The organism is Vibrio panuliri (assembly GCF_009938205.1).
Taxonomy (GTDB): Bacteria; Pseudomonadota; Gammaproteobacteria; order Enterobacterales; family Vibrionaceae; genus Vibrio; species Vibrio panuliri.
In genome coordinates, this window is record NZ_AP019654.1 from 1,672,317 (window position 1) to 1,903,002 (window position 230,686).

Sequence of the window (230,686 nt, forward strand, 5' to 3'; positions counted from 1 at the left end):
ATAGACCAAGGTGATATTCGTTGTTGAAATAGTGTTTGTGACCTCTTTCTGTCTATCACTGATTAAGTCTTGAGCGGTCGTTGAAACTGCATTCAGTAACTCAATCGTCTGCTCTGTGATGCTTTGAAACTCAACGACTTGTTGCTGTTGCAACTGAGCTATTTTCAGTTTAGCTAGAATTTTCTTTAACACTCCCTCATCCGTAAAGCCAGCCTGTACCATTTCGTAGGGCGCTGTCAGGCTTGTGTAGTCAACGATTTCAGGATGCCATTGCACAAAATCATCGTAAGCTAGCGTAACTCCGGCCATACGATTACGCATTTCTTTGTACTCTTGCTCCGCTTGGCTTAACTCCGATTGCATCATCATGACGAGAAAACTACTTTCCATTGAACTTGCGCTGGAAATAAATCGATTCGCCGCATCGCTTGATTCCGGATTATCGTATGACAGAAAAGAACTGATTCGATTCATTTCAGGTCCAATTGAACTCAAACCATAGCGAAAACTGGTGACATCTGCGTCGATACTTTGTTGCATCATCAAAAGGCGAGATTGTGAGCTTAGAATCGTATGAGTCATTTGATTGAGATGCGCAATGTTCTCTTCTAACTGCTGTAACTGCTCAGAAGAAACCGCTTGGTCGTAACTGGTAGCGATAGTGGATACCTGTTCGATTTGATGAGTGCTGCGTTCTATCAACTGATTAATTGCCGCCTCATTGCTTTGTAACGCATTGTGACTTCGAACTTGCGTTGCATAGCTGAGTTGCTTAGTCTGTTCTAATAGTGTTTGAGTCAACTGCGCGTTAGTCGCAGAAAGCGGTAAGGCTTTATCTGACAGGGTTTTAAAATGACCGCCTACCCGCTCAAGCCCTTGATTACTGACCAAAGACAAGCCGATCAATATAATTAGAAAGCAGGCAAACAACAGGCTGATTGATTGGATTATTGAGACTGACGACTTAGATAGATTTGAGTGAGTCATAGCATCCTAGCATTGAGTAGTTCGAAAGTTTACTCAACGCAGTGTAAGGATGGATTATTACAGCTAAATGTCACAATAGGCATCGATTAATATGATAAAAACGGACGTCATTATTGGCTTTTTCAAAGCTGCATTACTTGCAGCATTTCTATCTGCTTGTAGTAGCAGTCCATCGCCAAATAGCTATGCGAATAAACCACTCAGTGAATACGAACAAAGCCAAAGGACCGCATATCTCCACTTTTATGGTAAGTGGCAAGGGGTACCCTATCGCTTGGGTGGAACATCTTATCGTGGCATAGATTGCTCTGCGCTGGTTCAAATTGCCTACCAAGATGCGGTCAATTTGCCATTGCCTAGAACTACGGCATTGCAATCAAAGGTTGGTGTTGAAATTGATTATGATGAGGCTCGCGTGGGCGATTTGTTCTTCTTTAAAACATCGCGCACAACTCGACATGTCGGAATCTATCTCGGGAATAAGCAGTTTATGCATGCCTCAACATCCAAGGGAGTGGTGATATCAAGGATAGATAACCCGTACTGGGCAGATGTATTTTGGCAAATCAGGCGAGTCGATCCTCGCCTGTAACACTCAATGGTTTCGCTAGTCGTATTTCGCGACTGCAGTATCAAACAGGTTTTTGACCAATGCAATGTACTCGTCGAGGAAAGCGATTTGCTCGTTAGTGGCTTGGCGAGTCCATGTGCCCGCAAGCACTTCACCCAAGTCAGCAACCACTGAGTCGGCCTCTTTCAATAGTTTAAAACGAACACTAGAATGCAATTCTGGATTTTGCTCGAATATCGCCATGATGTTAGACGCGACCATATCTGTGACGACATCTTCGATACTTTCTTGACCAGTGTCGCCGTCCTCATTTGAAAATACATCGAGATTGGATGATAGATACTCGATTAATGCTAAGTATCCTTCTGTCTCTACGACCATTTTCTCTCCAAATCAAAAGTGTTTTATTTTGCTTATATACTAAGGTATTAGAGTCAAAATTAACAACCGTTAGACTAATTACTCGCAATTATTGTTGTATACCCGACAAAATGACTCTGATTGGCTGGCTATTTTTGATCGCCTAATCAAAGACATTTCGCCGACCCTGTTCACAAATTGCACTATTTCATCCCGTAAACTGAGCAAATGATTGAAATCTTTGCTCTCGAAGTCGGAATTGCGCTTGTCTATCTCCTACAATAGATGGAGAGTTGGACAGAGTAAGGGGTTGGTTATGTGGCAAGCAATTTCAGAACAATTGTCTGAGACACTCATGTTCTCATATGTGATTCGTGAAAAAATAAAGCTAACTGGGGGCGATATTAGCGAAAGCTACATGATTAGCGACGGTGAGCAACGTTACTTCGTCAAAGTAAATCAACGCAACTTCCTGACTAATTTTGAAGTAGAAGCGGAGAACATCCGTATTCTCAGAGAAACCCGAACCGTGTTTGTCCCAGAGTTGGTCGATATTGGTCATACAAAGCACAACTCATTCCTGATCCTCAACTATCTACCGACTAAACCTCTTGAAAGCGGTGATGCCAGTTACCAATTTGGCAAACAGTTAGCCGAACTTCACCTTTGGGGAGAGCAGAAAGAGTTTGGTTTTGATCAAGACAACTATATTGGCAGTACTCTTCAACCCAATCAATGGGAAAGAAAATGGTCTCGTTTTTTCTCTGAACAAAGAATCGGTTGGCAGTTGCAACTGATCAAAGAAAAAGGCGTCACTCTGGTCGATATCAGCGAGTTCACTCAGTTAATAAAAGAATTATTGGCGAACCATCAACCTCGCCCATCACTATTGCATGGTGACTTATGGCACGGTAACGTTGCCAACTCAGCGTTCGGGCCTATTTGTTATGACCCTTCTTGCTACTGGGGTGATCGAGAATGCGATATTGCCATGACTGAGCTTTTCGGTGGGTTCCAAGCAGAATTTTACCAAGGGTATGAAAGTATCTCCCCCTTAGATACGCGCTATAACGAACGCAAGCACATTTACAACCTCTACCATGTATTAAACCACTACAATTTATTTGGCGGACACTATTTGGAAGAGGCGCAATCGCTAATCGATCGAATAAAAGCGTATTAACCCGTAGCTTGCACTTTGTGAGCAACACCAACAATTTAAATGAACACAATTGCATGATTTTGTGTACATGCGCATTGCAATCAATCGACAGTTAGGATCTTCAGCGAAAATTACTGCCGACAATCAAACTTTGCACTTATTTCACAACCATTACTAACTTACAGACCTAATATTTACATGAAAGAGAATCACAAGTGACGCCTCTTCGAGTGGTCACAATTAGGAATATACGAGGTAAGTCTATGCGCAATTACACAGATAAGATGGTTTCTTGCCCGCACTGCGGACATTCAATTGGCATTACCCTCGACGCATCAAACGGCAATCAAAATTTTTATGACGATTGCCCAGCATGTTGCAATGCTATCCACTTCAATATGGTGGTCAACGAGCAGATGGATACAATTGAACTCACTATCGATGCAGATGATGAGCAAATCTTTTAAAACCCAAAGTTAAAGAGCGCAATGCGCTCTTTAACTTTGTTGTCAGCGTATTAAGTTTCTGTCCGCCAAAACGCGCTCAACAGTATCAACGATTGCTTGAGTGCTTGGGTCAAATTCAACATTCACCCACTCCCCTTGCTCTCTCTGACCAAATAAGGTTCTTTCCAGCGTTTCAGGAATCAAGTGCACATTGAACTGATTATCGACGACTTCGCCAATGGTCAACGAACAACCATCGAGACCAATATAGCCCTTAGCTAACACGTACTTCATAGCCGGCTGCGGCAACTCAAACCAAATGGTGCGGTTGTTTTCACTATCGATGACTCGAGTGATTTGTGCCTGCAAGGAAATATGCCCAGACATACTATGCCCGCCAATTTCATCACCGAACTTGGCAGCACGCTCTACGTTTACTGAATCCCCCACATGCAATTCACCGAGATTTGTTAACTTTAACGTCTCTTGCATGAGGTCAAAGCTCACCTTTTCGCCATCAATGCTTGTGACAGTCAAGCAACAGCCATTGTGAGCGACAGACGCACCAATCGCTAGGTTTTGACTCAACTCTCCTTTGAGGACAAGGGTATGGGTTTGAAAATTGGTCTTTTTATCAATGGCAACGACTTCTGCCATTCCAGCAACGATACCTGTAAACATGCTCTCTCCTAACGGTTGGGGGAATGCTAACTGTATTGTCAGTTTTGCATTTTGAACTAACGAAAATCAAGCGACGATTCAAATTGTTTCTGTATAATGCGCTGTCTTTTATCTCGAGTGACAATATCAACTCGCCGTTGAGTCCGTTGCAGCGCAAGCCCCTCGCTCATCTTTGTTGTACCGAGGATCCGTTGAAAACGATCCACATGTGTTGTTTAGCCGTTGTAAAAGCAAACGAGTACTACTTTTACCCTCTTTTGGAGTCCTTTTCGTGCATCGTTACAAACAAGAAGCCGCGACGCTAATTAAATTAGCTACCCCTGTTCTTATCGCTTCTGTCGCTCAAACCGGTATGAGTTTTGTCGATACCGTTATGGCTGGCGGCGTAAGCGCGACAGATATGGCAGCGGTGTCCATTGCTTCAAGCATTTGGCTACCATCGATTCTTTTTGGTGTTGGTTTGCTAATGGCGCTAGTGCCTATCGTGGCGCAGCTCAACGGTTCAGCGAAATACCAAGATATTCCCAACGAAGTACAACAAGGCATCTACATGGCGTTGTTTATTTCGTTGCCAATTATTGCGGTATTTTTTCAAACCCAGGGGATCTTGCGTCTAATGGATGTTGAACCCTCGATGGGAAGCAAAACCATCGGCTATATGAACGCCGTTATGTTCGCTGTTCCTGCTTACTTATTGTTTCAAGCGTTACGCTGCTTCACCGATGGTTTATCGCTGACAAAACCCGCAATGTTTATAGGTTTCGTTGGGTTATTGTGCAACATCCCACTCAACTGGATTTTCGTCTACGGTAAGTTTGGCGCACCGGCACTTGGTGGTGTTGGCTGTGGCGTGGCGACAGCCATTGTCTATTGGTTGATGTTTAGTATGATGTTGCTCTATGTACTAACGGCAAAACGAGTGGCGTACATAAACCTGTTTGGCGCACTGCACAAACCTCGATTGCAAGCTCAAGTGCGCCTGTTCAAATTGGGCTTTCCTGTCGCTGCTGCACTATTTTTCGAAGTAACCTTATTTGCGGTGGTTGCATTACTTATCGCGCCACTTGGGCCGATGATCGTCGCTGCGCATCAAATTGCCATTAACTTCTCGTCGTTAGTTTTTATGTTGCCAATGAGCATTGGTGTCGCAACCAGTATTCGCGTCGGTTATCGCCTCGGTGAGCAACAAGTAGATCAGGCAAGAGTTGCCTCGCGCGTTGGGCTCTTTGTTGCTCTTGGCTTGGCGTCATGTACCGCCCTATTGACGATTGTTCTGCGTCAGCATATCGCGGTACTGTATACCGATAACCCTCAAGTTATTGCTATTGCGCTGCAACTTCTGCTGCTCGCCGCGATCTATCAATGTACGGATGCGTTACAAGTCGTCGCAGCGGCAGCATTGCGTGGTTACAAAGATATGGCGGCTATTTTTAAGCGCACGTTTATCGCCTATTGGATAATCGGTCTGCCAAGTGGCTACATTCTTGCAATGACCGACTGGATCGTTGAGCCTCTTGGGATACATGGCTTTTGGTACGGTTTCTTAATCGGCTTGACCTCAGCAGCAATAATGTTGTGTGTCAGACTGCGTTGGATTCATAAACAGCCAGCAGAGTACCAACTGCGATCATTAACGCGCTAAACTACAGGTTAAAAGGTCAGTGTCACTGACCTTTTTTATTGGAATTTCGTACACTTTAGTAATACGGTCATCGACAACTCGTCTGTTTTTGCAGATCGCGGGACTTTGATTGAAATTGCAATGTTTACTTGAAACCATACCATTATGAAATATTGGGTTATAAGCCTTGCCCTAGTGCCTCTAGGTTGTGACTTTCATCGTGACCCTGTTGATGCACTATTTGAAGATTACATAAACCGAGTTGCTAATGTGCAGGACGAGCGCGCGCTCCCCCTTTTACCCAACCAAAGTGTCTTGTTACCAGATAAAAGGGACTTAGCCCTGAGTATCGAGCCGATTACGATTGGTTTGCTCGACAGCTATGAGCTGAGAAAATGTAGTCTGTTCAATTTGATTGCGGAGCGAAACTCTGTACTAGGCAAAGTGCAAGATCAGTTTAGAGAATTTGACTTTCAAATCGCACTTCGCAAAGGAATCACCAAATGTCTTCAATCTGAGCATATTTCGACTGAACTCAAAACCCAACTGAACGCTATCTACCAACTTAAGCAAGGCCAATTACCCAGATATTCTGCCAACCTCCTATTTACTAGCGATGCAATGCGTCAACAGCTAAACGGCAATGAATGGATTGCACTGAATAACCAAATAACCAGCGGGGAACTGATCCGTGCCTATGGAACGCTGAACGCAATGATAGAAACGCAGGATCGAGACAGTTCTTATAACCTAGCCCTTCACCAGGAAGTGTTTGAGAAAGTGAACTTAATGGGACAGCTATGGTTTTCTCTGCACAACGCCAGCAAGAAACTTGCCCGCGTTACTGAGCAATTGCAGAAATTTGATGACAAAATCATCTGCCAATCGGGACGCGACACCACCAAATTTCGTTACCTTAACAACGTGTTTAACCATATATATATTGAACGTGTACAGCCTTATATGGCCCGCTTAGACGCTCATTACTTTAAATTGTCTCCTTACATAACGATATTGGAGAACACCCATCCAGAATACCGCTATCCGATTCGAGCTGCTCATCAAATGTTTCGCGATGAAAGTCTGGCACATGTTAAGTACTGGCAGGAATTGTTTGAGCGCTGCGGCAAAAACGTTACCCGCTAGCGCTATTCAACTTTAAGCCGAACAAAGCGAGCAAACCGTGGCAGATCTCCGCTCGTTAAACCGTTATATCTAAAAGTTATCAAAGAACCTATTGGCGGAGGTTGCATGCGTTGCTGGTCGGTAAATCCTGTGCCGATATAGAACTCTTTCCCATCTTTCCATCGCACTAACAGTGAACCGAGCATTCCCTTATATTTGCCACCCCCGACTTTATAACCAATCACGGTCGCCTCATCATCGAGATAGCGTTTTAGTTTTAGTAGATCTGAACTGCGTCCAGCCTGATATCGACTCGACGTTTTGCGCAACATAATGCCTTCACCTCGTTTTTCGTCAACGTGGTCGAGGTAATCGATAAGATCATGTTCGGACGGTATTGGTTGATGTTCCACGTACTTAATATGTGGTTGGTTCAATTGCTCAACTAAATAGACAAGATTTGCATAACGTTTTACATAGTCTCCTGCTGAATGCGGCAAATCAAACAACATAAAGTCAATACTACGCCAAGCGCTATCTGTAGGTTGATGATCAAGTACTGTTTGCTGAACTAAAGAAAAATTGCCCCTCCCTGCCCATAACTCACCTTCGACGGGGAATGTTGGCAATGCCGCAACAAACCAATCTGGTGCATATATTGTGCGCCCCTTACGAGTCAAGAGCTGGCGGCCATCCCAAATTGCGCGAATACCGTCAAGCTTTTCACTTTGCCAATAGTCGGTGATATCAACACCTTGTTGGTAGATATCAGCCAATACCACTTGAGGGAGGGCTTGAGTCATGGCGGTAGTATCGGCACTAGACTGCCCAGCGAGCATTAAGCTGACTGCAATGGTTGTGAGTTTAAGTTGCATCGTTGACTCCAAAACCGGTTATTTTCACCCTCTAAAGTAACGAAACCTTAGTGATACAGAGTATGAAACGTGCGTGCAGTGACTCTCAAAACCACCGCTTGATGGGGTTACAAATTGATTCTCAAAATAAGAATATCAATCCGAAATATGCAACCTAACGAGCAGAGTCTATCTATTTCATTGTTTCTATTGGTTTTATATATATGGCACATATTGTGATTGTGTTTGAAAGTCGTTCACAATTTTTGGGGTGTCATCATGTCAACACCATTGAAACAACACAAACCGAAGCAACAAGCCACTTTATGTTTGGTCTCGTACCCCTCACTTCGCAAAACGCGAACGTTAACCACTATACTTAGACAAAAGCGCACGAGACACACCCTGCCAAAGATGCGCGAAGAAGCGTCAATGGCATACAGTTGTTCAGCACTTTCAATTCTTTTGGGAGGTGTTTGAGGTGCGAGATCTTATTATTGTCGGCAACAACCTAGCCAATCTACCCACAGCGTCGGTTGAGGTGGTCAAGTGTTTGAAAAACGTAGCGCGAGTCATTTGGGTTAACATCAACTATTGTAGTCCAACCGCTAGCTTTAACGGCGACAGACCTCTTTTGTCCCTGCCTAGAAAGAGGATGGATGAGGTCCAAAGCCTCACGCTATCAGTTAAGCTTGCCCATGATATCCCAGGCAGTTCTGTGATGGGCACCACTGGCGCGAAACAGCAGATTCTTGCACAACTTCATCCGTTTTTGCGCAAGCACCATGTCTCACGACCTCTAATTTGGACATCAGACTTAAACATCGCGGATATTCATCTCAGCATAGATGGGGCTTCTCTGGTTTTCTATTCAGATAGAGAATTTGATAATAGCGCGACTGAAATGATGCAAGAATTAGCGATGATACAACACGCCGACATCATTTTTGGTGCAACAGAAAAGATTTGTGCCCGTTACCCTTCAAGCAAAACCTTCTTATTACGTCACGGTGTTGATTTGAAGCTATTTTGCTCACCCACTTCAGCCGCAAATGATCTGCCACGTAACAAACCAGTAGCGGGCTATTATGGGAGTTTGGATCACAGTATCGACTATCAAATGCTACTGCTCTGCGCACTCAGCACTCCCGATTGGAATTTCGTTATTTTGGGCAAAAATACGCTGCCTTACTACCCTTTGCCAAAACTAAACAATGTGTTTTACCTAGGTGATAAAGAACATCGACAACTACCGAGTTACAGCCAACATTGGCAAGCATGCCTTTTACCTCTAAACACACCCCGCCCTTGCGCGGACGATATTGAAGCCAAATTGCTTGAATACTTAGCAGTGGGGTCTCCTGTAATTAGCTCTGCCCAGATAACGGATAGTCGTTTTAATAAATATATTAATCACGTGGACAGCGCTTACGAAATGAGCAATGCGCTCAAACTCGCCGCATATGAACCTAAAGGTTCGGCTGATATTGTCTTTAGTGACTGTTGGCAGGTTCGAAGTCGTTATGTCGATAACATCTTAAACCGTTACAGCTTGTCAAACCTCTGATGTGATATTAACCACGTTTCCAGCCTTATATTGAGCGCATTTTAGGCAAACAGAACATAACTAAGGCAAACAGTTCAAAAACCTAGAATTTACGCTTGCACAGCCCCACAAGTGTGGGTAATATCCATCTCGTTCTCAAGGTATGGGTCCGTAGCTCAGTTGGTTAGAGTACTACCTTGACATGGTAGGGGTCGGCGATTCGAGTTCGCCCGGACCCACCATCCCTTCTAGCTTGGCTAGATTTATCGAGAACAAACAATTTGGGTCCGTAGCTCAGTTGGTTAGAGTACTACCTTGACATGGTAGGGGTCACCAGTTCGAATCTGGTCGGACCCACCAAATTGGTTCTTAGGAACAAACAACAAAGCCCGCTTTATGCGGGCTTTGTTGTATTTCACGTTTCCACTCTTATATTATATGCATTCAGGTTAATTTCGAACCGATAGCATCATATACCTCGTAAAAACAACATAATCTGTCCAGTTCCCCAAAATACACCTAAAACTTTTATACCCTTTTCGACATATTATCGATTGTATTTTGAGGAAACTAGTATGTCATTAACCGTCAACTCTCACTCTGTTTACGTTCCGGAGCAGAACATCATTAAGCCAGAACAAGTCGATAGCCTAGTGAAGAAAAGTGTTGATGATGTAATCACTGAACAGTACACCTCTCCCTCAATACTGCCGATGTTTTCAAATGAAAATAGCGTCCCTACTAATCAGATCAAGGTCGCCAATATTGCGGAGTATCTTAATGATCGACTTAGTGAGTTTAGTAGTGACTTATCCGCGGAAGTCGTTCAGCAAGGCGGAAATAAGTTTGTTGAAATAAAAGACACGGAAAATGGTGTCATTATCAAAAGGATTTCAGACGAACGATTACTCGATTATATGTCTCAAAGAGAGCACCAAAGAGGACTCTTACTCAACACCAAAATATAACCCCCTCCCTGTTAAAGCAAATATGACTAGAAATTTATGGCTTACTGTTCCACTCGTTCAATTTTTACTAGGTTGCAGTTCCAACCTTTCCCCAGAAGAGCGACAGACACATCGAGATAATATCGACCAAAAGTCTGTCGAAATCATCGATAAGTTAAGCGTTGATTTTGTTGAAGTTCCTGAGCAATTAGAACAGGCTCAAGGCTATGCGACGATCAGTATGTCAAACGTAAAAGTCCCACTCATTGGTGCAGGGTCAGGGCTAGGCGGAATCTATAGCAAAACGAGTAAAAATGTCACTTATATCGATGTCGAACGATATGATCTTGGGGCCGGTGTTGGTTTAGAAAGCTACGACATTCTGGCGATTCTAACTAGCGAACAAGACGTAGAAAGATTAAAAACAGGATATTGGCGTTTGAGTGCGAATGCTGATTACAGCATTGGTAACAGTAGTGCTTACAGTTCAGCAACAGTTGCTGGCGACGAGTTAGATACACACGTTTACCTACTGAATACAACAGGAGGGTCTGTAATTGGTGCAGCAAGATTGCTTTCAACTTCAGTTAATTATGATCTTACCGAATCAGGCTTAGGCGATACCAACTTACCCACTCACAAAATAGACACGGTTGATTCAGAAACCAAACCAGTGCCTAAGCAATGGGACAGAGCGCTTCCATTTTTCGCGCAAGAGGTTATCGATAAAGGATTTTTGCTACCTAAACCATATGGTGTTAGCGTAATTTACAGCAATACCTCGCAATATATGGATCTGACAAACTTAGATGTTGGTATCAATGGTTCCAAAAAATATCCAATCAACTTTGTTTCTTTTGATGATAATCAGAGCCATGCTACCACTCCACAAATCAAACTAGACGCTTGGTTGTTCCCGTTTATGAATGTCTTCGCCACATTTGGAAAGCTTTCTGGGAGTGCTGATATCGGTATTCAATTCAGTGGTGATGATCTTATTGAACAGTTAGAAAAAGATTGCTCGCGTCCCATAGGGAACCCTGTGTGCAGATTACAGGGGAGAGACGTAGGTGGCTTTGTAGAAGCGAGTTTGGATGGCTACAACTATACGGTGGGCACCATTTTAGCCACAGGTTGGAGTGGCTACTTCTTCACACTTCCAATCTCATTTACATATGCTGATATGACTAAAAACGATGCGGAAGGTTTAATTGTTAATGCATCCCCTCGTATAGGTAAAGTTATTCCACTGCAACAAGGCCGTTCAATCGCACTATATACGGGAGCCGCTTATCTGGATAGTCGTCTAACTTTGGTAGGTACTTACACGTTTGAAGGCATTGATATAGATTATACCGTTGACCAAGAAAATACAGATAAGTGGTCTGGCTTACTTGGGGCAAATTACAACTTCAGCCGAGATTGGTCGCTAATGATTGAATATTCATGGAGCGGTGATCGTAAACAACAGTTCATCTCAGGACTAACCTATCGCTACTAGCACTTTAGTTTTAAAGTAATTGCAACTGATCTTAGTTTATCGCCGTTTTTCACTAGGTTCTCCAAGCAGCATAAGTTGCAGCCAATCATTAGCAGCCTAAGCAACTGATACTTTTAAAGCACTCTTATCTTAAAACCCCAAGCAACAACGTACCAGTTGCCACATAACATTCACAGTAAATGTGCATGTTAAACTCCTCATACTTAGATAACTGATTGCTCACCTACATGTATCGCGTAGGTCATCATTAATGCGTCTGCGTATTGATTTTGTTGAGGGTGAGTTTAAACAATTCTCAAGCGGCGGCTTCATCCATAAAAGAGTAAGAAAGGCCGCTTGATGAGAGTGCAGTAAGTTCGCAAGACTGTTTATGGTAGCTAACCAATAATCACATCACCTGATCCCGTTGCGACGGTGCCACCACAGTCAATCGCATCGCCTACCCGAGCCGCTGGCATACCATTGATAAGCACCGAGCCTGATCCCGCGGCTATTGAGCGTCCATGAGAGCCGTGTGGTGTTTTGGGACAGGGACAACCATGCGGTGCGGCGGCATCCCCTATTGCAGCGGGAATCCCATTAATAAAAACATCACCACTACCAGCGATAATCGGAGTGGATGGAAAACATCCATGTGCTGAGGCGATATCACCTAAACGTGCAGCTTTGGGCATAGTAAAATCCTTCTCTTTATTAGGGGTAAGTGTTTATCTATCTACCCAGTTTGTTCTGTCTGTAAAGCGATCGATATACACCATTGGAGTTATCTGTTCAGTTACCTTCACAACTTCCGCATCAATCTTCTGGCGTTCTTTTTCACTTAATGAGCCTTCTTCATACTTCCTAGAAAACATATCATCACTTCCAGTTATAAATTCGAATATGGACGAATAAAAATAAATCTCTTCTTCCGAAAACTCTTTTTCAAATTGCTTTGCAAAAATATTTAGTAACCAAGTAACTGTATTCTGCGAACCTAACATAATACCTCTGTTGAAAAGAGGGTCATTGGCGTCAATCGTTTCCCATTGATACTCAATTAAGAAATTAATCGCTGGAATATAATTATGATTAGCCGCAATAGTCATCAGTTCGACTCCTAGTTTTTCTAGTTCAGGCGTGTTACCAATTAGTCTATCGTGCCTTCTATCTCTGTGAAAAATAGACTCTACATAGTCCATCATTGGTTTGTAGTAATGACCTTCAGCTAAACGAATAATCTCTTTAATGTAAAAATCCCGAGATTCACGCGTTTCTTCTGGGTTATCTATCCTTTGTCTCTCAAGTAAATAATACTGTGCACTTAAGTCGCCGTTAACTGCTAAGTCGTTTATCCCTTGTAGTGCTTTGTTCCAGTTCTCGTCAGAGCAAGTTTCGATGTCATCAGAGATATCGCCCCCCAGATCAGAGATTAACTGTGAGTTGATTGAATCTTTGTGAAAGTAATTACATTCTTCACCCTTGGATGATAACGCTAATGCTGCAAATGGGTCCCCAAGTTGCATCGCTTTGCCTAATAAGGTTATCGCTTTAACGCGCTCCTCGATAAAATCTGCCCCACCTCTTGCCATCCACACCATAGCTTCAGTGTTGCCTTTTTCAATCAAAGGCTCTAATATTGTTCGATAACCTTGACCTTGTTGTAACTTACTTAAATACTCATAGAGCTCATCTTCTGGTCTCACTGAAGATGAGATATAAGGATCGTTGGAATTTTTATTGATATTTTCTTTTATGTAACTTTCGAATAGTGGTATATCATCTTGCGGATCTGGTGCGCATGCCGAAAGCATAAATACAGCAAAGAACGTCACTAGACTTTTGCATAAATTATTTAAATACATCAACATTATCTACAGTAATTGGTGTGGGTGGAAAACATCCATGTGCTGAGGCAATATCACCTAAACGTGCAGCTTTGGGCATAATAAAATCCTTCTCTTTATGTAGGGGTATGTGTTTATCTATCTACCCAGTTTGTTCTGTCGGTGAAGCGATCGATATACACCATAGGCGTTATCTGTTCAGTTACCTTTGCCACTTCCGCATCAATCTCTTGACGCTCTTTTTCGCTTAAAGAGCCTTCTTTATATTTCATAGACATCAGAGTATTATTTCCGGTTATAAGCTCATGAATTGATGCATAGTAATAAATCTCATTTTGTGAAAACAGTTCTTTATCATGCTTTGCGAATATCAACAATAGCCATTCAATAGAGTTAGGCGAACCTAATGTGATTCCTTTATCAAAAAGATAGTTATTAGCCTCAATCGTTTTTCTTTGATATTCAATAAGAAAGTTAATCGCGGGTATGTAGTTATGATTCGCTGCAATCGTCATCAAATCGACACCTAGATTTTCTAACTCAGGTGTCTTACCCGTCAGTTGGCTATCTCTACCTTTTCTCTTTCTTTCAAAAATCGAGTCAACATAATCCATCATTGGTTTGTAGTAATGGCTTTCAGCTAAACGAATAATCTCATTAATGTAAAAATCCCGAGATTGACGCGTTTCTTCTGGGTTATCTATCCTTACTCTTTTAAGTAAGTAATACTGTGCGCTTAAGTCACCATTGTTTGCTAATTTTTTTATTCCTTGTTGTGCCTTATTCCAACTCTCTTCAGAGCAAGTCTCAATATTGCTTGGAATTTCTTCGCCCAAATCATTAGCAACCAACGAAGTTAATGATCCTTTACCAAACCACCAACACTCTTCTCCACCGCTGGACAAAGCCAACGCTGCAAGAGGGTCGCCAGCATTCATCGCTTTGCCGAGTAGCGCTATAGTTTCGCCGCGAACATTAATATCATTCGAGTTAGTTCGAGCTTTCCAAACCATCGCTTCTGTGTTTCCGTTAAGGATTAACGGCTCCAACGGTTCTAACGCGCCTCTACCTTGTTGCATTAAGCGAAGGAACTCATACATATCATCCTCCGGTTTAACGGAAGCTGATATATAAGGATCATCAGAGGACTTATCGATATTTTCTTTTATATAACTTTTGAATAGTGGTATGTCATCTTGCGGATCTGGTGCGCATGCAGAAAGCATAAGTACCGCAAAAAGCGTCAACGCACTTTTGTACACATTGTCGAAATAGAACATTATCTCAGTGCCCAGACTTTACTTGGTATTGATATCCTCTGTAACTAACCAATAATCACATCACCTGACCCTGTCGCGACAGTGCCACCACAGTCAATCGCGTCGCCTACCCGAGCCGCTGGCATACCATTGATAAACACTGAGCCTGAGCCCGCTGCTATTGAGCGCCCATGAGAGCCGTGTGGTGTTTTGGGACAGGGACAACCATGCGGTGCGGCGGCATCCCCTAGTCTTGCAGCAGGAATCCCATTAATAAAAACATCACCACTACCAGCGATAATCGGCGTGGGTGGAAAACATCCATGTGCTGAGGCAATATCACCTAAACGTGCAGCTTCGGGCATAGTAAAATCCTTCTTTTATTAGGGGTAAATGTTTATCTATCTACCCAGTTTGTTCTGTCTGTAAAGCGATCGATATACACCATAGGCGTTATCTGTTCAGTTACCTTCGCCACTTCCGCATCAATCTCTTGACGCTCTTTTTCACTTAATGAGCCTTCTTCAAACTTCCTAGAAAACATATCATCACTTCCAGTTATAAATTCGAATATGGACGAATAAAAATAAATATCCTCTGCCGAAAACTCTTTTTCAAATTGCTTTGCAAAAATATTTAGTAACCAAGTAACTGTATTCGGAGAACCTAACATAATACCTTTATTGAAAAGAGGGTCATTGGCGTCAATCGTTTCCCATTGATACTCAATTAAGAAATTAATTGCTGGAATATAATTATGATTAGCCGCAATAGTCATCAGTTCGACTCCTAGTTTTTCTAGTTCAGGCGTGTTACCAATTAGTCTATCGTGCCTTCTATCTCTGTGGAAAATAGACTCTACATAGTCCATCATTGGTTTGTAGTAGTGACCTTCTGCTAAACGTATTATCTCTTTAATGTAAAAATCCCGAGATTCACGCGTTTCTTCTGGGTTATCTATCCTTTGTCTCTCAAGTAAATAATACTGTGCACTTAAGTCACCTTTATCTGCTAATTTTTTTATTCCTTGCTGTGCTTTGTTCCAGTTTTCTTCAGAACAAGTCTCAATATTGCTTGGAATCTCTTCGCCCAAATCATTAGCAGCCAACGATGTTAGTGATCCTTTACCAAACCACCAACACTCCTCTCCACCACTGGATAAAGCCAACGCTGCAAGAGGGTCGCCAGCATTCATCGCTTTGCCGAGTAGCGCTATAGTTTCGCCGCGAACATTAATATCATTTGAGTTAGTTCGAGCTTTCCAAACCATCGCTTCTGTGTTTCCGTTAAGGATTAACGGCTCCAACGGTTCTAACGCGCCTCTACCTTGTTGCATTAAGCGAAGGAACTCATACATATCATCCTCCGGTTTAACGGAAGATGATATATAAGGATCATCAGAGGACTTATCGATATTTTCTTTTATGTAACTTTTGAATAGTGGTATGTCATCTTGCGGATCTGGTGCGCATGCAGAAAGCATAAATACCGCAAAAAGCGTCAACGCACTTTTGTACACATTGTCGAAATAGAACATTATCTCAGTGCCCAGACTTTGGTTGGAATTGATATCCTCTGTAACTAACCAATAATCACATCACCTGACCCTGTCGCGACAGTGCCACCACAGTCAATCGCGTCGCCTACCCGAGCCGCTGGCATACCATTGATAAACACCGAGCCTGAGCCCGCGGCTATTGAGCGCCCATGAGAGCCGTGTGGTGTTTTGGGACAAGGACAACCATGCGGTGCGGCGGCATCCCCTAGTCTTGCAGCGGGAGTCCCATTAATAAAAACATCACCACTACCAGCGATAGTCGGCGTGGGTGGAAAACATCCATGTGCTGAGGCGATATCACCTAAACGTGCAGCTTTGGGCATAGTAAAATCCTTCTCTTTATTAGGGGTAAGTGTTTATCTATCTACCCAGTTTGTTCTTTCTGTAAAGCGATCGATATACACCATAGGCGTTATCTGTTCAGTTACCTTCGCCACTTCCGCATCAATCTCTTGACGCTCTTTTTCACTTAATGAGCCTTCTTCAAACTTCCTAGAAAACATATCATCACTTCCAGTTATAAATTCGAATATGGACGAATAAAAATAAATATCCTCTGCCGAAAACTCTTTTTCAAATTGCTTTGCAAAAATATTTAGTAACCAAGTAACTGTATTCGGAGAACCTAACATAATACCTTTATTGAAAAGAGGGTCATTGGCGTCAATCGTTTCCCATTGATACTCAATTAAGAAATTAATTGCTGGAATATAATTATGATTAGCCGCAATAGTCATCAGTTCGACTCCTAGTTTTTCTAGTTCAGGCGTGTTACCAATTAGTCTATCGTGCCTTCTATCTCTGTGGAAAATAGACTCTACATAGTCCATCATTGGTTTGTAGTAGTGACCTTCTGCTAAACGTATTATCTCTTTAATGTAAAAATCCCGAGATTCACGCGTTTCTTCTGGGTTATCTATCCTTTGTCTCTCAAGTAAATAATACTGTGCACTTAAGTCACCTTTATCTGCTAATTTTTTTATTCCTTGCTGTGCTTTGTTCCAGTTTTCTTCAGAACAAGTCTCAATATTGCTTGGAATCTCTTCGCCCAAATCATTAGCAGCCAACGAAGTTAATGATCCTTTACCAAACCACCAACACTCCTCTCCACCACTGGATAAAGCCAACGCTGCAAGAGGGTCGCCAGCCTTCATCGCTTTGCCTAATAAAGCAATTACCTCTCCTCTATCTTCTATTTGATTTACTTTGCCTCGCCCCATCCATACCATAGCTTCGATATTGCCTCTCTCTATCAAAGGCTCCAATATTGTGCGGTATCCTTGTCCTCGTTGCAATTTTCTCAAATATTCAAACATTTCATCTTCTGGTCTAACATAAGATGAAATATAAGGATCATCGGATATTTTATTGATGTTTTCTTTTATATAGCTTTGAAATAGTGGTATATCATCTTGTCGATCCGGTGCGCATGCTGAAAGAAAAAACGCAACGACCAATCCAAATAAAAAGGGAGTTAGTCGACTATAAGTTAACATCATCAAGACTCCAGTTAATTATCTCTTCTTGAGTTTCTATTAGTTCCCAATGGTGATCTGCCAATCCTGTATCTTTTATTACTTTGGCATTTACTCCGACACCTTCATCTGAATTAGTTACATTCGCTTTACAGTAGGCATTGTATTTTTTTATCGTTGCTCCCAAGCCTACCGGAAAAATATAATCATATTGAGTCAGAACCATATTTTTTGATAAAAAAACCGAATATTCTGAGAATCTTATCTTAATGTCTTTATCTCCATATCTAGAAACATAATAAGCTAATCTAAACCAACTATCCTTGTAGCCCTCCCATTCTGCAACATGGTCTTTAGTATGTTTTGGTAGGCCATCCATTGTAATCAATGTCTCTTTCCATTGTCTTTGGTTTACTAACTCTGTTCGGTTTTTGTCCTTTTTAATCCATTCCATTATCCGTACAATTGCTTTTGCCTGATTAAGGTTATCTTGTGCAGCTCTGATTTGCTCACCTTTTGCACCCTCCCTGACTCCCGACTGAGTCACACTTAATGCTTTTAGCAAGTTTGCTAGTGTTTCTGGTGGAAGTGCCGCTATCCACGTTCTCATTTTAATTGTGAGCTTGGGGTCGTCGTTATTAATATTACTTGCCAAGAACGGCGCATACTCTTTGCTAAGTGATTGCTTTTTGTAATCTTGCCAAACATCAAAAGGGAGTAGCATGGCTTTTGCAAAAGTCAGTCCAAATGCGGTGGCAATCGTCAGCACATCATTCAGTAGCTCAAAGTCTTTGTTAATTCCATTTTCATCGGCCTCACCGAACGCCGATATTCTTCGAAACTCACTCTGTTTTAGTACCCCAAGTAAACAGTCAACAAAATCATTAAGGCTATTACCATTTAACTCCAAGTCAACAGAGCCACCGCAACCAACACCAAATACTAACTTAGCTTGAGCCGTAAAAATAAATACTCCACCCTGCATTTTAACGCCAAACTCTGCGCTTGCTCCAGCCCCTGCAGAAACTGCGGCTTTACCGGAGATTGCACCTAATTTCAGTTTGCTCTCCTTGTCATAAGTCACGCTTGCATCGTCTTGTTTCGTTTGACTAGGTGCGCTTTCAGGCTGTTGCGATTTGTTTTGCAACGCTTGAGGTTTTGGAGCTGGTTGTACCGATTGAACTAACTCAGCTTGCTTGGCGATAGGCGGAAACCAAAACGCTTCGGCAGTTAACACCCCCCCAGCTTCCACTCCCGCAAACACATCACCTTTAACCGCCGCCTCTGCGGCTACTTTAGCATTTTCAACCGTCGACAAATTGCTGCCTTTCGTTGCTCTCATATCGACTATATTGGGAGAAAATAGGTCTATAGTATTGCCTCTAATACCAAACCCTTCACCTATTTCAGTAGGCCCAATCGTAACACCTGCACTTAAGCTGCATGTCGCACCAGCTAAACCATAAACCGAGCCTTCAACAACCGCATATAAAAAGCCCGCCGAATATGTATGTGTCTTGCCAAGTTTATCCAGATAGTCAATGGTTAAATGATAAGGTTTTACCTCTTGTGCTGCGCCCTTGCTGTTTTCTTGCATTGGTAGGCAGAACTTAACGCTCAGCTGTCCTTGTAACGCAATTAACGAAGCGCTCATCCCTCCTGAAGCGCCTATTTGTTTGGTTTTTTTGATCAGTGAGCTGTATGAGTCAAGTGGTGTATTGAGTTGCGCTTCAGCTTGTGAAGTAAAGCGCAGGAACTGAACTCCTGCATCAACTGAGTATGCATCGGTCTTACCGTCTGGACCGACACCCTCTTGATAATGGTAACCCTCGCGCCAAAACGTTGAGTCATGCTTTGCTTCAATTTTGATAGGAAGTAAATCCATCTTGAGTTGAGCATTATCATTACTAAACAATTGCTTTAATGCATCACTCACTGTCACTGGGTCAAGTTCTTTTGCCCCTTTGGTCAATGGATTAACCAATTGGCTCTTGGAGGTAATATTGACCAAATGTGTATTTGCTTGATTAATTAGACGCCGATCATCACCAGGTATAAACCAAGCTGGTCCACGCAAATAGAACACTTCGCCATCTGATAAGAATGCACATTCTACGGCCTGTAGATCGTTATATCCGGCTTTATTACGAAAGCCTGGATTATTGACACGCTTGGGTTCAAACTTGTTCTCTAACCAGAGTAGTTTCATTGAGTTAGCCAGCTTCTTATCGTCGCTAGCAAAACTAAACTGTAATCCCCCTAACCCTTTTTCGGCATTGTTCGTCGCAATCCGCTTGAGCCTGTCCAAACGTGCGTTGGCAACTTTCTTAATCCAAAGCAACTGATTGAACAATGAGTCAATGGGCGTTTTCCCTGTCTCAAGCAGCTGAGTTAACGCTTGTTTATGCTTAGATATCGTTTCGTCGACTAAAGAAATTAACGCCAAAGTGGGGAAATATGCCCAGTTATAATCCACCTGATTGACCAAACTCTCTAAATCGCCCTGAGTCTTTGCACTTACTTTGCTACGAGCACTTCTGCTGTTGTCGGTATCCAATTGAGGCCCTGCTAGCTCTCGATAGAGGGCTTCAATTAATTTTTGATTGTTGATATCAAGTGGCTTGGCTTTACCATCTTCCCCTTGTCGCCAGTTGATGCCAGCTAACGCTCTCGGTCCTAGCGTTGCGCCACTTTCACCAAATAATTGCTTAGTGGTTAAACACTGCTCTTTGATAGCGTAACCATTTAAATTCAATACGTGAATGCTTTCAGCATCATAGTAATATTTGTCATTTCTTCTTACTATCGCGAGCTTAGGTTTATCCTTTAACTCTAACCAAGATTCCTGCATGCTCTCTTTCCAGTTTGAAAAATAGCTTTTGCCACTTGCCACGGAAAGAAACATCAACTCCGATTCTTTTTTACGCTTTGACCTTGCATTGCCTTTTAGGCTCTTCAGTGCATCAAGCACATTTCGTTGCTGCTCAGTCGAATAGAACTCTAACTTTTCAAGATAGACAAAGCGCGTCCCGTCACTAGAGACCTTTCCCTTAGCGTCCCGTTTGGCTTGTTCTTCTAACTCATTGATCGCATCATTTGTCGCTCGCAGTAATTCTGCACGAAGACTCAGATTGACGCCTTCTTCGTAGTAAGATTGGGATTTCGAGTTCGGTAAGTTGTAACTATTATATGACCTTCTATATAGCTTCAGCTTATATTGTTCTGCTAAGTCATAATCGAGTACTTCAGCAAAACTGAGTAGCGTTTCATTAGGATTTTTGCCATCACAAACGAAAGCATTGCTTTCTAAGGTGAGCTTAGCCAAAGCTAGGGCTTTATATCGTTCTAGATCCTGTTTCGAGTCAAAGAACTGCTCATGCTGCTTGAGTTCAAATTTAGAGAGTAATCCGGCTAACCTTAAGTTTTTCCGTGTTGTTTCTGCGTCTTCACTTACAATAGCAGCGGCCATTTTTGCCTTTTCTTCAAGTATTTTCTCTTTAGCTTCCGCTGATACAGAGTACCAATTACGCTTACCTGAAATCGGATCAGCAGGGACATACAAAATGTCCACCATGGGCTGCGGTTTAGAGCATGTGTCTGCCTTTTTCGATTGGCATGTGGGTACGTCTGGCAGCGGCCAGCGCTTATCTTCACCCGCGCTTTTTTTGGGGATGTTTAGTGTCTCGCCTTCAATAATTAAATCTGGGTTTTTAATCATTTCACTATTGAGTGAAAGCAACTGCTCTTGAGTCACATTAAATTTTAAAGCCAAAAGGCTTAAACAATCATTTTTTAGAATCGTGTACTGTTCTTGACTCATTACTACACCCATGTGTTAAAGATATCGGACATCAATACGTAAGGCTGCTGAGGTAACGCTGTAATAGCTCCGAGAAAATCCAATTGGTGACGTTCGCTGTTGGCGAACCAAATTACTGCTCTAGCCGGCCCCAACAATGTTGAAATATCATCATCATCTAAATCTTGATAGATTGGTTGCCAGAATGACCCACTATAAAAGCGGAGCACGCTTGGTTTACTGTCAATATGCGCCAAAAATAGTTGCTGAAGGTGGACTAAAAAGCCCTCTTCATCGCATTGCTCATCTAAAGCAAAGACTACTGAACTCGTATCAAAATCCTCAAAAGACAAGCACTCGAGTACGGCTTTGTCTGTCCCTAGATTTAACACAAGTGGACTATGTTCGATGAGATGTTGAAGATTAGCCGTTGCGAACAAGCGAAACACATTTTGAAAAGGAGCAAATTGGCTCAATACTTCCAGAGCATCAGGCACCCGAACCGTGTCGATTATTAGCCAATAATTTAAACTACCTGACGATGTTTGATAGCTATTCACAAGGGCAATCCTCTCTCGGGCAACTTCCATCCTGTTGCCTTTGGCAACGCTTGGCGATAGGAATATCCAATAACGACAAGCTCATCAACTTATCTGGCGTGATTTGCAATGGTAATGGGTTCTCTGGCGGAGGCGGTGATACTACTCCATTGGGTAACAAAGCCATTTTGCCGCCGTAACCACTACCGCTACCGGCACTACCGCCGGAATTGAGATTGATGGAAGCCCCTACAATATGGACACCACTAGCATCGATACGTAGGAAGTTCCCTCCTGTTTTCACCGTTAACTCGCTGCCTGCCTCAATCACAACTTTCGCACCACTTTTCACATGCACTTCATTACCCGATTGCAGTGCGTATAAGTCGCCTATTTTTTGATGCACACTACCGTCTACAATTTGGGTACAGTCTTGCTTAATCTGCGTGCGACTTTCGCCATTTACGACCAAGTGCTGGTTGCGATCAATTTGACTAAACCTATCGTTTTCAACTAAAAGATGTTTGTCGTGTTTGATGTGAGTCGTCTGGTCATTAAGGATATCTGCAGCAAAGTCTTTTTGAGCATGCATATAGACTTGCTCATTATTGACTTGGTCTTCAAAACTCAGTTCGTTAAACCCTTCGCCTTGATGTGTCTCACTGCGAAACACGGTCTTCGTTTTGTGCACAGGTAAGGAGTAAGGGGGCGTATTTGTCGCATGATACGTTCTCCCCGTAATAATTGGTTGGTCAGGATCTCCATGCAAAAAAGAGACGATCACTTCATGACCTATCCTAGGAATTGCCATAAAACCATATTGAGAGCCTGCCCAACCCTGCGATACTCTAACCCAACACGAGCTGTGCTCATTGCCAGATGAGTACCTATCCCAAGGGAAATGAACTTTTACCCGACCGTGCTCATCGCAGTAAATTTCTTCCCCATCAGGTCCAACAACAAAGGCGATCATTGGCCCATCAACTTGAGGCTTAGGTTGCGGTTCTGAGCGCCAATTTAAGTTGGCAGGAATAACTTTAAACTGATTATGATAAGTGGTGGCACCATGCCCGCCATCTTCCTCCAACGCTTGAGGTTGAGTGCCTTTATGCGTCACTTCCACTAACAGCCAATCACGGTTAACAGAAGGCTCCAAATTGTCTGTCAGATCAAACTTCACCCCTGCTTGCAGTGCGGGATGATTACTTTTACCTGATGCCGTATTGGCTTCACGTCGTAAGTACTCTAGACGATATTGGCTGAACGCTTTACCGCAAATATCGTCTTTATAGCGACCGGGATAATCATAATGCTCATATTGGCTAAGCTGATTAGCTAAGTCTGTACCAACTTGTTGCTGAGAAAAACCGTAGGTGGGCTTTTTAAAACTGTAGTCTTTTAACTCAAGGTGACTTGGCGCCGTTCGCTGGCTCACAGCAAAATGAGACACATACCTTTTGCGACTCGCTCCACCAGCCAAGCTGTTGTGAGTGACAGGCTCGTCGAGTTTGCTGACCAAACTGCTGTCATCGAAGAAAACTACCGAATGTTTGACATCCGTCTGTTCGATGTAATAACTCATACCTTCTTCTGCCGCTAAGCGTTGAACAAAGTCTAAGTCACTTTCTCGATACTGAACGCAGAACTCTCGTTGCGAAGGGGCATTTTTTAATGCAAAGCTAAACTCTTCAATACCCATCTCTTGCAGCAGCGTCGTGATAATTTCTGGCACGGTTTTTTGTTGGAATATACGACTATTTTGCCGCAATGATAACCGTGCAAGTTCAGGAACTAATACGAGCGAGTAAAAGGTATGATGATGACCAATATCGCCTCGAGTAAATTGGCTAACAATACCGTGCACATGCTGCACTGGTTCGTCATCCAAATGCATTATCAATGTGACGGGAAGATCCACTACCTGCTCGGCAACGATATCCTGCTGACGACTGCCTAACTGAATATGATAGCGTAAGCCAAAACAGGGTATGTCTCGCTCGAAGGTCGACTGAGAGATCGACTCTTTTCCTTGATAGCCAGTCACAACAAATGTGTCTTGTGGTAACCCTTCAACAGTGAGAGTAAATCTAAGCTTTGCCATCCAATCTGCCTTCTACTAATCCATTAACGAAACCGATGCAAAAAATTGCCTAACGCACAACCAAGACAAACCTCACTAAATGTCGTGAGGCTTAACCGAAGAATGTCAATAAAAACAAGGCTTCACAGCTGTTCAATAACTCAAGATACCGAGAAATCTCAAGCGATTAAACTGAGTCAAACAATCGTTCGACACTTACCATCAAATCCCGTGCCATTTTCCTTCCTATATAAATCAATTAGTTACATTGAGTAATTTCTAGGTTCAGGCAATATATTGCTTAGCTGAGCAGTTTTTTGCTCAACAAGATGTAAACGTGACTTACGCATCAAAAGTAGTACCAATCATCGTCACTATTTTGATTCTCAAAATGAGAATTTTCCTTCAGGTGGCTTTCTCACACCAACAAACACAACATAACCAATTGTAATTATTGTAAATATACACTTGGCACGTTAACTGTATTGCTACTGTCAAACTCAAGGAGAGCAGTATGGAACTACACAAAATCGAAACAAACGGCGAAACACTTACGTTAATTATCAATGGCGATTTAGATGCCGACGGAAGCCGAAGCGCTCAACCTCAAATCGACGATGTTATTACTAACCGGAGCCATAACGACGTCAAAGTTGACTTTCGAAATGTCCAATTTCTTGATCCTTCTGGTGTCGGTGCACTAGTTTATTTATATAAGCGTCTAGTTGAAAAGCAACGAAATATGAGAATCGAACATGTCAGCGGACAACCACTAGAGATTATTAGCCTACTCCGCATTGATAAAGCGATTCCTGTGAACTCTCATGATTAATAACAATATTAGGGAGTCAGTATGGTTGGTGACCCGAACACAAATAGGTATGGATACCAGTTAAATAAACAGTTTAATCACACTCGCGATTGTTCTATGAGTCTTCGCTTGTTGTTGATCCTTCTCTTCGCCTTTCTCACTCTCCAAGGCTGTACTAGCTATCCTCCCGAAGGTCGCGGCGGCTTAGCAGAGCAACATATCGACAACAGTTTTACACCCGTCATGCCAGATGAGCCGTTAGGGCCAGAACACGGACTCCGTTTTGACTGGCAATTAACTAAACTGCATTTAGATTCTTTGATCAAAGAAGGCGCTAGATGGTGCTTCCCTGCTGCTGTCGTGCAGGCTATTGAGAAGCAAAATCGGATTGCTCGCGAGCTTGATGGCGGACTGTTACTCGATGCTGCCAACGATTTAGTCATTCAACGCAAGCGATTAGGAGAGCTCGAACGCCAACTCGATTACGTGACCTCTCAGGCTAATTGTGTACCACCTTTGAACGAAAACTCATTCCGTGAACAACTGGCTGTCATCGATCAGCTTTTTGACCTGCTTAATATCGATAATCAGTTCGCATTTAACTCGACAGAAGTGAACCCTAAGTACATGGGACATTTGGCACGAGCCGCCAATATTCTACGCGATAACCCTACGCTCAATCTTGCGATAACGGGCCACGCTGACGCGACCGGAGACAACCAACACAATCAAAAGTTAGCGATGGGCAGAGCAAAACAAGTCAAACGTTATTTGATTATCTTCGGTTTAGAGCCAACTCGAATGACGACCAAATCTCTCGGAGACACCCTACCACTTTATGATGGAGTGAGTGAAGGTGTACGTCTTACCAATCGACGCGTCAGTATCGAGGTCATCTCAACTCAAGAACTCGCAGGTGGTAAGCTGCAAGGAGGCTACCATGCAACTGATTAAAACCATGCTGTTGGCGTTTCTACTTTGGACACCCTACTCTTTTGCTGAGCAAAGTTCAGAGCGCGTCCAAATTGGCGACCTAATTCAAATAAACCTACCGGGTGAAGATACGCTTAATCGAGGTTTCCAAGTCGATAAGCGGGGTCGTGTAGAGCTACCTGAAATTGGTGCCGTCTATGTGGCTGGTTATACAGAAGATCAGCTCAATGACGCCGTACTTACCGCATTAAAAAGCGTATTTCGTGATGTTTCTTCTGCCAGTGTCTATATCGCTCAGCAGCAACTACTCATTTCTGTACAAGGCTACGTGGTATCGCCTGGGGAATACACCTTAGCACAAAGTGCGGATGTGCAAACCGCACTGCATGCCGCCGGAGGCTTGCGCTCAGGCGCTCAGCTTGACAACATGATGGTGAAACGGGGCGCAGAACGCATTCCTTTCAACTATAAAGCTTTTCTCGATAGCGGTGATGAATCTCTGCTGCCCGAACTAAAATCTCTTGATAGTATCTTCGTCCCGGCTTCCCCTTTGGTGGGGAATATCGAGCAGCAGTTTGATGCCGCTAAGCAAGCAAATGCTGGTGATAGTGGCGACAGTCGTACCGCGATAAAAGTGTTTGGTGAAGTCAATGCTCCCGGATCATTTTCCTACAAGTCAGGGGCGAATCTAGTCGATATCTTAATGCGCGCTGGTGGCGTTACTCGCTACGCATCGGTCGAGCAAATCCGCGTGATCAGCAATAACACGCCAAAGTTATTTAACCTAAAGCGTTATTTGGATTCAGGAGATGAAAATCTATTGCCGCCTCTCTCAGAAGGAACAACCATTTTTGTCCCCAAGCAAGAAGAAGAAATCAAAGCTGGTGCCAATGTTGTCTACATCATGGGAGAAGTCGCTCACCCCGGCGCTTATGAAGGGAAACAAGGTGCGTCATTTATGGATATCCTCGCCAATGCGGGAGGACCCACTCGTTTTGCTGAATCGCGTCAAATTCGTTTAATCAAAGCCAATGGCAATGTCATAAAGTTTGACCTAACCGCCTATACCGAAGGGTTAACCGAAACCCGTCCGCCAGCGATTAACCCCGGCGACGCTATCTTCGTCCCTGAAAAAACCGATATGAACGAGAAATCGTGGCTAAAAATATCCCCTGACCGCGCCGTTAAAGTGATTGGTGAAGTGGTTCGCCCTGGGCGGGTTGAATGGTCTGATGAAATGGATCTGATGGATCTACTTGCCCATGTCGGCGGACCAACGCTACGGGCTGACACCAGTAAAATTGAGGTCGTTAATGGCAGCGGCAAACTGCATACCTTCAACCTAGATGAGTTTATTCTAAACGGCGCGCCGTTAAATGATTTACCAATGATTACTGCCGGTGCCATCGTCCGCGTTCACGATTTGCCCCAAGACCCTTCAGATAATAAATCACAATGGGTAAGACAAAGCTCCGATGCATCTATCTATGTATTCGGGCAGGTTAACGCCCCCGGTCGTTATCGCTTTACAAAAGATATGCATTTTTTAGATATCTTATCTGCGGCAGATGGTCCAACAAAGGATGCGGATATTCACAACATTCGCGTTACCCACCGTGATAAAAGCTATTCGCAAGTGAGCAAGCTTAATCTATCGCTCTATTTTGAAACTGGCGATGAATCGTTACTACCAAATGTCACCATGGGCGATACCATTTACATTCCAGAGAAGAATAAAAACTGGCTTGACCGTTCAAAAGAATCAACAGTGCGCATCTTAGGCGCGGTTAACAAACCTGGTCGCTATGTGTTTAACGACAACATGACCATTCTCGATATCATCGCAGAAGCAGGAGGCCCCAGCGACAATGCTTATGTCGAGAAAATTTCAGTCGTCAATATGTCCTGTTGCCAAGGGCAAGCGCGCACCTTTGATCTCGTTGAGTTCAGCAAAACAGCGAATATCTACCAACTCCCCGTCCTGCGTGCAGGTGACACCATCTATGTACCTGACCGCCGAGACAGCTTTATTGAGAAAGCTCGGGTTGGATTGGAAGACATTTTGCGCCTAACCACAACCATTGTATTGATAGGAGCATTATGATGATCCCTGCGACATTAAATGAGGTTGAGCAGATTTTCCTCGCGACAGAGAGCCATCAAACTCGTTCAATTTGTGTCACCGCCTGCCACTCTGGTGACGGCGTCACAACTATCGCCGCATCATTAGCGGAAAGACTCTTGTTGGCTGGTTACTCGACCCTATTGGTTGACTTAAATCCCTTTAAAACAGGGTTTGATTGCCAACCTTGCCTTGAACATCAATCGGACATTCAATGGTTGCAGCCTATCAACAGTTCCCAGCTGTTCACTGGTATCAAATTAGCCGACAATCCCAACCTTTTGGTCAATTTTCGTAACCCTAAGTTTCTTTCTAAGCAATTGACCTCGTGGCTCGATAGCTTTGACAAAATCGTAATTGATACCTCACCTGTACTGCAAAACAACAAAAACAACATTCCCGCACAAACAGTCGCGAGTTGCTGCGATCACACCTTTTTAGTTGTACGGGGAGGACAAACAACACAAAGTCACCTGCTTGTCGCCAAACAGCTGTTTGACAGAAATAACGCCTTACTGGTGAGCTCAGTACTCAATAACATGCAGCAGTCATCGCTCGGAGAGGAGATCGTCAGAGAGCTTAACCGCGTTAAAGTGATTCCAAAACATTGGCGTGATAAATGGGCACAGAAGTTACTAAATAACGAGTGGTTGTCACATATTGCTTAAATAATCCCATATCTAATCACAACTAATTGAAAGAACTGATCTATTCTTATAACTGTATTCATGGAGGACGCTGTGGAGAAAGAACTCGTTGATGAGGCTATCATTCAACAGATGATAGAAGATACCGATAGCGAAGTGATGCCGATGCTGATCGATCACTACATAGCAGAGACGTTACATCGTACGCAAATTCTTGACCAAGCTTTCGTCGAGCAAGATATTGATGTGATTAAGTTTGAAAGTCACACCTTGGGCAGCACATCGCTCGCTCTTGGTAACCGTATGCTTTCGAACTTGGCGCGTAAGATTGAACATTTGTGTGTAACCGATCAAAAAGAGGCGGCATTAGCCCTTCATCGCGAACTGTTAAGTGTCGTTCAGCACTCAGTGGATGCATTAATACAACGTAAGGAACTCGGTTTTTCATAACCATAAAAATAAAACAAGGATGTATCTAATGAAACCTAAAGTACTCCTGATTGAAGATTCGACATCATTGGCTCTACTGTATAAACAGTATGTAAAGGATGAGCCCTATGATCTGTTTCATGTCGAAACTGGACGAGACGCAAAGGCTTTTATCGAACGAAACATGCCTGAGTTGGTGATATTAGATCTTAAATTACCCGACATGGATGGTGAAGAGATCCTTGACTGGATTGTCGAAAAACAACTGAATACTTCGGTCATCGTCGCCACTGCACACGGCTCTGTGGATGTTGCTGTACAGTTGTTACAAAAAGGGGCAAAAGATTTCCTCGAAAAGCCAATCAAATCAGACCGGTTGAAAACATCGATTAACCTACATCTTCAGCGAACTAAACTTGAAAACTTAGTCGAAGACATAGAGAACAAGTTCGATCGCCATCGTTTTCGTGGCTTTATCGGTAGCAGCATCGTCATGCAAGGTTTGTATAAAATAATTGACTCCGTCGCCCCAACCTCTGCAAGCGTGTTTATTATTGGGGAAAGTGGCACAGGTAAAGAGGTGTGTGCCAACGCTATCCATAAAGAAAGTCGTCGTGCTGACAAGCCTTTCGTTGCGATCAACTGCGGCGCTATTCCCAAAGATCTGATGGAAAGTGAAATATTTGGTCATGTAAAAGGCGCATTTACCGGAGCGACAACTGACCGCAAAGGGGCAGCCAGTCAAGCCGACGGTGGTACGCTGTTTTTAGATGAACTGTGCGAAATGGACTTGGAAATGCAGAAAAAGCTGCTGCGCTTTCTGCAAACTGGCACCTTTACCCCACTTGGCGCATCAAAAGAGCAAAAAGTGGATGTCAGAATCATCTGTGCCACCAACCGAGACCCACTTCAAGAAGTTGAAGAAGGGCGTTTTCGGGAAGATCTTTACTACCGAGTCCATGTCGTTCCGATTGAAATGCCACCACTTCGCGAACGTGGCAACGATATTGTTGTCTTGGCAAAACATTTCTTACAACAGTATGCCATTGAAGATGAAAAGCAATTTCGTACTATAGCGAAAGATGCGGAGGCCCAGCTAAAACGCTATCAATGGCCGGGCAATGTACGTCAGCTACAAAATATTATCCGCAATATTGTTGTACTCAATGATGACAGTAAACTTCAGGTAGCCCACTTACCGGCCCAGTTCTCGCAAAATCGTAGCGAGCCCAAACGCACTTCAGTGGCGCCAGTCAAAAGCCAAACTATCAATGAAACACCGGTTGATGTACCTCCAACCTCATCACTTGAAAACAGCGTAGATGCCCTGACTAATCATGCTCATGAAACGGTTCCTGATGCACAAAATGTGGTCATTCGCCCAATGTGGCAAATTGAGCGAGAAGCCATTCAGCAAGCGATCGAGTTCTGTGATGGTAACGTAATCAATGCCGCGGTACTCCTAGAGTTGAGCCCATCGACAGTTTATCGGAAGAAACAGGCTTGGGAAGCCGAAGATGAGCAATCATACGTGCAATGAAATATGGATTGTGCTCGATAGCCGACAGTTTGGCGGCATAGAAACCTATGTCGCCCAATTGGCGAACGGCTTAGTCGCTCATAACCAGGCATGCAGAGTGCTATTGATTGAAAAATACACCCCGCTTTCACCACTGTGTGAAAAGCTGACCGCTCTTGGGATACCCTATCAATTTCTCGGCATCTCAAGCAAAACCGCATTGAAACATTTATGCCAATTGGTGAACAGAGACAAACCCATCGCACTCCATGCTAACGGCTACAAAGCCAACCTAATTGCTAAAGCGACAAGGTTGATGACAGGAGTCCGGTTGATTTCGACCTATCACGCCGGCGAAACGCCCAAGGGACGAATGTGGCTCTATGATTGGTTAGATAGAACGTCGGCGTTTATCGCCAACCATGCTGTTGTGGTAAGCCAAGCGATTGGACGGAAAATTCCCTCATCAACGCGGTACATTGAAAACTTCGTTGATTCGCATACGATCGAAGCCAAACATGGCGAGCAAATCGCATTTGTCGGTCGATTAAGTGAAGAGAAAGCCCCCGACCGATACTTAAGGCTTGCTCAAAAGTTTCCCCTGCATACTTTTCACTTGTACGGCACAGGAGATCTCGCGGATAAACTTGCCACGCACGCACCTCAAAACTGCCAGTTTCACGGGCATCAAAACGATATGTCGCAGGTATGGCCCAGTATCTCTCTGATTGTGATCTGCTCACATTATGAAGGTCTGCCGATGGTCGCATTAGAAGCGATGGCGAGAGGCATCATCGTTATTGCAACCCGGGTAGGTGAATTGCCGCAACTTATTGTCCCTCATCAAAATGGTTACCTTGCTGATGATGAAGAGCAGTTGGCTGTTTGCGTGCAGGAGTGGTTGTCTCTTTCATTCACACAACAGAAGCTATTGCGCGAGCATGCAATCAATACCATTCGAAGCAACTATTCTCAACAATCTATCATCCCTAAAATGCTCGCGCTCTACTCCAAATAAGCGCTCCATTTTGCTTCTCAAAATGACAATCTGTCTGCTCCTGTGTAGCACTAGCATTAAATCACCTTAAAAACAAAGGCTTAGCATACCCATCCTATTGGCATTTACCTTGCAGTCTTGATGCATATCCACAAAAAAGCACAAGGCTAGGTTATGCATTTTCGACAAAAGATTTTATTTGTTCACTATGGCGATAATTGGATTCGCGGCAGTGAACGGTGCCTACTGGATCTGATAACTCATCTAGACAGCGAACAGTTCGAAGCCGTGGTTTGGACTAACAACTCAATGTTGATCCCCCACCTTAAGCAGCTGCAAGTTGAGTATCAAATTGACAATTTTCCTATTCTTCTCGGCTGGCAAGCACCAAAAGCGGATATCAACAGTTGGGCCAAGCTGGTCAGAAAAGGGAAGAAGCTGATCAAGCAACATCAAATTGACTTAGTGCATGTGAACAGTGCCGCGCCTTGCCAATGGATGTCAATCGCGACTCGTCAGTCTGGTTGCCCTATGCTTACCCACCTTCATAGTGACTATTTAAGCCGTGACCGTACGACTTTAGGTGTCCATCTCTCTCCTTTTGTGATGACCGCCAGTCACGCGATATCACACAATTTGCTTAAAGATGGCTACCCCAAAGAGCGTTTAAACGTCGTCCACAATGGTATCAATATCCAACGACTTGAAGAACAGCCTCAAGTTGATGTCGTTGAACAACTAGAGCTAGATGACGACGCCATCATCTACGCCACCGTTGGTTCGTTGATTCACCGTAAAGGAGTTGATCGCATATTGATCGCCTTACGTCACTTATTGCTTGAATACCCCAATAGTCATCTGGTGGTCATTGGAGACGGGGAAGAGCGGGACAATTTACAGCAAGCATGCCGAACCCTGCATCTCGAAGGACACGTACATTTTGTTGGCGAGCAAAGCAATGTGGTCGGTTGGCTCAAAGGCTGCCATGCTTTCGTCAGTGCTGCGCGAGAAGAAGCATTTGGACTCGTGATAGCGGAAGCGGCCGTTGCCAACTTACCTATTGTCGCCCCTTTTGAGGGGGGGATTCCTGAAGTCGTTCAACATGGCGAGACTGCCCTACTCTTTGCCAACCATGGTTACGGTCCTCTATTGGATATGATGCGTTGCATACAAAGCCACCCTTATGATTGCCAAGCCATTGCCCACAATGCCCATAAACACGTAAAAAAGAACTTCACTGTTGAACGCTACGTTGAGCAAATTGAGCATCTTTACCAACAGATTTTACAAGCCGAACGCCTTGATTTTCCTCCACTGAAAGATGGCTTAAAACCAATTAAGACCGCAATTGCGAAACGTAAAAAAGATGGAGGTGACTATGACTCGTCAACACAACATCATCTTTGATCCTATTGCTTTCAAAGGCGGTTCTAAGATCGCCACCGCTGAAGCATTAAGTTTATGTGAGCCAAGCAAAGTTCACTTCACTGTCATAACTTGCGACCGCGAATTTTGGCAGCAGAGCGCATTAGCCAAAGTACATCGCGTTAAAATCGTTAAACTGCCCGCTATACCCTGGTTGCGAGAACAAGTACATGGTCCACTGTTCTGGTTAAATCAGGTGTACTTCACCATCATGCTTTTGGGTTGCACTTTGTTGTTTGGTCGACCTCATCGCCTCATAGGCGCTTCTGGACCTGGCGTTGATATGCCTGTGTATTTATTAACGTGGGTGCTTAAATGCTCCGTCATCCAACTGATCCACGGCAACGTCGCGTGTTCACGGTCAATCGGTTGGTGCTTAACCCGTGCCGAACGTGTTTTTTACCTTGCGTCGACCAAACAGAGCTTACTCGACTCTCTCGCCCGCTATTATCAACACAAGTCCAACTCAGAAGACAGTGAAGCACAAGCAAAGAGTGAACTGGGAAAACCTCATTTTGAACGTTTTGTTAATGGGATTACCGACGAGAATTGGCCATCACTCAGTCACGCTGAAGAGGCTCGCTGCTTATGGGCAGCCTCTTTGTTACGCTGGAAAGGTCTTGAGCGCTTTATCACTGCCTTGCGTCTTGTTCATCGCCATCAACCCATCTACTCTACGATTTGCTACATAAAACCCAAGCAGATCAAACTTGGCGTCTCGAATGCCCCAGTCGATATTCCCCTAACAGATTGGTATCACGACCCGTACAATTTTGACCAACTAAGGAGCCATTGTTCGATTTTCGTATCGACCAGTGACAACGAACCATTTGGTCTTTCTATCCTTGAAGCGCTTGCAGCAGGAATGTGTGTCGTGATTCCAAATGACAACAGTTACTGGGATCAGCACCTCAGCCACGGCGTAGACTGCATTAAATATCAAACCGGTGATGAAGCCTCGTTAGCCAACGCACTTCTGTTGCTGCAGCAAAACCCTCTGACATTAGCAAGCATTAGGGCTCAATCATTGTTGCGCGCAGAGCACTACCACGCCGCCGATCGCTACCGTGAAATCATCGCAGCGGTTAGCACACCACAATGGATAAAGAGCGCCGACTTATTCAATGTTGATGGTGTTAAGAAGGGTTTATGAGTAGCAGTGCAAACCCCGTCCAAAGCATGTTTCTCTATGGACTGGCTCTGTTGTTTCTCAAAGGGGCATCATTAATCGCTTTACCAGTCATGACCTTTTTCCTTACAGTCGAACAGATTGGTCAGTTAGAACTCATTGCCGTCACACAGACCTTTTTCGCTCTGTTGGTTTCGTTATCAATGCATGAAAACCTGTATCGTTTTGTAGCCACCATTGATAGTCGCCGCCAACGCCATTTAGCCGTGAGTCAGCTATATAACACCACCATGTTGCTGTCGCTCACTTTCATTGCTCTTCTCACCATCGGATACTGGCTATACCATCGCTATTTCGCCATGGATCATGGCTATTTCACCCCCACTCAATTAGCGTTAATGGCTGGAGGGCTAGCGGTACAAGGCAGCATTGAAATCAGTCTGGCATGGTTGCGCTTACAGGACAAAGCATGGACTTTTTTTAAACTGAGTCTCTTTTGTGCCAGTTTACAAGTCGGGTTAATCATAGCGGCGGTTTCACTTTCGCCAACGGTAACCACCGTGCTAGCGGTCGGGGTATTTTGCGTCTTTGTCCAGTTAACTCTTTTACATCTACACAACCAATTTCAACTTAAGCTGCTTAATATTCAACAACTCAAAGCTTATCTCAAATACTGTCTACCAATCATGTTGTCCGCGCTGGTTGCATTTGCGCTTAATGGCGGTGAACGCTGGATGTTGGTTCAAGGCCACCGTTTTGATCTTCTTGCCCAATACGCCATTGCGCTTAAGTTTTCACTTGCCGTTGGCATTCTACTCCAACCGTTTCATATGTGGTGGATGCCAAAACGGTTTGAATATTGGCGCAATAGTGGGGAATCAGTAACATCAAAAATTAGCCAGTTCGGCATCGTCTATGCGTGTTTACTCGCACTTGCTGTCACTTGGGGCGGAAAGATATTTATATCCGTATTTCTGCCAACCCAATACCAATTGGCTAGCTATCTTATCGCCGTCACCGTAATTGCAATGTTATTTAAAGAGCTCACCGAGATCATCAACATTGGGTTACTAAAAGCGAAACGTACCCAAACCCTATTTACCATCAATGCTTGTATTACGCTTTTTTTTGTTGGCTCCATTTTAATCATCTGCAGACTCAGTGATGCCAACCCTTTGTGGATTGTTTCCATTGGTATCTGCTTTGCTCAAGCTTTGCGTTGCTCTGCGATTTTTATTGCAAGTCAGTCGTTGAGTGCGCTCCCGTATCAAACTGGTAGAGCGGTCTTGTTCATCTGCTTAACCGCGAGCTTAATTCTTAGCACATGGCTGGTTAATGCCACCTTAACCAGTGCTGTATTCCTCATGCTTGAACTCATCACTTTGGCGGTGGTGGCACACCATATAAATCTGTTCAAACACCCTTTCCACAAGATGCGTAAGGCGATGCTAAGGATGGAAGCATGAGACAAGCGACGCCCAACTTTCATCTCTTTATCTTGTTTACACTCTGTTGTGGTTTAGCAGCTGTATGGTTATTGGTGCCAGACCCGCGTCTTATCATCGCACTGTGTCTGCTTCCTCTCGGGGCCTTATTTGTTGTTAATCAGACTTTCTGGTTAGTTAGCTTGTTCGTGATTTTTTCTTTCTTTCGTATCCATGAAGCCTTTCCTCAACTCTATCACCTACGTATCCCTTTACTACTTTCGATGGGTTCACTCAGTGCGTTACTTTGGCATGTGTTAATCACCAAACAACTCAAGCCTTATTGGCACCCAGTGCTAACTTGGATGAGCCTTTTCTGGCTGATCGTAATTTTCGGCATTGTGTTTGCCGCCAATCGAGGGATTGCTCTCGAATACTTCAAGAATATCTACTGGAAAATCATGGTAATGTCTCTTGCCATCACTTGGCTGGTTAATACCAGTGCAAGCGTTAAGAAAATTTCGCTGTTGATTATATTCGCTGGGCTTTTGGTGGCAGGTGTTGCAATTAGCAACTCAATTAACGGTATCGGCTTAGTCGAGGGCAGTCGTGTGACCATCGGCCGCGACTTAGGCTCAATGCTCGGCGACCCAAATGACTTGTCATTGGTTTTGATGTTTCCACTCGCCTTCTCTCTCAGTTTGATGATGACCAAGTCGCTTGGTGTCGTTCGGGTTCTTGGCTTGCTCTGTTCTGTGGCAGCATTGTTCGCCGTTATTGCAACACAAAGCCGTGGAGGGTTGCTTGGGTGTGTCGCTGTACTTGGCATGTTAGGTCTAAAACACATTCGTTCAAGAACCCTACTTGTTACCATCGCTATCATTGCGGCAGCCGCCCTGTATGCAGTAGCAGACATTTCAGATCGTCAATCCGGAGGCGCTGCGGAAGAAGGTATTGATGCCTCGGCGATGGGCCGCTTATACGCTTGGGAAGCCGCGTTTAAAATGGCGATTGAGCACCCATTCAGTGGTGTGGGTATCGATAACTTTTATGCCAACTACTATTTCTATAGCTCACATTGGGATGGGCTCAATCACGCCGTCCATAGCACTTGGTTTGGCGTGCTTGCCGAAACGGGCTTTGTTGGTTTAGTCGTATTTATTGGTTTGATTGTTTGTGTACTAAAAACGTGTCGCAAGAGCATCGAAATCATCAATTCAGACCCTGACTCTTACTCCCCTTATATCCACGCCACGACCTATGCGGTGTTGTCCGGTATCGTTGGCACTATTGTTTCGGGAACCTTTCTCACTCAAGGTTTCAACTGGCCTATCTATATCCTCTCAGCCTTGGCGGTTGCGTGTCGACAAGTCATTCAAAATGATTCTCAGAATAAAAATCAAGCTTCACCCTAGCCACACCACAAACTTATCTAATTGTTTTTACTAGTTTATTTAAATGGCACGCAATATGAAACAACCTGATTAAACTCATAGTTTACGAGGTTGATAATGTCAGTTGCTACTCTTAAGACTTGGTTGCAAAACCACCCTAATCCTCGCTTTCGTCAGATGTTTCAAACCTTGAAACAAGCACGCGCGCGCGGCTTACCGACACCAAAACTATACAATCTTATTGTGTTGAATCTCTTTCAGCTAATTAGCATGTTGTGGTCGACATCAATGCGCCTATTGCTTCATACCCCGGTGTTCAAAGGGCGGTTAACAACTTATGGCAAGAACCTCTACTTATACGGCGGCATCCCTTTTGTCTCAGGGCCACTTAGTATTACCGTGGGTGACGATTGCCGCATTTCAGGTCAAACGACATTTTCTGGACGTGCGCAAACTCATTCGCCAAGCTTGGAAATTGGTAATAATGTCGACATAGGTTGGCAAAACACTTTTGCCGTAGGTAAACGCATTGTTTTGGAAGATAACGTGCGACTGGCTGGTGGGATTTTTCTTTTCGGCTATTCAGGTCATGCAATCGATGCCGAAGCAAGAGCATTAGGTGCTGGTGATGATGAGCACGATATTGGAGACATTATCATTAAGCGCGATGTGTGGCTGGGTACCAACGTCACCGTATGCCCTAACGTCACCATTGGACAAGGAACCATAGTGGGAACCGGCAGCGTTGTTACGCATGACTTGCCTGAATTTGTTGTCGCAGTAGGCAACCCTGCTCGCATCGTTCGTCACCTCAAGGAGCAGCCTCATGCGTGATATGATCGTGTTTGGTGAAGACTTTGGCGGTCTTCCCTCTAGTACTCAACATTTAATCAAGCACCTTCCTAATATGGGAAAAATCATTTGGGTGAACTCCATTGGTTTGCGCCAACCTCGTTTTAATAAACACGATTGCGCGCGGGTGTTCAGTAAACTCTTCCCAACCGTTGCAAACTCACAGACTAAGCAAGCCTCACCAAAGCACATTAAAGTGGTAAACCTGCGTACAATACCTGCACCAAGCAGCAAACTAAGCCGTAAGCTTGCGCGCAACATGATGCTGCAGCAACTTGAGCCGATTCTCCGTCAACACAATATTGAACGGCCGATTCTATGGGCGTCACTTCCGACCGTTGCCGACCTATGCGGTCATCTTGGTGAGCAAAGCGTCGTCTACTACTGCGGTGACGATTTTTCAGCGTTGGCTGGCGTGGATCATGATACGGTTAAGCAACATGAGCTTAAGTTAGTTGATAAAGCGAACGTAGTTTTCGCCGCAAGCAGCAAAATTGCCGACATGTTTCCACGGTGCAAAACGCTACTTCTTCCCCATGGCGTGGATGTCGAACTATTCACAACGCCAACTAAGCGCGCAGATGACCTACCCAACCGAGGAAGACCTATCGCAGGATTTTATGGCAGCTTGTCAAACTGGTTAGACTATCAACTCATCGAGACAGTCGCTCGGCAGATGATCCATTGGGATTTTGTCTTTATTGGCCCCAACGAACTCGAATACAACCCATTGCCTCAATTAGACAACGTGTTTTACCTCGGGCCAAAGCCGCATCATATGCTCGCCAGTTATAGCCAACATTGGCAAGCAAGCTTATTGCCGTTTCAATCGAATCGTCAAATCGAGGCATGTAATCCGCTCAAACTAAGAGAATATTTAGCGGCAGGAACACCGGTGATTGCCACGCCATTTCCCGCACTCGCTCCCTATAGTCGATATATTCATATCACTGCAGATGCAGGGCAATTATGCTCAACTCTCAACAATCTGAGCCTGAAACAGCGCTTGCCAACTGGCATCGTCAGTGGGGAAAGTTGGCAGTCACGCAGTGAGTGGGTGCGACACATCATGGAGTTGCTATGAACAATTTACCGTTTCGCCTGATTCAATTGTTCAATGCAGCGTGGCGACAACGCTACGTCATCGTCATCCCCGCGCTTCTGTTTCCGTTTATCGGCGTTCTGGTCGCTAAAATCGCGCCCACCGTGTACGTCTCTCATACCAGTATGCTGGTGCAAGAGACCGCCAAAATGAATCCGTTTCTGGAAGATATTGCCGTCTCAACCATGCTTAAAGAGCGCTTAAACGACCTGACTACGCTATTAAAAAGTCGCCACATCTTGCACTCAGTAGCCCAAGAGCAAAACCTAATCACGAGCGACATGTCGGCGAAAGAACAAGAGCAAGTCATTAATAAGCTTTCTCAAAGTTTGTCCGTAAGTCAGCAAGGGAAGGACTTTCTAAAAATTGAGTTAAAAGCATCGAAAGCGGAAGGCTTAGAGGCTCTTTTAAGTGCCATCAGTCGACACTTTATCGAGCAATTACTCGCGCCCGAACGATCCTCGATACGGGACTCGAGAGAGTTTCTGAATATCCATATCGCCAAACGCGAGAAAGAGCTTGAACAGGCGGAGAATGCACTGGCTGATTTTCGCAATCAGCATCTTTCTGTTACCCCAGAAATGCAGCAACAAAGCTTGACACAATTGGCGCGTTTAAAACAAACCCTTGCAGAAAAAGAGGCCGAGCTTGCTGGCGTCGAGAAAAGCTTAGGCTCGCTTGATCAACAGTTATCCAAAACAAATCCTGTTATTGGCAAAATTGAGGATCAAATCATTGAAATACGCAGTGAGCTTACTCTGTTGCAAGCCAAATACACCGACAATCACAGCTCTGTCCAAGCCAAAAAGCGCGAATTGGGTCGCTTGGAAAGTGAGCGCAATACATTACTCGACACGGAGCAAACTCATATTGGCAGCGACCAACTGTGGGATATTGCCAGTAGTAGCCGCTTCTCCGAACTTAACGAAATCCAACCATTATTGGTGACGCAACTACAAAGTTTACAGATGGTACGAAGTCGATACGAATCGCTGACTGAAGAAACCAAGAGCCTGCGCAATATGATCAACGACATTGAGCAGCAAGCGCAAAACTTCGGTAACACAGCGAAAACCATGCGCCGCCTAGAGCGTGATGCCTTGCTCAAGCGCCAACTCTACGATGAGTTATTGCAGCGCTATGAGATGGCGCAACTGACAGGCTCACTGGGCGTATTTGAGCAAAACAAGCGCGTTAAGATCATTGATTTACCTTATACCCCAACCTCACCATCCAATCTGCCCACCGTGCTATTTGTGATTGCTGGTTTGTTAGGAGGCATCGGGCTAGGTGTAGGGCTCGCAATTATCTTTGAACTGAGTAACTCTTCAGTACGAACCGCCGATCAAATTACGCACATCACAGGTTATCCAGTCATCAGTACCATTCCGAGACTTTCAAACCGATTCTCAAAATAAAAAAACGGCTCCAACCAGACTTACTAAAGACATAAATAACTGAATAGTATAGAAATAATTTTGGGCACGCTTTCTGCAATCTAGCTATTACGGAATACAGGAGAGCGAATATGCAGCCAGTCAACCAATCATCTCAAGGTGGCATAAACAAACCACAATCTGCCCAGCAGGCTCCAAGACGTCTGACTGTGCATGTTGTTCAGCATCTAAAGCCCGGCGGTATCGAAGCGTTGGTGTTAGAAATGTTGCGCCGCTCGACACCACGAGACCGCTCAATTGTGATAAGCCTTGAGGGTGACAGAGCAAGTGCCATTAAGGCGTGGAGCAAACTTGCTCCGTTTTCGAGACAGCTGTTATTTCTTGATAAGCCCTCAGGTGTTTCGCCTAGTACCGTGCCTAAACTTTGTCGCCTGTTCAAAGTACTGCAACCAGACGTAGTCCATACCCACCATATTGGACCATTACTCTACGCAGGGTGTGCAGCAAGACTGTCGGATGTGGCTTGCGTCATTCATACCGAGCATGACGGCTGGCATTTCGACAATCGAAAACGCGCTCGTTTACAGAGTCTTGCGTTAAACGTGGTCAAACCGCGATTGGTCGCTGACGCTCAGTTTGTCGCCAAACAGCTCTCAAAGCGATTTGAGTATACCGACCTTTCGGTCATCAAAAACGGTGTGGATTGCGAACGGTTCAAGCCAGCATCACAAGCTCTCGCTAGACAACGGTTAGGTTTACCTTTGAATCAAATCTTAGTGGGTTGTGCGGGACGATTAGAATTTGTAAAAGGACACGATGTACTTATCCATGCACTTGCTAAGCTTGATCCTCAGATTCACCTTGCGATTGCCGGCATCGGAAGTCAATTGGATAATTTACAAGAACTTGCACAATCCTTAGGTGTCGCAGATCGCATTCACTGGCTGGGATTGGTTGATGATATGCCGCGCTTTTATCAATCACTTGATCTGTTCTGCCTGCCTTCTCGCAATGAGGGCTTGCCACTTTCAACACTTGAAGCTCAGGCATGTGGAATCACAAGTATCGCGACACACGTTGGTGCGGTAAGTGAAACCTTATGCCCTAGCTCCAGCATTTTGGTTGCAAAAGAGAACCCACAAGCCTTGGCTCAAGCGATTGACACCGTACAGAAACGTCAAACTCCCGCGAGTCCGCGAGACTTCGTCAGTCGCAACAACGATCTTAAGCAAATGATGGACACCTATAAGCAACTTGCCATGGAGAGCATTTAATATGATAGAGCTAATTCTTGGATCACTGTTTGTTATCTCCGCATCGCTAGTTGTCTATCACCACATTGGCTATCCGTTATTACTTAAAATAGTCGTTAAAAAGAAGCGCGTACGTGTCTCGTCGGAATCAACGCGACACTATCGCAACAGTCAAGCGGATCGCTATCGACCCTCGATGACCATTCTTGTACCTGCTTACAATGAGCAAGCGTGGATTGCGCAGAAAATACGCAACTTAGCTTGTATTGACTACCCCCGAGATCGATATAAAGTGGTGATTGTTTGTGATGGTTGCACCGACCACACTGTCGATATCGCAGAAGCGACCATACAAGAGGCTTTTTGCAGTGAAACGCATTTTGAGATCATTAGCTTTGCAGAGAACCAAGGAAAGGTCGCTATCATCAACCAGATGATGCAACAGATAGAGAGTGACATTACTGCCTTGAGCGATGTTTCAGCGTTAATCTCAGTCGATGCGCTTTTGTTGGCCGAGCAGCACTTTGCTCGCCAAGAAATTGGAGTCGTAAACAGTCGCTATCAAATACTTCAAAGCGACAACGAAGGTGAAGTGAAATATTGGCACTATCAAGAGATGATGCAACGAGGAGAAGCGAGCCTTGGTGCTAACATTGGCGCTCATGGCGCGCTCTACTTCTTCCGCACTCACTTATTTACCCCTCTTAAACCAGACGTAATCAATGATGATTTTGTCATTCCAATGGCGATCGTTCGGGCAGGCTACCGCGCAATATATGAACCCAATGTTGTCGCCATCGAACTTGAATCAACCAATGTAACCAATGACTTTAAACGTAGAGTTCGCATTTCTGCAGGCAATATGCAGCAAATCATTATGTTATCCGACCTACTCTCTCCTCGTTACAAAGCAGTCGCGTTCGCCTTTGGTTCGGGTAAGACACTGCGCCTTTTGACCCCCTATTTTTTGATTACCTGCTTTATTACTTCCCTGTTGCTCAGTACACACCCGCTGTTTCTTGCCATTTTATTGCTGCAGATAGGCTTTTACACCATAGCTTCATTGGGGTTACTGCTACCTTCTGTGTTTACCAACCGCTATTTAAAATGTGTGAGTTACTTTGTTGCCGGTCACAGTGCAAATCTCTGTGGTGGTATTCGATATATATGCCGTCGTCACGCGTAACGTTAGAAAAGAGTATAAGGAGATCATCATGCCACACATCATTTCTAACTACCCTATCTGGTTCGCCAAAAGAGTTTTTGACCTATTTGGCGCATCACTCGCGATGGTGCTTTTTTTGCCATTGTTTCCAATCATCGCACTAGCCATCAAAACAAGTTCAAAAGGTCCGATTTTCTATCGACAGCAGCGGGTCGGTAAATCTACGCCACAACATATGGAGTTTTTCGACATAATTAAGTTTCGCACCATGTACCAAGATGCAGAAAGTTATTCAGGCGCAGTATGGGCGACCAAAAATGACCCACGCATTACGCCTGTTGGACGTTTTCTGCGCAAGACGCGTTTGGATGAAATACCACAACTATTTAATGTGATCAGAGGTGAAATGTCGCTAATTGGTCCTCGTCCTGAACGCCCGTCATTCTATAACAAGCTGGAACATGAAATCCCTTACTTTGCTGATAGAACCTACGGCGTAATGCCTGGAATTACAGGACTTGCCCAAGTCAATCAAGGTTATGACACCTGCATTGATGATGTCCGTACCAAGGTGGGATATGACCACAGCTACGCATTATCCCTGCGTTCGACCAAATCTTGGCTCATGATGGATATGAACATCATCGCCCAAACTTTGGTCGTTATGTTTAACGGCCGTGGTCAGTGAATTTGTGGTGCACTGGTGGTTTAAATCCAGCGTCTAACTTGGCGCTTATACTCAAGATATTGATCACCAAAGAGGTGCTCTAGGGCCCGTTCCTCAGGCAGGATTTGAAAACGGTTCATATAGAGCACAAACCCGATTGGTAACATCACTGAAATGACGTTTTGTTGCCAGTAACCGATACCAAATAGCAGGATCAGTAACGCCAGATACATCGGATTGCGCGTGTAAGCAAAAACCCCGGTGTTCACAACGGTTGATGCCTTATCAACCGCCACTGGGTTAACCGTCGTTTTGGCCTTACGAAACTCATAAACACCCGCAACGCCTATAAAGCCAGATAAACAAATCGAGAGTGACAACACCCACCAAGGATAAGGTAGGGTTGCCGAAAAACTCATTAAGGATTGATCAATTCTCACCATCACAACGATAAATATAATAAACAGTGCGACAGGCGGAATTTTTCGTTCCAACATAACCATTACACGACCTCTAGCAGCGCTTGCAGCGGGTGCTTAATCTTAAGATGCTCCAAGCGTTTCACTTGGCTGCGGCATGAGTATCCTGTCACTAAGCAACGGTCGGACGGTAACTTTTCCAAGCGTGGTTTCCAACTTAGCGCGTAGATGTCCTTCGACATTTCGAGCTTATCCACTTCGTGACCAAATGTTCCAGCCATACCACAACAACCAACTGGAACCGCATTAAGCTTAGCGCCAAAGTGGCTAAAGATCTCACCCCACTCCTTTTCAGCATTCGGCAGTTTGGTTTTCTCTGTACAGTGCGCCAACAAGTACCAAGCATCTCCCTGCACTTCGGCACGTTCAAATTCACCCAGCCTTGGTAGCAACCATTCATGGACGGTAAGAACATCAAACTCGCCACGTTTATCACCTAGAATTTCGTTGTATTCATCGCGATAACACAGTACTAAGGCAGGATCTACGCCCACCATCGGAATCGATAAGTCTGCCACTTGCTCTAAGAACATCGCGGTATTCTTTGCACTTTTAGCAAATTGCGCCAAAAACCCTTTGATGTGCTGTGCCTTGCCATTTGGCTTAAACGGCAACAGGACTGGTGTTTTGCCTAACTTAGTCACTAACTTGACGAAGTCATCCACCACATCAGCATCGTAATAAGACGTAAATGGGTCTTGAACAATAAGCACATGCTGAGCTTTTTCCTCACTCGACATTGCCGCCAGCGCTTGCATGTCAAATGGCTTGAGTTGTTTAACACGTTTAGCAAGTGTCGGTACAGACAGAAGCGGAGCATCGACATAGCCCACCGTAGCGGCGGTGATGCTTTGAACCCACTTTTGCTTGAGTACTCCATTCACCAAGGTTGGCGCTTTCGCCATTAATGGCAACATGGTTTCGATGTTGGCAACCAGATAGTCTTTCGCCGGACGTTGATATCGGCTGTAGTAGATATTTAAGAAACGCGCTCTAAAGCTTGGTACGTCGACTTTAATTGGGCACTGGCTTGCACACGCTTTACACGCTAGACAACCATTCATCGCTTCATACACTTCATGCGAAAAATCGTACTCGTGGCGTTTGTTAAAGCTATTACGCACGCGATCCAGCATTGCTTTGACTGACGCGGTTTTCATGGATTGCTGTTCAAGATCCAGAATATCGATGCCTTGCTCTGTCAGTTGACGTAGCCACTCTCGCACCAAACCCGCTCGTCCTTTTGGCGAGTGGCGTCTGTCTGCGGTCACTTTCATCGACGGACACATTGGCGACGCCGTATCATAGTTAAAGCATAAACCGTTGCCGTTACACTCCATGGCTTGCTTAAAGCTATCACGAACCTCAACGTTTATTTGTCGGTCGTAAAAACCACGTTTCGTGTCTGTCACTTTAACCAGTTCATCTGCACTATCTAACGGCGTACAAATCTTACCTGGGTTCATCTTGTTGTGCGGGTCAAACGCAGACTTCACACGGCGTAACTCAGTAAATAACTCGTCACCAAAGAACTCCGGACCATATTCAGAACGGAACCCCTTGCCGTGTTCACCCCACATCAAACCGCCATATTTTGCCACCAGCTTAACCACTTCGTCCGAAAGTTCATGCATCAAGCGCTCTTGGTGAGGGTCGCACAGGTCAAGGGCTGGTCGAACGTGCAAAACGCCAGCATCAACGTGACCAAACATGCCATATTGCAACGTTTTTGCATCGAGCAATTGACGAAAATCAGCGATAAAGTCAGCCAAATTTTCAGGTGGCACGCAGGTATCTTCCGCAAACGCGACCGGTTTAGCTCGCCCTTTGGCTGCACCTAAGAGTCCCACCGCCTTCTTACGCATGTTGTAAATTTTGCCGATGCTGGCGACATCGTTACACACCTGATAACCAATAATCCCCGCTTCTTCACTGGCTAGCATTTGCTCTAAACGCTCCGTGAGTGCGGCAACTTGCTGCGCCACTTCATCACTGTTTTGACCAGCGAACTCAACCATATTGATGCCCAGCATTTCTTTGCCTGGAACATCCATTAGCAGATCACTCACTGTGTGCCAAACAATGTCTTCTTTCGCCAAGTTGAGCACTTTTGAGTCGACAGTTTCCACGGACAACGCCTGAGCCTCGACCATAAACGGTGCATTACGCAGCGCCGAGTCAAAACTGTTGTATTTAACATTGACCAATGTGCGAGCCTGAGGGATTTTGGTTAGATTCAGTTTCGCTTCTGTAATAAACGCCAAAGAACCTTCCGCGCCACAGAGCACTCGCGTTAAGTCAAAGCTTTCATCATTCTCATCAATGGCATTTTTTAAGTCATAACCGGTTAAAAAACGGTTCAAAGGCGGAAACTTAGCTAAGATCTGCTCGCGCTTATCACGACACACCTTTTCGGTTGTAGTAAGTGCGTTGTAGGCATACGTCCCCTCTTCTGGGGCACCTTTAGAGAGGTCAGATTCAAGTACTGAACCATCCGCAAACACCGCTTGAAGTGACAGCACATGATCCGATGTTTTGCCATATTTGAGTGACCCTTGTCCTGAGGCGTCGGTATTGATCATCCCCCCAAGCGTCGCACGGTTACTCGTCGATAGATCAGGTGAGAAGAAATAACCATAAGGACGCACCGCATCATTAAGTTGATCTTTAATCACACCAGTCTGTACGCGCACCCATCCTTCATGCTCATTGATTTCAAGCACTTGATTCATGTAACGAGAAAGATCGACCACCACACCTTGAGTCAGTGATTGACCGTTGGTACCCGTACCACCACCACGTGGGGAAAACTTGACTCTTTCATACACAGGCTTAACCGATACTTTACCGATTAGCGCAACGTCTTGTGTGGTGCGGGGGTGAATAACGGCTTGCGGTAGTTGCTGATAGACGCTGTTGTCTGTAGCAACGGCGAGTCTACTTGAGTACTGAGTTTCGATATCGCCGCTAAAGCCCGCTTTTTTAAGCTCGTCTAAAAAGCTCAGCACTACGTGATCAATATCTTGATGAGAATGAAGTCTTGGTAACATTGCGTCCTGCCCCTAAAGCACTGATCCGGTCAGTATTGGGTTTCTTTATTACCATCCATTCGTTATCGCCTCCATGAAGATGATTGCGCTCGCAAAGTCCTTGCGTATGCCTTAATTGCAGGTTTACTTGCCACAGATAATTCGCTTAACTGTAGGTTCATCACCACTGAGCAATGAATGCGATGGTTACTATTCTTTTGATTTTCGTCACTTTACAACATTTAAAAGCGTGATCAAAACAGAATTACAGTGCCAAAATAGATTTTATGGTGAATACTTGTCCTGAACTTTTATCACTCCGTAAATAAAAGATTACTCTACCAACCGCAGTGGCCTTTTTTGTGAAAGCTGCCCCAAAAATTAGGCTTAAGCATTGCGTTTGGACTTATCCACAGCAGCGTTAGAACCGAGCAAATGAAAAAGAACAAGATTGTAACGACAGAAGATATCCTTCTTAAACTTTGTCAGTCGGTGTCTGGTGTATTGAGCTCCGCAACCGATTCAAATGTTTCATATTCAGCGATGGTGCAAAAAATCAATAAGACGAGCCTTAAGCCCGACTTTGGTTGTTTTGTATTGTTTGACGGCGGATTTTCTGGCTTGGTTGTCATTAACTTTACTGCGAAAGCCGCATTAGAGTTATATACGAAATATATGCAAAATATGGGCATTCCTGCCGAAGAACTTGCCATTGCACACACCTCGGATGAAGTGGGCGATGTACTTGGTGAGTTGATGAATCAATTGGTTGGTGATTTTACCAACAAGATTCGCAAAGAGCTGCAAACGCACATCACTCAAAACCAACCTAAGATGTTGTCGCTCAATAAACAGGTGATCTTATCAGTAGATACCAACCTTGATCGCCCGCAAGCTCGCCGCGTGACCTTCTCGACCGAAAACCACAATATCTTCTATTTAGAACTGGCAATGGACAAAACTGAGTTTATCCAACTTGAAGAGTTTGAGATGGATGAAGATGAAAACCCAGATGACATCCTAGAGAAAACGCAGCAGCAAATGCGCGAAAAAGAAAAGCAAAATGAACCGAAAGGTAACAACGACGCTGACGACTTGCTAAGCGAGCTTGGGCTATAAGCGCTGTTTCGGTAAATTGATTAGGCTCCCATTGGGAGCCTTTTTTGTCTCAAGTCGCCTTCCAATGTCACAAGCTGCATTGAAACCTGAGACTAATGTTGCGAGCAATAGTGATAACACGCTAAAATAGCCGACTTTGTTATTTTTACGAGTTTTGTCGCTGTCAATGGATAAACAAAAAGCCCTCAAAAAGATTGCCAAGTGTTTAGAGCTGGGTAACTCTGCCAATGTCAACGAAGCCGCGAACGCCATTAAGATGGCGCATCGCCTGATGCTAAAATATGGCTTGGATAAGGACGATATTGAGTTTATCAAGATGGGCAAAACTCAATCGACCCATCTATTGCCGTCGAATATCAGCTCAACATTGCTCCGTATCATCCGAGGAATCAACACTCGCTTTGGTGTTGAAGCAGTATTGCTTAATCATAAGGGGCTAAAGCGTGTTGAGTTTATTGGAGAAGCGGACCGCGCTATTTTTGCCGCTTTCGCCTTTGACATTGTCTACCGAGAACTCAATGAGCATACTGGCAAGTTTCGCAACAGCTTTGCGGGCACGGGTACGTCTTCGATGGAAGTCAATCGCCGCGTAAACTCGTTTGTTTCTGGGTGGGTTGAAGGTGCGTTAGAAAAACTGCCGATCATTTCACCAGATGAAGAATCTGCCAATAAGATTGAAGACTACATCGATAAAGAGTTCAAAAATATCGACCGCGAAACCTTCAAACAACAGCTTCGTGAAGCGATGAAGAACCTCACTGACGATTATGAAGTCGGACTTAAAAAAGGTCGTACTCTTTCAGTCAGTCGCCCAATCGACGGCGCACAAGCCCCGAAGTTACTGCGATAAATCCAATGCTATTAGCCATCGGAGTGCCTGCTAAGTTGCATACGCTTCGGTGTACAATAGCATCATCTTTGATGAGCAAATGAACAATCCGTTCAACGCTTGTTAATCTTACGTCAAATATAGTCAGCTAGGTTTGACATAAAAGACGTCATAAGTTTTATTGACGACCATTAATTTTCTGAATGAATCCCCCCTTTCACATGGAGAAGTTTCTGTGAAAAAACTTACTTTAGCTCTAGCTCTCACCGTTGCACTTACAGGCTGTCAGGCAACACAACGTCAAAACGCGACCACTGGTGAATCTGAAACGAATTCAGCGACCAAAGGCGCATTGATTGGTGCAATCGCAGGTGTAGCTGTCGGGCTAGCAACCGGAGATAACGCCAAAGAACGTCGTAAAAATGCACTAATTGGTGCCGCTGGTGGCGCAGCAATCGGTGGAGGCGCGGGCTATTATTTTGACCAACAAGAAGCGGCTCTGCGAAAAGAGCTGCTCGACTCTGGTGTGCAAGTAGAACGTGTTGGTGAAAACCAACTGCTACTTCGCCTAGAAAATGGCATCGGTTTTCAATCTAGCTCATACCAGCTAGACCCGACCATTCATCGCACTTTACGTGGTGTGGCACGAATTCTGGTTGAATACCCAGACACAAGCCTTGTAATCGAAGGCCATACCGATAGCACGGGCAACGACACAATGAACCAAACTCTCTCTGAGCGTCGTGCTGAGTCGGTTCGTAGCTACTTAGTACAACAAGGTGTTGCTCCGGGTCGCGCGATTTCTCGTGGCTATGGCGAGCGTTTCCCTCTGTGTTCAAATGACACAACTGCTGGCCGTGCTTGTAACCGTCGCGTAGAAATTCAGATTTTACCGCTGAAATAATTCTCTTCCCTCAATCTCAATACCCAAGTATTCGCATGACTACTTGGGTATTTTATTGCTCGCAAAGCCAATCTGTGGTTTCTTATTACTCCCTACTTTCGCGTGCAAATTTAGGATGATATCGCGGTATGATGAAATTCATCACAACATTAGCCCTTCTCTGGTCATCATTCACTATTGCCAACTCAGGCAATCCAGCTTTCTCTGAACTGCTTGATCAAGCAGATCTCAATAACCCACGCGCTCAGTATCAGCTTTATCAAGCCTACTTGTCTGGTGACGGCGTCACTCAATCACCACAAGAAGCTCTGTATTGGCTCAAGCAAGCGGCGTTAAATCGTTATAAACTCGCGCAGTATGATTTAGTCGAGCAATATCTTACCGGTGGGTTAACCAAACCAGACATCAATAAAGCCGTTTTTTGGCTGACCAAGTTGGCGATTTCAGGCGACGATAAGGCCCAATACGAGCTTGGACAAATTTATGAGAAGCGGGCTCAGTCTGTTGACACTTTGTCACAAGCCAAGCTTTGGTATCAAATGGCTGCCGAGTCCTATCCTGATGCAGAGCTAGCGCTCAATAGATTACTCGAACAGGAGTTCAATCAACAAAGAGCAAAGCAGTTAGCGCAGCTTGACCAACTCAATAGTCAAAACCAGACCTCATCCGGCACCTTGCCTTCGTGGTTTAGCGCAGGACGACTGTCAAACTCACTTCTACTGACGCTGTGTATATCAACCCTCATAGCTTTAGGTTTCGTCACGGTCATTTGGCGACGCAAACAGCGCAGCCCAAGCACACTCAGTGACGCGCAAACTGTTTTCAATAGAGAACCTGATAATGGTGTTGCTCATCCTGATGTTTACAAACTTAAAAATCAGCTCGCTCAGCAAACCAAGCAGATCCATAAGCAAAAACAACAGATCGAAGCGCTTTATGGCCAATTAAAGAGCCAGCAGCTCTCTACCGCTCAAGCATCTCAAACCATTCGCCCCGTGAACAACTCATTCTCACTCGCATGCGCGATGTTTGGTTTCGAGGAAAACCAGCTTCCGGAGGCTGGCAAAATCAAACTACGCTACAAGCAATTATGTAAGATTTATCACCCTGATCTAAAAGGCAGTGACGACGAAATGAAGCGCTTAAATCAAGCGTTGAAGACCATTTTGGATCATCTGAAAAAATCACGTTAATTATTTGTTACATTAAGTTCATATAATTTAGTTTAAAACGATAAAAACCATACATGACGGGCGATACGCAATCGATCACCCTCCCGTTTAACGTAACAAACAGTTAACGCCTAATAACTATATGTGTCATAATGCAGTTCTACGATAACCCTTGGTGATAACGGTAGGAGCGTTAATATGTACACAATCGAAGGCATTTGCGACTGGTGTAAAAAACCAAGCCTGCTTACCAAACATGAATATCTCGACGGCTTATGTCACCACTCTTGTAAAGAGTGCTACGACTTTGCAGCTATGGATGTACGAGAGTTCAATATCGGTGAAATTCAGCAAAGAGAGCGTCAATCACAACTGATGCGTTGAAATGAACCTGAAGGCGAACAGTAAGCCAAATAATTACCAAGGATGATTAGCAAAAGCCACCTCTTCGTTAGGTGGCTTTGTTTTGCGGTGAATCCGGTTGGCGCTCGGGGGCAGCCCGATAAAACTCGGGAATCTCATTAAGCGCTCGATATAATCGGTCAATCGTTGGATATTGGCTAACATCAACATCAAAACGAAGCGCATTATATACTTGAGGCACTAAACAGACGTCCACTAAGGATACTTCTGCACCAACACTGTAGACACCCGCGGTATGTCTAAGCTTGTCATCAAGTGCCGCAAAACCCACCGTAATCCAATGTCTCAGCCATTCGACTTCATCTTCTTTGTCAAAGTCGGCGTGGTTAATTAGGTATTGCTGTACCCGCAGGTTATTTAACGGATGAATATCAATTGCGATATCTTGAGCGAGTTCTTTTATTTTGTAACGTTTTTCACCACTTAATGGGGTCAAAAGTGGCTCGGGATAATGATCATCAAGATAATCAATGATTGTTAGCGATTGGCTTATTCTCGTTGCCCCATCCATTAAGACCGGTACTAACTCATTGGGATTGATACGATGAAACTCGTCTGTATGTTGCTGCCCACCATCTTTAATCAAGTTGACGGCAAAGTAATCATAACGAAGTTTCTTAAGATTCAGCGCTATCCTTACTCGATAGGCTGCTGACGAGCGCCAGTAACCATATAGTCTCATCTTATTGCTACCACCTTTTGATCTATCGCTCCAAACAAACTGTTGCCCTGCTCATCGAGCATTTCAATGCGAACTGTGTCGCCAAAATGCATAAACTCTGTTGATGGTTTTCCATCACGAATCGTTTCTATCATACGAATCTCAGCAATACAGGAGTAACCCACACCACCTTCACTCACCGCACTACCAAAATCAGTACCTTGCTTGTTTGAGACAGTACCTGAACCAATTATAGTCCCTGCACAGAGTTTGCGAGTTTTTGCTGCGTGCTGAATCAGTTGCGCGAAACTAAAGTTCATATCTTGCCCTGCATTGGGACAGCCAAACAGGTGCTGATTATAAGTCGTGCGGAGTGGTAAGTGCACTTTACTGCCGTGCCAAGCATCACCTAACTCATCCGGCGTGATCGCGACTGGTGAAAACGCCGAGGAAGGCTTAGATTGGAAAAAACCAAATCCTTTTGCCAACTCAGAAGGAATGAGATGACGCAGTGAAACGTCATTGACCAGCATCAGTAATCGAATAGCGCCTTGCGCTTGTTGGTGTGTACAGCCCATCGGAACATCATCGGTAATGACCGCCACTTCTGCTTCAAAATCAATCCCCCACTCCTCACTGGCGAACGCTATTACCTCATTGGGACCAATAAAGCTATCAGACCCGCCTTGATACATCAGTGGGTCAGTCCAAAAACTCGCTGGCATTTCTGCTCCGCGCGCCTTGCGGACCAATTCGACGTGATTCACGTAGGCACTACCGTCTGCCCAATGAAAAGCTCTTGGCAGCGGTGAGTGACAATTTGCTGAGTCAAATGCCATGCTTTCTAGCTGACCTTGATTCAAATCACGAGAGATCTCCTCAAGTAGCGGCGAGCAATCAGCCCAGTTGTCTAAAGCCTGCTGCAGAGTATGCGCTATGGCAGGAACGGGGATACAACGCGTCATCTCGCGATTGACGACGACCAGTTCGCCATCTCTGGTTTTGCTCTTTAATGTCGCAAGTTTCATTTCACCTCCTTCTGTTCTTGCCAACTGTAGACATAATCACGGAGCTCCACTTGCTCGGCATCACTGGAGAACCTTAATGCTCGTCGAGTGTCGATCATCACTGCCACTTCATCAGTACGTTTCTTTTGCTGCGCCAATCCAGCAGCGAATGCTTTGGGGTGCGGTCCATGAGTGAACCCAGCAGGATGGAAGGTCACCATTCCCGCTTCAATATTGTCACGACTGAAGAAATCACCTTCGTGATAAAACAGTACTTCATCGTAATCATCATTGTTGTGATAAAACGGGACTTTGAGTGCGCCAGGATCACTCTCTATCGGCCTTGGAACAAAAGTGCACACCACGAAACCGTCAGCAACAAAGGTGGTATGTGCAGACGGTGGCAAATGATAACGATGAGACATCAGTGGACGAATGTCGCGCCAGTTGAGCCGAACAACAGATAGATCACCGTGCCAACCAATCGCATCTAAAGGATTGAAAGGATAAGTGATGGTGCTAACTTCTTGATGTCGTTTTACTTTTACTTGTGTCGTTGATTCACTATATTGAGCCTGAAACGCCGTGTTGATCTCCGGGACGTCAAGCACTGCAGGGTCGAACACTGCATGTTGCCCTACAATTCCTTTTTCCGGCAAACTGTAAGCACCCTCACTATTTTCTATCATTAAAATGAACATGGGTTGATGTGGCTCTAAACGCCAGTTAGTCGAACGTGGAATAACTACGTAGTCACCCGTTGCCACCGTCAAATGTCCATAATCGCAAAAAAACTCCGCACTGCCTTGATGTATAAACAGCAACTCATCACCATCGGCATTGCGAGAAAGAAACTCCATAGGTTGTTTTACCTGCCATACTCGGATCTTACACTCATTGTTGCTGAGCAATATTGGCACATCCCATGGTGATGGCTGAGTGCTGGCTTCGAGCAAATTAAAGTTGAATGCTCTCGGTCTTAACTCCCCTTCCCAGTCGCTCCAGCCCGTTGGCGCATGGCGGTGATGGAAGTGAGATGCGGGCCCAAAAAAGCCACAACGTCCCGCTTCTCTCTCAAAGATACCCTCAGCAGGAAAGTCTGCATGCGCTTGTTTTGAGCAACTACCTTCACGGTGAGGATAAGTAATTCGTCTACGCATCTTTTAGTACCCCGCGCCGAATCTGATCTTCTTCGATTGACTCAAACAACGCCTTAAAGTTGCCTTCGCCAAATCCTTGGTTGCCTTTGCGCTGGATAATTTCAAAGAACACCGGACCTATGACGGTTTGGGTGAAAATTTGCAGCAAAATACCGTCTTTCATTGGCGCACCATCTATCAATATGCGCAGTTGCTTGAGCAGCTCTAAGTCTTCACTGTGCCCTGCTACTCGCTGGTTGACCTTTTCATAATAGGTATCCGGCGTGGGCATAAAAGACATCCCTCGGTCGCGTAAAGTCTTAACCGTGTGATAAATATCATCTGTACTCATCGCAATATGCTGTATTCCTTCCCCGTTATACTCGCGAATAAACTCTTCGATTTGAGATTTATCATCAGAAGATTCGTTAATCGGAATACGGATTTTGCCACAAGGGGCTGTCATCGCTCGGCTCACAAGCCCTGTCAGTTTGCCTTCAATGTCGAAATAGCGAATTTCACGAAAATTGCCTATTCGTTCATAGAAACCAGACCAAACATCCATATGGCCTTGCTTAACGTTGTGAGTTAAGTGGTCAATTTCTAATAGCCCGACAGATTGTGTTTGCCGTTGGCGCTCGGCATCAGGATAAAAACAGAAGTCGACGTCATAAATATTCTGCTCACCGTAACGATCAACAAAGTAAATTAGGCTTTCACCAATCCCATAGATGGCTGGAATCGATAGCTCCATCGGGCCGATATCCGTTACATATTGTTGCGCACCATTTGCTAAGGCGTGTTCCATCGCTTTACCGCAATCTTTGACGCGAAATGCCATCCCACACACTGAAGGGCCATGCTGACGTGCAAATGCTTCAGCTTGGCTATGAGGTTGAGCGTTGACAATGAAACTGACATCGCCTTGTTGAAACAACCATGCTTGTTTTGAACGATGCTTGGCAACTTCGGCAAAACCGAGTGATAGAAATAACGTCTTCAACGCCTCGATACCATGAGCATCGGCTGCGGTATACTCAACAAACTCAAAGCCGTCGGTACCGAGTGGGTTAGCAAGTTGGGTTAATTGCTCATCCATAATCTCCCCCTCTAATATTAATAATATCAAGAGCACTTATGCTGTTATAAACATGAGCAATAACAGCCAATAAGGGTAATTTTTATGGCAAAAAATCAACAACTCAGATCAGTTCAATGCTGTAAAAGAACGCAGTTCCTTAGCTCAACGTTGAAGCTAAGTTATTAATTTAATAAATGAATAGCTCAACAAACCACTTGTAACAATAATTTTACAAGCACAGAAATATCGTTCAAATAACCACCAGAGGCACTTCGATTAGTTGGTTTAGGTAAGAAATTTGATTTACCGCAGGTTTGGCATCCTAACTTAGCGGTATGTTAACCGCCTCTGTTCCTACAGTAAGGTATAACAATGACACAAATTAACCGTGACCGATTGGTAGAGCACTTCTGCCAACTAGTAAAAATCGACAGCGAATCTGGTTTTGAAAAAGAGATTGCTGAAACGTTAGCTGAGCAACTTGGTGAGATGGGCTTTACTGTGCATAAACTGCCAGTACCTGAGCAATACACCAATGGATTCAACGTTTACGCTCGCCTAGACGGTCAAATTGAAGATAGCATTGTACTAAGCTGCCACATGGATACTGTGACTCCAGGAAAAGGCATTGAACCTGTTATTGAAGATGGCATCATCCGCTCTAAGGGCAACACGATTCTTGGTGGTGATGACAAATCCGGTATTGCTGCAATCATGGAAGCGGTGCGTTGCATTCAAGCTGAGAACCTAGCACACAAGACTATTGAACTCGCGTTTACAGTTCATGAAGAAGGTGGTCTACGTGGCTCAGAGCACTTTGATATGGCAATGATTCAATCTAATAAAGCCATCGTACTCGATACTGGCGGCCCGATTGGCACCATCGTTAATGCAGCACCTGGTCAGCAAAAAATCGTGGCGACAATCAAAGGTCGTCCAGCTCACGCAGGTCTAGCCCCAGAAGAAGGCATCAGCGCGATCAGCGTTGCAGCGGATGCGATTACACAAATGAAATTGCTACGTATCGATGAAGAAACAACGGCAAACATCGGTATTGTTGAAGGTGGTAACGCAACTAACATCGTTATGCCTGAACTTAAAATTGTCGCTGAAGCGCGTTCACTCAACGATGACAAACTTACAAAGCAAGTTGAGCATATGATTGACACCTTCCAAGCGGCAGCAGCGAAACATGGTGCGGAAGTTGAAATCGAATCAACACGTGCCTACAACGCATTTGTTCTTAATGATGATCATCCACATATCGAGCAGGTGAAAGCATCATTTGCCGCGATTGGCACCGAACCAAATACTAAAGCGACGGGTGGCGGCAGCGATGCAAACAACTTCAACAAGTTGGGGCTAACTACCGTTAATATTTCAACGGGTATGGCAAAAGTACACACGACTGAAGAGTACATCGCCATTGATGACATGGTTAAAGTGACGGAATTTGTGAAGCACTACCTAACTCACTAAACCTCTTTGTGATGACTTCGTAACTAATACAAACTGTCCCAATCGTTGTTCAGCAATTATTGGGGCAGTTTTCTAACTGTTTCGTTATCATCATTCGATTAAAGGTCGTCGTACACTCTAGTGACAGTGATGCTCCCAGGCACGATACCAACACCAAGATCGACCCCTTTTTGCCGAAACTCTTCAGCAACGGCATTAGTCACCCTTGCCCTCACACCTTTAATGGGCTTTTTCGGTGTCGCAGTTGGGCGCTCAACTCCCACCACTTTAATATCACTCACAACCTTATCTTCAACCTTGAGACTAACGTCCATCGCATGATACCCCCTTGGGCATTGAAACCATGGCAATGGGATACGATCTCTCTTTATACCCTTTTCCGGTGCTGGTATATGAATAATGACGCGTTTTTCATCTTGGGCGAAATCATAGCCACAGTTGGTTTTTGTGTTTGAACGATTTTCAAACTCACCAACGTTGATCTCCTGAGCGACGCTTCCCAACTCAAGAATATGGTACTTTTGGTCTTTGTTAGCGCTCGGTTTGTCACTAAAAAGCACTTCAATCACTTGTTCGTAGTATGAGTCAATAATCACTTCATCCAACTTTGTACTATCGACAAACTGCTTAAGCTTCGTTTCATCTTTTGTTTCAAGCGCTTTCCATACGTTTTCTTGGATAGTGTTTTTTGTTTTCGGATAGTTTTTTAAGTCCGGATCGTCCAACTCAGATATGATGCTATTTTTCAATAGATTAGAATGCTCATCTGAACCAACTAATTGTGACACCATATGACTTTTTGGTAGCAAAGTATTTCGTATTCGTTTAGCAATATCTTCTGTCGAAAAGCCAATAATTAACAAAAAGGAAAAAACCGTAGAAATAGCACCACCCCAAAGCAAAAATTGGCGAGATACGATTTTTTTACGGTCTTCGATTGCTTGGTCTATCCGCTCCTCGATTAACTTTTCCACTTCATCTTTTTGAAGTGCCATTTCGCTAATTAACGTTTTTATTTCTTCCCTTTCCATCTATATTCCAAAGTTCTTCACTTTTGTTATCTCGATACTAATGAGCACCAATTATTTCAGGCTCACTTGATTAAATCACTCACATGTCACTTTTATAAATATACTTGTTAGCTAATATTTCGCTTTGAATAGGAGTAACTGAAACCGTGGAATTTCGCGAGTTTCATTGCTCACCACATTAGTATGCAACTAGGATGAAACACCTTATTAATTTGTGTTAACAACACACAAATCGATGCGCCTTTTTTCTTGACCTTACCCTAGGGGTAAGGATTATGCTCTGCCCGTTATCTTTTGAATTGGTTTCCATATGCACGCTAAACCTCTGCGTACAATTTGGTTGGTCTTACTTACGTCCATGACGCTCCTTGCGTCGAGCGTGGCGTCGAGTCAGATCCTTATGCCTTTTCAAATGCTCCAAATGAGTCAAGGCTCAACCAGTGACTGCGCCTCCGATATGTCAATGTCAGAGATGTCTTTAACATCGCATCATGTCGACAACACCGACCCAATCACTGGCTGTGCAGACAACGATTCAGCACAATATGATTGTTGCGGCACAATTTGCATTCCTCACTTAGCGACACTGACAAGCATCTCTGTCGATAATTCCCCTGTTCTTGTTGCTTCTTCATATCCCGTTGAAGCGACCCGCAAAACCGTTAGATTGGCTCGCTCCCTCTATCGCCCACCCAACGCATAACGTTCTATCCATCCGTTAGACACCTCGCGATACCTATTGTATTGCGATGCAACTATCACCAGTGATGGCGCCTTTAGCCATCAATAAAACCACCGCCAAATAGGCTATGCACAGTGTCATCTCGCATAGTCAGGTCAAAGTACAACAAGGTTTATACTTTGCCGGCGTGGTATGAAATGGATTGAATTGTGAAAACAAAATACCACCAAATTGCGCTAAGCCTTGTTTTGGCTTTAAGCGCGGTGAGCTCTGTGAATGCACGCGGTATCGAACCACCACCAGCGATGACGACACAGTCACCAACATCTCTTGAGCAGATCATTGCCATTGCCCTTAGCAATGATGCCAGTCGTGCACAATTAATCGCTCAATCGAATGCAACCTTAAGCAGCGGACAAGCGAAAGCAACACTGATGGATCCAACCATTAAGTTGGGCGTGGGTGGCATGCCCGTTGATAGTTTCCGCCTTGATCAAGACCCAATGAGTAATATTTCTCTTGGTGTGATGCAAAAGTTTGATCGCGGCGACACCATTGAACTGCAACAGACTCAGGCAGAACAACAGGCCGAAGTCGTCTTGCAACAAGCAGACTCACGCGCTCAAGACATCACCACAACCGTGACAGCTTTGTGGCTTGAGCTAGGTTATAACCAAAAAGTCAACGCTCTACTCAATAAACAAAAGCAATGGTTAGAGCAGCTAATTGCGAGCCTCGATAGCAACTATTCACTAGGTTTGAGTGAGTCGCAAGATGTCATATCAGCACAATTAAAGCTCAGCCAACTCGAGCAAAAACTGGTTAGCAACCAACAGATGCAAGCCAAAATAAGCGCACAGCTTTCTGAATGGCTAGGAAGCAACTGGCTCGAACAAACCAATCAAATTCTCGCTTCAAATCAGCTCCACTGGGATAATTTGGAGAGCCTACTGACGCAAGCTAAAGACGCTCAAGCACGCTACCAACTACTGCTAAAACACCCAACAATCAAGGCGATTGACTCTTCTTTAGCGAGTGCCGAGACCCAAGTCTCTATCGCAGAAGAGGCCTATGCACCGCAGTTTGGTGTCGAAGTTATGTACGCCCATCGGCAAGCAAACAATATGCGTGGTGAGCCCGCGCCGGATATGGTCAGCGCGTATCTCACCATGGATATTCCCCTCTTCACTGGCAGCAAACAGGACAAAGCCTTGGAAGCGGCACAGTACCAAGTGGGGGCGGCTAAATCTCAACGTGATGCGTGGCTTTACCGAATGGAAGCGCAGCTGTCAGCCTTGCTATCAGATCGTCAGCATATTCAACAGCGAATAACTCTCTATACCAATCACTTACTCAAACAAGCTCGCGCTCAACGCGATGCGATAGAAAGAGGCTATCAAACCAATCGAGCAGGTTTTAGTGACATTGTCACGTCATCCATCACTGAGATTTCCCTTGAGTTGGAGCGTGAGCGCCTTATTACGGATCTCAATCTCACCAACAACCAAATCGCCAGCCTTGTTGGCATCTACCAATCTGCTGACTATTCGCTAAGCCGTCGCTAGGAAAACAGAATGAAAACATTTAACGTTGCTACCCTTGCTCTATTAATCGGTAGTGGAATTGGCTTTGCCGCGAACCATTGGATGACTGCAAATAGCCAACATACGCCGCTAAATACTCAAGCCTCCTCCGACGAGCCGCTCTATTGGGTCGCCCCAATGGACCCGAACTACAAACGAGATAAACCGGGTAAATCGCCGATGGGCATGGATCTCATTCCTGTTTATGCTGAGGATGCCAAAGGTGAAACTCAAGTCCAAGGTACGGTAACTATCTCACCCGCGGTAGAAAACAATCTTGGCGTGAAAACCGATATAGTGAAGCTTCAGCCACTACAACCAATCATCGATGCGGTCGGCTATATCGCATTTGATGAAAGTACCTTGTGGCAAACTAACGTCCGCACCAGTGGTTGGGTTGAAAAACTCAATGTCGATGCCGTAGGAGAGAAAGTGTCACGCGGCGACATTCTGTTCACTTTCTACTCACCAGATTTAGTCAAAGCGCAGGAAGAGTTGCTTAATGCCAAACGAACTGGGCGCAAAAATCTAATCTTCGCCGCAAAAGATAGACTAAAGGCGTTAGGCGTTGACTCATCACAAATTGAGCAAATCTATCGCTCAGGAAAAGCCAAACAAAATATCGAGATTAAAGCACTCGCTGACGGAGTCATTGCCAAGCTCAATATCCGCGAAGGCGGATATTTATCTCCGGCACAAACCGTTATTAGTGCCGGACCTCTTAACCATGTCTGGGTCGATGTGGAGCTGTTTGAGCGTCAATCCCACTGGATAAAAGCAGGCAGTCAAGCTGAGATGCGTTTGGATGCCATTCCTGGTCAAACATGGCAAGGCAATGTGGATTACGTTTATCCAATTCTAGACCCTGCCACCCGCACACTTCGTGTACGACTTAAATTTGATAACCCTAATGGCGCACTGAAACCCAATATGTTTGCGCAAATTGCACTAAAACCCGTAAGCGAGCAACCCGTTTTAACTATCCCTAGTTCAGCGGTCATTCGCTCAGGTGGTATGAGCCGCGTGGTGCTTGCCCTAGGGGATGGTCAATATCGTTCAGCGCGTATCACTGTCGCCCGAGAGGCAGGAGACCGAGTTGAGGTAAAACAAGGGTTGCAAGAAGGCGATCGCATTGTCACCTCAGCGCAATTTATGCTCGACTCAGAATCAAGCCAAAGCGCCGATCTATCCAGAATAAACGGTGTAACCGTTCATGCAGAAAGTGCTTGGGCTCTCGGTACGATCAGCGATGTCATGCTTGATCACCGTATGTTGACCATCAATCACCAACCAGTAGCGAAATGGAACTGGCCCGGCATGACGATGAACTTCACCGTTGCAGACAACGTTGACATCCGCCCGCTAAAACAAGGCGCGACCATTGAGTTTGAAATGGTTAAAACGCCTCAAGGTCAATATCAGATTACTGCCGTTAAAGCTGCAAATGGCGCAATTAATCAAATGTGGGTTGAAGGCACTATCACCATGCTGATGGCAGATTTTGACATGATCACCTTGTCTCACCAAGCCGTGCCTGATTGGCAATGGCAAGCGGGAGAGCAAAACTTTTCGCTTAGTGACAACTTTGATCTCTCACCATTTAGTGAGGGCCAAAACGTACGGTTTCTAGTTGAAAACAATGCTGGCGAATGGACGCTCAAACAAATTGAAGCATTAGGAGGTCAACAATGATTGGTGCAATTATTCGTTGGTCCATCAATAACCGATTCCTGGTGTTGGTTGCCTCTGTATTGCTCACCTTGGCAGGTTTATATAGTGTCAAGCAAACACCAGTTGACGCGATCCCTGATCTGTCTGACGTGCAGGTTATCATTAAAACCAATTATCCGGGTCAAGCGCCACAAGTAGTCGAAGACCAAGTGACCTATCCACTGACCACCGCGATGTTAGCTGTGCCTGGCGCAGAGACGGTTCGCGGCTACTCGTTTTTTGGTGACTCTTATGTCTACATCATTTTTGATGATGACACGGATATGTACTGGGCGCGTTCACGTGTACTTGAGTACTTAAGCCAAGTCGCACCAAACCTACCCTCACAAGCAAAACCAACACTGGGTCCTGATGCCACAGGGGTTGGCTGGATCTTTAGCTATGTGTTGCAGGATAAAACAGGCAAACATGACTTAGCAGAACTTAGAAGCCTACAAGATTGGTTTTTAAAGTATGAACTACAAACCGTTGCAGGCGTATCTGAAGTGGCAACAGTGGGGGGTATGGTCAAGCAGTATCAAGTGCAAATTGATCCGGCAAAATTACGTGCCTATAACCTTACCCTGCAACAAGTTAATGCAGCTATCAGTAATGGCAATCAAGAGACGGGCGCTTCGGTTATTGAAGTGGCAGAAGCGGAGCACATGGTGCGAACTTCGGGTTACCTAACCAGCATTGATGATTTACGTGCATTGCCATTGAAAGTAACCCAAAGTGGTACGCCACTGTTACTTGGCGATATTGCAGACATCAATCTAGGGCCACAGATGCGCCGCGGGATCTCTGAGTTTAATGGCGAAGGAGAAGCCGTCGGTGGGGTTATCGTTATGCGCTTTGGCGAAAACGCTAGCCAAGTCATCGACAATGTAAAAGCCAAACTCAGTGAACTCCAACGTGGTTTACCGCAAGGGGTAGAGATTGTCACCACCTACGACCGTTCAACATTGATCAATTCAGCCGTCGATAATCTATGGAAAAAATTAGCGGAAGAATTTATCGTCGTCGCAGTGGTTTGTGTGCTGTTTTTATTCCATATTCGTTCTTCTTTAGTCATCGCGATCAGCCTGCCAATTGGCATCTTATCTGCCTTTATCGTCATGCACTGGCAAGGCATCAACGCTAATATCATGTCATTAGGTGGTATCGCTATAGCCATTGGAGCGATGGTAGATGGCGCGATAGTAATGATAGAAAACGTTCATAAACATATTGAACGTACACCACTCAACGACAAAAACCGTTGGGAGGTAATTGGCAAGGCGGCAGAAGAAGTGGGCGCGCCACTGTTCTTTTCTCTGCTCATTATTACCTTAAGCTTTGTTCCGGTATTCGCCCTGCAAGGACAAGAAGGCAAAATGTTTTCGCCACTTGCGTTTACCAAAACCTATGCCATGGCGGCAGCGGCGGGCTTAGCCATTACTTTAGTTCCGGTGCTGATGGGATATTTTATCCGTGGTCGCGTTTTGCCTGAGCATAAAAACCCAATCAATAGAGGCCTAGTGGCTCTATATCGTCCGCTGCTTAATCTCAGCTTACGCTATCCTAAAAGTATTATCGCGCTGGCACTCGCATTATTGGCCTCGTCCTACTATCCAACTCAGCAGTTAGGTAGTGAGTTCATTCCTCCTTTGGATGAAGGCGATCTGATGTACATGCCAACTACCTACCCTGGTATTTCTATTGGTAAAGCGCGTGAACTGCTACAGCAAACCAATAAGCTGATCAAAACTGTGCCCGAGGTAAAAACGGTATGGGGCAAAATTGGTCGTGCTGAAACCGCCACAGACCCTGCTCCTCTCACCATGATTGAAACGACCATTCAACTTAAACCGAGAGATCAATGGCGCGAAGGTGTCACCACAGAATCGCTGCGCAAAGAGTTTGATCAATTAGTCCAGTTCCCCGGACTCACTAACGCTTGGGTTATGCCAATTAAAACGCGTATCGATATGCTCGCAACCGGTATCAAGACGCCAATTGGCATTAAGATTTCAGGCCCAGATCTTAAGCAAATTGAACGAATTGGCGCTCAGATAGAACCTATTCTTAATCCTATTCGCGGGACAACGTCGGTATATGCTGAACGGGTGGCTGGCGGTCGCTATGTGACGATTGATATCAAACGACGTCAAGCGGCTCGTTATGGCCTGAACATCAAAGATATTCAACAGGTCATTGCCACCGCGGTAGGCGGAATGAAAGTGGGTGAAACCGTAGAAGGATTGGAGCGATACCCGATCAACGTTCGCTACCCACAGGATTATCGTAATTCAGTGGTCAAGCTACAAAACTTGCCTTTAGTTACGCCTAATGGTGCTCGCATCGCATTGGCTGATGTCGCAGACGTACGCTATGAAGACGGTCCACCGATGATAAAAACAGAGAATGCGCGACCAAATGGTTGGGTGTTTGTTGATATCGAAGGTCGAGATCTTGGCTCCTATGTAGTGGAAGCACAACAAGCCGTCGCTGACCAACTTGAGCTGCCGGCTGGCTACTCGCTAACTTGGTCTGGGCAATATGAGTACATGGAACGCGCCAAGCAGCGTTTATCGGTTGTCCTACCGATTACATTGGCCATCATCGTTCTACTGCTCTACCTCAGCTTCCGCCGCATCGGTGAAGTGATGATCATCATGTCCACCCTACCCTTAGCAATGGTCGGAGGCTTGTGGCTCATGTACTTGCTTGGCTTTAATTTTTCGATCGCAGTGGGTGTTGGTTTTATCGCCCTCGCCGGTGTCGCAGTCGAAATTGGCGTGATTATGCTGGTATACCTCAATCAAGCATGGGATCAACATAAGCAAGCCGCGCGCGAGTCTCAGCAACAACTCTCATCCACCGAGTTAGATCATGCGATTAGCCAAGGCGCAGGACTGCGCGTCCGTCCCGTAATGATGACAGTAAGTACGGTAATCATTGGGTTGATTCCAATTATGTACGGCCATGGCACAGGCTCAGAAGTGATGCAGCGCATCGCTGCCCCAATGATTGGCGGCATGGCGTCCGCTCTTGTGCTCACGCTATTGGTATTACCGGCAATTTTCAAACTGTGGAAGCAACTTGAACTTAAACAACCTAAACAGAATCAATAACAAGGAAACTATGATGAATAAAGCACTACTTCTTATGCTCAGCTTAGCCTCAACGGCAACATTCGCGAGCGGCGAAATGAACCATATGGACCATAGTAAAATGGATCACAACATGATGACCATGTCATCTACGTCAGCGGTAGGAATGCCTGCTATGGGTGCAAAAGCCGATAAAGTGGTTCATGTTATCTTGAGCGATAACCAGCCTGTTAAGTTTAAAAAACAGGTAGAGATTGCCCCTAACGATGTGGTGCAGTTTGTAGTGATGAATACCGGCAAACATCCCCATGAATTCGCAATTGGCTCACAGGGAGAAATAATCAAACATCAGCAGATGATGGAACAAATGATAGGAATGGAGCACGATACTGACAGCTCAATCATCGTTGAGGCGAAAAAAGCACGTCAGTTTACTTGGCATTTCCACGGGGAAAATCAAGTCACTATCAACTGCACCATGTCAGGACACTCCCACGCGAACCAACCAATAGAGTTGAGTTTATAGCGGCTTAGCTTGACGTTTATTTGGCCTATCCTATTTGAATGCGGATAGGCCTATTTCATTGATATTGCCTACTTATCAAGTAGCTGAGGCCAGTTTGCATCCGCTTTCATCACATTGCCGGACACATCTTCCATCCATGTTGATTGGACAGATTTACTGTAGTTTAAATAAAGTTTACCCTGATAAATATGCCAAGCATTAGGATCAATTTTTGCGGTATAACCTTTGCTGACAGCCCACGCACAGTAGCCGCCATATTGCGGTGCATATTGACTCGGCTCGGCTTTAAACTTATCGAGATTCGCCTGTGAGGAGAAGTACCAAACGCCCTCATTCCAACGGTAAGTAAAATCGCTGTCCCCTTTTACCGCCTTACTTTGGGTAAAATATGCGACCGGATCATAGCCCCGAATCGCTTTACCAAAGAAATCACTGTATACCGGTTCTAGGGCAAATGCAGAGCTAATAGATGCCAGCCAAATCCCGCTGATCAAGCCTATCTTTATCAGAAATTTCATGCTTATTCTCCTTATCTATTACGATTATAGATAGACAATTCAACACAAAAATTTCAAATCCATATTGATACTGGTACCAAACAGCGATTCGCTGACAGAGCGTAGAGCTAAACATTTTCTCCAATAAACAGGGCGTTAAAGAACGATACAGGCCAATAAACTAAATCCGCCGGAAATAAACAGCAACATACTCAGCCCAACATCGAAGTTGGTTTGAGTTTCGCGCTCATCGGCATCACTTGCCATTGATGCCGCGGCTCTTGTTGCTTTGTAGGGACTATGTTTGAGATAACGCTCTCGACCGGGTTTCGCCACAAGTAAAATGGAGCTAAGAAGCCACTGTATGATCAGAGCGAAGAAAAAATAGTCGTCTAAGTACAGCAGTTCAGGAACACCAAACACGCGCTCACTCAAAAACAAAACTGCTGTGATTAATCCATTAACAACGAGAGAAAAAATGACAATCCTTAACACAAACACACCCTCTGTCTAAGTTGGCTTTACGCCACACCTTTTGGACTAGACGCAGTGTTTAGATTGAGGAAATTTGCGATATTTTTCAACCCTCTAAAACCACAATCAACGGACGAAGTCACGGATTACGCACTTATTCATAAAACGTCAGCCAAATTGCCCCCAGCAAATAGCGCTTAACTTTTAACCAATCAGTTCACATTTGAGACGTTACTCACTCTTATTACTCTCCATTATCGATAAAGTTATCGAATAGTTAACGCACAAAATGCGATTAACTAAGAATTATAAATTTTTACAGTTACAGGCCATTTGAGCCTAACAAATTTAACGCTTTAAGGTGTGTCGGGGAAAATATGAGTTTAAAAGACTTAAGTGTGGTCAAAAAAATATGGCTAAGTTATATCGTGGTGTTTGTGGTCTGTATGGCCGTGTCGGTGATGATGGTATTGAGTTTATCGACACTCAATCAAAGTATCTCAACGCTGACAAATAAAAGCTTACCGTCGGTTGCCATTTTAAAAGGGATTCAAGTTGATATTACCAAAGTGCGCAAAGACGAGTTCTCACTGCTGCCTAATGCTAATCATCCCAAGATTGGGCAATGGCTAACCGACCTCGATCAGTGGCGTCAAGATGTTCAGTCAGGCATTACCGCCTTTGAGGCTTTACCACTTGATAGCAATGAGAAGGATTCGTTTCAGGTCTTTAAAGACACTTGGAATCAATACATCCAAGAAACCCAACAATACAACAGCTTACTGGTTAATGGCGATGCCGAACGCGCCAATGAGATTGTACTGGACAGTTTTGCAACTTACTCCAAAGCACTCACGAGTTTGGATCACACCTTGAGTCTAAATGCTGAGATAGTGAACAACATTGGCGACTTGGTTCAAAGTGAATCGAATACCTCACAATACACGGCAGCGACTGGCGCAATAGTGATTGTACTGGTGATTATCCTATCGTCTGTTTTGCTCTCTCGTATTATCTGTCGACCAGTTAATCGAGCACTTGAATTTGCCGCTAAAATAGCCAAGGGACAACTTAACAATACGATCGATGAAAAAGAACTCTCTCAAGATGAGTTGGGGACACTTTTAAAAGAACTACTCACGATGCAATCTAACTTACATTCGCTCGTTTCTGAGATCAACGACTCAACCATTCAACTTACTGCTGCCGTTGAAGAAGTGAGTGCGATTTCTTCGCAAACAGCAAATGGCATGCAAAATCAACAATCAGAGTTGGCATCTGTTGCGTCCGCGATGACTGAAATGCAAGCCGCGGTGGGAGAAGTGGCACAAAATACTGAAGTGGGTGCAAGCTCGGCTTTCTCGGCAACAGAGGTCGCGAAACAAGGTACACAAACTTTGCAGCAAACTATCGCGGTCATTGAGCAAGTGTCAGTGACTATCCAAGAATCTGAGCAATTGGCACAAGAGCTAGAAGAGAGCTCAAACAACATCAACTTAGTTGTCGATGTAATTCAAGGCATCGCTGAGCAAACCAACCTACTCGCTCTTAATGCCGCGATTGAAGCCGCACGAGCGGGTGAACAAGGCCGTGGCTTTGCGGTGGTTGCTGACGAAGTACGCTCACTGGCACAAAGAACCCAGGATTCGACGTCGCAAATAGTCGATATTGTTGAGCAACTTCAAGCACACACCAAGAAAATGGGACTTTCTAGCAGAGACTGTCAAACCGGCATTGCCCAATGTGTCGATCAGGTAAACAGTGCTGATCAGCAAATCAGTCAGATTGAACAATCGGTCGATAATATCGCACAAATGAGCACTCAAATTGCAACTGCGTGTAGCGAACAAAACTCAGTTTCTGAAGAGTTAAACCGAAGCGTTGAACATATTAACTACGCCTCAACCGAGATGGCGGAAGGCGCTTCCCAAACGGCGGTGGCATGTCAACAAATCAGTAGCCTAGCACACAGCCTTAAAGTGCGAATGGAAACGTTTCGTCTGTAAAACTTAATCCCCCCTTTCCCCTCTACTGCCCTTTTAGGGCAAGAGGGGAAACTCGAGCTCTATCCCAATTTTCTGTATCTGATTTGAATCCAATTAATGTTTGATTAGGCTTTTACCCTTCATTCAATGAAGAGAATGCCGATGCCTGTTGATTATCAAAAACGTCTTACTCCTGTGATTCGTTATCTCGAGCTACACTTTAACCAGCCACTAAACCTGCAAGAAGTCGCAGCGCTCGCTAACCTATCCCCTTATCACTTTCACCGTGTTTTTAAAGCAGTTCAAGGGGAAACATTGGCGGACTTTGTTCGCCGCTTACGTCTTGAGTCCGCAGCAGATGAGCTTTTTAAAAATAAGCAATCGGTATTGAACGTCGCCCTCGAATACGGATTTTCTTCCTCACAGAGCCTTGCGAAAGCCTTTCAAAAACATTTTGGTGTGTCGCCCAAAGCTTTTCGAGACTGTGAAGATTACCGACAATTTAGCGAGCTTGCGCGAAACAGCAAGATCGGACACGCACTGCGCAAGAATGGAAACGAAGGCTCTCCACTCTCCTCCTATACTGAATCAAACTCAACAATATGGAGAGCACTAATGGAAATCCAACACTTTGCCGCGACAAAACTGGCTTATATTCGAGTGAATGGTCCTTATGGGGTTGGCTATGAAGAGCCGGCAGGCAAACTCTACCAATGGGCAGAAATGAATGGCTTGGCAGGCAATACTTGTATCTTTATCTATCACGACAATCCGGAGGTCACACCGAGCGAAAAATGTCGCACTGATATCTGCTTGATGGTAGATAATCAAACCGAAGTACCGGATGGCATAGAACTGCAAGATTTTCCTGGCGGAAAATATGCCGTAGTGCGTCAGAATATAACGGAAACAGTTCAATATGGTGAAGCATGGGACGCACTAATGGCTCAAGTCATTGATGCGGGTGTAGAAAATGATGATAGACCATGTTTTGAACTCTATCACAGCTTTGACCCGCAAACCCAACATGCAGATGTCAGCATCTGTACAGCCATTAAGTAACCACGAGTAAAACGTGATATCGCCCACCTTTAGTGGGCGATACTCATTACATCGTGTAATCGTTTCGGTCGCTGATTTGCGGTGATAAGTACTCGACAAACTCCACTTGAATCCCATGCTCGTCGATAAAATAGGCATTTTTTCGATGGGGATGCTCCGCTCCGTAGTGATCAAGCTCAAAGCCAGCCACCTTCAATCTCTCAATAGTTGCTTCAAGATCATCAACGGCGAAGCCCAAATGGTTCAAGCCAGTAAAACGCTCTGTCCAATATGGCATATGACCAGCCCCTTGCGAATCAATAGCGAGGTAGAAGGTGTCATCGCCAACGTGATACCACTCTATCGTTTCATTTCGCTCATTAACATAGTTGCCCTGCCCGCGGACATGCCAAGAAGGCAATGCCGCCAAAATCAATGCAATGGTATTGTGTGGATTAACCACGGAAATATTGGCATGTTCAAAATAGTTTTTCATAGATTGTCCTTATCTGGGTTTTCCTTGTAATCTTGAACCCAGCTTAAAACCTCAGGTTAAGTTGAGGTAAAGGACTTTTTGCATTATGTGGGACCATCCAGCCCCAACGTTAATTGAGGCGAGGATAATTAGAGGTTTATTCAAGGGTAATCAGATTGGATTCACTCAGTGAAAACTGCTGTTCGATTGACTGGCTAAATGATGCAAACAGGATAGCCATACTGGTCGCTCCCGGGTCGATATGTCCCACCGCTTTACCGCCCATATTTTTAGCTCTACCGCGTTTAGCGACCATCATCTTAGTTGAATTCGCGCCGTTTCGCGCTGCTACGGCTGCGTCTTGAAACAACTGAGGAAAACTCTTGCCCTCCTCACTTGCTACCATCATTGCTTCTGCTGCAGGAACCAATGCGTCAAGCATGGTTTTATCACCCAACTTAGCGCCGCTTAACCGCCTGACTCGCTCAATACCCAACTGAAATGCGTTAGCAGTTTCCAAAGGTGTTAAGTCATCGCGTTGTAGACCTTCACTGATACCTAAGAATAGGTTACCGATCAGCATACTCGCTGACCCACCATCTTGTTCCATGATGCGCCAACCTAGCGTGGAAATTTGATTCTCCCAACCTTGGGCCTCAGCAGCAATCGACTCTTGAATGCAATGACACACACGAGATATCGTTGAGCCATGGTCACCATCACCCGTCTGACTATCTAACTCGTTAAGCATAGGAACTTGATCAACAAGGTTACGTGTTGCGGTTTGGAGCATACAAGAAAAATGATGTTGATTAAGCGTATTCATACCGTTTCTCCCTACTTGGAAGTGAGCGACTCCCCTTCTATCTAGCTGAGGAGTCATGAACGATAAAGCGGCCAAAATGCCCTTAACGTAAACGCAGAAAAATACCCGCTGCGTTACGTTAAGGAACGCGGTTATTGCTGAACCCAATATGGCGCATTGCAAGGACTGTCCCAATAGCGAAGAGCTTCACTATCAAATTTGGCTAAGCACATTTGAAAACCCGCCATCTCTTGTACCGTCAGTATTTCTTCCACTTTGGAACGAGCGACTTTGACTTGCTTGTCTTGCAACGCAAGGTGACAAGCCCTTGCGACGATAAACATTTCCATCAACGTCGTGGCCCCAGAACCATTAATCATAAGCATCACATCATCGCCAGATTGCAGATCAATCGCTTTGCACAACTGCTCAATCATAATATGGGCAGTATCATCCGCTGATTGGATCTTCATTCGTCCACCGCCACCTTCGCCATGTTGTCCCATACCGATTTCCATTTCATCACCGGCTAGATCACCAATTGCCATACCGGACTGAGGATGGGTTGCGTTACTCATCGCGACCGCCAAAGTGGCAATGCTTTGATTAAAGTTTGAACTTATGCGATAGATTTCCTCTAAGCTCGCCCCTTGCTCCGCTGCAGCACCCGCAATTTTGTAGATTGGAACACATCCGGCAAGTCCACGACGATCATGAATATCTGAATTGAGCCCAGCACTGATATCATCGTGGGTAAGCAACATTTTCACTTTTATACCTTCACGCGCCGCCATTTCCATTGCCATCTTCGCTGCCATGACGTCACCTTCATGGTTGAGGACAATCAGCAGCACTCCGGCTGGGCAATTTGCCAGTTTTAGCGCTTCAAATACTTTCGGTGCTCCTGGTGCCGCGAAAATATCCCCCACAACGGAGTAATCCAGCATGCCCTCACCAACATAGCCACTCAACGCAGGTTCGTGACCAGCACCACCTAGCGTAACCAATGCAACCTTGTTGGGATCTTTTGGCGTAACGCGTGCCACAATTTTTTCTGAGATGATCTTAATCTTTTGTGGAAACGTCATTGCGTAACCTTGCAAGAGTTCCGTCGTGATATTTTCAGCATTATTAATAAACTTTTTCATAATCTTACTCTCTGTATCTGGAACAACTTAAAACGCCTACACTCGGACTTGCTGCGATTGCTCACCGCCAAGCCTTGCGAGTCAACAAAGCAATCGGTTTATGCGTACTCCATCAGTTCAACGGGCGCCTCATCTTCCATGATAAAGGCAATTTTTAGCGAGTCATTCGCCTGAAATGGCGCTAACAGAACCTGTTTGCCTTTTATCGCCTCTTCAAGATCATCAACTTCGTAAGCAACATGCGCAGTATTCTTGAGGGCCTCAGGCATTGGACTGTCTTCCAAAAACCGTAACCACTCAATCGCATGCTCACTATGATTAAAGTCTGTCGCATAAAGTCCGATGTCGGGATTAAACACCTCACCTTGATGAGCATTATGGGTTGGGATACCAATATGACTGAACTTTCTCATTGAGCGCTCCTTCATTTAAGCGTGTGTTGTAGTAAAACGAATATAGAAACATCGAGTTATATTTGAAGTGATGGTCATCACAGTGAATGGATGTTATTTATTGCTTTATTTTCAGCGCCTTACAAGGATTAAGATTGAGCGCTTGAGCAAGTGCAACATGTTAAATCAAATGCGCTGTTTACTTGTTAGATTAAAAAGCTGCCGCTGAGCGTTGCCTATCCACGCTTAAAGCAACATCAAAAAATGGAGTAATAAAGGTCAATTCAGGGCAAGTGCAACAAGTGAGGGAGCTCACATAATTGGATAAAAGCGACGAAAGATTCTTGAGCCGCTAGACATGACTCTGCTCTAACCGATTAAAATTGACCAAGTCTATTAGAGCGCTTTACTTAGCACTCGGACAGGAAATCAGCTGCTCCAGTTGCTCAATCGACAACTCTGGATGATGGCTTAGAATAAACCGCTTGCAGTTATCAGCGCTTAGGCCAAGTCGAGTAAGCTCTTGCCATAGCTCTTGGTATTGATTCTCTGTGATTTGTTGGTGGTATTTTTTCCGATATGCCGCCATTTGCTGCGCCAGTTGCGGTTCATACCCATAGAGACCAGAGTTACGGTTAATCTCTCTGCTGACTGTCGAACGATGGATGTTCAACTGCTTGGCGATCTCAGATTGGTTTTTCCCCTCTTTCCTCAATGCCCAGATTTGCAAACGCTTTGCTTTTGTCAGTTGTTGATACATAACGCTCTTCTCGCTCCTTGAACAGATGTATAACCGTTAAGTGCTAGGCTATATATTGTCCTAATCACGGATAAAAAACCGTGAATAATCAAGCAATATACTCAAGTGACTTCTAGATGCAGGATTCAGGGGCAAGGAAGAAGTTACAGCGTATCGCTTTCAAAACGAGCTTTACGCGCGTCAGTGATATCGCACCCCGTCACTTCCATCATTTCAGCAAGCGTTATGTTGGGGTTGTTGTTCAATAACTGGGCGAGTTGCTGCTCTAGTGTCACTGGAGGTTCGATGCTCGCAAGTGCCACCGATAACTTGGTAATTGTAAATTGATGAGCAAGCGAATCTTCTATTCTTAAAGCAACTAATAGATCAGACAAACTTGAATAGTCACCGACCAATAACCAGTTTCGTGAACGACGGACACGCTTAAGTTCACATCCAAACTGTGTTGCCAGTGCACGAGTTACATTTGACTGTTCACGTCCGACGCGGTGAATAAATGAAGGGAGTGAGATTGAATAACGTTCATTAGGCATAGAAAAAAACCGAGCACAAGGCTCGGTTCCATTTTCAGTTCAAAAGATTACTCTTCAGATTCTTCTGCAGAATCATCCGCTTGATCATTTGAGTTTACTTCAGCTTGTGGTGCTTCAGTTGCGACAACTTCGCCTTCTTCACCTTCTGGCAGTTCAACTTCTTCAACTTCGTCAATGCGTTGAAGTCCAACCACAGATTCGTCAGCAGCAGTACGGATTAGTGTCACACCTTGAGTGTTACGACCAACCTGACTCACTTCCGCTACACGTGTACGTACTAGCGTACCTGCGTCTGTGATCATCATCATTTCATCGCCAACTTCAACTTGAACAGCGCCAACTACTGGGCCGTTACGTTCTGAAACCTTGATAGAAACAACACCTTGTGTCGCACGACCTTTGATTGGGTACTCAGCCAGTTCAGTACGCTTACCGTAACCATTTTGCGTTACTGTTAGAATGTCACCGTCATTGGCAGGAACAATCAATGATACTACTTGGTCTTCATCCGCCAGTTTCATACCGCGAACACCCGCCGCAGTACGACCCATAGCACGTACTTTGTCTTCGCTAAAGCGAACCACTTTACCCGCTTTAGAGAACAGCATGATGTCGCTTTGACCATCAGTGATATCCACACCGATTAGCTCATCATCGTCACGCAGGTTAACCGCAATCAGACCGTTAGAACGTACGTTGGCAAACTGATCAAGTGACGTCTTCTTAACTGTACCATCGCCTGTTGCCATAAAGATAAACTTATCAGCACTAAACTCAGAAACAGGAAGAATCGCCGTAATGCGTTCGCCATCTTCTAGAGGAAGAATATTGACGATCGGCTTACCACGTGCGGTACGGCTAGCATGCGGCAATTGGTAAACTTTAAGTCGGTATGTCTTACCACGGGTAGAGAAACATAAGATGTTGTCGTGAGTATTCGCAACAAGCAGACGCTCGATGTAATCCTCTTCTTTCATCTTAGTTGCACTCTTACCTTTACCACCACGACGCTGTGCTTCGTAGTCGCTTAGGATTTGGTACTTCACATAACCTTCATGAGACAGCGTTACCACAACGTCTTCACGTGCGATTAGCTCTTCCATGTCAATGTCGTGGCTCGCTGCAGTAATTTCTGTACGACGAGCATCGCCGAATCCGTCACGAACCGCTTCTAGCTCTTCACGAATCACTTCCATCAGACGCTCAGTGCTCGCAAGAATGTGCATAAGCTCTGCGATTTCTTCTAGTAGTACTTTGTACTCGTCTAGAATCTTCTCATGCTCAAGACCTGTTAGCTTGTGTAGGCGTAGGTCAAGAATCGCTTGCGCTTGCTGCTCTGTCAGGAAGTATTGACCATCACGAATGCCGTATTGAGGCTCTAGCCACTCAGGACGAGCCGCATCAGTGCCAGCACGCTCAAGCATTGCCGCTACGTTGCCTAGATCCCAACCACGCGCGATCAAGCCAGCTTTCGCTTCTGCAGGTGTTGGAGCATTACGGATTAAATCAATGATTTCATCAATGTTTGCCAGTGCCAGTGCCAAACCTTCAAGAAGGTGTGCACGTTCACGAGCTTTACGCAATTCGTAGATAGTACGACGAGTCACCACTTCACGACGGTGGTTAACGAAGCACTTCAACATCTCTTTTAGGTTGAAGAGTTTTGGCTGACCATTATCTAGGGCAACCATGTTGATGCCGAATGTTGTTTGCAGCTGAGTTTGAGCGTAAAGGTTGTTTAGAACCACTTCGCCAACCGCATCACGCCTACATTCGATAACGATACGCATACCGTCTTTATCAGACTCGTCACGTAGCGCGCTAATGCCTTCAACTTTCTTATCTTTAACAAGCTCTGCAATCTTTTCGATTAGACGAGCTTTGTTCACCTGGTAAGGAATCTCAGTAACAATAATGGTTTCTTTGCCATTTTTGTCTGTTTCGACATCCGCTTTAGAACGCATGTAAATTTTGCCGCGACCAGTTTTGTACGCGTCTACAATGCCTTTACGACCACTAATAAGCGCCGCTGTTGGGAAGTCCGGACCAGGAATGTATTCCATTAGCTCATCAATCGTGATCTCTTCATTATTGATGTACGCCAAGCAACCATCGATAACTTCACCAAGGTTGTGCGGTGGAATATTGGTTGCCATACCTACCGCGATACCAGAGGCACCATTTACCAATAGGTTTGGAATTTTAGTTGGAAGAACTGCAGGAATTTGCTCCGTACCATCGTAGTTTGGTACGTAATCCACTGTCTCTTTGTCTAAGTCAGCCAATAGCTCGTGTGCAATTTTTGACATACGAACTTCGGTGTAACGCATTGCTGCTGCTGAGTCGCCATCGATCGAGCCAAAGTTACCTTGACCGTCGACTAGCATGTAACGCAGTGAGAACGGTTGTGCCATACGTACAATAGTGTCGTATACAGCACTATCACCATGCGGGTGATATTTACCGATTACGTCGCCAACAACACGGGCAGATTTTTTATATGGTTTATTCCAATCGTTGCCTAGTACATTCATCGCGAACAAAACGCGGCGGTGTACTGGTTTTAGGCCATCACGCACATCTGGAAGAGCACGACCCACGATAACTGACATCGCGTAGTCTAGGTACGAACCTCTAAGCTCGTCTTCAATGTTTACGGGCGTGATCTCTTTAGCTAAATCGCTCATAGAGCCATTATCCCTCTATTATCAGATCGTAAATACGATTCGTGTAAGGTGCAAAAATATAACACACAAATCGTCACTTCGGCATCACTTTCCCTCTCCTTTTATCAGGTTGTGAGGTCTGTTGTGAATCAATTGCCGACTATTTGCACACAACTTGCATATCATACTGAAAGTTGGTTGTTTTATAACCAAAACTAACGAAAACAACATTCTCTATGGAGCGATGTTGATTTGTCGCTATAATGCCAAACGAAGTTTGCCAAATAGATAAATGGATTATGACTAAACAACTCAACGTAGATCCGAACGAAATCAAGAAGTTTGAAGAGATGGCATCCCGTTGGTGGGATTTAGAAGGCGAGTTTAAGCCTTTGCATCAAATCAACCCGCTACGTCTCAATTATGTATTAGATAATGCCAACGGTCTTTTTGGTAAAACCGTACTGGATGTTGGCTGTGGCGGCGGAATTTTAGCTGAAAGCATGGCAAAGCAAGGGGCAATCGTTACTGGGCTTGATATGGGTAAAGAGCCTTTGGAAGTGGCTCGATTGCACGCTCTCGAAACGGGAACAAAGCTCAGCTACATTCAAAGCACTATCGAAGAGCACGCTGCAGACCATGCTGGTCATTACGATGTCGTCACCTGTATGGAGATGCTAGAGCACGTCCCTGATCCACTGTCTGTTATTCAATCTTGTGCGGCATTGGTTAAGCCTGGCGGCCACGTTTTCTTTTCGACATTAAACCGCAATATTAAGTCATACCTCTTTGCGATTGTCGGCGCAGAAAAACTGCTAAAAATCGTACCTGAGGGGACGCACGACCATGACAAATTCATCCGCCCTTCTGAAATGATCAAAATGATCGATCAAACGGATCTCATTGAATATGGCATGACAGGATTGCATTACAACCCTCTGACTGACACGTACAAATTAGGGCGAAATGTCGATGTGAACTACATTGTCCACACGCGAAAATTCTAGCTTGCTTAAATATCATTCGATCTGAGGCGGTAGCACATTGTGCCCGCCTTTTTTATCGGATCTTGCACGATTTTCGTGCGATCGATTCCAGAATAAACAGGTAAAATTTCAATACCTTTTTTTGTCTAAGATCAAGATATTTTTTTTTCGTTGTGGTTAACAAAGAACCGAATCAAAAACCGTAATTTTATACAGTCACGCCACGCCTAATTTCATCGGTTAGTATCCACTTACTGAATTTTTTAATTAACCAGTTATCCACAGGAACTGCACGATCTTCAACTTGAAAATGCCCCTCAATAGCACTATCTTGTAACCCGCAAGCAAAATGACCCCTATATCTTGTGTTTGCACTATAATTAACAGATAGATTTTGATCACAAAGCCGAATAATAATTTACAACAAGTACAATAAAACACGGCTTTCATCAGTTTTGTTAGGGAAATGAAGCAGAATGAAACAACAACTCACTGTCACAAAGCGTGATGGCCGAAAAGAGACCATTGACCTAGAGAAAATCCACCGTGTTATTACATGGGCGGCGGAAGGTCTCGACAATGTTTCGGTATCACAAGTAGAACTAAGAGCTCACATTCAGTTCTACGACGGCATTACTACATCCGACATTCACGAGACTATCATCAAGTCTGCCGCTGACCTGATATCTGAAGAAACGCCAGATTATCAATACCTAGCAGCACGCTTGGCGGTTTTCCACTTGCGTAAAAAGGCCTACGGTCAGTATGAGCCACCAACGCTCTACAACCACGTATCTCGACTCGTCGAGATGGGTAAATATGACCAACACATTCTTGAGGATTACACTAAAGCTGAACTGGATGAACTAAACTCATACATTCAACATGACCGTGATTTAGATTTCTCCTACGCCGCGGTGAAACAGCTTGAAGGTAAATACTTCGTGCAGAACCGTGTATCCGGTGAGATCTACGAAAGCGCGCAGTTCCTTTATATTCTTGTCTCAGCGTGTTTGTTCGCCAAATACCCGAAAGAGACGCGTCTTGACTACATCAAACGGTTTTACGATGCGACGTCAACATTCAAGATTTCTCTGCCTACGCCAATCATGTCTGGCGTACGTACCCCTACTCGTCAGTTCAGCTCATGTGTACTGATTGAGTGTGGTGATAGCCTAGATTCGATCAACGCAACGGCAAGCTCGATTGTTCGTTACGTTTCTCAACGCGCTGGTATCGGCATCAATGCTGGTCGTATTCGTGCGTTGGGCTCTGAAATTCGTGGTGGTGAAGCATTCCATACTGGCTGTATCCCATTCTACAAATACTTCCAAACGGCAGTTAAATGCTGTTCACAGGGCGGTGTACGTGGTGGCGCTGCGACTGTGTTCTACCCAATGTGGCACGGCGAAGCACGTTCTCTATTGGTGTTAAAGAACAACCGTGGTGTAGAAGAAAACCGAGTTCGTCATATGGACTACGGCGTGCAGTTGAACAAACTGATGTACCAACGCCTAGTTGAAGGTGGCAACATCACCCTATTCTCTCCATCAGATGTTCCTGGGCTTTATGATGCGTTCTTTGAGAACCAAGCCGAGTTTGAACGTTTGTATGTGAAGTACGAAAACGATCCATCAATCAAGAAAGAAACGGTGAAAGCGATTGAAATGTTCTCGCTACTTATGCAAGAACGCGCTTCAACAGGCCGTATCTACATTCAGAACGTCGATCACTGTAATACTCATAGCCCGTTTGATTCGGAAGTTGCACCTGTTCGTCAATCAAACCTATGTTTGGAAATCGCACTACCAACTAAACCGTTGGTTAACGTTGAAGATGATTCTGGTGAGATTGCACTCTGCACGCTATCTGCATTCAACCTTGGCGCAATCAACGAACTGGATGATCTTAAAGAGCTTTCTGAGCTAGTGGTTCGCGCACTTGATGCACTGCTTGATTACCAAGACTACCCGCTTCCAGCGGCGTACAAGTCAACGATGAACCGTCGTACTCTTGGTGTGGGTGTCATTAACTTCGCATACTACCTAGCGAAGCATGGCGTGAAATACTCAGATGGTAGCGCAAACGGTCTAACCCACCGTACCTTTGAAGCGATTCAATACTACCTACTAAAAGCATCTGTAGAACTAGCGAAAGAGCAAGGCAAGTGTCCGTTATTCCACGAAACGAACTACGCCAAAGGTCTGATGCCGATCGACACCTACAAGAAAGATATCGATCTTGTGTGTGATGAGCCATTGCACTATGACTGGGATGAGCTACGTAAAGAGATCATGGAACATGGTCTACGTAACTCAACGCTAACCGCTTTGATGCCATCTGAAACTTCGTCTCAGATTTCAAACGCAACTAACGGTATCGAACCGCCGCGTGGCTACGTGTCAGTTAAAGCGTCTAAGGATGGTATTTTGAAACAGGTTGTGCCTGATTTCCTTAACCTTAAAGAACGCTACGAGTTGCTGTGGAATATTGGTTCTAACGACGGTTACTTACACCTAGTTGGCATCATGCAGAAGTTTGTTGACCAAGCAATTTCAGCCAACACTAACTATGACCCTAGCAGCTTTGAAAGCGGTAAAGTACCAATGAAGAAACTGCTACAAGACCTGCTCACCGCGTACAAGTATGGTGTAAAAACACTTTACTACCATAACACTCGTGACGGTGCGAAAGACGATCAGAAAGATGCAGTACAACCTGCTGATGACGATTGCGCAGGCGGCGGTTGTAAGATCTAAGCTAGGTCTTAAGGCAACACTAGTATTCTTTCATGAACATTCGCCCCTTGAAGTTCGAGGGGCTTAAAAGGAATTGAGGCAGCATGGCTTACAGTACTTTTAATCAAAACAAAAATGACCAACTTAAAGAACCAATGTTCCTTGGTCAGTCAGTTAACGTTGCACGTTACGACCAACAAAAATTCGAGATTTTTGAAAAACTGATCGAAAAGCAATTGTCATTCTTCTGGCGTCCAGAAGAGGTTGATGTATCAAGCGATCGCATCGACTACAACAAGCTTCCAGATCATGAAAAACATATTTTCATCTCAAACCTGAAATACCAAACGCTACTGGATTCTATTCAAGGCCGTAGCCCGAACGTCGCGTTACTTCCTTTGGTTTCACTACCTGAGCTGGAAACATGGATTGAGACATGGTCATTCTCTGAAACGATTCACTCACGTTCATACACCCATATTATTCGTAATATCGTCAATGACCCAGGTATCGTGTTCGACGACATCGTTGAGAACGAGCACATCCTCAAGCGCGCGAAAGATATTGCTCACTACTACGATGACCTTATTCAGATGACCAATGACTACCATCGCCTAGGCGAAGGTACACACGTGATTGGCGGCGAAGAAGTGAAGATCACTCTTTATGATCTGAAGAAGAAACTTTATGTGTGTCTAATGTCAGTCAATGCACTAGAAGCGATTCGTTTCTACGTAAGTTTTGCTTGTTCATTTGCCTTTGCAGAACGTGAGCTGATGGAAGGTAACGCGAAAATCATCAAGTTGATTGCTCGTGATGAAGCACTGCATCTCACTGGCACCCAGCATATGATCAACCTTCTGCGTAACGGTCAAGATGACTTCTCATTTATGCAAGTTGCAGAAGAGTGCAAGCAAGAGTGTTTCGACCTATTCAAAGAAGCGGCTGAGCAAGAAAAAGAGTGGGCTGAATACCTATTCAAAGATGGCTCAATGATCGGTTTGAACAAAGACATCCTATGCCAGTACGTTGAATATATCACCAACGTTCGTATGCAAGCTGTCGGTCTACCAGCAGCCTACCCTGGCGCGACATCAAACCCAATTCCTTGGATCAACGCATGGTTGTCATCAGATAACGTTCAGGTTGCACCACAAGAAGCTGAAATTTCATCTTACCTAGTGGGTCAGATTGAAAGTGATGCGCACGCAGACGACTTCAAGGACTTCGAACTTTAATGGCGCGAGTTAAAATCAACGGCACGACCACCATCGTTTCAAACTCTAGTAATACACTATTAGAGTCACTGGAAAACGCAGGCGTGGAAGTAGAATACAACTGTCGAGACGGACACTGCGGCGCATGCCGATGCAAGCTAAAGTCAGGCGAAGTTGAATACGTTGGTTTTGCAATGGCTTATACCCAAGCAGATGAGATCTTACCTTGTATTACCCGAGCAAAAAGTGACATTGAGCTCGACGAAGTGGTGTACAAGCTAAAAGAAAAACGTGCTTAATTGAAGCCAAAAACGTAAAAGACCAGTCAATGACTGGTCTTTTTTGTATTCGAAGCAAATAACTAATCACGAACAACTTTGCATCAACAAAGCAAAGGGTTGCAAAAAAAGTCATTAACCAAATTAAGCTTGGTTCAGAGCTGGCCCTGCTAACAATTGATCCGCCGTCCCCATGGAAATGGCTTTACCAGCAATTTCTCGTCCGCCATCATCAAATAGCGATAAACGGTAACCCATTCCTTGGTGGGAGTCACACTCTTCTGGAGTTCGACGCCAAAGCGAATGCACATCATATTGGCTTGAATTAAACGCCTCGCCTAATACTACTTTTTGACTCGCTACCTGATACCAAACCAAAATCTTAGACTGCTGGAACATACCACCCTCCTTGTGCATTTCTGCCCAGAACTTCTAGTTTAAGATCAATCTGGCAAAGATCACGTGTCAATTTTAAGAATTCTTCATTTTTCTTTAATTAACATAGGGATAAATCTTAGATGATTTTCGTATAAGCCAGTCCAGATAGCGCGCGAAACACCTGTAAAGCAGAGAAGATCACTTAAGTGCACTGCGTGGAACATGCATCTCTTTTTCACGTTTCAACGAACTATAGTGAGCAAAAATCGGCTTGTTAGATAGGTATCGGCGCAACATATCAGCACACACCGTCGTGATTAAGGTCTGTTGATCTTTAGCACTGAAACGACGATTAAAGGTAAGGATTTGTCCCCACTCTCCTTCCGGCGTTGCCAAAGCCACCGCAAAGCTCATATCAATAAGACGACCAGAAACCATCGCGATATCCGTACCGCATTTATCTTTTGTTGCCCCAGCTAACGCAAAGGCTTCTGCCAACTCATCACCACCATTGGTACCGACAGCCACTTGACCGCCCAACACCCAGCCATGACCACAATAATCTTGCGCGTTTTGATTGGAATGAAGCCAGTTCGCCAAACTCCCGTGGGTTGAGCGCTCAGCTAAAGATATCGACATTTTGCGCTCAGCAATTAACTGCCCGACATATTCATCCATTGGCTGGTCAATACTAACCACATTCGGTTCAATCAATTTAAAAATCAATTGCATCAGTTTTAGGCGCGTATCCAGATCGCCTTTCGGACCAAATAGCTTCACCTCTATATAAGGCAAGTAAGAACGATAACCGAGTTGATACCCTTGTGGTAATTGAAGCTTATCGAGTTTGTCCGAAAGCGCAGATTCGGATGTACCAAAGGTATACACTCGCCCGCAATCTAGCCCTTCGACCTGCTGATAATCATGCTGCAAATCAGGAATAATTTGCTCATCAACCATGCGCTTAAACTCACTCGGTACACCGGGCGTAAAATAGAAAACACAATCATTGATGGTGAATTTAAAACCACAGGCAGTACCAGTCGGATTGTCGATTAGCTGAGCGCCTTTGGGCAACATTGCTTGCTTACGGTTACTCTCTGGCATGGCCATGCCTCGATTAGCAAAAAACTGCTGCAGACGCTCAAGCCAGATGGGAGCAAGTTCCAGTTCAACGTCTGCCGCTGCTGCAGCTGCCTCAGTACTCAGATCATCACTGGTTGGTCCTAAACCACCGTTAACCACAACAATGTTGCTGTTGAAACTCAACATTAGAAGTTCTTCGACTAAACCGTTAAAGCTATCACCAACCGTGGAGCGCTTAGTTAAAGGGAAACCTTGCTGAAAGAACCTCTCCGACAACCATGAGGCGTTCGTATCAACAATATCACCGTGCAATACTTCTTCGCCTGTACTTAACATTGCGATTTTCAACATATCTTTCCCTTCACAGAAAATTTAAGCGGGAGTGACTTAAACAAGCCTTTCAAAACTCTCACCGATGAGTGCCCAATCGAGTAGTGATACTCGCTGCCCAGTCAATCCATACCGCGACATATCGCATTATTCAACGAAGGCTAGCTAGAAACATTGGTCAAAAGAGACAGTGTAATAACTCCGGCGGTAAGCTTCTACTCTTTTCACGCAAAACAGACGCTGCGTGACGATAGATCGTGAGATTGACACAGTTCCCCTAAGGAAACAGAGCTGACGGCTCTATCATCGCACCGCGAACATCTCTGGTTTGCGTCGAGCTTATGACACACACTCAAGCAATGAGCACCTGCACCTTAGTGATAAATAGTGGTCTATTCTTTTAAATATTAATAACATGCTTAAGGTCTACTGCGGTTTTGTGCTCAAAGTTTGATTCTCAGCTTACCAGAAATTAATTAGGTCAAAAAATTGACCTAGATCAAACCATATAAAACTCTGAGTTCTAAACTGAATTTAAAGCAAAACAGTTTCTCCGCGATTTCACATAGAAATCAACGTCTCGTAAATACACTGTTTTGACTGAATTACCCGCCCTTCGCATGCATTCAGGAGGCATCCTATGACGACCACTTTCATCGCAAACTTTGTCGGAAAAGCGTCACCTTCCACAATAAAAAAACTCGCTGCCGTCACCCATGAAAACGGCGGTAAATGGCTAATCAGTAAAGTTAACTTTATCGAAGATCAAGTTGCGGCTGTTATTAAGGTAGAAATGCCAAGTGAAAATGCAGAGTTCGTTAAGCAAGCGTTTAAAGATCAACCCAACCTGCTCGTTGAGGTAATCGATTCAGAAGCCCACAAACACAGTGCGGAAACAATTTTCCAAATCCGTTTGGATGCGAATGACCGTGCTGGTATTGTAAATGAAATTACTCATCTGCTTGACGATCAAGGCATCGACATTTTAGATATGGACTGCCAACGTGTTTTCATCGCCGGTGGTGGTGGCGTAAGCTCAAGCCTCTTTACTGCGCAAATCGCGCTTCGCTTACCACGAGAAGTACAGATTGACGATATTGCCAAAGAGCTTGAATCACTCAGTGAGGATACTCGCGTTATCGTTCAACCCTAGTGACATACAGCTTTAAATCGTTCAAGCCCGCTTAGTTAGCGGGCTTGTTGTTATTGGCTTAGTTAACGCTCCACTGAGAAAGAGAGCGTTTAAAATCGCTGTAATCGAACTCGTTGAGTTTTTCAATCGCCCCGCTAGTGCGCTGACAGTATACCGAAGGCATTCGAAGCCCATTAAACCAGTTAAGCTTCACCATGGTGTAGCCGGCACTATCAAGAATATGTAGGCGTTGACCAATTTTAAGTGGTTGCGCAAAAGTCGTTTCACAAAATTGATCCCCAGCCAGACAAGAGCATGAGCCAATCACATAGTGATGTTCTCCATCTTCACTCGCTTCAAGGATCGCGGCAGGTTCGTTGTAAATCAACGTATCTAATCGATGCGCTTCCGTAGCCGAATCAACTATCGCGGTTTTTTTGTCGTTTTCAACAATATCGACCACGGTGACGACTAGGTCGGTGGTTTTAGTGATGATTGCCTCACCCGGTTCAAGATACATTTGCACGCCATGTTTAACGGAAAATGCTTTCAACGCTGATCCAAGCTTGTCTATATCATAACCCGGCCAAGTAAAGAAAACCCCGCCCCCCATACTGACCCAGTCAAGTTTATCTAAGTACTCACCAAACTGAGCTGAAATGGCATCAAGTAACTCGATAAAGGCATCAACATCTTTGTTCTCACAATTCATGTGGAACATGACACCGTCAATTGACTCGAATACGGTTGCGTCAATATGGTCAGCTTGAACACCTAAACGAGAGAACGGACGAGCTGGGTTTGCCAAATCTTGTCCAGCGTAACTCACTCCCGGATTGAGCCGTAAACCCAATGATGCTTTCCCTTCAACAAGATGACGATAGGCAGACAGTTGCGATTGCGAGTTAAAAATCATCTTGTCACAAATGTCAGCAACTTCTCTTACATCCTCTTCGCTATAGCCAACACTATAAGCGTGAGTTTCACCGCCAAAGGTTTCATGACCTAACTTAACCTCAAATGGACCAGAACTCGTCGTCCCATCTAGGTACGGTTTAATAATGTCAAATACACCCCAAGTGGAAAAACACTTGAGAGCCAACACCAGTTTCACACCGGAGATCTCTTTAAGCTGCTTTGCCTTTTCTAGATTTTCAATCAACTTGTCTTCATTGATCATAAAGTAAGGCGTTTTTAGTTCATTTTGCTGCATACCAACCTTTTCTTATTGTGGAAGTTCATCCAACCCCAATAACTTGCCTTTTAGGATTACCAATCCCTACTCTTGTCATTCCGGATTATGCCATCGGTATAACTCCGAAATCTCTCTATTAAGATTCCGCATCACGCTCGTTCCTCGCGGTACGGAATGACAAGTATTGCTAATCCCTACTCTTGTCATTCCGGATTATGCCATCGGTATAAGTCCGGAATCTCTCTGTTAAAATCCCGCACCGCGCTCCTTGCTTGCAGCGCGGAATGACAAGTGATTATTTCAGCTTATGAATCACTGGTTGGCCTGGCTCTAGCTCTAACACATCCCAATCTAAGCCAATCGATGGCATTGTCTCTAGGAATGGGTCCGGATCCAGTTGTTCCATGTTGAATACACCTTTATCAGCCCATTCTCCACGGAAATACTGCAACGCAGCGGTAATTGCTGGCACACCTGTAGTGTAAGAAATCGCTTGATGCTCTACATCGTGGTACGCCACTTCATGATCGGCGTTGTTGTAAATAAAGACACTACGCTCTTTGCCATCTTTACGCCCTTGCACCCAGGTACCGATACATGTTTTACCCGTGTAGCCCGGCGCCAGCGAGGTCGGATCCGGCAGTAACGCTTTCAAAACGTGTAACGGTTGAACAACGGTTCCATCGTGCAGTGTCAGCGGATCTGGGCTTAAAAGACCAATATCACGCATAACATTAAAGTAGTTTAGATAACGGTCACCAAAGCCCATCCAAAACTCAATACGTTTTGCTGGAATAAACTCTTTCATTGAGCGGACTTCATCGTGCGCCATTGAGTATACTTTGTGCGTACCACAGTTCGGGAAATCAAACTCCAGCATACGTGAATGACAAGGCACTTGCTTCCACTCACCATTCTCCCAGTAGAATGAATCACCTTGAATCTCAAGCATGTTAGTTTCAGGATCAAAGTTTGTCGCAAACTTCTTACCATGATCACCTGCATTGACGTCCATCACATCGATCGTATCGATTTCATCAAACAAGTGCTTAACGGCATAAGCGGCAAATACCGACACAACACCCGGATCAAAACCCGCACCCAAAATTCCGGTAATGCCCGCTTGGGCAAACTTCTCACGGTACTCCCACTGCCAATCATAAGCTTGTGGTACTTGCTGACCTTCGCTGCATAAGTCCACCGCCACCGAGGTATCTAAGTATGAGACTTTTGCTTGGTAACACGCTTCCATAATTGGCATGTTTACCCATGGAGGGCCCGCGTTGATCACTAGATCAGGTTGAACCTCATTAATCAGGGCAACAAGTGCATCTACATCATCTGCATTCACAGAACGCGCTTGAAGTTTCTTTGCGCCATCTTTCAGGTTGTTCTTGTTATGAATTGACTCGATGATTTTCTCACACTTACTGACTGTGCGTGATGCAATAGTAATATCACCTAACACGTCATTGTTTTGCGCCGCTTTATGTGCGACTACCCAACCAACGCCACCAGCACCAATTTGTAAAATTGCCATTGTCTTAATTACCTCTTTTAACTAGCTCAACCACTAAAGATTCGACCTCACAAAACAAAGCCGTAAAATCTGTCATCTCTAAACACGGGTTCAAAATTGTAAGTTTCAGTGCAGCTTTATCTGCCACAACTGTTTCGCCCAATACCGCGACACCTCGGGTTAATGCCTCAAGTCGGAGTGATTGGTTAAATGCGTCTAAGTCCGTGACCTTGTTATTTACCGCGCGGAACAACACTGTCGTCAGTGACGGTTCTGCGAGTAGTTCGAAACCTTCACTGTTGCGAACTAAGTTAGCGACCTGCTGTGTTTGCTCAACCAAATGGTCATACATATCACCCAGCATGCGAGGACCGACACTTTGCATTGTCATAAAGACCTTAAGTGCATCAAAACGCTTGGTGGTGGCGATAGATTTATCGACCAAGTTAGGCAACTCATCATGCTCTCGATTCAAGTAATCGGCGTGATGAAGCAGATACTTAAAGTGGGCGTTATCTTTGACGAGCAACGCACCACAACTCACCGTTTGGAAAAACAGTTTGTGGAAGTCAACACTCAATGAATCAGCTTGTTCGATACCATTAAGTCGCGACTTATGTTGGCTAAGAATCAATGCGCCGCCGTAGGCAGCATCAACGTGAAGCCAGAGTGAATGCTGCTTGGCGATCTCTGCGATGGCAGCAAGGTCATCAATCGCACCGTGGTCAGTGGTCCCTGCGGTTGCGACAATAACAAATGGAATCAACCCCTGCTGTTTGAGTGACACAATTTCAGCTTGCAGTGCTTCGGTTTTGATAGCCCCATTGCTTTCACATTCAACACAACTCACCGACTGTTCGCCTAAGCCCAGCAACGAGGCAGACTTTTGCACCGTAAAGTGTGATTTCTTCGAACAGAGGATGCGCAGTTTATCGGCAAAACTTGGCAAACCCTGCTTTTGAACTGAGTGTCCATTACGCTGATCTGCAACCCAATCTCGCGCAAGCAGCAACCCCATCAAATTACTTTGTGTGCCACCACTCGTGAAAATACCATCGGCTTGATTACCCAGTTGATACTTCTCGCACATCCAATCCACCACGCGCTGTTCAACATAGGTTGCAGCCGAGGCTTGATCCCACGAATCCATGGATTGATTAAGCGTCGCGATCATCGCTTCTGCAACAATAGACGGCATCAAAGGAGGCGTGTGCAAATGGGCAATACAGTTTGGGTGTTGAACGATAATCGAGTTTTTTGCTACCAACTGTGCAGTATCATCAATCACTTTACCTAAGCTCTGAACGGAGTTATCGAGATCAACCGCGTTAATCGCCTGTTCGAGCACTTTAGGCTCCATTCCCGAATACGGCGCATCAACATGCTCCATCACCTGCTGCATAGCCGCGCTCGTTCGACTCATGGCTTTGACGAAATGATCACTGCCGTTTGCCCCCGTATGCACAAAATGCTCACGCCAGTTTTTGCTGGTATTTACCTGACGAGAAACCCCACCAGCTACAGAGATCGCTTGCTCAATCACTCGCAATGCAAAATCAATTTGCTCGAATGAAATAATCAGCGGTGGCAGAAATCGAATCACCGAACCATCACGTCCACCTTTTTCGACTATCAACCCCCGCTCCAGCGCTGCCCGCTGAATACGTAACGTTAACTCCCCGTCTGATGCAGGTTCACCAAACTTGTTGCGCTCACCATTAGGTTGGCATATTTCTATCCCGAGCATTAAGCCGCGCCCGCGAACATCTGCAATACAGTTGACTCGTTTTTGAATCGCTTCAAGACCAAGACGCAAGTACTGACCTGCAATATTTGCGTGCTCAACTAAGTTGTCTCGTTCAATAATTTCCAATGCCTTGGCGCCAGACACCATGGCTAACTGGTTACCACGGAATGTTCCTGTGTGTTCGCCAGGCAACCATGTGTCGTATTGCTTATTAATCACCAAAAGAGACATCGGCAGTCCGCCGCCGATCGCTTTAGACAGACATAAAATATCCGGTTGAATGCCCGATTCTTCGTACGCAAAGTGGTATCCCGACTTGCCAACACCACACTGAATTTCATCAAAGATAAGTAGGATGCCATGCTCATCGCAGATTCTGCGTAGTTCACGCAGCCAAAACGCGGGCGCCGCAATAACGCCTCCCTCGCCTTGAACAGGTTCAACGATCATCGCTGCGGGCTTCATTACCCCCGATTCATCATCTGCAAGCATACGCTCGATATAACGAATGCCAGCTTTCGCTCCGGCATAACCACCCAGCCCAAATGGACAACGTAAATCGTAAGGGAATGGCATAAAATGCACATCAGACATTAAACCGGTGCGACGAGCTTTCGTGTTGAGATTGCCCATCATGCCCATTGTGCCATTTGTCATACCATGGTACGCACCACGGAAAGCGAACATGCTATTGCGACCAGTGGTTTGCTTGGCGAGTTTGATCGCCGCTTCAACGGCATCAGCGCCAGAAGGGCCGCAAAATTGAACCGCAGAGTTTTGCGCGAGTTCATCAGGAAGGAACGCTTTGACACGTTCAATAAAGGTGTTTTTTACGTGGGTTGTAATATCAAGGGTTTGATAAGGTAGGCCTGAATCGAGTTGTTCTTTTAGCGCTTGGTTGATTTCACTGTGGTTATAACCGAGCGCTAATGTCCCCGCTCCTGCTAAGCAATCAAGGTAAACTTGCCCTCGGCTATCTTCTACAAGTGCACCATAGGCCTTTTTGATCGCAATAGGCAAACGGCGTGGATAAGAACGAACTTGAGATTCATGTGACTCTTGCTCAAGCAATAATTGATCTAAGGTCAGATCATAAACTTCCCCATTGAGAGGAACTTGGCTTGAAAAATGGGTTGCGATATTTTCCGTATCGACTTCAAAGGCTGTGCTCATGATAATTCCTTTGAGACGTAACCTCCCGACAACCATAGGCATGCGGGATAAACAGTCTTTCCGCAGGCTTTAGGCGTGCAGAATCCATTCCATCTTTACGATGGATTACATATCAAAAAAAGGGATCAAGGCTCAGTAATGCTGCTGTTTTGAAGCACAGGGCATTTAGGTAGATCAAAGCTGATTTGAATGATTGTGTTATGTGGTTTCAATGTTGGGTTTCCCATTCACATGTCGCCGCCGCGACATTAGTATCCCGTCTATCGATAAAGAGATTATCGATACCTACCCTACGAGTGGTCACTCAGCCCGAATGCACGCTCGCGTATCCCCCAGATTGTTTCCGAGATTGCGCGGGAAATTATCACAATTAGATATTTATTGGCAATGTTTTTTCACACTAGATGCTATTGCATCGTGAATTATTCATTTTTCGCCTTATCGTTAGCATTTTGATAACGATGTCACTCTTAAGCTTATCTATATGGCATTGAGGTAATGGTATCACTGACACCAATAGATTTAGCACTTATGCACTAAGTCAAACTAAGGGCTTTTCTACAAACCCACTGCAATAAGTTGGGTCATTTCACCACAAGCTGCTTATATTTCTCATTTTTAGTACTTTCACATTTCTACTTTTCTCAACACTCAACTAGGCTTTACTTAAGCAATACATTGATTTACCCAAACCATAAAAATTCGTCTCTTGTCAATTTGCATCGAATAGGGAGAGTCTCGTGAGAATTACAATGACAATACTGGTTGGCGGTCTATTAGCCAGTAACTATTTGAATGCTCAAACTTTAGAGCAAGCTGTTGCGCTAACTTTGGAAAATAATCCAGAAGTAAAACAAGCCTACAACGAGTATCAAAGTGCGGTAAAAGAGCATGACGCTGCGGGTGGAGCTTACCTCCCAAGCATCGACCTAGACGCAGGGATTGGTTATGAAGGCATCAACCCTGCTGATTCCACTTCTCGAGAGGAGACCGACCTCACTCGAAAGGAAGCGACCTTAAGCTTAACTCAACTTCTGTGGGATGGTAACGCAACGATTAATGACATTAGCCGAACCGGCGCGGACGCTGAATCGATCCGTTTGCAACTTCTATCTGACGCGTCAGATATGGCACTTAAGGTGACAGAAGTGTATTTGGATGCAGTGAAAGCTACCGAAGTACTCGCACTGTCAGAAAGTAACCTTGCTGTTCACAAAGAGATCTATCGCGACATTAAAAAGCGCGCCGATTCCGGTATTGGTTCAACCGCTGACGTCACTCAAGTCGAAGCGCGTATAGCCAAAGCGCACGGAAACTTGCTTGCAGCACAAAACAACTTGATTGATACCCACACCCAATTTCGCCGCTTAGTCGGACAAGAACCGCTTGGTTTGATATACCCACGAGCCGACGAATCAAAACTGCCATTGTCGCTCCCACTGGCGCTGGATGAAGCTTATGAAAAGCATCCAGTGATCCAAATTGCGAAAGTTGATGTTGATGCTGCTCGTTATCAATACAAACAGTCAAAGGGGAATTTTTACCCCACCATTTCAATTGAAGCGAGTCAGTCGTGGCGAGATGATGCAGGCGGTGACGAAGGACGTAGTGATGAAACACTCGCCATGCTGAGATTGAGATACAACTTGTACAATGGCGGCAGTGACAGTGACTTATCCGAACGTGCGGCGTACCAACTTAACAAAGCGAAAGATTTACGCGATTCAACCTATCGTCAAGTCGAAGAGAGCCTGCGTCTATCTTGGAGCGCACTCGACCTCACCTTGCAACAAAAGAACTTCCTTGCCGATCACGTTGATTCAGCCTCAGAGACCGTCATCGCCTACGAGAAACAGTACCGCATTGGCAAACGAACCCTTCTTGACTTACTCAATACCGAAAATGAACTCTTCCAAGCACGTAAAGATTATTTGGACGCGCACTATGCCGAGCAGTATGCGAAATACCGCGTCATGAACGCAACGGGTAATCTTCTCGATGCCTTACTAGTAGAAATTCCTAATGAATGGACAGAAAAGGTGGATTACTAATGAAGCAAGCCAATACTTTACTGCCACTTTTACTGACTATGTCGGTTACTCAGCTCGCCTTTGCCAACAACAGTGAAAGTGACGAATACGACTATATTGCCACGCCCGATGCTAATCAGATTGCAGATCTTATTGATGATGATAGAGATGGGGTTATAAATGCACGCGACCTCTGCATTAGTACACCGGAGGGGTCACTAATTAACAATGATGGCTGTGGCATCATCGCTGAAACACAAGATGAAATGCAGCTTAGAATCCTGTTTGCTAATGATTCTTCGACGATTTCGCCAATCTTTGAGAACCAAATTCGCAACATGGCTGATTTTCTCGAGCGTTTCCCGGAAACTGCTATCGAAGTGCAAGGCTTTGCCAGCAGCGTTGGCGCTCCAGAGTATAACTTAGCGCTTTCAAAACGACGTGCAATCGCAGTCGAGCAGGAACTGTTGAATAATGGCGTTACACCAGACCGCGTAACTATCGTCGGTTACGGAGAAACCAATCTTGAAGCCAGCGGTGATGACGAGCTCTCCCACGCGAAGAACCGCAAAGTGACGGCAACAGTGGTGGGTTATGATCAGGAACCTGTCAAAGAGTGGACGATATTTAGCGTTATAGAGAAATAGAGTAATAGAAACGAAATGCAAAAACGCCTCGAACTATCGAGGCGTTTTTTTTATTTAAGCTTTGCTCACTGCTTTGCTCGTCTTAGGCAGCGAGATATGCAGTAAGAAGTAACCCAATATTGCCGCGGTTGTCGACCCCATCAAGATACCCAAGCGGGCGTAGGTATCAAACTCGACATTGGTTTGACCAAAGGCCAGTGACGAAATAAAGATCGACATAGTAAAGCCAATACCACACAGCACTGATACCGCAAATATATGACGCATATCGATGCCCTCTGGCAGCTTAGCGATACCCATCTTAACCGCAACCCAACTGAAGCTGAAGATACCCAAAGGCTTACCAACCAGTAGACCAAGTGCAATACCCAGAGGCAGCATCGAGGTTAAACCTTCGATAGAAACACCCTCTAGTGAAATACCTGCATTGGCAAACGCAAATAGAGGCAAAATACCAAACGCTACGTATGGGTGCAGAGCGTGTTCCATATGTTTCAGCGGAGACTTCTCGCCTTTCTTACCTTTCAGCGGGATAGCAAAACCAATAACTACACCAGCAAGTGTTGCGTGAACACCCGACTTAAGAACCGCAATCCATAGAATCGCGCCAACAATCATGTAAGGAAGTAACTTAGTCCATGAACGCGAGTTCAAGACAAACAGGCAAGCTGTCATCGCGAAACCAATCGCCAACGCAGTCGTTGAAAGATCACCTGAATAGAACAATGCGATAATAACAACAACGCCTAAGTCATCAATAATAGCCAACGCCAGCAAGAAAACCTTTAGGCTCACTGGAACACGGCTACCAAGTAGCGCCATGATACCCAAAGCAAAAGCGATATCAGTCGCCGCTGGAATTGCCCAACCTTGAATTGCCATTGGGTCATTGATGTTGAATGCCAAGTAGACCAGTGCAGGTGCAAGCATACCACCAACCGCTGCTATCGCAGGAAAGATTGCTGTCTCTTTCGACTTTAGCGCACCTTCAAGCAACTCGCGTTTCACTTCTAGACCAATCAGAAGGAAAAAGACCGCCATTAGACCATCGTTGATCCAATGCGAAACCGACATACCAAAAACATAAGTGTGTAAAAAGGCTTGGTATGTTTCGTTTAATGGTGAGTTTGCGATAGTCATTGCAATTGCTGCGGCAATAACCAGTAACACGCCCCCTGCAGACTCCATCTTGAAGAAGTCGCGAATAATATCACTCATGTGATCGTCCTTATACTTATTATCTTAACGATGAACAAAGAATAACGAGAGTGTATAGCTATCCTTGTATTGATAAAAATCGCTTGTTCGGAGGTTAAACATCGGAATTTCCGAAACAAACGAGCAAATTGAACGCATATTCCGCAGCATTCAATTTTATAACTTATTCTTTACGTGCTACAAACCCCTGCTTTAAAACAGTATTTCCAGATATTATCTATTCAAAAGATAGGAAACTTAGAAACATTTCACAAATGAGTTACAAACTAAGATTGAATCTTTTTATCGTCGTTAATAACCAGCGAGTTGCATGAAACCTTGGCTATTGTGACTGCCACTGGTTCGTATTGGACCTTCCCAATACGGCATAACAAAGGGTAGCCACAAATTAGAGTTTTGCACCTGAGTGGTTAAACTGATGTCATATTTGGGGATATTGATCATCCACTCCAACGGAATGGGTTTATGTCGTGCTAATAGACTAGTTTGGATCGGGATAATCGTAATTTCGTCTTGAGAAATGGGGATAACCTTGCCTGAACTGGTCGACAAGGTCGCAACCGCGTGGTTAGCGGCGTCTTGATAGCGATAATGATGTACTGACAGTGTGGTTTGATGATCCAAATGAAACACAAACCAATCCCAGCCAATTTGAGCGGTATTAAGCAACCCACTGCCCCACTCTTTACTCATCCACGCTTGACCTTCAATCTCAAACGCAGGCCCACCATCCAACGCAAGTTCTCCAGAGACCTTGATAAATGGTGCAGTTAGGTTGTGCGACGCTAATTGGTCAACCTTACCTTTCATCACATACCCGCGATTGCCAGGCAGCACAAACGGGCCAGATGCCACGCTATCGAGCTTTAAGTTCAAGTTATCGGTTTCAACCGACAACACGCCCGGAAACGGGGTTCGTCCTAATGAGCTCCAAGACCAGTTATCAAGCCAAACTTTAAAAGGTGCAGTATCGACACCAGCTTGACCAATGCCACCACGGGCAATGCGCTGCTCTTTCCACACGTGCTTCTCGTTGGAAACCACGATATGCGATAGATAGAGTTGTGAGTTTTGCCAACCTGACACTACTTGCGGGTTGTTGGAAATACGGAAAAAACTCCATTGCACACCATAACGCTCACCATTAGCATCTTTAACGTTAGCGAAAAAATGCCACCAACCATGTTGATAGCTGGGATCTAAGGCAAAATCTCTTGGCAAAGCAACGGGTTTATCTTCTGTGACAACGGCGAACTCTTTGGTTGTTTGGGTAAACAGTAAGTTCGCTTGCGTGTTAATGCTATTGGTTTGCTCATCTTCATCTCGACCAAAATCCGCGAGCAACACAGCAAAAGCCAAGCCAATAACCACAGCAAGGCTGGTCACTAACTTCTTTGTGTATGATTTCTTTACCGGCTTTTGCTTCATTTACAACGCATCCCTTAGCGATTTCATTGGGGTGTTTCTTACTAATCTGAGTACAGGCATGGCACCGGCAATCACTAAAGAGAGCATCGCGAGCATAATAGTATTGACGTATTCTTGTGGGATAAATTGCAACTCTAACGTCCAACCAAACGACTGCTTAATAACGATATCTACCACCAAATGCGCCAGCATTAAGCCCAGTGGCATTGCCACAATAATTGCAATCGCACCAAATACGAACAGTTGTAGACTGCCCATCATAATCAACTCTTTACCTGACATTCCTAAGCAACGCAGCAAAGACACATGCCGCTGTCTTGCGACCTCACCTGCCACCGTAGAGAAGAAAATACCGAATACGGCAATCACTAGGGTTATGCTACCCAACGTGTCGGCAATTGAGAAAGTACGGTCAAACACATACATGGCTTGCTTATGAATACTGCCATTATCAAAAATTCGTTCTGAGCTTAACCTAAACACCGATTCCATACGGCGCTTGAGTCCCTCACTATCCACACCCTCTTGTAATACCGCACCCAAAGCCACTGAGCCGCTGCCGGCAAAACTGTAAAGCCAGTTTCGATGGGACATCAACACCTGATTATAAGGGTTACCATAATCATAGTAGACACCTACAACTTGCCAGCCTTGCCCTGCCTTGCCATATAAGTCGATATAGTCGCCAGGGCGAATCCCCATCTTAAGCGCCATTGATTCGCTCACCATCACACCTTTAGAGTGATGTAGATGATACCAATAGTTCGGAATGCCAAGTTTGACCGTCAATGCACTCAACTCGCCTTCCGACGCGCCAGTACTGACAATTTGTAGTGAGCCTTTCGGCGTCGAGGTTTCTTTTTCCCATCGCCACCATACTGATTTCACTTCCGGTTGCTTCGATAACCAAGAACTCAATCGCGCAGCAGAGCTACTGTTCGGGTGGATATAGAGGTCAGCCGCCAAACGTTGGCTTAACCATTTATCTGTGGTGTCGCGGAAACTGCCGACCATTGTCTCGATGCCGATATTGGCCGCCATCGCCAACATAAACGCCATCGTAGCAACGCCGCGATAACTCATACTTGCCGCTGCGTCTGAGAAGAACCAACGCACTTTCACCCAACGCATTGAGTAACTAAAACTGGTGAATAGCCGCCAAATCAGAAACGGAGTAAACAATGCCACGCTCAGCAGCATCAATGCGATGATCGCGTAACCCGACTCTTGCGATTGCGGCGCTTGATAGATAGCTATTGCAGCAACTGCCAGTGCACAGGCAATCATCGCTTGAATAGAAAACTCCGCGCCAGTCGAGCGTAATAGCGACAAGCGTGTTGTTAAACGAATCGGTTGAGTACGAAGCAAACGAACTAAGGGCCAAGCACAAGAAGCGAACGCACCAATCAGCCCCATTGCCAAGCTATATAAACTGGCTTTAGGACTCCAATGAATTGAAAGACCCACATTGGCGTTATACAAATCTTCCAAGCTCGCAGAGACACTCGGAATCAATTGATTTGCCAACAACATTCCAAGTACGTTACCACACAGCCAACTGACAAAAACCAGCACCGCCAGCTCAAGCAATAATGCTCGTGTTAATAACCACCCTGACACGCCGGTTTGACGAAGAATACCAACCAGTGGTTGTCGTTGTGTCAATGATAAAGACATTGCTTGATAGAAAATAAACAAACCGACAAGGAATGCCATCATTCCCATCGCACTCAAGTTCATGTGAAACGCTTGAGTCAGGGAGATAAGCTCAGCTTGCGAACTGCGCATCAATGACAAACCATGAGGCAAAGTTTCTGCTAACTTATCTAACTTGTCTGGTGACATTTCCGCACAGGCAATGGAAGAAATTCCTGAGCTTTTCTCCAGCATACGTACTAACGCCATGTCAGCGAAAATACGCGTACCGTTAAGATGGTTCTCATGCTCGATAACGATCGGTCCCAATTCGCTACCATCATCAAGGCGAATCGAATCACCATTCTCCCAACGCATATACGTGGCTAAGTCTTGGCTCACCAATATCGGATATGGTGGCTTCATAAGACCTAATGAATTGATCTCTTTTAATGAGATGTTTTTCTCCAACGCCAACATCGCAACAGGGTCAATCCCTACCAGCGTCAAATCAAGTCGTTTCGCCGTTCTAATGTTGATTGAAGTAAACGGAGCGCACTCAGTAAAGCCATCACGACGTAACTGAATATAATAGCCTTGGGGGATGTGATTAATGGCATGCTTGGGGCGAATGCGGTGCGGCAAAGGATTGGAGAACAGTTTTTCGCCGTGTTGGTAACTCTCTTTCGCGTGTTCATTGATCGACGTAACGCCAACTAACAGAGAAACACCAAGAGTTAGGCCAAGCCATACAAGAAGAATTTGAAAAGGGTAACGTCTGTAATGGCCGAGTAACGCTTTAACTACGGGCCATAACATGCAATTGCCCTCCTTGAAGGCGGATGCGCCCTTCCATATGATGCGCGACTTTTTCACTGTGAGTCACTAACAACAATGTGCATTCAAGTTGACGGGTCAAAGATGTCAGTAGACGCATCACAGCCTCAGCATTACGCTCATCGAGACTTCCCGTCGGCTCATCCGCAAGCAGCAGCTTTGGTTCCATATACAATGCGCGAGCAATCGCAGCGCGCTGTTGCTGCCCGCCGGAAACTTCTTCTGGGTATCTTCCTAACAGTGGCATCAAGTCAAGCGCAGATAGAATCTGGCGCCATAAGCCTTGGTCTTCAGGAAGACCTTTTAACTGGCGGCAAAAACGGATGTTATCGGCAATATTGAGGGTAGGCAAAAGGTTGAACTGCTGGAAAATAAGACCAATGTTGTTACGACGGTAAGCGGTTCGGTTACTTTCAGTCTCTTGGCTCATTAAAAAATGAGGAAACTCCACTTCTCCGGAGTCGACGGTGTCTAGTCCCGCAATCAGGTTAAGCAGTGTACTTTTACCAGAACCACTCTCACCCATTAATGCGATTTGCTGACCTTGCGATAATGTTAACTCAGCACCTTGTAAAACCGGGTGAAATTCACCACCATCTACATAGCCTTTACATAGGTCTGTTAGTCGTAACATCTATCGCTCACAATTAGAAAATCAAGGTTGTGAATTTACACCAAATCGCCTCCGGTAGGAAGCATTTTGGACTCGCGATCACAACCCCAGCAATCGATAGCATATTAAAAGCACTATCTTGCTAATTTTCAATCAAATTTCGTAGCCATTTCTTACTTCTAACACGATAAATTGAACCACCCCATTTCACTACTTCTTCGGTTAGGAACAGAACATAAATCGCCTCAGGCTGCCATCCCCAATAGATAGCCGCTATTGCTGCTAAAGGAATTCCGATAATCCACTGCGCAACGATGTCTTGATAGAGACAGAACTTAACATCCCCACCCGCTCTTAACACACCAACAATTGCCATCATGGGAATACAACGCAGAATTAAACCTAAACTGAGTACCACGATAAATTTATCGGTCAACGCACGTGTTTCTGGTGTTAAGGCACTGAATGAATCCAGTACTAAGTTTCGACATACAAATAGCAAAATCGCAACAACGATAGCCGCAAGTACACTCAAAAACATAATACCAATGGCTTGGTAATACGCCTCGTCATATTTTTTCGCACCAATCTGATTGCCAATCAACACGGCTGAGGCATTCGCCATGCCAATTAAGAGTGCCAGCGAAATCGATTCCACCGGCGTCATAACCGAAAGCGCAGCCAAGCCTTGTACGCCTGATTGCCCCATGATGGCGTGATAAGCAAACAATCCACCAGCCCATGCGAGAAAGTTAAGCGTTGTCGGCATAGAGAGTTTGAGGAAGCGAATCACTTTATCTACTTTGAGTGTGACGGCAATATCTGACAATGAAAACGCCAATAGATGCTTTTTATAGTGCAGGTATCCATATAAGCACCCCACCTCAATAGCACCACTGATCACCGTTGCTATCGCGGCGCCTTTAATACCCAGTGCAGGCATACCAAACTTACCAAAGATGAGCACCCAGTTAAGAAAAATGTTCGAGGCGATACCAATACCGCTAAAGAATGTACTCAATCCAGGTTGATGAACCGCGCGCAGTCCCACCGCCATACTGGCAACACATGCCACCGCGAGCATGGTAACCGACGAGATAACCAAGTACTCGCTGCCTAGCTGCATAACCAGTTCAGAATCTGTGGTAAGCCCCATGATTTCACTCGGAAAAATCAAGAACAGCAACACACTCAGTAACGCAAAGATGGTCGCCATAAACCAAGTTAACGCGGTACTTTCTCTCACCCCTTGCTTATTTGCGGCGCCCCAGTACTGGGCGGTTAGCATTGCCCCACCCGTGGTGACACCAACTAGCATAATCGTAGTCACAAACGTTGCTCTCGCCGCGACGCCTACGGCGGCAATTTCAGCCTCACCAAGCTGTCCCAACATAAGCACATCAACCAAGCTACGGCTAGAAAACATAATGCTTTGCAGTGTGATCGGCAGGGCGATGGAAATTAGGCGACGAACAAAGTCACCCCGGGTATGGGAAATCACTTGGGACAAAAGCATCAAAAACAACCTCGACTAATTTCATTGGTTATATTGCCAACTGAGCTGGTCATTATATACTCAATTAAAAACAAGAACATACATTTAGGTGGATGATGAAAAAAGTTTTGGTACTCGGCGCGTCAGGTTACATCGGTTCACAGTTATTGCCTCAGCTCTGCGCTCAAGGTTACGACGTCACAGCCGCTGCGCGGCAAATTGATTATCTGCAAGCGCGCACTCTGCCCCACTCTCATTTGACGCTCACCTATCTCGATCTTGCCGATCGTCAAGCAACCTTAGCACTTGTACCTCAGTTTGATATTGTCTACTTCCTCGTTCACGGTATGGCGCAAGGGTATGATTTTGTTGACTATGAAATATCCTTAGCCGAGAACTTCAAGGCGGCGCTCCAGCAGAGCCATGTCGAGCATGTTATTTATCTTAGTGCTATTCAACCTCAGACGGGCAATTCAGAGCATTTACAAGCGCGTAAGATGACAGGGGAAATCCTGCGCCAAAGTGGCGTAGCCATTACTGAAGTTCGCGCTGGCGTAATTATTGGCCCTGGCTCTGCGGCTTTTGAAATTATGCGCGACTTTGTTTACAACCTACCCGCGTTGATTACCCCCAAATGGGTCGACTCCAAAGCCAACCCAATCGCGCTAGCAAACCTTAATCATTATCTGCTGGAACTTGCCAAAAACCCATCTGACGGCAACGTACTTTATGAAGCTGGCGGCCCGGATACACTCTCATATCGGGAGCAATTTAAAGTCATCTGCCAAGCAAGTCAGCGACCTTATCGGTTATATGCTACGTCGCTCCTCACACCGAAAATGGCGTCATACTGGCTGGGAATGGTGACCTCTGTACCTTCCAGTATTGGCTCTGCTTTACTTGCTGGGCTAGAACATGATTTTATTGCCAACTCAACAGAGCTTGAGCAACGTTTCCCCCAGAAAATGATTGGCTTTGAAGAGATGGTCAAAACCAGTATTGAACAAGAAGGCAAGTTTGTGCGCAGTAACGTTTGGGGATTTGACCCTGCCGCACTCAAGCGGTGGCAAGCCGGCTATGGCTATTACCCCAAACAGACTGGAGCCAACATTGAAACACAATTGTCCGCCGATGAACTTTGGCAGGTCATCAAAACCTTAGGCAATCGTCAAGACCCCTACTTCTTTGCTAACATCCTGTGGCGCACGCGTGAGTGGCTCGATATTTTCTTTGGCGGAAGTAAACCTCTTCGTCGCATGCCGGAAGGACCTGAACTCAAAGTGGGTGATTTTATTGATTCGTGGAAAGTAATTCGCTGCGAGCGCAATCAATTTCTCTCGCTCTTGTTTGGTATGCAAGGGCCCGGATTGGGGAGACTAGAGTTCACTATCAATGATTTGGGTGACAAGCGCACGCTCAATATCACTGCATGGTGGCATCCACAAGGATTCAAAGGGTTACTCTATTGGTTTGCGATGATGCCGGCGCATCTGTTTATTTTTAAAGGCATGGTAAAGGCGATAGTGCGCAAAGCGCTTAATAAACGCGGGGGAGAGATAAGCGATAATTAACTAACTTCACGACAAGATATGCTTGCCTGCACCAGCAACAAAAATGCCCAAGATTAACTTGGGCATTAGCATTAGAGCGAGTATTCCCCTTCACGCTCAGGTTGATACGTGATCTCTTGAATTGTCACATCAACATTTAAGCCATCAGGTTTAGGCCACTGAATTGTATCGCCAACAGACAACCCAAGTAGTGCGCTGCCAATCGGAGCAAGAATTGAGATCTTACCGCCATTAGTATCCATGTCTTTAGGATACACCAATGTCATTTCAAACTGCTTTTGGGTTGCTTCAATGATAAAGCGTACCCGCGAGTTCATTGTGACCACATTTGGTGGTAATTGCTCTGGGGCAACAATAACCCCTCTCTCTAACTCAGCTTCTAGCTGATCTGTTGAAGCGGCATTGCGCGGCAAAGACTCGATTAAGTCGTAAATCCTATCGACATCAAGTGACGAAAGGGTAATTTCGGGTTTGATATTCATACTGTCCTCATACAACAAAAAAGTACCATTACCGTACTTTTTACAAGACATCCTCTTACTAAACAAAACGCCCCCAGACTTCACGAGAGTAAAGTCTGGAGGCAAGGTAGTTTGAGCTGAATTGTCTAAACGCTAATGTGCCTAGTTGCTTAGCAATAAGCAAATCAGAATAGCTAAAATGAGCGCTAGTGCGCTGTTTGGTCATCTGTTGTGAAGCGCAAATGCTGCCGAACTCTCAATATCACAAATTGAGCAGACTATTATTCCCTTTCTGCACGTAGGCATCGCTTTCCCTTTCATTTAAATCACAAATGACACCCAAAACTTAAATTTAATATCACAAACAAACCTAAGCAGTTATTTTAATTAATCATAATTGATTTTTTGTTTTGATTTGAAATGAATTCATAGATAGCATTGCAACTATAGAATCACATATGACACAAAAGTTGTTGCGGAACACTTTTTTGAAACATTTAAATCAACAATGATATTTCAACAACTCAAGTGGTTAAGAACTTATTTCCTGTTCACAAAGGCTGGGTCACCTAGCCGCCAATTTACTAATAGGTAATTCATAATGAAAAAACTCGCATTAGCACTTGCAGTGGCTGCTATCGCCTCACCAGTAATCGCATCAGACAATGCGCCTGACCCAAGCGATCTAACCCAAGTAAACTCGTTTGCATTTGGTACTGTCGATAACGACGGTTCGCTAAAGGGAATGGTTGGTCTTGCTGGTCAATACTCTGAAGGTAACGTGTTTATGGGGCTGGTTGAGCACAGTTCAGCAACCAAAAGTAATGAGTTTGAAAAAAAGGATCAAAACTCGCGCCTACGCTACTTCCAAGTGCTTGACACTGGTCTTGCAGGCATGCCGCAAGCGGGTTTTTCGGTTGATTACATGAAAGGCTGGGAGAAATCAAACGGCTTAGGTACAGACATTGTTGCTCTTGGCGCAATTGCAAAAGTGAAAACACCTTGGGAGAACCTATCTATTTTCCCAAACGTGGCTTACGTTAAGGGTAAAGCACAAGGCGAGCATGAGGTTGGCAAAAAGAAAATCGACCTATCAGGTTACCAAGTTAACCTATTTGGTTCGCTATCGGTCGGTGATGCAGGTGAATATGTGGTGTTACAACCGCAGTTTATGCACCTAGACGGCACACCTAAAGACAGCGCAGTAAAAGACAACAAATTGTCGGCTAATGTCTTCAAAGTAAAAACTGGCTACGGTCAACCTATCTCAGCAGACGGCAAATGGTGGGTGGAAGCCTCGCACACTTACACACGCACTGATATGGATGTAAAACACTCTGCACTGGATTACAAAGACAACGACCATAAATTTGAGTTTGGCGTGTCGTACTACTTCTAACTAGAAGCGAAATAGTGCTAACGGGGTTCGTATAGAGTAACGCATCACTGTTGGCTATTACCTTTTAGCATACACTCGAGCTCAACTCTGTTTGCAGAGTTTGAGCTCTTCATCTATCTACGCGAAACGAGTTAAGCTCCGCGAGGCGCAAACATAATAATAGCCATACCTAACATCGCCACCGAAACACCTAAGATGTCCCAACCGGTAGGACGAATACCATCAACTGCCCACAACCAAATTATTGCAACAAATATATAAACGCCCCCATAAGCGGCGTAAACTCTACCAGCAGCCGTAGGGTGAAGGGATAGTAACCAAGCAAAAAGTGCCAAGAAAAAAGCAGCCGGCAATAACAGCCATACTGATTTATCTTCTCTCAACCAGAGATAAGGTAAGTAACACCCCAAAATTTCTGCCAGCGCAGTGACCAAAAATAATCCTATTGTCTTTAATTCTAGCAAATTGAATCCCTTGCGTATTATTCAATCTTTTCAATCAGGTAGAATACAATGTTAGCCAAACGATGTAACCTTGCGTTTGTCTAGCCACTGTTTTCGGTGCCCAAAGGAGCGAGACTACCCACTAAAATTATCACGCCCCAAAGCCCCAATTTGGGTACAGAACAAGCGAACAACTACATATATCGTTACATAACTCGAGACATTTGTTCTTTACATCTATACTCAAGTGGCTTCAAGATGCAGGATTCAGAGCATTGCCACTGACTCAAGTACAAACAAGTAAACCAGTAGAATATTATGAGCCACACCGATACGAAAAAATCCAATCCACTTTTCGAGATCCTGTTTAACGTCTTTATCCCCTCATTTATTTTGATGAAGTTTAGTGGTGATGAGCATTTAGGCACTGCATTAGCCCTTGTTGTCGCATTAGCGTTCCCCATTGCTTATGGCGGTATGGATTTAATCCGCAACAAAAAATTCAACTTTATCGCAGCGTTAGGTTTTGTCAGTGTATTGCTAACAGGCGGGATAGGTTTGCTTGAGTTAGACACGCGCTGGCTAGCACTTAAAGAAGCGTTAATTCCGGGATTAATAGGCTTAGCCGTTTTAGCCTCTACGTTTACCCGTTACCCTTTTATGCAGAAAGTGATTCTCAACGACACAGTATTAAACCTCACATTGATCACCGAACGACTCAAGATTCATGGTAAACAAGAGCAGTTTGAACGCTGTTTAATGTCATCCAACTATCTCTTTGCCAGCACCTTTGCCTTCTCTTCTGCGATGAACTACTTCCTCGCAACTTGGATTGTGACTAGCCCAGCAGGTACCACAGCATTCAATGAAGAATTGGGCAAACTGACCTTATACAGTTACCCGATTATCGCAATCCCTAGTATGTTGATGATGCTAGGTATCTTCTATTACTTATGGCGCCAAATTCGTGCAATGACAGCGCTTGAAACGGAGCAGATTTTCCATACGAAATAACTGTTCTCTGTTACGCCTCGCTAACGTTGTCTTGTCATCGATTGACGATATGCGCGAGGCGTAGTCAACTTGTACCGCTTAAACTGGCGGTTAAAGTTGGCTTGATTATCGTAACCCACTCTCTCAATGATCAAACCCACCGGCAAATCTGTATTAGCAAGCAAATCACACGCAACATTAATGCGAATCTTCTGCAAACGCTGGCTAAAACTCTCTTTGAAATGCTGGGCAAATATCCGTCGAACACTACTTTCACTTAAATAAAGGTAGTCGGCGAGTGTCTGAGTTGAAATCGCTTGATCAAACTGGCTGAGTAAATATTGATCTATTTTCTCAAGATGAGCATTTCTGTTACTTTCGCTTATCGGTTGAGCGGAATACGGGTTCATTAAGCGAACCGCATTGCTGTCCTCCAACATGAGTGCAAACACCGCCATTAAACGCGCCAGTTGCAAGGGTGGCGAACAATCACAAACCCCATCAAGCAAGTTAACGACTTTTTCAGCCGTCTGGTGCGAAAACTGCACGCCTCGACTGGCATCTTCAAGCAACACTCGTAACGGCTTAAGTTCCTCACAATGTTCAATCATTGTCTCGATCCATCGCTTGCGGAACCAAATCACATGGGTTTCACATCGTTTCTCTGATATAGACGGGTTGGAATAAATGGCATGAGGCAACCCTGTACCAATCAACACCATATGGTTATGAGTGACGTCCGTCAGGCAATTACCGACAAAACAGCTACCTGAAAAATGGCGATGAATGGCGATCTCATACTCTTCATGTCGATGCCAACCATAACTCTTACTCGACTCAACAATTTTTCTGTAGCGCCATGAAGCCCCGACTCGTTGTGGAACTCTTTCTAACTTTCCCTTCATAACACATCCATTTGGTACTGATATACCCCCAATTTGCTCATTATATGCAAATTCCAATCGAATAGTATTGATTGTTGATAGCCATTAATTACTTAGGGAACCGATGCGTCGTTAGAATAACTCTATCATCACAACACGGGATTAACGTTATGTTCAAACTAGTCAATCAACTTAAAGCCGCGGTTCATCGCACCCGAAGAGAATGGGCCAAAGAAGCCGTTTATGGCTACCGAATCCATGCTAACAAGTTGTGGAAATACTACGGTTACACGTCAAAACAAGAGATGCAGCGAGACTTGCAATGCCATTGAGTTGGGAAGCTGAAGGATGTCTAAATATGACAAAAGCTTCCCTAAGGAAGCTTTTGTTTAGATGGCTATTTTGCGACTTGATAGCTGATCGGGATTTCAGCTAGTTGAGAGCCTTGGTTCTCAGGGTAGATCAAATATTCGCCATGGTATTTCACGTTAGATTTATAGTCAGTCACTTTATGTACCATAAACCCAGCTTTAGTCGCCGCTTCAACAAACATTGCGTGATTGCCACGAACAAACCAACTCATTGGCTTCACTAATTTTTCACCATCAAAGCAATTCTCACACTGTTCAGTGCACAGTGCCAGCGAGTTTGGTCCTTCAGTAAAAATCTGAACCTTACCCACACCCACCAGCTCTTCCGAAGTAGTCACTTCCCAGTCTTGTTGCTCCATCCCATCAAGAAACGCATCAATTTCACTATCTTTAATCACTCTCGCAGCTTGATCAGCTGGAAAGAAATCTCGATAGAACGCCGCAATTCGCTCAAAGGTAAACATCAAGTTCGAGTCATTACCTTTAGTACGCCCTGCTTTTTGCCATCGGGTCAGGTCATCAACGACACAACGATGAAAACGTTGGCCTTTCAGCGCCTTTGTTACCCAGCGAATCATAAAATTGTTGTTCGCTACTGGCGCATTCGCCAATCTCTTCGCTTGATGTTCAGCGTGAATCTCTGCTAACGCAGTATTAACCAGCCTTTGAATTTCAACTGTATATTGAGCCATTAAGCCTTTCTTCCGTATAACCAATAAAACGCGGCAGACAAAACAGAGCATGCCGTCATGACTAAAATCATCGGCCAAGCAACGCCATTTGGCAATGCGGCAACGATGGCGCCGATGATAGAGCCAATACCAAAACGCAGCGTACCCGCCAATGAAGAAGCGGTACCAGCCATCGTTGGGTAACCACTTAGCAGTAGAGCCATTGCGTTACTGCCGATGGTCGACAATGTACCGATGTACAACACCACAAATAAAACGATACCCCACAGCCCAAAATCTAGAGACCATGCGGTAAATAGACCGATACCGGCAGCCAGTTGCACCCATAAGCCAAAACGCAACATGGCATGCGAGCCCACCTTCTTCACCATACGACCGTTAATACTCGTCATGATGATCATCGCGATAATGTTCAAGCCAAACAGATAGCCAAAGTGATCGGGGCGCACACCATAAATATCGATATAAACAAATGAACCCGCGGTCAAGAAAGCAAACATCCCTGCGAATGAGAATGCCCCTGAAAGTACGAGCCCCATCCCTACTGGATTACGACATAACCGCATGTAGTTTCGCAAGGTCGTTGCCAAACGGAGTGGTTGTCGCTTCTCTTCGGTTAAGGTTTCTGGGATTTTCCATAACACGAGTAAAATGACGATCGCCGCAAAGATAGCCAACACCCAAAAAATTGAACGCCAGCCAAACCATATTGCCAAGTAACCGCCAATCATCGGCGCAATCAGTGGTGCAATGGTAATGACCAAAGTAACAAAAGACATCGCACGGGCAAAATCTTCACGGTCAAACATGTCACGAACAACCGCTTGAATAATAACAGCCGCCGCTGCACCAGCAAAACCCTGCGCAGTACGCACCCAAGTCAGTGCATCAATCCCTGTGGTGGTCGCACTGACGACAGCAGCTAAGCCAAAAAACAGCACACCCAGTAACAGCACTGGTCTGCGACCAAAACTGTCTGCTAGCGGGCCATGGATCAACTGACCCAATGCAAAACCGGCGGTGTACGCAGTTAAAGTAAACTGCACGTCACCCGCACCTACCCCTAAATCGCGTGCAATCGTTGGCATCGCGGGTAGATACATATCAATCGCTAATGGCGTTAATGCGCCAATCGCCCCCAAGACAAGGAATAAAAGAAAACTAATTTGTGGGGCACTGGCATGTTGTGTTGCAGTGTTAGACATACGTCTCCTAGTTTGTGCATTTAGGCTGCCACACTCCTTGCGGCATCCGTGCATAATTGAGACAAAACTCTTCCATGATGTAACAACCCAAGCCCTTTATTATTATCAATTTTCATGATGCTTTCGCTGCTCACAAAAGCACCAATTATACTTGTCAATGAATTTGCATGGGTATTCGCCTATCCTCGACGAAAATCACAAAAATTGCTAGCAAATTAAGCACTACAACGCGCTTTTCTCGCGATATTTTTGGGTCATTAAGGGCGCTATCTCCGCAATGACGCTTATGACCACACAGAATCCACTTCTTCTTGTGTGAGATAGCGATATTCGCCAGGCTCTAGTGCATCATCCAATACAATATTGCCAATTCGTTCACGATGAAGCTGGTCCACTTTGTTGCCGAGGGCAGCGAACATACGCTTAACTTGATGGTACTTACCTTCCGTTATCGTCAACAGAAGTTCGTTGTTCGACGCATCGACAATTTCCATGCTCGCCGGCAACGTGGCTTCTTTTTCATTACGCAGTTCAATACCTTGTGCCAGTTTCTCGGCGTAGTCATCGCCGATCGCATCAGCAAGCCAAACGCGGTATGTTTTTGCGCATTTATGTTTTGGTGAGGTAATTCGGTGCGACCATTGACCATCATCCGTGATCAGAACTAAACCTGTGGTATCCACATCTAGACGACCAGCAAAATGCAAATCTTCCATCTTCACTTCATCAAGCAACACAAATGCAGTGTGGTTAAAACCGTCTTCATGTGAGCAAACGAAACCATCTGGCTTGTACAACATGATGTAACGTGGGCCTTGTTTTTGAATTTCACGCCCCTGCCATTCAACGACACATGTCTCTGTCACTTTAATTGCGCCACTTTTAACAACTTCATCGTTGACGGTGACATCACCGCTTTTGATGATTTTCGTCGCTTCTTTGCGCGTTGCTCCGAGCGCGTCACAAAGAAACTTATCTAAACGCACTTTTGCTGACTGTTTGTTTGCTGACGCTTGGTTTGATTGCGCTTTATTTGATTGCATGGATACCTCAACTTAGTTTGCTGCGCTATTATAGAGTGCCTAAAACAAATAGTTGAGCTATTTCACAGAATTTATGTACACCCTGCGTCCTTATCAAGCAGATTCCGTCAAAGCGGTAATCCACTACTTTCGAAAACACACCACACCCGCGGTGATTGTCTTACCCACCGGCGCTGGAAAAAGCTTAGTGATCGCAGAGCTGGCGAGGCTAGCGCGAGGGCGTGTATTGGTGCTTGCCCACGTAAAAGAGCTCGTCGAGCAGAATCATGCAAAATATGAAGGGTATGGATTAACTGGCGCAATTTTCTCTGCGGGGTTGGGACGTAAAGAGACTGACCAACAAGTCGTCTTTGCTTCCGTACAATCGGTGGTAAGAAATCTCGACGCCTTTAAAGATCAATTTTCACTACTGGTCATTGATGAGTGCCACCGAGTACCAGAAGATGAAAACTCCAGTTATCAGAAGGTCATTTCTCATTTGCGTGAGCTTAATCCAGGGATGAAAGTACTTGGACTCACTGCGACCCCTTATCGATTGGGAATTGGTTGGCTATATCAGTATCACACTCGCGGGCAAGTTCGCAGTGAAGAGGCGCGTTTTTTCCGTGACTGCATCTTTGAGTTACCCATTCGCTACTTGCTTGATGAAGGCTTTTTAACCCCTGCGAAAATGATGGATGCGCCCGTTCTCAGCTATGACTTTTCTCAACTCAAACCCGCCAGTACAGGTCGCTATAAAGAGTCTGAATTGGATATGGTGATTGATCAAGCCAAACGCGCGACACCACAAATTGTTCAGCAGATCATCCAAATGGCAAACAACAAAAAGGGCATTATGGTGTTTGCTGCGACCGTGCGCCACGCTCAAGAGATCTATACCTTGTTGCCCGAAGGACAGGCTGCGATTGTGATCGGTGATACCCCAACACCAGAGCGCGACGCTATTATCCAGCAGTTTAAAGACCAGAAAATTAAATACTTGGTCAATGTCTCTGTATTGACTACCGGCTTTGACGCCCCTCATGTCGATCTCATTGCGATTCTGCGCCCAACAGAGTCTATTAGCCTATATCAGCAAATTGTTGGACGCGGTTTACGCTTATCTCCGGGTAAAGAAGAGTGCTTAGTGCTGGACTATGCTGGCAATAGCTACGATCTTTATCAGCCTGAAGTGGGCAATCCCAAACCTGATTCGGACAGCGAAATCATCACTATCCCCTGCCCCGCTTGCGGTTTTAACAACAATTTTTGGGGAAAGCTCGACAGCAATGGCTTTCTGCTTGAGCATTTTGGTCGCCGCTGTCAGGGCTATTTTGAAGACGATGAAACTGGTGAACGTGAACACTGTGGCTATCGTTTTCGTGCCAAATACTGTGGCGAATGTGGTGCAGACAACGATATTGCCGCGCGAATTTGTCATGAGTGCGATGCGACTCTTGTCGACCCAGACAAGAAGCTTAAAGAGGCATTAAATCTAAAAGATGCATTGGTATTTGAATGCGTAGATATGGTGTTATCGACCTTTAAAGATGAAAAAGGCAAAAACCAGCTCAAAGTGACCTATCACGGTGACAACCAAGCTGCGGTTCATGAGTTTTGGCCGTTAACAACCGCTAAGCAAAAAGAACGTTTTTATGCGCAGTTTGTTCGCCCGCATCTCGCCGATAAACATCGTCCTTTTGCTGAGTCATCACCTTCTAAAGTGGTTGCTCATCAACACCGTTTTCGCCCACCTCAGTTTGTGATTGCACGGAAAGTGGGACGTTTTTGGAAAATGCGCGACAAAATCTTTGACGATGAGTTAAGCCAAATGTAATGAGAGCGGCAAAAAGACAACATCGACATCAAAGTTTAGCGAATTCACTTTGTGTTCATGTTGAACGCTTTATAATTTACCTAAAGCTTCAAGCCAATTTGAGTTTTAATCAATATCAGGTAGCGCAGACGTCAAGTTGTGCGGTACTTAGTAACGAATCAGAAAAATCGAGCGAAGGTAACGCTATGTTTAAAAAGCTGTTTATCAGCCTAGTAGCATTTGTTGGTTGTGGCATACTCGCTTTCCCAAGTTATGCTCACCAACATGATAATGGTCATGAACTTGTTCGTGATGTAGAAAAGCCCGGTACCAAAGTAGAATTTGAAGAAGACCAAGACGAAGTCTACGAAGCGGTACAGAAAGGTTACATTCGACCATTCTCAGAAATGTATGCGGCTGTAGAGCGAGATCTTCATGGACGAATCATCAAAGTCGAGCTAGAAGAAGACGACGACCTGTGGGTTTATGAGCTAAAAATTAACTACAACAACAATATCATCAAAGTTGAGTACAACGCGGAGACATTAGAAATGATTGAAATCCGCGGTCGCAACATAAAGAAAGCACTCAAAAATACAGAAGACTAAAACAATGAAAATACTGGTAGTGGAAGATGAGCCTCGTTTAGGCGAGCAAATTATTGAAGCGTTGGAGCAGACTGGTTGGGTTCCAGAACTGTCTCAAGATGGCATCGACGCACTCTATCGCGCCACATCTGAAGAGTGGGACGTGATTGTGCTCGATCTCGGTTTACCTAAACTGGATGGCTTAACGGTGCTCAAGGGTATTCGTGATGAAAACATCAACACACCCGTTGTGATCCTAAGCGCCCGCGACACCTTAACGCAACGCGTTGAAGGGTTAAACGCTGGTGCCGATGATTACCTTACCAAACCTTTCGAAATGGTTGAATTAACAGCACGTATTCGCGCACAGTTACGCAGAGCGTCAGGTAATGCGTCGCCCGTTATGCAAGTCGGAAACTTAAGCTTGGATACCCGCACGTCAAAAGTGATGTGGCAAGGTGAAGCGGTCAGTTTAACCGCACTTGAGTACAAAGTGGTTGCCTATTTCATGCACAACGCTGACAAAGTGATCTCTCGCACCGAACTGGTCGAACATATTTATAAACAAGACTTTGATCGTGACTCAAACACTATCGAAGTTTTCATCGGTCGTATTCGCAAAAAAATTGCGCCAAACATTATCAAAACAGTACGCGGGTTGGGATACCAATTGAATGCTGAGTAAAACGCTCTCTCTACTAAGACAACTCAGCTTGAAAAGCCGCCTAGTTCTGGCGGCTATCGTTTGGTTGACGGCAATGATTATAGCCGCAGGTGTTATGGTTCCCAGTCAGGTGTACCAATACATGGTCGCCGATACCAAGTCGCAACTCTCAATCTACATGGATGAGATCACGGGCAACTTAGAAGTCGATAAAAACGGCCAACTTACCCTCTCAACTCAGCTATCAGATCCGCGCTTTTCACAGCCGTACAGCGGTTTGTATTGGTCCGCATCGACGGCTGACAGTCAAATTCGCTCACGCTCTTTGTGGGATCGAACCATCGACTTTAACAAGAAAAAGAAGGAAGCGATGGGAGCGAAACAAGAACCACTAATTTATATCGAAAGTTCGCTGTACTTCCCTGAATATAACAAGCCAATCTCGATTCTAGTCGGCATTGACGAGCAACCCATTGAAGATACCGTCGCAGCATTGATGGGAGAACTATGGATTATTCTTGCCCTGCTCTATTTTGGCGTGCTTGCGGTTATCTTAATTCAAATTGCCTGGTCTCTGAGTCCATTAACCAAAATGCACCGCGAGCTAAGTCAACTTCGTCAAGGAGAACGCACTGCTCTGGGTGATGATTATCCACGAGACATCGCTCCGGTGGTATTAGACCTAAACGCGTTACTGTTTCACTATCAGGAACTGCTCGAGCGTGCTCGCCACCACGCGGGCAATTTGTCACACGCATTAAAAACGCCACTTTCCGTGTTAAAGAATGAAATTCAACACCTTCCACCAGAAAGCCAACAGCAACTACGTGAGCCCGTTGATCAAATTCAAGGCCAAATCGATTACCACTTAGGCCGCGCTCGTATGGCAGGTTCGATGAATATCCTCTCCGTGAAAGCTTCACCTGCCGAACGTATTGATGCGATTTCAATGGCATTTGATAAAGTTTACGCCGAGCGTGAAGTGACGCTAATCAACGAGATTGATTCCGAACTCGAAGTTTCTGTCGAACAGACCGATCTTGATGAGATGGTAGGTAACCTATTGGAAAATGGTTATAAGTGGGCGAATAGTATCATTCGTGTTTATACCGAAACCATCGACGACAACAACGTGAATATCATTATTGAAGATGATGGCCCCGGCATTCCAGAAGACCAGTTGGAACATGCTATCAAACGCGGCGTCCGATTAGACGAAACAACCCCAGGAACAGGACTGGGCTTAAATATCGTCAATGAAATGGCTCACAGTTACCGCGGGGCTTTAAGTTTACAACGCAGCTCTATGGGTGGGCTAAAAGCGACCCTGACCATGAAAGTTTCCCACTAATTACCCAGCAAAAAGCTCGCCGTCAGGCGAGCTACATACATAAACCTACCCTACTGGTTGAGTCAGTGCGCGCTTGTGAGCATTGTTTTCCTGATAAACAAAGTACTGCAGCACAAGCAAAGAACTGACCGCTAAACCAAGCGAAACGTAGAACGCGGCACGGTAGTTATACATCTCGCCAACCACCCCAATCGATAAACTAGAGATAAGCATCGAGACTTGGAGCAGATTCGAAAAAAGTGTCGATGCCGTTCCTAAACGGTCTTTCATCATATCTTGCATCGCAACCATACCAAGTGTCGCTGTGATACCGATAAATATGCCATTCAATATTTGGATAGAAAGCAATTGCCAAAACTCAGTAACAGTGAGCATTGCGATAAAAAACAAGCAACCACACACCAGCGATAACGCTAAAAGTTTCATAATGCCATAACGTGCCGCAAGTCGACCCGCTTTAAGCATAAAAGGGATTTCACATAGCGCCGCCATACCAAACATATAGCCTACCCAACTCGCATCCACTTTTAGCTCTTGCGACAGATAGATAGGCATAGTGATCACGTATAAGTTGTTGGCACTAAACATAAAAATAAGTGCAACACTAAACAAAACCACGGTTGCACCGACCACGCCTTGTGTCGGCGGTTCTTCTTTGTCTTGCTTTTTTATCACGCTACTTGGCAAGTATAGGACTGCCAACACGAGCGTTATAAACGTGGCTCCCGCAGCAGCCAGAAACGATGCACTAAAACCAAACGAACTTTTAAGGACAAACGCAATTGGCGGGCCCACTACCCATGCTATTGCAATCCCTGCTCGCATCACTGACAAAAAGGTGGTGCTGTCTTCAATATTCTCATCAGCATACTCTCGCCCTAAGGCAAATAACTGACCAAAGGTAGCGCCACTTAAGCTACCAAAGATCATCGAAAAACCCACCGCCAAGTAGTAATTGCGAATAAAACTAAAGCCTATCACCGTCACCAAATAGCAAAACAGTGAGAACAAGAGAATACTTTTACGATTCCAGCCTCGATCTGACTTCACGGCAACAAGTTGGGAAACAGCCACTGAAGAGACAATCGATAAGATCATGTAAGTACTCAACATCATAGGACTTGCGCCCAATGCCTCTATGATAAATAGGCTGGAAAGTGGATAGAAAAATGAGCCACTGATACCGCCAAAGAAAGTCATGACTAAAAAGACCAAAGCTTCTTTTGTCTTGAACATAATTATCTCCTTAACATGCCAGAGCATCGGTAAGTCTTTACCTTGATATATGCTCAGCACATCAACGTGTTCAAATAGAATAAGTTAACCCATTTAGTCTAATAATATTTCCAACTAAACCATTAATGCCTTGCCCTCATATAGTGATACTTTCCCGTCAAGTGGCATTCATTTTTTGACTGAATAAGATAAAAGATTTAACTTAGATTTTTCTGTTTTGCACGGAGGCGGCATGAAACCCACCATAGAGAATGTACTCAGCGAAAACAATTTTCATTGGAAAGTAAAAGAGTACTACTGCGATGCCAAAAAAGAGCAGTTCACCTGCCCTTGGCACTATCACTCAGAGTACGAGTTAGTGCTCTATAGGCATAACGAAGGGGCGTTCAGAGGGTGTTACTTTGCTGGTGACAGCATAGGAGAAATACAACACAACAGTTTGCTGCTTTATGGACCAGGGTTACCTCATATGCTCACGGGTAGGCTTGATAGCGATAAAGAGCACAATGTTTATTCACTGATTTTTTGGTTTCGACATCAATGGCTTGAGTCATTAATTGAACGACTGCCTGAGCTACGGAACCTGCGTCGTTTAGCCAAGCATTCAGCGTATGGCTTGTCATTCAGCGAAGAAACTGCAGAAACGGTCTATCAATTGCTGAACAATATTGAGCAGTACGAACCCCACCACCAGCTGATACGCGTGCTACAAGCATTAAGCGCCTTAGCGGATGATGCTCAATCGCAGAGACTCTCTCTGAGTGCCTATGGCCTATATGATGTCGATTTGAATGATGAATCAACACGTCGAGTTGAACTCGCCCGCCAATTTGTCGAACAGAATTTTGCCAAACCGATAAAAATTGACGATTTATGCCAAGCACTTCACATCAGTGAGAGCTCCGCTTACCGCTTGTTTGAAAGGCACTTTCTTGAAAGTTTCTCCGAGCACCTTAAGCGCTTTCGTATCGGTAAAGCATGCGAGATGCTGGTCAACACGCAAGACGCCGTTGCATTGATTGCTGAGCAATCTGGCTTTAACAATCTTTCCAACTTTAATCGTCAATTTAAAGTGGTCAAGGGGATGACCCCTTCTGATTTTCGCGCGCAGTTCAACTGAGTCACGCCCTTGAAAGGCGCGACACGTCTAGCAATGATTACATCACCACTTGAGGGCGAATAACCAAGATGCGCCCATCCGTGTAATACTCATGGTCTTCATCAAGTACTATCGGCTGAGTCAATGCCGCCAACTCAACTTTATGAGTTTGCAATCTATCGCTTACTTGCTGAGCAAGTTTATCGCGTTCCTGATCCACGTTCGGATCCACACTATGCAGCACAGTGACAATTCCAGAGTAAGGCGTGACTTGTAAGCCGTCATCATAGCTCAGTGCGCCCAACCAAATCGGTTGCTGAGATTCCATCTCAACCCCAGCTTGCCACCATCGAATATGGCTGCGACGCATCAAATCGCCCGGTAACTGAAACGCCATTTCTTGCGGCTGGCTGTTCCAGAACAAATCCGACACTGGTGGTGTATTGTCTTTGAGTAGTTGGAAATAATCCGCAAGCTCAATATCGTTACGAGAAAATGTCTGGTTTTCAATCCAGCCAAGTTGACTCATCAAGTTTCTCGGATTCTCGCCAATTAATATCACGTTCATTGCTTGCGCATCGAACACGTTAGAAACGCCTGGATACACCTTGTAATCCAATAAACTCGGTTCAACGGTTGTCAGCGCTGTTTGCTGGCCGTTAGGAGATTGCAAAAAATCATCAGAGTAAAAGAAAAAGTGACTATAGTTCGCCCAAACCATCAAACCAAACAACAACGCTGTGAATTTGGTGAACAACAGGCGCCAACGCAATTTACGACCGATATAGAGAAATATCAGGCTTACGCTAATCGCTAACAGCGTATATTGGTGCTCCACTAACGCCGATTTGATTTGATTTAGCAACGGAAATTGCTCGATACCATAGGCCAATAAGTAGCCCCACATAACAAACTGCCCGACGCCAAGTATTAATCCAACCGAGGAGAAGAGAGAAAAACGCCCCCATGCCACCTTGTTGCTACCTGCGATAAACGGCACCACCCATGCAACTGGCCCAAGCAAACGCGCAAACGCGAGCACGTAGTTGCCTTTTTTGTACATTAGATGGCGACAACGCGCGATTGGACGACGTGTTTTGGGTTGCCACGCGACTAACTTTTTCTGTGCTGGTGTACCGATATATCGCCCTATCCAATAACTTGCGTGATCCCCTATCAATCCACCAAGTAACACGGCCAAAACACCTGTCCATATACCTTGGTGAAGCTGATAGCCTGCGGCAAGCAAGAACGGCTCCCCCGGCACAAAGAGATTGGGGCCAATAAGGGCATCAAGCAGTGCCCCTATAAACAAACTCATCCCATCTAACATAACTCGACTCTAACTGATTATTGCTCTTTGTAGTGACCGAACTTGTATTCCATTTCGTTGTTACGCATTTCGCCAAAGAAAAAACGACGGACATTCGCTTTTAAATAAGTCATACCCATTTTAAATACGCCATCTTGGTCTAGGCGGCGAGGGTCAAAACCAAACGTCAGGTTCAGAAAGCGGAAACGCCATCTACGGCTCGCTCGTTTAACATAGTCACAATCTTCACAAAGCTTAATATCGAGATCAAAACCACCAATCTCATTGTGAGCGCGTTTGGTCGAGAAAATACAAGCGCCTACCGCTGTTGGGAACGTGTACTGAGTGACAAACAAGCCAAAGTTAAACAACCCATAACCAAACTTGTGTACCAACGGTAAGTTTTTCGCGCCCATATATACACCTGCCACTTCAAGTTGCTTATCTTCAAGTTGGCTGATTGCGTTCGCTAAAAACTGACTCTCTAAGCGAACATCCGCATCAAGAAATAGAATGCGTTCATATTGCGCCATTGCCGCACCAGTGTTACGCCCCAAACTAACGCCGCGAGTTTCCATTTTATGGATGCTCAATTTTGGTAGTGCCCCTTGATAAGCCGCAGCAACTTGACGTGTGTTGTCGTCACTATTGGAGTCAACCACAATCACCTCAAATTCTTGATGCGTCTGCTTGGCTAGGTCGTTAAGTAGTCGGCCGATACGTTTTTCTTCATTCAATGTGATAATTACAATGCTAACTGGTCCCATCTTTATTTTCCTCTTGGTGATGGCGGATTATGGGACTAGCTTATCCTTGCTTAACTTAACCAATCGTGAGTTATTCGTTCAGTTCCGGTTCATATTTACAATCATCTCTATGATGTTGATTATTCTCTACACAGCGAGATTATTGAGCAGTAATAAAGCCGTTTTGATGAGAAATTGTGCGGTTTAAAGTTTCTTCCAGCCGATCGCCTATAAACTCAACAAGCACAAGGGAAAAGTATTGCTCTTCAAGGGATAGAGTGATAGTATCCGCGCTCGCTGTTGAAGTAACTACCAATTACCCATCAGCGTTTTAGCACGATATAAGGTCGCATTATGTCGTGAATTCAATACTTATTTTACGAGAGTAATACTATGAAATTTGAAGCAGTAGTACGTACTGAACTAGGTAAAGGTGCGAGCCGCCGCCTACGTCACGCTGGTAAATTCCCTGCTATCGTTTACGGTGGTTCTGAAGCTCCAGTATCAATCGTTCTTAACCACAACGACATCGTTAACCAAATGGACAAGCCTGAGTTCTACGAAGGTATCATCCTAGTTATCGACGGTGCTGAAGTGAAAGTTAAGCCACAAGACGTTCAACGTCACGCTTTCAAGCCAAAAGTTGAGCACATGGACTTCATCCGTATCTAATTCCTTTACCTAGGAATTAATCGGATATAATCCAAGCCTTTTGCATATAAGATTATCGGCCTTACCATCCGAGATATCTAAAAAATTCGAAACCCCAGAGACTTACCACCTCTGGGGTTTCACCGTTTTTGACGCTAATAAAAAAACACCCTGATGAAATCAAGGTGAATGAAGAGTAGTTACTGGCTCAATGCCACAGCTTGGCTACGTAAGCGAGCAAAGAAATCTGGGTACTTATTGCGTACATGACGTTGTTGCTCAACCATATCCTTAAATGATGGTCCTTGATCGAGTTGCAAAATCACTTCGTTGTCATCAAAGCGCAATACCTTACCTTTCACCGGAATTTGATAATCGATACTCAAGTTGAGCGTGCCCGTTAAAGTCAGTCCGCGGTACAAACTGGCGAAGTTGTTCATCACAATCCGAATTCCCTTTTCAGAAATTTCACTCACGTGGAACAGTTGATCATCAATGCGCACAACCGGCCTACCCCGACGCGGGTATTTTAATCTGTAGTACCGACGTTTCTGCACAAACTCATCCATGGAAATTTCCTAACACTAGCCAATTTATTCTATAGCGAATTTTATTATAACTATCCGCTATTGAAAGCCAAAGTTTATAAACAAATGGCATCTATATGCTGACCGTCACATTCAACAAAAATATATACGCTTCTGAACACGTTAGAAAACAAAAGCCCCAGCACTGGCTAGGGCGGTTGAACAATGAGATGAACACTGCGTTAGTGTTCTCGACCTGAAGGGTTAGAGCCAAACTCTACTTGCTGATAGATGTCAGCTAACTTTTTCGGTTTCTTACTGGCCGCCTTGTGACCCGCTTTCACTGCAGACGTATATGACTGCTGCTGTAGCGCTTTTTGGTGTGCCTGCGCAGACTTAATGTACTCTGGATTCGCCATTGCTTGTTGGCGTGCACGATTTACGCGTTCAAGTGTTTCCCACAACATACTCCACCTCCATACACTGTTTGTATATACAGCATAGTTATTCGCAAAGTAATGTCAAGATAATACTGTTTATAAATACAGTAAAATAAAAATATCTGCATCAAGCGCCATTAAATCAACGACATCATAATGGTGGTTTTATTCGTCACGCAGCAACGAACTAGAACAAAAGCATGAACCCCAACAGATGCTCTTGACGCGTTACTCTTTGCCACCATCTTGACTCCTACCCTTTCGCTGATAAAAGGATCGAACTGCATGTATTCGACAACCTGGTATAAAACCAATAGATCAACACGAGTATTAGTGAGTCATACTACTTCAGGGCATTTTCACTAGTTAAGATTCTGGGAAAATAGTAACAACAAGCGTAAGCATGGATTTTAAAGCAGTGTGTCCCAATTATTTCTAGCGACTGTGAATTTGCTCGAAGAACCTTTTCGCGGAGATAGTTTCTTTATTTCGCCGTGGTAGTGTTTTCTATCAGTTGTTACGCTAATTCGAAAGTCGTAATAGGTGTCGCAAGGAGCATTAGATGCCAGGAAAGCAAAATGATTAACAGAGAATCTACGCTAAATAAGTTAGTAAACTCTGGCGTGTTGATCAAAGTTGCTTACATAGCAGCGGTGATGCTGATCAGTTCCACCCTCATCTTGCAGCATGAGTTGGTGGGAACTTCTTATATTCTTTTTCCAGTGGGTATGCTGATTGCACTATTCACCCAGAACCTGCAACGAAGAAAACTCTTCGCCTTGCTTTCGTTTCTGCACATATTAATTGGTGGCGTTATTGAGCCACTGGAAGTCGAAGCAATAGAGAAATCCTTTTTACTGCTGCCGCTTTGCTATCTTATTCTATTCCCCAGCACCATCTGGCCTATCGTGGTGGCAGTCTTACTTATATCGCACTACTTCTTTTCCGTGCCAAGCGAAGGGCTTATCGAAATGGCTGATGACTCGGTCAAACTGATGTTGATCACCATCTTCGCGACCAGTATGACCTACTATAAGATCAAATCTGACAAGCAACTTGCCAAATACCGTCACGATAGCCTAAGCGATGTTTTAACTCACCTACCCAACCGACGCGCTTTCTACCAATTTATCGAACAAGCCGATTGCAACAAAGGCAATCTTGATCATGTACTGCTCAAAATAGACATTGATAATTTCAAAGACGTTAACGATTCATTTGGTCCTCAACAGGCAGACAAACTGCTTAAGTTTATCGCGACACGGTTAAAACAAGTGGTGACCAACAAAGCGGAACTATTTCGCATGGAGGGCGATGAATTTATTATTGTCGTGCGGGAGAAGGCCAATATAGAGCAGCAAGTGAGTGGTATCGTCCGCGAGATTTCTCGCCCTGAACGCTTCCATTTCGAACTTGACCGAGGCTTTTATCAGGTCACCTTCTCAGTGGGCATTTCCTCACTGAAAAAAGCCACCAACAACAGAGATATTTGGCTGAAAAACGTCGATGTCGCGACGGTAAAAGCGAAATCAACCGGAAAAAACCGTGTGCGTTGGTACGATGAATCACTATTAGATGAAACCATTCGAGCGCATCAAATTGAAGTGGAACTTGAACAAGCGATTCGCCTCAACCAGTTTGTTTTGCATTATCAACCAAAAGTCTCAATGCGAGACCAAAATGTAAAAGGCGCCGAAGCCTTGATCCGCTGGGAACACCCAGAACTGGGGATGATCAGTCCAATTGAATTTATCTCCATCGCGGAAAAAACCAAGCAAATCATCATGATTGGACGCTGGGTGATCAAAGAAGCTTGCGAGCAAGCCAAACGTTGGCATGATGCCGGAATGCATGTTCAAGTCTCCGTTAACGTTTCTACGGTTCAATTTGCCCATGATGACCTGCTGACTTACATTCGCCACATTTTGCGACGGACGAATCTGCCCGCTAACTTGCTGCAGATTGAAATCACCGAAACCACATTAATGAAAGATACCGAACGAGTAACCAAGATTTGCCGTCGTTTACAAGATGAAGGTGTGACCATAGCGGTTGATGACTTTGGCATTGCCTACTCATCTCTCAACTACCTAAAACACTTGCCAATAGATGTACTCAAAATTGACAAGTCATTCGTTGATGATTGTGTTATCGAACACCACGATCATATGTTGGTTCGAACCATCGTTCAACTCGGTCACAATATGGGGAAATGGGTCATCGCTGAAGGCGTTGAATACGAGAGCCAGCGCCAACTGCTTTGCCAAGAAGGTTGTGACGATTACCAAGGCTATCTATTTTCAAAGCCAATTACTGCTCAAGAATTCAGCGAACGTTTCGTCAAACAACCTGAACTGGAGTTACAAGCCTAGCGCTAAAGGCGTTCAAGGTTGGTGAGGTGTTCTTCCGCTTTTAATAGCACTTGCTGTTGCGCGGCTTCATCCATGGCATCCCATGAACGATAGATCATACCAATCCGCGGATTGTTGCCGATTCGTTGACGATGACGATGCATAAAGCGCCAGTAAAGGCTATTGAGTGGACAGGCGTTGGACTCAAGTTTTTGCTTTACATCGTAGTGGCAAGACTTGCAATAATCACTCATGCGATTGACATAAGCTCCGCTCGCCGCATATGGCTTAGTCCCAACGATACCTCCGTCTGCAAACAGTGCCATGCCTCGTGTGTTGGGCATCTCTACCCACTCAATCGCATCGACATAAATTCCCAGATACCAAGCATCCACCTCGCTTGGGTCAATCTCGGTAAGTAGGCAGAAGTTGCCGGTAATCATCAATCGTTGAATATGGTGAGCATAGGCATACATCAACGATTGGTCGACCGCTTGTTTGATGCAGTTCATCCTAGTATCGCCATGCCAAAAATAACTGGGCAGTGCGCGCTCTCCACCCAACGCATTGAGTTCGCTGTATTTGGGCATATTTGTCCAGTAAACCCCTCGAACGTACTCACGCCAGCCTAGAATCTGTCGAACAAAGCCCTCGACCTGCGCAATATCAATTGCTTCATTGCTTTGATAGGCGGCAACTGCAGTTTCAATCACTTCAAGAGGATGAAGTAACTTAGCATTGAGAGAGAAGGATAAACGGCTGTGGTACAAGCTCCAAGCGAAGTCATGTTGATCCGTCATCGCGTCTTGAAACCAACCAAAACGCGGTAGGCACTGCTGGCAAAAATAAGCGAGTAAATTCAGGCTTTGACTGCGAGTCACAGGCCATAAAAGTTGTTCATCAAGCTGCCCCAATGTCTCTACCTCATGACGCTCCAAACGTTGTTTTATCTCGGTGACATCATTAGCAAACACCAAGGGCGCGGGCAATTGCTCGAGGTCTTTCGCTTTAAGCGCTTTGCGATTACGTGCATCAAAATTCCATTTCCCGCCTGCTGGTTTCCCCTCCTCCATCAACACATCGAAACGCTTACGCATGACACGATAAAAACGTTCCATCAGAAGATGTTTCCCCGCAGAAAAATGATCGCCTATCTCTTCAAACGGCAGTAAAAAATGCTCGCTATCCACACATCGGCTCGAACATTGCCATGAGTACTTCATCAATTGCTGCCATAAACGGTACTCATCAGGTCGCTGAAACTCGATGAGATTAGCTTGATAGTGCTCGATAAAATGCGCAAGTAACTGCGGCAAGTCTGCAAACTCAGCACTTTGATCTAACGTCAGGTACTCGACTTGATGCCCGTGTCCCCGAAGATGTTGAGCAAAGTGCGCCATGGCACTAAAGAAGGCGGCGACCTTTTGGCCATGATGCTTTACATATCCCGTCTCTTGCTTGAGCTCGGCGATAACATAAAGCACATGGGGATCGACCACCGAAAACCATGAATGTTGATGATTGAGTTGGTCACCAAGTACCAGTCGGATTGTCTCAATTTTCATTGTTTATGCTCTTATAGGCCAATCGACCATATCCACTGAATCTGTGTTAATTTTACCTCTATTTCCGCCCCATCGCTGGACGAATTCTCCTTGAGGGTCATATATTTGCATTTGTTTTGCTTGATCAAAACGTCGCGGAGTCTTACTCGCACCGACACCCGCAATATATTGCCAATTCCCCCAATTAGAGCCGACATCGTAATCAATAAGCTGGCTTTCAAAATACGCCGCCCCATAACGCCAATCTATCCCGAGTTCATGCACAAGACAGCTGGCGACAAGCTGCCGACCTCGGTTTGACATATAACCAGTCTCACGCAACTGATTCATACACGCATTGACTAAAGGATAGACGGTATTGCCATTTACCCACTGTTTAAAGCGTTGCGGGTAAAAAGTCGTTAACGGCGCTTTACCCAAAATACCCGCGAAGTGAAACAGCTGTTTACCATATTTGGCGGCATACCACTGGAAGTACTCTCTCCACAACAATTCGAAGTAGATCCAGTAGGTGGAATCATTGCTGCCATTGCGTTGTTCGTACTGACGAAGCATGCCGATAATCTGCTTGGGTGAGATGCATCCAACGGCTAACCAAGGGGAAAACTTGGTCGAAAATTCCATACCATCTAGCTCATTACGCGTCTGCTTATAATGACTGGCAAATGAGCTCGCGAAATAACAAGATACATGCGCTAAGGCGAAACGCTCACCACCAACAAACTGATCATGGCTGCTCACAGAAAGGCTCGGTACCTCGACGGTGGACAGTGAGTGAGAACATGGAGGAGGTAACGCCAACTCTGCATCTACCGGTAAATCTATCGCTAATTTTTCAACCTGTTTGCGAAACTTTGAAAATGAAGCGGGTAAATCCTCTAGGTGGAAAGGTAACTGCTGCCGGCATAGCAAAGTGCGCTGCTCTCGCTGTACGATTTCAACCAGAGGAAAATAGCACTGCAAATGCTCAACCACTAACTGCTCATCATAGCTAGCGAAGTCGTCGCAATAAATGTGCGTGACATCGTCACTTTTAATCAGCGTCACTAACGCAGTAAAAGGATGCTCATCGGTGACAACGAGGTGTTGTCCACATTGGTGGAGAATCTCATCTAGCTCGGCGATGGATTGATGCAAAAAACGTTGCCGGCTTTCACCAAATCTTGTTTCTAAAGAGAAATGTTGCAGATATTCAGAGAAGCGAGGCATACAGTACAAACATATCAACTGATCAACTTCTTGAGCTGCTCGTTTAAGCAATTGATTGTCTTCGACACGCAAATCGTTTGTAAACCAAAATACACCCACTTTTTTTCGCAACATATCCATGCCTTTGTATTTGTTCGAATATATACTCAAGTGACTTCACGATGCAGGATTCAGAGCCCTGTCACTGGTTCGAGTTCAAAGAAAACTGCGACGTGAAATAGCCATCTATTTTCAAGTAGTTTGACGTAGAAATCGGTCCAGTGACTGGCTCCCGAAGGGCGAGTTCACTTGGTTCGTATGCATCGTTAACGATTTTTGGTTTAGAACCACTAGACCTTCAACTCGTTGCCTTGCCTACAAACCAAGTCATTCTCGCTGAACCAAGCATCTTGAGGTTACTTGAGTATATTAGTTACGTAGTTTACTGCTATTGGTTCATTTGATTGGGTGTTTTGGCACTTAATAAGGACAAAAAGAGATGAGAGTGACTGACGGGACTAGATAGAAAAAAGGGAGCTTTCGCCCCCTATCGATTACTGTAGATAAGCATTTAGCATCCACATTAACTTTTCTTGTTCGCGGATGTAATCACCCATCAATGCTGCCGTACCTTCGTCTTCCGCATCACCCGCTTGAGCAAGAATCTCGCGCTGTTTCTTGATCAGTAAACTAAAGCCATTGACTAATCCTTGGACACACTCTTGACCTTGCGTCACATTCACATGCTCTTTGATATCACTCATTTCAAGATAGCGACTAAAGCTATGATCCGGTGTATGACCTAGAGTCAGAATACGCTCTGCGATTTCATCCACTTTCGTTTGTAGGTCGGTGTAGATTTCTTCAAATTTAACGTGCAATTCAAAGAACTGTTGACCTTTGATGTTCCAGTGGTAACCACGAGTATTCATGTATTGAAGTTGGTAATGGGCTAACAGTTGGTTTAGTTGCTCTGCCAATTGAGCTGATTTTTCGCTGTTTAGACCAATTAAAGAAATTTGATTAGACATATGGATTCTCCTAACTCGATATCGACAGTCGGTGCTTACCGTACTGTGCCGTTTCTATGGAGTTAGAATATCCCTTAGTTGGCTGTGGGTAAAAACGCTTAAGTCTATACTAACAATCGGTAAAAACGATTATACCCAGACACACAGAAGTGCTGGGCATAATCGTCGGTTCTGGCAGTCAATTAACGAGCAATATCCAATTGATTGTCTTTGACACCATTAATTCGAAACCACCCTGCAATACTAAAACGTTCTGCATTGGTTGGCAGAACTTCATGAGGGAAGCGTTCAGACAAAAACACAAATAAGCGCCCACCTTTTGGCGGTATCGTCGCGATATGGTTGTCATCTAAATCATAAACCACCAGCTCTCCAGCATCTTGAGCTGACCACTCTTCGTTCATATAAAATACGGTTGTTAAGCGGCGGTTTTCATTGCCTTGAAAGCAATCGAGATGTTTTTGGTAAAAGTCGCCACGTTCATACTTAGCAAAGTGTGCTTCGTACTCAAAAAGTCCAAGATAAAAATGGCGATTGGCTTCTAAGCGAATCTGTTCCATTTTTTCGAGAAACAATTCAACTGGCTGACCCATATCAGGCTTTAACCACTGAATTTTGTCACTGCGAATTGACTCTTCGCGCTGAGTCTCATCATTACGGCCAATCCTAGCCTTTTTCCAGTTCTCTGGAATGCAATCCCTTAGCTGTGCCACTTCTTCGGCTGATAAGAAGTCATCCCAAATGTAGTAACCTTGGGTTGAAAGAGCATCTATTAATTGGTTCATGTTCTCGCACTCTGGCGTAAAAAGGGGCGCACTATATAAGCCGAGAACCTAACCATCTCAAACAGAGTTTTTTACCGTTAAGATAAATTACCTGCGGTAAAGCCCGTTATATCCAACTCTATGGGCTCACCCAACCAATAGACATAACGAGTATGGTCAAGATAGTCATCACCAGTGACGGCATGAACTAAAATCGTATGACCGTTACGATTTGCTTCCAACCAAGGGATCAACGATTCAAATTGCTGATTGGTGAAATCAATCTCAAAACTCCATTTTGTGTGGGGGCCAACTCGCTTTTGGTTGAAACGTCCGACGTAAAGATCAAACTGCTGAGAAACACGCTGGTAGAAATCTGCGGCAAACTCACCACTCTGTTTATCAAAGTAAAAATGAGCGTGATAGTTTTGGTGGATATTTACTGGAAAGGTCATTTTATCTCGCTATTAATGAGAAGATTAGCGGTCGAGTTTAGCAGCTTGTCGAAACGAACTCAGTTAGGCTTACATAACTTACATTTGTGTGACCTAACTCTACGAACTGCCTCTATATTCTATAAACCCAAAGATATTTTTGCTGATCTCGCGCCATTTCATGGTATGTATTCCCTGATAAGAAAGTCATTTGAGAGGAATAAATGGCAACAATAAACGATGTGTGTCGAGCAGCTGGGGTATCAAAGGCAACAGTATCGCGAGTGATAAATGGAACGGGCCAGGTAAAACAAAGTACCCGTGAAAAAGTCGAAGCGGTAATGGCACAACTCAACTATCGCCCTAGCTCACTTGCTCAAGCGCTTGCGAGTCAAAGTGCTAACAGTATTGGGCTAGTGATTTCCGACTTTACCGGTGGTTATTTCGGCAGCCTTTTAAAGCAGGCATCCGTTAGCGCAGAACAAATGGGCAAGCAACTCCTGTTTGCTGATGGGCACAATAATGCCGAAGATGAACTGAGCGCAGTCCATTCTTTGGTGGAAAAAAAGTGCGACATCATCATTTTATACAGTCGCAAACTCTCCTGTGAGCAAATTGTCGCGTTAAGTCGCTCTATCACGATTCCCATCGTGACAGTTGGGCGTCTAGTGCCACAAGAAGCGGGATTTTCCATCTCTTTTGACCAAGCTAACGCAGTCAAAAAAGCGGGGGGACATCTTATTGAACTCGGACATAAGCAACTCTCCTACATCGGCCCCAAACCAAGTACTCCTACTGCGACACTTCGCCTGCAAGGCTTTCATCAGTTAGTCGAGCAATACGCTCATCAAGGAGTCACGGGTAAAGTTTGCTTGTCACCGTTCGGTTTTATGGAAAGTTATCAAGCAACCAAAGCCTACCTTGAAAGTGGCGATTGTTTTGGCACTGCGATTGTCGCTGCAGCCGACGACATTGCAATTGGCTGTATTAAGGCATTGCGCGAACAAGGCATCAAAGTTCCGCAAGATATCTCTGTCGTTAGCATCGACAACGACCCTTGCTCTCCTTTTGTCGAGCCACCGCTGACCACTATTGATATCCCAATTAAATCAATTACCGAGCGCGCAATGGAAGTCGCTAAGCAATTGATTGAAAAAGGTATAACACCAAAACCTGAAGTGTACTCCGGTGACCTAATCATCCGAGAATCTGCTATCAAACACCTTCCGTAACCCTACTCGCCATTAAGTCTTTGTGCTTAGTGGCAAACTAACATGGACTGTTTCCCCTCCTTTTTTACCCTGAACAAAATTTGATCAACCTTACACAAATTCGCGGTGTATCTGCTTTTTGTGTGAAGTAAGACGCATGAGTGTAACCGGTTTCTGAAACCGGTTTCTTTACTAACTATATTAATAGTCAATTAATCAACACTCGCTAATCAAGGAGCAGCAAAATGAAGATCTTTCTTTGTTGTGCAGCAGGAATGTCTACCAGCATGCTGGTAACCAAAATGGAGCAAGCCGCTCAAGCACAAAACATTAAATGCGAAATTTCCGCCCACTCGGTCGCGGAATTTGAAGATTGCATTACCGTGTGTGACGTTTGTTTGGTAGCACCACAAGTGAAATTTAAATTCGAGGATTTCAAACGTGAAGCCGCAGCATTAGGAAAAGCCTGTGGACTCATCGACATGATGAACTATGGAATGCTCAAAGGGGATGCGGTACTGGCTCAAGCAATCGAGCTATACAACGCACGATAACTAAGGACTGGGGGTAAACATGTCACTTTTTGATAAAATTATGGGCTTCGTCGAAAACGTCGTCGCGCCCGCAGCAGGCAAAGTCTCTGCTCAGAAACACGTCATTGCGGTCAAAGATGGTTTTGTCGCAACCATGCCATTCTTGATCGTTGGTTCATTGTTGCTTGTGCTGGCGTTCCCACCATCAGATTCAGGATTCTTCTTTGAAGGTTGGCACGGCTTAATCAATGCGATTGGTCAAGATAACATTATGGCTCCGTTCCAAGTCAGCATGGGTATCTTTGCCATTTATGCGTCGTTTGGTATTGGCTTTAGCTTAGCTGAATCTTACAAGCTAAGACCAATGAACACCGGCATGCTTTCTATGTTTGCCTTCATTCTTTCTGCGGCCCCTATGGTGAGTGTTGATATCGGTGGCGTGCTACCAGGCGCATTCCTTGGCGGCGCTGGTGCATTCACTGCAATCTTATGTGGTCTGCTTGTTCCTGAAATGCAACGTTTGCTGATTAAGTACAACATCCGCATTAAGATGCCTGAAGCAGTGCCACCAAAGATCTCAGCCTCTTTCGACCTATTGATCCCTATCGTATTCATCTCAATCATCATCATGACGATCAATACGTTACTTGCTTCCCACGATTTGCAAATTCCATCTGCAATCATGGAGCTATTTAAACCTCTAGTTGTGGCATCCGACTCTTATATTGCTGCCCTACTCGCGGTTATGTTGATTCAATTACTCTGGTTTAGTGGTATTCACGGCGGTTCAGTCGTGGGTGGCATCATCGCTCCTATGTTGCTAGTCAACCTAGATTTAAACCAAGCCGCACTTGAGGCAGGTCAAGCACTACCCGCTATCTTTATCAACCCACTGGTCGACTTCTTTGTCTTCGTTGGTGGTGCAGGTGGTACATTTGGTCTCGTACTTCTAATGATGCGCTCGAAAGCCACTCAGCTTAATACCATTGGTAAAATGTCGTTTGTTCCGGGCATGTTCAACATCAACGAGCCGGTTATTTTCGGTACACCAATCGTGATGAACCCGATCTACTTTATCCCTTGGGTTGTCGCACCTTTCATCAACACCAGCATCGTCTGGATGGCATTCAAAACCGACCTTGTTGCAAGAATCATTGCGTTGCCACCATGGACAATGCCAGCCCCTATCGGTGCGGTCATCGCGACCAATTCAATTACCGCCGCTTTCCTTGTGTTAAGTAGCTTGGCTGTCAGCATGGTCGTGTTCTACCCATTCTTGAAAGTTCATGAGAAGCAACTCCTTGCCGAAGAAGCTGCAATGGAAGCTGCAACCCAATCTCAAGCATCTGCAAACGAGGAGCAATTAAATGCCGTGCGCAACTAGTCAAGAATTGGAAATCACTGAAGAGTTTCTCATGAGCTTACTCTGTTACGTTGGCGCAGCGCGCTCGGCATTTATTGCCGCAATGCGCGCCGCACGAGCGGGCGACTTTGAGCAAGCCCAAGCCAACGTCAAAGAAGGCGACCAAGCTCTGAAAGATGTTCATAAATCGCAAACGGAACTGATTGGCTACGACGAAGGCGCAGGAAAAGTCCAAATGACGCTGATCCTAACGCACATTCAAGACCACATCATGACAACGATGCTGTGCCGTGAAGTGACAGAAGAAATCATTGCTATTCATAAAGAACTAAAGGAAATCAAATCGTGAAAAAGCGTATATTCGATTACTACGCGGAAGAGTTTCGCTTAGCCAATCGCGAGCAGATTGTTGATGCAATTCGCCATTCTGAAGGGCGTACCCTGATGGTAGAAAATGTCGTATCACTGATGCCGCCAATCGATATGGTCACTGGACCTGAAATTGCGGCAGCCTTTGGCGCAGATATGATCACGCTTAACTGTTTGGATGTTTTTGACCCTCGAATTCGAGTGCTGTCTGATGACCCAGAAGAACACCTGACGATAGAAGAAGTGAAAAAGCTCACTGGTCGTTTAATCGGTTGTAACTTGGAGCCGATTCCCGAAGGTGTCGATCATCTCGCCATTGGCAGAACAGTGACGGAAGCGACCGTCAAACGCGCGGTTGAAATTGGTCTCGATTACGTGATGTTAACGGGTAACCCAGGCAATTGTGTTTCGCAAGAAACCATCTTAAATGCCATCACCTTGGTTCGCAGCATCGCACCTGAAATGCTCATTGTCGCAGGTAAAATGCATGCCGGCGGTGTTGGCAACGACTATAACCTTGATATCGTGCCAGCCTTTGCTGAGGCGGGTGCTGACATCATGATGTTCCCAGCAGCGTACACCACGCCAGGTGTTAGCCCTGAGCTATCACAGCAAATGATGGCAGCAGTACACAAAACGAATATGTTGGGCATGCTTGCCATTGGCACCTCACAAGAGGGCGCGACGGAAAGCTACATCGAACAAGTCGCCATTACAGCGAAAGCGGCTGGTGCGGATATCGTGCATATTGGTGATGGTGGTTACAGCGGTATTGCGCCACCAGAAAACATTTTGCGACTAGGGTTGACCCTACGTGGACGACGTCACCAGTTCAAACGTATGGCAAACCGTCGATAGTCGACAACATCGAGGCTGGAAACTCTTCCAGCCTTACTTATTTCGTGCCCATGTTCTACTCGCCGACCCAATTGTTCGAAATCGGCAAACAAGTAACTTGGGCATGGAGCTGTGTCCTCCTTATAGAAGCTGTATTTAGCTTTGCCCCTCGCCTAGCTTGGGGCTTTTTTTACTTCAGGAGTTAAATCATCCCCCGTTCCACGGCATACTTCGCCAACTCGGCAGTGCTACTTAGTTCCAGCTTATGCTTAATATTCTGCCGATGTGTTTCAACCGTGCGGTAGCTAATGTTTAATTGCGAGGCAATTTTCTTACTACTGTAGCCTTGAGCGACCAACTTCAATACGGACTCTTCCCGTCGACTCAAAGGATTAGGCTTGTCTGACGCCAGCATCTCACCTTGCGAAAACAGCGTTTGAGTTACCGACTCACAAAAGTAAGTCGACCCCTGCTCTACTGTTTTGATCGCTTGCACCATTTTTTCTGCCGAGATCTCTTTGAGCATGTAACCCACCGCTCCTGACTGCATCACCTTCATAATATATTCGCGATTATCATGCATCGTCAGCATCAGCACTTTCACATTTGGGCAGGCTTCTTTGATGATCCGCGTTGCATCGATGCCATTCATCAGTGGCATGCTCACATCCATGAGCACCACATCAGGTTGCAATGACTTCACCACTTCAACGGCTTCGACGCCATTACTCGCGGTGCCAATCACTTGAAAGTCTTTCTCTAGACTCAAACGGGCAATAAAACCATCAAGCACCACTTGATGATCATCGACAATAACCACTTTGATCGGTTTATCCATAAACTAATTCATCCAACTCAAGTAACACGGTTATCTCCGTACCAAAACCCGGCTCGCTTTCCAGTTCAAAATCTCCGCCAATAAACTCGACACGCTCACGCATATTGCGAAGTCCAATCCCTGTATTGCGCATAGCCGCCCCTACATCAAATCCGACACCATCATCACGAATAATCAGTTGTAAGCGATTACCGAGTTGCTGCAAAATCACGTTGACCTCATTCGCTTGTGAATGTTTTTCTATGTTGGTCAATGATTCTTGAGCCACACGATAAAGGGTGGTCGCTACCTCTGATTTTAGCTTACCTTTCTTGGTGTCGAATGCCGCTTCGATATTCAAACCTGAATGAGCGCGAAAATCCTGTAACAGCGTATTCAATGCTGCTTCAAGTCCAATATCATCTAACGCGCTCGGACGCAGTTTGTGCGAAATATGGCGCACCTCATTAATCGCCATCATTAACGATTGCTGCGAATGTGCCAAATGTTGACGCTGCGCTTCATCTTCGAGCTTGTTTCCCAGCAACTCGAGATGGCATTTACTTGAAACCAGCAGTTGATTGATACCGTCATGCAGTTCACGGGCAAGATGCTTTTTCTCATCTTCTTGAAACATAACGGTTTTATGCGCTAGCTCTTTTAAACTTCGGTCAGCAATACGGTGCTCATGTAAGTTGACTGCCAACGTCACCACCACAATGACAGCCACCGTCACCACCACGATCACAATCATCGAAAAAAACGTTGTTTCGATGTTTTTATCTACCGCACTTTTGAGGTTAGCCACTTCCTCACCCACATCTTCAATATACAGCCCCGTTCCAACCATCCACTCCCATTTATCGAGCCAAGCGGCATAGCTCAGTTTGGTCACCGTTTCGCCTGTTGACGGTTTCTGCCATAAGTATTGATGAAATCCACCACCTCGCTGTGCTTGTTCAAGTAAAGCAACAATGAGAAAGTCACCATTATTGTCTTGGATATCGATTAAGTTCCGCCCTTGTAACTCAGGCATAATCGGATGGACTAAATTGGTACCTTTATGATCGTAAACGAAAAAGTAACCATCAGTCCCATATCTTAGTTTCTCGATAATCGCTTTAACTTGTGCTTTCGCTATCCCCTCTGCCAACGATGTATCATCGTAGACGTGCTTGATAGCATCTAAGGCAAGGTCGACACTGTCTTTCAGTGCCGTCTCTTTGGACTTGATAAGACTAGAGCGAAAGATCTCCACCTCTTTATCTCGAAGTGTTTGCGCTTGATAAACGGATATCCAACTCAAACTGATAGTAACCAATAATAATGGCAGTAAACTCAGCAGTATGAGCTTCGCTTTTAGAGGCATTCCCTTTCCCCTATGCAACAAAAAAATTTGGCGGCTTAGTAACCTAAGCCGCCTAACTGTATCATTTACATCAGTTTAACAAAAATCACAGGATCACATTACTCAATAATGCCGAGCTTCATTCCTCAATCAGGATAGACACTGTCCCCATCGATTGGTGGAGATTTAATAAACACCGCCTTCCAGTTGCAAGCGCCGCGGTTGACCAAGTAATGATTTTCACCCGGCTCACAAACCAACACATCACCAGCAGCAAGCACGTTTAACTCATCATTCACATACATATGAATTTCGCCTTCCAAGGTATAAAAAGTTTCCGATGCCAAAGCATGGTGATGCTTTTTAAACTCTTGGTCTGGCTTGAGCACAACCACGCCCATATCGTACTCCTGAGTGCGCACTAAGTACTTCGGACCATGGTCTTCAAAACGATAGCTATGATTATTTTCATTTATTTTACGCATACCTTCCCCTTAAAGCCCCGTCGCTTTCCAAAGTGGTGTGGTTAAACCGTCATCAACTAAATGCAATTGCTCTTTGTAAATGCTTATCCATTTGTCTTTCAGTTCTTGATACGTTTGCTTGTGCTCTTCTGTTGGGAAATAACTGGTTTCCCATTCCACCAACTCCTCACCTGCTGATGCGAGATCGCGATAGACTCCGGCTCCCACACCTGCGGCAATCGCACAGCCTAATGCCGTGGCTTCTTTTACTACTGGAACGCGAACTTCCAGCCCTGTTACATCAGAGAGAATTTGGCTCCACAACTTGCCTTTAGAGGCACCACCAGCAAAGACAATGTAGTCAGGATTTGCTTTGGAGAAATCAAAGACTTGTTCAAGGTTGCAAGAAGAGACGATCGACGCATTCTCCTCCAATGAGCGGAACAAGGTTGATTTATTGCATTTTTCAGGGTCAATCGACAGGTTGATAAATGAAGGCGCAGCGTGGTACCACGTTTTAAAATGCATCGCATCAGAGAAGATCGGCATCACGCCATACGAGCCACACGGCACTTGGCTTGCCATCTCTTCCAGTAAGGTATACACATCTTTACCCAAGCGTTCGGCAACCAGCTTTTCTTCTCCACAGAACGCATCTCTAAACCAGCGCATGGTGAGACCAGTAAAGAAACTGATCGACTCTGCCTGAGCCATACCCGGAATCACATGTGGATTGATGCGAATATTGATATCTGGGTCAGTCATTGCTGTCGGTAGATTGACCACTTGCTGCCAGAATGTCCCGCCTAATATCGCAGTTTGATGAGGGCGCACCACACCTAAACCTAAACAGCCGAGTTGAACGTCGCCGCCCCCCATGGCAAACGGCGTGCCGATGCGCAAACCCGTTTCTTTCGCGGCTTGTTCTGTGACCACGCCGAGCACGCTGCCCGTCTCTAATACAGGAGGTAAAATATTGGGGTTTAGACCGGCTTGTTGCAGAATTTCGGGTTGCCATTGACGGGAAGTCAGTGCGAGCATCCCTGTGGTTCCTGCATTGGAAGGATCCACCGCGATTTTTCCACACAGTTTGTAGCCGACCCAATCACTGATCATGCTAACAGAAGCGATATTGAGGTAGATGTCGGGAGAATGCTGCTTCAACCAAAGCAAACGAGCCAGCGCCCCTAGCGCCAATGTTTGACCTGTTTGATGATAAACACGCTCTTCAAACTCGTTGTCCAACAGCGTTTTTAGGTAGGCAACTTGTTCGCCCGCGCGAGCATCAACATTGGCACAAGCCCAAATAGGTTGATCGTTTTTATCGTAAACAACGATACCTTCTCGCATCGAGCAACTGGATACACCAATGATTGAATCAGCACTTATATTGGCCTGTTCTATCGCTTGGCGAATACACTTACAAACCAGTTCCCAGTTATTGCTCAGGTCAAAATCCATCGACCCTTCAGCCCCCGCAACCGAGCGATGAGTCCATTCATGTTGACCAACTGCTATTTGCTCTCCTTCAAGGTTAAAAATCACAGCACGAACCGAACCTGTGCCAGCATCAATCGCCATCAAGTACTGATGGTCACTCCTGTTTTCCTGCATAGCATCCTCATTCTAATTTACCTGTAAGTTCTAGAATTTTTCTTGCTGCTGCCTCATTTGTAACCAACACATTGATATACTGCCCTTTCAGTGCTGCCAAAATGGCCTCAGCTTTCACAGTACCACCAGCGACACCAATCACTAGCGGAATGTCTCTCAATCGTTCAGGACGGATGGCGATAAGCTCTTCATGCAATTTAACACCGTCAAGCACTTCGCCATTTTGGTCAAAAAAGTAACCTAGGATGTCACCTTGCGCCCCTCTGCGTTGCAATACTTTTTGTTCTCCAAGGGAGATATAACCCGTTTGATGCATGGTGGCTTTTTCTACTTGCGCGATAGAACCTAGAGAAATGACGGCAACATCTGCTGAACAAGAGGCCATCAACACATCGTTCACGCTTGCCTCTTGATAGAGCACATCGGCAACCTTTTTCGACGACACTCGCAGTGGTGCAGGCACCAAACTCACATCACAACTGGCATCTAAGTGGGAAATCCCTTTCATGTAGGTGCCGACACCACCCGCCAATGAGACCACTGGCACTTGATTAGTTTGCAAAAACGAACCTAGGTTTTTCAGCGTCGCCATAATGGTTTCACCAAAACCAATCGCCAAATAGTCGTTCGGTTTTACTTTGCTCACGACCATACTCGCGGCGCCCACACTGACACGGTGGTTAATATCCACACCAGTCGGATCGGTATCGGGAATCACTCTTACATCGTTTAAAGAAAATTGCTGTTTGAGCTTTTGTTCCAAATCTAAACAACCTTCATAACGAGAATGAATACGCACATGAATTAAACCTTGCTGGCGACCTTTCTCAAGCAATCGAGAAACCTTCAACCTTGGCATACCCAGCAAGTTACCAATTTCGGCTTGAGTTAAATTGTCGTTGTAATAGAACCAAGCGATTCTCGCCAATAGCTCTTCTTCGCTCATCATCTCTAAGGGCTCCAGCATGACACGTACCTACCTTTGAAAATAAAAATTTATAAAAATCATTTGTTCATTAACTTAGCAGATGGATTATAAATTTTTCTAGTCTCTATGAATATCACTAACTGTTTTTCAAAGTTGGAAATCGTACGCAGAATTAGACCGTACCAAACCTAGCGAAATATATAATTAACCATAAATTAAAGGATATTTGTGATCAAAATAGGGTTTTAAAACTAATCACAAAACTATTAACATTTTGTGATCAATGGTCAAGATTTATACGATTTGCGAGTCTATGATTTAGAACAATTGAATTTTCAAATTACAAATGTTCAATTCCGCGTAGTGTTTGGAGGCAAAATGGATGTTTCTAGCAGTACCACACCAAACTCTGTAGAAGAGTTAGTCCGAGTTCAGGGTGTGTCTAAGCAATTCTCTGGCGTCGAAGTGCTTAAGGATATCGACTTCCTATTAACCGAAGGGCAAATTCACGCTCTGCTCGGTGGCAATGGCGCAGGCAAATCAACACTAATGAAAATTATCGCGGGTTTACTTCAACCTGACGGTGGCGAGATCACGATTCGTGGAGAGAAGATCACGCATTTCTCCCCAACAGGCGCACATAAACTGGGCATCTATTTAGTACCGCAAGAGCCTTTGCTGTTCCCTAATCTCACTGTGCGCGAAAACATTCTATTCCAATTACCCAAATCGCCCGATATAGAAGAGAAACTCACAAACACTCTACAAGCCTTGAACTGCAATTTGGATCTCAATAGCCAAGCGAGCACATTGGAGGTCGCGGATCAGCAAATCGTTGAGATTATGCGAGGCCTCATCAGAGACTCAAAAATTCTTATCCTTGACGAGCCCACTGCGTCACTGACGCCAAAAGAGACACAACATCTCTTTACCCAAATGCGCAACTTAAAAGCGTCTGGTGTTGGGCTGGTATTTATCTCTCATAAAATCCCAGAGATATTTGAAATCTCGGATGATGTCACTGTCATGCGAGACGGTTGCATTGCCTTAAGTCAGCCAATTAGCCAGGTCAACTCTGATCAAGTCATCGCAGCTATCGCGCCGCAATGCAAAATCGATAAACACAAACAAGCAGAAAAGAGCAACTACGACTTCCAGTTATCAACTCAATTTAACAAAGGCGACGTGGTTTTATCGGTTCACAACCTCACGGGTGAAGGATTCAAAAACATCCAGCTGGACGTAAAAGCAGGACAAATTCTTGGACTTGCAGGCGTAGTCGGTGCGGGACGTACCGAGTTGGCTGAAACCATATGCGGCGTTCGCACTCCCTATGGCGGCAATGTCGAATTCTCCGGGCAAGATATCGCTTCCCTATCATTTTCAGAACGTTTGCAACTGGGCATCGTTTACCTTCCGGAAGACCGACAAGCATCTGGTTTGTTCTTAGATGCGCCATTAAGTTGGAATGTCCGTTCGATGATGCACAATCGATTTGGTTTTTGGATGCATAGCCCACAAGAGTTAAGCCGCCTTGATAGCTACATCGACGCAATGTCAATCCGCACAACGGAACGTGACCAACCTGCACGAACCCTTTCAGGCGGAAATCAGCAAAAAGTGCTGATTGCAAAATGCTTAGAAGCCGATCCGAAACTGTTGATCATTGATGAACCCACTCGTGGGGTAGACGTTTCTGCTCGTTATGACATCTATCAAATCATTCGCTACATCGCAGCAAAAAACGTTGCCGTAGTGGTGATTTCGTCGGACTTAGATGAGATTGAGTTGTTGTCTGACCGCGTGTTTGTTCTCCATCACGGTGAGCAAAGCGGGCAATTGATCGGGGAGCAAATTTCGGTCGACAACATTATGAAAATTGCGTTTAGCGCAAATGAGGAGGCTCAACATGCTTAATTTTATTAAGAACAACCGTGAGTCGACTGTCCTTATCGCAATCCTAATTCTGTTTCTGGCGATTAGCTTTGCCGACAGCAGTTATTTTCATATTCAAACCTTAACCATGGTGTTCTCAAGCGCGCAGGTGATGATCCTGTTGGCCATTGGTTCTTCCATGGTGATGCTCACTCGTAACATTGATGTTTCGATTGGCTCGACAATGGGCTTATCCGCTGTCGCGGTCGCCACCGCGCTCAATGCTGGTTTCCCCTTACCCATTGCAGCATTAATGGCACTCTGTGTTGGCGCTGCGTGCGGTTGCCTTAACGGCGTACTGGTTGCAATCGCCAAAATACCTGCGATTGTCGCGACCTTGGGCACCTTAGGTTTGTTCCGTGGCCTAATGCTTTTATGGACTGGCGGTAAATGGATTGAGGGCTTACCCAATTCAATTAAAGCTCTGTCGTCCTCAAGCATCTTGGGCATCTCTTACTTTGGCTGGTTTATCGTCGTTATCACGCTGGCTTTCGCCTATATGCTCACCAAAACCCAATTTGGCCGTAACTTTTATGCGGTTGGTGACAACTTACAGGGTGCACGTCAACTCGGCGTAAGTGTCGATAAAACACGCATCATCGCCTTCACTCTCAATGGCACGATGGCAGCCATGGCAGGGATCGTCTTTACCTCACAAATCGGTTTTGTACCAAACACCACGGGTAATGGTTTAGAAATGAAGGCAATCGCGGCTTGTGTACTGGGCGGCATTAGCTTGCTAGGTGGCGTGGGCACTGTCATCGGCGCGGTACTGGGCGCGTTCTTCTTAACCCAAATAGACAGCGTATTGGTGTTGCTGCGTCTACCTGCGTGGTGGAACGACTTTATTGCCGGATTGGTACTGCTTTCTGTACTGGTGTTTGACGGTCGCTTGCGCGTTTCGATTGAAAAAGCAATTAAAGCTCAACGATATGCACGATTTAGGCAACCCGCGAGTGAAGATAAACCAAGCGAAAAACGTAGCAATATCCCATCTGATGTCGACGGGGAGCATTCACTATGAAACTGAAGCAATTTGCCAACTGGGAAGGCGCTCTGGCGGCGCTGATTGTGGCTGAAATCTTAATATTTGGTGCCATCAACCCAAGCATGTTGAGTTTGAACGTGCTGCTCTACAGTACTAGCGACTTTATTTACATCGGTATTGTTGCACTGCCACTGACGCTGGTTATCGTCAGCGGTGGTATGGATATCTCGCTCGGTTCCACCATTGGTCTAAGCGCCATCGCGATGGGAGTACTGTTCAAGCTCGGCTTACCCATTGAACTTTGTATGGTGTTAACCATATTACTGGGTGCCACGTGCGGTTTGATTAATGCGCTCTTGATTCTCTACACCGGCGTTAACCCGTTGGTCATCACCCTCGGCACCATGTACCTCTATGGCGGCAGCGCATTGCTACTGTCAGGGATGTCAGGGGCAACAGGCTATGAGGGCATTGGCGGCTTCCCGACTTCATTTACCGATATCGCCAATGGCATGGTACTTGGTTTGCCTTTCCCACTGTTCCTCTTTGTGGTTGCCATCGGGCTACTCGCACTGGTGCTGCATAAATCGAAAATTGGTCGCAACCTGTTCCTAATTGGGCAAAACGATCGCGTGGCGAAGTACAGCGGTATTCCCGTGGCATCTACTTTATGTTTTGCCTACAGCATGGTTGGCATATGCGCCGCTATATCAGGAATCTTGCTGGTCTCCTATTTTGGCTCAGCGCGCTCCGATTTAGGTATCTCATTCTTAATGCCTGCCATTACCGCCGTCGTGCTTGGCGGGGCCAACATCTATGGTGGTGCTGGCTCAATTCTCGGCACAGCACTCGCTGCACTATTAGTTGGCTATATGCAGCAAGGTCTGCAAATGGTTGGAGTGCCAAACCAAATATCCAGCGCCTTATCAGGCGGTCTATTGATTATTGTTGTGGTGGTACGTTCGATTGTCAGCCATCGCGACATCCTAGTTGATAAGTGGCAGAAATTAACTGCCGCCTATCCCATTACCAAAGAAGCAAAGTAACAACTAAACCCTACATTGAAACAAAATCCTGCGGAGGATGTATGAAAAGGTCAATGAAAACATTAGCGTTAGCAGTTTCTATGGGCATTGCGATGACCTCTGTCGCTCAGGCTGAAGAGAAAATTGCCTTTATTCCGAAACTGACCGGCGTTGGTTTCTTCACAAGTGGTGGTCAAGGTGCCGTTGAAGCAGGTAAAGAGCTTGGCGTAGACGTAACGTACGACGGTCCAACCGAGCCAAGTGTGCCAAACCAAGTTCAGTTGATTAACAACTTTGTGAACCGTGGCTACGATGCCATTGTTGTTTCAGCCGTCTCTCCTGATGGTCTTTGTCCTTCGTTAAAACGCGCCATGCAGCGCGGAGTGAAAGTACTGACTTGGGACTCAGATACCAAGCCTGAGTGTCGCAGTATCTACATCAGCCAAGGTACACCAGATCAACTAGGCGGTATGTTAATCGATATGGCTGCTGACCAAATTCCAAAAGAGAAAGCGCAAGTCGCCTTCTTCTACTCAAGCCCAACCGTCACCGACCAAAACCAATGGGTTGCCGCTGCAAAAGCGAAGATCGAAAAAGAGTATCCGGGATGGGAAGTGGTGACGACACAGTTTGGTTATAACGACGCGACAAAATCTCTCCAAACCGCTGAAAACATTCTTAAAGCCTACCCTGAGTTAGACGCGATCATTGCTCCAGATGCCAACGCGCTACCTGCAGCAGCTCAAGCGGCAGAGAACCTAAAAGTAACTGATGTGGCGATTGTTGGCTTTAGTACACCAAATGTTATGCGCCCTTACGTCAAGCGCGGCACAGTGAAACAGTTTGGTCTTTGGGACGTGGTCAACCAAGGCAAGATCTCGGTACACGTTGCAAATCATCTATTGAAAAACGGCGATATGAGTGTCGGCGACACCTTGGATATTCCAAATGTTGGTCCGGTTAAAGTATCGAAAAACGCGGTTCAGAAATACGACTACGAAGCCGCTGGTAACGGTATCGTTGTTATGCCAGAGCGTACGGTGTTTACCGCGGAAAATATTGACAACTTTGATTTTTAACTTAGCAATCGAGCCAGCTAATTGGCTGGCTCCCCCTATTTCAAGGAGTAAGGTAAATGGCAGATTTAGACGATATTAAAGACGGTAAAGATTTTGGTTTAGACCGTCCTCAAGCAAACCCTACGTTTGATCTAAAAGGTTGTGGCTCGCTTGACTGGGGTATGCAATCTCGTCTTTCACAGATTTTTAATCCTAAGACCGGCAAAACCGTCATGCTGGCGTTTGACCATGGCTATTTCCAAGGTGCAACCACCGGATTAGAGCGCATTGACTTAAACATCAAGCCTTTGTTCGAACACACTGATGTATTGATGGCAACCCGTGGTGCCGTTCGCTCTATGGTTCCTGCAAATACCAACAAACCGGTCGTTCTGCGCTGCTCGGGGGCAAACTCAATATTAACTGAACTGGAAAATGAAGCGATAGCGGTTGGTATTGAAGATGCAATTCGTTTGAATGTATCAGCCATGGCAGCCCAAGTTTATATTGGATCTAAGTTTGAGCATCAATCGATTAAGAACATCATCAAACTGATTGATGATGGTACCCGCTACGGCATCCCGACTCTTGCGGTAACTGGTGTCGGTAAAGAGATGGCACGTGATCAACGTTACTTCTCACTAGCCACGCGTATCGCTGCGGAAATTGGCTCCCATTTCGTCAAAACCTACTTTGTTGAGTCTGGCTTTGAAAAAGTGGCGGCTGGCTGTCCTGTGCCTATCGTCATCGCTGGTGGTAAAAAACTGCCTGAGCTTGAAGCACTGGATATGTGTTACCGCGCGATCGACCAAGGCGCTGCGGGTGTCGATATGGGACGTAACATCTTCCAGTCAGAAGACCCAGTAGCCATGATTAAAGCGGTACGAGAAGTGGTGCACAACAACATGTCTGCACAACATGCTCACGAGCTATTCCTGTCACTAAAAAACAGCTAGGAGAGTGATATGCACGTTACCTTAGTCGAGATTAACGTCAAACCTGAGATGATTGAGCGCTTTATTGATGTGTTTTTACCCAATCATTTAGGCTCAATTAAGGAAGAAGGCAACATTCGCTTTGATGTCTTACAAGATGCAGAAGTACCAACACGCTTTGTGATTTATGAGGCCTATCAAGATGAAGCCGCTATGCTGGCGCATAAGAAAACACCTCACTACTTAAAGTGTGTTGAAGATCTTGAGGATATTATGACGGGCAACCGCTCTAAAACACTTTATAACGGCGTAATGCTGGACTACTAGAGGTCATTATGAATAGTAGAAATTGGTTACAAGGCAATGGTGTTCGTCGTTTGAGCGTTGGTGTTACCGCCGCAGATTGGCGCAATATTACTGACTCTTTGGCCGCCCTCGACCCAAAGAGCGAATGGTTACATCTGGATGTCATGGATGGCCAATTTTGCCCCAAGTTGACGTGCGGCGCCTGGCTCATTGATGCATTGCCTAAAGGTTTTATTATTGATGCACATGTGATGACCTATTCTGCGCTAGCTCAAGCCATGCAGTTAGCCAAAAATGGCGCTCACATTGTAACACTTCAGTATGAAGCCTTGGAAAATGCCGTCGATGCTTTGCTCGCCCTCGAACCCTATCGAGTTAGCTATCAAGGCAACGATTTTCCACTGATGCGAGGTATCAGTTTATGTCCAGAGACCGATTTGGACGTGATAAACGCGTTGCTACCTCATATCGAAATGGTGCAGTTATTGTCTTTAGATCCTCGTAGTGGGGAAAAAATGGAACAAGAGGCGTTTGCCGCCCGACTAAAAGAACTCATTCAACGAGTTAAGGATAGCGATCATTCCCCGATGATCAGCGTTGATGGTTCAATGTCATTATCGTTGGCAGAAGCCTCTGTCGAGCTTGGCGCGAATATCATTGTTTCCGGCAGTGCGTTGTTTAAAGACGAGCAATTGAGTACCAACTTAGAAACATGGAAAAAGCATTTATATCGCTAAATCTGCGTGATAAATGCCATCGCCTCGCGCACTATCGCTGGTTAGCCAATTTCTCGTGATGGCGTAGCAGGTAGGAAAAAAGCGGTTTACTGAGTAAACCGCTTTTCTTTTATCCCATCCACTTTCGATAACTACATTCCGTAGAACTCTGGGAAAACCAATATCGTCGCCAGCACGGCTATCTGTATGGCGATAAATGGCATCACACCACGATAAATATCTCGCGTGGTTACTCCGGTTGGCGCAACCCCTTTTAAGTAAAACAAACTAAAGCCAAAAGGCGGGGTTAAAAACGATGTTTGCAGGTTCATAGCGACCAGTATCGCGAACCAAGTCATGTTGATTCCAAGCAGTTCTGCCACGGGTGCCAGAATCGGTACGATGATAAAACAGATTTCCACAAAGTCGATGAAAAAGCCCAGCACCAGAATAACCAACATGGTGATGACCAAAAAGCCCCATTTTTCACCAGGGATCTGCAACATCCATTGTTCAACGAGATGATCGCCGCCAGTGTATGTAAATGCCATGGAGAACGCTGTAGCGCCAAGCAAGATGGCAAATACCATCGCGGTAACTTTCACCGTCTCTTTCGCTGCATCATAAACCATGCCCCAGCTAAATTGTCGGTAGAGCAGTGCCAACACAATTGCACCAGCTCCACCAAGAGCGGCAGATTCTGTTGGTGTAGCAACACCGGCAAAAATAGAGCCAAGCACCACCACAATCAGAGCCAAAGGCGGAATCACAGCCTTAAGTGCCGATATCACCTCTTGCTTGCGACTGACACTGTCATCACGTTCTATCGCTTGCGCCGCTTCAGGGTTCATTTTGGCGTAAATTAAGATGTAAACAACATATGCCCCTACCAATACCAAACCCGGCCAAATTGCGGCTTGGAACAAGTCCCCTACCGGTACACCCAACACATCGCCGAGCAAGATAAGAACAATGGATGGTGGGATTATTTGCCCAAGCGTACCAGAGGCACAGATAGTGCCGCAGGCTAAGCCTTTGTCATAATTGTACTTCAGCATCACTGGCAATGAGATAAGCCCCATCGCGACAACAGAAGCACCAACGACACCCGTCGATGCTGCGAGTAACGCTCCCACCAATACAGTGGAAATCGCAATACCTCCGCGCACACCGCCAAACAGTTTGCCCATCGATTCAAGCAGTTGCTCTGCAAGGCGAGTTTTTTGCAAAACCAACCCCATAAAGACAAACAATGGCACCGCCATCAATACGGTGTTTTCCATGATTGATTGGATGCGATACGGCATAAAGGCAAACATGTCGAAACCTTCAGCCCACACACCAAATATTAGTGCGATACCACCAAAGGTAAACGCAACAGGAAACCCTAGAAGCAACGCAAACAGGGCAACAAAAAACATTACAATACCGACCATTTTCTGCCTCCTACTTGCTAGCGCTGGTGTGCATTAGATGCGGATTAAAAATACGATTAAGAGAGTGAAGCACGAGACCAACACCACTGATCGCCATAAACAAGAATGAGAGTGGGATCATGCCTTTGATGATCCAGCGATAAGGTAAGCCACCGGGATCGCCCGACATTTCATTTAACGCGAAGCTCTCTTTGGCAAAATCAATTCCGTACCACGCCACCAGCAGACAGAAAGGAAAGAGGAAAAACAGTGTCCCTAGTAGGTCAATAATGGCTTGCGCTTTGTTTGACAAGCGCTCATAGAAAAGGTCGACTCGAACATGCCCGCCAGCTTTAATCGCATATGGGACACCAAGCAAAAAGACCGCTGAAAACAGATGCCACTCCATCTCTTGGAAGGCAATAGAGACATCGTTAAACACGTAACGCATCACAACGTCGTACACGACGTTACACAGTAACAGAATAAATAATATGCTGGATAACCAACCTAGCATATCCCCGAAGCGATTGAACAATCGCTCGATATAAATAAGACTTCTCATCCCTAACTCCATGGAACTTAAAAAAGTGCTCCACGCAGACGCTGCTGGTGGAGCTATTATCTTGATTTAATAATTAAAAGGGGTTCTTGGGCTTCGTGTGACTGAGTCACATCATTTATAGCTGCGCTTATTGCGCTATTCTTATCTGGCTGATTTACTCAGCTTGGCTGTTCAGGTACGCACGGTGCGAAATATTCGACCATGGACGAACCTGCTCGATGTACGCTGCTTGAGATTCTTGGATCTTCTTCGCTAGCTCATCTTTAGCCGCATGCTCAGCAAGCAAACGTTCGTTGGCTTCTTCCAGTGCTGAGATCACTTCTGCTGGGAAGTCTTTTACTTCTACATTTGGATATTCAGACTGAATCGACGCCCAGTTCTTACCACTCTCATGCTTAGATTGAGTGTACATATCGTAGGCTGCCGTTTTCATTGCTACGGTTAAGATAGCTTGCAGATCGGCAGGTAGACTTTCCCAAGTACGCTTATTCACAAGGAACTGCAACTCAGTGCCCGGCTCATGCCAGCCTGTGTAGTAGTAAGGTGCAATTTTGTGAAAACCCATGCGTAAATCTAACGAAGGACCGACCCACTCAAGCGCATCGATAGTGCGACGTTCTAATGACGTATACAGTTCGCCAGGGGCAATATTGGTTGGTTTCGCACCCAGCTCCGCTAAGATTTCGCCAGCAAAACCGGGAATGCGCATTTTGAGACCTTGTAAGTCATCAACGGAGTTAATCTCTTTTTGGAACCAGCCGCCCATCTGTGTATCAGTGTTACCACCTGGGAATGACAGCAAATTGTGTGGTGCATAAACTTCTTCCATTAGCTCCATACCGCCACCGTGATAAAACCATGCGTATTGCTCGGTTGGCAGCATGCCAAATGGCATTGAAGTGAAATAAAGCGTGTTAGGCACCTTACCTTTCCAGTAGTAAGACGCAGAGTGACCAAGGTCATACTGACCAGACTTCACCATATCAAACACACCTAGTGGCGCTTTATGTTTGTTTGATGAATCGATGGTGATAACCAAGCGACCGTCAGACATCTCTTCAGCCATCTTCGCCATATTTTTAGTTGCGTCACCAAAGATCGGGAAGTTGGGGCCCCATGTCTCTGCCAATTTCAACTTGTAGACTTTCTCTGGTTTAACATCCTGTTGCGCAGTCTCTTGTTTGGATTCTTCACCGCAACCGACCAAAGCGATAGAAGCCGCTAAGGTGGCAACACCTAACTTAAGCTTCCCGTCTATCAATGAATTAAATACTCTCATTATCAGATCCTTTGTTTCATGAGCGCCTTTACGACACTTCCTAGTCATCAACAGCATGAACGATCAAATGGGAATAAAAAATCGGCGTGAACACGGATATTTTTAACAGAACTATGACGAATTAAAAGCAAGTAATACGTATAACTACGTAATCCAAAGACAATTAACTCTCTAACTTAATGAATAAGATAACAATAATTGGCACAACCAAGTAAGCACAAAGTGAAACTATACGTACGTAGTTGCTGCGTACAAACTTTAAGAATATTTTAACTATTGTGATAACAACGTTTTAATTTTGTATCTCACGGTACTTAATTCGCGAGAGTGACAAGGCTCAGTTGACGATATTGATGCAAAAAAAAAGACCCCAACAAAGTGGGGCCTTCTTCAAAACAGCTAATTGGCTAATTAAATCGCTTTATAAATAACTTTGTTGCCAGCTAATTGTTCTTTCACTACTAGATTTTCTTCTAGAAGTTTTTTAAGTGCGCCAGTTGCCCAAGAAGCTGCTTTCGCGTCTTCTTGACCTGCAGCTAGGCCGATACCTTTAGGGTTGATGCCATCAGTATTGCTAACAACAATATCTAGCACTTGTTGCTGCTTAGGAGTCAGAGCTACGTCAGTTTGCTTAACCGCAACGACTTTCTCTGCTGCTGGTGCTACAGCGACTTTCTTCTCAACTACAGGCTTAGCTTTTTTAGTTGCTTGAACGTTAGCAACTGCCGCTTTAATGTGCTTTTGCAGTTTCAGCTGCACTTTGCGCTTATGAGCAAGTCTCATCGAGTGTTTCTCCATTTCACTGCATACCGAGCAGTGGTGAAAATTTGAAGCGCGTTTTATACCAAAAAATTGCGATTAATGACAGGGTATCAATGCCTTTAAACGACAAAAACGTGTCGTGTGTTGGTAGAAGGACAGAAAATAGTCGATATTTAGACTGATCCATTTCCATCGTCATCGGTAGAGATCAAGAGTAATCAATCCGTCAATTAGGGTCTTGGATGAAAACCATACACCTTTACAATCACCGGTTTAGAAACCTATCCGTCAAACAGATTTGGGTCGCGATACCACTGACACTGCTGGTCGCTTCTGCGGTATGGTTCTCCACCAGTTGGCAACAGCTGATCGTCGCTATTCTCTTGCTTATCGCAGCTTACTATGCGCTAAAACTTCTGATTAAACAGTCAACTGTGGGATACACACTCACTGCCACCCATTTTCAACAACACTTTGCCAAAGGCGGTTGGGTCGTTGGTTGGCACAACATTAGTAAGATCGGAGTGTGCCAGTATCATCAAGAAGGATGGTACCAACCTCTGCCATGGATAGGGATTAAGCTCAAGGATTACGATCCATACCTGCAAGCCATTTGCCCAAGAATTGCCACCGAGCTGCTGCTGGGGCAACGTGCCCTACTCTATCTCGGCTTGAAACAGCAAGAAAAGCTAACCCAGTTTGAAGACAAAGTTCTCGACTCACGCCCTTATGTGAGTGAGAAAGGCACTCACTACTCTGGGCTACAAGCAATGCTCGCCAATAGAATGGGTTACCAGCGCGAATTTTATGACTACGATATTTTCATCTCGACCAACGATCTCGACCGTTCAGATCAAGAGTTCATCGGATTAATGCGACGCTACCTCGCCGCCAGTCACAACGGATATAAAAAAGGCCGCGAACGCGACCTTTGGGAAAACTCTCAAGAGTAATTAGTAAAGTGGCATTTCATCAGCCACAAAAGGATTCGAGGCACGCTCGCGACCAAAGGTTGACTCCGGTCCATGACCCGGAACAAAACGCACATCGTTACCGAGCGGCCACAGTTTGGTTTTGATCGAGTTAATTAGCGTATTGAAATCGCCTTTCGGGAAATCGGTACGTCCAACACTGCCGTTGAACAGAACATCGCCAACAAACGCCAGTTGGGCTTCTTGGTTAAATAGAACCACGTGGCCCGGTGTGTGACCCGGCGTGTGAATCACGTCCATCGTTTGATTACCAAAGGTGATTTGGTCGCCTTCTTCAAGCCATTGATCAGGTTCGAACGCTTCGGTAAGAGGGAAACCGAACATCTGGCTTTGCCCTTCAAGGCCTTGTAACCAGAAGTTATCCTCTTTGTGTGGGCCAACAACCGGCTTGCCGTCGAGAAGTCGAGATAGCGCCTGAGTTCCACCAACATGATCGAGGTGTCCGTGCGTTAGCACCAAGCTTTCTACTTCAACACCGAGCTCTTTGATCAACATCGCCAATTGCTTTTCGTCACCACCTGGATCGATCACGATACCTTTCATGGTTTCATCACACCAAACAATTGAACAGTTCTGAGAGAACGAAGTGACAGGTACAACCTGATACTGCAAAGACATAGAAAAACCTTATATATCGAGAATCTGGCTGAACTATGACACGATAGTTAACTAACCTCAAGTGAGTTAACTATCGTTGTCATCAATGCTGTTAACTCAACAACTTACTGATGTAAAGATGGCTTCCTGCTCACTAAGACCAGTAACGTACAGGCCCAGTATCAATGTGAACAAAATTGCTACTTGGATAGTAACCCACCCCACCAGCTTTTATCTCACGGGCAATATCGCGGACTTTGCGTAGGTTGACACCATCTAAGCGAAAGTCGATTGCTTGACCTGTCATATGGTAGCTCTTTTTCGCCACCCCACTTGAACGAGCGCGTAGAGCTTTGTTGGTGGCCGGAGAACGGTAACCAGAAATAATCTGCACTTCCGCTTCTACGCCTAACTCCGATTGAATCAATGAAATCTGATCAAACAGTTTCTTGTCCATGTTGTGGATTTCATTACGTCTAAAGTCACGGCAAATTTTGTCAATACGCGTGAGTTCCTTTCTAACATAATGTTGACCATCGAAATAACGCGTTTCGAGGTTTTCTCCTGTGTGCACATTGTTGAGTGCCAAAGAGCGAGAAAGATCTGGGTATGATGCAAGCGCAACGCTTGGAGCACAACTTGCTACGACAATCCCACTTCCTGCCAACTTAATAAAATTTCTGCGTGTAACTTGCACTGTTATTAACCTTCATAACTGCTTGTGGATTTCGTGCTGAGTCGGACACTACCGAACTCTGTTATGAAGTGCAAATGCATAAAACGTGCTTAAAAGCGGCTTTAAGTTGCATCACAAAGGTTAATTATTGAACTTGTTAATAAAATATTTATAAAAAGGCGAAATGCAATAAATTGTAAATTTTCAGTCAATGTGACCATTGCCGCTTTGTGTTGCCGCAAAGCGGTAAAATGTGACTAGATTTTGACGTCACAATTTTAACGTGGCACCGCTCAATAATCTAAGCGATAGATATCATCCCGATACTGCACCTTGCCCTCTTCAGACCAAGCTGTTTGGTAAATAATATGTACCGGAATACGTTCACGTAATGGAATCGACTTATTATCCTGCGTGGTGATCTGCTGAATTTCTTCTAAGTTGAGGCCTTGATTGGCAAGCAATAACGCCGCCAGTTGATCGGCATCTTTGACGCGAACACAACCAGAGCTAAAGGCTCGGGAAGGCTGCTCAAACAAATGCTTACTCGGCGTGTCATGCAGAAATATCGCCCGATCGTTGGGCGTGTTGAACTTGTAGAGTCCCAACGCATTGTTGGCACCCGACATTTGTCTCATCCGATAAGGAAACGCTTTGGGATGAGTGTGATACCAATCAATCATGTTTGGGTTGATAATTTGACTAGAAGTCCAACTTTTAATGATTTTAATGTTCTGTTTGTCTAAATAGTTCGGGTCTTGTTGAACCGCTGGAATGATATCTTCAACCATGATTTTCCAAGGTACATTCCAAGTTGGATTTAGAATCACCGAGTCAAGATTACTGGTCATTACTGGTGTCGGGCGTTTTTGTCGCCCTACAATCACCTGAGATTTAAACACCTGCTCACCCGCAAACCAATACTCCATCTCGTATCCGGGGACGTTGACTACAATGATGGTGTTGCGTTGTTCAGGCCAAATACGGCTTCGCTCTGCATTGACCGCGATAATCTTCAGTCGGTCTTTGCTGCTTTTGTTTAACCAACGAATGGTATTAGGGCCAATGATTCCATCCGCTTTTAAACCGTGTATGCGTTGAAATTGTTTAACCGCATCTTCTAGCTGATTGTCATAGTAGCCAATCTCTCGCTCAATACCGACCAGATCGACATCGACTTGTTCAAGACGCTGTAACAGCGCTTCGCGACTCTCCAGAATATCACCAACCCGCTTTAGACGGGTCGACTGAGTGTAAAGAGGGACAACATCATAAATTCGGCTAGCGATACGGAGATAGGTACTGATCAAAGCTTGATAACTATCGTCGTCTGGGGTGTACGTATCAATCAACGCATCCAACTGCTGGGATTGCATTGAACCCTTTAAGTCAGCGAGCGCCGCTTCACTTGGTAGCGGCAAAGGTTGAGTAATCTTCTCTTCAAAAAACCAGGTTTTACCGTACTGCTTCGCGAGTTCGGCATAGCTCATATAAGCCAGAAGCGTATCGGTCGCCAACAGATCATATTGATACCAAAGATTGCTATTACGTAGATAACGTAATTGATTGAGTTGCTTAGAGAGTATGGGGCTAATACCCGCTTTATCAATCAGCTCTAACTGAAACTCAAGTTGACTACTTTGGTGTAAATCGAACCAAATAAGTTGATTATCATTGCTGCGATAGAGTTCCTCCAACTGCTGCGGGTATTGATACTCAACAGCGCTGTTAGGCTCTACCCAGCCAATCTGTTCAAAATAGTTTTCCGCCCATACCGTACTTGGCATAAGAGAAAAGGCAAACAACAAGATACCGCTTCGTAACATTATTCCATCGCTTTTTTCTTACCATAAATTTAAGTATGGCAGAGAATTTCCATTTAGCTGGGTTTGTTTATCTTAGTTTTATCAATACGTTAGTGCTAACACCTATGTCTAAGCTATCATACTCCAATGGTTATCCCACTGAATAGATGTAAATACGGAAGATTTGTCTCTTGGTTGCGATTGAGTGATCACAGTGCCAGAACCAGAGCTAATCGCGAACTCACCCTGATTGAACACAACGCCAGATGCGTCAGGTAATGGCGATAACTCGACCAACTCTCCGCTCTGCTTTGACCAAATCCCGTAACAGTTGCCACGTGGTGAAGTCGCCAATATCCATTCGTCTGAGGCCGCAATGCTTGCAATGTAATGACTAAAGCGCGCCCATTGTTCCGGCTCGGCGTACAGAGGCTGCAACTCTTTACCAGAACGATACATCGCCAATAGAGCAGGATATTCATCAGGCTCACCCCGATACTGCTGCCCGCACAACACGGTATTGTCACCATCATGAGCTAAATGACGAATACTCAAGCGATGGTCAGGCAAACTCCGTTGCTCTAACCTTTCCCCACGTGGAGACAAAAAGGTTAAGCTCGGCTGCATAGATTCTAGATTTAACGGCTCACGACCATTAGTGTGAACGCCGCCTACACCGATAACAAGCCTGTCGTCAGGCATCACGATGACCTCATGCGGTCCGATGCCAAAATCAGTCAACTCATCAATCTTTTTATAACCATCGGCAACATCATAGATACCAATAATGCCTCTACTGGTTCCACGCTCTCCCTCTGTGGCAAACAGTAAATGTCCGTCATTAGAGTAGACACCATGACCATAATAATGGCGAGAAGGACTGGCCTTATTCAAGCGAATCATCTCACCAGTTACATAATCAAACACCATAAAGTAGCTGCCGGGGCGACGAGCAAATGCGACCGCATGTCCCCTAGCAGCATTGGATGTCACGCCATGCCCTCGCTCTGGGAGCGGTAACTGTCGAATCGGTTGTCCAAACTGATCAGCTACAACCACGCTGTAGCGGTCACGCCCCGTGATTGCACAACCAATTAAACTTGGCTGAGAACTCTGTGGAGTGTTTGGTGTACTGCTACATCCAAACGGTAAGATAGGTGCCGCCGCACCAAATAACGCTGCCTTAAGCAGCGTTCTACGCGTTGGATCAGTCACCATCGGTTGCATTAAATCCTATCACCACACCAAGCTCGATAGCGACTTCTTCATGGATAAGATAATTCAGTCGCTCTAACTTGTTATATTGTGACATTACGGTTTGATAACCCTGCTTAGTTTGCAGGAGTTCAAACAAGCTTTGATCGGTTGGCCATGTCTCAATTGTCAGCTCAAACTGATCGACGATTCTATCAGCCAAAGCCCCCTTCCCTCGTTGACGCAACTGGGCGTCCAAACCATCACCGTTAGCTTGATAGACGGCCTTCATAGCAATCACGTTATCTTTGAGGTTTACCATCGATGTTTGTGAGCGCCACGACTCGGCGAAATAAGGGCGTGGCTTGCCAACTTTCGCAAGAGGTCGGCTAAGCTTTTTCATACTGTAATCAAGCTGGTTAGACAGCATCGCAATATATTCAGAATTCCAATCATTTGCCTCTAAAGTGACCCAAGGATTGGTTTGCCACGCATCGGCAATTTTCTGTGCGTTGTGCGCTAAGTTCTGACTAATTGCTACACCAAGCTGGCAGGTGTTGTCACTAACTTGGAAGTTGGATAAGGTGTCGTAGAGTAACCACTCGATGGCACCGACACCTTGTACAGTGACACTTTGAGTCGCGATATCCCCTGCTTGCCAATCAGATTTATTTTGACGAACCAGCGCGCCCATTTTCCGCCCGGTGGTGTTTTTCTTATCGGGCCAAAACTGAATGTTCCAGCTTTGCTCTAACGCGGCTTGCGGTCCTCGCTCTTGCCCTTGTAACGCCATCCAACTCACCATGGTTTGATGCCATTGTTCTTGCACGGCGGCAATATCACTACTCGTCGCACAATACTGAGCCACTTGGTGTTGGAGTAAGTCAGCTTGCTGGCGAAAACGATCCGCAGCGGCAAACTCAACCAAATATACACCTTGGCTAGCATGACCCGTTTGCTCCGGCGTTGCGACTTGATTTAACTCCGCTTGGCAACCCACCAATACTATTGGTAACGCGCACATAAACAGTTTGCTATTCATAGTGACCTCTAGAGAGAATTTAAAAATGCTAAAAGAGCATCGCGTTCTGTTTGGTTAAGCTTTAGCACTTTTTGCTGCGCACTTTTCGCTTCGCCACCGTGCCATAGTATCGCTTCCATAATTGAACGAGCGCGACCATCATGTAGGAAGTAAGTATGCCCGTTCACCTCTTGGGTATAACCAAGCCCCCACAGAGGTGGTGTACGCCATTCTTGACCATTGGCAAGATACTCTGGTCGATTATCAGCAAGGCCTTCCCCCATATCATGCAGCAACAGGTCGGTATAAGGGTGAATCAACTGCTCAGAAAGAGCTGGCAAGTCAGCATTGCGCGCCGTTTTTACGTTAGTTTTGTGGCAACTTTGACATCCTATTTGCTCAAACAACGCCTGTCCCTGCAAAACCTGAGGGGCATTCACATTGCGGCGTATAGGCACAGCCAGATGCTGAGTATAAAATTCAACAAAGTCGAGTATATTGTCACTGACTTCAGGCTTACCGCCATTCGGGAGATCATCACAAATAGATTGGTTGCTGGTGCAGTTTTCATTAGGAAATAGATTGCTAGTTAAACCAATATCGCCATTAAATGCGGCAGCATTTTGCTGCATCAAGGTTGGTTGTCCAGCTTTCCAACCAAAGCGACCAATAGCAAAGTCCTGCTTTTGCACATCCCATACGCGGTTAACCTTGCCGGAAACACCATCGTTATTGGCGTCTTGTTCATCTTGCCATTCCAGCAGAGTTTCATCTGGAATCATTTCCAACAAACCTAAACCAATCATGGGTGGAGCGACTCGCGCTGACATCATGGTATCAGGGTGCATGTCACCGTAGCCCAATTCCGTGATGGAAAGCGTAGGTTTACGCAAAGTCACTTTAGTCCCATCCTCAAATGCAACGGTAACATCGCTATACTGGATATTAATTTTGCCTTCAGGCTTTTGATCTTGCAGGGCGAAATCTTGCAGTTGACCGCCATACGTCGGTTCGGGAATGACACCGTCTTTGATGTATGCTTTTTTCTGTTCTGGTGTCATTGCTGGAATACTCAAACGCACCAGCATAGAGACAGCATGAAGATCATCGGCTTCCGGCGGATGACCGCGCCCATCTTTAATGTGGCAGTTTTGACAACCATTGGTGTTGAATAGCGGTCCAAGCCCATCACGTGCATCGGTAGAAGCCGGCGCTTGAACCCAAGGATTGCGGAAAAAACTGTTACCCACGCTAAAATCTAAGCGCTTGCTCATGGGTAGGTTTGCCGCAGGTAATGAAAATGCGTTCGCACCTTCTTTTTTCACTGCCGTATTACCACCTGTTTTGATTTGATTTGCGTGGACTAAAATCGGTGATACGAGCACTACTATTGCTGCTAGAGATGAATTTAAAAACCGCATCATTCCAGTGTTCTCTTCAGTGGCTAAGCCCCCCAGCGATAATAATTTTGCGTTAGATGGCTGGGTGAGACTCAATAATCGGACTAAAAAGGGCTCAAGCGAGCCCTTTACGTTAGTTAAATGAAGTCAGCGAGTGATTAAAACTCGTGATCAGCGGTATCTGGATTCAAGCTATCAATACCAATCACGTTGGCAGCACGCTCAATAGAGGCAGTTTGCGCAACCAAAGACATAATTGTCTTATTGACCAGTGCGTTGCCTTGCGCATTACCTGCAGCAATCAGTTGATCAAAATGCTGATTATCGTTTTCCGCAGCACTAACTAGTTGAGCGACTTGCTCACGAGTTGTCTCAAACTGCTTTTGAATTTCATCCGCTGCTTGTTGATCTTTGTTTGCAACCAACGCGTGAATACCAGGACCTTCGAACTTGCTGCCATCCACTTTTTGATAAGTGCCGGTATAGACGTTGTAGATGCCCTGCTCATTGTAGTAGTGAGAGTTGTGTGTGTTATCAGAGAAGCAATCGTGCTCGTCTTCTGTCGAGTTCGCCTCTAATGCCACCTTCATGCGCTCACCAGCAAGCTCGCCTAGCGATAGTGAGCCCATGCCGAATAACATTTTACGCAAACCATTGTCCGCAGAGTCGTTAAGCAACTCTTCACGGTAGTTACCTTTTTCACTGGCTGACCACTGCTTTTCCATCCATGCTAGATCTTGAACCAGTAAGTCTGACGCTGCGCGCAGATACTCACCACGGCGGTCACAGTTACCATTGGTACATTCTTTACCAACAACAAAGTCAGTATATGCACGCTGACCTGCACCTGCGTTAGTACCGTTTAGGTCTTGCCCCCATAGCAGGAACTCAATCGCATGGTAACCAGATGCAACGTTTGCTTCCGAACCACCCACTTCATTTAGCTCTGCAATCAACTCAGGGGTGATCTTTGCAACATCCAACTTAGTTGCACCAATGGTGAGTTCTTTGTTGGCGATGATGTTAGCGGTTGCGCCCTCATTGCCCAATTCATACTGGTAATCTGCCGCCACGTAGTCGATCAGACCTTCATCCAAAGGCCATGCATTAAGTTGGCCTTCCCAGTCGTCCACAATCACATTACCAAAGCGGAACACTTCTGATTGCTGGTAAGGTACACGAGATTCAAGCCACGCTTGTTTCACTTGCTCAAACTTCTCCGCAGAAGGGGAAGCTAAGAAAGAATCAATGGACTTATCGAGAGATTTAGCGGTAGAAAGGGAGTCTGCAAATACTGCGTGTGCTAAGTCTGCGTAGTGTTCAACAACCTGCTGCTTTGTTACATCCGCAGCGAAAGCTGAACTGCCCGCCACGAGAAAAGCCGCCGCCACTGAGTGCGTTAAAACTGATTTTGCCTTCATTATTATATCCTTGTTGAGCTTGAAGATACTTCATCGCAATGGTGTTGCTAATTGTTATCATTACCAATACGAGTTGCGAATAATACAAATTTACAATTTATTTGCAAGACAAATACAAAAAAACCTCAAATTAATGAGGTTTTTGTCAAATCAGTTGGCGAAATGTTAGAGCTTCAATAAATGTTTGCCGTGGGAGATTTTCGCTTTGAGGTAGTTTTCGTTGCCATCTTTAATGTGCGCTAGCGTGTTCACAACCTCAACGATTTCAATGCCATGTTCTTTAAGTTCACGCACTTTCTTTGGATTGTTGGTCACAAGGCGTATTTTGCTTACCCCCAGCGCCAATAACATCTGCGCAGCTTCAGTGAAGTCACGTAAGTCATCGCCAAAGCCTAAATGGTTGTTTGCTTCATAGGTATTCATACCTTGGCTTTGCAAACGGTAAGCATCGATTTTGTTGTAAAGACCAATCCCACGCCCTTCTTGGCGAAGATATAAAATGATGCCCCCTGCTTCACCCATCTTTTCAATGGTCTCATCGAGTTGCTCACCGCAGTCACAACGCGACGAATGAAAAACATCGCCAGTTAAGCACTCTGAATGCATACGAACAAGCGGCACGTCTTGAGTTGTGTCTGCATGTTTAAAGACAACTGCGACGTGTTCTTTCTCTGTTTTAAGACCATTAAACGATAAGATCTCTGCATCAATCTTACTTTCTACGCCGACTTTAAAATCAACTCTGGCACGTACTTCCGCCATATCAATACTCACTTGAATTACTGTATTTTCTAATTGTGTGATCGCATTCATTACAAACGCCTCTGTGGGTAACTATGAGGACTCTTACCAAAGAATTCAATGTTTAGATCACATTTGTTATAATATAACAAAATTGACACACTAACCGTCAACAGAAAAATACAGCGCCAGTAAAGTAAAAACCCCAGTACCTTGAGGATACTGGGGCCGATGTTCTTTGTAGTAATTAGTGCAACTTAGCAGGAAACTTGATTGCGTTGCCAAACCGACAACTCAACCCAAACATGCTCCAACTCTTTTAACTCTTCCTCAGTCAAAAGATTAAGGGTCGGCTGACTGTGGGGTAATGTATGCGTTTGCAACGAACTAATATTCTTATAAAAGTCCTTTTTTAATTGAATTAGCAATGTCTCCACAGCACTTCCCTATTATGTCTAAAGTGGTTCAATAGTTTAATGACAACCCACGCGGTCACTACCCAGTTATGATATCAAAATCGCCGATCTGCGCACAACTTCATTATATTTATGGGACGAATATCACTTTAAACTCTATTGATTTAATTTAAATATAAGGATCCAAAATATGATCCACAGACAAAAAAAAAGAGTGAATTGATCATATGAACACTCCACTCTAATTCTTAGGTTTATCTATTTGTGGGCTTAGTTGCGTTTGCCTAACTTCACCTGACCATTATCGGCAAACCAAAGCGCCTCATTGCGGCGGCGACCGATGAGGATTGGGCCATCATCATAGAACAGGAAGTTCTTCCAACACTTCTTAAATGTTGACCATTTCGTCTCAATAATGTTGTATTTTTCGTAGCAAAAATAGACAGTTACATCATCTTGCCAATCAATATAATCCAATACTTCTTGCGGCAACTGTTCATCATCAGATTCCCATGCCGACATCCAATCTACACTCTCAGACCAATTATCCACTTTCATTGGCCAATCACTTGAGCTCAAACGCTCAGCGTCTGGGCTCTGTGCACTAATATTATCTTTCCAAAGCTGTGCTGAACGAGCTTGATCCATCGGCTTGATCGCGTCGAGATCTTGTTCAGAAACAGGCATAGACTGGTGGGTAAAAATCCATTTTCTTTGGTACTGGTCCAAAGGTAAATAAGACATGGTGTTCCTCAATTAAGATTTAACCAGCCATGTTCGCTGGCTTATTCAATTATTCTAATTTAACTTTATCTAACTCAATGAATAAGGAGAGTTGCCGCTCCAAACGTCTTGTCGTGGTCTATTTAGGCTGCCAGTTAGGGTTAGTAAGAGAAGTGGTTATATGATCTCGCCAATCTCCATCAATTAGCAAGTAATTCTTTGCATAGCCTTCACGTACAAAACCTAGCCGCTCCAACACCGCGGCACTGCGTTCATTATGTGGCATATAACAAGCCATAATTCGATGCATATTGTGTTGGGTGAACATGTAGTTCACTGCCATCGTCAACGCTCGAGTCATGATCCCTTTGCCTTGCGCGCCCTCACCAAGTGAGTAGCCAACGTTACAAGCATAAAATGGAAAGCGAGTTAGATTACTAAATGAAACTGTGCCTAACATACTGCCACTCGGTTTATCGATGATCAGCAGATAGAACCCCATACCAAGTTTATGCACGTCCTGCAGTTTAAGGAGTTTGCGCGTCCAACCGGACAAACTAAAAAACTCAGCTTCGCGCGTCGGCTCCCAAGGTTTGAGGTACGCTTTGTTGGCGACAAAATACTCACGAATCATGTACGCATCGGTTACGTCAGCGGTTCGGAGTAAGATGTCACCATCAAGTTCATAGACTTGTTGAGGGGTACTGATTTGACTCATCAAATCTTACGAATTCCATATTCGCGCAGCTTATTCGCCACTGAAGTATGAGAGACATCAAGACGCTTAGCCAGTTTACGACTAGAAGGGAATGACTGATAAAGTCTTTCCAATACTTTTGACTCGTACTCTTTCATGATTTCATCAAGCGAGCCGTCTAAGCTCAGGGTTGCACCTGCGGCAACCGCTGCTTCCATCTGTGGCAAGTGGAATAGCTCGACAGTCAATGTATCGCTTTCCAGCTCAGTAAGTGCACGCAGAACCATATTTTCAAGCTGGCGCATATTGCCCGGCCAGTTATAAGAGTTAAGTTGGTCGATAAGATCATCGGCCATATTTGGTCGAGTCATACCTAACTGGCTAACGTATTTGGCGACAAACATCTCCAGTAGCGGTTCAATATCCGTCGTACGCTCACGCAATGGCGGAATATGAACAGTCAGTACGTTAAGACGATAAAACAGGTCTTCGCGGAAAGAGCCTGATTCAGCTAAGTCAGCCAGTTTATGACGTGTTGAAGCAATCACACGAACATCGACTTGAACCTCATGCTCTTCACCTACACGGCGGAAACGACCATCTTGCAACAGACGAAGCAGTTTGATCTGCAAATGAGGGCTCATCTCGCCAATTTCATCAAGGAAAACGGTGCCGCCATTTGCCTGCTCGAAAATACCTTTGTGCGTAGACGTCGCCGAGCCGTGACCAAACAGCTCTGTTTCTGCCACATCATCCGGCATCGAAGCACAGCTAAGAACTAGGAACGGTTGCTCTGCGCGATCTGAGCGATTATGACACGCTCGCGCTAGCATCTCTTTACCCGTGCCTGTCTCACCTTGAATCAACAGCGGTTGATCCATGTTCGCCAGTTTCTTGGCTTGGCTCATCAGCGCTTTATGGCGGTTCGAAATACCAACAAAGTGCTCAAAGCCAAGGTTACTCTGCATTGGTAACATCTGCTTGAGCAGCGACTTATCTTGAGTCGCACGAATGATCATTACCGTACTTGCCAGAATGGATTCTTGTGTTTCTGTCTCGATGTAGACAGGCATAATTTCCATTACATAGTCAAGACCATTGATAACAATGTTTTCGCGCTGACGTGTAATTTTTCCTTCAGCCCATTTGCTAAAATTAAAGCTTGGTAAAACATGGCTGATTTGTTGAGAAATGACTTCCTGCTCTTCCAGATTAAACAGGCTCAATGCCGCTTGGTTAGCCATATCCACATTGCCGCGAAGGTCAATCGAAAGTACTGGCTCTGGTAAGTTATTAAGCAAAGAAATCAACTCAGTGTTATGCCTTTCCATTGGCATAAACTGGATCTTGCGTACATCTTTTACACCAGAGATTCGACGGATCTCTGCCATAAGTTCACTGAATGTATCAAAATCAATATCAGGGCAATTGAGATAAATAATGCCCGAGATATCAATTTCGATACCGCGCAAATCGAGATTTCTCGAAGCTAGAATATTGAGCAACTCACGAGTTAAACCGAGTCTGTCTTCACATAAAACTTCTAGACGCACAGAATAGTCCTAATTAACTGTCAGGAAAAGTTGACAGTAGTTTCCTCCATGCGTTCTACCCCGTCAAGCAAAGCAACATTACCAGCTTCACATTCACGCTATTTTACTGTTAGCTCGGCTACTTTTAATGCGATTTGCTTGCGAATCGCCGACAATTTCACCGCCCTATCTGGGCTCCAAGGCATTGGACGCAGCAAAGACATGGCTTTAATCCCCAAACGAGCGGTTAAAATACCAACGCCAATGCCCTGTCCAGCGCGTGCAGAGAGCTTGCCAGCCAGATCCATCGACATCAAATCCATGCCCGCATCGATAGCCAGTTCACTTGCTCCAGCCGCGGCCATATTCACTAACGTCGACTTAAACAGTTGCAATCGCGACCAGTAACCCAGCTCTATACCGTACACCTGTGCTAGGTTATCAATCATCTTAAAGTTGCGCCAAGCAACTAAGAGCATATCCGCCATCGCCAACGGGCTGATAGCGACCAACGCCGCCGATTCAGTGGCATGTCGCGTGACAATTTGTGTTGCGATTTTGTCTTGCTCAGCCACTACAATCGCATCGTACATATCCAGTATTTCTGCATCACTGTGCGAGGCGTTCAATCCATTTAGCCAACGGTCATAACTCGGAGACTCGGGTTGCACGCCCCCGTCTGCAGCTAGTTTTTGGCAAAAGGCTTTGCCCTGACCCACACTGTCACTTTGCAGCAAGGCTTCACTTTGCTCTTGAACAGAAAAGTGGTTTTTTAATCGACGTAACTTCCAGAGCTCCTTGCCGATTGCCCCAATACCCAGCGCAGCAAGAGTAGAAATAAACCCTGCCCAGCCAAGTGCCAACCAGTCAGCGCTTTGAGCCGCTTGAACAACTGTATCGAATGCTTGCCACGCCACTAAGCCAGAAAAACTTGCCAACAAACCTGTCGCTAACCAACGACGCCCTTTCTTAGGACGAATAACTTGCTCTAAATTTTGCTCAGCTGAGGCCTCATTTGGCTCTTCCACTGCTGTGGGTACAAATTTATCTGCGGGCTCAAACTGCATTTGTGCATTGAGTTCTGGTTGTACTTGAGGTTCTTGATGCAAAGTCTGATCAAAGACTTGTTTTGCTTTGTACTCACTCATTTCAGTTTGTCTCCAAGCAGATATTCGAGCGCTTTATCCATTCGAATATGGGGTAATGGTTCATCTTGATGGCTAGGCATCGGTTTGAATGCGGTAAACTCAAACCCCTTGTGTTTCCAATAGTCGGAGGACGGTAATTTCCTCGGCACTTCCCCTGGATAAACCGTCAACGGAGCATCATTAACATCCGTCCCTTGAATCGCCGGTATCGACTGATCTCCATTGGCGATAAAGCCTGTTTTTGTCGCCTGAATCGACGCCATTGAGATGCAACTCATCTCGATATTTTCAAACGAAGCCGTTTGCCACGCTGGGTGCACCATCTGCTGCAAAAGCGAAACCAAATTGGTGTGCTGTTCTGGCGTAACATGATCCGCTTTAGTGGCGGCAAACAGCACTTTATCAATACGCGGTGCAAACAAGCGTTTAAGCATGCTACTGCGACCGTAACGAAAACTGTGCATCAGTTGCTCTAACGCAGCACGCATATCCATAAAAGACTCATAACCAGCGTTGAGGGGTTGCAAGCAATCAACCAACACGATCTGACGGTCAAATGTCGCAAAGTGGTGCTTATAAAACGCTTTCACGACTTTGTTTTGATACTCCTGATAACGCGCTTTGAGCATCGCGAGGTTGCTTGTACGTGCCGTTTTTTCTTCTGCGTTGAAGCGCACTGGGAAAAACTGCAACACTGGCGCACCTTCCAACTCTCCGGGCAAAACAAAACGACCCGGCTGTACCCAGTGCAACCCTGCCGCTTTACACGCATGCAAATAATCAGTGTAGATCTGTGCCACTGCCTGTAACTCTACTTCGTTCACTTCCGCACTAAGATCAAACGAGTCCAATGCTTCAAGCCACGGTTTTGCTAGCTCAAGTCGCTGACCAGATAAAGCTGAGAATTGGCTGTTACACCACTGTTCAAAATCCATATCCAGTAACGGTAAATCAAGCAACCACTCTCCCGGATAATCGATGATATCGAAATGCAATGTCGCGGTGCTACCGAGCAATTTTTTGGTTTTGCGCGTTGGCTTATACTTAATTGCCAAGCGGATTTCACTCACATCCCTTGTCGGCTCTGGCCAATTAGGTTGCTCTGCATGGAGTTGTCCCATCGCTTCATCATAGGCAAAGCGCGGCACCATCATGTTGGTTTGCGGCTCTCGCTTTGCGCCAATCACGCGCTTATCACGGGTTGCACTCAGCAGCGGCAGTTGGTTGTGAGTCGAAGTATGAAGCAGTTGATTAACCAGCGAAGTGATGAATGCCGTTTTACCCGCCCTTGATAAGCCTGTAACGGCAATTCGGACGTGAGAATCTAGACTACGATGCAGAAAATCGTTCACTTCTTGCTTAATACTTTTCATTGAATCTCTCATGATTGCTATAACTACAACAACTGTACCAAGCGATATATTAATCGCGGATGAACAAAAAACCTCTGACACGAGTCAGAGGTTTGTACGAAAATACATATATACTCAAGTGACTTCAAGATGCAGGATTCAGAGCCTTGTCACTGGCTCAAGTTCAAGGAAAACTGCGACGTGAAATAGCTATCTATTTTCAAGTAGTTTGACGTAGAAATCGGGCCAGTGACTGGCTCCCGAAGGGCGAGTTCCCTTGGTTCGTATGCATCGTTAACGATTTTTGGTTTAGAACCACTAGACCTTCAACTCGTTGCCTTGCTTACAAACCAAGTCATTCTCGCTGAACCAAGCATCTTGAGGTTACTTGAGTATAGTCTAGCGCTAATTAGTCGTCTTCAATCAGTTTGTAGATAACAAACAGTGCGATTTCCAACAAAACAAACAGCACACAAGTGATAGTGACGTATTTTTCATCAAAAATACTGATCCCGTGTAGGATTAAGTCATACCCGACAAAAAAGGCAACAATCGCTGCAATAATGATTTGAAGTATCTGAATAAAGCGTGGCATGCATTCTCCTAATTATTTTTCTGATTTATACCAACACAACTGAGCGTTTGAGATAGAGGGTAAGTAACTCACCTGCCCTCCTCTCCTACTCCCAAACCTTGTTGAGGTAAGAGGAAGTGAGTTATCTCGCTATACCGCTGCAACATCATATTGAAAAGGTATATTAGATTAGTAACTTATGACTATACTACTTTTGTCAGTATAGAGACAAAAAGTGCAGCTTTCGCTGCACTTTGATATTTTTTGCTCAGTTATCGATCAAGCTTCCATCTCTTGGATTTTCACCTTCCACGTATCAGGACCAATTTGGTGGGCATTTGCACCGTTTGAATCCACCGCGACTGTGACTGGCATATCTTCAACTTCAAATTCGTAAATCGCTTCCATACCAAGATCTTCAAACGCGACAACACGGGCTTTTTTGATCGCTTTAGCCACCAAATATGCCGCACCACCAACAGCCATCAGATACACCGATTTATGCTGCTTAATAGACTCAACGGTTGCCGGTCCGCGTTCTGCTTTACCTATCATGCCCATGATGCCCGTTTGCTCAAGCATCATGTCAGTAAACTTATCCATACGGGTTGATGTTGTTGGCCCCGCAGGCCCCACCACTTCATCACCGACTGCGTCGACAGGGCCAACGTAGTAAATAAACTTACCTTTAAGATCGACACCTTCAGGCAGACCTTCGCCATTATCCAGCATGGTTTGCAAGCGTTTATGGGCAGCATCGCGACCAGTTAAAATTTTGCCCGAGAGCAACAGAGTTTCGCCCGTTTTCCACTCCATCGCTTCTTCTTTCGTGATCGTATCAAGATTAACACGGCGCGTGCTTTCACCCGCTTCCCATGTAATATCTGGCCAATCTTCAAGTTTAGGCGGTGTTAACTCTGCTGGCCCACTACCATCAAGGGTGAAATGCACATGACGTGTCGCGGCGCAGTTTGGAATCAAGCAAACTGGCTTAGAGGCAGCATGAGTTGGGGCAGTTTTAATCTTTACATCCACCACGGTAGTTAAGCCGCCAAGACCTTGCGCACCAATACCGAGACGGTTCACGCGGTTAAAGATATCCAATCGCAACTCTTCTTCTGCGTTTTGTGGGCCTCTCTCGATAAGCTCGTGGATATCAATATGTTCCATCAATGACTCTTTGGCGAGCACTGCCGCTTTTTCAGCTGTGCCACCAATACCGATCCCCAACATACCTGGTGGGCACCATCCCGCCCCCATCAGCGGCAATGTTTTCTCTACCCACTCTGCGATATCGTCAGACGGGTTGAGCATCACCATTTTAGTCTTGTTCTCACTGCCACCACCTTTGGCTGCAATTTGAATCTCGACCTTATCACCGGGCACCATATTGATGTGCACGACAGCTGGTGTGTTGTCTTTGGTATTAATACGTTTACCCGCAGGGTCTTTTAACACCGATGCGCGTAACGGGTTATCTGGATTGGTATAGGCTTGGCGAACCCCTTCATCCACCATCTGCTGAACCGTCATATCAGTGTCGTCCCACTGAACGCCCATACCGATATTAACAAAACAGGTTACGATTCCCGTATCCTGACAGATAGGACGATGCCCCTCTGCCGACATACGTGAATTTATTAGGATTTGCGCGATGGCGTCTTTCGCGGCTTGGCTTTGCTCACGATGATAGGCTTGCTCTAGAGCCTGAACAAAATCAAGCGGATGGTAGTAAGAAATGTACTGAAGTGCATCAGCGACACTGCTGATCACATCCTCTCTGCGGATTACTGTCATTACTTGCCTCTTTCATTGCTTCCGTTTCCCGCTTTGTTAAACTTTTCCTTGCGACAAGATAACAAAACTCTGTCATCAATTTTTATTCTAAGTAGCGGGTTCTATTTTGGTTATGATACTCTTGCTTTTCCCAACGCGCCACGTAGCTAACGATCTCTTTGTCACAATTTAAACAAATGAATAACACTCAGCCAAATTGCTTACAAATCAATCAAGTTAAATACTCTCCAGATTTAGCTCATCGCCTATTTGCCCCCATTTCAGACCTGAGTTGGGCAATGCTGTTACGCTCGGCCTCCAATGAGCATATCGACAGTCGATTTGATATTCTGGTGGCTAACCCAATTGCGACGCTGACTACCCACGGTGAAGAGACGCAGGTGTGCGAATTAGACCAAGGTTATCAATCACAAAGTGACCCATTTCATCTAATTGACGAGCTTCAGCAGCGTCATTTGCCAGCAATGGATTACCACGGTGAACTGCCATTTATTGGTGGGGCGTTAGGCTACTTCTCCTACGATCTTGGTCGCCGCGTTGAAAAACTCCCAAGCCTTGCTCAACAAGACTTACATAGCCCAGACATGGTTGTGGGTCTGTATGAGTGGGCGGTGGTGATCGACCACCAGCTGCAGCAAGCATGGGTGGTGGGACAAAATATTGAACAGCATTGGCAATGGTTGCAACAGCAGCAAGCCAAGCACACCGATAAGTTTCAACTGTGTGCAAATTGGCAGTCTAATATGAGTGAAGCACAATACCATGCGAAGTTTGCCCAAGTTCAAGAGTATTTACTCTCTGGCGATTGCTACCAAATCAATTTGGCACAACGTTTTTCTGCGCCATACCAAGGCAGTGAGTGGCAGGCGTATTGCCAACTAGAGGGCGTAAACCAAGCACCATTCTCCGCATTTGTGCGCACCGACTTTGGCGCGATTCTCAGCGTCTCCCCTGAGCGCTTTTTGCAGGTCAATCAAGGCGTGATTGAAACTAAGCCGATTAAAGGTACGCGCCCAAGATACAACGACCCCGAGCAAGACCGCGCATCAGCGCTAGAGCTTGCCAATGCAGAAAAAGATCAAGCTGAGAACTTGATGATCGTTGACCTACTGCGCAATGATGTTGGTCGTGTTGCGCGCCCTGGCAGCGTCCATGTTCCTAAGCTGTTTGATATAGAGAGCTTCCCTGCGGTTCATCACCTTGTGAGCACCATTAAAGCGGAATTAAACGACGGCTATCACGCCCTAGATCTATTGCGTGCTAGCTTTCCTGGCGGTTCGATTACTGGCGCACCGAAAGTGCGAGCAATGGAGATTATCGAAGAGCTTGAACCACATCGCCGTAACGCCTATTGCGGCAGCATTGGCTATATCAGCCGCCACGGCAGAATGGACACCAGTATCACGATTCGTACTCTGGTTGCTGAAAACGGACACTTGCACGTATGGGCCGGTGGCGGATTAGTTGCTGATAGCCAAGCCGCTTCTGAATACCAAGAGACGCTTGATAAACTCAGCCGCATTCTTCCGGTACTCGCTTAAACGTTTTTGAGCAATGTAAGCGGGACAAGAGGGTTTGTTCTGCTTAAAAGCCAGCCGCTAACTCTGCCTTATTAAAAGCAGTATGTGAGTAGCGGTTGACACACGAGTAATGTCGACGAGCCTTTCTCTTATAACAGTACCGTTACTTGCGTTGTTTTTTAAGATCGCAACCTTGCATGCGCGAACACTTCAATGAAGCAATCTGACACACGCTCCACTTCCAAATAGCCACCAGCACTTGATAACTGCCGTGCACTCAGTGCGCTTGCACCAAGTTTGTCGAACCAGTAGGGCGCAAGTGAACATTGCGCTGAACCTGTAGCGAAATCTTCAGGTATCCCGATTTTAGGAGCAAAGTATCTTAAGACATAACCGCACTCTCCATCTGCAGCAGTGACGATTAACGCATGGTAGTGACTTAGAGCTTTTATGCTGTCATAGTTAGGTTGAAATTTTGCCACTGAGTCGACAGAAGGCAAAACCAAAACTAAGTCCCGAGTACAAAACACATCAATGACATCAGTCGCCAAGCCCATTGTTTGCTCGGGCATAGTACAAGCCTTTCTTTCCCAACTAGGCAAGGTTAGTACGTAAAAGTCGTTTTTCTTTGATATTGCAACTTCACCATACTTACTCTGAAAAACCACTTGCTCTCGTTTGTATTTGGAAAGAATTGCAGCGCCCGCTCCCAAGCTTCCATGGCCACAGAGATTTATTTCTCCCTCCAGCGAAAACCATCGAATATGAAATTGCCCATCTATTTGAGTAATGAAAGAAGTCACTGGCTGGGCAGCTTCTCGAGTTAACTGAAGCAATTGAGAATCAAGCATCCAACTATCAAGTTCCATTACGCCACAAGGGTTACCAGAAGCCGATTCACCTACAAACACATCATAAATATCTACTTTAATACTCCACCATCCTAGACTGAATTTTTACGTTGAACATGAACTCCACCTTCCGAGATAAAGTGGGATAGATTTGGCACCGGAAAGGTCAATCTATTACCTGACAGTGCAGTAGTCGATTAACGCGCAGAGGAACCCTATTAAACAACAGGTACTGACGCCAAACTGGCTTGTTAGCTCTCTGATTTTAAACTGTATTGTTGTATTTTTTGAAGACCTTTGCTCATCAAAACTATCACCACAGAGCCAATCAAGACCGGAGTAACCAAGAATGACCATCCGTAGCCAGCCAACATAATTAGAATGGGATTTGCTCCTGCTGGAGGATGTGTTGTTTTAGAGACTAACATACATGTAATCCCTAACCCTGTCGCAATAGCTAAACTCATTGGTGTCACACCAACATACTGAGAAAACACTATTCCAATACTTGCTGTGATCAAGTGACCAAAAATCACATTTTTGGGTTGAGCAAGTGGACTCTGCGGCAAACCAAAAACGAGTACTGCAGTTGCCCCAAATGGCGCCATTACCAAAACTGTACTCTCGATATTAGCTTCTACCATCAGAAGAAGACCAATAGTAATAGATGCCCCAACTCCTGCAACTAATGCGGAAACATAATGATTCATATATACCTCACAATTAAAAGTAGAACAACTTGTCTACTTTTAATTGTAGACAGATCGGTCTACCCTTGTCAATATACGAAAAAATGAGTTTAAGGTGCCTTTATGAGCAAAAAACGAGACTTACTACTAAGCACAGCATTAGAGCTTTTTTACCGACACGGCATTAATTCCATTGGCATTAATGAAGTAATCAAGGTTTCTGGTGTAGCTAAGAAAACACTCTACAGCCACTTCAATAGCAAAGAAGATTTGGTACTTAAGGCGTTGGAGAAAAGACACCTTGCCTTTATGCAATGGTTAGAATCGAAACTGGAAAACACATCTAGTAATAGTGAGGTGATTGACACACTATTTAGTGCTTTGGAAGCTTGGTTCGACGGTAAAGAACCTGAATTAGGCGATTTTAATGGGTGCTTCTTTATTAACACTTCTGCGGAGTTCCATGAGGCTAAAAGTGAAATATCCCGCTATTGTAGTTTCCACAAAGCGCAAGTACGGCAGTTGATACAAAGTAAACTAAGTGGGAATTCTGAAGATTTGCTTAATGCGATTTGTTTACTAAAAGAAGGCGCGATCACAACAGCTTACATGACTGGGGCAAGTTCTGAAGTCATAGAGAACAGTGTAAAAATCTTACGCCGTCTTGAGTGCTAAATAATGATATGGAATGTCCTCTCTCTATCTGTCTAAGATAATATCAAAGCCACCATAGATAATACGCTTACCATCAAATGGCATAGGGTTATTTTCTGGCTTCATTCGAGGATCTTCCTCAATTTTAGGCCAAGCTGAATCTCGTACTTCCTTTGAAGGCCACACAACCCATGAGAACACCACTGTTTCATCTGTCTTAGCTTTTACCGCCAATGGAAATGAGGTAAGTTCGCCATCAGGTACTTCATTTCCCCATGCTTCTACAACTTGTAACGCACCGTAATCTTTAAACATTTCAGCAGCTATAGCGATATGAGCCAAATATTGCTTTTTATTCGCAGTCGGAACTGCGGCTACAAATCCATCAACAAATGACATAAGTAATCTCCTTAATATGGAGTAATGATCTTAGTCCAGTGACGAAAAAGCACATAACCAATCACATAGATTCCCTTCCCGAGGAACTGACACGCTTAGCCGCATATTATTGAGCAAGCTTAATGACCGAAATGACAAAGCGAACTAGATAACTTTGTGGTTCGAAGGGTATTGGCTGCTCGCGCAGCCAACAGGATGTTATTGCCTATCAATAGCAGCATATGTGTTATGCAATTATTCTGCGGTGTCTAAATAAATATCTTCAAGTGACTTCCAACGTAATATATCTGCATTATTAGTAATATATAGCTCATACCTGCCTAACTTAGTTGTTAGACCAAGTTCAGAAAGCAACCCTTCATTCATTTGAACTAATACGTTAGAACTTGCTGGGTCATCTAAAAAACCTTTTACAGAAGCTTCTACTTGGAAGCCTGGAGGCGCTGGATTTTCAATTAGAACCCTATCTCCCTTTTTGTAAAAAGAGCCTTTTACATGTTGTTTGTTGATCATAACTTCAAAAGCGTTCCCACTTTTTTGCTGCGAGTAAACTGCGATAGCTCGAAATTTATCTAAGGTTTGAGAACGTATCAATGCATCTTGTTGTTCAGCCCAAGACCGAACAGACGAAAGCCATATATCATTAGTTTCAATTTTACCTGCGTTCGTCTTATAGTGTTCGCTCAACGCAGCTTCTGTGCTCGTCAATGAGCCTTTAAGATCTTCAACCTTCATTAGTTGATCCAATCTATCAGACCAATCTCTTCCATGATGTATTGATATTGCTTTCTCTTGAACCGCAGATGCTGTTTTCAGTGCAGCAACTTCAGTTTCTAACTGTTGAATCCTGTCATTAGTGGAAAAATAAATACCGCCTGCCGTAAATATAGCTCCAACAAGCGCAACATCGGTAAGCCATTTAGGGACCTCAAAAGACATAAAATCCTTCCTTGATTGTCAGTCGAATCTTTTAAGTATGACACCATATAAGCCAACTTGCATAACAAGCAACATAGACTTCCCCATTTCGGGGAGCTAGCCCACTTAAGAGGCCTATATTTACACCGGAGGCAACATGTCTGATTATTCTTATTTTCGCGGGATTGATTTAGCTAAAAAACACTTCAGCATTCATGCTGTTGACTAACATACAAAGGCTTACTAAATAAATCTTTCGACTAAAATAGCAAATGTGCCACTTATACGAACAGGATGCGAAGCGTGTGGTGATGCACATTATTGGGTGAGCTTAATGACCGAAATGACAAAGCGAAGTAGATAACTTTTTGTTCGAAGGGGATTTACTGCTCACGCAGCCAACTGGATGTGGTTGCCTATTGATAAGCAATAGGAGCATATGTGTTATTCGGCTGGTGATGACGCTAGTTTTAGTAATGGTAGCGACACGAGATTATCGTGATTACTTGATCATCAACGGCATAGACAAGCCTATTGGTGTCATCAATACGACGAGACCAAAAACCAGATAAGTTTTCTTTTAGTGCCTCAGGCTTACCAATGCCCTCAAATAGCGAACGCTTAACATCGTTGATCAGCTTGTTGATGCGTTTCAGTGTTTTCTTGTCTTGGGTTTGCCAGTACAAGTAGTCATCCCAAGCATCGTCAGTCCAAGATAGTAAACGTTGACCACTACTCATCTATCAACTCTCGTGCCGTGGTTTTACCAGCACGATACTGCGCTATAGAACGATTTAAATGTTCAGCATTTTGTGGTGAGCGAAGTAAATGGACGGTCTCCATAAGACTATTGTAATAATCTAGGGACATAACTACTGCATCTTCTGAGTCACGGCGAGTAATTATAGTGGTGTCAGCATCATTAACAACACCGTCTAAAACCGCTTTAAGACTGTTTCTAGCTTCAGTAAAAGATACGATTCTCATAAGAACCTCTACATGTACATTTAATGGAACAAGTATAATCTCACAACTTTAACTTGTACAGTTAACTGAACATAAGATATTGATAAGCTAACTAGCGTATGAGATGAGTCCTCACCCGAACAATTGCCGCATTTAAGTAGTACACATTGGCACTGGAGGAGCTATGGCTGATTATTTTTATTTCTAGAGGACTTAGCTAAAAACCACTTCAGCATCTATACCGTTGACCAACATGACAACACGAAATAGATAACTTTGTTGTTCGACGAGCATTGGCTGCTCTCGCAGCCAACAGGACGTTATTGCCTATTGATCGACAATAAGAGCATATGTGTTATGTAACTGACTCAAAGACAAACTGATAGTCTTTATTTACCCAGTTCTTGCCTAGAATACGCAAATGCTTGGGATAATTTCCTTTTTCATCATACCAACAAGAAATACGCTTCCCATTAGCACTTTCTTTAAGAACAGACTCAAACCTCTTCTTCGCTTGGCTATATTTCTTATGTTCAGTGCCCCACGCAATGAACACCTCATTGGCTAGTTCAAGTTCACGCTGAAACACCTTTATGTTTTCTGAAAGCCCTAAATCGTACTTCCCAACTAAATCCTTGGGCTCTGTCGCTCTGTAGGGAAACAGATTCACGACTGTCACAGCATCAAAATTAGCATCCACGCAATAGTTAACTACATTGGAGAAAGTATTATCCATTCGGACTATATCTGCTTTACTTGGGTTCAATAGTATAAACAAAGCTTTCTTTTCACCGTTTCCCCAAACTTTTTTAAGAGAAAAACGTAAGCTTTGCTCGGTGTCGTTTGAGAATTCAGCAGACACCTCGATTGTTCTATTAACTTGTATTACCAATGTTACAACTCCATTTGTGACATAACGCGCTTACTTAAGTGGCTAGCAACGCACCACCATACGACTTGAATAAATCACCGTAAACACTGTATCAAACTAAAGCTAAAACTACCGAGCATTGGTAGTCTATCTTGAGCAGTTTGTTATTATATTTTTAATCGGTACGCTCAGGGTCTCTGTATTCTCCGTGTGTCTTACTAGCCGCCCCTACCTTGTTTTCGGCTACTAGCTTTTGAATAACTTTTTGGAAATCGACATCAGGGTATTTTTCTGACCATAGACTTTGAACTAGTTTTATATTGAACAAGCCAAAATCAAGGTTATCTAAAATGATATCTTCAAGTTCTTCTGCAAATGCTTCTATATTTTCCATATTTCATCCTTATATACATAACGAATGACATGGGTTTCCTCTCCAGAGGAACTACCACACTTAAGTGATACACATTAGCACCGGAGGAAACATGTCTGATTACTCTTATTTTTACGGGATTGATTTAGCTAAAAACCACTTCAGCATTCATGCTGTTGACCAGCACGGCAAAGTTTTACTTCATAAATCAGTCATTCGCTCTAAACTACTGACTACAATAGCAAATATGTCACCTATGCGAATAGGGGGCGAAGCGCGTGGTGGTGCACATTATTGGGCAAGCTTAATGACCAAAATGACAAAGCGAAGTAGATAACTTTGTTGTTCGAAGAGAATTGGTTGCTAAAGCAGCCAACAGGACCTTATTGTCTATTTACTGGCAGAAGGCTCATATGTGTTAGGCTAATTTTTCACGAGCATCACTAAACTTTTTAAGAACCGTGCCATCCGAGTAACCAGTGTCTAAGAAACCTTGATTGTTTAGCTGAAACCATAAAGATAACGCAGCATCTAGACCGAACTTGTTTTCTTCTGGGTCAACATTTTTCAGATACACTTCTGGAACTTCAGCTAGATCTTCCGCATACCATCGAACACCATTAGGAAAATGGATTCTGTCTTGACCAAAGTCTAGTAGAGACTCCCCACTCGCATAACGGCTGACCGTTGATGCATCTAGATATAGCCCTCGAACATAAACCTGACTTTTCCAGCACATCGCAACACATGCAGCTATATAACCACGTGACTTCCAATAGGAAAATACCCAGCCACTACAAAGGTAGTAACGAAAGTAAGGCTTATTATTAATATGACCTAAAGTCTCTTGCAGAATGAGAACTGACTCTGTTCCTCGGTCGACTTTATCGACAGTGAGTAATACTCCATCAAGATTCTCACTTCCACATCTTGCCACTAGTCCAGAAAGAAAATCACTAAATTTCTGCGGGTACTTATAAAAGTTATAGGTTGAGTAAACCTCTTCTGATGAGCCATCTAACCAGTCTCGGTTTATGCCGAAGAGATTACATGCAGAAGACAGAATTTCGTTATTTAACTTTTCAAGAAGACGTTCGTCACTACTAACATCATGGAGTGTTAAACCATGCCCGATGACATTAGGAATTTGATTTCTATGGACCCCATGAGCTTCAAAAACACTAACTAGACGAGTAGATAAAAGTTCCTGAGGTGTTTTGTCACTCTTTTTGAAACGCTTAATAGCCCTTTCCACTAAGGATACAAATGACTCAATTTCTCCGAATATCAACTGAACTTCTCCTTAATAGCCGAACGAATGACATAGATTCCCCCTCCCGATGCTCTGCCACACTGAAGTGGTACATATTGGCACCGGAGGCTACATGTCTGATTACTCTTATTTTTGCGGGATTGATTTAGCGAAAAACCACTTCAGTATTTATGCTGTTGAACAGCATTCTAAAGTCTTACTTCATAAATCAGTCACTCGCTCTAACCTACTGACTACAATACCAAATATGCCACCTATATGAATAGCTATCAAAGCATGAGGCGATGCAGATTATTAAGCAATGCTTAATGACCGAAATGACAAAGCGAAGTAGATAACTTTGTTGTTCGAAGAGCATTGGCTGCTCGCGCAGCCAACAGGATATTATTGCCTATTGACAGGCAGAAGGCTCATATGTGTTATGCAGATTATCACACTACTTTTTAGCGTCATTAAAAATCTCTTCCCACGGCATTCTCCCTAAACGAATGAAATCGATCGCCGAATATAAATGTACAAGTCCAACAGCCAACGCTAGTGATGGCTTGTTTATTAAAAAATAGTTGTTCTCGGCATTAGGTAAGACAAAATTCGTACAACTAACTCCTGTAGGTATGGAAATCGCCGTTGACAAGTAGTGATTGGAACCAACTACAATTCCCTCTGGATAGTATTCATCCATTGGTTTATCGGAAAAATAGGCTCTCAACTTTTCACTTATTAACTCGTCGGAATTTGTGCGCTCGCGACCAACATAAACACCATTACTTAAAATCATCGTAAACACTGGATTTCTAGCTGGATAAATATGGTCGGGGATTACCTTTGGAGAGGCATAGCTATGATATGTGTCATTTTGAGATAAGCCGTATTTCTCCCTACTCAGAATCAACTTCTTAACTTTACTTAACTGTTCCAACGCCTTTGTTAAACTTGAATTATCATCATTATCGATGTGTAAAGAGTGCTTTGCTTCAAAATAAGCATACACAGCTTCTATAGGAATTTTCTCTTTTTTGGAAAAGTTTCCCTTTAAAGCTCTTAGTGTAGGGAAGTTGTGTTGGTCAAAAACTATTATGTCATCCCCTTCGCGCTGACCGTTCTTATCAACAACAAATCCTCTGCAGATACCATACTTATCAGGTAAGAATTCTCTAAGAAGCTCACAAATAGCAAGCTCAAATTCCGGGCCACAATCAAAGTTATATACCGCCTGAATATCATTCAGTTTCGCTTCAATTTTTTTGGATAAAGTTACGATGAAATCATCATATAAATATGTCATTAGACCTCTCTGCATAACGAATGACATGGATTCCCCGTCCCGAGGAACTGCCACACTTAAGTGGTATACATTTGCACTGGAGGCACCATGTCTGATTATTCTTATTTTTGCGGGATTGATTTAGCTAAAAACCACTTCAGCATTCATGCTGTTGACCAGCACGGCAAAGTTTTACTTCATAAATCAGTCACTCGCTCTAAACTACTGACTACAATAGCAAATATGCCACCTATGCGAATAGGTGTCGATGCGTGTAGTGGTGCACATTATTGAGCAAGAACATTATGCTAGAGCGAAATAGCTCGATAAGACCAGCGATGTAATTTAATCCAAGCCCGCTTGCTTTGATTAGCCGCTTCATTGGTGCGCATCCATAACAACGAACAGCAAAGTTGCTTACACCTCGGCTGAACCCGAAGATAACTGGAAAACAACTGTTTAACCATTTTTTCGAATAGCGCCTACTAAGGTTAACCGATTGATGTCTAGTGACCCTATGACAAATCATAGGCAGCGGCGAGACCGCAATAAGAGATCCTCAATATGTGTTTGTCGTAAGCAATGCTTAATGACCGAAATGACAAAGCAAAGTAGATAACTTTGTTGTTCGAAGAGCATTGGCTGCTCGCGCAGCCAACAGGATGTTATTGCCTATTGACAGGCAGAAGGCTCATATGTGTTATACAAATTTTTACCGCTTTCCTTGCTTCCCTTGTTTTCGTATCCTAGCGGAATGGACAGCTTTTTGGGTACGTAACTCTTTATTTCGCGCATCTAATGCTTCTGGTAAATCTTTAAGGTAATTTTCGTGTCTTTTGACCATCCCATTAAATAAGTTTGCTCTAAATCCTGAGATACCAAGCTGTCCTTTTCTAAGGAAAAATAATTGTTGGTGACAATGCATGAAGAGACAGAATGACAAGCTTAAAAATGTAACCTGATACCAAATAGACTTGATAGTACTGTACTCTCCAGAGGAGGTCTTAATCAACGTATAAACTAAAAAACCTAGAGTAAAGAATACTATGCCTGAATAGAAGAATAATGGTGTTTTTCTTAGTGGTTTACCCGCTATTTTCACTGAAAATAGTTGAAATATTGCATATAAAGAGCTGAGTAAAAACGGTAATGCTACAGCACCAACATCAACACTTGTAAACGAATACGAAGAACTATCAAACCAATATACAAAGGAGAGGAAAACCGCAGATAAAACAGTCACAACCAAATCTTTTTGAAGAGAACCCGCCTGTTCTTTTAGTAACTTATTTTCGAGACCAAGTCGATTTCGAACATAATCTACCACTTCAATATATGCATTAACCCAGAATGCAACAGCAAACCCTAAAATATACGTAACCTTTAAACTCTCAAGAAACTGAAACCGGAAAAAAGGCTCTATTGGATTCATTTTTAGGGCAAAACAGGTAAATACTGCCGTACAAACAATCAATATAATTACCATAGCTTTGTGAAAAATCATAATTGTAGTTTCTCTATTTTGTATAACGTCGGCTTAAGGGGCTAAAAACACAAGCTTCATGTGAGATAGCCACCTTAAGCTCCAAAACCTGAATAGACTAAAAAATGATCCAGTGTTTTTAGTCCCCTTGAAGCCCTTGTTATGCACTACCAACTAAGTGGGAGTAATTGCAAATTGCCCATCAGGAGTCTTGTTGATTTCAATGGCTCTTCCAGACCAAAAATAATCACAGTACTTTTTCCCGAACTGATTGGGAATTAGTTCACCAGTGGTTTTAAACGAATGTTTAATGTAGAAATCATGAAGGCGGCTTACATCATTTTCTTCAACCGCCACCTGAACTACTCCAGAGGAACCAACCATATTCTGAACTTGCTGGATTAGATGATTACCGTAACCTTGCTTTCTGAATTCAGGGTATACGTAAAGCACAGAGAGCACAAAAAGTCTCGTTTGAGCATTAGCATTGAATGCAGCCAAATACTTTGGTGTATTGCGGAAATCTTGGTTTACGATGTAAGAGTTAACCGATGCTCTTGGGTCGATAAGTAAATTAGGCAGTATATCGCTGATAGTTTCTTCGTAGGCTTGGAAAACCTTTTTCAGGGAGCGAGGCTCCTCACTAAACCAATCTCTAACCTCATGATTCTGTATCAACATATCCACGGCTCAACCTCCTTGTGCATAACATTGTATTAGACTGAACTCTTACTAAAGCACTTCAGCCCGCACTATTTTCTTGTTCAATTTTCTCGCACAACCCCAAAATAATCAACAAGTTGCATTTCATCGAGCTTTACTTTGTGACAGTTACCTCTAGACAAAAGCGAGAACCTAGAACTTTTAGCGTTCTCGCTTGCACAGCTGAACTAACACAAATGGCTTATATTTCATAATGTTAGAAACCATAACGCGGACAAGGCAGAGAATTTGATTCTTACTAATGTCCTTCTGGGTTGGGCTTTGCTTATATAGGTTTTCGCGAAACGCGACTTTGCCGCATGCTATTGAGCAAAGCGAGATTCCCGCCTTCGCGGGAATGACAGTGTTGGTGCGGGAATCACAACATTGGGGTGAGATATTGGGCTTATCACTTAGATTGCTTAAAGTTGGCTGGTGATTTTTTCAATTTCGTCCTCCCAGAGTTTCTGTAGGTCTGGCTTTTGATGCTTGGGTTTGCGCTGTAAATCCGCATCTAGCAGAGACTCCAACTCTATCAGTCGCTCCAATAGCTTTTCATCTTCAGCCAGAACTTCACTTGGAGCAAAAGTATTTTGTTTAACTGGCTGTGCGCTGTCCGGTAAAGACGGACGCGATTGCTCGCCAAGTCTCAAATATACCTCGTCCATCGATAGATACTCTGTAAGCGCCCCATTTTGGATGAGCCAGAATCGATTACAACTTTGCTCTATTAAGCTTCGGTCATGGCTAACCAGAACCGCTGCCCCTTCAAACTCATTCAGAGTTTCAATAAGTTCCTCTTTTCCTTCCATATCCAAGTGGTTGGTCGGTTCATCGAGAAAAAGCAGGTGATACCTAGCTAAAGTGAGGCCAACAAACAGTAGTCGCGCCCGCTCTCCGCCACTAAGAGAGGCGACTTTTTGATCATGTCTAGCGTATTGAAAACCCGCACTGATTAAAGCGCGCTTGCTTTGCTCACCGCTTATTGCCACAAACTTGCTTAATGCATCAGACAAGGTGTCTTCACCATCCAGTTGTTGTAACGACTGATCGTAATAACCCAAGCGGCAGCGATCATGAAAGGTAACCGCGCTCGTGCTGCTGTCTAGGTCTGGGGTTATACCAGCGTGACTTTGCGAGTAACGTCGGTACAAAAGATTTAACAGTGATGACTTACCACAACCGTTGCTACCCAGAACCGCAATTCTATCGCCACTCTTAATACGTGCTTCTGGCATATCAAAAAGTAGCATATCGCTTTGCGCAGGTTTAACCGCAAAAGGCGCAGTTTCCATTAAGCGATTGGCAGGTAATACCTCCCCTTGAAGCGCTAAACGCCAAGGAGAAACTTCGCTAAGTTCGGTTTGTTCCTCTTCCAAGCGCTCCTTTCTAGCAAACATGGTTTTGGCCTTACGAGCTAAGTCTTCGTTATCGTAGATCTTTCCCCATAATGCTAAGCGCTTAGCGCTTTTCTCAATACGGTTGATTTCTTTTTGCTCACTATTAAAACGAAGTTGGTCTTGGGCATCCTTTTCTTGTAACGCTTCTCTTGCTTTTGTGCATGGTAAAGCAAAGCTATACAACATTTGATCACGCATCACCCATGTTGTGTTGGTCACTGAGTCAAGCAAGGTTTGATCGTGTGAAACCAATATAAAAGAGCCCTTCCATCGCAGCAAAAAATGCTCTAACCACATAAGTGAGGGCAAGTCTAAGTGGTTGCTTGGTTCATCGAGCAACAACAGATCGGGCTCATTGATGATGGCTCTGGCAAGTAAAAGTCGCATTTGCTGGCCACCACTACAGTTCGCTACGGGAATGTTCCAATCGGATGCAGAAAAACCTAACTCAGATAAGAGCAGTTCCGCACGCCATAGATCGTCTCTTTCTTGTGTTTCCGCTAATGCATCTAAAACAGAAATATGCTGCAGTTCATTAGGAACATGCTGTTCAACATAACTCATCATGCATTGCTTAGCTTTGGAGACATGCCCCTCGTCTGGTTCTTGATGCCCAGCTAGCAGTTTGAGTAGCGAACTCTTACCACTGCCGTTATGACCGATAAGACCGATCTTATCGCCACGATTGACCGTCGCATTGAGTTGTTTGAACAGTGCCGTTGAGGTATAGGAAAGTGTCAGGGATTGTGCAGTTAAAAAAGTACTCATAATTTTCTCAAGAATTTTGGCCGCAGAAGGCCGTTGTCAGGGTTGACAATAATTCTTCGAGCTTGAGAGAAAGTACTCGAGTGACGTTTTCGTCGGAAGGTAATTATTCGCTCAAGTCGAGATTATCGCAACGCGATATCGATAACTCTTGAGCGGGCCTTCATGCCATAAAAGCGTGGGTTGATTAAACACCACAAAGACATAAGTTCCTCCTTAAATTAATTGTGAAAATGGATTCATTTTCGGTTATTCGATGGCGGTTATTTTATCGTCACCTTGAACAAAGTAAAGAAATATGAGCCATTAGGCATAACTCAATGGATAATTGAGCGACGATTTAAGTCATTGGAAAGCTTGCACAAAGCAAGATAATCGTCTTGGCAGAAATGACAGAGTAAACCTACGTGGCGATCAGTAAATAATATGAGGCAAAGCAATAAGTCACTGGGTCATAAAGTTTGGGGATGACTATTTGCTTAGCATACGCACTTTTTTCTGGAGTATCGCGAGTCAAACCCTACTGCTCGTTTTCCCGCGATGCTTTGTTTCTGTTGAGGAACTTAAATACCGCCCAGATAAGATAAACGGCGACACCAACAATCAAAGCAGAACGAATCAGGATAGGCGCATCATGCTCAAGTTGGTGAATATGCGGGCCAATACTGGCAAATAATCGACTGGTAAAAAGCAGCCCCAAAACTAACATAATGATTTTATTCATGTGTTCGACCATTCAAATAGGTGCGTGGCACAGAACAAATAAGGGTGAGTTTGCGCGATAACAAAGCAAACATTGTTCTGCTCGAAACCAAAAGAATGCGCTTCTGAAACATCAGCGTCAATGCCACATCCAGCAAAAGCCAGTAAGCTAACTTTGCATTTCTGAAAGAGCTTATTGCGCCTATCCCTATAAGCTATCTGACCTAACAAGTATCACGATTAACCAAAAAGATGAAACATCAAACCCACTTTTCAATCATCGATTTTAGGTCATTTGCTGTATACGGCTTGGTTAGAATATCGTCCATTCCACTGGCGATGCATTGTTCTCGCTCTTCCAGTGTTGTCCCAGCAGTCAATGCAATAATCGGCTTTTGATAGTCATGCTTTCGTAAATGGCGAGTGGCTTCAAAGCCATCCATTTCAGGCATACGGCAATCCATAAATATCAGGTCATACTCTGTCGTTTGCGCCGCTTCAATGGCTTCCAATCCATTCACTCCGGTGTCAGGGATGATAGAGAGCTTCTTTAACATCTGCTTGATGATAATTTGATTCATGCGGATATCATCCACCACCAAAATCGAGAGGCTCTCTAACGGTTTACTTAACTCAGCATCGGCATGTTCAACGAAGCTAATGGTTTGCACCGCTTCTAATGGTAAGCAGATTGAAAACACGCTCCCCTCACCGACTTCGCTGGTTAAATCGATCGTACCAGACATCAACTCAACCAGGTTTTTACAGATCGCCAGCCCAAGCCCGGTCCCTTCATAGTTTCGCTTAGCGGTGCGGTCTGCCTGAACAAATGGATCAAACAAACGTTGCTGTGCCTGAGGGGCGATGCCGCAACCTGTATCTTTAACCCGAATAGAAAGTTCGTGACCATTCCAACTGGCGAGCACCTCGACTTTACCCGCCGAAGTAAATTTAATCGCATTGCCAATTAGGTTCGCCAAGATTTGGCTAATACGCTCAAAGTCGCCGACAAATCCTTGTGGAAAGGGCATTTCTTCCTCAATTAGAAAAGCAATTTGCTTTTCCTGCGCTTGAGGCATGAAAATTCCGTTGAGCATATTTTTAAGTTCATCCCAGCTAAATTGACTTGGGAACAACTCCATCATCCCTGCACTGATTTTACTAAAATCGAGCAAGTCATTGATGATATGCCGCAGTAAGTCACCAGAATGAGTGAGGTTGGTTAACATTGAACGCTGTTCAGGGTTGAGCTTGGTGTCAGCCAGCAGTTCAGCACTGCCAAGCAAACCATTAAGCGGGGTTCTTAGTTCATGGTTGATCATGGCGACAAACTCTTTGGTCGCTCTTTCTGATTCTTCGGCGCGCTTACGCGCTATGAGTGTTTTGGTCACCATCAACTGTCGGCTAATGGCACTGCAAATCAACTCCACGACCAGTTCCATTTGGCTTTGTATAAAGTTCGCTTCGATATCACTGGTGAAAACTTGAACGCGAAACTCCCCCACGACACCGCTTTCTACTTTTATTGGCAAACAAAGTGTTGAATCCGACCAAATGGTGTTGACCACCCAATCATCGCTGTCGTTATTTAATGGATTGCCAAATTGAACTGAAAGTACGCTAGGAATTAAGTTTGTTTGAAGGCGAAGTGTCGCGCTCGCAACCAAAGAACATGCCCGAATACGTTCAATAAAGCTCGATAGCAGACCATCATCCAGGGTTCGGCTCAAAAACGAGCGCCCGAAATGAATCAAAGATGCACTGATATAGCCTTCAAGTTCGAGCTTTTGCAGCCCTTTCAGGTTCTGACTTTCCAGTTGGTCGAGCACCAACTTGAGTTGTTGGTTGGCCTCGTAGAGTTCAAGGCTCTTTTGCTCCAACAACGTTTCAGCCTGCTTACGAGCGGCTTTTTCACGGGCTATTTTTCTCTCTAAAGCACTACTGGTCATAGAACTTCTCAAATCCTAACGGCTGACTAATCAACCAGCGATAGATGAAACCTTACGTGGCTATTATCACTAGACTGCTGATCCATCTTCACCTCTAACTTCTCGTCAAAATGATCAGCGCACCCTTGCACTAAGCCCAAGCAAACATGCGACATGCAGCGAGCACTTTTATAGTCAAACACCAGCTCTGTTTCACTCTCAGATATAAACTCAAATTTAGGTGGGTTAGCTTCCGGATAGAGCTTCTTCACTTCAATGTGGATGTAATCTTCTACTAAGCGAACAAACTGGAAACAGTTGCGACACTCACCCAAACTGGCTGAATCCGGTAAGGTGGCATAGAGATTGTTGAACACCGATTGTCCAAACACCTGTTGCAGTGTTTCTGGTGGCAGTTGCGTAATCTCGCTTAGCTTAATAATCAATTTGACTAAGTCACGGTGGTCATAACTTCCTACTGCGGTATAGATACCATCATCGTTGGCATGCTCAAGGATCTGATCTAACACCTCCAAACCAAACTTATCCTCAACCAAGTCCATAAACTCAGTAAATATGATTCCTTTCATCTGCCCATCCTTTTGTGATATGTCTATTATTATGTGCTCCAGAAGCTTAATGTGCAGGTGTCAGTAGAAACGGCACACCTTAATCAAAGCATGATCCATAAACTTGGCTTTTTCAAATAGATACAGAGGGAAATGTGCGTATACCCACCAACCGTGACGCGTTAATTCAACGCTTTCAAGTTAAGCAACCTGTCTCTTATCATGCCGAGTCTTTAAAGCGACTAGGTCAAGTAACGCCCCAGTCATTGCGCAAAGCCGCAGTGCTGATAGGCTTTGTTGAGCGAAACAAAAGCCTCAATGTTCTGTTTACTAAACGGGCACGCCATTTAAAGCATCACCCAGGTCAAGTCAGTTTTCCTGGGGGAAAACATGAAGATGATGATACTTCCCTATTGATGACGGCGTTGAGAGAAACTCATGAAGAAGTCGGAATCGCAGGAGAGAAAATTGATGTGTTTGGGGTGATGCCTGAACTGCCGACCATTAGCCGCTTCTCCGTTACCCCCTATTTAGCGTTCATTGAGCCTGACTATCAAACTCTCATCGACCGCAACGAAGTGGATGAGGTTTTTGAGGTGCCCGTTGAGATAATTTTAGATCCCTATCACCTTCAAAGTAGTACATTTTTTGTCAACCAACAGCCACATCGAGTGTTTGGGATCAGTTATGGTCAACACTTCATATGGGGCATGACTGCACAAATCATTCAGGCTTTGCAAGCCCATTTAATGCAAAAATAGTTAAGTTACTCGAAAAAATTATTATTTGATATTTCGTACGGTTAAATAAGATAAATAAAGCAAACGTTTGCTCTGAGCAAAATAACTACAAGTCATCTCTCGGATTAGATTAACTAATCTCAAGCATTAATAAAAATCACGTGTAGCACGTCATTTTCGTGACAAAAAACTCCTTTTTGCAATATCATAAGCGCCGCCCTACCAATTTATGATTTAGATCTAATTTTTATGTAATTTTTTCTTGCAGAATTGCACCCGACTTATTTCCTGTTCCCAAAAAATGAGTAACCCAAAATATGAACTCAACTACTAAATCAGCTGCGGCTGAGCAATCGTCTAGTAAGTTTACTTACAAAGACTTCACTTGGTGTCTATCACTATTCGGTACTGCAGTAGGTGCTGGTGTACTATTCCTTCCAATTAAAGCAGGTGCTGGCGGCTTCTGGCCTCTTGTTGCTCTAGCTCTAATTGCCGCTCCAATGACTTGGTTTGCACACAAATCTTTGGCGCGTTTCGTTCTTTCAGCAAAGAACCCTGAAGCGGATATCACTGACACAGTTGAAGAACACTTCGGTAAAACTGGCGCGAACTTAATCACTTTCGCTTACTTCTTCGCAATTTACCCTATCGTTCTTATCTACGGTGTAGGTATCACTAACACGGTTGACTCTTTCCTTGTTAACCAAATCGGTATGGAATCTATCCCTCGTTGGTTGCTTTCTGGTGCACTTATCGCTGCAATGACTGCTGGCGTAGTGTTTGGTAAAGAACTAATGCTGAAAGCAACTTCAGCAATGGTTTACCCACTAGTATTCATCCTACTAGCGCTGTCTATTTTCCTAATCCCTGACTGGAATACGTCAATGATTGAAGTAACCCCTGATTTCAGCGCAATGCCTGTTATCATCTGGTTAGCAATCCCAATCATCGTATTCTCATTCAACCACAGCCCAATCATTTCTCAGTTCTCTAAAGAACAACGTCGTGTACATGGTGACAACGCAGTACAAAAGACTGACGTTATCACTGGCGGCGCAGCAATGATGCTAATGGGCTTTGTTATGTTCTTCGTATTCTCTGTTGTTCTTTCTCTATCTCCAGAGCAACTAGCAATGGCACAAGAGCAAAACATCTCTGTACTATCTTACCTAGCGAACGTACACGACAACCCAATCATCTCTTACATGGGTCCTGTTGTTGCTTTCGCAGCGATTACATCTAGCTACTTCGGCCACTTCCTTGGTGCTCACGAAGGTCTAGTTGGTCTAATCAAATCTCGCTCTACTACTCCAGTAAGCAAGATTGAGAAAATGTCGCTAATCTTCATCGTTATCACTACTTGGATTGTTGCAATTGTTAACCCAAGTATCCTAGGTATGATCGAAACAATGGGCGCGCCAATGATTGCGGCAATCCTATTCATCCTACCTGTATTCGCTATGCACAAAGTACCAGCTATGGCGAAGTACAAAACTTCAGCACCTGTACAGCTTTTCACAGTTATCTGTGGTCTTGCAGCGATTACTTCTGTAATCTACGGCGCTCTTTAATCTCTGCCCCTAATTACGGCGAGTTAAAGCAAAAAGTATAACGAAAATTAAGCCTCCTTATTATGGGAGGCTTACTTATGAGGTAATCGATATGATTAGTGTTTTTGACATCTATAAAATCGGCGTTGGTCCTTCTAGCTCACACACTGTTGGTCCAATGAAAGCGGGTAAAGAATTTATTGATGATCTTCGTTCAATGGGAAAATTGCGCGACATCACTAAAATCACCGTTGACGTTTATGGATCACTATCACTGACAGGGAAAGGTCACCACACCGATATCGCAATCATCATGGGTCTTGCTGGCAATACTCCTGAGAAAGTGGATATCGATTCTATTCCGGGCTTTATTGCTCGCGTAGAAGAAACAGAACGCCTTCCTGTTGGCATGCACTGTCATACAGTTTCGTTCCCTAAAGATGGCGGTATGAACTTCCATACTTCCAATCTATCGCTACATGAAAACGGCATGCAAATCCACGCGTGGATTGATGACGAAGTAGCGTACTCAAAGACTTATTACTCTATCGGTGGTGGTTTCATCGTCGATGAAGAAAACTTTGGCAAAGAAGAAGAGAATCCGATTCAAGTTCCTTACTCATTCACAAGCGCTGAAGAGCTAGTGAACCAGTGTAAAGAACACGGTCTTTCTATCAGTACTTTGGTGATGAAAAACCAAGCTGCGCTTCACTCAGATGAAGAGTCTCGCACTTACTTTGCTAACATTTGGAAGACCATGCGCGAAGGTATGGAGCGTGGTATGAATACTGAAGGTATTCTGCCTGGTCCATTGCGCGTACCACGTCGCGCTGCTGCCCTACGTCAACAACTGCTAACGTCAGAGAAAACCTCTAACGATCCAATGGCAGTGGTAGACTGGGTGAACATGTTTGCTTTCGCGGTAAACGAAGAAAACGCAGCCGGTGGTCGTGTTGTTACCGCTCCAACTAACGGTGCATGTGGTATCATCCCAGCAGTTCTTGCTTACTACGACAAGTTCATCCAAACAGTAACAGAGAAAGATTACATCCGTTACTTCGCAGCCTCTGGTGCAATCGGTGGTCTTTACAAGCGTAACGCTTCAATCTCTGGTGCTGAAGTAGGCTGTCAGGGTGAAGTTGGCGTAGCATGTTCAATGGCAGCTGCAGGCCTTGCAGAGCTTATGGGTGGTAGCCCAGAGCAAGTATGTATGGCGGCAGAAATTGCTATGGAGCATAACCTAGGTCTTACTTGTGACCCTGTAGCAGGTCAAGTACAAGTTCCATGTATCGAGCGTAACGGCATTGCAGCAGTTAAAGCTATCAACTCGACTCGTATGGCACTACGTCGTTCATCTGCACCAACAGTATCTCTCGATAAAGTTATCGAGACTATGCTAGAAACAGGTAAAGATATGAACGCGAAATACCGCGAAACTTCTCAAGGCGGTCTAGCGATTAAAGTGATCTGCTAATCTAGCTGTGATCTTTAGTCAAAATATCAGTCGAATCATGTTCTATTGATAATTCTAAAAAGTATAATGGCGACACATAAGGTCGCCATTTTTTTATGCAGTACTAATGAGGCAATATGATTGCAATCAAGCCGGCCAAGCTTAAAGATTTCGCCAGTTTAATGCAGCTTGAGGTGTTACCCGAACAAAAGCACGCTCACCTACCCTTTGAGCAGGCATACCATAATCGTTCAAAGTATGAGGTCATTCTGACTTTATCTGTTGATCACCATCCGATTGGCTATCTCGTCGTCGACAAAGCCTTCTCCCACTACGCTACATTCGCGCGCCGTAATGAACTGGGGCTTAAATACATCGTTCTTGATAAAAACTACCAGAGACAAGGCTGGGGTAAAAAGGCGATGCAGAAGCTTTTTGTCTATGCCAATGCGATTAACGCTGACAGTGACTCGTTGTGCGTTACCCTCGCAGCGAATGATGAATCATCGCAAGGCTTTTTCGCTGCCTTAGGCTTTACTGAAGAAGCAAAACTCTTTTTTGGTAAAAACGGCAAAGAGCGCATCATGCGCCACAAGCTATAAAAAAAGCCAATCAATGATTGGCTTTTAATCGTCAACTCAGGTTACTCACCTCGGTAAATACAACCTGCGGTACATGTCTCTTTAATTTCAACTTTGCTAAGTAAAGCAAGTGAGGGTTTCAGTTGCTGCCAAATCCATTTCGCCAACACTTCACTGGTTGGGTTTTCCAACCCTTCAATATCGTTTAAATAGTAGTGATCTAAACGGTCATAAATCGGCTTGAATGCAGCTTTAATTTCAGAAAAATCGATCACCCAACCCGTGTGAGGATCCACTTCTCCTTCCACATAAAGACGAACTAAAAAAGAGTGTCCATGCAAACGCCCACACTTATGTCCCTCTGGAACATGTGGCAGACGGTGTGCCGCTTCAAACATAAACTCTTTGTACAACTCTGATTTCATCTTAACTTACCTAACTTCAACAAACCGAATATAAACCTAAACCAATGCGTTCTCGCTGAAACTCGCATCTCAAGGCGTTTGGGTATACTACCTAACTTAACCACGAAGCTCTAGTGTGAACCCTATTCCATTTCCCTCAGCGTCAATGTTTCTATTCGTCGTTTTTTTGACGCAACAACAACTTTATGACTACATGTTAGTTACATCACAATTACATTAGTAAGTGCTTGTATAAGCTCACAATAAAGAAACCTTACTGTAACAATGCAGAGCAAAAACCCTAAAATTGTTACGTCAATTCTAATAAAACGTAAAATACATGCGCTCAACAATAACTTTTAAGCTTCTAATCGCCCTTGTGTTGGTGTTCGGTTGTGTACTGGCGGTCTCTACTTTCTATCAGTATCAGCAACAAAAAGAACTCATTCACGACGTGCTTAGCGAGCAATTACACGATAAAGCAAGCAACTACTTTGATAGCCTAAACATGATGATGCTTACGGGCACCATGTCGCAGAAAGAAACACTGCGTGAAAAAGCCATGGCACAAGATGGCATTGAAGAGGTACGCGTTCTACGAGCTGAGGCCGTGAATAAAATCTACGGTCCCGGAGGTGAAAACCAAGCTCCTGCTGATGATATCGACCGACGCGCCTTGGCGGGCGAATTAGTGATAGAACCCATACAATCCGATTGGGGAAAAGGTCTTGTCGTCGCTCTACCAATGAAGTCTAGCCTGAACTATCGCGGCACCAACTGCGTCGGTTGTCATGCTGCACCAGAGGGCGAAGTGCTAGGCGCTATCCGCCTTGAGTACAACATGAACCATGTAAATTCAATGGTCAGTAAGCAAGCGATGATGGCCATTGCCATCATGTCATCCATTACCTTTGTTGGCTTTATCCTCACCATGGCGTTGACACGCAAAATCGTTGTCTCCCCTTTGCAGGCAGCCTCTAAGTTTATGTCCCAAGTGTCCGAGTCTAAAGAGCTTTCTGGACGACTTGTCACCAAGCAGCAAGACGAAATTGGCGTACTCACCCATTCTATTAACTCGTTTATGGACACGGTGAGTAACAGCCTTCAGCAAGTGCAGCAAACCACACATACTCTCTCCGGAGCTGCAACCAAACTCACCGATGTTGCGCAATCAACCGACGACGCCGCTAACAATCAGCAAGCTGAAACCACGGATGTTCAAAGTAATATTAACAATATGCTGGAACAACAAAACCATACCGAGCAAGCCACACAAGAAGCCACTGCACTGGTTCATCACACGGTAAAAGTAGTGACTGAAAGTGCCAACAGTGCCCATCATGCAAGTGAAGATATCAAGCAACTGGTTGGTTCTATTGATAATGTCAAAGACAAAATCAACGCACTCAACAATCAAACTTCAGAAGTATCCTCAATTTTAGAAGTGATCAGTGGTATCGCTGAGCAAACTAACCTTCTGGCATTGAATGCCGCCATCGAAGCGGCTCGCGCAGGAGAGCAAGGCAGAGGCTTTGCGGTTGTTGCTGAAGAGGTTCGCAACTTAGCAGGTAGAACCGCAGAAGCGACTGGGAATATTGAAGCAATTATTGAGCAGTTCCAGCGCGGTAGCCAAGAGTCTCTCACCTCGGTAGACAAAGTATGCGCGCAAGCACACCAGAGATCCGAGGATGTGGAGAGTTTATCGCTCGCCATGCATGACGTAGTGGATGGTATGCAGCAAGTGCTTGCCCATACGCGAGAAATCGAGCAAAAAACCCAAGATACGTCCGCAGTCAGCCATCATATTCAAGGTAAAGTCGACACCATTACCTCTCATGCCGATCAAACCTCCGATTTGGCATCACAAACGCGTGACATTAGCCTAGACTTAGAACAGTTGTCCGACCGTCTGGAGCAACTCATCAACCAGTTTTCGCTAAGTGACAGCAATCAGATGAAAAAATAGCGCAATTATCGCGGTGAAATCGATAATAATGGTTGAAGCTATCGATTTGACAGGTAATATGGTCATTCGATGAAAAAGTAATGACAACCCAATGTTTTGGCGAATTTTTGGTCAATAAGGCCACTACCTTTGTCGATAAACATTGGGTTCTATTTTTACCCCAATCCTTAATGGAGATTATTGTTAACATGACTTACGCGCCTGTAAAAGACGTACTGAGCGGTAAGCTAGCAGTAGACAGTGAAGTAACTGTTCGCGGCTGGATCCGTTCGCGTCGTGATTCCAAAGCTGGAATTTCTTTCCTTGCCATCTATGACGGCTCTTGTTTCGACCCGATTCAGGCCGTGGTCCCTAATAATCTTAATAATTACAACGACGAAGTGCTAAAGCTAACCACTGGCTGCTCTGTTGAAGTAACAGGTAAGGTTGTGGACTCACCTGCTGCTGGTCAAGCATTTGAGCTTGCGGCAACTGAAGTGAAAGTTGTGGGTTGGGTTGAAGATGCTGATACATACCCAATGGCGAAGACTCGTCACTCTATCGAGTACTTACGTGAAGTAGCGCATCTACGCCCACGTACTAACGTAATGGGTGCAGTTGCACGTGTTCGTAACTGTCTATCGCAAGCGATTCACCGTTTCTACCACGAGCAAGGCTACTTCTGGGTATCTGCTCCGCTAATCACTGCTTCTGATGCAGAAGGTGCTGGTGAGATGTTCCGCGTTTCAACGCTAGACATGGAAAACCTACCTCGTACTGAAGAAGGTAAAGTGGACTACAACGAAGATTTCTTCGGTAAAGAAACGTTCCTAACAGTATCTGGTCAGCTAAACGCTGAAGCTTACGCTTGTGCACTAAGCAAAGTTTACACATTCGGTCCAACTTTCCGTGCTGAAAACTCAAACACCAGCCGCCACCTAGCGGAATTCTGGATGGTTGAGCCAGAAGTTGCGTTTGCCGAACTAGACGACGTAGCGAAACTTGCAGAAGACATGCTGAAGTTTGTTTTCAACGCTGTACTAGCAGAGTGTCGTGATGATCTTGAGTTCTTTGCTCAACGCATCGACAAAGAAGTAATCACTCGTCTAGAGCAATTTGTTTCTTCTGACTTTGCTCAAGTTGACTACACTGATGCAATCCAAATCCTTCTAGATTCTGGTCGTGAGTTCGAGTTCCCTGTTGAATGGGGTATCGACATGTCTTCTGAGCACGAGCGTTTCCTAGCAGAAGAACACTTCAAAGCGCCAGTAATCGTTAAGAACTACCCGAAAGACATCAAAGCATTCTACATGCGTGCTAACGATGACGGTAAGACTGTAGCGGCAATGGACGTACTAGCACCTGGTATCGGCGAAATCATTGGCGGTTCTCAGCGTGAAGAGCGTCTAGAGATCCTCGACGCACGTATGCGTGAAGTGGGTATCGATCCTGAGCACATGAGCTGGTACCGCGACCTACGTCGTTACGGCACAGTGCCACACGCAGGTTTCGGTCTAGGCTTTGAACGTCTAGTATCTTACGTAACAGGTATGGGCAACGTGCGTGACGTGATCCCATTCCCACGTACACCTCGCTCTGCAAACTTCTAATCATCGATTAGACAAAAGATTCGTAGATTAAGACCTCCTTCGTGGAGGTCTTTTTTTGCCCAACTTTCGCCAAAAACGACCACACTTTTAGCACTTATCTAAACTTAAACATCTCAAACGGCTATTTATCTAGGTTATCTTGCGCGATTTTCTATTTTTTCACTTACTTAATTTTCAAATCGTCTATTTACTCACCAATAATGAAAGATTAAATACCAATCTTGGCGCTCGCTAAGTTGCACACAAAGGCGCAACTTATATACTTGTTGTTAGCATAGCTTTGTCCTATTCAATTTGGAGGTGAAAATGAAACAGTTCACAATGGACGATCTCTCCTACAATGGTGCACATCAAGGCGTGCATAGTTGGAACCACCCTGCTGGCGATAACCCTTATTTTTGGCATCCTGATTGGCTGCATATTGCGGAAGACGCCATGGGATTGCACCCCAAAAAAGCGCTCGACGTCCCTGCGGGTGAACAAGCGACTGAAGAACATGCCAAACAGGCCATCATTGACCACCTTAACCAAAACTAACTCGTTCGGATGTGATGCTAGGCAAAACGGTTGGCATCACATTATTTTTGTCAGTTTCTGCTAAATTCTGCATGTCACTTGTGACATATTTCAAACCCAAAGCGATGAAAATGATGACTAAATACAACGAAAATGACCTGCAATACAAAGGTGAAAGCAACGGAGTACATTCGTGGTCTACACCTAGTGGTCAACCCTACTACTGGCATCCTGATTGGCTACACATTGCCGAAGATGCAACAGGCGCACACCCTAAAGCGGAAATCGATGTCGCCAAAGATGAACCCATTACCAAAAAACACGCGCTGAACACCATTTTGCTCCACCTTAATACTTGGGCAACCAAGACCATGTCGAGCAACCCAGACTTTGAAACTCAAGCGCATGAGTCACAAATGGAACTCAAAAAATAGCGATCTTATGGTCGAACCCTGTGTGGTTTCGGCCATTTTTACCTATCACATGTTGACCTTTAAAGTCGCTGCTGTTGCAGAGCTCTAATCTGATTTTTCTTCACCACAGAGATCACCATGCAGCTTAAGCGCCCATCATATGATCGCTACTACCCTGCTCTTCTATTCGCTCTTTCTGACAAATTCTCTGCTAATCATGCTACTTGGGTATAATAAAACGCCCTCAAATTGCGTTTTGTTATTAGTCGCCCCAAAAATGGCAATTACTGCTCTATCTCGCTGAGTTTTCCACGCTGTAAATTTCATTGTCACGTTAATAGACAAGGGATTAGCGGCTTTGTAGCAGAATGTTTACATCATCAAGAGTTATGTGGATTTGAGTTTTATCTCCGTCAAAACTCGACTTTCTTGATTCAATTGCTTAGAAAAAGCCCGTGATTCGAACACGCTTTGATCCACAGTGAATAAAATTTCTGGTTTATACCCATTTAGTGTTGTCTCTTGTGCAGCATAAAGGTATAAATATTCAAGTTACACTCTATCCCCCTTCGATTAACATGGATGACGATTATGTTTGAAAAAGTAGTTGCAGCGCCAGCAGACCCGATCCTTGGTCTTACTGAAGAGTTTAAAAAGGACCCTCGCGCCGAAAAAATTAACCTCGGTGTTGGTATCTATAAGAATGAGCAAGGCGAAACCCCTGTTCTAGCAACCGTTAAAAAAGCTGAAGCGGCGCTTGTAGAGACCGAGAAAACCAAGTCTTACCTAACAATCGAAGGAACCGCTGAATACGGACTTGCGGTACAGAAACTGCTTTTCGGTGCCGACTCAGAGATTGTCGCTGAAAAACGCGCCAAAACGGCTCAAGCACCAGGCGGTACAGGCGCATTGCGCGTCGCGGGTGAATTTATTAAACGCCAACTGGGTGATGTAAAGATCTGGATCAGCAATCCAACTTGGGCGAACCACAACGGCGTATTTACTGCAGCTGGTATCGAAACCGCGCAGTACAGCTACTACAACGCAGAAACCAAAGACAAAGATTTCGCTGGTATGGTTGCCGATCTTGAGCAAGCACAAGCGGGTGACATCGTTCTGCTGCATGGTTGCTGCCACAACCCAACGGGTATCGACCCTACTCTTGAAGAGTGGGAAACACTGGCGAAGCTGATTGCTGATAAGCAGTTGCTACCTTTGTTCGATTTCGCTTACCAAGGCTTTGCGAAAGGTGTAGAGGAAGATGCAGCGGGTTTACGTATTTTCGCTAAATACAACCAAGAGATTCTTGTTGCTAGCTCATTCTCGAAAAACTTTGGCCTGTACAACGAACGTGTCGGTGCTTTCACTCTTGTTGCACAATCAGAGCAAGTTGCCACAACGGCGTTCTCTCAAATTAAAGCGATTATCCGCTCTATTTACTCAAACCCACCTGCGCACGGCAGTGCGGTTGTGACCTACATTCTAGGCGACGCAGATCTACGTGCTGAGTGGGAAGCGGAAGTAAAAGAAATGCGCGATCGTATTCAAGAAATGCGTGAGCTATTTGTGACAACACTAAAAGAACAAGGTGTCGAAGCAGACTTTAGCTTTATCGAACGTCAAAACGGTATGTTCTCATTCTCTGGTCTTTCAAAAGAGCAAGTTGCCCGTCTAAAAGATGAGTTTGGTATCTATATTGTTGGTTCAGGTCGCATCAGTGTGGCTGGTATGACTAAAGCGAATATGCTGCCACTTTGCCAAGGCATTGCCGCAGTTTTATAACCTTTCCTTGTGAATAGAATAAGAAAAAGCCAGCTTTCTAAGCTGGCTTTTCTATTTGATAAAAGGACAATCTTACTGTAGATATTTCGACTTAGTGGCCGTTCAAAATACGCTACAACTCAACCATCAATTCATCTTGCTCCAAATAGGTGATATGCACTTGCAGTTGCTGCTGGATACGGTCCAACTGCTCTTGCTCGAGTTCGTATGGCATAACCACACGTAGCTCATGAATACCCTCTGATTTTGCGAGCTCTAAGAGTGTGTGAATATTTGACTCATCACTATGGCTGGCTGACAGCGATCTCATCGCTTGGTTCATCAATCTCTCTTCTGGAGTCCAAGACTGTTGAACCGAATCATTCCAAGCAATACTAAAAACTGGTGCGATCGTGCTTAGCGCTTCAAGAAACGTCCATTTCTTGCTGCAAGCGTCACCTAAAAATGAGGTATAGTCAAAAACCACACTTGCCTTGCCTTGATGTTCCATATCAACCCCCGTCAATCAGGCAACAAGTGATTTTACTATCTGTCAAGACGCCTAATAGATCAATAGGATATAGAACAATGGTCTGTTATGCTCAATCGCGCGATAAAAATGGCATATAAAAACCAATAAAATAACAAAGTGAGCACATTTTGGTGATATAGAAAACCAGTTGCGTAATAATTATATCACCAAAATAAACCATCAAAATTGGTTATTATTTCGATAGAAATCACTTAACATCGACAATTCTGCTCGCTTTTTTGTACTGAATTCTCCAACCTTGCCATCGTGGTAATTCCCACCGCTTAGGATCGCCTTTGCGTAACCCATCGCGATAAACCACATAAATCAATTTTCTTTGCGGGTAATACTCAACGTCTAGGTTCAAGTCTCCCAGCAGAAGGGAAAATGGGTACTGTTCGGCAAATGTTTCATATTCCCAATATGGGATGCCGTCAAACGGGAAATCGTCGGCGCTAAAAAGATCGAGCTCATCAACCTCATTGAGCTCCAACATCTCAAGTTGTTCAGTAAACCATTGATCGAACGTTACCCCACCATGCTGTGCTTGTTGCGCCAATCCCAGTTCAACATATATACGCCAATGTTCGATTTCTGCTTTACGTTGCGCGTAGAAACCTTCTAGCTTTCTATTTTCTTTGACTGCCTCAAGCATCGGTTGTAATGCAAGCTCGCCTTGCGCGAGTTGATTGCGGCTAGCAATGACTCTTCCAGCATAAATCAAATGCATGGCGACGTAGGTGCCCTGCTCATCCGTTACGCTATCACCTTGCTGCCACTCTCCGATGGGAAGACTGGCGAGCAATGACATCTCAAGCGGCATCATTTGAGTGGCTAACGTTAGCGTCTGCTTGACCCCGCGCCCCGGGATACTATGAGTATCTAACACCAGTGCCGCTTCAACTGAGCTCGGCAAACGGCTATCTCGCCCGACCATCACTTCCATAATGCCATTACCGAGCGCTTCTTTGCGTTTCGCTCGTCGAACGAAAACCAGTTCAGGATGCAAGGTCGCAATGGCTTCAACCCAAGCCTTGTGATTGTATCGAGATGCCACTTCAAGCAACGGCAATTCAAACAGTTCGCGCATTTGCGCAGCCAACCCTTGAGCTTCAGCGAGCGCCTCTTGGTCAACGCTTACACCCGAGAATGTTTTGCCACGGACCACACCTACCGCCAGTTTCCCATCACAACCGCTACTCTCCTCTTTGGACAACCTCTCCAATTGTTCTTCATCACCAGTTACTTGATACAGTCTCGCTGGCGTCGCAAGCACCGCGGTGTAGTCAATCATCGCTTCTTTCAATGCTCGCGTCGGCATGCGCGTCACTAAGTCTGCCAGTAATGCATCAATGGGAAGTGGGTAAATCATTCGACCATGCTCGGTGGCAAGTCCATTTGAATCAATCGCCTGCATATCGAGCAGGATTTGCTCGGCTTGTAGCAACGACTTCTCAGGTAAAGGGTCAAGAAAATCCAATTCAACCAACGACACGCCGCAACTCGCTGATGCCAGCATCGCTTCTGTAAGCGTTTCTCGATGCATCTCTGGCGGCGTCACCTGAATCAGCGGAGCATGTTCACCATAAAGGCGCACACATTCGCCATCCATAACACGTCCGGCTCGTCCCAACCTTTGCTTGGCACTCGCTTGTGAGATGTGCTTTAAGCTGAGTGTCGTGCGTCCGTTGCGTTGTTCGGTACGCCGCTCGAGACCTGAATCAATCACCACGGCAACATTGGGAATCGTCAAAGAGGTTTCAGCCACGTTAGTCGCTAACACAACTTTCAATTCAGCTTGGGGGTTTAAAGCAATTTCACGTTGTTTATCAGAGACTGAAGCATGCAATGGCGCGATAACCACGCCATCAATGTTTGACAACATTTGCGCGCACTGAGCGATCTCTTTGCGCCCCGGAAGAAAAACCAAAATATCACCACTAGCGGACTCTAAAGCTTGCAGTACTTCCACTTTCACGCGCTGTTCTAACTGACGGATGTCAGGCAGCTGGCGTGAGTCTGTTGCCTTTGAACGTAACTCAACCTGATAACTTCGCCCTTGTGCTTGTAACCGCTTGGCGTCAATGTATTTCGCCAGTCGTTCACCTTCAATCGTGGCAGATGTCAGCACTAAACGGTGTTTTTGATGGCGCTTAAAGAGTGCCACCAGCAAGTCTGTATCCCAGCGGCGCTCATGAAATTCATCGACAATCACCACATCAAAGTCCGCCAACTGGTTTTCAGCATACCAACGTAGCGCCACACCGGGTGTGACGAAAACCACCTGACTTTGGTCGTTAAATCGGCTTTCAAGTTTGATCGCGTAGCCCACCGACTCCCCAACTTGCTCACCACTTTGCTGGGCTAGAAACTGCGCCAAAGAGGTACAAGCAATTCGACGCGGTTCGATGACCAAAACTCGGCCCTGCGCTCTCGCCCAAAGCGGCAGGCGAGTTGATTTTCCCGAGCCCGTTTCCGCTTCAACCACCAGGTGATGAGTAGACAAGCTGGTGAGGAATTCGTGTTTGAGAGAGTCAATTGGTAGAGTGGTCATAATTACATGTTCTTAATGGAGTTAATGGCGATTATAGACAAAATTACTAATGGTTAAAGTATTGGTAAATAGAGGTCTCACTATCTGTTACGTTCCTTGTGACGAGCGCAATCCCGGTTTACAATATGGCGCACATCAGTTAACTGATCACACTCGCTCAACACTCTTGTTTCTCGACTATAGGTTCTCAATGAATAACGATAAACGTCCACTCTACATCCCTTTCGCCGGTCCTGCACTGCTCAGTACACCACTACTCAATAAAGGCAGTGCGTTTTCAGCATCAGAACGCATTTCATTTAACCTTGAAGGTCTGTTGCCAGAAACCACCGAGACCATTCAAGAGCAAGTAGAACGCGCTTACCAGCAATATCGCAGCTTTGAGAGCGATATGGATAAGCATATCTACCTGCGCAATATTCAAGATACTAACGAAACACTGTTTTACCGACTGGTTCAAAACCATATTTCAGAGATGATGCCAATCATCTACACACCAACCGTTGGCGCGGCGTGTGAAAACTTTTCAAACATCTACCGACGTGGACGCGGTTTGTTTGTCTCTTATGCGAATCGAGAACGAATGGATGACATTTTAAACAATGCATCTAACCACAATGTAAAAGTTATCGTCGTCACCGATGGTGAGCGTATTCTTGGTCTGGGTGACCAAGGTATCGGTGGTATGGGGATTCCAATCGGTAAGTTGGCACTTTACACCGCCTGTGGTGGTATTAGCCCAGCTTACACCTTGCCTATCGTCTTGGATGTGGGTACCAATAACCCGCAACGACTCGCCGATCCTATGTATATGGGCTGGCGTCATCCGCGCATTACTGGGCAAGATTACGATGCATTCGTTGAAGAATTTATCCAGTCGGTGCAGCGTCGCTGGCCAGATGCGTTGATTCAGTTTGAAGATTTCGCACAAAAAAATGCGATGCCGCTGCTGGAACGCTATAAAGATCGTATCTGCTGCTTTAACGATGATATCCAAGGCACGGCGGCTGTCACCGTTGGCTCTTTGCTTGCGGCTTGCCAAGCGGCTGGCAGCAAACTGTCTGAGCAACGAGTCACCTTCCTTGGTGCAGGTTCTGCTGGTTGTGGTATCGCAGAAGCGATCATTGCTCAAATGGTATCTGAAGGGATCTCGGACGAGCAAGCTCGTAGTCAGGTTTATATGGTTGATCGCTGGGGTTTGCTGCAAGAAGGCATGCCAAATCTGCTCGATTTCCAACAGAAACTCGTACAAAAAACCGCGAACACGGCTGAGTGGACAAGTGAAGGTAACGGTTTCTCGCTGCTTGATGTGATGACCAATGCCAAACCGACGGTTCTAATCGGTGTATCTGGCGCTCCGGGGCTGTTTAGTAAAGATGTTATTAAGGAGATGCATAAGCACTGTGCGCGTCCTATCGTCTTCCCATTGTCTAACCCGACCAGCCGAGTTGAAGCGACACCGAACGACATTATCCGTTGGACCAACGGTGAAGCGCTAGTCGCGACTGGTAGCCCATTTGATCCTGTCGTGCACGATGGCAAGACTTACCCTATCGCCCAATGTAACAACAGTTACATCTTCCCGGGTATTGGTTTAGGGGTATTGGCCGTTGGTGCGCGTCGCGTCACTGATGAAATGCTGCAAGAGTCAAGCCGTGCTCTGGCAACTTGTTCACCACTTGCGATTAACGGTCAAGGTGCGCTATTGCCACCGCTTGAAGCGATTCATACTGTGTCGAAGAAAATCGCGTTTGCGGTGAGTAAAAAGGCAATTGAACAAGGTGTTGCACAAGAAATTACCGATGAAGCATTAGAAGAAGCGATCGAAGCATATTTCTGGCAACCGGTATACCGTCGTTACAAGCGTACCGCGTTTTAAGACCGAGTATTAAGCTCAACAAAGCCCCTGACTATGGGGCTTTTTCATTGGAGAGAGCATGTTTGAGTATTTAGCGCCAGCGGGACGCTACCTTGCGCCCTACCTAACTGAGATATCTACCGCGTTGATCGCCTGCGCGTTAGTCATGTTTGGTGGTGAGATTAATGCTAGCCTTAGAAGAATACTGAGAGCACAGAACTTTATCCTCAGAACCTTAGTATTTATATTGATAAATGCGTTCGGATACGGCTTAATCATTGTAAAAGCAACACCTTACTTAGCTCGGACACTAGGCCAACTCCCATACGGCATTATGTTTTGCATCGTTGTGAGTAGCTTTGTCGCTATTGGCTTGTGGGCACAGAGGAACAGACAGATTTAGTGCGTAACATTTTTCAACACCATTTAACCAAAACACGACTGAATGCGATGGTCAAAGCCCTCAAATGGGTGTGTATAGGGCTTATCGTACTCGCCGGCGCGCTCTTTGCGATTGATAGATGGGTCAGTTATCAAACACAACAACAGCTCTATTTTTCTGTCGACGATGTTGCGCCACACAATGTCGCGGTCGTTCTCGGCACCAGTAAATACCTTGGGAAAATACTCAACGAGTACTATGTCCACCGCATTGATGCGGCGATAGATCTCTATAACCAGAAAAAAGTCTCAAACTTTTTGCTCAGTGGCGACAATGCTCACCGTTCGTATAATGAACCTTGGACCATGAAGCGAGATTTGTTGCGCGCAGAAGTGCCCGATGAACGTATTTATCTTGATTACGCAGGTTTTCGCACCCTTGACTCGATTGTCCGTGCTAAAGAGATTTTTGATACTGATAATTTCTTGATTATCTCACAGCAATTTCACTGTGAACGTGCGCTTTTTATTGCCAATTTTCACAATATTCAAGCGAAGTGCTTAGCGGTGTCAGGTCCAACTAAACACTCTGGATTTAAAGTGAGATTAAGAGAGGTCTTTGCCCGTGCTAAAGCGGTACTCGATTTGTATATTACCCGTGCACAGCCAAAGTTTCTTGGTCCCAAAGAGCCCATTTCAACGCCGCCCGAAACCAGCGCTGAGATAAGCGAACTCAACCCAAGCTAGCTGTTATCCAACTCACCCGCTTCAACACGATTACGCCCTGCATGTTTCGCTTTATACAGCAGTTCGTCGGCGCGGGTGATCATCTCTTGCGGCGTTTCATCGCCTAACTGTGCCACTCCTAAACTGGTGGTTAGCACCTGTCCATGCATCCATTGATACAGTTCTACTTTTTGTCTCAGTCGTTCAGCCAGCATGTAGGCTTGCTTGAGATTAGTTGAAGGACAGAAGATAAGAAATTCTTCGCCACCCCAACGCACTAGCCGATCGGTGCCACGCAGTTCAACCAAGATCACCATGGTGAACTCTCGTAAGATGTCATCGCCCATTTTATGGCCGAATTCATCGTTAACGCGCTTAAAGAAATCAATATCCAGATAGATGACTGAAAGCTCTTCCGTTGGCTTCACATAGCTATTGAATTGAGTTTCAAGCCATTCGCGCACCGCATGGCGGTTCATCGCACCGGTCAAAGCGTCACGGTGAGCCTGCTCTGAAAACTGAATATTTTGTTGCTTCAGCCGATTATTAAGGTGTTGAAGGTGAAGTTGACGCTTCTCAGATTCCAGTGCTTTATGACGACTTTCACGGATTTCCAGTACCGAGAAAATAATCGCAAAGCTGACCCAAAGCATCAGCAAACAAAACATCAAGGTTTCTTTGTGGATGTAATAACCGATAAATTTGACACTATTGATTCTAAGTTGATACAACCCCTCAGGTGATCCAGAACCGGTGGCAAACTCGATACGATTAATGTTAGTAAACTCCGGACCTGAAAGCTCAATCGGAATGCGGTTGTCCACCAACCACCAAGTCAGTACTTGCAGATTTTTTAGGGGGATATTCAATACCTGACTGTAGTCAGCCTGACGATAGTCTAAGCCGTTGTACTTAAATGTGTATTCATCATCACTTTTTGAGTATGCGGGATTGTAATTTCTCAGATAGAAACGCAGAGCAGGTTTTTGTGTCGAGTCGAGGCGAATAAAATCGACATCAAGTCGAACCGTGTGGTAGTCGGACAAATCAAGCCCTTGAGTCGCATCCTGATCATTAATTTTGATCGATACGCCACAATATGGCCATTGGTAATCTGGGCTTTTCTTGAGTTCGCAGTTAAGAATTGCTGCATCACCCGTATAAGCGATGGAGCTGATCGAGGCGCCTTTCTGAACCTGATCGTTAGTCGCCACAAAGGTAAATTTGTCGGGGCTAATCTGGAAGACTTTCTTTTCACCAAACTGCCAATGCAATGTGATAAGCAGCACTGTAAAGACGAAAAGGAGAAAAATCAGCTTATGAATGGCATTCACTATGCTTCTCGCTCACTATACAACATGACTCCAAGTAACCATAAGCTGAAATGCCCTGTGAGATCAGCTGAGATCGCCATCCCTGTTTCTGCATTAGTTAGTCACCTGAGCGTATTATTATTTTTGAGACAAACTTACGCGTTTTATGTTCATTTGCCTAGAAAAATAAGTTTTAAAGCGAATTTTTTCGGACTGATATCATGTTCAGCTAAGCACAACGACGTGATATTGAGTCAGGGTAAAATGTAAGTGATAGGAATGAAAACAGAAACTCTGATAAGCTAGTCATAATAATTAACTAAAGCACTTACAAGTTATAAAAAAAATCGTTCCTTTTTTTGCATGCTGCAGTGACGATAGAGTCAGGCGCGTCGCTAAGCATACTCATTGGACAATAAGTGCCTTTAGTCACGATAAAATACACTATAAAGAGCAAAGTCATGTCGTTAAACATTACTGGAACATTGCGCAAAATGCGCGCAAACCTGGAAGATCAGGTTCATTATCACCTGCCTGTAGGTGAGGAGTTAATTGACCTCAAACCTTTTATTGGCAAGCACATTACCCTCACTCATACGGGCAACATCTTCTGCCAGTCTTGCGGTAAAAAAACCAAAAAGAGCTATTCACAAGGACATTGCTTCGTCTGCATGAAAAAGCTCGCAAGCTGCGATATGTGCATTATGAAACCGGAAACGTGTCACTACGAACAAGGTACATGCCGTGAACCGCAATGGGGTGAAGAAAACTGCATGGTTGACCATTTCGTTTATCTCTCTAACACCTCCAGTCTTAAAGTGGGCATTACTCGTCATACTCAGCTCCCAACTCGTTGGATTGACCAAGGTGCAACCCAAGGTATGCCTATCTTTAAAGTTAAAACCCGTCATATTTCTGGTCTAATCGAAATCGAACTGGCCAAACACATTGCGGATAAAACCAACTGGCGTACCCTGCTCAAAGAAGATGGTCAACCCTTGGCGCTAGAAGATAAGTTTGCCGAACTTCTGCCGCTGGTGAGTGACAAAATTGCCGAAATCAAGCAGCAGTATGGTGAAGATGCGATTGAGATTTTAAGCGAGTCGATAACGCCAATTCACTACCCTGTGCTTGAACATCCAACCAAAATAACGTCACACAATTTCGATAAGAATCCGGTTGTATCAGGCAACTTACAAGGTATTAAGGGGCAATACCTTATTTTTGATACGGGTGTCATTAACATTCGTAAGTTTACCGCCTATGAAGTCACCGTCAGTGACGAGTAGCCCATAGCAATAGAGCCACCCAAGGGTGGCTCTATTCATTGAAACAACGACCTAAAGGTGAAGCAATCGCTGTAGTGCGATAAACAGTCGGTCGATCTCTTGCTTGGTGTTGTAGTGCATCAACCCCACGCGCAGTACCCCGTCCGCTTCTATCCCTAACTGGCGAACTAAGCCTAGTGCATAAAAGTGACCACTGCCCACACATAAATTAAGTTGCCCTAACGCACTTGCCACCTCTTTTGTGCTAATCCGGTCAAACGTCAGAGCAAATGTAGCCGTACGAACCGCGCAATCGGCATCAAGTCGTCCCAAAAGTCTCACCCCTTTCAGCAACTTAAGTTTCGCCAAAAAGTATTCACTCAACGCGGTTTCGTATTGGTTGTAGTATGCGTAACTCTCTACTAGTCGAGTGCGCAGATCTTCCCCTTGCGTCCCCCACTGTGCAAGATATTCAATTGTCGCCACCAAACCAGCAAGTGCTTCGAAGCTCTGCGTCCCTGTTTCAAAACGCGCTGGACCAAGTTCAGGCGCCGGTTCTACTTTATATGGTCGTAAAGTTTGCACCCATTTTGGCGCTACGTAGCCGATACCGAAATGGGGGCCAAAAAACTTATAGGCAGAGCAAACCAGAAAGTCACACCCCAGTGCTTGCACATCAATCAAATGATGGGGAGCGTAATGTACAGCGTCGATATAAACTTGCGCACCAACGCGCTTGGCCGCCTCAATGACCGGCGCAACCTCAACGATTGACCCTGTGGTGTTTGACGCCAGCGTGAGAGCGACCAATCGTGTGTTGGAATTAATCAGATTTAGCAAAGCTTCGACATCAAGTGAGCCATCGTTGGGAATGATCGGAGCTTGGTGCACCAGCGCGGATTTGTCCTCTGCTGCCTGCTGCCAACTACTGACGTTCGCGTAGTGATCGAGCGCAGTGACGACAATCTCATCCCCCGCTTGCCAATCTCGACTGATTGCTCGGCTTAAGGCAAAAGTGAGCGAAGTCATGTTGGCGCCAAAAATGATGGAATCAGCCGATTGTGCATTGAGTAATGCCTGACAAGCATTGCGGGCATCCGTAACCAGTTGGGTGGTCAACTGGCTGGAAAAGTAACTTGCGCCAAGGTTCGAGTTGTAATGCCCAAGGTAACTCACCATCGCTTCCAGCACTGACTCGGGAACCTGTGAGCCTCCGGGACCATCAAAAAAAGTGACCGGAAGATCATTATGAGTTTGATGCAAAGCGTTAAACTGGGCGCGTACTTTATCAACCGTAAACTCAGGCGTGAAGGTCATTGCTTGCCTCCTTGGCTGTCAGCACAAACAGATCCATATAGCCCTGTTCACCATCTTCAACCACCCGAATAGGCATTGCGTTGTGCCAAAGCTCGCGATCAGCCAGCATCGCCACCTCACCATTTTGCAATACTTTGCGGAAAAATGGCGCTTCATGGCAATCGCTATACAGCATGATTTCACCGCCAACGATATTGTGACGCTCAATACCGATGAGCGCGATATGGTCAAACCCATCTTGGTGCACCCCTTCTGGCGCAACCTGAGTCTCTTGGTAAACCGCTGCAATACGGATTTGGTGGATTTCAATCTCCTGCCCATTCGGTAATCCATTTCGTTCCACAAATAGACGGCATACTTCACGCATCCCTTCACCGTATAAGGTCGCGCTCAGCAAAGGCTCGAATTGACGCACAATATTACCTTGAAAACGGTTGATATCATCTGACTGAACAAACTGGTTTTTATCCGTTGCCACAACGCGGTTATCAACAAACTTTACTACTGAGTAGCGACGCAACCGATACTGTCCATCTGCGTGATCGGTATGAGGCAATAGCTCGAATGAAGGGGATAATTGGTTAATCGCTTCACCACTGAGATTGGTGATCTGCAAAGTATTCTCGTGACTATGTAACATCATCTGCTCCTTAATGAATATACATAACTGTTAAAATTAACATTTAATTTACATATACTTTTACGCAAATATTTCATCAGATCAACGAAAAGCGAGATTTAAGACTACTGATTATCTAAATTTGGTTGTTTATTTCGCATTGAATTTTCTGGCTAGTGAAAACATCCAAATTTAATCTTTGGCAGTTCAAAAAACTAGAACAGAACACTGCCTGCTCATTTTATTTCCTTTCAATACAGAGAGTTAAATAGATAACCCAACAGAAGTTTCCACTACTCGACGCCCCATTTTCGTCTTGGCTCGCATTTTTCCAACCTTTGCTCTGCTCAATTTCCCATCAACTAAGCGAAGCGTTCTAAGTTATTGCGATTTATTTAATTGGCACAACTTGATTGTCCTTTTCCTACCCCCATTATTTCTAATACAATCGAAGATATTATTTATTAGAGTGATTCCCACATCGCCATCGGCGTAGCTCGGGTCAATGCTTAATGGAGCGCTAATGAGCAACGTAAAACACTGCAACCTACTTATTCTTGGCTCTGGACCTGCTGGATACACAGCAGCAGTTTATGCTGCACGTGCCAACCTCAAACCTGTACTGGTAACCGGTATGCAGCAAGGTGGACAACTCACCACCACGACAGAAGTTGAAAACTGGCCGGGCGATCCTGAAGGTTTAACAGGCCCTGCACTGATGGAACGAATGAAAGAGCACGCTGAGCGTTTTGAAACCGAGATGCTGTTCGATCACATCAACCAAGTTGATTTCAGTCAGCGCCCTTTCCGTCTATTTGGTGACAGTGGTGAATACACTTGTGATGCGTTGATTATCTCAACTGGCGCTTCAGCCAAATACCTAGGCCTGGAGTCAGAGGAAGCGTTCAAAGGACGCGGAGTCTCTGCTTGTGCAACCTGTGACGGTTTCTTCTACCGCAACCAAAAAGTGGCGGTTGTCGGTGGTGGTAACACCGCAGTGGAAGAAGCGCTTTATCTGTCTAATATTGCTGCCGAAGTGCACCTCATCCATCGCCGCGATAGCTTCCGTGCTGAGAAGATTCTTGTTAAGCGTCTAATGGATAAGGTGGAAAACGGTAATATAATTTTGCACACCGACCGCACGCTAGAAGAAGTGGTTGGCGATGATATGGGCGTGACAGGCGTACGACTTAAAGACACCCAATCCGATACGATTGAGGAGTTGGCGGTAATGGGCGCATTTATCGCTATCGGCCATCAACCAAATACCGATATTTTTGCTGGTCAACTTGAAATGAAAGATGGCTATATCGTTGTAAAATCAGGATTAGATGGCAACGCAACTCAAACTAGCGTAGAAGGTATTTTTGCCGCTGGTGACGTTATGGATCACAATTACCGTCAAGCAATCACCTCAGCAGGCACTGGCTGCATGGCGGCTTTGGATGCTGAACGCTACTTGGATAGCCTTGCAGACAAGGCATAATCTGACTGCTCTGTCGGAGCTATTCACATTTTTTACGTAAATCCCTAAAGCCCTGCGGTATTACCGCGGGGCTTTCTTTTGTATAATCACCAGTTCAAAAAATAAAAAATCAGCAGTAAGCCTTCATAATGGATAAAAAGAAACAACGCAGCTTGAACAAATGGCTACGTGAGCAAAGTAAACTGGCAAAACGCTGGCTACTTGTCGCGGTTGGTCTTGGCGTACTTTCAAGCATTTTCCTTTTGGGGCAAGCAGCTTTGCTCGCTACCATTCTTCACCAATTAATTATCGAACAGGCAGATAAATCCACATTAGTTGGTCATTTCATTGGCTTGGCAGCCATTGTTGCCATTCGTGCCCTTTGCTCATGGGGACGCGAGATTGCCGGATACCGTTGTGGTGAACAGATCCGCCTCTATATTCGCCAGTTAATCTTAGATAAGCTTCGCGAGTTAGGCCCAGCCTATATCAAAGGTAAACCCGCAGGCAGTTGGGCAACGCTGCTTTTAGAGCAAGTCGAAGAGATGCATGACTTCTTTGCTCGTTATTTGCCGCAAATGTCGCTCGCTGTGTTGGTGCCTTTTATCATTCTGGTGGTAGTGTTCCCGGTCAACTGGGCTGCCGGCTTAATCTTCCTGATTACAGCGCCACTTGTGCCGCTCTTTATGGCACTGGTTGGCATTAAAGCCGCTGACGCTGGGCAGAAAAACTTCAAAGCGCTTCAACGCCTATCGGGTCACTTCTACGATCGTTTGCAATCGATGACCACCATTCGTTTGTTCGACCGTACCAAAGCAGAGACCGAACTGATGCAAGGCGCGTCTGAAGTGTTCCGCTCACGTACGATGGAAGTGCTGCGTATTGCTTTCCTCTCGTCCGCTGTGCTGGAATTTTTCACATCTATTTCCATTGCCCTGACCGCTGTCTACTTTGGTTTCGCCTTTATTGGCGAGCTAAACTTTGGCGACTACGGACTTGGCGTAACCCTGTTTGCCGGAATGTTTGTACTTATTTTGGCTCCGGAGTTTTACCAACCCTTGCGTGACTTAGGTACCTTCTATCATGCTAAACAACAGGCTGTTGCAGCGGCAGAAAGTATCGTTGAATTTCTCGACACTGACGTAACCGCAGTGAAATCCGGCTCAACACCGATTGCTGATCGCAGCGCTATCTCGCTTAAAGCGACAGATCTTGAAGTGTTTAGCTTAGAGGGCAAAAAATTACTCGGTCCGATTTCATTTGAAATCCACGCGCAGCAAACCACCGCTTTGGTAGGCCCAAGTGGTGCGGGCAAAACCAGCTTAGTAAACGCAATCCTAGGATTTTTGCCTTATCAAGGCTCATTGATGATCAATGGTATTGAACGCAGCCAACTCGATTTAATCGACTGGCGCAAGAACATCAGTTGGGTGGGACAAAACCCATTGTTATTGCATGGCACCATCCGTGAGAACATTACCTTAGGCAAACACGATGTGTCTGACCAAGCGATTAACACTGTGCTCAAAGATTCATTTGCGGCGGAGTTTGTTGAACATCATGGTCTCGATTACCCTATTTCTGATCGCTCCGGTGGTTTATCTGTCGGGCAGGCCCAGCGCTTAGCGCTGGCTCGCGCTATGTTGCAAAACGGACAATTCTGGCTACTCGATGAACCGACGGCAAGCTTAGATGCCCGTAGTGAACGCCTTGTTACACAAGGACTGAATCACCAAATTGAAGGTAAGAGTGCATTGATTGTGACTCACCAACTCGCGCCACTGCAAAGTGTCAATCAAATCCTAGTAATGCAAGATGGGCAAATCGTTCAAGCGGGTCCTTTTGAATCACTGGCCAACACTGACGGTCTGTTTAAGCAAATGTTGCGCGCCAACCAAGCTCTACAACAACACAACGAGGGAAATCTAGATGCGTGATTTACTCCCTTACCTAAAACTGTATAAAAAGCACTGGTTCGGACTGTCACTTGGGATGGTACTTGCCTTCCTAACGCTATTTGCTTCAATCGGTCTACTCACCTTATCAGGTTGGTTTCTGTCCGCTGCTGCCGTTGCGGGTTTAACCATCGCGCGTGAAACCTTTAACTATATGCTGCCCGGCGCTTTTGTTCGCGGTTTTGCTATGGGGCGCACTGCTGGTCGTTGGGGCGAACGAGTGGTTAGCCACAACGCCACGTTTAAGCTATTGACTGATTTGAGAATTTTCTTCTTTAAAAAGCTAGCACCACTGGTTCCAGGCAAGGTAGCCAATCTTAGAGATGCGGACCTTCTCAATCGACTGATTGCGGATATTGATGCAATGGACCATGTCTATTTGCGTCTTATTAGCCCAATGATTGTGGGTCTGTTTGGTATCGCTGCACTTACCGCGGTGCTGTGCTGGTTTGATCAAAGCTTAGGCTTAACACTCGGCGCCATTCTGCTGACCTTACTGATTGTTTGGCCAATCCTATTTCATAAGTTGGGCAAACGAAACGGCAGTGAGCTGACGCAAAATAAAGCGGATCTGCGTATCACTACCCTAGATTGGCTGCAAGGTTACAGCGAACTTACCCTATTTGGCGCGGAAGAGCGTTACCGAAACGCCATTTACACCGCACAAGAAAAGCTGCTAAAGAATCAGTATTTTGATGCGCATTTCTCCGGTGTTGCACAAGCTCTATTGATGCTGGCAAACGGCTGGACTTTGGTGCTGATGCTTTGGCTTGCCGCTGATGGCGTTGCTGGCGCACAACCTGATCCGATGATAGCGCTGTTCGCCTTTGCAACCATGGCAAGTGTTGAGTTACTGATGCCAATCGCAGGCGCCTTCCAACATTTAGGTAAAACACTGACTTCAGCCCGTCGTCTCAACGAGGTAATTCTCGCGGAACCAGACGTGCAGTTCCCTGAACAAGATGTTGTCCATCAGGGTGACTATAGTATCGAATACCGTGATGTCAGCTTTACTTACCCAGATGGTAACCAACCGGCAGTTGAACAAATTAACCTTGCGATTGGCGGAAAGCAACGCGTCGCCATCGTGGGTCAAACTGGCTCAGGCAAATCCACGCTATTGCAATTGCTCACTCGTTACTGGGACGTCAATCAAGGACAACTGCTTATCGCAGGCAAACCCATTCAACAATGGAGCGAGTCCCAACTGCGCAGAGCAATCACGGTGGTCAGCCAACGTGTTGATGTCCTAAACGGGACACTGCGTGACAACCTTATCTTAGCCAAGCCGGACGCCGATGACGAAGAGATCACATTGGCTCTGCATAAGGTAGGGCTAAGCAAGCTCGTTCAAGGTGAGAATAACAACGGACTCGATGCGTGGCTGGGTGACGGTGGTCGCCAACTCTCTGGTGGTGAAAAACGCCGTATTGGCATCGCTCGAGCCTTGCTGCACAACGCGCCTATCCTGCTGCTCGACGAACCAACTGAAGGCTTAGATAAGCAAACCGAACAACAGATTATGACGTTGTTTGAGAAACACTTCGAAGGCAAGACAGTGGTATTTATTACCCATCGCTTGGTTAATCTCGACAAAATGGATGCGGTATGTCTGATTGAAAATGGTCAGATGGTCGAGCACGGCTCACACCAAGAACTGATTGCTCAACAAGGTCGTTACTATCAGTTAAATCAAACACTGTAACCCTTGCCAATATTCGTTTTGAAGGTCGTAAGTTTCGCTTACGACCTTTTTGTTTGCGGTTAATTTATCTACCTAGCTTGAGAAATAGCACTTTATGGCACAAGCTGAATTTAATGGCAGATAGACAAATAACACCCCAATAACTTCCAGCCAGTCACCGATATTGCATCGTCAGTTTGCCGCTTTATCTAAATGAGGAGATTGCATATGGCAAACACTGCTTTGCAGTTTGAACTCGACGAATATCAGTTACGTTTACATAAAGTTCGTCAATCAATGCAACAACAAGAAATCGATCTGCTCATTGTTCACGACCCTTCCAATATGTCTTGGCTGACAGGTTACGACGGCTGGTCTTTCTATGTTCCTCAATGTGTGGTGATCGGTTCAAGTGGTGAACCGGTTTGGTTTGGTCGTATTCAAGATGCGAATGGCGCCTACCGCACCACCTATATGCAGGCAGACAACATTACATTTTACCCCGATCACTACGTGATGAACCCGCCCCTTCATCCAATGGAATATCTTGCCGAGCAGGTTCTCAAGCCAAAATTGTGGAACCGCGGACGCATTGGCGTAGAGAAAGATAACTACTATTTTAGCGCCACAGCCTTCGAGGCATTGGTTAACCACCTCCCCTGCGCCTCTTTCGTCGATGTGACAGGGCTTGTCAATTGGTGCCGAGCCGTTAAGTCACGCCAAGAGATAGCCTATATGTGCCGTGCGGCGAGAATTGTCGAGAACATGCATCGCTTAGCTTATGAAATGATTGAGCCGGGGCTACCTAAGCACTACCTTGTGGCAGAGCTAAATCGCCAAGCGATTCTTGGACATGAAGAGCATTTTGGTGACTACGCGGCGATTGTGCCCATGCTGCCTTCCGGTACAGATGCCGCAGCGCCACACTTAACTTGGGACGACAAACCATTTCGTAAAGGTGAAGGCACCTTCTTTGAAATTGCGGGCGCTCATCGCCGTTACCACTGCCCATTATCCCGTACCATTTTTCTTGGTGAACCCAATGACAAATTCAAACGCGCCGATGAAGCGCTCACCAAAGCGCTGGACGCAGGACTCAACGCCGCTCGTCCCGGTAACACATGCGCTGAAGTCGCCAATATCATCAATGGTATTTTAGATAGAGCAGGCTTTTCACGCCAAGGGGCACGCTGCGGGTACCCGATAGGGCTAAGCTACCCTCCCGATTGGGGAGAAAGAACCATGAGCCTGCGCAGCAGTGACCACACCGTATTAGAAGAAGGGATGACGTTTCACTTAATGCCCGGACTATGGTTTGATGATTGGGGACTTGAGACCACCGAAAGCATCATTATCGGTCGCCATGGCGGCAAGACCCTTTGCAACTTCCCACGCCAACTGTTTATCAAACACTAACCGCTTAAGATGCTAGGAGAGCTTGAATGAAACTTGACCGCTACGACATCAAAATCCTCCAGATACTACAACACAGTGGTCGCATCACTAAGTCACAGCTAGCGGAGCAAATCAATTTGTCGGTCAGCCCTTGCTGGGAGCGGGTAAAAAAACTAGAACAAGCGGGGATCATTGAAGGGTACGGGGCGAAAATCAACCTAGCCTCTAGTGACAACCCCACTTTAGTGATGGTTGAGTTGGCGTTAAAGCAGCACAGTGCTGATGCCTTTCGCCGCTTTGAGCAACTCGTCTCAAACACCCCTCTTGTCACTGAGTGTTATGCGACGGGCGGCGGCGTCGACTACCTGATTAAGTTCCAATGTAAAGATATCGATCAGTATCAACGCTGCATTGATCAATGGTTGGATTCTGATGTCGGCATCGAACGTTACTACACCTATATTGTGACAAAAACAGTCAAATGCCAACAAACCGATCCACTTAGCCAGTGGCAGGACAAAACTTTCTGCCTTTAAAGACGATTTCCGAAAAAAAACTCTGTTTGACTCTGCGGTTTAGAAATAAACGCCCCGTGAGGTGACCTATTGTTTAGGTATCACCACATGGAGGGCGAGTCATGGACACCGCACGTCAATTCGCTATCGACGATTCAAAAGCCAACCACGAAATAATGACCAACCTTGATGACGTTAAGCTACTGCGCAACCTTGCGTACATCAATGGTAAATGGGTCAGTGGCGCACACTTCAGACCGGTCTTTAATCCGGCTAACAATGAGATTATTGGCTATTTCACCCAACTAGCGGCATCACAAGTTAGCTCCGCGATCGATTCGGCAGAGCACGCCTTCACCGCTTGGCGACAACTGCAAGCTGATCAAAGAGGTGACTACCTGCGTAAGTGGCAACAACTGATTTTAGCCGCCAAACACGATTTGGCCCGCCTAATGGTGCTCGAGCAAGGCAAAACGCTTGCCGAAGCTGTAGGCGAAATTGAGTATGGCGCTTCTTTTATTGGCTGGTTTGCCGAGGAGGCGCGCCGCAGTTATGGTGAAACCATCCCTAGCCATATCGCGCATGCGCAGCTGTTTGCTGTGCGAGAACCCATTGGTGTTGCTGGGTTAATCACACCATGGAACTTTCCCAGTGCGATGATCACACGTAAAGCGGCAGCAGCCATGGCGATGGGTTGTAGTGTCGTGGTAAAACCTGCCAGTGAAACCCCTTTTTCCGCTTTAGCTTTGGCGGAACTGGCGGATCGCGCAGGCATTCCACCCGGGGTGTTTAATGTGGTGACCGCCGACGCTAAAACTGTCGCGAATGTGTTTTGCCAGTCAGACAAAGTTAAAGCGCTCTCTTTTACTGGCTCAACTCCCATCGGCAAGCAATTACTGCGTGATGCCGCAGATACTGTCAAAAAGTGCAGTATGGAGTTGGGTGGGAATGCACCGTTTATCGTTTTACCCGATATGGATGTTCAGCAGGCAGCCCAAGCAGCAGCTGAAGCCAAGTTTCAAACCTCAGGTCAGGACTGCCTTGCCGCCAATCGTATTTTCGTTCCACAAAACCACTTTCATGAGTTTGTCGAGCACTTTGCCACGCAAGTCAACAATCAAGTTGTTGGTAACGGTCTACAGGCAGACTGCACCATTGGCCCACTGGTCAACCATAGCGCGGTCGAGAAAGCACAAAGCTTACTCAATGACGCGTTAATCAAAGGCGCAACCATTGTTGCTCAAGCCAATCTGCCACCAAATACCCAAACAGATGGTTGTTTCTTTCCGCCCACACTGCTTGTCGGCGTTAAACCTGAAATGGCGGTTTACCGCGAAGAGAACTTTTGCCCTATCGCCATCGTCATGCCCTATGCCGACCTTGAACAAGTGATCACGATGAGCAATGACACCGAGTACGGGCTTGCTGCCTATGTTTACGGCCATGACATTCATCAAATCTGGCAATGCTTGCGTGGATTGGCCTTCGGCATGGTCAGTGTCAACTCGGTCAAAATGACCGGGCACCCGATTCCTTTTGGTGGAATAAAACAATCGGGGCTTGGACGAGAAGGAAGCAAGCATGGTTTGGAAGAGTTTAGTGAAATCAAATATTGCTGCTTAGGCAACCTACCTACTGTCAGTGGCAGTTAAGCAAAGTCATCGCTTGGAGGCGTTATGGATAAATTCACACAACAGTTATTAGAAACCGACCGCCAGCGCGTGTTTCATGCATCGACACATTTGAAGCAGTATGCTCAAGGCGACTTAGCAGGACGTATCATCACTCATGCCCACGGCATCCACATACATGACTCACTTGGCAATCAACTGTTGGATGGGTTTGCGGGCTTGTATTGCGTGAATATCGGTTATGGACGCCAAGAGATGGCTGAGACCATCTACGAACAAGCCAAGAAGCTCGCTTATTACCATACTTATGTGGGTCACAGTAACGAGGCTTTGATCCAGCTCTCTGATCGCATCATCAAAATGGCGCCTCAGGGAATGAGCAAAGTCTATTATGGTATGTCAGGCAGTGACGCTAATGAAACTCAACTCAAGTTGGTGTGGTATTACAATAATCTCCTCAACCGGCCTGAGAAGAAAAAGATCATCTCCCGTGATCGTGGCTACCATGGCTCCAGTATCGCATCTGGCTCAATGACTGGCTTACCCTTGTTTCATGCCCATTTCGACCTGCCATTGGAACGGATTAAGCACACCGTAGCCCCCTACTATTACCTTCGCCACGACAGTGAAATGACCGAGCTTGAGTTCAGTCACTATTGTGCCGAGCAACTAGAGACATTGATCCTTAATGAAGGGCCAGATACCGTGGCTGCCATGATAGCAGAGCCAGTACTTGGGACCGGAGGCATCGTTCCGCCCCCCGCCGGCTATTGGCGCGCGATTCGCCAAGTACTCGACAAATATGATGTGCTGTTGATTGCTGACGAAGTGGTGTGTGGCTTTGGTCGTATCGGTTCACCATTTGGTTCAATTTACTACGATATGCAGCCCGATCTTATCACCGTCGCCAAAGGGCTTACCTCAGCATATCAACCACTATCTGGCGTGATTGTCGGTGAAAAAGTATGGCAGGCACTCGAAAATGGCACCGATGCATGGGGACCTTTTGGTCATGGCTATACTTATTCGGGTCATCCACTTGGTGCGGCCGCGGCGAACTGTAATCTTGATATCATCGAACGTGAAAATTTGATTGAGGTTGCCGCTGACACAGGGCAATACTTGCAAAGCAAGATGCAACAAATGTTTGCTGACCACCCTATCGTAGGAGACTCTCGTGGTGTGGGGATGTTGCATGCACTCGAATTTTCGGCCAATAAACAGCAACGAACACCGTTTGACCCCAATTTGAAAGTAGGGCCACAGATTGCCGCAGCCTGTCTCGACGTTGGGTTAATCGCACGAGCTATGCCCCACGGCGACATTCTCGGCTTTGCTCCACCACTGATCACAACGTGTGAAGAGATTGATGTCATGGTCGACAAAGCACACTATGCCATCAATAAAGTGATGGATAAGTTGGTCACCAACAAGCAGTGGTACCCACGCGATTAGCCTTTGGATGGCTTACGATATTTATGCAGTAAATCAAGTGGAATATGACAATAGTCATTAGGATGCAGTGTTAAGCGGTCTTGATGTTCAAGATCGCTTTTTACATAGTTAGTCAGCGGCAAAACTTCAACGACGATACGCGCTCTATCTTCTCGCTTTTCAATATACTCCCTTGCTGCGACCAAATGATGCGCCTCTAAACTATAAACACCCGTTCGGTATTTTGGCCCAATGTCGTCACCCTGTTTATTTAGGCTATATGGGTCAATGATTTCAAATAAGTAACCGACCAACTCCTCTACCGAAACGATGGATGGTTCAAACTCAATTCGTACACACTCAGCATAGCCATCGTAATCACTTTGAGTCGTATTACTGGCCCCATTCGCACGTCCAGCCTCAGTATTGGTCACTCCCGGTAAATGACGAACAAACTCTTGCACTCCCCACAAACAACCACCAGCAAGATAAATCTCTGCCATCAAACACCTCTAAAATTGATAAACGACACAAAAAACAAAAGCGAAGTATAAACTCCGCTTTTGTAAACGTTTAGTTTTTTGGTCACTAGCTCATTCGCCCTAGCATCCGAGAAATCGTGTTGTCTTTATCCACTACCTGGTGCTTAAGCGCACCGACAACATGCAACACAAAGACTGCAATGATGATGTTGACTGAAAAACCGTGAATCGCACCGCCTAGCTCCTGCAACCACGCGATTTTGTCACCCTGACCGATCAGTTGCCAACCAAAGATGTCCACACCTCGCCCACCGCCAACACTCATCGCGATACCCGACAACGGCATTAATAACGTTGCTAACATCAAAATCCCATGCACGGATTTCGCCAACTTATCTTGCCATGGTGCGACAGGAGACGCTGGAGAAATCGCCCCCTCTTTTAGCCGCCATGCAATTCGAGCAATTGCAACCAACAATATCAATGCACCAAGTGATTTATGTATACCAATCAGTTCAAATTTTTCTGGGCCTCGTGGCAGATCGGCCATATACAAGCCAAGCACAAATACGCCAATAAACATCAAGCCGGTTAGCCAATGCAGGGAAATAGTTTGCCAAGAGAGGGGTTTGTTGTTGAGCATCACAATTACCTTTATATTTGTATGGTTATTGTGCAATTATCCAACAACTTGATTATTTAAACTATCGTGCGGAGTGTAAATTTGAGTAAATTGTAATCTAAAGGTTACAAGTTTATCACCAAACAACAGACCTCAGCCCGTTTAACAATCGGTATCGACGATTCTCACGGTACAGACACACCCTTCAGCCGGACACCTTGAGCCGTTTTTGCGCCCAAAAGAATCATAAATTACGTAGCAACCATCCGGTAATGTATCAAGCTGCGCACTATCTAAATCTTTTGATTCAAATGGATAATCATAGCCAACAACAAGGTGTCTATTTCCATATTCAAACGTCATATCACTCGACAAATTAAGGGTTAAAAAGTCCACCATGTCGAGCTTATCAGCAGCTTCACCTTCACTTTCAGGACACAAAGTTCCCCAGTCTACTTCAACCGAACCAATGCCAAAGTCGATAACGTAGTCAGCTTGCGCATTACCACCTGACGGCACTTTTTCTTCGGGAACCAAACCTTGAATATAGGATTTAGCCTGAACTTGATTTATTACCGATTCCATCGCGCTTGCTACACCGTCAAGAGAGGCCGTTCTAGCCGCGGTCGATAAGTTCATAAAGCGTGGTGCGGCGACAACCGCGACGATTCCAACAATAATCAGCACAACAACCAGCTCTATAAGAGTAAAACCTTTCTGATCAATACTTTTCATCCAACCAACTTCTCATCTGATGAAAATACAACATGGTGCCATCATACATGACACCATTGTTTTACAAATAGTTACATTCACAAAGTTGATAAGATGGTCACTGATAATTTCGTCATAGGTACAAAAAATCCGGCCACGTATGAGGCCGGATTGCGAAAACGAGACTGAACTGACTCGAGTATAATTACTTCACTTGGTCAGCCGCCGCAAAGATAGCTGGTAACACCTTATGGAAGATAGCAATTGCCATACGTGGTGTTTCTGTTTGCGGGTAACCACCATTCATCGCCACAACTGTGCCTGTTTGGTGATCCATCGCCACGACTTGACCATGAATGCCGACCATTGCCATCACTTTACGACCATTGAGGTCTAAAGTACGGAACTGATCTTTATACCAACCGTCAGCAAGTGCAGATTCTTTGCCTTTTAACCAAGCGCTGCGCACTTCAGCATTACCTTCAAGGATGTTGGCAATAAACTCAGCAGGTACAACTTGCTCGCCTTGATAGTTCTTGCCTTGGTTCATTAGCATGCGTCCTACGCGGGCCAAATCTTTCGTTGCCGCATTTAAACCACCCGATGCAACTGGGTTACCAGCATAGTCGGCTTGATAATGAGCATTGTTCGCCATGCCCACTTTACCCCAGATCTGCTTCTCCAATAGATCCGCAAGTTTCTCACCAGTCGCCGCTTCTACTACCTTACCAAGCACTTCTGTATTGATGCACTGATACGCGTATTTACTGCCCATTGGGGTTGCCACATCTTTTACCATTGGCATGTAGTCTTTAATGCCATTTGGATAAGTGTCTGAATGGTCACCGTTCCAACCTTGAGCGTCAGTCATACGTGTATCCCAAGACTTATGTTTTTGCACTTCTTGGATAACATTGGTGCGCATATCAGCGGTTTCTTGAACTGTCGCTCCATCCCATGCTGAACCTTTAAGCTCAGGTAGATAATCGGTTACTGGCTTACTCATATCTAGCTTGCCTTGTGCCGCTGCGATACCTGCCAACATGGCTGTAAATGACTTAGTCACCGACATATCAAGGTGAGTTGATGTCTCATCCATGCCGTTCCAGTAGTGCTCATGGAGCAGGTTGTCGCCTTTTAACACCACCATTGAGTGGTTCTTAACGCGATCACGTAGGAAGTCGTTCAATGACATTTCACCATCAATGGCCGGTACCATAATTTGGGAAAAATCTAACGCCTTGTCCGTTTTAAATTGCTCCGGTGCTACGCCTGATTTTTCGATTTCGTATGATGGCGTAAACTTATAGGCGTTCGGGAAAGAAGACGCGGCATACTCCGCAGAATCCCACAGTTCAACAGGAAGTCCTGATGCTGTAGCCGCTTCTAGAAAAGCCTGATCTGGCTGGTGAAATGTAGCCGCATTTGCAACAAAGCTACCGCTCAGTAAAAAAGCAAGAGAAAGTGATTTTAGTTTCATCGTCGTTTCCTTTTAAGCATTTAAGATGGTCGTTCTCAAACACTGGGTTATGCGTTGAAGTTCATTTTGTCTGAAAGCAATTTAACTCGAATTGAATAACTGCCATAATTGCTGAGCATGCAACCTACGCATGCATTTGGGTTTCCAGGAGCAGAAAATGAGTGTAAATATCGACTATCTAGCCGCATTTGTTGAAGTGTATGAGCAAGGAAGCTTTGCCAAAGCCGCCAGTCTTTCCTCTTGTCATGCGTCAACTTATAGTCGAAAAATTAGCAACTTAGAGGACGACCTTGGCTTTGACCTCTTTGTTCGTCATAGCCGTTCGTTAGAACCTACCCAACAAGCTAACGCGATTTACAACCATGCAAAAGGCTTTCTAATTGAGGCCAATTTATTTGGTGATAAAGTTAAAAGCGTGGTAGATGGTCACTCAGGGGATACGATTATTGCGATCGATGTCGCAGTGAGCGAACTTGGCGTGGTAGCAGCAATAGCCAAGCTCATTAAGGCGATACCTTCACTAAACGTCACCATTATCACTGGCGATACTGAGTCTACTCGCCAAGCCATTATCGACGGCACTGCGGATATGGCGTTTGCGCTGACTACGTACTCCCTACCCGCAGAGGTAAACAGCTTTCGATACCAAAGCTTTCCATTTACCCGAGTTGCCACGCAAGAGTATCTCTGTCAATACGATTATATGGAGGGTAAACCATTCACCCCGAGCACAACTCGAAACATGACACAGATTATTCTCAATCCGTTACGTAATCTCGGTATCGAAAGCCAAGTATATAGCCACCATCTGATTAAAGTGGATAGTCAAAAAGTCGCGTTAGAGTTAGTCAAATGTGGCGTCGGTTGGTGCAACATTCCTGAGATGATGGCAACAGCGGAACTTAAATCAGGCGAACTGACTCAGTTTCACGTTGAAGATGACTTTGCCCTCAACTGGTCAATAGAGCTGATGTGGCCAACAGAAAAAGTCTTTGATCCTGTCCGCGAAAAGTTGATCACCATTATTCAGTAGTCACATGACCAGACGGAAACGACGATTACGCAGTAAGATACTGTCTCGGTGGACTAGGTCACTGAATGGCTTAGCGTCTCACGACACAATCTCTGCCGTTTGATTTTGCCTCATATAAGGCCTGATCCACGCGTCTAATAAGTGTGTTCCAGTCATCGTCTTTTTGCACCTGTGTCACGCCAATGCTCACGGTATAATGGGCTATCGACCCTTTCGCGCCAGACAATTTCTTCGCACTACGCCTTACTCTATTGGCGATACTTTCCGCTACTTTGCCATTAGTATTGGGTAGAACGACGAGAAACTCTTCACCACCATAACGAAAACACTTATCGCTATCTCGACATAAATTGTAAATTACCCGCCCAAAATGTTTGATCACCAGGTCACCTTTATCGTGCCCTAAAGTGTCATTGACTAGTTTAAAGTGGTCTAAATCAGCAAGCATCACTGAGTAATGGTTTCTAGGGTTGCTAAACAGTACATCCGGCAGCACAGCTTTTAGTCCAGTTCGGTTATACAAGCCTGTAAGTTCGTCAGTTATCGCCGACAGGTAAGTTCGTTTGAGCAAGCGACTTGTTAACATCCAAATCACGCAAAATCCCAAACTCACGACGGTTAGAGTCGTCATTACAAAGGATAATTTGTGCAGAAATGAAACCGAGTAGTAGTCCTTTATCGCATCTTGATTGTGAACAACGAGGATTCTTAACGCCATATAAGCCGCATTGATGAGCATAGTGACCATCAGCAGTAGGCGAGCTTTTTCATCGTCACGCTGAGTACCCGTCTTATTGGCATATAGAACTAAACAGCAAATCGTAAAGACCAACACGCTTCGAGCTTCTATTCTTGAACCGACTGACGGCTCGACAAGGGTATAGTAGAAAAAAAACGCGATAACCCCGAGAACGCTCACCCACCCGATAGTGGCCAAATGTTGGCTCGCGCCACGCAGCAATACAATACCCAATAGGAAAAGTCCAAACGCCACGCTGTACGATGCGTTTGAGAAAAAAACTATATATGTATCAGATTGGGTGACCCCAAGACAGAGAGGCATCAAGCTCAAACCCAGTAGTAACGACGCATAACCAATAAAATCGATACCATGAGTCATACCGGCAAACATGTACTTGTAACAGAACAACAGAGCGGCAGCGATAGCAAATGCCAATACCGTGCTATATAGGGCTAATGTATATGTATCCATACCACTACCAAAACAATCTCTTCAATATTTTGATTATTGTTCAATTTCATTCCGAAAAGTGAAAACTTCCCTTTTGATTGAGCTGTCTCAATAATTATTCGATTTTATAAACATTAATTTGCTTTTTTTTGAATTGAAACATTTATAAAACCACCAAGCAAAAGATGACTCATTCAAAATTTCTATTAATCAAAACAAAACATACCAAAGATGCCTGTCCCGATAGCAAAACGCTCAAGGTAGAATCTGACGGCAACTTGAGTATATAATCCCTCGCGTTTTCATCTGGGACACAAAAATGATTTCAAAAAACCAACTTAAACTGCTGCGTGCATTGGGTCAGAAGAAACAGCGCAAAGCACTTGGCCTATTCCTTGTTCAAGGTGAAAAGAATGTTCTTGAGCTGGCGAACAGCGACTTAACGGTCAAGCATGTGTTCGCTACCGCGGATTTTCTCACCCACAACCAATCCGTTCTCAACCGCTTTGAGTGTATTGAAGCGTCACTGGATGAGTTAACTAAAGCCAGTACGTTGGTCAGCAATAACGCGGCAATTGCAGTGGTCGAAATCCCTCAATATTGCCAACCAGCCCCGCAAGGTTTAATGATTGCGTTGGACGGCGTACAAGACCCAGGTAACTTAGGCACAATTATTCGTGTCGCTGACTGGTACGGCATCAAGCACATTGTCGCAAGCAGCGATTGTGCTGACCCTTACAACCCAAAAACCATCAGTGCAACGATGGGCAGCTTTGGTCGAGTACAAGTTCATCAAGTCGATCTCCCAAGCTACTTGAGCCAATCAACACTGCCTGTCTACGGCGCATTTCTAGAAGGCGTCAGCGTGCACAAAACTCACTTTGCAGCACAAGGTATTTTGCTGATGGGCAGTGAGTCTCACGGTATTCGCGCAGAAGCGGCTAAGTTTGTGACCGATAAAATTACCATTCCAGCCTTTGGTGGCGCTGAGTCGCTGAATGTCGCTATGGCGACTGGTATTATTTTGGACAACATCCGTCGTCAGCATAGCTAATGACATCCAAGGTGATACGTTAAGCGATGTCGCTCGACAACCCTGACAGTGCTATCACTAAGTACAAAAAAAGCGTAACGCGATAAACGTTACGCTTTTTTATATTCAAAATAGAGAGTTAACGCTCCAACATCCCCAACTTGTCAGGCACCCCATTCCATTTTTCAGCGTCATCCATTTCGGCTTTGACTTCGGTTTGGTTTGGCCAGATTTCGGCAAGTTCCGCGTTCAACTCTTTATAGATCTCTTGACCTTCCGGCAGTTCATCCTCTTGGAAGATCGCTTGTGCGGCACACTCGTCAACACATAGGCCGCAATCAATACACTCTATCGGGTTGATTACCATAAAGTTTGGCCCCTCGTGGAAGGCATCTGCTGGGCATACCGCGACACAGTCAGTGTATTTACATTGGATACAGTTATCCGTTACGACAAACGCCATGACAATCAACTCTTAATTAAGCAAAAAAAGAAGCGGCGATAATACTGATATCGCTGGGGGACTTCAAGATACATCACCCCGTGGCAAACAAAGTAAATCGCATCACTCAAACTCTAATACCATTTTAGTTAGATATATTTGATATGACAGTCAAAGCAATTTCTCGTAAAATGCGCGCCATTGTGAGCGCAAGGCTCTCGCCTTTGCTGCTAAGACACCATAAATAACGAGACATCAACATGATACGTTTAAATGAAATCAAACTTCCTCTTGATCATGAGGAAGGCGCGTTACTCGACGCTATTTCTAGCAAGCTTGGTATTGCTACCGAGCAAGTCATCTCTTTCAATGTATTTAGACGTGGCTACGATGCTCGTAAGAAAACCAACATTCATCTTATCTATACGCTTGATGTAATTGTTGAGGGTGATGAAAGCGCCCTACTTGAACAGTTTTCTAAAGATCCGCATGTACGCCAAACCCCAGATATGGAGTACAAGTTTGTTGCCAAGGCTCCTGAAAACCTTACCGAACGCCCTGTGGTGATCGGCTTTGGTCCATGTGGTTTGTTTGCTGGTTTAGTGCTAGCGCAAATGGGCTTTAACCCAATCATTGTTGAGCGCGGTAAAGAAGTTCGTGAACGTACCAAAGATACCTTTGGCTTCTGGCGTAAACGCACCCTAAACCCTGAATCAAATGTACAGTTTGGCGAAGGCGGCGCGGGTACATTTTCTGATGGTAAGCTGTACAGCCAAGTCAAAGATCCAAATTTCTACGGTCGCAAAGTGATCACAGAATTTGTGGCAGCAGGTGCGCCTGAAGAGATTCTTTACGTTAGTAAACCTCATATTGGCACATTCAAACTGGTGACAATGATCGAGAAGATGCGCGCTAAGATCATCGAACTCGGCGGTGAAATTCACTTCAGCACTCGTGTAGACGATCTGCACATGCAAGATGGTCAAATCACAGGTGTAACACTGTCTAACGGTGAAGAGATTAAGTCCCGTCACGTGGTACTTGCCGTTGGTCACAGTGCTCGCGATACATTTGAAATGCTGCATGAGCGTGGTGTTTACATGGAAGCGAAACCGTTCTCGGTTGGTTTCCGTATTGAGCACAAACAATCAATGATTGATGAAGCGCGTTTTGGTCCAAATGCAGGGCACCCTATTCTTGGCGCTGCTGACTACAAGCTAGTTCATCACTGTAAAAATGGTCGTACCGTATACAGTTTCTGTATGTGTCCTGGTGGCACAGTAGTAGCCGCGACATCGGAAGAAGGTCGCGTGGTAACCAACGGTATGAGCCAATACTCTCGTGCAGAGCGTAACGCAAACAGCGCTATTGTTGTCGGCATCTCACCAGAAGTCGATTACCCAGGCGATCCGCTAGCCGGCATCCGTTTCCAACGCGAGCTTGAATCTAATGCTTATGTGTTAGGCGGCGAAAACTACGACGCACCTGCACAGAAGATTGGTGACTTCCTTAAAGGTCGCGATCCTAGTGCTCTGGGTGATGTTGAACCGTCGTTTACTCCGGGTATCAAGCTGACTGACCTGTCTAAAACCCTACCGCCATTTGCCATCGAGGCGATTCGTGAAGCGATCCCTGCGTTTGACCGTAAGATCAAAGGCTTTGCTTCTGAAGATGGCCTGCTGACCGGTGTCGAAACACGTACGTCTTCACCAGTTTGCATTAAACGTGACCGAGATTTCCAAAGCGTTAACTTAAAAGGCTTCTTCCCTGCTGGTGAAGGTGCTGGTTATGCTGGCGGTATCTTATCTGCGGGCATTGATGGTATTAAAGTCGCTGAAGCCGTGGCGCGCGATATCATGTCGCAATTCGACAACGCATAGTCGACGCCCTTGCTTATGATTAAAAAGCCAGCTCACTCGAGCTGGCTTTTTAGTTCTCAAAACAAAGACACAATGTGAGCAAGTCAACATTCCACGCTATTCAGATACACTATTTTTTGCGCCAACAAACCCATTCTCAATACTATGTCGAACAACAGCGAGCGATAATCGTTCTAATTACGAAACGTTGTTTTGGTGTGAGAGAATCAAAAAACTCCCACAAAGGTTAAGCACCACCTATTCCCATACCGATCAGCGGTCATCTCACCGCTACTTTCGGCTTTATTTCTAAGTGTATAGTGCATCAGTATAAGGAAGTATTATGTGCGTAACGATTAGACGAGCAACTATTGATGATGCGAAACAGATTAGTGAACTCATCGTCCCCCTAACCAAAAAGTATGTTTGCCCCACCTGGGAGCAAGATGCCCATCATGTAGTCTTAGAGTCGATGTCGGCTGAGAACGTCGCAAGCTATATTGCTAACGACTACTATTATCTTATTGCTGAAGATGAACATCAGAGTGTTATAGGCGTGGCATGTATGCGTGATTTTTCTCACCTTTACCACCTATTTGTTGCAGAAAAACACCAAGGGAAAGGGGTTTCTCGTTTGTTGTGGCAACGTTTGAAATCCGTTTCACTAAAACAAGGAAATCAAGGTAGATTTACCGTTAATGCCGCTTTAAATTCTGAACAGGTTTATGCCAAATTTGGTTTTAAACGCACTCAAGGCGTTAGAAAATGCCGCGGTATGGTCGATGTACCAATGGAGTTAACCGTTGCCGATAAAGTAATCTAACCAAAGGAATCATTATGCTCAACAAGGAAGACACTGGACTTATCGTGGTCGATATTCAAGGAAAACTTGCCACTCTCGTCGACGACAGCGAGACCATTATTGAAAACTGCGGTAAGTTAATTCAAGGAGCTAAAGCACTGGGGCTGCCTATCATTTGGCTTGAACAAAACCCCGAAAAACTCGGTCCAACTGTCGATAGCATCAGTGAGCTAATGGCTGATCAAACGCCTATCCCAAAATTTACCTTTGATGGCTGTAACGAAGTCGCTTTCAAACATGCGCTAAATGAAGCGCAAAAGCACTCTTGGATCGTCTGCGGTATTGAAGCGCATATTTGCGTTTATCAAACCGCTACCCATCTTGCCAATCTTCACTTCGATGTTCATGTGGTCAGTGACTGCACCTCATCTCGAGATAGTCGCAACAAAGAACTCGCACTCAGTAAATTTGCCAGCCGCAACGTTAAAATTACAGGCTTAGAGATGTGTTTGTATGAGTTAGTCAAAGATTGCCGAGCGCCTGAGTTTAAGCAAATACTCAATCTCATCAAATAAGTGAGATAAAAACTGACCAGACACCAGTGGCATCTTATAAAGCTGGTGTCCTACCCTTTTCGATGACAATGTGATAATTTTATTGATCTCAATCACTTATAGTTGAATTACTCGTCAACTCTCGTTTGATTTGCATTGAGTTTTTCTTGATAAGAGCCTCTAATCGTATCCATCATGATATGTAATTGATCAAATACCTCTGACTATTACACTCAACCCTCAATCATCGATAATGGTCAGTAATGAACTCCCGCTTTTTCCACGCTTTTAATCACCAGTTAAAACCCGTTTTCAAGCTGTTCCTAGTAACACTTGTCATCGTGACGTCGTTGTACGCTACGTACAACACTTTAATGATTAAACGCCTCTCAAAAAGCATTGCTGGCGATTTTGAACAGATTTACTCCATTGGCCGACGATTCGCTCAATACTACAATAACACCAACACCACTTACTTAACCAAAGGGACGTACACCCCAAATGGTGTCAGCGTCGTGGTGTCACAAGATACCGACGTTAAAATACTCTCGACGGGTATCAACAAAATGCGTTCTCAGCTAGAAACCATCGCCAAAGGCTATATTTGGACCATTGCGATTTTTGAGCATCCTTCAAACTATGGGCATTTTCTCCCATTGCGTAAAACCTATGAAGAACGTTACAAGGACTATCAAGCTGACGATGTGATGAACCGTATCGTCAAACTGGAAGGGTTAGAAAATACGTTCAACCAATTTTATGGTTGTGACATCAAACTCTCAGAGCCCTACTCAGAGCCCGGCTCATCTCAAATGGTTCGTACCGTCTACTATCCTGTCTATAACCAGAAAGAGATCGATGCACTGCTGGCGATTGACATTAAGGAAGGCTTTATCGACGCTAAAATCGCGTTGTTTAATGATGAGTTTTGGACATCGATGGATTCGTTTGCCCACGGCATGACATTCCGTGTACCGGTCAACATCTCGTGCACAGACGCCTCTCCTGTGTATGTAGGTTTTAAGATCTCTACTATTGCAGTACGGTCGCTGCTCCCTGCACTTCTCATCACTTTGCTCGTTCACCTTTTAATGGTGTTGGCACGACGCAATCAACTGCGCGTATGTCAGGACAAAATGACGGGTTTTTACCGACGCGACTTTTATGAGCCAAGGCTTACAAAACTGCACACGTTCTCAATGCTAATTATCGATATCGACTTTTTTAAATCGATCAATGACACTCTGGGCCATCAGAAAGGGGATGATGTGATCGCCGAAGTGACAAAACGCATCGCGAGCCAAGTAAGAGGTAGCGATATCGCGGTAAGATGGGGCGGTGAAGAATTCTTACTGCTGTTTACCGACATGGAAGCCAACGTTTTATCAGACAAAGCTGAGGCGATTCGTGACCACGTTGCGAAAAAACCAATCGCGGGGCTTAACGTCACCATCTCCATTGGCGGTGTGCACCTTGCAGAAGGCAGCTTTGCTGATGCCTATCGAATGGCCGATGACTCCCTTTATAAGTCAAAGCAAAATGGTCGCAACCAAGTCACTATTTTGACAAATAAAGACAAAGCGATGAGTTAACCACCTACCGAGGTAGGTGGTACTTTAACAAACTAGAATTTAATAAAACCAAGTGATTGAAGGTAAACCAAAACCAGTGCCGCAGGCGTTACATATTTAATGGTTACGATATAAACAGTCTTTATTTTCATACCATTACCAGTATTGATTTCTGCGAGCAGTTCTTTCGGATCGCTAAACCACCCTACCAACAGCACCATCACGAGTCCGCTACCTGGCAACAGTATGTTAGATACAAAATAGTTTGAAAGATCAAAAATACTCATACCAAACAGTTTAATATGGGCTATTGGTCCAAATGAGAGTACTTGGAAAATCCCCAAAATAAAGATCCCTGTTCCTAGGATAGCTAACGCCTTATTCCGCGACCATTTGAGCTCATCGGTAAAGTAAATGATGATCGCTTGCAACAGTGCAATCGTCGTCGTCAAACAAGCAAAAAACAGCGCAAGGAAGAAGATGGTGGCAAACACCATACCAAATTGCATGTTGGCAAAAATAGTAGGAAGTACGATAAACACCAATGGCGGTCCAGCCTCAGGTTCAATACCAAAAGAGAACACGCTAGGGAAAATGATCAACCCCATCAAGAAAGCGATAAATAGGTTACCGATAATAATATAAATAGCATTACTGGTGATCGCTTGTTCTTTTGCCATGTAGCTACCATAGGCCACCATGTTCCCCACGCCGATACCCAACGTGAAGAACGCTAAACCAATGGCGGCAAGAATGGCTTCCGGTGTTAGAGCAGAGAATTTAGGTAACAGATAAAACTCTAATCCTAAGTGTGCATTGGGTAATTGAAGCGCATTAACCACTAGGATAATGATCATGACAAACAGTGCCGGAATAAGTACTTTACACAGTTTTTCAATACCGTTCTGAATGCCTTTCGTCAGTACTCCAACCGTCAATACCATCATGACAAACTCCCAGAAAACTAAGGAGTATGGTTGGTTAAGGAATGTTCCAAAACTTTCTATCACCTGCGGGGATTCCATCCCCGAGTAAGAGCCAGTCACCGATTTGAAGAAATAGGCAATCGTCCAACCAGAAATACCGATGTAGAACGATAAAACAATGATCATGACCAGTAGGCCAGCATACCCAACGTAATGGTAGCGCTTACCGGGAAATAGTTTTTTAAGGGCAGAAACGTAATTGAGCTCAGTTTTGCGTCCGATGGCAAACTCAGTAATTAAAATAGGGGTAGAGATAAACAGAAGTGCTAAAAGATAGATACATAAGAAGGCTGCTCCACCATATTTACCAACAGTAAATGGGAACATCCAAACGGCACCAAGGCCAATTGCACCACCAATGGAAGAAAGCACAAACCCAATGTTTGAATTCCATTTTTCTCGTGTTGGCGGGGCATCGATTTCAGGTGACGTCATCTGTGCATTTTTCGGTGTAGCTTGTGTAGTATTTTCCATGCTAATACCTCACTAATCTAACTGTATGTAGAAAGAGAGAGTGAAACACTCTCTCTTTCATGCGTTCTACAACATCTCAAATCCTGCTGTGAAGTGGCGTAGCGAGGTGATCTTCGCTTCGTAAACTAGCTTCATACCTCGGTATGAATCTCGATTTTCATAGATGTAGCCTAACGCCTCGGCGATGACGTCAAGATGTGCATTGGTGTAGACACGGCGTGATATACCAATTCGCATGATCTCTAACGCAGGCATGACCTCTTCACCCGTTTCCGGATGTTTAGAACCGAAAGCACACGCACCAAGCTCAACACAGCGAACGCCAGCTTCTTCGTACAACGCAACCACCAAACGCTGTGACGGGAACTCATGCTGAGGAATATGAGGGAAGAAACGACGCCCGTCGACATACACACCATGACCACCTGTTGGCTCAACAATTGGAATGCCCTTTTCTTTCAAACGGTCACCGAGGTATTTAACTTGGTTGATTCGATATTCCAGATAATCTTGGTCAATACCTTCGTATAAACCAACAGCTAACGCTTCCAAGTCGCGTCCAGACATGCCACCGTAAGTAATGAAACCTTCACGAGCGATCGTCAACTGTTGCGCTTCAGCAAAGATCTCAGGGTTACGTGTAACAAACAGACCGCCCATGTTCACCAGACCATCTTTTTTCGAACTCATGACTGCCGTTTCGCAGTAAGAGAACATTTCTCTAGCGATCTCAATAATTGGCGTGTTCTCATAGCCAGCTTCACGTTGTTGAATAAAGTAGGCGTTCTCTGCGTAACGAGCACAGTCGATGATAAATGGAATATTAAACTCTTTTGCAATTTCGCTTGTTTCACGAATGTTCTGCATAGAAACTGGCTGACCACCATTGTTATTACAGGTGATGGTCATGATGATGACAGAGACATTCTCAACACCTTTCTCTTCGATTAGGTGCTTAACCTTGGCGATGTCCATATTGCCTTTAAAAGGAATTGGTGCACTTGCGGTATCAAGGCCTTCATCTACAACAAGGTCGGTCGCCAACGCCCCCATGATTTCCGCATTGCCTCGGAATGTATCAAAGTGCATGTTACCAATAGCATACTTCCCTTTTTTGGCATACAAGTTAGCCATAATTAGGTCAGCAGCACGGCCTTGGTGAGTTGGCTGTACAAACGGCATGCCAAAGATATCTTGTACTGATGCTTCTAAGTTATAAAAACTCTTACAGCTCGCGTAGGACTCATCACCTTTCATCATCGCTGCCCATTGTTCAGTACTCATCGCTGATGTACCACTATCGGTAATACAGTCGACATAAACATTTTCAGCTTTGATTTTAAAGGCATTATATCCAGCTTCTTTTAGAAACTGTTGGCGTTGCTCTTTAGTTGTTTTCTTCAGGTTTTCTACCATTTTGATACGAAATGGTTCAGCTTTCATAAATCTCATATATAACTCCTTTGTTACAGAATTCGCAATTTAAATAGAAGGAAAATTGTCGCCAAAATATTCCATTAAAAGTCAGCCGTAATTCATACCCTGTTGTAACCACAAGTGACATAAATAAGAAAAACTTTAAAAACGAATATCTACAGCAAAATTAAATTAGACATGAAATAAATCACATAGTTGAGCTCACTCAATCTAAATTAATAGAAAGCGTTCATTTCATATCATAAACCAAGCACAAGAATTCGAAAGATAAATTAATATCCATTCATTGTGATTAGTTAAAATTAGTTAGGAGATTTTCATGCAATTAAAATAGTAGGTATCTGTCTATCATGCCGCTATGCCAATAGTTGCATTAATAGAAATGATATCATATAGACAAGTACGTGGCCGGTTATCTTCGGTTTGTGACTCGAGAATCTATCACGAATAACAATAAGCTATAACCCATGCTACTTGCTGTAGCGACCATAAAACTATTAACTGCTATGAAAACAATTAAGAAGATTTTTCGGAAGTAAGACGAGAAGTGAAATTGTAGTCAGTTGTGTACCAATCGATTATAAGCCTTGATACAGACTTCAGTTGTAAACACCTATCCATGTTATGATCCTATCTAAAAGATTAATAACGCCAGTGACACCATTATTAATCTTTCTCTAAATAGATGTATAGCAGTATTGTATGTAACTGTGACCGGTGATGTAATTTTTATGGTTTGTGTAAACTATATTAGACATCAATAAGCACAAACCTATTATATTAATCATTTCGATTGGCAATAGTTATCAACACTTAAAAGATTAATAGTATTGCCCATATAAGAATATCTATAACTTATATATTCCTTTAAAGCCAAGAGAGTAAATTGGTTTCATATTGCCAAATTGAAATATAAACTTACTCTCTCTTATTACATCAATTAATAACTGGGTTTAACTAACTCACCACAGAGGACTGGCTCTTCTCCGTTTTAATCACATTTTGATTTGAGGTGACGATGTCGCTATAAGCTACCGCTATTTCTCTAAACTTTTCTGCATTAGCAAGAAACACATCGGTTAACACCGGATCAAAGTGATGCCCTCGCCCTTCGGTAATAATCGCTATCGCCTTTTCATGACTAAATGCGGGTTTGTAGACTCGCTGAGAAATCAGAGCATCGTACACATCGGCAAGCGCCATGATACGGGCTGAAAGCGGGATATCCTCACCACTTAGTCCTCGCGGATAGCCACTGCCATCCCACTTTTCATGGTGACAATAGACAATCTCCTTGGCAAACAGCAAAAAGTTGTCGGCATAACCAAGCGACCCTTCTGCTGCACAAATCGCAGCGTAACCATACTCGGTATGCCGTTTCATCTCCTCAAACTCTTCCGCCGTGAGTGGGCCCGGTTTCAGTAAGATGCTGTCAACAACACCGACTTTGCCAATATCGTGCAGAGGTGCTGACTTTGCCATTGCAGTGATCACTTCAGGTAACAGTATCGACTGGTACTTATCCAACTTTGCCAATTCAGTCGCTAATGTCCTGACGTAGTTTTGTGTTCGTCTAATATGGTTCCCAGTCTCAGGATCGCGCGACTCAGCCAGTGCCCCCATCGCAACCAAGGCGACATCTTGTAAATCACTTAACTGCCGAGTTCGTTCTCTCACTTTGTTTTCCAGCA

The 230,686-nt window shown here is 44.9% G+C and carries 209 protein-coding genes, 2 tRNA genes and 3 pseudogenes (2 of these 214 only partly in view); 102 read left to right on the plus strand and 112 right to left on the minus strand.

All coding sequences use genetic code 11. The features are described from left to right. A protein-coding gene (locus GZK95_RS07610; protein ID WP_075715761.1) for a methyl-accepting chemotaxis protein crosses the window boundary here: on the minus strand, positions 1-987 show its 5' portion. Its footprint begins 1,053 nt before the window's first position; 987 of the gene's 2,040 nt are visible here — the first part of the coding sequence; the start codon lies at positions 985-987; its stop codon lies off the left edge, out of view. Positions 988-1,078: 91 nt separating this feature from the next. On the opposite strand from GZK95_RS07610, the gene GZK95_RS07615 reads away from it, so the two are divergent. Then, complete coding sequence (locus tag GZK95_RS07615; RefSeq protein WP_075715762.1) at positions 1,079-1,579, plus strand: NlpC/P60 family protein; 501 nt, start codon at positions 1,079-1,081, stop codon at positions 1,577-1,579. A 15-nt stretch (positions 1,580-1,594) separates the two neighbouring features. On the opposite strand, the gene GZK95_RS07620 is transcribed toward GZK95_RS07615, so the two are convergent. After that, positions 1,595-1,939: a DUF3802 family protein gene (locus tag GZK95_RS07620; RefSeq protein ID WP_075709532.1), complete on the minus strand. Its 345-nt coding sequence runs from the start codon at positions 1,937-1,939 to the stop codon at positions 1,595-1,597. Positions 1,940-2,234: 295 nt separating this feature from the next. On the opposite strand from GZK95_RS07620, the gene GZK95_RS07625 reads away from it, so the two are divergent. Together GZK95_RS07625 and GZK95_RS07630 are read left to right on the plus strand one after the other, a co-directional pair. Further along, positions 2,235-3,101, plus strand: coding sequence for a fructosamine kinase family protein (locus GZK95_RS07625; RefSeq protein ID WP_075709531.1), 867 nt, complete (start codon positions 2,235-2,237; stop codon positions 3,099-3,101). Between the two features lie 242 nt (positions 3,102-3,343). After that, entirely contained in the window at positions 3,344-3,547 is a 204-nt protein-coding gene (locus GZK95_RS07630; RefSeq protein WP_075709530.1) for a CPXCG motif-containing cysteine-rich protein, read from the plus strand. Between the two features lie 42 nt (positions 3,548-3,589). On the opposite strand, the gene GZK95_RS07635 is transcribed toward GZK95_RS07630, so the two are convergent. After that, positions 3,590-4,207: a riboflavin synthase subunit alpha gene (locus GZK95_RS07635; protein ID WP_075715763.1), complete on the minus strand. Its 618-nt coding sequence runs from the start codon at positions 4,205-4,207 to the stop codon at positions 3,590-3,592. A gap of 271 nt (positions 4,208-4,478) precedes the next feature. On the opposite strand from GZK95_RS07635, the gene GZK95_RS07640 reads away from it, so the two are divergent. Together GZK95_RS07640 and GZK95_RS07645 are read left to right on the plus strand one after the other, a co-directional pair. After that, positions 4,479-5,849, plus strand: coding sequence for an MATE family efflux transporter (locus tag GZK95_RS07640; protein WP_075715764.1), 1,371 nt, complete (start codon positions 4,479-4,481; stop codon positions 5,847-5,849). 144 nt (positions 5,850-5,993) lie between these two features. Next, entirely contained in the window at positions 5,994-6,974 is a 981-nt protein-coding gene (locus tag GZK95_RS07645) for a DUF3080 domain-containing protein (RefSeq protein WP_075715765.1), read from the plus strand. A gap of 2 nt (positions 6,975-6,976) precedes the next feature. On the opposite strand, the gene GZK95_RS07650 is transcribed toward GZK95_RS07645, so the two are convergent. After that, positions 6,977-7,828 carry a DNA ligase gene (locus tag GZK95_RS07650; RefSeq protein WP_075715766.1) on the minus strand — a complete coding sequence of 284 codons (852 nt, stop codon included), beginning with the start codon at positions 7,826-7,828 and terminating at the stop codon, positions 6,977-6,979. 634 nt (positions 7,829-8,462) lie between these two features. Here GZK95_RS07650 and GZK95_RS07655 point away from each other — a divergent pair. The 5 genes from GZK95_RS07655 to GZK95_RS07675 all read left to right on the plus strand — a co-directional run bounded on the left by GZK95_RS07655 (position 8,463) and on the right by GZK95_RS07675 (position 11,801). Next, positions 8,463-9,374 carry a glycosyltransferase family protein gene (locus tag GZK95_RS07655; protein ID WP_083626300.1) on the plus strand — a complete coding sequence of 304 codons (912 nt, stop codon included), beginning with the start codon at positions 8,463-8,465 and terminating at the stop codon, positions 9,372-9,374. A gap of 144 nt (positions 9,375-9,518) precedes the next feature. After that, positions 9,519-9,595, plus strand: a tRNA-Val gene (locus GZK95_RS07660). Between the two features lie 41 nt (positions 9,596-9,636). Beyond that, positions 9,637-9,713: transfer RNA gene (locus GZK95_RS07665), tRNA-Val, on the plus strand. Positions 9,714-9,928: 215 nt separating this feature from the next. Continuing rightward, positions 9,929-10,321, plus strand: a complete 393-nt coding sequence (locus tag GZK95_RS07670; protein WP_075715768.1) for a flagellar protein FlaG — start codon at positions 9,929-9,931, stop codon at positions 10,319-10,321. A 22-nt stretch (positions 10,322-10,343) separates the two neighbouring features. Next, positions 10,344-11,801: a lipid-binding SYLF domain-containing protein gene (locus tag GZK95_RS07675; RefSeq protein WP_075715769.1), complete on the plus strand. Its 1,458-nt coding sequence runs from the start codon at positions 10,344-10,346 to the stop codon at positions 11,799-11,801. Between the two features lie 377 nt (positions 11,802-12,178). On the opposite strand, the gene GZK95_RS07680 is transcribed toward GZK95_RS07675, so the two are convergent. The 10 genes from GZK95_RS07680 to tssI form a co-directional block, all read right to left on the minus strand. Continuing rightward, positions 12,179-12,475, minus strand: a complete 297-nt coding sequence (locus tag GZK95_RS07680; protein ID WP_075715770.1) for a PAAR domain-containing protein — start codon at positions 12,473-12,475, stop codon at positions 12,179-12,181. Positions 12,476-12,508: 33 nt separating this feature from the next. After that, positions 12,509-13,645, minus strand: a complete 1,137-nt coding sequence (locus GZK95_RS07685) for a hypothetical protein (RefSeq protein WP_225623986.1) — start codon at positions 13,643-13,645, stop codon at positions 12,509-12,511. Positions 13,646-13,761: 116 nt separating this feature from the next. After that, positions 13,762-14,907 carry a hypothetical protein gene (locus tag GZK95_RS07690; RefSeq protein WP_161987202.1) on the minus strand — a complete coding sequence of 382 codons (1,146 nt, stop codon included), beginning with the start codon at positions 14,905-14,907 and terminating at the stop codon, positions 13,762-13,764. A 44-nt stretch (positions 14,908-14,951) separates the two neighbouring features. Beyond that, positions 14,952-15,251 carry a type VI secretion system PAAR protein gene (locus GZK95_RS07695; RefSeq protein ID WP_151148851.1) on the minus strand — a complete coding sequence of 100 codons (300 nt, stop codon included), beginning with the start codon at positions 15,249-15,251 and terminating at the stop codon, positions 14,952-14,954. Between the two features lie 32 nt (positions 15,252-15,283). Continuing rightward, entirely contained in the window at positions 15,284-16,423 is a 1,140-nt protein-coding gene (locus GZK95_RS07700; RefSeq protein ID WP_161987203.1) for a hypothetical protein, read from the minus strand. 44 nt (positions 16,424-16,467) lie between these two features. After that, the gene (locus tag GZK95_RS07705; protein WP_075714195.1) at positions 16,468-16,767 is read right to left on the minus strand and encodes a type VI secretion system PAAR protein; all 300 of its coding nucleotides are present in this window, start codon (positions 16,765-16,767) and stop codon (positions 16,468-16,470) included. Between the two features lie 33 nt (positions 16,768-16,800). Next, positions 16,801-17,943, minus strand: coding sequence for a hypothetical protein (locus GZK95_RS07710; RefSeq protein WP_161987204.1), 1,143 nt, complete (start codon positions 17,941-17,943; stop codon positions 16,801-16,803). After that, a complete protein-coding gene (locus GZK95_RS07715; protein ID WP_075715562.1) occupies positions 17,927-21,739 on the minus strand; it encodes a LysM peptidoglycan-binding domain-containing protein in 3,813 nt (1,270 codons plus the stop codon). Before GZK95_RS07715 ends, GZK95_RS07710 begins: the two co-directional genes overlap by 17 nt. A gap of 2 nt (positions 21,740-21,741) precedes the next feature. Further along, the gene (locus GZK95_RS07720; RefSeq protein ID WP_075715561.1) at positions 21,742-22,278 is read right to left on the minus strand and encodes a DUF4123 domain-containing protein; all 537 of its coding nucleotides are present in this window, start codon (positions 22,276-22,278) and stop codon (positions 21,742-21,744) included. Further along, complete coding sequence (tssI, locus tag GZK95_RS07725; protein WP_075715560.1) at positions 22,271-24,358, minus strand: type VI secretion system Vgr family protein; 2,088 nt, start codon at positions 24,356-24,358, stop codon at positions 22,271-22,273. The genes GZK95_RS07720 and tssI overlap by 8 nt, the downstream gene beginning before the upstream one ends. A 493-nt stretch (positions 24,359-24,851) precedes the next feature. Between tssI and GZK95_RS07730 the strand changes: the two genes are divergently transcribed. The 17 genes from GZK95_RS07730 (at position 24,852) to GZK95_RS07810 (ending at position 43,624) form a co-directional block, all read left to right on the plus strand. After that, positions 24,852-25,169 (plus strand): STAS domain-containing protein, encoded by a 318-nt coding sequence (locus tag GZK95_RS07730; RefSeq protein ID WP_075707437.1) that lies wholly within the window; start codon positions 24,852-24,854, stop codon positions 25,167-25,169. 96 nt (positions 25,170-25,265) lie between these two features. Beyond that, positions 25,266-26,102, plus strand: coding sequence for an OmpA family protein (locus tag GZK95_RS07735; RefSeq protein ID WP_075715565.1), 837 nt, complete (start codon positions 25,266-25,268; stop codon positions 26,100-26,102). Positions 26,103-26,106: 4 nt separating this feature from the next. Continuing rightward, positions 26,107-28,185, plus strand: a complete 2,079-nt coding sequence (locus GZK95_RS07740) for an SLBB domain-containing protein (RefSeq protein ID WP_404817700.1) — start codon at positions 26,107-26,109, stop codon at positions 28,183-28,185. Further along, complete coding sequence (locus GZK95_RS07745) at positions 28,182-28,871, plus strand: P-loop NTPase family protein (RefSeq protein WP_075715558.1); 690 nt, start codon at positions 28,182-28,184, stop codon at positions 28,869-28,871. Before GZK95_RS07740 ends, GZK95_RS07745 begins: the two co-directional genes overlap by 4 nt. Before the next feature lie 72 nt (positions 28,872-28,943). Further along, positions 28,944-29,300 carry an Hpt domain-containing protein gene (locus GZK95_RS07750; RefSeq protein WP_075707443.1) on the plus strand — a complete coding sequence of 119 codons (357 nt, stop codon included), beginning with the start codon at positions 28,944-28,946 and terminating at the stop codon, positions 29,298-29,300. A 28-nt stretch (positions 29,301-29,328) separates the two neighbouring features. Next, positions 29,329-30,819 carry a sigma-54-dependent transcriptional regulator gene (locus tag GZK95_RS07755; RefSeq protein WP_075715557.1) on the plus strand — a complete coding sequence of 497 codons (1,491 nt, stop codon included), beginning with the start codon at positions 29,329-29,331 and terminating at the stop codon, positions 30,817-30,819. Then, the gene (locus GZK95_RS07760) at positions 30,797-31,816 is read left to right on the plus strand and encodes a glycosyltransferase family 4 protein (protein WP_075715556.1); all 1,020 of its coding nucleotides are present in this window, start codon (positions 30,797-30,799) and stop codon (positions 31,814-31,816) included. The genes GZK95_RS07755 and GZK95_RS07760 overlap by 23 nt, the downstream gene beginning before the upstream one ends. A 153-nt stretch (positions 31,817-31,969) precedes the next feature. Then, positions 31,970-33,202: a glycosyltransferase gene (locus tag GZK95_RS07765; RefSeq protein ID WP_075715555.1), complete on the plus strand. Its 1,233-nt coding sequence runs from the start codon at positions 31,970-31,972 to the stop codon at positions 33,200-33,202. Beyond that, positions 33,174-34,373, plus strand: a complete 1,200-nt coding sequence (locus tag GZK95_RS07770) for a glycosyltransferase (protein WP_075715554.1) — start codon at positions 33,174-33,176, stop codon at positions 34,371-34,373. Before GZK95_RS07765 ends, GZK95_RS07770 begins: the two co-directional genes overlap by 29 nt. Continuing rightward, complete coding sequence (locus tag GZK95_RS07775) at positions 34,370-35,815, plus strand: lipopolysaccharide biosynthesis protein (protein WP_075715553.1); 1,446 nt, start codon at positions 34,370-34,372, stop codon at positions 35,813-35,815. The genes GZK95_RS07770 and GZK95_RS07775 overlap by 4 nt, the downstream gene beginning before the upstream one ends. Then, positions 35,812-37,188, plus strand: coding sequence for an O-antigen ligase family protein (locus GZK95_RS07780; protein WP_075715552.1), 1,377 nt, complete (start codon positions 35,812-35,814; stop codon positions 37,186-37,188). The genes GZK95_RS07775 and GZK95_RS07780 overlap by 4 nt, the downstream gene beginning before the upstream one ends. A gap of 96 nt (positions 37,189-37,284) precedes the next feature. Next, positions 37,285-38,001, plus strand: a complete 717-nt coding sequence (locus tag GZK95_RS07785) for an acyltransferase (protein ID WP_075715551.1) — start codon at positions 37,285-37,287, stop codon at positions 37,999-38,001. Further along, positions 37,994-39,103, plus strand: coding sequence for a glycosyltransferase family protein (locus GZK95_RS07790; protein WP_075715550.1), 1,110 nt, complete (start codon positions 37,994-37,996; stop codon positions 39,101-39,103). The genes GZK95_RS07785 and GZK95_RS07790 overlap by 8 nt, the downstream gene beginning before the upstream one ends. Next, positions 39,100-40,539: a GumC family protein gene (locus GZK95_RS07795; RefSeq protein ID WP_075715549.1), complete on the plus strand. Its 1,440-nt coding sequence runs from the start codon at positions 39,100-39,102 to the stop codon at positions 40,537-40,539. The genes GZK95_RS07790 and GZK95_RS07795 overlap by 4 nt, the downstream gene beginning before the upstream one ends. Positions 40,540-40,649: 110 nt before the next feature. Next, positions 40,650-41,792 (plus strand): glycosyltransferase, encoded by a 1,143-nt coding sequence (locus tag GZK95_RS07800; protein WP_171972116.1) that lies wholly within the window; start codon positions 40,650-40,652, stop codon positions 41,790-41,792. Between the two features lies 1 nt (position 41,793). Further along, positions 41,794-42,957 carry a glycosyltransferase family 2 protein gene (locus tag GZK95_RS07805; RefSeq protein ID WP_075715548.1) on the plus strand — a complete coding sequence of 388 codons (1,164 nt, stop codon included), beginning with the start codon at positions 41,794-41,796 and terminating at the stop codon, positions 42,955-42,957. A 28-nt stretch (positions 42,958-42,985) separates the two neighbouring features. Next, positions 42,986-43,624, plus strand: a complete 639-nt coding sequence (locus GZK95_RS07810) for a sugar transferase (RefSeq protein WP_075715547.1) — start codon at positions 42,986-42,988, stop codon at positions 43,622-43,624. A gap of 20 nt (positions 43,625-43,644) precedes the next feature. Here GZK95_RS07810 and GZK95_RS07815 read toward each other — a convergent pair whose 3' ends face one another. Continuing rightward, positions 43,645-44,106, minus strand: coding sequence for a methyltransferase family protein (locus GZK95_RS07815; protein WP_075715546.1), 462 nt, complete (start codon positions 44,104-44,106; stop codon positions 43,645-43,647). Continuing rightward, positions 44,106-47,132: a D-2-hydroxyglutarate dehydrogenase YdiJ gene (gene ydiJ / locus GZK95_RS07820; protein ID WP_151148848.1), complete on the minus strand. Its 3,027-nt coding sequence runs from the start codon at positions 47,130-47,132 to the stop codon at positions 44,106-44,108. Before ydiJ ends, GZK95_RS07815 begins: the two co-directional genes overlap by 1 nt. 414 nt (positions 47,133-47,546) lie before the next feature. Between ydiJ and GZK95_RS07825 the strand changes: the two genes are divergently transcribed. From GZK95_RS07825 to GZK95_RS07845, 5 genes are all read left to right on the plus strand, one after another. Continuing rightward, complete coding sequence (locus GZK95_RS07825; RefSeq protein WP_075707471.1) at positions 47,547-48,230, plus strand: DUF3334 family protein; 684 nt, start codon at positions 47,547-47,549, stop codon at positions 48,228-48,230. A gap of 166 nt (positions 48,231-48,396) precedes the next feature. Continuing rightward, positions 48,397-49,080 (plus strand): DUF2786 domain-containing protein, encoded by a 684-nt coding sequence (locus GZK95_RS07830; RefSeq protein WP_075707473.1) that lies wholly within the window; start codon positions 48,397-48,399, stop codon positions 49,078-49,080. Positions 49,081-49,294: 214 nt separating this feature from the next. Then, a complete protein-coding gene (locus GZK95_RS07835) occupies positions 49,295-49,963 on the plus strand; it encodes an OmpA family protein (protein WP_075707475.1) in 669 nt (222 codons plus the stop codon). A gap of 128 nt (positions 49,964-50,091) precedes the next feature. Beyond that, positions 50,092-51,156, plus strand: a complete 1,065-nt coding sequence (locus tag GZK95_RS07840; protein ID WP_083626269.1) for a J domain-containing protein — start codon at positions 50,092-50,094, stop codon at positions 51,154-51,156. Between the two features lie 177 nt (positions 51,157-51,333). Beyond that, positions 51,334-51,519: a hypothetical protein gene (locus tag GZK95_RS07845; protein ID WP_075707477.1), complete on the plus strand. Its 186-nt coding sequence runs from the start codon at positions 51,334-51,336 to the stop codon at positions 51,517-51,519. A gap of 67 nt (positions 51,520-51,586) precedes the next feature. On the opposite strand, the gene maiA is transcribed toward GZK95_RS07845, so the two are convergent. The 4 genes from maiA to hppD are packed head-to-tail and all read right to left on the minus strand — an operon-like array spanning position 51,587 to position 55,464. After that, positions 51,587-52,240, minus strand: a complete 654-nt coding sequence (gene maiA / locus GZK95_RS07850) for a maleylacetoacetate isomerase (RefSeq protein ID WP_075707479.1) — start codon at positions 52,238-52,240, stop codon at positions 51,587-51,589. Continuing rightward, positions 52,237-53,247, minus strand: a complete 1,011-nt coding sequence (locus GZK95_RS07855) for a fumarylacetoacetate hydrolase family protein (protein WP_075715544.1) — start codon at positions 53,245-53,247, stop codon at positions 52,237-52,239. Before GZK95_RS07855 ends, maiA begins: the two co-directional genes overlap by 4 nt. Then, positions 53,244-54,386, minus strand: coding sequence for a homogentisate 1,2-dioxygenase (locus GZK95_RS07860; RefSeq protein ID WP_075715543.1), 1,143 nt, complete (start codon positions 54,384-54,386; stop codon positions 53,244-53,246). The genes GZK95_RS07855 and GZK95_RS07860 overlap by 4 nt, the downstream gene beginning before the upstream one ends. Then, on the minus strand, positions 54,379-55,464 hold the full coding sequence (gene hppD, locus GZK95_RS07865; RefSeq protein WP_075715542.1) for a 4-hydroxyphenylpyruvate dioxygenase: 1,086 nt from the start codon (positions 55,462-55,464) through the stop codon (positions 54,379-54,381). Before hppD ends, GZK95_RS07860 begins: the two co-directional genes overlap by 8 nt. 354 nt (positions 55,465-55,818) lie before the next feature. Here hppD and GZK95_RS07870 point away from each other — a divergent pair, with 354 nt between their 5' ends. After that, positions 55,819-56,925, plus strand: a complete 1,107-nt coding sequence (locus GZK95_RS07870) for a M20/M25/M40 family metallo-hydrolase (RefSeq protein WP_075716231.1) — start codon at positions 55,819-55,821, stop codon at positions 56,923-56,925. Positions 56,926-57,023: 98 nt separating this feature from the next. On the opposite strand, the gene GZK95_RS07875 is transcribed toward GZK95_RS07870, so the two are convergent. Next, on the minus strand, positions 57,024-57,956 hold the full coding sequence (locus GZK95_RS07875; RefSeq protein ID WP_075716232.1) for a hypothetical protein: 933 nt from the start codon (positions 57,954-57,956) through the stop codon (positions 57,024-57,026). Between the two features lie 310 nt (positions 57,957-58,266). On the opposite strand from GZK95_RS07875, the gene GZK95_RS07880 reads away from it, so the two are divergent. From GZK95_RS07880 to copI, 5 genes are all read left to right on the plus strand, one after another. Then, positions 58,267-58,659, plus strand: a complete 393-nt coding sequence (locus tag GZK95_RS07880; RefSeq protein ID WP_075716233.1) for a hypothetical protein — start codon at positions 58,267-58,269, stop codon at positions 58,657-58,659. A 188-nt stretch (positions 58,660-58,847) separates the two neighbouring features. Beyond that, on the plus strand, positions 58,848-60,203 hold the full coding sequence (locus GZK95_RS07885) for a TolC family protein (RefSeq protein WP_075716234.1): 1,356 nt from the start codon (positions 58,848-58,850) through the stop codon (positions 60,201-60,203). Between the two features lie 9 nt (positions 60,204-60,212). Then, positions 60,213-61,913: an efflux RND transporter periplasmic adaptor subunit gene (locus tag GZK95_RS07890; RefSeq protein ID WP_075716235.1), complete on the plus strand. Its 1,701-nt coding sequence runs from the start codon at positions 60,213-60,215 to the stop codon at positions 61,911-61,913. Continuing rightward, a complete protein-coding gene (locus GZK95_RS07895) occupies positions 61,910-65,047 on the plus strand; it encodes an efflux RND transporter permease subunit (protein WP_075716236.1) in 3,138 nt (1,045 codons plus the stop codon). Before GZK95_RS07890 ends, GZK95_RS07895 begins: the two co-directional genes overlap by 4 nt. Positions 65,048-65,057: 10 nt before the next feature. Continuing rightward, the gene (gene copI / locus GZK95_RS07900) at positions 65,058-65,552 is read left to right on the plus strand and encodes a copper-resistant cuproprotein CopI (RefSeq protein WP_408646676.1); all 495 of its coding nucleotides are present in this window, start codon (positions 65,058-65,060) and stop codon (positions 65,550-65,552) included. A 68-nt stretch (positions 65,553-65,620) separates the two neighbouring features. On the opposite strand, the gene GZK95_RS07905 is transcribed toward copI, so the two are convergent. Further along, positions 65,621-66,070 (minus strand): YHS domain-containing (seleno)protein, encoded by a 450-nt coding sequence (locus tag GZK95_RS07905; RefSeq protein WP_075716238.1) that lies wholly within the window; start codon positions 66,068-66,070, stop codon positions 65,621-65,623. A gap of 135 nt (positions 66,071-66,205) precedes the next feature. After that, positions 66,206-66,544: a hypothetical protein gene (locus GZK95_RS07910; protein ID WP_075716245.1), complete on the minus strand. Its 339-nt coding sequence runs from the start codon at positions 66,542-66,544 to the stop codon at positions 66,206-66,208. Between the two features lie 356 nt (positions 66,545-66,900). Here GZK95_RS07910 and GZK95_RS07915 point away from each other — a divergent pair, with 356 nt between their 5' ends. After that, entirely contained in the window at positions 66,901-68,529 is a 1,629-nt protein-coding gene (locus tag GZK95_RS07915) for a HAMP domain-containing methyl-accepting chemotaxis protein (RefSeq protein ID WP_075716239.1), read from the plus strand. A gap of 141 nt (positions 68,530-68,670) precedes the next feature. Further along, on the plus strand, positions 68,671-69,570 hold the full coding sequence (locus tag GZK95_RS07920) for an AraC family transcriptional regulator (protein ID WP_075716246.1): 900 nt from the start codon (positions 68,671-68,673) through the stop codon (positions 69,568-69,570). A 46-nt stretch (positions 69,571-69,616) separates the two neighbouring features. Here GZK95_RS07920 and GZK95_RS07925 read toward each other — a convergent pair whose 3' ends face one another. The 7 genes from GZK95_RS07925 to gyrA form a co-directional block, all read right to left on the minus strand. After that, the gene (locus GZK95_RS07925; protein WP_075716240.1) at positions 69,617-70,045 is read right to left on the minus strand and encodes a VOC family protein; all 429 of its coding nucleotides are present in this window, start codon (positions 70,043-70,045) and stop codon (positions 69,617-69,619) included. A gap of 136 nt (positions 70,046-70,181) precedes the next feature. Further along, positions 70,182-70,850 (minus strand): DAK2 domain-containing protein, encoded by a 669-nt coding sequence (locus GZK95_RS07930; protein ID WP_075716241.1) that lies wholly within the window; start codon positions 70,848-70,850, stop codon positions 70,182-70,184. 131 nt (positions 70,851-70,981) lie between these two features. Next, positions 70,982-71,977, minus strand: coding sequence for a dihydroxyacetone kinase subunit DhaK (locus GZK95_RS07935; RefSeq protein WP_075716242.1), 996 nt, complete (start codon positions 71,975-71,977; stop codon positions 70,982-70,984). A gap of 98 nt (positions 71,978-72,075) precedes the next feature. Then, positions 72,076-72,390, minus strand: a complete 315-nt coding sequence (locus GZK95_RS07940) for a hypothetical protein (protein ID WP_075707511.1) — start codon at positions 72,388-72,390, stop codon at positions 72,076-72,078. A 385-nt stretch (positions 72,391-72,775) separates the two neighbouring features. Further along, positions 72,776-73,129 (minus strand): helix-turn-helix domain-containing protein, encoded by a 354-nt coding sequence (locus GZK95_RS07945; RefSeq protein ID WP_075716243.1) that lies wholly within the window; start codon positions 73,127-73,129, stop codon positions 72,776-72,778. 143 nt (positions 73,130-73,272) lie between these two features. Next, positions 73,273-73,662 (minus strand): ribosome recycling factor family protein, encoded by a 390-nt coding sequence (locus GZK95_RS07950; protein ID WP_075716244.1) that lies wholly within the window; start codon positions 73,660-73,662, stop codon positions 73,273-73,275. A 47-nt stretch (positions 73,663-73,709) separates the two neighbouring features. Next, positions 73,710-76,349, minus strand: coding sequence for a DNA topoisomerase (ATP-hydrolyzing) subunit A (gene gyrA / locus GZK95_RS07955; RefSeq protein ID WP_075707517.1), 2,640 nt, complete (start codon positions 76,347-76,349; stop codon positions 73,710-73,712). Between the two features lie 278 nt (positions 76,350-76,627). Here gyrA and ubiG point away from each other — a divergent pair, with 278 nt between their 5' ends. The 4 genes from ubiG to yfaE all read left to right on the plus strand — a co-directional run bounded on the left by ubiG (position 76,628) and on the right by yfaE (position 81,568). Then, positions 76,628-77,335, plus strand: coding sequence for a bifunctional 2-polyprenyl-6-hydroxyphenol methylase/3-demethylubiquinol 3-O-methyltransferase UbiG (gene ubiG, locus GZK95_RS07960; protein ID WP_075716247.1), 708 nt, complete (start codon positions 76,628-76,630; stop codon positions 77,333-77,335). A gap of 455 nt (positions 77,336-77,790) precedes the next feature. Next, positions 77,791-80,073 (plus strand): class 1a ribonucleoside-diphosphate reductase subunit alpha, encoded by a 2,283-nt coding sequence (gene nrdA, locus GZK95_RS07965; RefSeq protein ID WP_075716041.1) that lies wholly within the window; start codon positions 77,791-77,793, stop codon positions 80,071-80,073. An 83-nt stretch (positions 80,074-80,156) separates the two neighbouring features. Continuing rightward, complete coding sequence (nrdB, locus tag GZK95_RS07970) at positions 80,157-81,290, plus strand: class Ia ribonucleoside-diphosphate reductase subunit beta (RefSeq protein ID WP_075707523.1); 1,134 nt, start codon at positions 80,157-80,159, stop codon at positions 81,288-81,290. Continuing rightward, on the plus strand, positions 81,290-81,568 hold the full coding sequence (yfaE, locus tag GZK95_RS07975; protein ID WP_075707525.1) for a class I ribonucleotide reductase maintenance protein YfaE: 279 nt from the start codon (positions 81,290-81,292) through the stop codon (positions 81,566-81,568). The genes nrdB and yfaE overlap by 1 nt, the downstream gene beginning before the upstream one ends. A 123-nt stretch (positions 81,569-81,691) precedes the next feature. Here the strand turns inward: yfaE and GZK95_RS07980 are convergent, their stop codons facing one another. Beyond that, positions 81,692-81,946, minus strand: a complete 255-nt coding sequence (locus tag GZK95_RS07980; RefSeq protein ID WP_075707529.1) for a 30S ribosomal protein S6 modification protein — start codon at positions 81,944-81,946, stop codon at positions 81,692-81,694. A 177-nt stretch (positions 81,947-82,123) separates the two neighbouring features. Then, positions 82,124-83,362 carry a CinA family nicotinamide mononucleotide deamidase-related protein gene (locus GZK95_RS07985; RefSeq protein ID WP_075716040.1) on the minus strand — a complete coding sequence of 413 codons (1,239 nt, stop codon included), beginning with the start codon at positions 83,360-83,362 and terminating at the stop codon, positions 82,124-82,126. Between the two features lie 619 nt (positions 83,363-83,981). Here GZK95_RS07985 and GZK95_RS07990 point away from each other — a divergent pair. Continuing rightward, positions 83,982-84,494, plus strand: a complete 513-nt coding sequence (locus GZK95_RS07990) for a glycine cleavage system protein R (protein ID WP_075716039.1) — start codon at positions 83,982-83,984, stop codon at positions 84,492-84,494. Positions 84,495-84,552: 58 nt separating this feature from the next. Here the strand turns inward: GZK95_RS07990 and nspC are convergent, their stop codons facing one another. From nspC to GZK95_RS08005, 3 genes are all read right to left on the minus strand, one after another. Then, the gene (gene nspC, locus GZK95_RS07995) at positions 84,553-85,686 is read right to left on the minus strand and encodes a carboxynorspermidine decarboxylase (protein ID WP_075716038.1); all 1,134 of its coding nucleotides are present in this window, start codon (positions 85,684-85,686) and stop codon (positions 84,553-84,555) included. A 277-nt stretch (positions 85,687-85,963) separates the two neighbouring features. Beyond that, positions 85,964-87,208 carry a carboxynorspermidine synthase gene (locus tag GZK95_RS08000; RefSeq protein ID WP_075707537.1) on the minus strand — a complete coding sequence of 415 codons (1,245 nt, stop codon included), beginning with the start codon at positions 87,206-87,208 and terminating at the stop codon, positions 85,964-85,966. Positions 87,209-87,212: 4 nt separating this feature from the next. Continuing rightward, positions 87,213-90,107 (minus strand): pyridoxal phosphate-dependent class III aminotransferase, encoded by a 2,895-nt coding sequence (locus GZK95_RS08005; RefSeq protein ID WP_075716037.1) that lies wholly within the window; start codon positions 90,105-90,107, stop codon positions 87,213-87,215. Positions 90,108-90,859: 752 nt separating this feature from the next. Between GZK95_RS08005 and GZK95_RS08010 the strand changes: the two genes are divergently transcribed. Together GZK95_RS08010 and GZK95_RS08015 are read left to right on the plus strand one after the other, a co-directional pair. Further along, positions 90,860-92,158 carry a TolC family outer membrane protein gene (locus tag GZK95_RS08010; protein WP_075707541.1) on the plus strand — a complete coding sequence of 433 codons (1,299 nt, stop codon included), beginning with the start codon at positions 90,860-90,862 and terminating at the stop codon, positions 92,156-92,158. A 38-nt stretch (positions 92,159-92,196) separates the two neighbouring features. Further along, the gene (locus tag GZK95_RS08015; RefSeq protein ID WP_225624010.1) at positions 92,197-92,784 is read left to right on the plus strand and encodes an OmpA family protein; all 588 of its coding nucleotides are present in this window, start codon (positions 92,197-92,199) and stop codon (positions 92,782-92,784) included. A gap of 54 nt (positions 92,785-92,838) precedes the next feature. Here GZK95_RS08015 and nhaA read toward each other — a convergent pair whose 3' ends face one another. The 5 genes from nhaA to GZK95_RS08040 all read right to left on the minus strand — a co-directional run bounded on the left by nhaA (position 92,839) and on the right by GZK95_RS08040 (position 100,031). Next, positions 92,839-94,002 (minus strand): Na+/H+ antiporter NhaA, encoded by a 1,164-nt coding sequence (gene nhaA, locus GZK95_RS08020; protein WP_075707545.1) that lies wholly within the window; start codon positions 94,000-94,002, stop codon positions 92,839-92,841. A 291-nt stretch (positions 94,003-94,293) separates the two neighbouring features. After that, the gene (locus tag GZK95_RS08025) at positions 94,294-95,430 is read right to left on the minus strand and encodes a lipocalin-like domain-containing protein (RefSeq protein ID WP_075716035.1); all 1,137 of its coding nucleotides are present in this window, start codon (positions 95,428-95,430) and stop codon (positions 94,294-94,296) included. Continuing rightward, positions 95,431-97,884 carry an ABC transporter permease gene (locus GZK95_RS08030; protein WP_075707547.1) on the minus strand — a complete coding sequence of 818 codons (2,454 nt, stop codon included), beginning with the start codon at positions 97,882-97,884 and terminating at the stop codon, positions 95,431-95,433. Continuing rightward, entirely contained in the window at positions 97,865-98,536 is a 672-nt protein-coding gene (locus GZK95_RS08035) for an ABC transporter ATP-binding protein (protein ID WP_075707549.1), read from the minus strand. Before GZK95_RS08035 ends, GZK95_RS08030 begins: the two co-directional genes overlap by 20 nt. A gap of 121 nt (positions 98,537-98,657) precedes the next feature. Beyond that, positions 98,658-100,031, minus strand: a complete 1,374-nt coding sequence (locus GZK95_RS08040; RefSeq protein WP_075716034.1) for an MATE family efflux transporter — start codon at positions 100,029-100,031, stop codon at positions 98,658-98,660. Between the two features lie 95 nt (positions 100,032-100,126). Here GZK95_RS08040 and GZK95_RS08045 point away from each other — a divergent pair, with 95 nt between their 5' ends. Beyond that, positions 100,127-101,581 carry a DUF2867 domain-containing protein gene (locus GZK95_RS08045; RefSeq protein ID WP_075716033.1) on the plus strand — a complete coding sequence of 485 codons (1,455 nt, stop codon included), beginning with the start codon at positions 100,127-100,129 and terminating at the stop codon, positions 101,579-101,581. A gap of 71 nt (positions 101,582-101,652) precedes the next feature. Here the strand turns inward: GZK95_RS08045 and rnk are convergent, their stop codons facing one another. Continuing rightward, positions 101,653-102,063 (minus strand): nucleoside diphosphate kinase regulator, encoded by a 411-nt coding sequence (gene rnk / locus GZK95_RS08050; RefSeq protein ID WP_075716032.1) that lies wholly within the window; start codon positions 102,061-102,063, stop codon positions 101,653-101,655. 580 nt (positions 102,064-102,643) lie between these two features. On the opposite strand from rnk, the gene GZK95_RS08055 reads away from it, so the two are divergent. Further along, positions 102,644-103,441 (plus strand): hypothetical protein, encoded by a 798-nt coding sequence (locus GZK95_RS08055; protein ID WP_075716508.1) that lies wholly within the window; start codon positions 102,644-102,646, stop codon positions 103,439-103,441. 131 nt (positions 103,442-103,572) lie between these two features. Here GZK95_RS08055 and GZK95_RS08060 read toward each other — a convergent pair whose 3' ends face one another. Beyond that, complete coding sequence (locus tag GZK95_RS08060; protein WP_075716507.1) at positions 103,573-103,905, minus strand: YnfA family protein; 333 nt, start codon at positions 103,903-103,905, stop codon at positions 103,573-103,575. Between the two features lie 297 nt (positions 103,906-104,202). Here GZK95_RS08060 and GZK95_RS08065 point away from each other — a divergent pair, with 297 nt between their 5' ends. After that, positions 104,203-104,898 (plus strand): VC0807 family protein, encoded by a 696-nt coding sequence (locus GZK95_RS08065; protein WP_075716506.1) that lies wholly within the window; start codon positions 104,203-104,205, stop codon positions 104,896-104,898. A 20-nt stretch (positions 104,899-104,918) separates the two neighbouring features. Here GZK95_RS08065 and GZK95_RS08070 read toward each other — a convergent pair whose 3' ends face one another. Beyond that, positions 104,919-105,782: a helix-turn-helix domain-containing protein gene (locus GZK95_RS08070; protein ID WP_075716505.1), complete on the minus strand. Its 864-nt coding sequence runs from the start codon at positions 105,780-105,782 to the stop codon at positions 104,919-104,921. Positions 105,783-105,931: 149 nt separating this feature from the next. On the opposite strand from GZK95_RS08070, the gene GZK95_RS08075 reads away from it, so the two are divergent. Next, a complete protein-coding gene (locus GZK95_RS08075) occupies positions 105,932-106,093 on the plus strand; it encodes a hypothetical protein (protein WP_161987205.1) in 162 nt (53 codons plus the stop codon). A gap of 65 nt (positions 106,094-106,158) precedes the next feature. On the opposite strand, the gene GZK95_RS08080 is transcribed toward GZK95_RS08075, so the two are convergent. From GZK95_RS08080 to rsuA, 3 genes are all read right to left on the minus strand, one after another. Continuing rightward, positions 106,159-106,824: a DUF2913 family protein gene (locus GZK95_RS08080; RefSeq protein ID WP_075716504.1), complete on the minus strand. Its 666-nt coding sequence runs from the start codon at positions 106,822-106,824 to the stop codon at positions 106,159-106,161. Beyond that, positions 106,824-108,029 carry a Bcr/CflA family multidrug efflux MFS transporter gene (locus tag GZK95_RS08085; protein WP_075707567.1) on the minus strand — a complete coding sequence of 402 codons (1,206 nt, stop codon included), beginning with the start codon at positions 108,027-108,029 and terminating at the stop codon, positions 106,824-106,826. The genes GZK95_RS08080 and GZK95_RS08085 overlap by 1 nt, the downstream gene beginning before the upstream one ends. A gap of 284 nt (positions 108,030-108,313) precedes the next feature. Continuing rightward, positions 108,314-109,015 (minus strand): 16S rRNA pseudouridine(516) synthase RsuA, encoded by a 702-nt coding sequence (gene rsuA / locus GZK95_RS08090; protein ID WP_075716509.1) that lies wholly within the window; start codon positions 109,013-109,015, stop codon positions 108,314-108,316. Positions 109,016-109,145: 130 nt separating this feature from the next. Here rsuA and GZK95_RS08095 point away from each other — a divergent pair, with 130 nt between their 5' ends. From GZK95_RS08095 to GZK95_RS08110, 4 genes are all read left to right on the plus strand, one after another. After that, complete coding sequence (locus GZK95_RS08095) at positions 109,146-110,888, plus strand: DEAD/DEAH box helicase (RefSeq protein WP_075716503.1); 1,743 nt, start codon at positions 109,146-109,148, stop codon at positions 110,886-110,888. Positions 110,889-111,073: 185 nt separating this feature from the next. Further along, complete coding sequence (locus tag GZK95_RS08100; protein ID WP_075708601.1) at positions 111,074-111,475, plus strand: PepSY domain-containing protein; 402 nt, start codon at positions 111,074-111,076, stop codon at positions 111,473-111,475. Between the two features lie 4 nt (positions 111,476-111,479). Continuing rightward, positions 111,480-112,139: a response regulator transcription factor gene (locus GZK95_RS08105; RefSeq protein WP_075707571.1), complete on the plus strand. Its 660-nt coding sequence runs from the start codon at positions 111,480-111,482 to the stop codon at positions 112,137-112,139. Continuing rightward, positions 112,129-113,469, plus strand: a complete 1,341-nt coding sequence (locus tag GZK95_RS08110) for an ATP-binding protein (protein ID WP_075716502.1) — start codon at positions 112,129-112,131, stop codon at positions 113,467-113,469. Before GZK95_RS08105 ends, GZK95_RS08110 begins: the two co-directional genes overlap by 11 nt. A gap of 45 nt (positions 113,470-113,514) precedes the next feature. Here GZK95_RS08110 and GZK95_RS08115 read toward each other — a convergent pair whose 3' ends face one another. Beyond that, positions 113,515-114,705, minus strand: coding sequence for a sugar efflux transporter (locus GZK95_RS08115; protein WP_075716501.1), 1,191 nt, complete (start codon positions 114,703-114,705; stop codon positions 113,515-113,517). Between the two features lie 232 nt (positions 114,706-114,937). Between GZK95_RS08115 and GZK95_RS08120 the strand changes: the two genes are divergently transcribed. Beyond that, complete coding sequence (locus GZK95_RS08120; RefSeq protein WP_075707576.1) at positions 114,938-115,825, plus strand: AraC family transcriptional regulator; 888 nt, start codon at positions 114,938-114,940, stop codon at positions 115,823-115,825. 37 nt (positions 115,826-115,862) lie between these two features. Here the strand turns inward: GZK95_RS08120 and GZK95_RS08125 are convergent, their stop codons facing one another. Both GZK95_RS08125 and GZK95_RS08130 read right to left on the minus strand, forming a co-directional pair. Further along, positions 115,863-117,137 (minus strand): LssY C-terminal domain-containing protein, encoded by a 1,275-nt coding sequence (locus tag GZK95_RS08125; RefSeq protein WP_075716500.1) that lies wholly within the window; start codon positions 117,135-117,137, stop codon positions 115,863-115,865. Between the two features lie 17 nt (positions 117,138-117,154). Further along, positions 117,155-117,883 (minus strand): glycosyltransferase family 2 protein, encoded by a 729-nt coding sequence (locus GZK95_RS08130; protein WP_075707580.1) that lies wholly within the window; start codon positions 117,881-117,883, stop codon positions 117,155-117,157. 372 nt (positions 117,884-118,255) lie between these two features. On the opposite strand from GZK95_RS08130, the gene rplY reads away from it, so the two are divergent. Then, on the plus strand, positions 118,256-118,534 hold the full coding sequence (rplY, locus tag GZK95_RS08135) for a 50S ribosomal protein L25 (RefSeq protein ID WP_075707582.1): 279 nt from the start codon (positions 118,256-118,258) through the stop codon (positions 118,532-118,534). A gap of 179 nt (positions 118,535-118,713) precedes the next feature. Here rplY and GZK95_RS08140 read toward each other — a convergent pair whose 3' ends face one another. Both GZK95_RS08140 and GZK95_RS08145 read right to left on the minus strand, forming a co-directional pair. After that, positions 118,714-119,082: a PilZ domain-containing protein gene (locus GZK95_RS08140; RefSeq protein WP_075707584.1), complete on the minus strand. Its 369-nt coding sequence runs from the start codon at positions 119,080-119,082 to the stop codon at positions 118,714-118,716. Between the two features lie 200 nt (positions 119,083-119,282). Next, the gene (locus GZK95_RS08145) at positions 119,283-119,507 is read right to left on the minus strand and encodes a hypothetical protein (RefSeq protein WP_075707586.1); all 225 of its coding nucleotides are present in this window, start codon (positions 119,505-119,507) and stop codon (positions 119,283-119,285) included. A gap of 551 nt (positions 119,508-120,058) precedes the next feature. Between GZK95_RS08145 and GZK95_RS08150 the strand changes: the two genes are divergently transcribed. Then, positions 120,059-121,852: a putative bifunctional diguanylate cyclase/phosphodiesterase gene (locus GZK95_RS08150; RefSeq protein WP_075715623.1), complete on the plus strand. Its 1,794-nt coding sequence runs from the start codon at positions 120,059-120,061 to the stop codon at positions 121,850-121,852. 2 nt (positions 121,853-121,854) lie between these two features. Here GZK95_RS08150 and GZK95_RS08155 read toward each other — a convergent pair whose 3' ends face one another. The 5 genes from GZK95_RS08155 to GZK95_RS08175 all read right to left on the minus strand — a co-directional run bounded on the left by GZK95_RS08155 (position 121,855) and on the right by GZK95_RS08175 (position 126,834). Further along, positions 121,855-123,396, minus strand: a complete 1,542-nt coding sequence (locus tag GZK95_RS08155; RefSeq protein WP_075715622.1) for a cryptochrome/photolyase family protein — start codon at positions 123,394-123,396, stop codon at positions 121,855-121,857. Positions 123,397-123,399: 3 nt separating this feature from the next. Next, on the minus strand, positions 123,400-124,719 hold the full coding sequence (locus tag GZK95_RS08160) for a DASH family cryptochrome (protein WP_318630702.1): 1,320 nt from the start codon (positions 124,717-124,719) through the stop codon (positions 123,400-123,402). 419 nt (positions 124,720-125,138) lie between these two features. Beyond that, the gene (locus tag GZK95_RS08165) at positions 125,139-125,615 is read right to left on the minus strand and encodes a Dps family protein (RefSeq protein ID WP_075707592.1); all 477 of its coding nucleotides are present in this window, start codon (positions 125,613-125,615) and stop codon (positions 125,139-125,141) included. 182 nt (positions 125,616-125,797) lie between these two features. Next, positions 125,798-126,400, minus strand: coding sequence for a 2OG-Fe(II) oxygenase (locus GZK95_RS08170; RefSeq protein ID WP_075707594.1), 603 nt, complete (start codon positions 126,398-126,400; stop codon positions 125,798-125,800). A 77-nt stretch (positions 126,401-126,477) separates the two neighbouring features. After that, on the minus strand, positions 126,478-126,834 hold the full coding sequence (locus tag GZK95_RS08175; protein ID WP_075715620.1) for a DOPA 4,5-dioxygenase family protein: 357 nt from the start codon (positions 126,832-126,834) through the stop codon (positions 126,478-126,480). A 203-nt stretch (positions 126,835-127,037) separates the two neighbouring features. Between GZK95_RS08175 and GZK95_RS08180 the strand changes: the two genes are divergently transcribed. From GZK95_RS08180 to GZK95_RS08200, 5 genes are all read left to right on the plus strand, one after another. Next, positions 127,038-128,045, plus strand: coding sequence for a LacI family DNA-binding transcriptional regulator (locus GZK95_RS08180; protein WP_075715619.1), 1,008 nt, complete (start codon positions 127,038-127,040; stop codon positions 128,043-128,045). A gap of 224 nt (positions 128,046-128,269) precedes the next feature. After that, positions 128,270-128,578, plus strand: coding sequence for a PTS sugar transporter subunit IIB (locus GZK95_RS08185; protein ID WP_075707600.1), 309 nt, complete (start codon positions 128,270-128,272; stop codon positions 128,576-128,578). A 19-nt stretch (positions 128,579-128,597) separates the two neighbouring features. Continuing rightward, positions 128,598-129,941: a PTS sugar transporter subunit IIC gene (locus GZK95_RS08190; protein ID WP_075715618.1), complete on the plus strand. Its 1,344-nt coding sequence runs from the start codon at positions 128,598-128,600 to the stop codon at positions 129,939-129,941. Beyond that, the gene (locus GZK95_RS08195; protein WP_075707604.1) at positions 129,925-130,269 is read left to right on the plus strand and encodes a PTS lactose/cellobiose transporter subunit IIA; all 345 of its coding nucleotides are present in this window, start codon (positions 129,925-129,927) and stop codon (positions 130,267-130,269) included. Before GZK95_RS08190 ends, GZK95_RS08195 begins: the two co-directional genes overlap by 17 nt. Next, positions 130,266-131,147 carry a DUF7916 family protein gene (locus GZK95_RS08200; RefSeq protein WP_075707605.1) on the plus strand — a complete coding sequence of 294 codons (882 nt, stop codon included), beginning with the start codon at positions 130,266-130,268 and terminating at the stop codon, positions 131,145-131,147. Before GZK95_RS08195 ends, GZK95_RS08200 begins: the two co-directional genes overlap by 4 nt. A 181-nt stretch (positions 131,148-131,328) precedes the next feature. Here GZK95_RS08200 and GZK95_RS08205 read toward each other — a convergent pair whose 3' ends face one another. The 5 genes from GZK95_RS08205 to GZK95_RS08225 form a co-directional block, all read right to left on the minus strand. Then, positions 131,329-131,964 (minus strand): response regulator transcription factor, encoded by a 636-nt coding sequence (locus GZK95_RS08205; RefSeq protein ID WP_075715617.1) that lies wholly within the window; start codon positions 131,962-131,964, stop codon positions 131,329-131,331. Further along, a complete protein-coding gene (locus tag GZK95_RS08210; protein WP_075715616.1) occupies positions 131,957-133,312 on the minus strand; it encodes a cache domain-containing protein in 1,356 nt (451 codons plus the stop codon). The genes GZK95_RS08205 and GZK95_RS08210 overlap by 8 nt, the downstream gene beginning before the upstream one ends. 125 nt (positions 133,313-133,437) lie before the next feature. After that, on the minus strand, positions 133,438-133,776 hold the full coding sequence (locus tag GZK95_RS08215) for a cupin domain-containing protein (RefSeq protein ID WP_075707611.1): 339 nt from the start codon (positions 133,774-133,776) through the stop codon (positions 133,438-133,440). Positions 133,777-133,785: 9 nt separating this feature from the next. After that, positions 133,786-135,369: an autoinducer-2 kinase gene (gene lsrK, locus GZK95_RS08220; protein ID WP_075715615.1), complete on the minus strand. Its 1,584-nt coding sequence runs from the start codon at positions 135,367-135,369 to the stop codon at positions 133,786-133,788. Between the two features lie 7 nt (positions 135,370-135,376). Continuing rightward, the gene (locus GZK95_RS08225) at positions 135,377-136,336 is read right to left on the minus strand and encodes a sugar-binding domain-containing protein (protein WP_197740164.1); all 960 of its coding nucleotides are present in this window, start codon (positions 136,334-136,336) and stop codon (positions 135,377-135,379) included. A gap of 339 nt (positions 136,337-136,675) precedes the next feature. Here GZK95_RS08225 and lsrA point away from each other — a divergent pair, with 339 nt between their 5' ends. The 7 genes from lsrA to GZK95_RS08260 are packed head-to-tail and all read left to right on the plus strand — an operon-like array spanning position 136,676 to position 143,281. After that, complete coding sequence (gene lsrA / locus GZK95_RS08230) at positions 136,676-138,214, plus strand: autoinducer 2 ABC transporter ATP-binding protein LsrA (RefSeq protein WP_075715614.1); 1,539 nt, start codon at positions 136,676-136,678, stop codon at positions 138,212-138,214. Further along, positions 138,207-139,256 (plus strand): autoinducer 2 ABC transporter permease LsrC, encoded by a 1,050-nt coding sequence (gene lsrC, locus GZK95_RS08235; protein WP_075715613.1) that lies wholly within the window; start codon positions 138,207-138,209, stop codon positions 139,254-139,256. Before lsrA ends, lsrC begins: the two co-directional genes overlap by 8 nt. Further along, entirely contained in the window at positions 139,253-140,266 is a 1,014-nt protein-coding gene (gene lsrD / locus GZK95_RS08240; RefSeq protein WP_075715612.1) for an autoinducer 2 ABC transporter permease LsrD, read from the plus strand. The genes lsrC and lsrD overlap by 4 nt, the downstream gene beginning before the upstream one ends. A gap of 53 nt (positions 140,267-140,319) precedes the next feature. Beyond that, the gene (gene lsrB / locus GZK95_RS08245; RefSeq protein WP_197740165.1) at positions 140,320-141,324 is read left to right on the plus strand and encodes an autoinducer 2 ABC transporter substrate-binding protein LsrB; all 1,005 of its coding nucleotides are present in this window, start codon (positions 140,320-140,322) and stop codon (positions 141,322-141,324) included. 56 nt (positions 141,325-141,380) lie between these two features. Further along, positions 141,381-142,259, plus strand: coding sequence for a 3-hydroxy-5-phosphonooxypentane-2,4-dione thiolase (gene lsrF, locus GZK95_RS08250; RefSeq protein WP_075707625.1), 879 nt, complete (start codon positions 141,381-141,383; stop codon positions 142,257-142,259). 9 nt (positions 142,260-142,268) lie between these two features. Next, complete coding sequence (gene lsrG / locus GZK95_RS08255; RefSeq protein ID WP_075707627.1) at positions 142,269-142,565, plus strand: (4S)-4-hydroxy-5-phosphonooxypentane-2,3-dione isomerase; 297 nt, start codon at positions 142,269-142,271, stop codon at positions 142,563-142,565. A gap of 8 nt (positions 142,566-142,573) precedes the next feature. Beyond that, on the plus strand, positions 142,574-143,281 hold the full coding sequence (locus GZK95_RS08260; protein ID WP_075715611.1) for a beta/alpha barrel domain-containing protein: 708 nt from the start codon (positions 142,574-142,576) through the stop codon (positions 143,279-143,281). 131 nt (positions 143,282-143,412) lie between these two features. Here the strand turns inward: GZK95_RS08260 and GZK95_RS08265 are convergent, their stop codons facing one another. The 4 genes from GZK95_RS08265 to GZK95_RS08280 all read right to left on the minus strand — a co-directional run bounded on the left by GZK95_RS08265 (position 143,413) and on the right by GZK95_RS08280 (position 147,302). Then, on the minus strand, positions 143,413-144,696 hold the full coding sequence (locus GZK95_RS08265) for a TRAP transporter large permease (protein ID WP_075715610.1): 1,284 nt from the start codon (positions 144,694-144,696) through the stop codon (positions 143,413-143,415). Positions 144,697-144,706: 10 nt separating this feature from the next. Then, on the minus strand, positions 144,707-145,240 hold the full coding sequence (locus GZK95_RS08270) for a TRAP transporter small permease subunit (RefSeq protein WP_075707633.1): 534 nt from the start codon (positions 145,238-145,240) through the stop codon (positions 144,707-144,709). A gap of 154 nt (positions 145,241-145,394) precedes the next feature. Beyond that, positions 145,395-146,519 carry a TRAP transporter substrate-binding protein gene (locus GZK95_RS08275; RefSeq protein ID WP_139312628.1) on the minus strand — a complete coding sequence of 375 codons (1,125 nt, stop codon included), beginning with the start codon at positions 146,517-146,519 and terminating at the stop codon, positions 145,395-145,397. 411 nt (positions 146,520-146,930) lie between these two features. After that, on the minus strand, positions 146,931-147,302 hold the full coding sequence (locus GZK95_RS08280) for a MarR family transcriptional regulator (RefSeq protein ID WP_075707635.1): 372 nt from the start codon (positions 147,300-147,302) through the stop codon (positions 146,931-146,933). A 221-nt stretch (positions 147,303-147,523) separates the two neighbouring features. Here GZK95_RS08280 and GZK95_RS08285 point away from each other — a divergent pair, with 221 nt between their 5' ends. Then, complete coding sequence (locus tag GZK95_RS08285) at positions 147,524-148,234, plus strand: DUF2982 domain-containing protein (RefSeq protein WP_075715609.1); 711 nt, start codon at positions 147,524-147,526, stop codon at positions 148,232-148,234. On the opposite strand, the gene GZK95_RS08290 is transcribed toward GZK95_RS08285, so the two are convergent. The 16 genes from GZK95_RS08290 to GZK95_RS08365 form a co-directional block, all read right to left on the minus strand. Next, a complete protein-coding gene (locus GZK95_RS08290; protein ID WP_075715608.1) occupies positions 148,235-148,891 on the minus strand; it encodes an MBL fold metallo-hydrolase in 657 nt (218 codons plus the stop codon). Positions 148,892-149,024: 133 nt separating this feature from the next. Beyond that, complete coding sequence (locus GZK95_RS08295; RefSeq protein ID WP_075707641.1) at positions 149,025-149,567, minus strand: YcbK family protein; 543 nt, start codon at positions 149,565-149,567, stop codon at positions 149,025-149,027. Between the two features lie 272 nt (positions 149,568-149,839). After that, positions 149,840-151,372: a L,D-transpeptidase family protein gene (locus GZK95_RS08300; RefSeq protein ID WP_075715607.1), complete on the minus strand. Its 1,533-nt coding sequence runs from the start codon at positions 151,370-151,372 to the stop codon at positions 149,840-149,842. Between the two features lie 108 nt (positions 151,373-151,480). Beyond that, positions 151,481-152,578, minus strand: coding sequence for a DUF1513 domain-containing protein (locus GZK95_RS08305; protein WP_171972117.1), 1,098 nt, complete (start codon positions 152,576-152,578; stop codon positions 151,481-151,483). Next, on the minus strand, positions 152,559-153,587 hold the full coding sequence (locus GZK95_RS08310) for an imelysin family protein (protein ID WP_075715606.1): 1,029 nt from the start codon (positions 153,585-153,587) through the stop codon (positions 152,559-152,561). The genes GZK95_RS08305 and GZK95_RS08310 overlap by 20 nt, the downstream gene beginning before the upstream one ends. Positions 153,588-153,595: 8 nt before the next feature. After that, entirely contained in the window at positions 153,596-154,990 is a 1,395-nt protein-coding gene (locus GZK95_RS08315) for a di-heme oxidoreductase family protein (RefSeq protein WP_075715605.1), read from the minus strand. Positions 154,991-155,124: 134 nt separating this feature from the next. Then, positions 155,125-156,387 carry an imelysin family protein gene (locus GZK95_RS08320; RefSeq protein WP_075707649.1) on the minus strand — a complete coding sequence of 421 codons (1,263 nt, stop codon included), beginning with the start codon at positions 156,385-156,387 and terminating at the stop codon, positions 155,125-155,127. Positions 156,388-156,552: 165 nt separating this feature from the next. Further along, positions 156,553-157,200 (minus strand): GTP cyclohydrolase II, encoded by a 648-nt coding sequence (locus GZK95_RS08325; protein ID WP_075707651.1) that lies wholly within the window; start codon positions 157,198-157,200, stop codon positions 156,553-156,555. A gap of 185 nt (positions 157,201-157,385) precedes the next feature. Next, the gene (locus GZK95_RS22270; protein WP_075707653.1) at positions 157,386-157,565 is read right to left on the minus strand and encodes a hypothetical protein; all 180 of its coding nucleotides are present in this window, start codon (positions 157,563-157,565) and stop codon (positions 157,386-157,388) included. A 249-nt stretch (positions 157,566-157,814) separates the two neighbouring features. Beyond that, positions 157,815-158,288 carry a DUF2947 domain-containing protein gene (locus GZK95_RS08335; protein ID WP_075707655.1) on the minus strand — a complete coding sequence of 158 codons (474 nt, stop codon included), beginning with the start codon at positions 158,286-158,288 and terminating at the stop codon, positions 157,815-157,817. 118 nt (positions 158,289-158,406) lie between these two features. Next, the gene (gene rimJ / locus GZK95_RS08340; RefSeq protein ID WP_075707657.1) at positions 158,407-158,985 is read right to left on the minus strand and encodes a ribosomal protein S5-alanine N-acetyltransferase; all 579 of its coding nucleotides are present in this window, start codon (positions 158,983-158,985) and stop codon (positions 158,407-158,409) included. After that, the gene (gene tyrR / locus GZK95_RS08345; protein ID WP_075707659.1) at positions 158,985-160,517 is read right to left on the minus strand and encodes a transcriptional regulator TyrR; all 1,533 of its coding nucleotides are present in this window, start codon (positions 160,515-160,517) and stop codon (positions 158,985-158,987) included. Before tyrR ends, rimJ begins: the two co-directional genes overlap by 1 nt. Positions 160,518-160,615: 98 nt before the next feature. Next, positions 160,616-161,644: a YcjF family protein gene (locus GZK95_RS08350; RefSeq protein ID WP_075716413.1), complete on the minus strand. Its 1,029-nt coding sequence runs from the start codon at positions 161,642-161,644 to the stop codon at positions 160,616-160,618. After that, entirely contained in the window at positions 161,641-163,017 is a 1,377-nt protein-coding gene (locus GZK95_RS08355) for a YcjX family GTP-binding protein (protein WP_075716414.1), read from the minus strand. Before GZK95_RS08355 ends, GZK95_RS08350 begins: the two co-directional genes overlap by 4 nt. Before the next feature lie 388 nt (positions 163,018-163,405). Then, positions 163,406-163,591, minus strand: coding sequence for a hypothetical protein (locus GZK95_RS08360; protein ID WP_075707665.1), 186 nt, complete (start codon positions 163,589-163,591; stop codon positions 163,406-163,408). A gap of 258 nt (positions 163,592-163,849) precedes the next feature. Then, the gene (locus GZK95_RS08365; RefSeq protein WP_075707667.1) at positions 163,850-165,367 is read right to left on the minus strand and encodes a fumarate hydratase; all 1,518 of its coding nucleotides are present in this window, start codon (positions 165,365-165,367) and stop codon (positions 163,850-163,852) included. 176 nt (positions 165,368-165,543) lie between these two features. Here GZK95_RS08365 and pabB point away from each other — a divergent pair, with 176 nt between their 5' ends. Then, positions 165,544-166,908 (plus strand): aminodeoxychorismate synthase component 1, encoded by a 1,365-nt coding sequence (gene pabB / locus GZK95_RS08370; protein ID WP_075716416.1) that lies wholly within the window; start codon positions 165,544-165,546, stop codon positions 166,906-166,908. 158 nt (positions 166,909-167,066) lie between these two features. Here the strand turns inward: pabB and GZK95_RS08375 are convergent, their stop codons facing one another. Together GZK95_RS08375 and GZK95_RS08380 are read right to left on the minus strand one after the other, a co-directional pair. Continuing rightward, on the minus strand, positions 167,067-167,798 hold the full coding sequence (locus GZK95_RS08375; RefSeq protein ID WP_318630701.1) for a PhzF family phenazine biosynthesis protein: 732 nt from the start codon (positions 167,796-167,798) through the stop codon (positions 167,067-167,069). 191 nt (positions 167,799-167,989) lie between these two features. Beyond that, complete coding sequence (locus GZK95_RS08380) at positions 167,990-168,448, minus strand: HPP family protein (RefSeq protein WP_075716418.1); 459 nt, start codon at positions 168,446-168,448, stop codon at positions 167,990-167,992. A gap of 102 nt (positions 168,449-168,550) precedes the next feature. On the opposite strand from GZK95_RS08380, the gene GZK95_RS08385 reads away from it, so the two are divergent. Beyond that, a complete protein-coding gene (locus GZK95_RS08385; protein ID WP_075707675.1) occupies positions 168,551-169,102 on the plus strand; it encodes a TetR/AcrR family transcriptional regulator in 552 nt (183 codons plus the stop codon). Positions 169,103-169,126: 24 nt separating this feature from the next. Here the strand turns inward: GZK95_RS08385 and GZK95_RS08390 are convergent, their stop codons facing one another. The 6 genes from GZK95_RS08390 to GZK95_RS08415 all read right to left on the minus strand — a co-directional run bounded on the left by GZK95_RS08390 (position 169,127) and on the right by GZK95_RS08415 (position 172,629). Further along, on the minus strand, positions 169,127-169,480 hold the full coding sequence (locus GZK95_RS08390) for a DUF1428 domain-containing protein (protein WP_075707677.1): 354 nt from the start codon (positions 169,478-169,480) through the stop codon (positions 169,127-169,129). 234 nt (positions 169,481-169,714) lie between these two features. After that, the gene (locus GZK95_RS08395) at positions 169,715-170,419 is read right to left on the minus strand and encodes a hypothetical protein (protein ID WP_075716419.1); all 705 of its coding nucleotides are present in this window, start codon (positions 170,417-170,419) and stop codon (positions 169,715-169,717) included. Positions 170,420-170,868: 449 nt separating this feature from the next. Then, entirely contained in the window at positions 170,869-171,138 is a 270-nt protein-coding gene (locus tag GZK95_RS08400; RefSeq protein ID WP_075716420.1) for a Txe/YoeB family addiction module toxin, read from the minus strand. After that, the gene (locus tag GZK95_RS08405) at positions 171,131-171,385 is read right to left on the minus strand and encodes a type II toxin-antitoxin system Phd/YefM family antitoxin (RefSeq protein WP_075707683.1); all 255 of its coding nucleotides are present in this window, start codon (positions 171,383-171,385) and stop codon (positions 171,131-171,133) included. The genes GZK95_RS08400 and GZK95_RS08405 overlap by 8 nt, the downstream gene beginning before the upstream one ends. 334 nt (positions 171,386-171,719) lie before the next feature. Then, positions 171,720-172,226, minus strand: a complete 507-nt coding sequence (locus tag GZK95_RS08410; RefSeq protein ID WP_161987206.1) for a DUF1643 domain-containing protein — start codon at positions 172,224-172,226, stop codon at positions 171,720-171,722. Between the two features lie 184 nt (positions 172,227-172,410). After that, the gene (locus GZK95_RS08415) at positions 172,411-172,629 is read right to left on the minus strand and encodes a hypothetical protein (RefSeq protein WP_075716422.1); all 219 of its coding nucleotides are present in this window, start codon (positions 172,627-172,629) and stop codon (positions 172,411-172,413) included. Between the two features lie 91 nt (positions 172,630-172,720). On the opposite strand from GZK95_RS08415, the pseudogene GZK95_RS08420 reads away from it, so the two are divergent. Further along, positions 172,721-172,942: pseudogene (locus GZK95_RS08420) on the plus strand (IS110 family transposase); the annotation flags it as partial. An 84-nt stretch (positions 172,943-173,026) separates the two neighbouring features. On the opposite strand, the gene GZK95_RS08425 reads toward GZK95_RS08420, so the two are convergent. Next, entirely contained in the window at positions 173,027-173,899 is an 873-nt protein-coding gene (locus GZK95_RS08425; RefSeq protein WP_075716424.1) for a hypothetical protein, read from the minus strand. A 94-nt stretch (positions 173,900-173,993) separates the two neighbouring features. On the opposite strand from GZK95_RS08425, the pseudogene GZK95_RS08430 reads away from it, so the two are divergent. Beyond that, positions 173,994-174,134, plus strand: a pseudogene (locus tag GZK95_RS08430) (IS110 family transposase); the annotation flags it as partial. 183 nt (positions 174,135-174,317) lie between these two features. Here GZK95_RS08430 and GZK95_RS08435 read toward each other — a convergent pair. After that, entirely contained in the window at positions 174,318-175,166 is an 849-nt protein-coding gene (locus GZK95_RS08435; RefSeq protein ID WP_075716426.1) for a DUF6602 domain-containing protein, read from the minus strand. A gap of 87 nt (positions 175,167-175,253) precedes the next feature. Here GZK95_RS08435 and GZK95_RS08440 point away from each other — a divergent pair. After that, positions 175,254-175,436 (plus strand): annotated as a pseudogene (locus GZK95_RS08440) (IS110 family transposase); the annotation flags it as partial. Between the two features lie 421 nt (positions 175,437-175,857). Here the strand turns inward: GZK95_RS08440 and GZK95_RS08445 are convergent. The 6 genes from GZK95_RS08445 to GZK95_RS08470 form a co-directional block, all read right to left on the minus strand. Continuing rightward, entirely contained in the window at positions 175,858-176,649 is a 792-nt protein-coding gene (locus GZK95_RS08445; RefSeq protein ID WP_075713570.1) for a hypothetical protein, read from the minus strand. 153 nt (positions 176,650-176,802) lie between these two features. Then, positions 176,803-177,309 (minus strand): GNAT family N-acetyltransferase, encoded by a 507-nt coding sequence (locus GZK95_RS08450; RefSeq protein WP_225624009.1) that lies wholly within the window; start codon positions 177,307-177,309, stop codon positions 176,803-176,805. 443 nt (positions 177,310-177,752) lie between these two features. Next, complete coding sequence (locus tag GZK95_RS08455; protein ID WP_075713566.1) at positions 177,753-179,498, minus strand: ABC-F family ATP-binding cassette domain-containing protein; 1,746 nt, start codon at positions 179,496-179,498, stop codon at positions 177,753-177,755. Between the two features lie 517 nt (positions 179,499-180,015). Continuing rightward, positions 180,016-180,219, minus strand: coding sequence for a hypothetical protein (locus tag GZK95_RS08460; protein ID WP_075713564.1), 204 nt, complete (start codon positions 180,217-180,219; stop codon positions 180,016-180,018). A gap of 238 nt (positions 180,220-180,457) precedes the next feature. Then, positions 180,458-182,146, minus strand: a complete 1,689-nt coding sequence (locus GZK95_RS08465; protein ID WP_075713562.1) for an ATP-binding protein — start codon at positions 182,144-182,146, stop codon at positions 180,458-180,460. Positions 182,147-182,172: 26 nt separating this feature from the next. Further along, a complete protein-coding gene (locus GZK95_RS08470; protein ID WP_075707703.1) occupies positions 182,173-182,715 on the minus strand; it encodes a heme NO-binding domain-containing protein in 543 nt (180 codons plus the stop codon). A gap of 134 nt (positions 182,716-182,849) precedes the next feature. Between GZK95_RS08470 and GZK95_RS08475 the strand changes: the two genes are divergently transcribed. The 4 genes from GZK95_RS08475 to GZK95_RS08490 all read left to right on the plus strand — a co-directional run bounded on the left by GZK95_RS08475 (position 182,850) and on the right by GZK95_RS08490 (position 187,039). After that, a complete protein-coding gene (locus GZK95_RS08475) occupies positions 182,850-183,455 on the plus strand; it encodes a CoA pyrophosphatase (protein WP_151148847.1) in 606 nt (201 codons plus the stop codon). A gap of 296 nt (positions 183,456-183,751) precedes the next feature. Continuing rightward, positions 183,752-185,005 carry an aromatic amino acid transport family protein gene (locus GZK95_RS08480; RefSeq protein WP_151148846.1) on the plus strand — a complete coding sequence of 418 codons (1,254 nt, stop codon included), beginning with the start codon at positions 183,752-183,754 and terminating at the stop codon, positions 185,003-185,005. 91 nt (positions 185,006-185,096) lie between these two features. Continuing rightward, on the plus strand, positions 185,097-186,458 hold the full coding sequence (locus tag GZK95_RS08485; protein ID WP_075707709.1) for an L-serine ammonia-lyase: 1,362 nt from the start codon (positions 185,097-185,099) through the stop codon (positions 186,456-186,458). A gap of 116 nt (positions 186,459-186,574) precedes the next feature. Continuing rightward, the gene (locus GZK95_RS08490; RefSeq protein WP_075713262.1) at positions 186,575-187,039 is read left to right on the plus strand and encodes a GNAT family N-acetyltransferase; all 465 of its coding nucleotides are present in this window, start codon (positions 186,575-186,577) and stop codon (positions 187,037-187,039) included. 41 nt (positions 187,040-187,080) lie between these two features. Here GZK95_RS08490 and queD read toward each other — a convergent pair whose 3' ends face one another. Next, complete coding sequence (gene queD, locus GZK95_RS08495) at positions 187,081-187,443, minus strand: 6-carboxytetrahydropterin synthase QueD (RefSeq protein ID WP_075707713.1); 363 nt, start codon at positions 187,441-187,443, stop codon at positions 187,081-187,083. Positions 187,444-187,762: 319 nt separating this feature from the next. Here queD and GZK95_RS08500 point away from each other — a divergent pair, with 319 nt between their 5' ends. From GZK95_RS08500 to GZK95_RS08520, 5 genes are all read left to right on the plus strand, one after another. Continuing rightward, complete coding sequence (locus GZK95_RS08500; protein WP_075713260.1) at positions 187,763-189,388, plus strand: methyl-accepting chemotaxis protein; 1,626 nt, start codon at positions 187,763-187,765, stop codon at positions 189,386-189,388. Between the two features lie 188 nt (positions 189,389-189,576). Further along, entirely contained in the window at positions 189,577-190,977 is a 1,401-nt protein-coding gene (gene asnS / locus GZK95_RS08505) for an asparagine--tRNA ligase (protein WP_075708613.1), read from the plus strand. Positions 190,978-191,283: 306 nt separating this feature from the next. Beyond that, on the plus strand, positions 191,284-191,514 hold the full coding sequence (locus GZK95_RS08510) for a hypothetical protein (RefSeq protein ID WP_075713258.1): 231 nt from the start codon (positions 191,284-191,286) through the stop codon (positions 191,512-191,514). A 113-nt stretch (positions 191,515-191,627) separates the two neighbouring features. Further along, positions 191,628-191,927 (plus strand): hypothetical protein, encoded by a 300-nt coding sequence (locus GZK95_RS08515; protein ID WP_075708615.1) that lies wholly within the window; start codon positions 191,628-191,630, stop codon positions 191,925-191,927. Positions 191,928-192,497: 570 nt separating this feature from the next. Then, the gene (locus tag GZK95_RS08520; protein WP_075713256.1) at positions 192,498-193,688 is read left to right on the plus strand and encodes an amino acid aminotransferase; all 1,191 of its coding nucleotides are present in this window, start codon (positions 192,498-192,500) and stop codon (positions 193,686-193,688) included. 112 nt (positions 193,689-193,800) lie between these two features. Here the strand turns inward: GZK95_RS08520 and GZK95_RS08525 are convergent, their stop codons facing one another. After that, the gene (locus tag GZK95_RS08525) at positions 193,801-194,178 is read right to left on the minus strand and encodes a transporter (protein WP_075707721.1); all 378 of its coding nucleotides are present in this window, start codon (positions 194,176-194,178) and stop codon (positions 193,801-193,803) included. A 229-nt stretch (positions 194,179-194,407) separates the two neighbouring features. Next, on the minus strand, positions 194,408-196,753 hold the full coding sequence (locus GZK95_RS08530) for a helicase-related protein (protein ID WP_151148845.1): 2,346 nt from the start codon (positions 196,751-196,753) through the stop codon (positions 194,408-194,410). A gap of 190 nt (positions 196,754-196,943) precedes the next feature. Here GZK95_RS08530 and GZK95_RS08535 point away from each other — a divergent pair, with 190 nt between their 5' ends. The 3 genes from GZK95_RS08535 to GZK95_RS08545 are packed head-to-tail and all read left to right on the plus strand — an operon-like array spanning position 196,944 to position 199,739. Next, complete coding sequence (locus tag GZK95_RS08535) at positions 196,944-198,632, plus strand: NAD-dependent malic enzyme (protein WP_075708617.1); 1,689 nt, start codon at positions 196,944-196,946, stop codon at positions 198,630-198,632. 58 nt (positions 198,633-198,690) lie between these two features. Further along, the gene (locus GZK95_RS08540; RefSeq protein ID WP_075713304.1) at positions 198,691-199,014 is read left to right on the plus strand and encodes a DUF3392 domain-containing protein; all 324 of its coding nucleotides are present in this window, start codon (positions 198,691-198,693) and stop codon (positions 199,012-199,014) included. 47 nt (positions 199,015-199,061) lie between these two features. Beyond that, positions 199,062-199,739: a SanA/YdcF family protein gene (locus tag GZK95_RS08545; RefSeq protein WP_083626099.1), complete on the plus strand. Its 678-nt coding sequence runs from the start codon at positions 199,062-199,064 to the stop codon at positions 199,737-199,739. Here GZK95_RS08545 and GZK95_RS08550 read toward each other — a convergent pair. Further along, entirely contained in the window at positions 199,736-201,052 is a 1,317-nt protein-coding gene (locus GZK95_RS08550) for a GGDEF domain-containing protein (RefSeq protein WP_139315015.1), read from the minus strand. The genes GZK95_RS08545 and GZK95_RS08550 overlap by 4 nt on opposite strands. Before the next feature lie 440 nt (positions 201,053-201,492). Between GZK95_RS08550 and GZK95_RS08555 the strand changes: the two genes are divergently transcribed. Beyond that, positions 201,493-202,320, plus strand: a complete 828-nt coding sequence (locus tag GZK95_RS08555) for a DUF2797 domain-containing protein (protein WP_075713300.1) — start codon at positions 201,493-201,495, stop codon at positions 202,318-202,320. Positions 202,321-202,371: 51 nt separating this feature from the next. On the opposite strand, the gene GZK95_RS08560 is transcribed toward GZK95_RS08555, so the two are convergent. Beyond that, the gene (locus GZK95_RS08560; RefSeq protein WP_075713298.1) at positions 202,372-203,616 is read right to left on the minus strand and encodes a cysteine desulfurase-like protein; all 1,245 of its coding nucleotides are present in this window, start codon (positions 203,614-203,616) and stop codon (positions 202,372-202,374) included. Continuing rightward, positions 203,600-204,256: a 2OG-Fe dioxygenase family protein gene (locus tag GZK95_RS08565; protein WP_075713308.1), complete on the minus strand. Its 657-nt coding sequence runs from the start codon at positions 204,254-204,256 to the stop codon at positions 203,600-203,602. The genes GZK95_RS08560 and GZK95_RS08565 overlap by 17 nt, the downstream gene beginning before the upstream one ends. Before the next feature lie 502 nt (positions 204,257-204,758). Here GZK95_RS08565 and trxB point away from each other — a divergent pair. From trxB to GZK95_RS08600, 7 genes are all read left to right on the plus strand, one after another. Continuing rightward, on the plus strand, positions 204,759-205,721 hold the full coding sequence (gene trxB, locus GZK95_RS08570; protein WP_075707735.1) for a thioredoxin-disulfide reductase: 963 nt from the start codon (positions 204,759-204,761) through the stop codon (positions 205,719-205,721). 128 nt (positions 205,722-205,849) lie between these two features. Next, a complete protein-coding gene (gene cydD / locus GZK95_RS08575; RefSeq protein WP_075716042.1) occupies positions 205,850-207,637 on the plus strand; it encodes a heme ABC transporter permease/ATP-binding protein CydD in 1,788 nt (595 codons plus the stop codon). Continuing rightward, a complete protein-coding gene (gene cydC, locus GZK95_RS08580) occupies positions 207,630-209,360 on the plus strand; it encodes a heme ABC transporter ATP-binding protein/permease CydC (protein WP_075716043.1) in 1,731 nt (576 codons plus the stop codon). Before cydD ends, cydC begins: the two co-directional genes overlap by 8 nt. Positions 209,361-209,567: 207 nt before the next feature. After that, the gene (locus GZK95_RS08585) at positions 209,568-210,755 is read left to right on the plus strand and encodes a M24 family metallopeptidase (RefSeq protein WP_075716044.1); all 1,188 of its coding nucleotides are present in this window, start codon (positions 209,568-209,570) and stop codon (positions 210,753-210,755) included. A 26-nt stretch (positions 210,756-210,781) separates the two neighbouring features. Next, positions 210,782-211,270, plus strand: a complete 489-nt coding sequence (locus GZK95_RS08590; protein ID WP_075716045.1) for an Lrp/AsnC family transcriptional regulator — start codon at positions 210,782-210,784, stop codon at positions 211,268-211,270. Positions 211,271-211,371: 101 nt separating this feature from the next. Beyond that, complete coding sequence (locus GZK95_RS08595) at positions 211,372-212,901, plus strand: NAD-dependent succinate-semialdehyde dehydrogenase (RefSeq protein WP_075716046.1); 1,530 nt, start codon at positions 211,372-211,374, stop codon at positions 212,899-212,901. Positions 212,902-212,925: 24 nt separating this feature from the next. Beyond that, positions 212,926-214,335, plus strand: a complete 1,410-nt coding sequence (locus tag GZK95_RS08600) for an aspartate aminotransferase family protein (protein WP_075716047.1) — start codon at positions 212,926-212,928, stop codon at positions 214,333-214,335. Here GZK95_RS08600 and GZK95_RS08605 read toward each other — a convergent pair. From GZK95_RS08605 to GZK95_RS08620, 4 genes are all read right to left on the minus strand, one after another. Next, a complete protein-coding gene (locus GZK95_RS08605) occupies positions 214,332-214,817 on the minus strand; it encodes a peptide-methionine (S)-S-oxide reductase (protein ID WP_075716048.1) in 486 nt (161 codons plus the stop codon). The two genes, GZK95_RS08600 and GZK95_RS08605, sit on opposite strands and share 4 nt — an antisense overlap. A gap of 85 nt (positions 214,818-214,902) precedes the next feature. Further along, a complete protein-coding gene (locus GZK95_RS08610; RefSeq protein WP_075716049.1) occupies positions 214,903-215,439 on the minus strand; it encodes a cytochrome b in 537 nt (178 codons plus the stop codon). A 141-nt stretch (positions 215,440-215,580) separates the two neighbouring features. Next, positions 215,581-216,153 carry a prepilin-type N-terminal cleavage/methylation domain-containing protein gene (locus GZK95_RS08615; RefSeq protein WP_075716050.1) on the minus strand — a complete coding sequence of 191 codons (573 nt, stop codon included), beginning with the start codon at positions 216,151-216,153 and terminating at the stop codon, positions 215,581-215,583. Between the two features lie 184 nt (positions 216,154-216,337). Beyond that, positions 216,338-217,612 (minus strand): serine hydrolase domain-containing protein, encoded by a 1,275-nt coding sequence (locus tag GZK95_RS08620; RefSeq protein ID WP_075716051.1) that lies wholly within the window; start codon positions 217,610-217,612, stop codon positions 216,338-216,340. A gap of 157 nt (positions 217,613-217,769) precedes the next feature. Between GZK95_RS08620 and GZK95_RS08625 the strand changes: the two genes are divergently transcribed. After that, entirely contained in the window at positions 217,770-218,645 is an 876-nt protein-coding gene (locus GZK95_RS08625; RefSeq protein WP_075716052.1) for a LysR family transcriptional regulator, read from the plus strand. A 70-nt stretch (positions 218,646-218,715) separates the two neighbouring features. Here the strand turns inward: GZK95_RS08625 and GZK95_RS08630 are convergent, their stop codons facing one another. After that, positions 218,716-219,858, minus strand: a complete 1,143-nt coding sequence (locus GZK95_RS08630; protein WP_075716053.1) for a GGDEF domain-containing protein — start codon at positions 219,856-219,858, stop codon at positions 218,716-218,718. Between the two features lie 298 nt (positions 219,859-220,156). On the opposite strand from GZK95_RS08630, the gene GZK95_RS08635 reads away from it, so the two are divergent. After that, positions 220,157-220,891, plus strand: a complete 735-nt coding sequence (locus GZK95_RS08635) for an RNA methyltransferase (protein ID WP_075716054.1) — start codon at positions 220,157-220,159, stop codon at positions 220,889-220,891. Between the two features lie 118 nt (positions 220,892-221,009). Here the strand turns inward: GZK95_RS08635 and fdxA are convergent, their stop codons facing one another. After that, positions 221,010-221,333 (minus strand): ferredoxin FdxA, encoded by a 324-nt coding sequence (gene fdxA, locus GZK95_RS08640; RefSeq protein ID WP_075707766.1) that lies wholly within the window; start codon positions 221,331-221,333, stop codon positions 221,010-221,012. 239 nt (positions 221,334-221,572) lie between these two features. Between fdxA and GZK95_RS08645 the strand changes: the two genes are divergently transcribed. From GZK95_RS08645 to GZK95_RS08660, 4 genes are all read left to right on the plus strand, one after another. After that, entirely contained in the window at positions 221,573-223,192 is a 1,620-nt protein-coding gene (locus tag GZK95_RS08645) for an NAD(P)/FAD-dependent oxidoreductase (protein ID WP_075716055.1), read from the plus strand. Positions 223,193-223,514: 322 nt separating this feature from the next. Continuing rightward, positions 223,515-223,994, plus strand: coding sequence for a GNAT family N-acetyltransferase (locus tag GZK95_RS08650; protein WP_075716056.1), 480 nt, complete (start codon positions 223,515-223,517; stop codon positions 223,992-223,994). Between the two features lie 14 nt (positions 223,995-224,008). Beyond that, entirely contained in the window at positions 224,009-224,548 is a 540-nt protein-coding gene (locus tag GZK95_RS08655) for an isochorismatase family protein (protein ID WP_075707772.1), read from the plus strand. Positions 224,549-224,790: 242 nt separating this feature from the next. Further along, entirely contained in the window at positions 224,791-226,119 is a 1,329-nt protein-coding gene (locus GZK95_RS08660; protein WP_075716057.1) for a GGDEF domain-containing protein, read from the plus strand. A gap of 32 nt (positions 226,120-226,151) precedes the next feature. Here GZK95_RS08660 and GZK95_RS08665 read toward each other — a convergent pair whose 3' ends face one another. The 3 genes from GZK95_RS08665 to GZK95_RS08675 form a co-directional block, all read right to left on the minus strand. Continuing rightward, the gene (locus GZK95_RS08665; RefSeq protein WP_083626363.1) at positions 226,152-227,558 is read right to left on the minus strand and encodes a sodium-dependent transporter; all 1,407 of its coding nucleotides are present in this window, start codon (positions 227,556-227,558) and stop codon (positions 226,152-226,154) included. 66 nt (positions 227,559-227,624) lie between these two features. Further along, on the minus strand, positions 227,625-229,010 hold the full coding sequence (locus GZK95_RS08670) for a tryptophanase (protein WP_075707776.1): 1,386 nt from the start codon (positions 229,008-229,010) through the stop codon (positions 227,625-227,627). 942 nt (positions 229,011-229,952) lie between these two features. Beyond that, positions 229,953-230,686, minus strand: the 3' portion of a protein-coding gene (locus tag GZK95_RS08675) for an HD domain-containing phosphohydrolase (protein ID WP_075707778.1). Its footprint extends 412 nt past the window's final position; the window shows 734 of its 1,146 coding nt (coding positions 413-1,146); its start codon lies beyond the right edge, outside the window — the gene reads right to left on this strand; its stop codon occupies positions 229,953-229,955.

What these genes read in the sequence shown, in the direction of transcription:
- GZK95_RS08075 (WP_161987205.1), top strand. Translation starts at nt 105,932, where the DNA reads ATGTTCAAACTAGTCAATCAACTTAAAGCCGCGGTTCATCGCACCCGA.
- GZK95_RS07625 (WP_075709531.1), top strand. Translation starts at nt 2,235, where the DNA reads ATGTGGCAAGCAATTTCAGAACAATTGTCTGAGACACTCATGTTCTCA.
- GZK95_RS07810 (WP_075715547.1), top strand. Translation starts at nt 42,986, where the DNA reads ATGCCACACATCATTTCTAACTACCCTATCTGGTTCGCCAAAAGAGTT.
- GZK95_RS07670 (WP_075715768.1), top strand. Translation starts at nt 9,929, where the DNA reads ATGTCATTAACCGTCAACTCTCACTCTGTTTACGTTCCGGAGCAGAAC.
- GZK95_RS08185 (WP_075707600.1), top strand. Translation starts at nt 128,270, where the DNA reads ATGAAGATCTTTCTTTGTTGTGCAGCAGGAATGTCTACCAGCATGCTG.
- lsrF (WP_075707625.1), top strand. Translation starts at nt 141,381, where the DNA reads ATGGCAGATTTAGACGATATTAAAGACGGTAAAGATTTTGGTTTAGAC.
- GZK95_RS08450 (WP_225624009.1), bottom strand. Translation starts at nt 177,309, where the DNA reads ATGTTGATACAGAATCATGAGGTTAGAGATTGGTTTAGTGAGGAGCCT.
- GZK95_RS08530 (WP_151148845.1), bottom strand. Translation starts at nt 196,753, where the DNA reads ATGACCACTCTACCAATTGACTCTCTCAAACACGAATTCCTCACCAGC.
- GZK95_RS08055 (WP_075716508.1), top strand. Translation starts at nt 102,644, where the DNA reads ATGAAAAAACTCGCATTAGCACTTGCAGTGGCTGCTATCGCCTCACCA.
- GZK95_RS07940 (WP_075707511.1), bottom strand. Translation starts at nt 72,390, where the DNA reads ATGAGAAAGTTCAGTCATATTGGTATCCCAACCCATAATGCTCATCAA.
- GZK95_RS08390 (WP_075707677.1), bottom strand. Translation starts at nt 169,480, where the DNA reads ATGTCATTTGTTGATGGATTTGTAGCCGCAGTTCCGACTGCGAATAAA.
- cydC (WP_075716043.1), top strand. Translation starts at nt 207,630, where the DNA reads ATGCGTGATTTACTCCCTTACCTAAAACTGTATAAAAAGCACTGGTTC.
- hppD (WP_075715542.1), bottom strand. Translation starts at nt 55,464, where the DNA reads ATGGATGAGCAATTAACCCAACTTGCTAACCCACTCGGTACCGACGGC.
- GZK95_RS07895 (WP_075716236.1), top strand. Translation starts at nt 61,910, where the DNA reads ATGATTGGTGCAATTATTCGTTGGTCCATCAATAACCGATTCCTGGTG.
- GZK95_RS07675 (WP_075715769.1), top strand. Translation starts at nt 10,344, where the DNA reads ATGACTAGAAATTTATGGCTTACTGTTCCACTCGTTCAATTTTTACTA.
- GZK95_RS07985 (WP_075716040.1), bottom strand. Translation starts at nt 83,362, where the DNA reads ATGTTGAAAATCGCAATGTTAAGTACAGGCGAAGAAGTATTGCACGGT.
- GZK95_RS08315 (WP_075715605.1), bottom strand. Translation starts at nt 154,990, where the DNA reads ATGATGCGGTTTTTAAATTCATCTCTAGCAGCAATAGTAGTGCTCGTA.
- fdxA (WP_075707766.1), bottom strand. Translation starts at nt 221,333, where the DNA reads ATGGCGTTTGTCGTAACGGATAACTGTATCCAATGTAAATACACTGAC.
- GZK95_RS08620 (WP_075716051.1), bottom strand. Translation starts at nt 217,612, where the DNA reads ATGAAACTAAAATCACTTTCTCTTGCTTTTTTACTGAGCGGTAGCTTT.
- GZK95_RS08590 (WP_075716045.1), top strand. Translation starts at nt 210,782, where the DNA reads ATGAAACTTGACCGCTACGACATCAAAATCCTCCAGATACTACAACAC.
- GZK95_RS08010 (WP_075707541.1), top strand. Translation starts at nt 90,860, where the DNA reads ATGACAATACTGGTTGGCGGTCTATTAGCCAGTAACTATTTGAATGCT.
- GZK95_RS08080 (WP_075716504.1), bottom strand. Translation starts at nt 106,824, where the DNA reads ATGGCTCAATATACAGTTGAAATTCAAAGGCTGGTTAATACTGCGTTA.
- GZK95_RS08400 (WP_075716420.1), bottom strand. Translation starts at nt 171,138, where the DNA reads ATGAGTAGTGGTCAACGTTTACTATCTTGGACTGACGATGCTTGGGAT.
- GZK95_RS08155 (WP_075715622.1), bottom strand. Translation starts at nt 123,396, where the DNA reads ATGAAAATTGAGACAATCCGACTGGTACTTGGTGACCAACTCAATCAT.
- GZK95_RS07880 (WP_075716233.1), top strand. Translation starts at nt 58,267, where the DNA reads ATGCACGCTAAACCTCTGCGTACAATTTGGTTGGTCTTACTTACGTCC.
- GZK95_RS07945 (WP_075716243.1), bottom strand. Translation starts at nt 73,129, where the DNA reads ATGTATCAACAACTGACAAAAGCAAAGCGTTTGCAAATCTGGGCATTG.
- GZK95_RS07695 (WP_151148851.1), bottom strand. Translation starts at nt 15,251, where the DNA reads ATGCCCGAAGCTGCACGTTTAGGTGATATTGCCTCAGCACATGGATGT.
- lsrA (WP_075715614.1), top strand. Translation starts at nt 136,676, where the DNA reads ATGGATGTTTCTAGCAGTACCACACCAAACTCTGTAGAAGAGTTAGTC.
- rplY (WP_075707582.1), top strand. Translation starts at nt 118,256, where the DNA reads ATGAAATTTGAAGCAGTAGTACGTACTGAACTAGGTAAAGGTGCGAGC.
- GZK95_RS07765 (WP_075715555.1), top strand. Translation starts at nt 31,970, where the DNA reads ATGCATTTTCGACAAAAGATTTTATTTGTTCACTATGGCGATAATTGG.
- GZK95_RS08280 (WP_075707635.1), bottom strand. Translation starts at nt 147,302, where the DNA reads ATGAGACTTGCTCATAAGCGCAAAGTGCAGCTGAAACTGCAAAAGCAC.
- GZK95_RS08395 (WP_075716419.1), bottom strand. Translation starts at nt 170,419, where the DNA reads ATGTCTTTTGAGGTCCCTAAATGGCTTACCGATGTTGCGCTTGTTGGA.
- GZK95_RS07710 (WP_161987204.1), bottom strand. Translation starts at nt 17,943, where the DNA reads ATGATGTTAACTTATAGTCGACTAACTCCCTTTTTATTTGGATTGGTC.
- GZK95_RS08455 (WP_075713566.1), bottom strand. Translation starts at nt 179,498, where the DNA reads ATGAGTACTTTTTTAACTGCACAATCCCTGACACTTTCCTATACCTCA.
- GZK95_RS08175 (WP_075715620.1), bottom strand. Translation starts at nt 126,834, where the DNA reads ATGACCTTTCCAGTAAATATCCACCAAAACTATCACGCTCATTTTTAC.
- GZK95_RS08130 (WP_075707580.1), bottom strand. Translation starts at nt 117,883, where the DNA reads ATGGGACCAGTTAGCATTGTAATTATCACATTGAATGAAGAAAAACGT.
- GZK95_RS08265 (WP_075715610.1), bottom strand. Translation starts at nt 144,696, where the DNA reads ATGGTCGGTATTGTAATGTTTTTTGTTGCCCTGTTTGCGTTGCTTCTA.
- GZK95_RS08555 (WP_075713300.1), top strand. Translation starts at nt 201,493, where the DNA reads ATGTCGTTAAACATTACTGGAACATTGCGCAAAATGCGCGCAAACCTG.
- GZK95_RS08660 (WP_075716057.1), top strand. Translation starts at nt 224,791, where the DNA reads ATGAACTCCCGCTTTTTCCACGCTTTTAATCACCAGTTAAAACCCGTT.
- GZK95_RS07785 (WP_075715551.1), top strand. Translation starts at nt 37,285, where the DNA reads ATGTCAGTTGCTACTCTTAAGACTTGGTTGCAAAACCACCCTAATCCT.
- GZK95_RS07620 (WP_075709532.1), bottom strand. Translation starts at nt 1,939, where the DNA reads ATGGTCGTAGAGACAGAAGGATACTTAGCATTAATCGAGTATCTATCA.
- GZK95_RS08635 (WP_075716054.1), top strand. Translation starts at nt 220,157, where the DNA reads ATGATTTCAAAAAACCAACTTAAACTGCTGCGTGCATTGGGTCAGAAG.
- GZK95_RS07685 (WP_225623986.1), bottom strand. Translation starts at nt 13,645, where the DNA reads ATGTATTTAAATAATTTATGCAAAAGTCTAGTGACGTTCTTTGCTGTA.
- GZK95_RS08535 (WP_075708617.1), top strand. Translation starts at nt 196,944, where the DNA reads ATGAATAACGATAAACGTCCACTCTACATCCCTTTCGCCGGTCCTGCA.
- lsrB (WP_197740165.1), top strand. Translation starts at nt 140,320, where the DNA reads ATGAAAACATTAGCGTTAGCAGTTTCTATGGGCATTGCGATGACCTCT.
- GZK95_RS07845 (WP_075707477.1), top strand. Translation starts at nt 51,334, where the DNA reads ATGTACACAATCGAAGGCATTTGCGACTGGTGTAAAAAACCAAGCCTG.
- GZK95_RS08645 (WP_075716055.1), top strand. Translation starts at nt 221,573, where the DNA reads ATGATACGTTTAAATGAAATCAAACTTCCTCTTGATCATGAGGAAGGC.
- GZK95_RS08125 (WP_075716500.1), bottom strand. Translation starts at nt 117,137, where the DNA reads ATGTTAGATGGGATGAGTTTGTTTATAGGGGCACTGCTTGATGCCCTT.
- GZK95_RS07630 (WP_075709530.1), top strand. Translation starts at nt 3,344, where the DNA reads ATGCGCAATTACACAGATAAGATGGTTTCTTGCCCGCACTGCGGACAT.
- GZK95_RS08270 (WP_075707633.1), bottom strand. Translation starts at nt 145,240, where the DNA reads ATGAGAAGTCTTATTTATATCGAGCGATTGTTCAATCGCTTCGGGGAT.
- GZK95_RS08520 (WP_075713256.1), top strand. Translation starts at nt 192,498, where the DNA reads ATGTTTGAAAAAGTAGTTGCAGCGCCAGCAGACCCGATCCTTGGTCTT.
- GZK95_RS08100 (WP_075708601.1), top strand. Translation starts at nt 111,074, where the DNA reads ATGTTTAAAAAGCTGTTTATCAGCCTAGTAGCATTTGTTGGTTGTGGC.
- GZK95_RS08015 (WP_225624010.1), top strand. Translation starts at nt 92,197, where the DNA reads ATGTCGGTTACTCAGCTCGCCTTTGCCAACAACAGTGAAAGTGACGAA.
- GZK95_RS08000 (WP_075707537.1), bottom strand. Translation starts at nt 87,208, where the DNA reads ATGGCAATTTTACAAATTGGTGCTGGTGGCGTTGGTTGGGTAGTCGCA.
- nspC (WP_075716038.1), bottom strand. Translation starts at nt 85,686, where the DNA reads ATGCAGCAAAATGAACTAAAAACGCCTTACTTTATGATCAATGAAGAC.
- GZK95_RS08485 (WP_075707709.1), top strand. Translation starts at nt 185,097, where the DNA reads ATGATTAGTGTTTTTGACATCTATAAAATCGGCGTTGGTCCTTCTAGC.
- GZK95_RS08460 (WP_075713564.1), bottom strand. Translation starts at nt 180,219, where the DNA reads ATGAATAAAATCATTATGTTAGTTTTGGGGCTGCTTTTTACCAGTCGA.
- GZK95_RS08665 (WP_083626363.1), bottom strand. Translation starts at nt 227,558, where the DNA reads ATGGAAAATACTACACAAGCTACACCGAAAAATGCACAGATGACGTCA.
- GZK95_RS08320 (WP_075707649.1), bottom strand. Translation starts at nt 156,387, where the DNA reads ATGAAGGCAAAATCAGTTTTAACGCACTCAGTGGCGGCGGCTTTTCTC.
- GZK95_RS08525 (WP_075707721.1), bottom strand. Translation starts at nt 194,178, where the DNA reads ATGGAACATCAAGGCAAGGCAAGTGTGGTTTTTGACTATACCTCATTT.
- GZK95_RS07795 (WP_075715549.1), top strand. Translation starts at nt 39,100, where the DNA reads ATGAACAATTTACCGTTTCGCCTGATTCAATTGTTCAATGCAGCGTGG.
- GZK95_RS08655 (WP_075707772.1), top strand. Translation starts at nt 224,009, where the DNA reads ATGCTCAACAAGGAAGACACTGGACTTATCGTGGTCGATATTCAAGGA.
- GZK95_RS08085 (WP_075707567.1), bottom strand. Translation starts at nt 108,029, where the DNA reads ATGTCTAACACTGCAACACAACATGCCAGTGCCCCACAAATTAGTTTT.
- GZK95_RS07755 (WP_075715557.1), top strand. Translation starts at nt 29,329, where the DNA reads ATGAAACCTAAAGTACTCCTGATTGAAGATTCGACATCATTGGCTCTA.
- GZK95_RS08625 (WP_075716052.1), top strand. Translation starts at nt 217,770, where the DNA reads ATGAGTGTAAATATCGACTATCTAGCCGCATTTGTTGAAGTGTATGAG.
- GZK95_RS08540 (WP_075713304.1), top strand. Translation starts at nt 198,691, where the DNA reads ATGTTTGAGTATTTAGCGCCAGCGGGACGCTACCTTGCGCCCTACCTA.
- GZK95_RS07690 (WP_161987202.1), bottom strand. Translation starts at nt 14,907, where the DNA reads ATGTTCTATTTCGACAATGTGTACAAAAGTGCGTTGACGCTTTTTGCG.
- GZK95_RS07655 (WP_083626300.1), top strand. Translation starts at nt 8,463, where the DNA reads ATGGATGAGGTCCAAAGCCTCACGCTATCAGTTAAGCTTGCCCATGAT.
- GZK95_RS08210 (WP_075715616.1), bottom strand. Translation starts at nt 133,312, where the DNA reads ATGCCTCTAAAAGCGAAGCTCATACTGCTGAGTTTACTGCCATTATTA.
- GZK95_RS07915 (WP_075716239.1), top strand. Translation starts at nt 66,901, where the DNA reads ATGAGTTTAAAAGACTTAAGTGTGGTCAAAAAAATATGGCTAAGTTAT.
- maiA (WP_075707479.1), bottom strand. Translation starts at nt 52,240, where the DNA reads ATGAGACTATATGGTTACTGGCGCTCGTCAGCAGCCTATCGAGTAAGG.
- lsrK (WP_075715615.1), bottom strand. Translation starts at nt 135,369, where the DNA reads ATGCAGGAAAACAGGAGTGACCATCAGTACTTGATGGCGATTGATGCT.
- GZK95_RS08105 (WP_075707571.1), top strand. Translation starts at nt 111,480, where the DNA reads ATGAAAATACTGGTAGTGGAAGATGAGCCTCGTTTAGGCGAGCAAATT.
- GZK95_RS08290 (WP_075715608.1), bottom strand. Translation starts at nt 148,891, where the DNA reads ATGTCTTTGCAGTATCAGGTTGTACCTGTCACTTCGTTCTCTCAGAAC.
- GZK95_RS08445 (WP_075713570.1), bottom strand. Translation starts at nt 176,649, where the DNA reads ATGATTTTTCACAAAGCTATGGTAATTATATTGATTGTTTGTACGGCA.
- GZK95_RS08615 (WP_075716050.1), bottom strand. Translation starts at nt 216,153, where the DNA reads ATGAAAAGTATTGATCAGAAAGGTTTTACTCTTATAGAGCTGGTTGTT.
- GZK95_RS07715 (WP_075715562.1), bottom strand. Translation starts at nt 21,739, where the DNA reads ATGAGTCAAGAACAGTACACGATTCTAAAAAATGATTGTTTAAGCCTT.
- GZK95_RS08585 (WP_075716044.1), top strand. Translation starts at nt 209,568, where the DNA reads ATGGCAAACACTGCTTTGCAGTTTGAACTCGACGAATATCAGTTACGT.
- GZK95_RS08030 (WP_075707547.1), bottom strand. Translation starts at nt 97,884, where the DNA reads ATGTTATGGCCCGTAGTTAAAGCGTTACTCGGCCATTACAGACGTTAC.
- GZK95_RS07770 (WP_075715554.1), top strand. Translation starts at nt 33,174, where the DNA reads ATGACTCGTCAACACAACATCATCTTTGATCCTATTGCTTTCAAAGGC.
- GZK95_RS07740 (WP_404817700.1), top strand. Translation starts at nt 26,107, where the DNA reads ATGCTGTTGGCGTTTCTACTTTGGACACCCTACTCTTTTGCTGAGCAA.
- GZK95_RS07925 (WP_075716240.1), bottom strand. Translation starts at nt 70,045, where the DNA reads ATGAAAAACTATTTTGAACATGCCAATATTTCCGTGGTTAATCCACAC.
- copI (WP_408646676.1), top strand. Translation starts at nt 65,058, where the DNA reads ATGATGAATAAAGCACTACTTCTTATGCTCAGCTTAGCCTCAACGGCA.
- GZK95_RS08065 (WP_075716506.1), top strand. Translation starts at nt 104,203, where the DNA reads ATGAGCCACACCGATACGAAAAAATCCAATCCACTTTTCGAGATCCTG.
- GZK95_RS08300 (WP_075715607.1), bottom strand. Translation starts at nt 151,372, where the DNA reads ATGTTACGAAGCGGTATCTTGTTGTTTGCCTTTTCTCTTATGCCAAGT.
- yfaE (WP_075707525.1), top strand. Translation starts at nt 81,290, where the DNA reads ATGGCGCGAGTTAAAATCAACGGCACGACCACCATCGTTTCAAACTCT.
- GZK95_RS08205 (WP_075715617.1), bottom strand. Translation starts at nt 131,964, where the DNA reads ATGGATAAACCGATCAAAGTGGTTATTGTCGATGATCATCAAGTGGTG.
- tssI (WP_075715560.1), bottom strand. Translation starts at nt 24,358, where the DNA reads ATGGCAAAGCTTAGATTTACTCTCACTGTTGAAGGGTTACCACAAGAC.
- GZK95_RS08215 (WP_075707611.1), bottom strand. Translation starts at nt 133,776, where the DNA reads ATGCGTAAAATAAATGAAAATAATCATAGCTATCGTTTTGAAGACCAT.
- nrdA (WP_075716041.1), top strand. Translation starts at nt 77,791, where the DNA reads ATGAAACAACAACTCACTGTCACAAAGCGTGATGGCCGAAAAGAGACC.
- GZK95_RS07890 (WP_075716235.1), top strand. Translation starts at nt 60,213, where the DNA reads ATGAAAACATTTAACGTTGCTACCCTTGCTCTATTAATCGGTAGTGGA.
- GZK95_RS08160 (WP_318630702.1), bottom strand. Translation starts at nt 124,719, where the DNA reads ATGTTGCGAAAAAAAGTGGGTGTATTTTGGTTTACAAACGATTTGCGT.
- GZK95_RS07790 (WP_075715550.1), top strand. Translation starts at nt 37,994, where the DNA reads ATGCGTGATATGATCGTGTTTGGTGAAGACTTTGGCGGTCTTCCCTCT.
- GZK95_RS07860 (WP_075715543.1), bottom strand. Translation starts at nt 54,386, where the DNA reads ATGCGTAGACGAATTACTTATCCTCACCGTGAAGGTAGTTGCTCAAAA.
- GZK95_RS08165 (WP_075707592.1), bottom strand. Translation starts at nt 125,615, where the DNA reads ATGTCTAATCAAATTTCTTTAATTGGTCTAAACAGCGAAAAATCAGCT.
- GZK95_RS08180 (WP_075715619.1), top strand. Translation starts at nt 127,038, where the DNA reads ATGGCAACAATAAACGATGTGTGTCGAGCAGCTGGGGTATCAAAGGCA.
- GZK95_RS08355 (WP_075716414.1), bottom strand. Translation starts at nt 163,017, where the DNA reads ATGAAAAGTATTAAGCAAGAAGTGAACGATTTTCTGCATCGTAGTCTA.
- GZK95_RS08610 (WP_075716049.1), bottom strand. Translation starts at nt 215,439, where the DNA reads ATGCTCAACAACAAACCCCTCTCTTGGCAAACTATTTCCCTGCATTGG.
- GZK95_RS07760 (WP_075715556.1), top strand. Translation starts at nt 30,797, where the DNA reads ATGAGCAATCATACGTGCAATGAAATATGGATTGTGCTCGATAGCCGA.
- GZK95_RS07645 (WP_075715765.1), top strand. Translation starts at nt 5,994, where the DNA reads ATGAAATATTGGGTTATAAGCCTTGCCCTAGTGCCTCTAGGTTGTGAC.
- GZK95_RS07650 (WP_075715766.1), bottom strand. Translation starts at nt 7,828, where the DNA reads ATGCAACTTAAACTCACAACCATTGCAGTCAGCTTAATGCTCGCTGGG.
- GZK95_RS08045 (WP_075716033.1), top strand. Translation starts at nt 100,127, where the DNA reads ATGAAAAAAGTTTTGGTACTCGGCGCGTCAGGTTACATCGGTTCACAG.
- GZK95_RS08385 (WP_075707675.1), top strand. Translation starts at nt 168,551, where the DNA reads ATGAGCAAAAAACGAGACTTACTACTAAGCACAGCATTAGAGCTTTTT.
- GZK95_RS07735 (WP_075715565.1), top strand. Translation starts at nt 25,266, where the DNA reads ATGAGTCTTCGCTTGTTGTTGATCCTTCTCTTCGCCTTTCTCACTCTC.
- GZK95_RS08145 (WP_075707586.1), bottom strand. Translation starts at nt 119,507, where the DNA reads ATGTTGTGGGAAACACTTGAACGCGTAAATCGTGCACGCCAACAAGCA.
- GZK95_RS08150 (WP_075715623.1), top strand. Translation starts at nt 120,059, where the DNA reads ATGATTAACAGAGAATCTACGCTAAATAAGTTAGTAAACTCTGGCGTG.
- GZK95_RS07920 (WP_075716246.1), top strand. Translation starts at nt 68,671, where the DNA reads ATGCCTGTTGATTATCAAAAACGTCTTACTCCTGTGATTCGTTATCTC.
- GZK95_RS08515 (WP_075708615.1), top strand. Translation starts at nt 191,628, where the DNA reads ATGACTAAATACAACGAAAATGACCTGCAATACAAAGGTGAAAGCAAC.
- GZK95_RS08365 (WP_075707667.1), bottom strand. Translation starts at nt 165,367, where the DNA reads ATGACAGTAATCCGCAGAGAGGATGTGATCAGCAGTGTCGCTGATGCA.
- GZK95_RS07680 (WP_075715770.1), bottom strand. Translation starts at nt 12,475, where the DNA reads ATGCCCAAAGCTGCACGTTTAGGTGATATCGCCTCAGCACATGGATGT.
- GZK95_RS08565 (WP_075713308.1), bottom strand. Translation starts at nt 204,256, where the DNA reads ATGTTACATAGTCACGAGAATACTTTGCAGATCACCAATCTCAGTGGT.
- GZK95_RS07870 (WP_075716231.1), top strand. Translation starts at nt 55,819, where the DNA reads ATGACACAAATTAACCGTGACCGATTGGTAGAGCACTTCTGCCAACTA.
- GZK95_RS08415 (WP_075716422.1), bottom strand. Translation starts at nt 172,629, where the DNA reads ATGGAAAATATAGAAGCATTTGCAGAAGAACTTGAAGATATCATTTTA.
- GZK95_RS08465 (WP_075713562.1), bottom strand. Translation starts at nt 182,146, where the DNA reads ATGACCAGTAGTGCTTTAGAGAGAAAAATAGCCCGTGAAAAAGCCGCT.
- nrdB (WP_075707523.1), top strand. Translation starts at nt 80,157, where the DNA reads ATGGCTTACAGTACTTTTAATCAAAACAAAAATGACCAACTTAAAGAA.
- GZK95_RS07840 (WP_083626269.1), top strand. Translation starts at nt 50,092, where the DNA reads ATGATGAAATTCATCACAACATTAGCCCTTCTCTGGTCATCATTCACT.
- GZK95_RS07805 (WP_075715548.1), top strand. Translation starts at nt 41,794, where the DNA reads ATGATAGAGCTAATTCTTGGATCACTGTTTGTTATCTCCGCATCGCTA.
- GZK95_RS08435 (WP_075716426.1), bottom strand. Translation starts at nt 175,166, where the DNA reads ATGACATATTTATATGATGATTTCATCGTAACTTTATCCAAAAAAATT.
- lsrG (WP_075707627.1), top strand. Translation starts at nt 142,269, where the DNA reads ATGCACGTTACCTTAGTCGAGATTAACGTCAAACCTGAGATGATTGAG.
- GZK95_RS08470 (WP_075707703.1), bottom strand. Translation starts at nt 182,715, where the DNA reads ATGAAAGGAATCATATTTACTGAGTTTATGGACTTGGTTGAGGATAAG.
- GZK95_RS08285 (WP_075715609.1), top strand. Translation starts at nt 147,524, where the DNA reads ATGAAAACCATACACCTTTACAATCACCGGTTTAGAAACCTATCCGTC.
- GZK95_RS08380 (WP_075716418.1), bottom strand. Translation starts at nt 168,448, where the DNA reads ATGAATCATTATGTTTCCGCATTAGTTGCAGGAGTTGGGGCATCTATT.
- GZK95_RS08275 (WP_139312628.1), bottom strand. Translation starts at nt 146,519, where the DNA reads ATGAGAGTATTTAATTCATTGATAGACGGGAAGCTTAAGTTAGGTGTT.
- GZK95_RS08115 (WP_075716501.1), bottom strand. Translation starts at nt 114,705, where the DNA reads ATGTTCAAGACAAAAGAAGCTTTGGTCTTTTTAGTCATGACTTTCTTT.
- GZK95_RS07815 (WP_075715546.1), bottom strand. Translation starts at nt 44,106, where the DNA reads ATGGTTATGTTGGAACGAAAAATTCCGCCTGTCGCACTGTTTATTATA.
- nhaA (WP_075707545.1), bottom strand. Translation starts at nt 94,002, where the DNA reads ATGAGTGATATTATTCGCGACTTCTTCAAGATGGAGTCTGCAGGGGGC.
- GZK95_RS08305 (WP_171972117.1), bottom strand. Translation starts at nt 152,578, where the DNA reads ATGCAACCGATGGTGACTGATCCAACGCGTAGAACGCTGCTTAAGGCA.
- GZK95_RS08405 (WP_075707683.1), bottom strand. Translation starts at nt 171,385, where the DNA reads ATGAGAATCGTATCTTTTACTGAAGCTAGAAACAGTCTTAAAGCGGTT.
- GZK95_RS08040 (WP_075716034.1), bottom strand. Translation starts at nt 100,031, where the DNA reads ATGCTTTTGTCCCAAGTGATTTCCCATACCCGGGGTGACTTTGTTCGT.
- GZK95_RS08005 (WP_075716037.1), bottom strand. Translation starts at nt 90,107, where the DNA reads ATGAGCACAGCCTTTGAAGTCGATACGGAAAATATCGCAACCCATTTT.
- GZK95_RS08095 (WP_075716503.1), top strand. Translation starts at nt 109,146, where the DNA reads ATGTACACCCTGCGTCCTTATCAAGCAGATTCCGTCAAAGCGGTAATC.
- GZK95_RS08500 (WP_075713260.1), top strand. Translation starts at nt 187,763, where the DNA reads ATGCGCTCAACAATAACTTTTAAGCTTCTAATCGCCCTTGTGTTGGTG.
- GZK95_RS08120 (WP_075707576.1), top strand. Translation starts at nt 114,938, where the DNA reads ATGAAACCCACCATAGAGAATGTACTCAGCGAAAACAATTTTCATTGG.
- GZK95_RS08560 (WP_075713298.1), bottom strand. Translation starts at nt 203,616, where the DNA reads ATGACCTTCACGCCTGAGTTTACGGTTGATAAAGTACGCGCCCAGTTT.
- GZK95_RS07875 (WP_075716232.1), bottom strand. Translation starts at nt 57,956, where the DNA reads ATGGAAAGGGAAGAAATAAAAACGTTAATTAGCGAAATGGCACTTCAA.
- cydD (WP_075716042.1), top strand. Translation starts at nt 205,850, where the DNA reads ATGGATAAAAAGAAACAACGCAGCTTGAACAAATGGCTACGTGAGCAA.
- GZK95_RS08260 (WP_075715611.1), top strand. Translation starts at nt 142,574, where the DNA reads ATGAATAGTAGAAATTGGTTACAAGGCAATGGTGTTCGTCGTTTGAGC.
- pabB (WP_075716416.1), top strand. Translation starts at nt 165,544, where the DNA reads ATGAATAACACTCAGCCAAATTGCTTACAAATCAATCAAGTTAAATAC.
- GZK95_RS08630 (WP_075716053.1), bottom strand. Translation starts at nt 219,858, where the DNA reads ATGGATACATATACATTAGCCCTATATAGCACGGTATTGGCATTTGCT.
- GZK95_RS07855 (WP_075715544.1), bottom strand. Translation starts at nt 53,247, where the DNA reads ATGAAACTTGCGACATTAAAGAGCAAAACCAGAGATGGCGAACTGGTC.
- GZK95_RS07800 (WP_171972116.1), top strand. Translation starts at nt 40,650, where the DNA reads ATGCAGCCAGTCAACCAATCATCTCAAGGTGGCATAAACAAACCACAA.
- GZK95_RS08335 (WP_075707655.1), bottom strand. Translation starts at nt 158,288, where the DNA reads ATGTCTTATTTACCTTTGGACCAGTACCAAAGAAAATGGATTTTTACC.
- GZK95_RS08195 (WP_075707604.1), top strand. Translation starts at nt 129,925, where the DNA reads ATGCCGTGCGCAACTAGTCAAGAATTGGAAATCACTGAAGAGTTTCTC.
- lsrC (WP_075715613.1), top strand. Translation starts at nt 138,207, where the DNA reads ATGCTTAATTTTATTAAGAACAACCGTGAGTCGACTGTCCTTATCGCA.
- queD (WP_075707713.1), bottom strand. Translation starts at nt 187,443, where the DNA reads ATGAAATCAGAGTTGTACAAAGAGTTTATGTTTGAAGCGGCACACCGT.
- GZK95_RS07635 (WP_075715763.1), bottom strand. Translation starts at nt 4,207, where the DNA reads ATGTTTACAGGTATCGTTGCTGGAATGGCAGAAGTCGTTGCCATTGAT.
- GZK95_RS07980 (WP_075707529.1), bottom strand. Translation starts at nt 81,946, where the DNA reads ATGTTCCAGCAGTCTAAGATTTTGGTTTGGTATCAGGTAGCGAGTCAA.
- GZK95_RS08170 (WP_075707594.1), bottom strand. Translation starts at nt 126,400, where the DNA reads ATGAACCAATTAATAGATGCTCTTTCAACCCAAGGTTACTACATTTGG.
- GZK95_RS07700 (WP_161987203.1), bottom strand. Translation starts at nt 16,423, where the DNA reads ATGTTCTATTTCGACAATGTGTACAAAAGTGCGTTGACGCTTTTTGCG.
- GZK95_RS07935 (WP_075716242.1), bottom strand. Translation starts at nt 71,977, where the DNA reads ATGAAAAAGTTTATTAATAATGCTGAAAATATCACGACGGAACTCTTG.
- GZK95_RS08140 (WP_075707584.1), bottom strand. Translation starts at nt 119,082, where the DNA reads ATGGATGAGTTTGTGCAGAAACGTCGGTACTACAGATTAAAATACCCG.
- rnk (WP_075716032.1), bottom strand. Translation starts at nt 102,063, where the DNA reads ATGAATATCAAACCCGAAATTACCCTTTCGTCACTTGATGTCGATAGG.
- GZK95_RS08310 (WP_075715606.1), bottom strand. Translation starts at nt 153,587, where the DNA reads ATGAATAGCAAACTGTTTATGTGCGCGTTACCAATAGTATTGGTGGGT.
- GZK95_RS07990 (WP_075716039.1), top strand. Translation starts at nt 83,982, where the DNA reads ATGACGACCACTTTCATCGCAAACTTTGTCGGAAAAGCGTCACCTTCC.
- GZK95_RS07905 (WP_075716238.1), bottom strand. Translation starts at nt 66,070, where the DNA reads ATGAAATTTCTGATAAAGATAGGCTTGATCAGCGGGATTTGGCTGGCA.
- GZK95_RS08510 (WP_075713258.1), top strand. Translation starts at nt 191,284, where the DNA reads ATGAAACAGTTCACAATGGACGATCTCTCCTACAATGGTGCACATCAA.
- GZK95_RS08650 (WP_075716056.1), top strand. Translation starts at nt 223,515, where the DNA reads ATGTGCGTAACGATTAGACGAGCAACTATTGATGATGCGAAACAGATT.
- trxB (WP_075707735.1), top strand. Translation starts at nt 204,759, where the DNA reads ATGAGCAACGTAAAACACTGCAACCTACTTATTCTTGGCTCTGGACCT.
- GZK95_RS08110 (WP_075716502.1), top strand. Translation starts at nt 112,129, where the DNA reads ATGCTGAGTAAAACGCTCTCTCTACTAAGACAACTCAGCTTGAAAAGC.
- GZK95_RS08480 (WP_151148846.1), top strand. Translation starts at nt 183,752, where the DNA reads ATGAACTCAACTACTAAATCAGCTGCGGCTGAGCAATCGTCTAGTAAG.
- GZK95_RS08325 (WP_075707651.1), bottom strand. Translation starts at nt 157,200, where the DNA reads ATGAATGCGATCACACAATTAGAAAATACAGTAATTCAAGTGAGTATT.
- lsrD (WP_075715612.1), top strand. Translation starts at nt 139,253, where the DNA reads ATGAAACTGAAGCAATTTGCCAACTGGGAAGGCGCTCTGGCGGCGCTG.
- GZK95_RS08605 (WP_075716048.1), bottom strand. Translation starts at nt 214,817, where the DNA reads ATGGCAGAGATTTATCTTGCTGGTGGTTGTTTGTGGGGAGTGCAAGAG.
- GZK95_RS07780 (WP_075715552.1), top strand. Translation starts at nt 35,812, where the DNA reads ATGAGACAAGCGACGCCCAACTTTCATCTCTTTATCTTGTTTACACTC.
- ydiJ (WP_151148848.1), bottom strand. Translation starts at nt 47,132, where the DNA reads ATGTTACCAAGACTTCATTCTCATCAAGATATTGATCACGTAGTGCTG.
- GZK95_RS08670 (WP_075707776.1), bottom strand. Translation starts at nt 229,010, where the DNA reads ATGAGATTTATGAAAGCTGAACCATTTCGTATCAAAATGGTAGAAAAC.
- GZK95_RS08025 (WP_075716035.1), bottom strand. Translation starts at nt 95,430, where the DNA reads ATGAAGCAAAAGCCGGTAAAGAAATCATACACAAAGAAGTTAGTGACC.
- GZK95_RS08490 (WP_075713262.1), top strand. Translation starts at nt 186,575, where the DNA reads ATGATTGCAATCAAGCCGGCCAAGCTTAAAGATTTCGCCAGTTTAATG.
- GZK95_RS07825 (WP_075707471.1), top strand. Translation starts at nt 47,547, where the DNA reads ATGAAAAAGAACAAGATTGTAACGACAGAAGATATCCTTCTTAAACTT.
- GZK95_RS08360 (WP_075707665.1), bottom strand. Translation starts at nt 163,591, where the DNA reads ATGCCACGCTTTATTCAGATACTTCAAATCATTATTGCAGCGATTGTT.
- GZK95_RS07830 (WP_075707473.1), top strand. Translation starts at nt 48,397, where the DNA reads ATGGATAAACAAAAAGCCCTCAAAAAGATTGCCAAGTGTTTAGAGCTG.
- GZK95_RS07775 (WP_075715553.1), top strand. Translation starts at nt 34,370, where the DNA reads ATGAGTAGCAGTGCAAACCCCGTCCAAAGCATGTTTCTCTATGGACTG.
- GZK95_RS08225 (WP_197740164.1), bottom strand. Translation starts at nt 136,336, where the DNA reads ATGCTGGAGCCCTTAGAGATGATGAGCGAAGAAGAGCTATTGGCGAGA.
- GZK95_RS08035 (WP_075707549.1), bottom strand. Translation starts at nt 98,536, where the DNA reads ATGTTACGACTAACAGACCTATGTAAAGGCTATGTAGATGGTGGTGAA.
- GZK95_RS07730 (WP_075707437.1), top strand. Translation starts at nt 24,852, where the DNA reads ATGGAACTACACAAAATCGAAACAAACGGCGAAACACTTACGTTAATT.
- GZK95_RS07745 (WP_075715558.1), top strand. Translation starts at nt 28,182, where the DNA reads ATGATGATCCCTGCGACATTAAATGAGGTTGAGCAGATTTTCCTCGCG.
- GZK95_RS08595 (WP_075716046.1), top strand. Translation starts at nt 211,372, where the DNA reads ATGGACACCGCACGTCAATTCGCTATCGACGATTCAAAAGCCAACCAC.
- GZK95_RS08545 (WP_083626099.1), top strand. Translation starts at nt 199,062, where the DNA reads ATGGTCAAAGCCCTCAAATGGGTGTGTATAGGGCTTATCGTACTCGCC.
- GZK95_RS08070 (WP_075716505.1), bottom strand. Translation starts at nt 105,782, where the DNA reads ATGAAGGGAAAGTTAGAAAGAGTTCCACAACGAGTCGGGGCTTCATGG.
- GZK95_RS07705 (WP_075714195.1), bottom strand. Translation starts at nt 16,767, where the DNA reads ATGCCCAAAGCTGCACGTTTAGGTGATATCGCCTCAGCACATGGATGT.
- gyrA (WP_075707517.1), bottom strand. Translation starts at nt 76,349, where the DNA reads ATGAGCGATTTAGCTAAAGAGATCACGCCCGTAAACATTGAAGACGAG.
- GZK95_RS07930 (WP_075716241.1), bottom strand. Translation starts at nt 70,850, where the DNA reads ATGAATACGCTTAATCAACATCATTTTTCTTGTATGCTCCAAACCGCA.
- GZK95_RS07950 (WP_075716244.1), bottom strand. Translation starts at nt 73,662, where the DNA reads ATGCCTAATGAACGTTATTCAATCTCACTCCCTTCATTTATTCACCGC.
- ubiG (WP_075716247.1), top strand. Translation starts at nt 76,628, where the DNA reads ATGACTAAACAACTCAACGTAGATCCGAACGAAATCAAGAAGTTTGAA.
- GZK95_RS08350 (WP_075716413.1), bottom strand. Translation starts at nt 161,644, where the DNA reads ATGAGTGAGTACAAAGCAAAACAAGTCTTTGATCAGACTTTGCATCAA.
- GZK95_RS08600 (WP_075716047.1), top strand. Translation starts at nt 212,926, where the DNA reads ATGGATAAATTCACACAACAGTTATTAGAAACCGACCGCCAGCGCGTG.
- rimJ (WP_075707657.1), bottom strand. Translation starts at nt 158,985, where the DNA reads ATGAGTCAAATCAGTACCCCTCAACAAGTCTATGAACTTGATGGTGAC.
- GZK95_RS08190 (WP_075715618.1), top strand. Translation starts at nt 128,598, where the DNA reads ATGTCACTTTTTGATAAAATTATGGGCTTCGTCGAAAACGTCGTCGCG.
- asnS (WP_075708613.1), top strand. Translation starts at nt 189,577, where the DNA reads ATGACTTACGCGCCTGTAAAAGACGTACTGAGCGGTAAGCTAGCAGTA.
- GZK95_RS07615 (WP_075715762.1), top strand. Translation starts at nt 1,079, where the DNA reads ATGATAAAAACGGACGTCATTATTGGCTTTTTCAAAGCTGCATTACTT.